Genomic DNA, 230,686 nt, shown 5'->3' with positions numbered 1-230,686 from the left:
TGATGTTAATTGCAGCTGGCATGTATGGACTTGGATTTGGGAGTGTTCAGCCAGCATTACAGGCTTGGTCAGTTGATCAAGCACCTGCTAATCGTAAAGGAATGGCGAACGCAACATTCTTTTCCTTTTTTGATTTAGGTGTGGGGATTGGTGCCATAACTTTCGGGCAGCTTGCGTATATGTTTAACTACAGTGTAATCTATTTAACTGCAGCTGGTTCCGTCATGCTTTCTATTTTGTTGTATATATACCTTTATGTGAAAGCAAGAAAAGCTGCACTATAATATTGGAGGTGTTAACGATTCTACTCGTTATGAAAAATGGTAAATCTATAATGAATGAGTGGGTTTTGATCGATAATTGAAGCTGTCGATTGAATATCTGAGCTGTTGATCGAAAACAGCACTCACTTGATCGATTTCATATCATGCTTGATTGATTTTCATCTCTGTTGATCGATTTCCACTTCTCTTGATCAAATACAGCACTCTGCTGATCAATTATCCACTATCCTTGATCAAAGTTCAACCCCGTTGATCAATTCTTAATGGTATGAAAGCTTAACAGATGAATAAAGTGAGTGTACAGCTGTCACGTATTGTGGCAGTTTTCTTTCATTTCAGGCGTATATAATATGCTTGCATTTCCTATCCTAGTAGAAGTAACTATGGTTTAAAAACATGTGATTCTCGTATACAATAAAAGAAAATAGAGTTGATAGAAAGTAGGTTAATAGCGTTTTGAATAGCATTCGTAATATAAACTTACAAAAGTTATTTCCGTCCGTCGTTTATCGGCGTGGCTTAGAATATTATAATAATGGCCGAGTTAGTGATTTACTATATGATATTAATTATCAGGTTTGGACCGCAACTGTTCATGGATCTGAGGATTATTTCGTGGAAATTAATACAAGTGACATAGAAAAGGGGTCGATTGACACCTATTGTGACTGTCCAGCATTTGATACATACCAAACATGTAAACATATTGTTGCTGTACTTATTGCTGTTTCCAAAAAAGAAGGAAACAATTCGCCTGTGAAGTCTATATATGACTATCGAACCACAGAGCAGTTGATTGATTCGATTACATCAATTCAGCAACGTGCGACTACCTCAGAACTTGTATCGCAAAAAGTGCCATTGCATATAGAGTATTACTGTAAATGGTCATATGATTATAACTTGCAAATTGAATTAAAAGCAGGTGTTGCTCGCCGCTTTGTTGTGAAAAACGTTTATGAATTTTTGGAAAGTGCAATCCATGGAAGAGAACATTATTTCACGAAAACATTTACTTACCATCCTGAGAGTCATTATGTATTACAACAGGATATGGAAATTTTTGAAATGTTATATGCTGTATTACGCAATGAACAAATATACATTGATCGCACATTCCACCACTATAGAGACACATCAGAACGCTCGGTTGTTATTCCACCTATCCTTGTTAAGACACTGCTTGAAAAGCTAATGGAACGGGATTTTACAGTGGAAGCAAGAGATAAAAGCTTCAAGCAAATTAAAGTGATGGAGGATGATCTCCCATTTGAATTTGCACTATCAAAAAATAAACAAGGTGAACTCGTTTTAGCGATGGATGTTTTGGAGTCTGTCACGTATTTTAATCTCTATCAGATGTTGTTTTCAGATGGGACGTTTTATTTCCCAGCAAAAGAACAGATTCCTATTTTAGAGCAGATTGATCGCTTAGGGATAGAAAATCAACGTTTGCCAATTACTAAAAAACAGGCAGATGTGTTTATATCCGAAGTGCTTCCATCCTTGAAAAGAGTTGGAGATGTGCAAATTGCAGAAGATGTAGCATCGGAAATAATTCAAGTACCATTGCGTGCTAAGTTATTTTTAGGTGTGCAAGCTGATTGGATTACAGGGAAATTGGAGTATCATTATGGCGAGCACCAGATTGACCCGTTTAATGGACGTGAACAAGATGATGTCATCATCATTCGTGATGTGGAAAAAGAACAGCAAATAATGAGTTTAATTGAACATGCAAACTTCCATTACAATGGGAGAGAGCTGTATATAGAAGCTGATGAAGATGAATTGTATGATTTCCTGTATGAGGTTTTACCGATACTTGATAAGCATGTTGAATTATTTCTTACTTCAGAAATACGAAATTTTATGGTGGAAAATGAGCCAACCCCGAGTACAAGTGTCCGACTGGAGTCGTCTTCAAATCTATTGGAAATAGGCTTTAACATAGATGGTGTTGATGATTCGGAAATAAACAACATATTGAACGCTGTTATTGAAAGAAAACGGTATTACCGGTTGCAAAGCGGTGCCATTCTTTCATTAGAGGGAGAAGAATTTTCTTCGATGAAGCAATTTTTCGAAGACCTAGATGTTGAAAAAGGTGATGTTGAAAATGGTAATGTACAAATGCCGGTTTATCGTGGTGCTCAAATTGACCATTTAATTGGTACAAAAAAGGATTACGATCCATCGTTCCGCAGTCTACTACACCAATTGGAATCACCAGAAGAACAGGTTTATCCATTGCCGGAAAACCTCCAGGCAACCTTACGAAACTATCAGCATACTGGATATCAATGGCTTAAAGGGTTAAGTGCTTATCATCTAGGTGGAATTTTGGCAGATGATATGGGTTTAGGAAAAACGTTACAGAGTATTGCCTATATCTTATCTGAACAAAACGATAGTCCACACCTGATTGTATGCCCGTCATCAGTGGTCTACAATTGGAAAAATGAATGTGAAAAATTCGCACCAGATCTAAAAGTGGCCATCATGACAGGAACACCTACAGAACGATTGCAAAAGATAAAAGAGTTTACGTATATGGACGTTTGGATCACATCATATGCCACGTTGAGACAGGATATTGAAATGTACAGTGAGCTGACATTTCAAACATTAATCTTGGATGAGGCACAATATATTAAAAATTACGCAACGAAAACATCGAGGGCGATACGTGAGGTTAAAGCAAGCAGGCGTTTTGCTTTAAGTGGTACGCCGATTGAAAATTCAATTGAAGAGTTATGGGCTATATTTCAAGTGATTTTACCAGGATTAATGCCTGATCAAAAAACGTTTAAACAGTTATCAAATGAAAAAATAGCTGCGATTACAAAGCCGTTTATTTTAAGGCGTTTGAAAAAGGACGTTTTGAAAGAGCTACCTGATAAAATTGAATCTGTACATGTTTCTGAATTAACCAAAGATCAAAAAGATCTATATGTTGGATACCTACGGCAAGTACAGCAAGAAGCTGCTGAATCTATGAAAGGAAGTGGCTTTAATCAAAACCGCATGAAAATACTGGCAGGGTTAACACGATTACGACAGATTTGTTGTCATCCTTCGTTGTTTATTGAAAATTACCTAGGGAAATCTGGAAAACTAGAGCAACTAATGGATACGCTAAGAAACGCAATAGAAAATGGGAAGCGTATGCTTATTTTCTCGCAATTTACAAGCATGCATGAAATTATAATAGAAAAGCTGAATCAAGAAGGAATTGACTATTTCTACTTACATGGTAAAACCGCATCACAAGATCGGATCCACATGAGTGAACAGTTTAACAATGGTGAAAAAAATGTCTTTCTCATTTCATTGAAAGCTGGAGGTACCGGATTGAATTTGACTGGTGCAGATACTGTTATTTTATACGATCTTTGGTGGAACCCAGCTGTGGAAGATCAGGCAACAGGTCGTGCACACCGCTTTGGCCAAAAGAATGTGGTTCAAGTTATACGTTTAATAACAGAAGGGACAATTGAGGAGAAAATCTTTGATTTACAGCAGAAAAAACGAGAGTTAATTGATCAAGTCATACAGCCAGGTGAAACCATGCTCTCAAGTCTTAGTGAAGATGACGTCCGTCAGCTACTGAGCATATAACTCATTTACAAGCGTAAAACAGTATAAATAAAAACAAAGCCAGGCGAATCGTAACGGGTTCACTTCAGAGGTGCAAACATTAAAAACACATCATAAAACACACGGATTTTCACAAGGGTAATCTCGTGTGTTTTCTTATTGCTATAACAAGGTTTGAAAGAGTTTTTAATGTCTATTCACAGAATGATTCACAACTTAATTCGCAAGAGTGAAATATTTATTGTAGTGTATGTGGGTACTAACTTTAATTTTCTGGGGATATAAAACTCCTTTTAGAAATTAAGAGATTTAATCTATGAAGCCCCACTAGAGCTACTAGCTATATACTCCACGATATTCCCTAATTTTATAGGAATGATATTACGCTTGCCAACTTTGATTGCACAAGAAGAGCAGTCGCTTCTTGTGTAAACGAGGTAGATAATAGACGAACGAACTTTAAGCGGACCCCAGTGCCCTTATTTGTGTCAAAATCAATGATTTTTAAGGTTAAGCGGACTCAGGGGATCTTATTGCATAAAAAAACAGTCTATAACTCTGGAACTGTTACAAATAAGGTTCACTGAGTCCGCCACCACGATAATTATGCATAATGAAAGGAAATAAGGTTCAATAAGTCCGCAAAAAAGATAGGCTGTCTTATGTTCAAGCAGTATAATTTCTATTTAAGTAAAGCTTTAGTTTAACAACAGATATTTAGAAAGAAAAATGGCTTGGATATTTTTCCAAGCCATTTTTTACTGTGGATTTTACTGTGAATTTAATAGTGAAAGTTATGTGATTATACGTGAGATTTAACTTGTGATTCACAGTTTTGCACCTCACAAGTGAACCTGTTAGGCGAATCGTCTGGCTTTTTTTAAATTAAGGCTGTTTTCCGTAAAGACTGTTTTAGAGAGAACAGATATAAACTACGACGCAACAGCTAGGTTGATTTCCGCTGCGAGCAGTCGCTTTCCTCGGACGCGGCTTCAGCTCTCCTCGCGGAAAACCACCGTTGCGGGGTCTTCAGCACGTGGTGGCTCACAAGCCGCCCGCGAAGTGTGTTTCCAGAGCGGTAAGTTCCATCGCATTTATTGTCACGGACGTTTGCGGTTCTTGTTTCTACTGGTTTAAATTAAACAGCTTTCTTGGACGGCCTTTTAAGTATGGTTTTTCTTCTCCTACTACTTTAATTACTTCACCTGACAGGAGTTTATTAATGGTTCGTTCGGCACTACGTTTTGTCACCCTGTAATAGGAAGCAACGTCATTAGAAGAAAATGGCTCCTTGTTACGGATTGCGATGAAATCAATAAAATTATACGAAAGTTCATTGTTAAGTTTAGCTTTATGGATGAGCGCATGATAAAGCTGTGAAGTATTAAAATCTTTTTTAACACCTAATGGTCCAATTGTATCTTGTCGCTCATTAACAATATAACAGTTACTATCATTATCAAGACTACAAGCCTCCAAAGCAAGTTTGGCATTATTTTCAGCCTGTTTAGCGGTTAAGCCTAAACCAAAACCGATATCCACTTTAGCGTTTATTGCTTGCTCTAGTTCTTTTAAAAGTGGGAAATCACGATAATGGTTTGTAATATGATCTAATATTCCCTTCGTGCCAAATACAGCAAATTGATTATCGTTGTTATATAAGACAGATGCGTATGTTTTGTGTCCAAACTTTAACAAAATTTGATGTAGTTTTAAGAGAAGCTGTTTGGATGCCAATTCTCCCTTTTCTTTTATAATCAAGTCTAGGTTTTTAAGCCGAACGTAACCAGCGACTATTTGCGAACTCTTACTTTGATTTAGGGAAACAATAGATTTTGCTTTTTCAATTGTGTGTACAATATTAATCTGCGGGATTTTCATACAGATGGTGGGTATACCAGCTTCTTTAAGCATCTGTTCTACTTCTTCAATGGAAGTTAGTGCAAACTCGGTTTTCCCCTCATACCATAACTGTTTGTGATAGTTGAAAATGTTATCCAAATCGGTCTTCTCGTCCACGCCAAAGCTATACGTATATATTTCCCCACCACCAATTTGCAATTCATTTAAAACTTCATCTACATGACGGCTATCTAAAGCATCAATTGAAATCCGGGATAATTGTTGGTTGTGTTCATTTTTAACTCGGTAAAAAGAGGATAAGATCATATATTCATCAAAAGGTACTTGAATAGCTGGTAAGCGCTTTTTCTCAATTACTTCCTTTGCGTAAAGATAAGAAAGTGAGCTAGCAAACACATAAATATCGCACATAAAAGCTTTTTTAACCAACTCAACTGTTTCATTTGTTTTTGTATAAACAAATGGAATAATTTCTACATCTTGGTCATACTCGATGTAGTCATGAATACGCTCCATTACATGATTTCTAGCAAACACTGCCATTTTAATTTTAGTCATGTTCTCTCCCCCTACTAATTGTTTCATATTGATCATCTTCAATATAGTTTGCTAATTGTTTTCCGATTTCTGCAATGTAATTCCTGTTGTCGCTGTTGTTTAATGAGTCCTCTGAAAGAATAGCTGCAATAATAGTTCTATCTTTATATGTCATAATAGCAGCATCGTGTTCAACACCTGGCAATTCGCCTGTTTTGTGATAAATTTGAATTTTTGAGTCGTTTTTCCAATATCCAGGAAGTTTATGATTAAATTGCTGGTTAGAAAGTATTTTCAGGATTTCATTTCTACTATTCTCGTTAATGACACTATTTGATTTGGTAATAATCGATAAGAAACGAACCATATCATGTGCAGTCGTATAATTTTCATAACCGTTTTTTTGAGATTGCTGATCCATAAAAAAGCGTTCCATTTTTGTATGCGTACATGCAAGCGATTTAGCACGTTTGTTGATGGAATTCATACCAATCTTATCAAGCATTATATTGGCGGCAGTATTATCAGAAAACGTGATCATGAGTTCCAATAAATTCTGATAGCTGTATATATTGGATTGAGTTAAATAATAGATCACCCCTGCTCCACTAACCTTCATATCATCTTCAATGTAAACTAATGTGTTGGGTTGTAATCTGTGGTTTTCAATTTGGTGAAAGGACTCAATGAGGATCGGGATCTTTATTAGGCTGGCAGCTTTTCTTGGCTCATTTGCGTTAATGGCTATATCCCCTTCTTCGGTATGTATAAAAATAGAGAAATATGCGGATCTTTTATCTAGTAATTGAAGAATATTGGATTTTAAATTGGTTAGGTTCATAAAACACCAGCCTTTGCACACAGTTAAAAAAATATAATTAACACCAATAAACGACATATTCGTTAACAAAAACTATAATACGGAATTTTCACAATATTGTCAAGAAGGAAAGTTAGGAAAGTTTATCGTTTTTAATGTTAGAATTTGCTGTTTTTAACCATTTAAATATGTAAATGTGCTAGAAATGTAATATTCTCATAATTTTCAAATGCTTGACATATTAGCTGAAACGGTTAAAATTTAACTACAAATAAAATGGATAAAAGGGGGTAATTTTAGTGAAAAATCTAAAATTGACTGGATTATTATTAATTGTTCTATTGTTAGCGTTAGCAGGCTGTGGTAGTGCACAGGATGACGGTGGCGATTCAGATGGAGAAGGCGGCGATGGTGGAGACGTACGCGTGACGATCGGAACAGGTGGAACTAGTGGTACATATTACCCGCTTGGAGTAGCAATGGCTCAACAAATTTTTGGTGATGTTGAAGGAGTATCTAGTGCAAACGCAGTATCAACTGGTGCTTCTGTTGCAAACTCCCAGGAAATGGCTGAAGGAAAGTACCAACTAGCGCTTGTACAAAATGATATTGCTTATTATGCAGTAAACGGTGAAGTGTTAAGTGATTTTGAAGGGAACACAGTAGATAATATGGCAGGTTTCACGTCACTTTATCCAGAGGATATTCAAATAGTGACGACTCAAGACAGTGGAATTACTTCACTGGATGACCTTGAAGGAAAGAATGTTGCTGTAGGGGACCAAGGTAGTGGTGCTGAAGCAAACGCGCGTCAAGTACTTGATGCTGCTGGGCTTACGTATGATGACATTACTGCTGAATACCTAGGTTTTGGTGATGCTTCACAAGGCTTGCAAAACGGCACAATTGATGCTGCATTTATAACAGCTGGTGCACCTACAAGTGCTATTCAGGAATTAGGAGCTAATAAAGATGTTCACGTATTGTCTATCCCGGACGATGTTATCTCAACGTTGACTTCTGAGTATTCCTATTATACAGAAAGAAATATTCCAGCAGATACGTACGGAGATTATGGTCAATCAGAGGATATTACAACTGTAGCAGTTATGGCTATTATGGTTATTGACAGTGAGCTTTCAGAAGATACAGTATACAACATGACAAAAGCATTGTTTGAAAATCAAGCAGAGTTAGAATCTGCACACGCTCGTGGAGCAGATATTACGTTAGAAACAGCATTAGATGGGATGTCAATTGACTTACATCCAGGTGCAGCCAAATATTATGAAGAAGAGGGCGTTTCTGTAGATTAATGCGTACCTCTAAAACTACCCACAGCCTGCTTAAAAGCAGGCTTGTGTGGTCATTTTACTTCATTGCTATCGGCATTTACTTGTTTCTTTCAAATGTTCATGTCATGTATGCTATTGACGAAGAAGAGAACATTTTGATTATGGAACAGGTGAATGCCGATACAACTTTCTCCTCAGAATATATTCATTCTGTTGCTAAGTGTCTGATTATTGAAAAGTTCGAAGTAAACGATAATCACGAAATGGTTTTAATGGAAAGCTGGAACTGTAGCTTTGGAGCAGGCATTGAAACAAAGCCTCCACCAGGTGCTACGGATCGATTGGAAGACGGATTTTATGTGATTGATGATATTAATCAGGTTTTTACCGACATATCATTACATGCTGTACCCATGAACGAGCAGATCATTAAGATAGATGGCAAGCAGTGGAATGTATCTGAAGCTCCGTTTGTTGGCAAAAACTTTACCATTTCTATAGAAAAAGAAAACGTACTAACGTATTGGATTAAAAAACTATCTAGCAGTATATGAGTGAAGGGGGCGAGCCTTTATGGCTAACTCAAATATAGATCAAGATCTTGATGTCAAAGAATTAAATAAGAAAGTTGATGAGTTAGAGGGTAGTGATCGTACGTTGTTCGGTTGGATGGCGATAATCACATTAATTATTTCTGTTAGTATGTCCTTGTTTCACTTATATACTGCAGGGATAGACATGTTACCTCGTATGCAACAAAATGCACTTCATCTCGGATTTGCATTAACCCTCATATTTTTAATATTTCCGTATAAGAAAAACCTCGGTCAAAAGAATATCCCATGGTATGATCTTGCATTAGCGGGAGTTGGGGCATTTACAGGTATATATATCGTGATGATATCTGATGACATATTAGGAAAAGTTGGGAACCCTACGGTGATGGACACAACAATGTCGGTCATTGCCCTTTTACTAGTTTTAGAGGGTACCAGACGTGTAGTTGGTAAACCATTGGTTATTCTAGCAGTTATCTTTATGTCTTATGCATTGCTTGGTGACCTTTACTTACCTGAATTTATGGGGTCTTATGCGATTCTACCAGATATAATAAATCACCTGGGTTTCACGTGGAATGAACTTGCTGAATTTATGTATTTATCGAACGAGGGTATATTTGGTACTCCGATTACAGTTTCAGCACAATATGTTTTTATTTTTATTTTATTTGGAGCCTTTTTGGAAGTAACAGGTGCTGGGCGCATGTTCATCGACCTAGCGGTTTCAGCAGTTGGTTCCTTTAAAGGTGGTCCAGCAAAAGCTGCGGTAGTTTCTTCAGGCTTGATGGGTTCTATATCGGGTAGTTCTGTTGCAAATGCAGTTACAACTGGTACTTTTACGATTCCGTTAATGAAGAAAACCGGCTTTCGGCCACATGTAGCAGGTGGAGTTGAGGTTGCAGCTTCCTCCAGTGGACAATTGCTGCCACCTGTTATGGGTGCAGCAGCATTTATCATGGCTGATTTTACTGGAATTCCGTATCTGGAAATTGCAGCTGCTGCGGCAATTCCTGCTATCCTTAGTTATACTGCCATTCTATTTATGGTCCATTTGGAAGCGAGTAAATTTAATTTAAAAGGTATTCCTAGAAAAGAATTAGTAGCGCCTTGGAAAATTCTAGGTGGAAGGGGTTATTTACTTCTTCCGGTTATAGCACTTATAACACTTCTAGTACTAAGACTAACGCCAATATTAGCATCATTTATGGCAATTGTAGGTGCATTAACCATTGCTTTATTTTCACATCGTTTGCAAAAGAGTTTTGGATCAGGATTCCTGGTTTCGTTACTCTTCATTGGAGCGGCGTATGCTGGACATCTCTTATTTGGATTAAACGAATATGTGACGCTGGTATCAGCGGGGAGCTTATTATTTGCCCTTATATGGTATGCAGTAGGTAAGAAGATAAAAGGGGAAGAACCAAATCGGTTTGGTTTTAGGGAATTCTTTATGGCACTAGAAATTGGTGCGAAAAACTCCTTAAGTGTCGTGGCAGCTTGTGCGTCTGCTGGTATTTTAACAGGTGTTGTTACGATGACTGGTCTAGGGCCGATTCTTTCAAGTTTGATTCTTGATTTGGCGAATAACCAATTAATACTTGTTCTATTATTTACCATGTTTGCATGTATTATTATGGGGATGGGCTTACCGACAACTGCAACATATATTGTATTAGCAGCGGTTATGGCACCGGCATTAATTCAAATAGGTATTCCTGTATTGGCTGCACATTTATTCGTATTCTATTATGGTATTTTAGCAGATGATACACCACCTATTAATTTACCCGCATATGCAACTTCTGGTATTGCAAAAGCAGACCCAGTACAGACGGGTATTCAAGGGTTCAAATTTGATATGGGTGCATTATTGCTTCCGTTTGCATTCACGATGAATCCGATATTGATATTACAAGATGAAACTGCAACATGGGTTGCTGTTGTATGGAGTATTACAACTGCTTTCATAGGCATTATTGCCTGGTCAACATTCATTCAAAGCTATCTGTTTGCTAAATTTGGCTGGATTGAACGAATTCTTGCAGTAGGTGCTGCGGTTGTATTAATCAACCATGATATATGGACAGATATACTGGGGATAGCAATCTTTGGACTTATTGTTCTAATACAATGGTTTAAACACAACAAAAATAAACAACAAGATGAGGCTGTCCCTGAGGGCAATGCCTAAACAAAAAGCTGCTTTATGGCGATAATGCTATAAAGCAGCTTTTATATAGATACCTAGTAGTTGTGTAATGTTTAAAACGGATAAAATGGAATCGGAGGGATTACACTTGAGACATTTTTTGGATAAAACCAGAATGAAAGTTCCTATTATTCAAGCTGGGATGGCAGGTGGAATAACCACACCTGAACTTGTTGCTGCTGTTGCCAATAAAGGGGCGCTTGGAACAATTGGTGCAGGTTATATGAGTGCGAGTGTATTACAAAAGGAGATTCAACAGGTAAAAAACTTAACCGATAAGCCATTTGCAGTAAATTTGTTTGCAACTAATCTAGAAGCTTTTTCTACAGACACTAGAGAAATGCAAATGGTATTAAATCAATTTAGAGATGAACTGGATATAGATAGAGGTAGTGATTCTGTTAAGGTATATGATTATTTAGAGGAAAAGATATATATTATTTTACAGGAAAATATACCAATCGTAAGTACGGCGTTCGGAGCTTTGTCCTCGGTATTAATAGATCGGTTAAAAGAAAAAGATGTGACGTTAATTGGCATGGCTACAAACATAAGTGAAGCAAAAATGCTAGCTGAATCGGGCTATGATGTAATCGTTGCACAGGGGTTCGAAGCGGGAGGTCATCGTGGTACATTTGATATTAGAAAACATCCTGATGGTTGTAATATTGGTCTTCATGTATTACTTCAGGAAATGGTGGATGAAATCTCATTACCGGTCATAGCAGCAGGCGGCATACATACTAAAGAACAAATTCATGCATTATTATCCATGGGGGCTGCAGGAGTTCAGTTGGGTACACGTTTCTTAATAGCGAAAGAAGCTGGAACAAATACAGCATACCGCCGAGCACTTATGAAAGCCGAAACAGAGGGTACGGTAATCACTAAAGTATTTTCAGGTAGGCCTGCACGTGCTATACAAAATTGCTTTGTCAAAGAAGTTGAGAAAAGTAACTGTCCCGTCTTACCTTTTCCCGTCCAAAACGAGTTAACGAAGGATATTCGTGCAGCTGGTAAAGACTTTGCTATTTCGGACATGCAGTCCTTATGGGCTGGTCAAGGCGTTGGGGCGATATGTGAAGAAGAGTCATTGGAAAAAATTATGAACTCACTGACCAAGGGTTTTTCTGAAAAGGTGCCACTTACAGATGAATAATCAGGAGTAAGAAACGAAAGAGGAAATTGACAAACACTAGTCGATTTCCTCTAATTTCTTAGTTTTGTATATTATAATGTTCCTTTACCTGTACACGTAATTGCCGTTTTAAAAATTTACCTACGGACGTTTTCGGTATTTCATCTAGGAACAACACATCGTCTGGAATCCAGAATGTTGCAAATTGAGGACGGAGGAAATCGAGTAACTCTTCCTTTCCGACCTTATTAGAAAAGCCTTCATGCAATACCACACAAGCTATTGGGCGTTCTTGCCATTCCGCATCTGGAATAGCGATAACACTTGCTTCAAAAACCGATTCGTGTGCCATGAGAGCATTTTCTAAATCAACCGAAGAAATCCATTCGCCACCACTTTTAATTAGATCCTTTGTACGGTCAACGATTTTGATGGCGCCCTCTTCATCAACTGTAACGACATCACCGGTGTGGAACCAGCCTTCGCTAAAGGCACTTTCACTACGATCATCATTGTAATATTCACTGGCAATCCAAGGGCCACGAAGAAGTAGTTCCCCCATTTCTTTTCCATTCCAAGCTACTTCACCATCATTTCCTAACACCTTCATTTCAACTCCAGGCACTAGAGCACCTTGCTTGGCGCGTTGAGCTAATTTCTCTTCATCACTTAAACCTTCTTGGTAGCTCTTTAACCGGGAAATAGTCACTAATGGTGTGGTTTCAGTTGCGCCATAAGCATGTACAAATGGAATATTATATTTCTGTTCAAATGCTTGAATAAGTCCCTTTGGTGCAGCTGATCCACCACAAAGCACAGCCCTTAAGCTAGAGGTATCGTAATCCCCTTGATCTAATTCACGTAATAACCCAAGCCAAATGGTAGGTACACCTGCAGTAATGGTAACGTTGAATTTTTCAATAAATTCGGCAAGGCGCTTTGGTGTAAAACGAGGTCCAGGCATTACTTGTGTGGAACCGAACCATGTGCATGCAAAAGGTGTCCCCCAAGCGTTTACATGGAATTGTGGAACAACTGCCATCGATACGTCTGATTCGGAAATTGCAGCGGAGTCTTTTAAACCTAACGCAAAACTGTGAAGTACAATACCTCGATGCGAGTATACGACGCCTTTTGGTTTTCCAGTTGTTGCAGAAGTGTAACACATTCCTGCTGGCTGATTTTCATCTATGTCACTTGCAAATGAGTATGTTGGATCTCCAGTGTGAAGTAATTCTTCATATGAAAATAGAGGTTTAAGCTTTGACTCTGGGAGTTCGGATTTATCAGTCATGATAATAAAGGTTTTGACAGTTGTTAACTTGTCTTGAACGGCTTCTATTAGAGGTAGGACATCTTCATCGATGAATAAAACTTTATCTTCTGCGTGGTTAATAATGTAAATGATGTGTTCGGGTGATAACCGGATGTTGATGGTATGTAATACAGCTCCCATACCAGGTGCGGCAAAGTAAATTTCCAGATGCCGGTGATGATTCCAGGCGAGGGTACCAACCCGGTCCCCTTTTTGAATACCGATTTCTTCTAGTACACTCATTAGACGGCGTGTACGCTGGCCAATTTCAGCGTAGGTGAACGTTTGTAATTTGTCATGTGTTTGTGAGATGACTTGTTTTTTTGAAAAAAACTTTTCTGCATGTTCAAGCATCGATCCTACTGTTAATGGAACTTGCATCATACGAAACATCTCCTTTATAAAATTGTACGTGTACATTTTTATAATATCACACAATTAAGACTATTGAAAAATATTATTAGGGCGTAAAAATTTCCCGAGCATGCTAAAATAATAACTAGAGGTTTTGATGAAAGGATTGGCTATGTATGAAGAAGCAGCATGACTTTACCCAAGGAAATCTAATGAAGCAACTTATATTTTTCTCTGGCCCCATTATGCTCACCAACTTATTACAAACTTCCTATCAGTTTGCAGATAGCTTGTGGGTAGGTAATTTACTTGGTGCGAATGCCCTTGGTTCAGTCGCTGTTTCAAGTACCATCATTTTTACAGTGTTATCATTCGTAATTGGTTTGAATAATGCTGCATTAACGATTCTTTCCCAACAAAAGGGTAAAGATAATGAGCAAGGATTAAAACGTTACTTAAATGCGTTTGTTGTTATATTAACGGGATTGTCAGTTATATTAGGATTGGTTGGCTATTTCTTTTCTGAATCCCTTTTAACCTTATTAGGCACACCTCAAAGCATGATGGAGGCAGCAAATACGTACTTACAGCTAAACTTTTTGGGAATTTTATTTCTATTTGGCTACAATTTTATTAGTACCGTACTCCGCTCGTTGGGTGATAGTAAAACACCATTAAGGTTTGTTATGACGGCGGTTGCACTAAATGTTGTTCTCGATCCACTTTTTATTGCAGGTTTTAACTTAGGGATTGATGGTGCAGCATATGCGACAATTGCAGCCCAAGGGAGTGCATTTGTTTACGGTATGTTCTATGTACTGCGTCATAAACTTGCGCCATTTAGTATGCCATTTTTCCCTGCCAAACAGGAAGTTGGGTTAATTTTAAATCTGGGCATTCCTTCAGGGCTGCAAATGGGTGTCATCTCTGCTGGAGTGGCGGCCATTATGAGTGTGGTTACGGGTTTTGGTGATGATGTTGTTGCGGGGTTTAGTGCCGCACAACGGTTAGACAGTATTCTGATGCTCCCGGCTCATGCATTAGGGACGGCAGTTAGTAGTATGGCTGGTCAGAATATTGGAGTTGGTAACTGGTCACGAGTTAAAGGTGTCGCAAAATATGGCGTGCTGTATAATTTTTCTGTTATGATATTTGTAGGCATTTTAGTAGTATTATTTGCTGAATATGGAGTCCGATTATTTATACAGGAAGAAGAAGCTGTTCAATTTGGAACGAAGTATTTACAAATTATTGCACTATGTTATCCGTTTTTAGGAATTAATTTCATATTGAATGGAATCGTTCGAGCTTCTGGAGCTATGTACCAAGTACTAGTGTTGAACATAATTTCATTTTGGGTATTGCGCTATCCAATGACCTGGCTGTCTTCAACGTGGTTTGGTGATATTGGTATTGCGATTGGAATGGGAAGCAGTTTTGTGTTCAGCAGTTTCTTTGCGTACTTGTATTATCGATTTGGAAGATGGCGGGAAAAGGAATTATTTAATAAGAAAAAATAAGAAGCTGGAGAATAATCTATGAAACTACAATATCGATTGTTAATTGTGGGTATAGTTGCAGGATTGATACTGGGTGGATTTTTAAAGGTAATAGAACGTTTAACAGGCGAAAAAGTATATATTCTTTTACTGAATGTTGATTATATTCCAGTGCTTAAAAATTGGGAAATGCAGGAATCAATTGAATTCCTTTTGCACATAGTTGTTTCTAGCATACTGGTTTTTGTGCTTTATTATGCATTGGATTCCATCAAAGTTACGCACAAAACGAGTTTGTATATTTTTCTCAACACTGTTATTGGAATGGCCTTATTTTTACCGACTTCTTTATCAGTAAAAACCCCTAGTGTCACCGATATGGAAGCTTTTCTTTATTGGACTTCTGGCCATGTCTTGTACGGTCTTGTGGTTGGAATATTAATAACATCTAAGAATAATAGAGGGATTACATGAAACCGAAAACGAAAAAGGCGATCAAGCAATCACTATTCATTGGGGTTATGCTCTGTGCAGTATTTGTTGCCGTGTCGCTACTATCAGCTACGAAAACAGATCAAACATTTCAAGTATCACACACCTCTATTAGTGATGAAGTGATAGGGTACGAATTGCTTGTTGAAAAATATGCAAAAAAATATAATGTAACAGCACATACGGATGTTCTCCTAGCGATGATGATGCAGGAATCAGGCGGGCGTGGGAATGACCCGATGCAGTCATCGGAAAGCTATTGCGGAGAAAGAGGCTGTATCAATGACCCTGAACATTCAATCAGACAGGGAGTCTATTATTTTTCAGAAACCTTAGATGCTGCGGGTGGAGATCTGGAATTAGCAATTCAATCTTATAATTTTGGTAAAGGGTTTATTGATTACGTTAAGGAACAGTCTGGTTCCTATTCCCAGGAGGTTGCAATTGATTTTTCACAAAAGATGTATCAAAACGCTTCTAACCAATCAGATTACCGGTGCTTACGGGAAGAGGCAAAACAGTATAATGCATGCTACGGGGATATCTATTATGTCCGAGATGTGATGGAATATCGGAATGTTTTAGCTATGGAATAGAGGGGTGTCTTTATGAAGATTGTTATTGCACCTGATTCGTATAAAGGAAGCCTTTCACAGGTTGAGGCAGCGAATGTTATGAAAGCTGCAATACGTGAAGTGGAACCTATGTCTGAAATTATATTAAAACCAATGGCTGACGGAGGAGAAGGCACACTTGATGCGTTAATGACTGCTGCTCCATTAAGTGAAGAAATTCCCGTCTCGGTTGTTGGTCCTCTAGGGGGAAAAATTGCTTCAGCTATTGGAATTGTTAATAAAGATACAGCTATCATAGAAATAGCATCCATTGCGGGTCTGCCATTAACTCCTGAAACATCTCGGGATCCATACCAGACAACAACTTACGGAATTGGAGAAGCAATTCGTATTGCTCTAGACTATGGTATACGTAAATTCGTAGTTGGTTTGGGTGGAAGTGCGACAAATGACGGCGGTTTTGGAATGCTTTGTGCTTTAGGTGCAGAAATGAAAAATGCTAGTGGTACATCTGTTTCTATTTATGGTAAGGATCTCATGAATATTACACATGTTGAACTGGGCACACTAGACCCACGAATTGCTCACTGTGAAATATACGTAGCAAGCGATGTGGACAATCCGCTTGTTGGTAAACGTGGTGCAAGTTACATATTTGGTCCACAAAAAGGTGCAACCCCCGTTCAGATAGATGAATTAGATCAAGCAATGAAAAATTACAGTAAGTTGTGTATAGAAGCTAATTCACTATCAGCATCGCTTGCAGTTTATCCTGGAGCAGGCGCTGCTGGTGGATTAGGGTTTGCGTTTTTAACCCTAGGTGCAACGCTTGATTCTGGTGCAAAGCTGGTAGCAGATACAACTAGCTTGGAGGATTCGCTTAAGAGCGTTGATCTTGTGTTAACAGGTGAGGGTAAAAGTGATATGCAGACTATAGATGGGAAAGCACCAGGTTATGTGGCTGGATTAGCTAAAAAGTATAATATTCCTGTTATTCTCATTGCAGGAACGATTGTGGATCATGATCAGCTTTTGCAAAAAAAGTTCACCGAAGTTCATGCGATTACTAGCTCTGATATAAACGTGAAACAAGCAATGAGGGAAGCAAAAATGTTATTATTTAATAAAACAAAGCAAGTTTTTAAGGATTGGGTGAAACTTACCACTTAAAGGAGGAAATTAGTATGGTTAAAGCAATACATACAGAAAACGCACCGGCGGCTATTGGCCCGTATTCACAGGCGATTCAAGCTGGAGATTTCGTTTATGTTTCAGGACAAATTGGGTTGAATCCTAGCACGAGTGAGGTAGTTGAGGGGATTGACAACCAAACCAAGCAAGTATTACAAAATTTACAAGCTATTTTAACAGAAGCGGACACTGACTTTTCTCAAGTTGTGAAATTCACCATTTATCTAAGTTCGATGGATGACTTTGCAACTGTAAATAAGATTTATGGAGATTATTTATCCGAGCCATATCCAGCAAGGGCAACGGTGGAAGTTAGCCGGCTGCCTAAAGATGTATTAGTTGAAATGGATGTAGTTGTATACAAAAAATAGTTTCTGGAGGCAGTAACATGGAAAATTTTACGTATTATAATCCAACTAAGTTAATTTTTGGAAAAGGACAACTTGATGCATTGCCTAAAGAGGTACAACAGTACGGAAAGAAAGTACTGCTTGTATATGGTGGTGGAAGTATTAAGCGTAATGGTATATATGATGATGTAATCGGAAAATTAAACGAAATTGGTGCAGATGTTTTCGAATTATCAGGGGTTGAACCAAATCCACGTATTTCTACCGTGCGTAAAGGTGTGGGAATTTGTAAACAAGAAGGTGTGGAGTTCTTACTGGCTGTTGGAGGAGGAAGCACGATAGACTGCACAAAAGCAATTGCAACAGGAGCAAAAACGGACATAGATATGTGGGAAATCGTTACCAAAAAAGAAAAAGTAACGGATGCCTTACCTTTTGGAACGGTACTAACACTTGCAGCAACTGGTTCAGAAATGAATGCAGGGTCTGTCATTACAAACTGGGAAACGAACGAAAAACATGGTTGGGGAACACCAAATACGTTTCCGAAGTTTTCCATTCTTGATCCTGCAAATACATTCTCCGTTCCACGTGATCAAACAATATATGGGATCGTTGATATGATGTCACATGTTCTCGAACATTATTTTCATCACACAGCAAATACTCCTATTCAGGATCAATTTTGTGAATCTATTTTACGAACAGTAATAGAAACGGCACCAATGCTTCTTGATGACCTTGAAAACTACGAATATCGTGAAACAATCATGTTAAGTGGAACTTTGGCGCTAAATGGCATGTTGAATATGGGTTATCGTGGAGATTGGGCAAGTCATAATTTGGAGCATGCTGTATCAGCAGTTCATGACATTCCACATGGAGGGGGATTAGCTATTTTATTCCCACATTGGATGGAACACGTAATGGATGAAAATGTTAACCGATTTAAACAGCTTGCTATTCGGGTGTTTGACGTGGAGGTTGCAGGAAAGTCCGATCGCGAAGTAGCGCTTGAGGGAATTAAAGAGTTACGTGAATTTTGGAATCGAATTGGGGCACCATCTAGCCTAGTTGATTATTCAATAGACGAGAGTACGGTTGAATTAATGGCTGAGAAGACTGTTGGAGCGCGTCCGGAGTTTGGAAACTTTAAAAAGTTAACCAAGCAAGATTCTATTGAGATCTTCAAGGCGAGTCTGTAATATACAACTTTCGACAATATATTTCCTGGGAAATGATTATATTCTAGGAATCGACAAAAAAGCTTTTAGTAAAAATGGCTTATCGCCAAGCCTTTATAGCAAAAGCCTAGTCGTACTTATGCAGTAGGAAAATGTTATATTTTCCTATTTAAAAGAAAGGCTGTTTTCGCATCCATTGTTGCTTTTTCATTTTCATAGTTGATATAAAATGCGACGTAACTTGATGTGACGGTTAACCTACCGCTACGGAAATACACTTCGCTTTCACCCATCCGGGTACAAGTGCGACATCTGCTTCGTTGCACTGCGCAGTGTCTTCTACCCGTGGGCGGCTGATGAGCCTCCTCGAGCTAACGCTCTCTGGGGTCTCAGGCTAAGGAAAGCTACATAGCTAGACATCGCACGCAGAAAATCGGTTTGTATTTTCAAGGGATCTACGTGTATTTCCTCCACTGGTTATTTCCTTCACTGTCGTGGGACTGTATCTGTATTGATAAAACACCTTACCAGTTCGGGTGAGCGGAGGGCGGTGACTCCTGCGGGAATAGCACGTGTCTGAAGACCCCGCAGCGGTGGTTTTCCGCTTCGGAGGCTGAAGCCGTGCCCGCGGAAAGCGACTGCCCGCAACGGAAATCAACCCTAGCAGTTACGTCGCAGTTTACATTTATTCTCTCAAAAGCAACTAACTTTACGAAAATAGCCCAAAAAAAACTAGCTGTTATTGATATACAGCTAGTTCTTCTTTTATGGCCTGTCTTATTTTATCTAAACATTCTTCAGGTGTGTTACCGAAAACGCGTTTATTGTTTACTAGTGCATATGGCTTTACCCGACAAAGACCGCAAAACGACAAACATTCGTTCATCAATACGGCTACTTCAGGAAATTCTGCTTCAATTATTGCTTCTATATCTAAAGTAGTGATTGCATTTCCGTCACAAACCTCAACGACGACTATACCCATAGCTATCACTTTCTTTCTAATTAAGGATCATCAAAATTCTTTTGACTCTGTTAGTTTTAGCATATCCAACGATATAAATCAATGTTTGTGTATGAATTTTACATTGGTAAAACTACACATCTGTTTAAAATATACTACAGAAATATTCAGAACCTTATATTTTAGCCTTTAGTTGATGATAGTGTGCGTGATGTTCGTCCTTCATATTCATGTTTATACCATGTACCGAGTAAGATTACTCCGCAAATTATTAATAATACACTCGTAACCATAAATACCGCAGAGAATCCAAAGAAACCGGCCAACATTCCACCTAGTGCTGGACCAATAATGTTGCCTAAAAACCGGAGGCTAGTATTGTAGCCAAGCACTTCTCCTTGCATGGATAATGGTGCTTCCTGCCGTATATACGCGACACGTACAGGGATTATGCCTCCTATTGACATACCCAGTAAAAAGCGCAGTATCAGTAACTGCCAGATATTTGTTACAAAACCGCCTGGGAAATAGACAATACCAGCCATAAACAGAAGGAATATTAAAATCTTTATATATCCGAACTTATCACCCAATTGTCCCCATTTACGAGCCATCATCAGATTTCCGAGCCCTGCTGCAGAAAAGGCCATTCCCGAAAACAAGGCAATACTAGCAGGGCCATGTATTTCAGCGACAAATAACGATAATATGGGCTGAATACTAAAATGTGCCACTTGAACGAGCATAGATATTAACATAACCATTAATAGAACAGGGTTTTTAACGATGTGTAGTATTACTTCTTTACTTGAGTATTCCTGGTGATCTTTATCATCCGAAAATTTCATCAGCACTTCTTTTATGCCAAATATTACGATAAGTGCAGAAAGAAATATGGTAATGGACACCCACTTAAATGTAGTGGCATACCCAAACACATCAGCTAATGCTCCACCAAGTAATGGCCCCATTAATGTGCCCGTAACACTACCGGTTTGTAGTGTGCCTAGTACTTTTCCAGCAATCTTTCTTGGGGTCTGTGTTGAAATTAAAGCTTGCGACATGGGAATAAAGCCTGTAAAAATCCCCATCAACAAACGCAATAAAAAGAGCTGCCATACCGAAGTGGCAAATCCCATAAGGAAAACAGATAAGCCTAAACCAAATGCAGATATAATTAAGATTTTTTTCCTTCCATATTTATCACCAATACGCCCCCATAAAGGTGAAAATAAAAAAGCGGTAACAAATGTAATCCCAAATATCCATCCAGACCAACTTTGAACATAAGAATCTGAAAAGTTACCAAATGTTTCGATATATAATGAGATAAATGGGAGTACCATGGTAATACTTCCAGCAATAAAAAAGTTAGCAAACCACATGATTGCTAAGTTTCGTTTAACTATAGGTTCTTGATCTATGATGACAAAGACCTTCTTTCTTGCAATTATTTCGTTACCCTAAATATATAGGAAATGAGATGAAAATGAAAGTGTTATGCACTGTTTTTTTCTTCCAATAATAGAAGAAAAAATACAAATTATGTTCATTTGGATAAATAAACGTTATAATGATTTTGAATGAAAATTCTTCTTATTTAATTGGACGAGCATACAATTATGTATAATATTTTTCCAAAGGAGAAGATACGATATGAGACAGTATCTGAAAATAGTAGCTTTATTTACCTTTATTCTTGGATTAGTTTTTGGACTTACTATTCCAATTCAAGCAGACGAAAGCACAGATGACTCGGACAGTATAAATGAAAAACTCGGTGTGCCTATTATTGTTTACGGTGATACTCTGACAGATCAGCAAAAAAGCGAGACACAAGAGTTATTAGAAGTGACTGACCCAGAAGCGGTTAAAGAGTATTCTGTTACAGGTCAGGATATTGCAAATTATATTGGTGGAGACCCAAATTCAAGGATGTTTTCTTCAGCAAAAATAGTGCGTGAAGAAGAGGGAACAGGTTTAACGATCAACATTGTTACTCCTGATAACATTACCGAAGTATCAAGCGAGATGTATGCGAATGCACTGCTGACAGCAGGTGTAGAAAATGCAACAGTAGATGTTGCTTCACCCGTAAAGGTAAGTGGACACTCTGCATTAACAGGGATTTATAAAGCGTATGACGTTGAAGGAGAACAACTGGACAAAGAACGTATGGAACTTGCAAATGAAGAGCTTGGTGTAGCAACCGACCTTGCTAATGCAGATGGATTAAGCAAGGAAAAGGTTAGTGAACTGATCACAGAAATAAAACAAGCAATTGCTGATCAAAATCCTGCAACAAAGGAAGAAGTCGAACAAATTGTTACAGAACAATTAAATAAGCTTGAGATTTCGCTTAGTGAAGAAGATCGTCAAATGCTAATTAATCTATTTGAAAAAATGCGGGATTTGAACATTGATTTCGACCAAGTAAAAAATCAATTAACCGATATTGCGTCTAAAGTTCAAAATCAACTTGGGGATCTTATAGACGATGAAGGATTTTGGAATAAAGTACAAAGCTTTTTTGATGACTTTTTCCAATTAATCAGTAACTTCTTTGATGGAATATTTAATTAACCAAACATAATATATATAGATAAGTTTAAAGTGAAACTACTAAAAGAGAGTTCTATTGAATAGAACTCTCTTTTTTGAACTATTATAATGCATCCAATTAATTAACATAACTGAGTTAATTCTAGTTAGTAGTTACTAGAAATTTTTAGACTATATATTTAATGAAAAAATGAGAACTATTTGTCAAAACAACTGTAGTATCAAGGTTTACCGTTATTTCAATTTACGAAATATTCCTTGTTCGAAATAAATTTTAAGACAATTTTTATGAAAAAATGATGAAATAATTTTGAAATAATAGTATAATAAAGTCACAGATAATTTATAAAAGAATTAAAATTGTCTGTTAAATTTAACAGGGAATTAATAGGGAGGTCAAAGTATGAATTGGAAAAAATGGTCTTTACTTCTTACGCTAGTTCTTGCTATGAGTGTTTTCTTAGCAGCTTGTGGTGGAGATGATAACGAAGGCGGAGAAGAAACAGAAGCTGATCCAGATACAGAAGAAACGGAAGGAACAGATGATGGCGAAACGGAAGAAGCTGGTGACAGTGAACTTGCTGAGGAACAAGTACTTAATGTAAACATTAAGTCTGAGCCACCATCACTACACCCAGGTAAAGCATCTGATACAACATCAAGTGCTGTGCTTGACCAGGTGTTTGAAGGGTTAACTCGTATTAACCAAGATGGCGAAGTAGAACCGGCTATGGCTGAGGAATGGGAAATGTCTGAAGACCAAGCTACTTATACTTTCACAATTCGTGAAGGTGCTACATGGACAAATGGTGACCCTGTAACTGCACAAGATTTCGAATATGCATGGAAATGGGTATTAGACCCTGCAAGTCCTGACACTGACTATGCATATCAGCTATATTCTATTAAAGGCGCGGAAGCAGCTAAAAATGAAGAAGGTTCTTTAGATGATGTAGGAGTTACAGCTGAAGACGATAAAACGTTAGTAGTTGAGCTTGAACAACCTACACCATATTTCTTAGATTTAGTAGCATTCCACACGTATTATCCTGTTAACCAAAGTGTGGTTGAAGGAAACGATGATTGGGCACAAGAAGTAACAGAAAATTATGTTACAAATGGTCCCTTCACACTAGAATCATGGTCTCATAAAGATCAAATCGTACTACAGAAAAATGCTGACTACTGGGATGCAGAAACTGTACAACTTGAAACAATTAACATGTTTATGATTGATGATGAAAATACTGCATTAACTATGTATGACAATGGCGAATTGGATTGGGCTGGATCTCCAACTGATTCACTTCCATTATCAGCTATTCCGTCAAGAAAAGCTGACGGAACATTGAACATTTCATCATTAGCTGGTGTATACTACTATGCTTATAACGTAGAGGAAGCGCCATTTGATAATCCAAACATTCGTAAAGCGTTTGCAATGGCGATAAATCGTCAAGGTATTGTAGACAACATCACCCAAGGTGAGCAACAGCCAGCAATGGCACTAGTTCCACCGTCAATTTTTGAAGAAAATAACGAAGGTTACTTCGGAGATAATGACGTTGAAACTGCGAAAGAATTACTAGCACAAGGTCTAGAAGAAGAAGGTTTGGATGAATTGCCAACAGTAAACCTTTCTTATAACACAAGTGAAGCACATGCTGCGATTGCTCAAGCAGTTCAGGATATGTGGAAACAAAACCTTGATGTAGACGTTGAACTTAACAATGAAGAGTGGAACGTTTACTTGGATACAATGGGTGAAGGTAACTTCCAAGTTGGTCGTATGGGTTGGTTAGCTGACTTTAACGATGCAATTAACTTCCTAGAAATTTTCAACACAGTTGGTGGGAACAACTACACTAATTGGGAAGATGAAGGATACCAAGCACTATTAAAAGAATCTAGAACTGAAACTGATGCAGACGCACGCGAAGAAATCCTTCGTGAAGCGGAAGCGATTTTCATGGATGCAATGCCAATTGCACCAATCTACTTCTACACAAACGTGTGGTTAAGTGATGAGAAAGTTAAAAATGTTGAAGTTTCACCAATGGGTGGAATTCAATACAAATGGGGCTACATTGCAGCTGAATAATAGTTTTAAGTAACAGAGATTTACCATCAAAAGAAAAGCTAATATAGGGTATATAGTCGTTTCTATATACCCTATCTTGGTTATTTAGCTACTCAAATCTAACATCAGATTACTACAACATGAATCAAACTCCTTTGATAACAATCATTTAAACAACAAAGCAAAACTATTATAGGTAAAGGTACTTTACTTATAAACAGTTCACTATATCTATCAAACTAGTCAAACGATCTTGATAGAGGTAATGAAGTGTAAAGGAGTGATTGATTTCACTCCTGTTTTTTTGTGTAAAAAAGTGAAAATTCAAATGATTGATTCGATTAAAAGAATGAAAAACAGTTAATTATACGATAATCTAATTGGTAATCTATTCTGTTTTTCAATCATTAGAAGGAATATGGAGGTGTAAGCGTATGGCCAAATACCTGTTGAAACGAATAGGTTATATTATTGTATCCCTACTTTTCATAGTAACAATTACCTTCTTTTTAATGCAGGCAGCACCAGGTGGTCCATTTGCATCAGAAAGAAAGTTACCACCGAAAATTGAAGAACAAATGAATGAAACGTATGGGTTAAATGATCCCATGTACCAGCAGTATTTTGACTATCTAGTAGGAATTGCACAGTGGGATTTCGGTCCATCATTTAAATATACTGGACAAGAAGTAACAGATATTATTAACAGAAGTTTCCCTTACTCGCTTATATTGGGGGCAGAAGCAATACTTATAGCTTTATCAATAGGGGTATTGTTAGGTGTAATTGCCGCCATTAAGCATAATAAATTCGGTGATTATACTGCAATGGTAATAGCCGTAATGGGAATTTCAGTACCAAGTTTTATCATGGCAACAGTTTTGCAGTATATATTTTCTATTAAATTGCAAGCTTTGCCAGTTGCTAGATTCGAGTCATTTGCGCATACGATACTTCCGGCAGTTGCATTAGCTACAACGCCTATGGCATTTATTGCGCGTTTAATGCGTTCCAGTATGCTTGAAGTATTGAGTTCAGATTATATCAAGACGGCAAAATCAAAAGGTTTAAGTGATCGTGTTGTCACATACAAACATGGACTTAGAAATGCGATTATGCCAGTTGTATCATATTTAGGCCCGTTAGTAGTTGCCATTTTGACGGGGAGCTTTGTAATTGAGAAGATATTTGGTATTCCAGGATTAGGAAAAGAATTTGTTGAAAGTGTTACAAACCGAGATTATACAATTATTATGGGAACAACAGTGTTCTTTAGTATCCTTCTATTAGTATCTATATTAATAGTAGACCTTATTTATGGGTTGATCGACCCTCGGATTAAAGTAGCCGGTAAAGGGGGTAAAAAATAATGTCACAGTTAAAATTACAAGAGAAAGATTTTAAACCTATTCACTATAGTGAAGCTGAAGCTGAAAAAATAGCTGGTGAGAGTACTTCCTATTGGAAGGATGCTTGGCGCCGCTTTAAGAAAAATAAATTAGCATTATTTGGTGTTGTTATGATTGCTTTCTTAGCAGTTATGTCTTTTATCGGAGGCCCGATTTCCGGTGAAAACTATTATACGAATGATTTAATGAAAGCAAACCAATCTCCTTCTGCTGAGCACTGGTTTGGAACAGACAATTTGGGGAGAGATTTGTTTGCTAGAACTTGGTATGGTGCTAAAATATCATTATTCATCGGTCTAGCAGCAGCCTTTATCGACTTAATAATTGGAGTTATCTGGGGTTCTGTTTCAGGTTTCTTTGGTGGTAAAGTCGACGAATATATGATGCGTATCGCTGATATTTTATATGGTGTACCATATCTACTTGTTGTTATTTTATTAATGGTTGTTATGCCGCAAGGGTTATGGACCCTAATATTAGCTATGACAATTACGGGGTGGATTAACATGGCCAGAATTGTACGTGGTCAGGTTATGCAACTTCGATCAGAAGAATATGTCATGGCCGCACAATCATTAGGTGCTAGTAACTTACGAATAATGGGAAGACATCTAGTACCTAACACGTTTGGCCCGATTCTTGTTACACTTACGCTAACAATTCCAAGTGCCATATTTACGGAAGCATTTTTAAGCTATCTTGGCCTTGGTGTTCCGGCGCCACTAGCTAGTTGGGGGACTATGTCATCAGACGCCTTACCAGCCCTTCAATATTATCCATTCCAATTATTCTTTCCAGCGTTCTTTATTTGTTTAACAATGCTGGCATTTAATGTTATTGGTGATGGTATGAGAGATGCGTTGGATCCAAAAGAACGCTAGTAATGGGAGGAAACGATAATGAAGAAAATATTAGAAGTAAACGATCTTTCTGTATCGTTTAGCACATATGGTGATGACGTTAAAGCCGTACGTGGTGTTTCTTTTGAAGTAAATGAAAAAGAAACATTAGCAATTGTGGGTGAGTCGGGGTCAGGGAAAAGTGTTACCGCACAGTCACTCATGCGTCTGATTCCGATGCCTCCCGGTAAATTTGACGGAGGATCCATCATGTTTAACGGAGAAGATATAACACAAAAATCTGATAAGCAAATGGAAGACATTCGAGGAAAAGATATTAGTATGATTTTCCAAGACCCAATGACTTCATTAAACCCTACAATGACTGTGGGTAAACAAATTGCTGAAGGTTTAATTAAGCATCAGAATATGACAAAAAAAGAGGCGCATATGCGTGGTGTGGAATTATTAACGCTTGTTGGCATTCCAAATCCTGATGCTCGTATTAATCAGTACCCACATGAGTACTCTGGTGGAATGCGTCAACGTGCGATGATTGCTATTGCTTTAGCGTGTAACCCGAAGATGCTGATTGCAGATGAACCAACAACAGCACTTGATGTTACTATACAAGCACAGATACTTGATTTAATGCGTGATTTACAAGAGCAAACAGGTACTGCGATTATCTTAATTACACATGATTTAGGTGTTGTAGCAAATGCTGCACACCGTGTAGCAGTTATGTATGGTGGGAAAATTGTCGAAACAGGAAATGTAGATGAAATCTTCTATAACCCTAAACACCCATATACATGGGGGTTATTAGGTTCAATGCCTAAGATTGATGGCGGAGATGATGAACTACAAGCAATTCCAGGTTCACCACCAGATCTAGCAGACCCACCAAAGGGATGTCCTTTTGCGGCACGTTGTCCGTATGCAATGGAAGTATGTAAAAATCACATGCCAGAATATACGGAGCTATCTGATACACAAAAAACAGCTTGCTGGTTATTAGATGAACGTGCACCAAAAGTAGAACCTCCTGAGTCTGCAAAAGTAGGAGGTCTGAAAGTAAATGGTTAACAAATCAGAAAAGTTGCTTGAGATAAAAGATTTAAAAAAACATTTTAAAATGGATAGAAATAATTATTTGAAGGCTGTTGATGGGATATCCTTTGATATATATAAGGGAGAAACATTTGGGCTAGTTGGAGAATCAGGTTGTGGAAAATCAACTGCCGGAAGAACAATCCTACGATTATATGAAGCAACAGAAGGAAGCGTGGATTTCGGCGGAGTGAATATTCATGCCAAAAAATCCAGAAAAGACCTTAAAACGTTTAATCGCAATATGCAAATGATCTTTCAGGATCCTTATGCATCCTTAAATCCTAGAATGACAGTTAAGGATATTATTGCAGAAGGCATCGATATCCATGGACTAGTTAAAACGAAAAAAGAACGTACTGATCGAGTAAACGAACTATTAGAAACAGTTGGACTTAATAAAGACCATGGAAATCGCTATCCTCACGAATTTAGTGGCGGACAACGTCAACGTATTGGAATTGCCCGGGCTTTAGCAGTTGATCCGCAATTTATTGTAGCTGATGAGCCAATTTCTGCACTTGATGTATCTATTCAAGCACAGGTTGTAAACTTATTGAAAAAATTGCAGGACGAACGTGGATTGACGTATCTATTTATCGCTCATGACCTTTCCATGGTTAAGCATATTAGTGACCGTGTAGGCGTTATGTATTTGGGTAATATGGCTGAGGTTGCTACTAGTGATGATTTATATGCAGAGCCACTACACCCGTATACACAAGCATTGTTAAGCGCTATTCCAATTTCAGATCCTGAAGTGGAACGATCAAGAGAAAGAATTATCGTTGAAGGTGATGTTCCAAGTCCAATAAATCCACCAAGTGGTTGCCGTTTTAGAACTAGATGTCCACATGCAATGGATATTTGTTCTAAAGTAGAGCCTGAGTGGCAGGAATATAAACAAGAACACTGGGTAGCATGTCATTTGTATAATGATAAATACAACGATGAATATAAAGCAAGAGAAAAATAAGGGCAAATATATGTACTCACTACTGATGAAGTAGTGGGTATATTTTTTAGTAGATAAGAAAGTATAAAATTTTCTTATTTACATAAGTGTAACTAAGGCTTCCGCCATTAAGGCTTGCACTCCAGAGCATAAGGGCTTCTAAGAAAGCAAAGTACGCTTACTAAGAATTCCTTTAACGATAAGCCAAGTTTTCTAATGAATACTAATTAATATTCAATAAACTACATAATTATGAATAGTTTGTTAAATATGCATAATTATGTAAAAAAAAGGGTCTAAAAGCCTTGTTAAAAGTCTGAAAATATTATATAATTTAAAAAATAGTACATCTATTACAAAATGATTACAAACAGGTAAAATTTAATAAAAAATGAGTAAAATAGCAAGTTAAATTATTTGAATATTAAAGAAATTCTAAATAAAATGAGAGGGCTACATAGTGATGGAAATTAAAAAAATTCCTTATTCAAGCGAGAAAAACTTCTGTGTGTGTGAGCAGATATACTTAAATTTGAATAGTAAAAACAAAAGGAAACGCTCCTATAACACTAATTAGTTTGATTAAAGAATTTCTAACGATAAAACAAAAAGAAAACAAACTAAAAAAATGGGTGTTTCTTCAATTTTGTAGGTTGATAGGTATTTAATAGTGGTGGATAAATAATTGTCACTATCTGAAATAGATAAACTAAAACTAATAGGGTGATTAATTTGGATGAAAAGTTACTAGAAATAAAGAATCTGAAAACATCATTTCGGATTAAAGACAACTATTACGCTGCAGTGGATGATGTATCACTAACAGTTAACAAAAATGAAACTTTAGCAATTGTTGGTGAATCAGGTTGTGGAAAGAGCGCCCTTGCTTTTTCAATAATGGGATTACATAATCGAGCAAAAATGGAAGGAAGTATTTCATACAAAGATCAGGAAATTGCCAACACTTCCGATGTTAAATTGAATAAATTGCGCGGCAAAAATATTAGTATGATTTTTCAGGATCCTCTCACATCATTAAATCCTTTAATGATCATTGGTGATCAAATTGGAGAAGTTTTATATCTTCATAATAAAACCCAATCAAAATCTAAAAGAAAAGAAAAAGTAATTCATTTGCTAGATAAAGTGGGAATTCCAAACCCAAAACATACGTATAATCAGTTTCCGCATGAATTATCGGGTGGAATGCGCCAACGGGTTATCATTGCAACCGCTATTGCTAATGATCCAGAATTACTTATTGCTGATGAACCAACAACGGCACTTGATGCAACAATCCAATCACAAATCCTCGATTTAATAAATGATCTAAAAGAAGACATGCAAGCTGGAATTGTTCTTATAACGCATGATTTAGGGGTAGTTGCTGAAACAGCCGATCGTGTTGCTGTTATGTACGCTGGACAAATTGTTGAAGTTGCAGATGTTTATACATTATTTGGTCAGCCATTACATCCCTATACCAAGTCATTGTTAAGTTCTATTCCGAATGCCTCTAACCTGAAAACGAAGCTACATGTAATACAGGGAATTGTACCTTCATTGCAACATTTACCACGTGAAGGCTGTCGCTTCGGATCAAGAATTCCTTGGATGGACGAATCAGTTCATGAGGAATACCCTGAACTTCATGAGGTAGCACCAGGACATTTTGTACGGTGTACCTGTTACAAACATTTTTACTTCCCAGACGAAAGCAAGGAGGACCACCACCATGGCGTTTCTTGAAGTAGAAGATCTAAAAGTGCACTTTCCTATTAAAGGTGGAATATTCGGTAGAAAAGTAGGAGATGTAAAGGCAGTTGACGGCGTTTCACTTTCCATTGAAAAAGGAATGACATATGGGCTTGTTGGTGAATCAGGTTCTGGTAAAACAACTACGGGACGAGCAATTATAGGTTTGAATGATATCACTTCTGGTAAGGTCTTGTATGATGGACAAGATATTACGAATTTGAAACGCTCTAAATTAGATGTTCGAAAAGATATCCAGATGATTTTCCAAGATCCATATTCATCATTAAATCCAAAAAAACGTGTGCTCGATATTGTGGCAGAGCCACTACGAAACTTTGAAAAATTATCAAAGCTAGAAGAGAAAAAACGGATTGATGAGTTAATGGAATTAGTGGGTTTAAGTCCTGAAAGCGTTTTTAAGTATCCACATGAATTCTCGGGCGGTCAGCGACAAAGGATTGGAATTGCACGAGCAATTGCTTTAAAACCAAAGATAATTATTGCTGATGAGCCCGTATCCGCGCTTGATGTATCCGTTCAAGCACAGGTTTTGAATTTTATGAGGGACATTCAAAGTGAGCTTGATCTCACCTACCTTTTTATAGGTCATGATTTAGGGGTTATCAAACATATGTGTGACCATATAGGGATTATGTATAAAGGTCGATATGTTGAGCAAGGAACAATGGAAGAAATATTTAATGACCCGCAGCATATTTATACGAAACGTCTTGTATCAGCTATTCCTGATATTGACCCTAATAATCGTGGCAAACAGCTTCAATTTCGTCAAGAAGTAAATACAGAATATGATCAGTCGTATAATGATTACTTTGACGATGAGGGCTTGGCCTATAAGTTACAGCCCGTATCTGACACACATTTAGTGGCTTTGCCTGAGAAAGGTTGAAAATAATATGTGGAAATTCTCAATACGTCGAATTTTAATAATGATTCCTCAAATTATATTACTAAGCATTTTAATATTCATGATGGCAAAAATGATGCCAGGTGATGCACTTTCAGGGTTAATTGATCCTAATATTGACCCTGCAACTATTGAAGAAAGAAGAGAAGCTCTTGGTTTAAACGACCCATGGCACATCCAATATGCGGATTGGGTAGGGGGAGCTATTACAGGAGATTTAGGACAATCATTTCGGTTCAAAATGGATGTAACAGATATTGTTGGACAGCGTATTGTAAATACATTTTGGCTGTCACTTGCTACATTAATATTTACCTATTTAATTGCAATCCCGCTTGGTATAACAAGTGGACGTTATAATGATTCTTGGCTGGATCAGTCAATTACAGGGTACACGTACTTAGGGTTTGCTACTCCATTGTTTATTTTTGCATTAGTAATGCTTTGGATATTCGGTTTTCACTTTGGCTGGTTTCCGACAAGTGGAAGTGTTTCGCCTGGGCTCGAACCAGGAACAGTTGATTATGTCATAAGCAAAATTTATCATTTAATACTACCTGCATTATCTTTGGCGTTAATTACAACAGTGAATACTGTACAGTACTTACGAAGTGAAATTATTGATACAAAACAAAAAGATTTTATTATAACAGCTAGATCTAAAGGGGCATCAGAGTCGAGAGTCTATAATAGTCATATATTGCGAAATTCGTTATTACCGATCGCTGCTTTCTTTGGCTTTGAAATTACCGGATTAATCGGTGGAACCATCTTTGTTGAACAAATATTTGGATACCCGGGTATGGGACAACTCTTTTTAGAATCAATTATGATACGTGATTATACCGTTGTAACGGCTGTTGTTCTCTTATTTGGAATTGCCTCGATACTAGGGGCACTACTTTCAGATATAATACTAAGTCTTGTGGATCCTCGTATTCGCATTAAATAGAACAAGATAGACTCTGAGGTGAATTATAATGGAAACGAACAAGGTTAATTTGGGCACTCAGACGAATAAAAGACCTGAGAAGAGTCCATCTGGCTTCAATATTATCTGGCGTGAAATTATGAGGGATAAAGTTGCCCTTATATCGCTTATTTTTCTAATACTAATTTCGGTGTTTGTATATGGTGTTTCATTGATATTAGATCAAGACGAAATTGTAACGGTTGATTTATTTTCCATTCACGAGGCTCCAAATGACGAATTTATACTAGGTACAGATTACGGGGGACGTGACGTTTTTGGTCAATTAATAATCGGTACTAAAAATTCACTCTCAATTGGGATTTTGGTAACGTTAATGACTGGACTTATCGGAGTTGTGTTCGGAATTATATCTGGTTATTTTGGTGGACATATCGATAACATTATGATGCGAATTCTTGATTTCTTCCTTATCCTACCGGTTCTAATGATTGTAATTGTTTTTGTATCAATGGTTCCCAAATATAGCATTTGGACCTTTTCACTCATTATGACAGCATTTTTATGGATGGGAATTGCCCGGTTAATAAGGTCAAAAGCCCTTCAGGAAAAGGAACTCGACTATGTTCAGGCGTCTAAAACACTAGGCTCATCCCATACTAATATTATATTTTCACAAGTACTACCAAATATAAGTTCCCTTATTATTGTAACAATGACATTGAATTTAGCAGCAAATATTGGTTTAGAATCAGGCCTATCCTTTTTAGGATTCGGCTTTCCAGAAGATACCCCAAGTCTAGGGACGCTATTAAGTTATGCAAGAAACCCGCAAACACTGGAGAATAGATGGTGGATTTGGATGCCTGCATCCATATTAATTTTATTATTGATGTTGGCTATAAGAAACGTCGGTGAAGCACTTAAACGAGCAACCGATGCTAGACAAAGAAGAGGTTAATAGCCTTTATCAACTAGTTACCTACATCAATACGCTAATAGTGTGTTGATGTTGAGTATATAAGTCAGTGTTTATGTAATGCTGGCTGTTAGCAAGAAGTTTTAAATAAAAGGGAGGGTACAAGGTATGAGAAAGATTAGTTTTAGTAAGTTGCTTTTTGCACTTATGCTTGTTTTAATGCTTGCGTTAGTTGCATGTAGTGACGATACATCTAGTGAAGAGCCAGATGATTCAGGTGATACAGAGGAAGAGGGTACTGAAGAAGAAGGTACTGAAGAGGATGAAGAAGAGGAAGAGGCTGAAGATGACGGCCTATATTCGATAGACGATTTTGATAAAATAAAGAATAATGAAGGGGAAGCAATTGATGGTGGCTCATTAACATTTGGGTTAGTTTCAGATACTGTATTTGAAGGTACATTAAATTGGAACTTCTACGGTGGTGACCCTGATGCTCAGATCCTTAACTGGTTTGACGAAGGAATGCTAACGTGGGACGAGAGCTTTGTATATACGAACGATGGCGCTGCAACCTATGAAGTATCTGAAGATGGTAAGACATTTACGTTCTCTATACGTGATGATGTAAACTGGCATGATGGTGAACCAGTTACAGCTGAAGATTGGGAGTTTGCACATGAAGTAATTGGGCACCCAGACTATGATGGTGACCGTTATGATGGAACATTACAGAATGTTGAAGGCATGGTAGAGTATCACGATGGAGAAGCTGATTCAATTTCAGGTATTGAAGTAGTTGATGAGAAAACATTGAAAATTACGTATCTACAATCAACTCCATCACTTGTAACTGGTGGTATTTGGTCATATCCACTAGCGAAACACATTTTTGGTGATATACCGGTTGCTGATATGTCTTCTTCACCAGAAGTACGTGAAAACCCTATTGGATTTGGACCATTTAAAGTAGAATCAATCGTACCTGGTGAATCTGTAACGATGTCTAAGAACGAAGACTATTGGCGTGGGGAACCAAATCTTGATGAAGTTATTGTAAAAGTAGTAGATCCTACTGTTGTAGTAAACGAACTAGAAACTGGTGGAGTGGACACAGTTAGCTCATTCCCAGTTGATCAATATCCAGATAACGCAGACATGTCAAATGTTGAGTTTCTTGGTGATGTAGATCGTGCTTATACGTATATTGGCTTTAAATTAGGGACTTGGGATGCTGACAATGGAGTAGTAGCTCCAAATCCAGATGCTAAAATGGGCGATGTTAATTTACGTAAAGCTATGTGGCATGCTGTAGATAACAATGCTGTTGGAGAGGAATTCTACAATGGACTTCGTTGGGCTGGAACAACACTTATTCCACCGTCCCATCCAGAATTCCATGATGATTCTAATCCTGGTTTAGAATATGATCCTGATGCTGCAAAAGCACTACTTGATGAAGCAGGTTATGTTGATACTGATGGTGATGGACTACGTGAAGATCCTGATGGAGAAGAATTAGTCATTAACTTTGCTTCTATGTCAGGTGGCGATACTGCTGAACCATTGGCTCGATATTATATTCAGTCGTGGGAAGCTGTTGGTCTTAATGTAGAACTTATTGATGGTCGTTTACTAGAGTTTAACACGTTCTATGAGCGTGTTGGAAATGGTGGTAATGATGACCCAGAAGTTGACATTTATCAAGGTGCTTGGGGTGTAGGTATTGACGTAGATCCTAGTGGACTTTATGGTCGCGAGGCAATGTTTAACTTCTCACGTTATGAAAGTGAGGAAAACACTGAATTGTTAGCAAAAGGTATTTCTGAAGAAGCATTTGATGTAGAATACCGTCAAGAAGTTTATAATGAATGGCAGCAATTAATGGTTGAGGAAGTACCAGTATTCCCAACATTATACCGTTCAATGGTAGTACCTGTTAACAACCGTGTTCATAACTATTATATCGGTGATGGAACAGGCATGTATCGTTATGATATTGCAGTTACTGCTGAAGAAGCACCAGCTGCTGAATAATTAGAATTATTACAAGAAGGAGCCAATAACCGAGGGCTCCTTCTTTTTGTGTTTTAAAAGCTTACTATAATTCTTGATAAACACCTTAAATAAAGCTATATCATAGGTATGATGAATTACTGATGAAGGATTACCAAATTACAAAAATAAGGACTTTATATCTAGTTACTATGATAAATATGGGTATTTTATCTCAAATCTATTACACTTGTAATATTTATTAGTAGATTGGGTAATCCTTGTAATAGACTTTTAAAAGTCTCGTAACTGTATTGTCTATTATGCTGTGGTACGATAGGCAATGTCAGAAATTTAAGGAGGGACTACCTATGAGAAAGAAATTAGCAGCACTTGTTGCAGGTGTCATTATAGCTGGCATGGCTGGGACATATGTTTCAGCTGAGGAATACGAAGTTATAGAAGGGGATACCCTTTGGGGAATAGCAAACGAATATGATACTACAGTTGAGGATTTGGTTGACATAAATGATTTAAAATCTACTACTATTCATCCAAAACAAAAACTTTTTATAAATGAAACATATGTAGTAGAAAGAGGCGATACATTAAGTAATGTTAGTAAAGAATATGAAGTATCGGTTGATGAGTTAAAAGAATGGAACCATTTAAAAACAGATTTAATAGTTATTGGACAGGAACTAGAAATTAAAGGTACTAATGTAGTACAAGAGGGACAAGCAGTAGCAACTACATCTAATGAAAATCAACCCGATAACAATGAATCAACACAAAATACAGAACAAACTAGTGAATCACCGGAACCAAACAATCAAGAAAATCCAGAAGGTAAAACAATTACGGTATCAGCAACAGCATATACAGCAGGTTGTGATGGATGTTCTGGAATAACGTCAACAGGAGTTAATTTGAATGAAAACCCAAATGCAAAAGTAATTGCTGTTGATCCAAGTGTTATCCCATTAGGTTCGGAAGTATATGTTGAAGGTTATGGTTATGCAACAGCTGCAGATATTGGTAGTGCAATCAAAGGAAACAAAATCGACCTTCATGTACCAACAAAAGATGAAGCATTTAGCTGGGGCGTAAGAACGGTTAATGTAACAATACTAAATAAATAATTTAAAAATAGCCAGCAATCATTTAGGAAAGCATCTCTACTAAGATGCTTTCCTTTTTTATGTTATATATAAACCCTAAACTAATATGATTCTATGATTGCTGATTGATCATCATGATCAACATTCTCCTCTATATCAATGGGTGAGTTTGTGACACCAATGAAACTAAATCCTAAAATTAGCATAAAAAATAGGGCTATTAATAACTTCTTCATTATACTACCCCCAATTAAAGTACATTTCTATAAGTATAGTATAATCAAAAAAAAGAATAGAAACCATATGTTTTTATAATAATGTAGCAGGTAATTATTGCAAAATAAAAACGAACCAAATTAGTAAATAATAAAGATATATGTATGAATATGTGTATCTCATCAAATAATAAAACTATCAATACATGAAAAGGAAATGTTTGTTCATAGTAAACAAATTTTAAATTATATGATAAACTGTAGGTAAATCAACTTTTTAATGTATAGTTTGTACACTGTGAAAGAACAAATGTGTATAAAGCGCTTACATAACAAGGAGGAAAAAGAATGACTAGTAAGATTTTACACTCGTTTCTTGATGAAAATATTACTGAATTAAAAGACCGTGGTCTATACAATGAAATCGACCCTGTTGAAGGAGCAAATGGACCAATTATCAATATAGATAATAAAAAGTTAATAAATCTTTCCTCGAATAATTACTTGGGGCTTGTTACCGATGACCGTTTGAAAAAAGTTGCAAAAGAAGCAGTGGATTCATATGGAGTAGGAGCAGGTGCTGTTCGTACAATTAATGGTACGTTGGATCTTCATATTGAATTAGAAGAAAAATTAGCTGATTTTAAAGGAACTGAAGCTGTCATATCGTATCAGTCTGGGTTTAATTGTAATATGGCTGCAATTTCAGCTGTAATGGATAAAAATGATGCTATTCTTTCAGATGCATTAAACCATGCTTCTATAATTGATGGTTGCCGTTTATCAAAAGCAAAAATTATCCCATTTGAACACTCCGATATGGATGATTTACGTCAAAAGGCAAAAGAAGCAGTCGATTCTGGTAACTACAATAAGATTATGGTAATTACAGATGGTGTATTTTCAATGGATGGGGATATTGCTAAACTTCCAGAGATCGTTGAAATTGCAGAAGAATTTGATCTTATATCCTATGTGGATGATGCTCACGGCTCTGGTGTTTTAGGTAAAGGTGCTGGAACAGTAAAACACTTTGGCTTACAAGATAAAGTTGATTTCCAAATGGGTACCCTCTCAAAAGCAATTGGTGTTATTGGCGGATATGTAGCTGGTAAAGCAAATTTGATTGACTGGTTGAAAGTTCGATCACGTCCATTTTTATTTTCTACTGCGGTTTCTCCAGCAGATGCAGCTGCTAGTACGAAAGCAATTGAACTATTACTCGAAAGTACTGAATTGAACGAAAGACTCTGGGAAAATGCTAACTACTTGAAAAGTGGACTAGAAAAACTCGGCTTTGACATTGGAAAGAGTGAAACGCCAATTACACCATGTATTATTGGTGATGAAAAAGAGACACAAGCGTTTAGTAAAAGATTATATGAAGAAGGCGTTTATGCAAAATCGATTGTATTTCCTACTGTACCTAAAGGAACAGGGCGAGTACGTAATATGCCAACAGCAGCACATACAAAAGAAATGCTAGATACCACTATCTCCGTATACAAAAAAGTCGGAAAAGAAATGGGTATTATCTAACAGTTGATAATCAATTTTGGGGGTAAACTATGAAGAAGATTCTTGTCACCGGAGCTCTTGGTCAAATCGGCTCAGAGCTTGTCACAACATTGCGCGAACGATATGGAGCCTCAAATATAATTGGTTCAGATATCAGATCTAATCAAGCAGAAATGGAAAAAGGTCCATTTGAAGTATTAGATGTTACAAATGCAGATGAAATGTTTGAAATCGCTAAGAAATACGAGGTTGATACAATCATGCATTTAGCGGCTTTATTATCTGCAAAAGCAGAAGCAATGCCGAAAAAAGCATGGGACTTAAATATGGGTGGACTAGTAAATGGACTTGAAGTTGCCAGAGAGCTTGAGTTGCAATTCTTCACACCTAGCTCGATTGGTGCATTCGGTCCATTGACACCAAAGGATAATACACCACAAGACACGATTCAACGCCCAACAACAATGTATGGTGTAAATAAGGTTGCAGGAGAATTACTTTGTGATTATTACTATCACCGTTTTGGAGTTGACACGCGTGGAGTGCGTTACCCTGGACTAATTTCATATTTAACTCCACCGGGTGGGGGTACAACAGATTATGCTGTAGAAATTTATTATAAAGCTATTAAAAATAAAGCATACACGTCATATATTGCCGAAAATACGTACATGGATATGATGTACATGCCTGATGCAGTAAATGCAATTATACAGTTAATGGAAGCTGATTCTAGTAGGCTAGAACATCGAAATGCATTTAATATATCAGCAATATCAGCAGCACCAGAGGATTTTATGTATGAGATCCAGAAGCACATTCCTGAATTTAAAATGTCATATGATGTAGACCCAATCCGACAAAAAATTGCTGAAAGTTGGCCGAATAGTATTGATTCTTCAGCTGCAAAAAAAGAATGGGATTTCAAAGTGGAGTATGATATTGCTAAAATGACAAAAGAAATGCTAGAAAAAATAACTGCAAAAGAATTAAAAAAATGTTCCCTTGAGTAATGGGTTCTGATACCTACGGCAAAACTCGAAATCACACTATAAAATGTACCTAAATTTGCAAAATTATTCGAAGCGTAATTGTAGTGGTATTTGTAATTAAAAATCTCATTTCACTGAACTGAGATTTTTCTTAGCAGATAAGAAAGTATAAAAACTTTCTTATTTGCATAAGTGCAACTAGGTCATTCACCATAAAGGCTTGCACTCCAAAGCATAAGGGATTCTAAGAAAGCAAAGTACGCTTACCAAGAATCCCTTTAACGAGTGCTAAGTTTTCTAATACTTAAATTTAACTCTTATTGAACTAAAGCTTTACTTAAATAGAAATTACACTGCTTGATCATAGGACAGCCTATCTTTTTTGCGGACTCATTGGACCTTATTTCCTTTCATTATGTATAATTATCGCTGTTGTCGGACTGAGTGGACCTTATTTGTAACAGTTCCAGGAGTTATAGACTATTTTTCATGTAATAAGATCCCCTGAGTCCGCTTGACCTTAGAATTCACTGTTTTTCACACAAATAAGGGCACTGGAGTCCGGATGAAATTTGTTCGTCTATTATCTGCCTCGTTTACTCAAGAAGCGATTGTCCTCTTGAGCAATCGCACCCGTTATAAATTAAACTTCCACTTTTCCTATAATAGTTTTTATCCGTTCTTGTAATTCAGTCTTATCCAAGTATTCAAAAAATCTAAGACGATTTCCCCAAGGGTCAGTGAAAGTCCCACTTTAACTGGAACTATCTGGTCTTGAGTGTATTTCAAAGCTATCTATTTTATGTTTTTTAGCAGAAAAGAAAGTATAAAACTTTCTTTTCTGCATAAGTGCAACTAAGGATTGGCGTTAAGCCAAGTTTTCTAATAAGTCCTTCTCTTTCAGATTCAATATTTGTAACACCTAAACATAATGGTGCATTACCTTCAGTAAGACTACCTTCTGCTACTTGTAACCAACAACCAGGAATAAGTTTCCACTCAACAAAACCATCGTGTGGAATGAAATCAGGTTTTTTATTTAATAGTGAAGTGTTTCACACCACTTATGCCTTTTTTAATATTCTAATCCCCTTCAAAATATGTATATATCTACCTTCAATACAGATGTTTAAAAGCCTTTCACCTAACAAATCGGGGAACAAATTACACTATAATTATATGGATTTTAAACAGTAAATACAATTATACCAACAAAAATGCCCATCAAGTTAGCATGCAAATTGATGGGCATTTTATTTTACATTTATAATGTTTGCGATAGGCAACTGAACCCTTAATCTTTTGAGGGAACGTTTATTTGTTTAAACAGCATACATTTCATTAACTTTTTTCTGTAATTCTTTATCTTGAACGTATTCGTCATAGCTCATTTCTTTATCAATAATACCGCTTGGTGTAATCTCAATCAGGCGATTAGAAATACTATTTACGAATTGATGGTCATGTGATGTAAAAAGGATAGAACCTTTGAATTTTATCAGACCATTGTTTAAAGAAGTGATGGACTCTAAATCAAGGTGGTTTGTTGGTTCATCTAAAATCAACACATTCGCATTACTTAGCATCATACGGGATAGCATACAACGAACTTTTTCTCCACCTGATAGGACACTTGCCTTCTTAAGCGCTTCTTCACCTGAGAATAACATTCTGCCTAGAAAACCACGTAAAAATGTTTCCGTTTGATCTTCTGGTGAATATTGTCTAAGCCAGTCTACTAATGGTAAATCGTTATTTTCGAAGTACTTGGCATTATCTTTAGGGAAGTAGGATTGCGATGTTGTGACACCCCACTTATATGTTCCTGAATCAGGTTCCATTTCTCCCATGATAATTTTAAACAACGTTGTTTTGGCAATATCATCTTTACCAATGAGAGCGATTTTATCATCCTTGTTCATGGTAAAGCTAACATTATTTAATACCTTCTTGCCGCCTATTGTTTTTGTTAATCCTTCAACAAGTAATAAGTCATTCCCAATTTCCCGTTCTGGGGTGAAAGATATATACGGGTATTTACGTGATGATGGTTTAATATCATCAAGGGTAATATTGTCTAGTAACTTCTTACGTGATGTTGCCTGCTTAGATTTAGAAGCATTCGCGCTAAATCTGGCAATAAAGGATTGTAAGTCTTTAATTTTATCTTCTTTTTTCTTGTTTTCTTCTTGTGCCATTCTTGCTGCAAGCTGACTTGATTCATACCAGAAGTCATAGTTTCCTATATAAATTTGAATTTTACCATAATCAACATCAGCAATGTGCGTACATACTTTATTCAGAAAGTGGCGATCGTGGGAAACGACTATTACTGTATTTTCAAAGTTAATGAGGAACTCTTCCAGCCATTGTATTGCCTGTATATCCAAGCCGTTTGTTGGCTCATCCAACAATAGAATATCTGGACTTCCAAACAATGCTTGTGCAAGTAATACTTTAATCTTTTGATCGCCTGAAAGATCTGCCATCTTCAAATCATGCAGCTTTTCATCGATGCCTAGACCTTTTAATAAGACAGCTGCATCTGACTCTGCTTCCCAACCATTCATTTCGGCGAAGTCACCTTCAAGCTCGGCAGCACGCATACCATCTTCCTCTGAAAAATCCGTTTTCATATATATAGCATCTTTTTCTTGTTTAACTGCATATAATCGTTCATGTCCCATTAAGACAGTATCCAACACTTGATGCTCTTCATAAGCAAAGTGATCCTGTTTTAAAACAGCCAATCGTTCCCCAGGAGATAGAGACACATGACCCGATTGAGCTTCAACCTCTCCTGATAAAACTTTTAAGAAGGTAGACTTTCCTGCACCATTTGCCCCGATTAACCCATAACAATTTCCAGGGGTAAACTTTATATTTACATCTTCAAATAATTTCTTGTCGCCAAATCGCAAACTTACATTAGAAACATTTATCACGTAACTTCCTCCATAAAAAATAGTAATCATGGTAATCATACGAGATTTAATGGTTTTAGTCAATGTAGAACATTTCCATCTTATTTCATATAGTATATATATAGGAAGAAAAGTTTATTAACAAAGTATGCTTGTGCAAATAGGTAATTATAGGTAAAGTTTTATGAAGGGCATATAATATCTTATATATTAGAAAAAGTACTATATTTTTTTAGAAAAATATGTAACAATTGATGAATAACTATTTTTAAGCAGGTAAGAAAGTATAAAACTTCTTTATCTGCATAAGTGCAACTAGGCCATTCGCTATAAAGGCTTAACGAATGCCAAGTTTTCTAATAATGATCAAGTTATGCTGTGGTGTGGAAGGGGGAAGTACGTGGGGGAGACAACAATTTATTTTCTCTTTACAGATACTGGGACATACTTATCTCGGGCGATCAACTTTGCGACAAGGCAACCATTAAATCATGTTTCTATTTCTTTTGATCGTGATTTACAGGAAGTATACAGTTTCGGTCGAAAGAAGCCTAGGAATCCTTTTATAGGTGGATTTGTTAAAGAGGATATACGTAGTGATTTTCTGAAGAATTCAGATTGTGCTGTCTATGCATGCCAAGTATCTGATTCCGATGTGGATGCTGTGATGAGTCATATAAAAGAGATTGAACAGCAAAAAGATAATTTTAAATATAATTTTATTGGATTAATCGCTGTGTTGTTGCAAGTTGAAATCAACCGTGAAAACGCTATGTTTTGCTCACAGTTTGTTGGAACGATATTACAAGATGTAGACGCATTTCAATTTGGGAAACCAACCTACTTTTTAACACCTGGTGATATTCGTAAACATGATAATTTACAACTCATATATCAAGGTAAGCTAGGTAATTACCAACAAGTAGCGCTGAAGGCTGGGCGTAAGTTGATAAAAGGTGAAACATCATCTATACCTAAGAAATCATATCTATTATTATTATCTAAAAAAGTAAAACGATTTGTCATCCGATGAAAAGAACCTTACTCTAGTAGTAGAGGGTTCTTTTTTTAGTAGATAAGTCAACTATGGCTTGCACTCCAAAGCATAAAGGATTCTAAGAAAGCAAAATACGCTTACTAAGAATCCCTTTAACGAACAGTTGAGTTTTCTAGTTAACTAGGAGGTATGGAAAGATGGAACGAGGGAGCAATTATCGTTTACTAAAAATCAAAGAAATATTATTTAACGAAACCGATGAATATAACGAACTGGACCTTCAAGAGCTTAGTGAAAAGTTGCGCCTTTTAACAGATGATATGACATTTGATAGTAGAACAATTAAACGGGATCTAGCAATATTGGATGAAACCGACTTTGAAATTGTACGGAATACAGGCAAATTTGGAAAAACATTGTTTAGTCATCAGGCAAGATTATTTGAAACGTATCAATTACGCTTAATCATTGATGCTATTTTGTCTGCTCGTTTTATTACGACGAATGAAAAGAAGAAGTTGATCAATAAAGTAAAGCAGTTAACAAGTAAATCCATTGCTAAAACGTTGCCAGAGCCCATTCTATTTAGTCAATCAGCCAATATCGATTATGAACTGGTAAAACTAAATATTGATTGTGTACACCGAGCTATTTCAGAGTCAAAAGTCCTTACCTATCAATATGGTAAATTTAATGTGGACAAGCAGTTTGAATATCATCGCAAGGGGGATCGATATTATGTAGAACCATATGCCTTGATTTGGCAAAATGATTATTACTATCTTATTGGCCGGTTTCAGGAAACAAATGAAATGCGTCATTATCGTCTTGATCGCATTCGAAATATTGAAGTGAATGATACACCTTTCAAAAAAGGGGATTTTCAGTTACAGGACTATGTTAACCAGAGCTTTCACATGTTTGCAGGTGAGGAAATATGGATAAAAGTTCGCTTTCATATCAATCTGGTAAATGTCGTACTTGATCGGTTTGGGCAGGAAGCAGATATGAAGCAGGTGGATGATGACTACTTTGTGTTAACGACGAAAGCTAAATTATCAGATGGGTTAATAAACTGGATATTAACCTGGGGGAACCAAGCAAAGGTTCTATCACCTGAACATTTAGTGGATAAGATGAAAGAGAAAATTAATCAAATGAATGAAGTATATCAAGAAAAATAAAAGGAAGCGTAACATATGACGCTTCCTAAGACTAATTTTGTTCTAAATCAATTCCCAGTGTTCTATACGGTACTCTTATTTTTATTGCAATGTTATTAGCTACTAAATCAATATACTGAACTTGAACTTCAAAATTACTACGAATATTCATTTCGGTAACGGCAACATAAATTTCTTCCTCTTTTGGGTTTACGGTAACCCATTCAGGCATTGGTAAGTACTTATCCATATATTCCATTATTTTCCGATTGGGAAGTTCTAACAATCCTATTGAAATAGACCTTTGTTTAAGAATAACATTACCATTTTCCTGAACGAGAGGCTCAAAATGTACAGAAAGAGGTACAGTGGATGAAAAAACAGGTAATTCCCCAATCAAATGAACATCTTCCTCAAGGGATATTTCATAGCTATGGTTCGTATTTTTTAACAGCTTATCGATATATGCATTAACTAGTTCGTTTAGATTTTTTTTCGTTGTTCGTACAGTAAATTCTGATCCTGCTTCTAATTGTTGTGTATCAATCGAAGGATATTCTGATTCAGGAACAGGCCAAAAGATTAATGTGAATAGTGTTAAAAAAATAACGATATTAAAAATAAATAAACTATAAAATAGCCGCTTCCATTTAGTGTTTTTTAACGTTTTTTGTTCAGGCATGGAGTTCACCTTTCCTATTGGGTTACATATTCTAATACACGCTTAGCAATTCGTTGATATCCATTGTAATTTGGGTGGAATTTATCTTCAGCAAATACATTTTCATCTGTATTTGTAAATAAATCTACTGTTGGTATAAATGTTAAATTCTCATGATTGCTAGCAACTGCTTCACCAGTTCTGTTCCAGTCCTCAACAATAATACCAAGCTCCTCAATATCGTCAAAATACTGTTCAAATGGATTATAGAATCCTAATAAATACACATCAGCATTACCATTTATAGACTCTACCGTTGATATAATCTCCTCTAACCTTTCTTCATATGCTATGCGTTCCTGAACAAAATCTTGGAATGATAGATTAGTAAAGTTTTCCTTAACCACTTTCATAATATCATTTGCACCAACTGTTAGTAAGACAATATCTGCTTCTGCTATAGAAGTAGATATTTCCGGATCTTCTATACGTTTCAAAAGTTGATCAGAGCGGTTGCCACGCTTACCAAAATTGTCAAATCTCACAAGCTGCTTATTTTTATTGATCGTGTTATCTAGAATACCAATATATCCACCTTCACCAGTTTCATCCCCGACTCCTTGTGTTAAGGAGTCACCAATAGCGACTACACGTGTTTCTTTATTAGTGAAAAAGTCAATAGTACCCTGTACCGCTTCTGTAATAACATCCTTGAATTGGGTTGTTAAAGGGGAATTATCCGTATCCTCTTCTATTTTTTGTTCTTCTGTGTCCTCATCCTCTGTAGTATGGGTTTCTTCTTCACTCTCCTGTTGAAGAGAGGGGTTATCAATGGTTACTTGATCCTTTTCGTTCCATATATCGACGATGAAAAAAATACCTGCCCCCAGTAATAGCAGAATTACAGCTAACACTAATCTTCGTTTATTCATGCAAACCACACCTAAGCTGATTTATTATATTATATGGCATTTATTTATAAAATGCCTAATTTTGTATAGGTAATTCATAAGTAAATTAAACTCCTATTCTATTCTAGCAGATAAGAAAGTATAAAACTTTCTTATCTGCATAAGTGCAACTAGGTCATTCGCCATAAAGACTTGCACTCCAGAGCATAAGGGAATCTAAGAAAGCAAAGTTCGCTTACTAAGATTCCCTTTAACGAACGCCAAGTTTTCTAATCTTATAACAACAAACAGTATAATACTTACTATTAAGTATTAACAAATAAAAATTCGCCTAAACACTCAGGCGAATGAATATATAGTATTATTTACTTTTACCCCAATATAGTATTGCTTAAACGCTTTTTTCTACTATTATGCTTCTTAATCAGCTTTGGGATTCGTTTAGGAAATCAAAAACAATGTTTCCCCATTTATGAAACTCAGTTAGAAAGCCGTCATGGCCAAAATCAGTGTGGATATGGTAATAGGTGCTATTTGGTATTGCCTCTGCTAATTCGTTTATAATGGGAGGTTCATAGACAAGGTCCTTTTCATAGCTGATTGCTAGCACGGGACATTGTATGTTTTGAATAGCCTTTTTCCATTCACTTCGATGGAAACTAACATCGTGATTATTCATCGCTTCTAATAGGTAAAGATAACTATTTGGATCAAAGCGGTGTGTTAATTTTTCTCCTTGATAATCTAGATAAGATGTTACATCATACGTTTTGCCCTTTTTCTCTCGATCAAAACGCTTATTGAATAATGCTGAACTACGATAGGTTACCATGCCAATCATCCGAGCTAATTCTAAACCTTTCAATGAATGATTGGAATCGTAATTCCCCTTATTCCAATTTGGGTCTGCTTTTATGGAGGAAGCTGCAATATGGTTAAACGCTATACCATAATCAGAGAATGTAGGTGTTGCAGCAAGGACAATCAACTTATCTACAAAAGCAGGGTATAAGAGGCCCCATTCAAGTACTTGCATACCTCCAAGGGATCCTCCTGTAACTGCTGCTAATCTACTGATTTCTAGTTTTTGTAGTGCCATAAATTGTGCGCGCACCATGTCACGAATCGTAATGTTTGGAAATGATGTGCGATAAGGTTCATCAGTTGCTGGATTAATAGAAGCGGGTCCAGTTGAACCGTCACACCCTCCAAGCACATTAAAAGTAATAACTTGAAAGCGTTCGGTGTCGATATACTTCTTCCGACCAATTAGCCCACTCCACCAACCAGGACTACTATCTGTTCCAATTGTATGGTGATTGCCTGTTAATGCGTGGCATACTAATACTACTGGTGCAGACTTTGGTCCGGCAATTTCATAACGTAATGTCACCTTATCAATTGTCTCTCCAGAATCTAACTGGAGCGGACCAAATGATATGTCATTTATAATAGGTGTTTTTGTCAACATGTGTACCATGAAAATCCGCTCCTTTTCAACTCTATTAAACTTCTAAAGGAACCCTTGCTTCTTTGTTTTCCCTTAAACGGAGTGCTTCCTCATATGGATTCGTATTAGTAATTACAGTAATACCAGAGGCTTTAGCATGCTCTACCGTTTGATCATTTGTTTCAGGTTTTTCTATCAAAAGAATTTTCCCTTGTTTGTTAATAAATTGCTCAATTGCTGTTGCTGGTAATGCTTGATTTTCCAACCACACGGCGTCAATGTCAACAGGGATATCTGAAATAGTTTTATACGTTTTCTCTCCAAACAACTCTTGTTTGGTTTCGTGAACGGGTAAGATTTGAAACCCTAATTGCTGGAGTTGCTCTGTGTTTTTGTATAAAGAACTAGATGTATCGTCTAGACCAACTACGGCAATTGCCTTTTTTCGAACTGCTCCATTTTCTCTAGCAAAGGGTGAAGATACTAACCACTTAATGGCATCCTCTTCTGTAGATTGAAATGAAGTTTTTGAGTTTGTTGCTTTTGCAATGGCTTGATCTAAATCAACTAATATATCTTTAGTAGACTCGATACCGATGGATAGGCGAATTAATTCCTCTTTAACACCGCTCTTCTTTAAATCCTCTTCACTTAACTGTTGATGAGTGGTTGAAGCTGGATGGATAATAAGGGACTTGGCATCCCCAACATTAGCTACATGCGACCAAAGTGTCACTCCATCGATTAATTTCCGCCCTGCTTCACGTCCGCCTTGAATACCGAATGTAATAATAGAACCAAAGCCATTACTTAGGTATTTTTTAGCTAACTTATGTGACGGATGATCCTCAAGCCCTGGGTAATTTACCCACTCTACTGCTGGATGCTTTGTTAAATAGTCGGCAACTTCAGCTGTGTTCTGATTATGACGTTCGATGCGTAAGTGTAAGGTTTCAAGACCTTGTAGTAACAGAAATGCATTTTGTGGACTTAAGCATGCTCCAATATCTCTTAGTAACTGAACACGTAATTTGATCGCAAAAGCCGCAGGTCCAACATCAATATAACGCAATCCATTATAGCTTTCATCAGGTTCTGTAAGTCCAGGGAACTTTTCATTATTCCAATTAAAACGTCCACCATCAACGACGATTCCACCAATAGTAGTTCCATGACCACCAATCCATTTTGTAGCAGAATGGACTACGATATCAGCACCCCACGTCAAGGGTTTTGTTGAATATGGTGTAGCAAATGTATTATCAATAATAAGTGGGATACCGTATTTGTGAGCAACTGCTGCTACTGCCTCAACATCGAAAACGTTTAGGCTCGGATTTGTAATGATTTCCCCGAAGACAGCTTTTGTTTTATCTGTAATGGCATCTTCAATGGCCTCTGGCTTAGTACCGTCTACAAACTTTACTTCAATTCCATAGCGTGGAAGCGTGTTAGCAAATAAATTGTATGTTCCCCCGTACAAATTACTGTCGGCAATAATCTCATCACCAGCACTTGCAATATTTAGAATGGCTAAAGTAATTGCAGCCATACCAGAGGAGGTTGCCACTGCTGCTACCCCATCCTCCAGTTGAGCAACCCGTTGTTCAAATGCATCGACGGTTGGATTCCCAATACGAGAATAGATATTTCCAGTTTCCGCTAAACCGAATAAATTTTGTGCATGTTCTGTGTCCTTGAAAACATAGGAAGTAGTTTGATAAATTGGTACTGCTCTTGATCCGGTTGTTGGATCAGGTTCCTGACCTCCGTGAAGTAATACTGTTTCCTGATTAGGTAAATGAAAATTTGACATAAATAATTCCTCCTTCGATTTTTGTTCAAGCAACAGCTCCAAATCTGAGTACTATTGAATGACAGAATCAGCGACGTATAGGACGTACGCTTTTGTTCAAGTCTGGAGGAAGAGGAGAATTTAAAAGCCCTCTTCCTAAGAAGAGGGCGTATGTAACGGTTCCTCCTCTTATCTTCCAGATCATAATGTGATCTGTAGGATTTAGCACCTTTCAAAGCAATGTATACATTACTTTAGGTTGCCGGGCTTCGCAGGGCCTATTCCCTCCGCCACTCTTGATAAGAGATTTAACTAATATTAAGTTATTAAGCATTATATAAGAAAAGTCGTTTGTTCGTCAACCGTTTTTAGAAAATAAATTAAATTCTTTTTCTTTGTCTGATTGGTCGATGATATGCTGAACCCATATAAATAATTAAAGCAATCCATATTAATACAAACGAGATCAAATGTGCTTGTGAGAATGTCTCGCCGTAAAGGAAGACCCCTAAGATTAACATAATTGTAGGTGCAAAATATTGGAGAAAACCAACCATAGATAGTGGAATTCTTTTAGCACCATTAGCAAACGATAAAAGGGGGATTGCAGTTGCTACCCCAGCTCCAAGTAATAATAGACTAGTAGTGGAGAAGAGGGAGTTCCAAGATAATGAACCATCAGGTATTGAAAATAAATAAATTGCTGCAAGTGGTGTTACAATCATTGTTTCGATCGTTAACCCAAACATTGCTCCGATATCAACCATTTTTTTCAGCAATCCATATATGGCGAAACTAAAAGCGAGCAATAATGATACCCAAGGGAATACACCAAAGCTAATAGTAAGGTAAATGACGCCAATTCCTGCTAATATAATAGAGAATAATTGCCTTCTTGTTAATGTTTCCTTTAATACAACGATCCCAAGTAAAATACTCACAAGTGGATTAATATAATAACCAAGGCTTGCCTGTATGACATGATCACTGTTCACTGCCCATATAAATGTAATCCAGTTCACACTGATCATAATCGAGGCTACGGTAATACCGATAAGCTTTTTCTTATCTTTTATAATTACTTTGCATTCTTTAATAAAAGCTGGCCATTTCCGTAAAATCAAAACAATTACCAGCATAAAGACAAATGACCAAACAATGCGGTGCGCCAAAATTTCGCCAGCTCCAACATCTTGAACAAGTTTCCAGTACATCGGCAAAAATCCCCACATTAAGTAGGCACCGGTTATATATAAAATTCCTAACTTTTCCTGATTTTGCTGCATGGTGCAACCCTTCTTTTCTACAGATATGTTTCCTAAATATAATCAATCTTCCAAATAAATTAATTCTAAGAGTATCCCTATAAAAAAGCAAAAAAAGTGCTTGATAGTTTTAAGGGAAAACGCTTTCAAAAAAGTGTTTTATAGAATATGATAGTAAATAGGGAATGTATAGGACAAAATCAATATAGGGGGAGAACTTATGACTGAAAAACATAAAAACTTTGAAACGACAGTTATCCACGAGGGCTATGACTCCAAAGAGATGCTGGGCAGTCTTAGTACGCCATTATTTCAAACATCAACATATACATTTGATACCGCGGAGCAAGGTGAACGCCGGTTTGCTGGTGAAGAGGACGGTTATATTTATTCACGTTTAGGTAACCCTACCGTCTCTGTGTTGGAAGAACGGATTGCGGCTTTGGAAAAAGGGGAGAGAGGACTTGCTTTTGCCTCAGGAATGGCGGCAGTATCTGCAGTACTAATTGCTTTAACCAAAGCGAATGATCATATTCTTTGTTCGTCAGGATTGTATGGATGTACATTTGGATTATTAACGATGATGAAAGAAAAATATAATATAACGCATGATTTTTCCAATATGGCAACAAAAGAAGATGTTCGTGCATTAATTAAACCTGAAACAACATGTATTTATGTAGAGACACCGATAAATCCAACGATGAAGTTAATCGATCTGAAAATGGTAGCAGAAGTGGCGAAAGAATTTAATATTCCAGTTGTAGTAGATAACACGTTCTCTTCACCATACTTACAACGACCACTTGAGCTTGGTTGTGACGTTGTATTACACAGTGCGACCAAATATATTGGGGGACACGGAGATGTTGTTGCAGGGCTAGTAGTAGGTAAAAAAGACTTTCTTGACTCGGTAGCCATGACAACACAGAAGGATATTGGGGGAATTATTTCTCCATTTGATGCCTGGCTTTTAATACGGGGATTAAAAACACTACCCGTTCGTCTTGATCGTCATTGTGATAATGCTGAAAAAGTATTTGAAAAGCTGCGTCATCATCCGAAAGTAGCTAATATCTATTACCCAGGAGATGAAAGCCACCCTGATTATCCGATCATGGAAAAGCAAATGAAGCGTGGGGGCGGTTTAATCTCGTTTGAAATTAAAGGAACAAAAGAAGACGCACAGCAAATGCTCAATAACCTTTCCTTTTTAAAAATTGCTGTTAGTTTAGGTGATGCGGAAACATTAATCCAGCATCCAGCAACAATGACACATTCAGTTGTTCCAGAAGCATCCCGATTGGAGATGGGAATTACTGATCAACTAATTCGCTTATCTATTGGGTTAGAAGCATGGGAAGATATTTGGTCTGATGTAGAGCAAGCATTAAATAAACTTTAATCTAAGGGCGCATGTCCCAAGGTTCTAAAGTACCAATAATTGTTTCGTTGTTATCGTTTTTAATGGCTTGAATTATCCCGTTAGAAATTTCTTCGTGAGTAAGCCAGCGTGAAATATTATTTTCTATCATAAATCCTAAATACACACGTCTGTACAGGCAATTTAGCTGAACAGGCGTGTTTTCTTTCTTTAAAAAACGGGCACTTCCTTGTATATGGAATAATCGCCATGGAATACTAGTATTCTTAGTAGAAAGCTCATTAATTATTAGTGGTAAGGCAACTGGTGAAGAAGAATGAATCCAGCTCACTACTAGTTGAGGTGAGCCATATGTATGAAACGTTTTGTTGAGTTCAGTTTGAAGCTGATTAAGATCATGATAATCCACAGGTAAGGCGTGAATGTTTTCGGGGTTTGGGCTATTTTCCTTCAAGGATTTATGTCTTTGAATACTTCTTCCGATAATAAAAACAATGTAGCCATTCTCAACAAGCCAATGGCATACATTACGGAGCATTCCTGTACCACCAATAACCAGTGCAATTTGTTTTTGTTGCATGCTATCACTCCTTTTTTTTAGTATACAATCTTAACTCGATATAGGAAAATGTGCTATATTAGTAATAATGTAAATTTTTCACAAGGGTTGAATTCCCTATTGCAATGGTAGCGGAGGAAGGAGAATAGGCCTTGGAATTTATTCCTTTTTTAGTAGGTTCAATCCTCATATTTAACATCGTGTTGGCATTTACAATTATATTTTTGGAAAGAAAAGATGCAAGCTCAACATGGGCATGGTTGATGGTCCTACTCTTTATTCCTATTGCGGGATTCTTTTTGTATCTGGTTTTTGGAAGGAAGTTAAGTAATCAGCGTATTTTTACCTGGGATACTAAAAGCAGGCTTGGTGTGAAAACCTCAGTACAAGCACAGCTTAACTCTATGGTAGAGCGGACATTTCATTTTAAACATGCGGAATTATCCGGTTATAGAGATTTATATTTATTGCATTTACGAAATAATGATGCTATTTTTACACAAGATAATCAACTCAAAATTTTTACGGATGGCAATGAGAAATTTAAGGCATTAATTCAGGATCTAGAAAAGGCAACAAACCATATTCATTTGCTCTATTATATTATTCGACATGACCAATTAGGCAAACAAATAGCGGAAGTTCTAATAAAAAAGGCGAATGAAGGTGTGGAGGTCCGTGTTCTATATGATGATATGGGCTCCAGAGGGTTAAGTAGGGCGTTTAAGAAACGTCTGCGAAATGCAGGTGGAGAAGTAGAAGCATTTTTCCCACCAAAGATACCTAAAGTTAATTTTAAGATTAACTACCGAAATCATCGTAAACTGGCTATTATAGATGCAAAAATAGGATATATTGGTGGCTTTAACATAGGTGATGAGTACCTTGGCAAAAACAAGAAATTCGGCTATTGGCGTGATACCCATTTGCGTATTAACGGTGACGCTGTAAGAATGATGCAAACCCGTTTTATTCTCGATTGGAATCAAGCTTCCCGAAATGACATTTTGTATGAAGATCGATTTTATGCCGCTGTACCATCAGGTGATGTAGGTGTTCAAATTGTGTCAAGTGGCCCTGATTCAGAGTGGGAACAGATAAAAAATGGCTATATTAAAATGATTTTATCTGCAAGAGAATATATTTATATTCAAACACCGTACTTTATACCTGATGAAAGTCTGCAGGACGCATTACGGATTGCTGCGCTTTCAGGAGTAAAAGTGAAGATTATGATACCAAATAAACCTGATCATCCATTTGTATATTGGGCAACTTTGTCCTACATTGGTGATCTACTGAGCGCTGGAGCAGAAGTGTTTGTTTATCAAAACGGTTTTCTGCATGCAAAAACAATTGTGGTTGATGGAAAAATAGCCTCCGTTGGAACAGCAAACATAGATGTACGCAGTTTCCGACTGAATTTTGAAGTAAATGCATTTATTTATGATATCGGTGTTTCAGACCAACTGGTAAAAGCATTTGACCATGATATTAAGTTTTGTTCACAGATGACGAGGAAATTATATGCAAAACGATCGCTTGGAATACGGTTTAAAGAATCCATTTCCAGATTGTTATCACCAATTCTGTAGTATTCATGATTGTAAATAGATAATCATGGGAAAAGTAGTAGCAATAAAAACCTGAGGAGGTAACCAAATGGACCAAAAACCCTGCTTGGAATCACTGACTGTTAAAACATCTCACGTTTTGCCGCCAGACACCAACACACATGGCACATTATTCGGGGGAAAATTAATGGCACATATTGATGACGTGGCAGCTATAGCAGCAGTTCGTCACTCAAGAAAGCCTGTAGTAACTGCATCAACAGACTCAGTCGATTTTCTTGCCCCAGTAAAAGAGGGGGACTCTATATGTGTAGAGGCATTCGTTACATGGACACACACTACATCAATGGAAGTATTTGTAAAGGCTGTTACAGAAGATCTGCTAACAGGTGATCGAAAAGTTTGTACGACAGCATTTCTTACATTTGTGGCTGTTGATGAAAGTGGAAAACCAACTACTGTTCCATCTGTATATCCTGAGTCAGATCAAGAAAGGCAGTTACACAACCTCGCCTCGCAGCGTGCAGAACGACGTAGAGAACGAAGAAAGGAATCAAAAGAGATGGCAGCATCGTTTGGTACGGATTATCCATGGAATTAAAATAACAAATACTGGTTATATTAAAAGTGGTACTAGCTAGTATGACTTGTATTGTTTACAACGTATATTTTTTAATGATGAAAGCTGTCTATTTTCCCGCGTGGGGTAGGCAGCTTTTTGTCTTTTATCTATTATCGCGGAATAATCGAGAATTTCGCGGAATAAAATGTCGAAATCACGGAATAACCGGAAAAAACGCGGAATTCCAGCAAGATTCGCGGAATAACCCGGAAAATCGCGGAATCCACCGAAATATCCCTACTTTATATTATGTATTGCATTTCCATAAGAAAACGCTTACAATATAAAGTAAGAATATTTAAAACACTGAGGTGTCTTTATGATTACCACACGGAACTCACGGCATTTACACATAAATAGCGAACATTTACAGGAGGCTTGGTCTTAAGGACCATAGCCTCCTTTTACTTTTTCCGCTTTACTATGATAAAGCGGTACTATGGAGGTGCAAGTAGTGGTTGTTTTAACTGGAGAGGCTTTAACGTTAGATGAAGTTCGTCGGGTAGTATTTGAAAAGGAACAGGTCACATTATCTGATGATGCTGTTATAAAAATAAAAGTAAACAGGTGTGCAGTCGAGGAAATGATTGAAGGTAAAGAAACGATGTATGGCATCAACACAGGCTTTGGAAAATTTAGTGATGTGGTGATTGAGCATGACGACTTAGAAACATTGCAGTTGAACCTGATTCATTCGCATGCATGTGGTGTTGGTGATCCCTTTTCTGAAACTATAAGCCGGACCATGCTGCTGCTCCGGGCAAATGCACTGTCACAAGGATATTCTGGTGTACGTCCTGCTTTAGTAAATCAACTAATAGACTTTGTGAATGCTGGTATTCATCCGGTTATTCCGCAGCAAGGGTCACTTGGAGCAAGTGGTGATTTGGCTCCGTTATCACATCTAGCATTAGCGTTACTTGGCGAAGGGGAGGTATTTTACCAAGGTGAACGACAGCAGGCAATACAAGTATTAGCAGTAGAAGGACTAACTCCAATTACACTCAAAGAGAAAGAAGGTTTAGCACTTATTAATGGAACACAGGCGATGACGGCAGTTGGAGTGATTGCTTATCTGGAAATGGAAAAGTTGCTTCATCAGAGTGAGCTTACTGCTGCAATGACCTTGGAAGGATTACGCGGGATTATCGATGCTTTTGATGAGGATCTACATTACGCTCGTGGACATCAGGAACAGATCGATGTAGCCACTCGCATTCGTCAGTACGTATCAGGCAGCTCATTAATTACAAAGCAAGGTGAAATAAGAGTTCAGGATGCGTATTCGTTGCGATGTATCCCGCAAGTGTTAGGCGCTTCCTGGCAAACCGTTCTGTATGTAAAAGAAAAGCTCCAAACCGAAATAAATGCAGTCACCGATAACCCGTTAATTTTTTCAGAGCAAAATAAAGTTATTTCTGGAGGTAATTTTCACGGACAGCCCATTGCATTTGCGATGGACTTTCTAAAACTAGGTATTGCAGAAACAGCCAATATTGCCGAACGCCGAATTGAGCGACTAGTAAATCCACAGCTGAATGATTTACCTGCCTTTTTAAGTCCAAATCCAGGACTCGAATCAGGAGCGATGATTATGCAATATAGTGCCGCATCTCTTGTCTCTGAAAATAAAACGTTAGCACATCCAGCTAGTGTGGACTCAATACCATCATCAGCAAATCAGGAGGATCATGTAAGCATGGGGACGATAGCTGCCAGGCATGCCTTACAAATGCTCCAAAACATAAGGCGTGTCATTGCGATTGAGCTAATCTGTGCCATGCAGGCAGTTGAATATAGGGGAACAGATCATATGGCAACCAAAACAAGAGCATTTTATGAGAAAGCACGTCGAATAGTACCAAGCATTACCAAGGATCGTGTATATTCTACTGATATCGAAAAACTTACCGAATGGTTAAAAGCAGATAATGAGAGTGATGTAACGGTTAGTAATCATAAGGGAGGAGTTTTACATGAATAGAGTTTCAGCTAAAAAAGGATTGGAATTAGAATGTAAGGGCTGGGAGCAGGAAGCGGCGTTACGGATGCTGTATAACAATCTGGATCCAGAGGTAGCAGAGAATCCAGAACAGCTTGTTGTATATGGTGGAATTGGAAAGGCAGCTCGTAACTGGGAAGCGTTTGATGCCATTGTTAACACATTACGCGGGCTTGAGAATGACGAAACAATGCTGATTCAATCTGGAAAACCGGTTGGCGTTTTTAAAACACACAAGCATGCACCACGCGTACTTCTATCCAACTCCGTACTCGTTCCAAAATGGGCAACATGGGAGCATTTTCATGAACTTGATCAAAAAGGACTTATGATGTATGGACAAATGACTGCCGGAAGTTGGATCTATATTGGTACACAAGGAATTTTACAAGGAACCTATGAAACTTTCTCAGCACTTTCCAAAAAGCACTTTAATGGTTCGCTCAAGCATACGATTACACTAACAGCAGGACTTGGTGGGATGGGCGGGGCACAGCCCTTAGCGGTTACGATGAATGAAGGTGTCGTCATAGCTGTTGAAGTAGACAAGAGCCGTATCGAGAAGCGCATCCAAACAAAGTATTGTGATGTGATGACAGATAGTCTGGACGAAGCTATTAAGCTAGCAAATTCAGCCAAACAAGAAGGGAAAGCATTGTCGATAGCATTGCTAGGTAATGCAGCGGAAATTCACCATCAACTATTAACCAAAGACATTCAAATCGACATCGTTACCGATCAAACTTCAGCACACGACCCACTTAATGGTTATGTACCTGTAGGTTATCGTGTGGAGCAAGCGTTTCTGTTACGTAAAAATAACCCAAAAACATATACGGAACTCTCCAAACAAAGCATGGCAAAACATGTTGAAGCAATGCTTCAATTTCAACAAAATGGTTCGGTTGTATTCGATTATGGAAACAACATTCGTCAGGTTGCACATGATGAGGGAATAGCGAATGCCTTTGACTTTCCAGGGTTTGTTCCTGCTTATATTCGCCCATTGTTTTGTGAAGGGAAAGGTCCATTTCGTTGGGCAGCGCTCTCTGGTGATCCGGATGATATTTATCGTACGGATGCGTTAATTAAAGAGCTTTTCCCGGAAAACGAAGCATTAATACGTTGGATCGATATGGCTCAGAGTCAAATAGCTTTTCAAGGGTTACCGTCACGTATTTGCTGGTTAGGTTACGGGGAACGGATGAAAATGGGTCTTGCGATCAACGAACTGGTACGAAATGGAGAATTAAAAGCGCCTGTCGTTATTGGCCGTGATCACCTGGATTGTGGATCGGTTGCCTCTCCTAACCGGGAAACGGAAGGAATGAAGGATGGAAGTGACGCTGTAGGTGATTGGGCAGTATTAAATGCCTTAATTAATACAGCAGCTGGAGGGTCATGGATTTCGTTCCACCATGGAGGAGGTGTCGGCATGGGGTATTCCTTACATGCGGGAATGGTTATCGTTGCAGATGGAACAGATCTTGCTCATGAACGATTAGAGCGTGTATTAACGACCGACCCAGGAATGGGCATCATTCGCCATGCAGATGCAGGTTATGAAAAGGCGGAATCATTTGCCGAAGAAAATAACATTACCATTCCAACAAAAGGATAGGAGGAGAGTAATAAAGTGCATGTAGAAAAATTAATTACGAACATTGGTCAGCTTTTAACAATGGATAAAAAAGGACCTGTTAAAGGAAAGGATATGAACGACCTTACCGTTATGGAAGACGCAGCTGTTGCCATTACAAATGGAAATGTTGTCTGGATTGGCTCAGTCGAAAAAGCAATGAATATTCAAGCAGAACAGACGATTGATGCCGAGGGCAAACTGGTTACTCCTGGATTAGTTGAACCACATACCCACCTTGTTTTTGGTGGGTCACGAGAGAAAGAAATGGCCCTCAAACAGCAAGGTGTAGACTACTTGGATATTTTAAAACAAGGAGGAGGTATATTAGCGACCGTAAATGCTACAAAAAAAGCGAACTATGAAGAACTTCTCGACAAGACATTATTTCATTTAGACCGAATGGCGATGCATGGAATTACAACGGTAGAAGCAAAAAGCGGCTATGGATTAGACAGGGATACCGAATTAAAGCAATTAAAAGTTGCAAAAGAGGCTAATGTTAAACACCCATTAGACGTTATATCAACGTTTTTGGGTGCACACGCTATCCCGCCTGAATATAGGGAAGACCCAGAATCATTTCTGGATGTAATGAGTGACATGTTCGATGAAATAAAGGAAAATAATCTCGCCGAATTTGTCGATATTTTTACCGAAACAGGTGTATTCACTGTAGAACAATCCAGACGTTATTTACAAAAAGCGAAGGAAAAAGGGTTTGGTGTAAAGTTACATGCCGATGAAATTGACCAATTAGGTGGTACTGAACTCGCTGTTGAAGTGGGCGCAATTAGTGGGGATCACCTTGCAGTAGCTTCTGATGAAGGAATCGAACAACTTGCTGCATCGAATACAATTGGCGTCATTTTACCTGGAACCAGTTTTTACTTAGGAAAAGATATATATGCTAAAGCGCGACAAATGATTGATTCAGGAGCGGCGATTGCGATATCAACAGACTTTAACCCAGGAAGCTCAGTCACAGAAAACCTTCAATTCATCATGTCAATTGCAGCACTACGATTAAAGCTATCCCCCGCTGAAATTTGGTATGCTGTTACGGTTAATGCAGCACACGCAATCAGCCGTGGACACGAGGCCGGATCAATCGCAACAGGACGAAAAGCAGATATCGTGATTTGGGATGCACCGAATTATATGTATATTCCATATCATTATGGGGTGAATCATGCGAAAACAGTTATCAAAAATGGGGAAGTGTTATACGAAAGGCAGTCGATACGATGAAAAAATCTTTACGACACTTACAGCCAGCAGGAGAAGCAATTTTTAAGGATAGATTTACAACGAAAGCAAACGAATTGCTAATGCCCTGGAATGGTGGAATTACAGGGGATATCGGCTTGGTCGGAATACCACTTTCTAAGCCGTCGATTAGTCACTCAGGGGCGTCACTTGCACCCGGTGCAATCCGTTCGGCTTTACAAAGCTATACAACATATTCAGGAGAAGAAGGGTTGAATCTTACGGATCGTATTATTGATTATGGTGACATCTACATGGACCCAACTGATATTATAGGGAATCATCAAAGGATATTCGAAGGGTTACAAGATGTATTTCAAACAAATGCAGTGAACAATTGGCTGCTTTTGGGGGGAGACCACTCGATAAGCTATTCCGCCATAAAAGCATACGCCCAACATCAGACTGTTGGCGTCATTCAGTTTGATGCCCACCACGACTTACGCAATGTGGAGGATGGTGGTCCTACAAATGGAACACCATTTCGCCGATTATTAGATGATCAGGTAATTGAAGGGGAAAACTTGGTACAGATTGGTATTCGAGATTTTACCAACGCGAGAGCGTATCATGACTTTGCAAAAAAGCATGGTGTTACTGTTTACACGATGGCTGACCTTGAAACCCGGACAGTAAAATCAATTGCAGAACAAGAAATACTCAAGCTAGCCGAAAAAGTGGATGCCATTTATCTGTCAGTAGATATGGATGTACTCGATCAAGCGTTTGCTCCGGGATGCCCAGCAATTGGACCTGGTGGGATGGACAGTAAATCGTTGTTGGATTCCATAACACTAGCTGCATCACACCAAAAGGTCACAGCCATGGATATTGTAGAGATAGACCCAACTATTGATTTTCGTAATATGACAAGTAGAGTAGCGGCTTATGTATTGTTGAGTTTTATGAAAGGTATGAGGCGAGGAAGATGAAGCTGGACGTGTCTGATTCTGTAATTAAATAGACGTCGTATTTAACTAAAAAAAAGGGCTGTATTAACAGCCCGAAATATTTATTGCACATCTTGTTGATTGATTTCATCTTGTGTTACGTAACCATCAGCCCAGTGCTGAATCTCGCGAATGATCGGCTCTAGAGCTTTCCCTTTATCAGACAATGAGTATTCGATACGAACAGGAAATTCAGAATAAATATTTCGTTTGACGATACCCTCTTTTTCAAGCATTTTTAAACGATCAGAGAGTAGCCTTCCGCTAATAGGTAAATCTGCTTCCATATGAGAAAAACGTTTCGTACCTTTTAGCAGCTCAAATAGGATAAGTCCCACCCAACGTGTACTTAAGAGTTGCATTGCTTTTTCAAAACGTGGACACAGTTCTTCCATTACGATCACCTCTCTCTGATTTTATCTTAAATCATCAATTTAATTACTAAAAGTAAGTTATTATTATCATAACACATAATTGATGATGCGTAAATTAGCAGTAAAGATGTAAAATAGACATTCTTTAAGGCTGCTATCTGAAAGATTGTTGTTTTTACTACAATAGATATAAAAAGCGACATAACTTGAGATGATAAGTGGTGCAGTTACTCGCTCTGGAAATACACTTCGCGCATCTTAGGGCGGCTGGTGAGCTTCTTCATGCTAACGCATTTTTAGAATCTCACCTAGGCCTATCCTCCCGCAGAACAAGGAAAGCTACGGCAGCATTACATCGCACGCAGAAAAAGTGATTTCCTTTTTCAAGGAGTCTTCGTGTATTTCCGCCGCTGGTATAGTTTTCATAATAAAACAACAGCTATCATTTTGTTTTTTATAGCATAAACAGCCACTTTTAGGATGGTTGATTGGAGCAGAGGGCAGCCGACTCCTGCGGGAACAGCACGTGTCTGAAGACACCGAAGCGGTGGTTTTCCGCTTCGGAGGCTGAAGCCGTGCCCGCGGAAAGCGGCTGCCCGTAGCGGAAAGCAACCTAGCAGTTACGTCGCATTTTATTTCAACTGCGAGAATTAAAAAGCAATAAAACTTACGAAATGAGCTTTTTTATTTTCTACATAATTGGAAAAGTTATTTGGTTATTTCTGATTTTTATGAAATAATAACGATATACGAAATAAATTAATTTAATATGGAGGTAATTGTATGGTGAGCCAACAAACGAAGGAAAAATATGCTGACTTAGCCTTAAGAACGGGAGTCAACCTACAGAAGAACCAAGCATTAATGATAAATGCTCCAATAGAAGGTGCTGATTTTACAAAAATTGTAGTTAGAAGAGCGTATGAATTAGGTGCTAAGGATGTACATATTAACTGGGTAGACGATGAATTAACATTATTAAAATATGAAAATGCACCAGACGAGGTGATTGCAGATTACCCTGAATGGAAAGTGAAATTACATGATACTTACGCTGAAGATGGAGCAGCGGTTTTATCGATCCGTTCCACTGATCCAGATCTTTTAAAAGATATTGATGCTTCACGAGTGGCTAAGGCTAACAAAGCGGCAGCACAAGCGATGAAGAATTTCAGACAGTACACCATGAATGATAAAATTTGCTGGTCGATTATTTCTATCCCAACTGGGGATTGGGCACAAAAGATATTCCCTGATAAGTCAAAAGAAGATGCAGTGGAGAGTCTATGGGATGCCATTGTAAAAATTGTTCGAGTTGATAAAGATGATCCATTGGCAGCATGGAATGAGCATAATGAAACATTACGAATTGCACGAGAGTTATTAAATAAGAAAAACTACGATAAATTAATTTTTAAAGCACCAGGAACCAATTTAGAAATGAAACTTCCTAAAGGACACCTTTGGAAGGGTGGATCTGCTGAGTCTGAAAAAGGTACAACGTTTAATCCGAATATGCCAACAGAGGAAGTTTTTTCCATGCCTCATAAATACGGTGTTGATGGAACTGTTTCTAGTACCAAGCCGTTAAATTATGGTGGAAGTTTGATTGATAATTTTACACTTACGTTTAAAGACGGAAAAGTAGTTGATTTTAAAGCAGAACAAGGAGAAGATACACTGAAACATTTACTTAATACTGATGAAGGTGCGCGCCGTCTTGGTGAAGTGGCACTAGTACCACACGAATCACCTGTTTCACAATCAGGCTTGATCTTCTATAATACCTTGTTTGATGAGAATGCGTCATGTCATATTGCGCTTGGAAAAGCTTATCCTACCAACATAGAGGGTGGATCAGCAATGAGTGATGATGAGCTCGACCAAAACAATGTAAACGATAGTCTAACACATGTTGATTTCATGATTGGTTCAGAGGAATTGGATATTGACGGTGTACTTGAAGATGGAACAACAGAAGCTGTCTTCCGTAATGGAACATGGGCTTTTGAAATAAAGTAATAGTACATTTAGAAAACCACCATGCTACCCTCATTTTAGAGGTGGCATGGTGGTTTTCTACATTACTCCATTTTTAATCAAAACGGCTTTAATCTTTGTATAATCGTATCCATCTGGCAATGCTTCTTTTAAGGGCTTCAGTTTAGGTTCATCGATTTGCTCATGTACAGCTAAAACGTTTGCTTCCTCTTCATCATTAAAAAAGATGCCCCATGCGATCGGATGGCCATTCTGAAATGCTTTAAAAATATGATTTTCAATGGTTTGTTTCGACATTTCCCGAATTACTGCAATATCGTTTAATGGCTTTCCGGATTGAAACATGTGATAGGTAATCATGTGGCTTGGTCGATCGTCTGTAGTCTTTTTTGGTTTTGGTGATGGTGCATCATCAATTCTGACCTTCGTTTTAACATCCTGATTAGCACTGCGCCATTTTTGAATAACAGCTAAAAACGCTTCCCCATATTGGTCATATTTCTTTTCGCCTACGCCTTTGATTTGTAGCATGTCCTCTTTTGTAGTTGGGAAGTATCGGCTCAATTCTTTTAAGGTCGCATCAGAAAACAACACATATGGTGGAACGTCTTGTTCATCAGCTAACTGTTTACGCAGTCCACGTAATGAGTTAAATAATTCCTCGTAATAGTCTGCATCTTCGCTGGTTGGAATTGGTGCTGTATAAATCCAGACAGGACGTTTTCCTTTTAACACATCCACTGCATTTTGATTTAATTTTAATGTCGGAAATTTCCCTTCTTCTGTGGCAAGCAGCTGTTCCGCAATGAGAAAATGAATCCATTCGGTTAGCTCTTTTTCTGTGTATGCTGACAAGATGCCATAGGTAGATATTTTATCCAGACGGAAATCCTTTATTTTCTTGTCTTTTGATCCTTTCAATACCTTAGCAGTCATCCCCACACCAAATCTTTCTCCCATTCGTTTAACACATGAAAGAATCATTTGTGCTTCTTCTGTTATGTCTGTTTTTTCCTGGCGATGTAAACAATTACTGCAACGACCGCATGTATCCTCTGTATCGGTGTTATTGAAATAATCTAAGATGGAAGTTGTTAAACAGCCATGGGTATGACAGTAATTGATCATGGCTTGTAATTTACGGTATTCCTTTTGTTTTGCGGTATCATCCATCAGGGATTGTTCAATTAAAAACTTCTGTAATTGAATATCCTGCGGTGAAAACAATAAGATACAGTCACTTGGTTCTCCGTCACGTCCAGCCCTGCCAGCTTCCTGATAGTAGGATTCAATATTCATAGGCATAGCATAGTGAATGACAAAGCGCACGTTTGATTTGTCAATTCCCATCCCAAACGCATTTGTTGCAATCATTACTGTGATTTCATCATGGATAAATGCAGCTTGTGCTTGCTTCCGTTCATGCTCAGATAGACCAGCATGGTACTTGGCAACAGCGACACCGCGTTTAGTAAGCTGATCATATAATGCGTCAGCTTGTTTGCGTGTTGCTGTGTATATAATACCTGATTCATCCTGATGTTCATCTAAAAAAGATCGTACATATGTGGCTTTATCCTTCCCTTTTACCATATGAAAGGATAAATTGCCTCGTTCAAAACCTGTATGGACAACATGATCATTTTCGATATGTAATAAACCTTGAATATCAGTGATTACTTCTTCCGTTGCTGTTGCGGTTAAGGCTATGAACACAGGTATGTTTGGTATCTTTTTCAAGTTAGGGACAATGGAACGATAACTTGGCCGGAAATCATGGCCCCATTGAGAGATGCAATGTGCTTCATCAAACGCTACTAAAGCAATTGGGATATTCTTAATAACATTTATGAAGCTGAACGATTCAAAGCGTTCAGGAGCAACGTAGACAAATTTATACCGCTCGGCAGCTAAATCCTGTAGTCGCGTTTGTTGTTCCCCGGGTGTCAGGGAACTATTAATATATGTAGCAGAAATACCCAATGACTGCAGTGCATCTACCTGATCCTTCATAAGTGATATTAATGGGGAGATAATAATGGCTGTTCCATCAAGGGTCATACCGGGGATCTGGTAGCATAACGACTTACCACCACCAGTTGGCATTACAGCAAGTGTGTTATTAAATTGTAGAATATGATCAATCGTCTCTTGTTGTCCGGGACGAAATGTTTCATAACCAAAATAAGTGTGCAAGATTTCTTTTTCTTTAACAGGCATCGAGGTGTCCTCCTTTTCTTATATAATCCTAACATATTTTTTTCATAACATTGAATCCTTTGTGAAAAACGAATTTTACAGGAAGAAAAATTGCCACTTTTTAATTTTAAACAGCAAAAGCTAGAAGCGCCCTTAGGGGTATGGCGACGTTGGGTGCTAGTGCTGGACGTGGCTTACATAATTAATTATAAATATTATAGTTTATCAATCAATAAAAAAAGCTGACATAGAGTAACGGGTTCCGTTACCTATCGCAAAACTCGAAGTCACACTATAAAATGTACCTAAATTTGTACTATTAATCGCATCGTATTAGTAGTGGTATTTCATAACTAAAAATTTAAAATTCTCTGTTCACTGGACTGAGATTTTTCTTGGCAAATAAGAAAGCATTCCTGTAATAAAGCAAAATGCGTATTGAATAAAAAAGGTCCCCTTGGTGAGATAGCCTATCTTTTTTGCGGACTCATTGGACCTTATTTTCTTTCATTATCTATATTCATCGCTGTTGTCGGACTCAGCGGACTTTATTTGTAACAGTTCTAGGAGTAATAGACTGTTTTTTCATGCAATAAGATCCCCTGAGTCCGCTCGACCTTAAAAATCATTGTTTTTGACACAAATAAGGGCACTGGGGTCCGCTTAAAATTTCTCCGTCCATTATCTACCTCTTTTCACAAGAAGCGACTGCTCTTCTTGTGCCAACCATAAATATTCAGAATACCTTGTAGAATCAAGGGAAACGAAACCAATTTATTGGTAAATTTATGTATGCTAATTTGCATCCGAATTTGTAGGCCAAAATGTAGACGTTTACCAAACAAATCGGGGGTACAAATCACACGACAATTATAATGGATTTTAAACTGTAAATTTCTATTATACCAACAAAAAATGCTCATCAAATTTGCATACAACTTGATGGGCATTTTACGTTACATTTTTAATGTTTTTGATAGGAACAAGAATCCGTTAGACATAGAGTCAACTATTACCGAGAAAAGGAGGGTCGTATTGTATTATGAGCAAAAAAGCCAATCATTCCACCAATTATGGCGGGTACAAGCCAGCTCAGCCCGATCGGGAACAAGGGTAAGCTTTCCATAAATGGTGTAATTGCAGCTAAATCAAATCCGAATGCAATTAATCCATCATACAGACTAACGATAGCAGTTAGTAAAATAGCTCCGCGGTAAACCAGAGGTGACCCTTGAAATAATCCTCTTAAAAACGTTAGCAGGATTAGAACAATTGCAATTGGATAAATGAATACAAGCACCGGGACAGAAAAATTAATTATTGTATTTAATCCCTGGTTCGCGATCAGATAACTTCCAATCGTTACACATAAAATTATCCATCTGTAGGGTACACGTGTTACCTTGTTAAAAAACTGGCCACTTGCAACAACTAAACCTACTGAGGTAGTAAAGCAGGCTAAGGCAACAATAACACCAAGTAATAACGTTCCGAAACTTCCAAAAATCATATGAGCAGCACTTGATAGAATTTCCCCGCCATTTGTGTAGGTCCCTTGGTCAGCCATCTTTGCACCAATCCACCCAATCGATCCATAAACAGTAATTAAACCTATACCTGTTATGATTCCGGCTTTTAAGGTGGACTTGACTAACTGTTGTTGTGTAGTTACTCCACGTTCCTTAAAAGCATTCACAACGATAATACCAAAGGCTAAGGCTGCAATAGCATCCATCGTTAAATAACCTTCAACGAACCCTGTGAAAAATGGAGATGATTCATATTTTTCAGTCGGCCCAGGTAAAGTACTGTCTATTAATAAGAATCCACCAATGCTTAGTCCAACAATTGCTAGTAATAAAATCGGTGTAAGAAATTGACCGACTCGATCCACCATCTTAGACGGGTTTAAGCTAACAATATAAACAAACAAAAAGAATATTGTTGTGAAAATAAACAAAGATAAGGTAGAAGCACCATCAGAAAATGGTTCTACACTCATTTCAAAAGCTACTGATGCAGCACGTGGAATCCCGAAAAAAGGGCCGATTGCTAAGTAAACTATTGATGTAAAGATGAGTCCGAATAATGGGTGAACATGATCTGCAATTTCCCTGGCATCATTTTTTACATAGGATATAGCTGTAACGGCCAAAATTGGTAACCCGACACCAGTTAGTACGAACCCGCTGATGGCTACCCAATAGGATGTACCGGAATCAATACCGAGTGTAGGGGGGTAGATGAGATTTCCTGCCCCAAAGAATAATGCAAAAAGCATAAAGCCAATAATAAAAGTATCTTTATTCATGATGAAAGCTCCCTCCGACTAAGATGTTTCGAATGTATTGTTATGAAGTTCACTGGAAACCGCTTACATGTATGAAAAGTAAATTACACTTAGGTTTCTTAGATAGAAGGGATATTATTGTCATTATTATCAGATAATAAAAGAGGTAATTCCCTATTAAATTTTATTAGCATAATAGCAAAAATAATCTTATCAAGGAGATAATAGGTTGTCAACGCAATTCAGCAGCTATTTTTAACAAATTTGTGATAAATATGTATTTTAAGATAATAATAGTTAAAGATTTAATTGTTTACATTCTTTGTGTACCCCTTTAAAATGTTCTTTATATATTAAGGCAGTGTCTTTCTTTTAATCAATAATAATGTAGTTAGGGGGTAAGATATGGTTCCATCTATTCTATTTGAAATTATGCTTATAGGTCTTTTAGGAATTGGATCCCAGTGGTTAGCTTGGCGTTATCGGATGCCAGCTATCGTTATCATGTCCATTACTGGTCTTTTGGTAGGTCCAATTTTCGGTTTGATGAATCCCGAAGAAGACTTTGGCAATTTATATAATCCGATTATTTCTGTTGCAGTAGCCATTATCCTTTTTGAAGGGGCATTAAATTTAAGTTTTAAAGAACTTCGAGGACTTGGGAAACCTGTTTTTCGTATATCAACAGTCGGAGCCTTTTTAGCGTGGATCCTAGGCTCATTGACAGCACATTATATTGCTGGCTTGTCATGGGCTGTAGCATTTGTTATTGGTGGACTATTTATTGTTACTGGTCCGACTGTTATTATGCCATTACTACGTCAATCCAAGTTAAAGCCAAGACCAGCAAAAATACTTAAATGGGAAGGTATAATTGTTGACCCAATTGGAGCACTACTGGCCGTTTTTGCTTTTGAAATTATTGCATTCTTAACTGCTAATAATCCTGATGGTACAGCACTCATGATGTTTTTTGCAGCGTCAATATTTGCCGCGATATTAGGTTGGGCTTTTGGTCGGGGAATTGGCTGGATGTTCGAAACTGGCCATATCCCGGAATTCTTAAAGTCACCTGCAGTATTTATTGTAGTAATATTGTGTTTTACAATTGCTGATGAAATTATGCATGAAACAGGACTATTATCCGTTACAGCGATGGGAGTTACACTTGCAAATATGGGGATAAGTTCCGTAGCCGATATGCGCCATTTTAAAGAAAACATCACGATTTTGTTAATTTCAGCAATATTTATTATGCTGACAGCGTCCTTGCAAATAGAAACGTTGCTGCAAATGTTCAGTCCAAATATTCTCGGTTATGTATTATTGATGATGTTCATTGTTCGTCCATTGTCTATTTTCATATCCACAATAGGTACCGGACTATCACTAAATGAAAAAGTATTAGTTGGGTGGATCGCACCAAGGGGGATTGTTGCATTAACCGTGTCAAGTTACTTTGCCTCCATTTTAACCGAGGCAGGATATGAAGACGCAAATATCCTAACAACATTGACCTTTGGGCTTGTTTTCTTTACCGTTTGTGCACATGGGTTTTCAGTCGGTTGGTTATCGAAAAAACTTCATTTATCAATGGAGGGAAGACCAGGTACATTAATTGTTGGTAGTAATAGGTTTACTGCTGAACTTGCAAAGTCGCTAATGAAGGCTAAATCGCCTGTAATCATAGTTGACTCATCATGGGAGAGGTTGCAGCATGCACGTAAAACTGGCATCCCGTTTTACCATGGGGAAATGCTTTCAGAACAAACGGAATACCATTTGGACACTATTCCATATGAGTACTTAATTGCAGCAACCGAATATCATTCCTACAATGCACTTGTTTGTACAACATTTATGCCTGAATATGGCAGAACGAATGTATTCAAAGTAAGTCCATTTCATCAACTTAGAAATAATAATGTGGAAGATATCGTTGATAAAGTTGCAGGAAGAATCCTATTTAAACAGGAAGTGTCAGTAGACGATCTTTGTTCCAGACTTTCAAGTGGATACGTGTTTCGGCAAACAGTGCTTACAGAAAAATATAAATATAAGCAGTATTTAGAGGATAGAGAGGATACAACAGTCCTACTATATTTCATTAAACCTTCTGGACAGATTAAGTATTATTCAGAAGAAATGAGAAATACACCTGAAAAAGGGGATACAATAGTAAGCTTAACTTCTCAAAGTAAGGAATTTAAAAAAATACAAAATAAACTAGACAATCAACGAAATAACGGTAATAATAACGGTAACGGAAATGGCAAAGGAAATGGAAACAGACAATAAGAAAAGAGTGAAACCTCAGTGGTTTCACTCTTTTTATTCGTTTTCCTCTTCATCCATGGCATCAAGCTTCTTATTCAATTCTGCCATTTCTCCTTCTAATCGAATTAATTGTTGTTCAGCAGAAGAAACCCTTCCACGGACATACTCCAACTTATCCATGTCACTTTGAATCCGAACATAATCTGATTTTACTTCATCCAATTTAGCTTCGATTTCTTTTCTCGTCATACAATCACTCCCAAGTATAGTTTATCTGATGTCTCCTTTACAAAACAAGAATTTAGGATAACATTAACTATAAAAGGGAGCGGAAAAAATGGATGTAATGGTTGTAACCTCTGTTGAGAAGTACACAGATAGAGTTGAAGAACTCTTACTAAAAAACGAAGCCTGCAACAATTTGATGCTTGGCATTCTTGATCGTCTCGTAGATGGTGAACAAGCATATAAAGGTGGGTATTACCTCGGGCTAGTGGTAAAAGACGAAAAGGCAGTATATGCATTCATGCAAACCCCACCTAATAATTGGATTTTTGCTGATGTGGATGGTTTGGACAGTAAAATCATGGAAGGAGTAGCTGAATTTCTGTATAAGAGTAATTTGGAAGTACCTGGTGTACTTGGACCAAACCGAATGGTAGAAATTTTTATAAATAAATGGAACCAAGTTGCAAGATTAAAGATGAGGCAATTAATTTATCAAGTTGATCAAGTAAACGAGCTGCCAACTGTTGACGGATATTTAGCACATGCAACAGACGAAGATCATTCCCTAGTGAAAAAGTGGTTAATTCAGTTTGGTATAGAAGCGAATGAACATATATCTGAAACTCATGCAGACCAAACAGCAGGAGTTTTTATCGAAAATCAATCCCTCTATTTATGGATGGCAAATGACATGCCAGTTTCCATGGTTAACAGATCAAGAAAAACTAAAAATGGGGTAGCGATAAATGCTGTATTTACCCCAGATGAATATAAGGGAAATGGCTATGCAACAACGGCTGTGGCAAAACTCACCGAAAACCTACTAGACGAAGGGTTTCAATTTTGTAGTCTGTATACGGACATAGCGAACCCAACTTCAAATAGCATTTATAAGAAAATAGGTTATTATGTGGTAGGTTCATCAGTAGTTTATGAGTTTAAAAAGTAAAAAATAAGCCCGGTACTTGGTAGCACCGAGCCTTGCTTTAAATTAAAGCATCTTCTTTTTTGTCCTTTGATTTGGTATAGGTTTGATAAAAGTGAGCGATAATTGTCTTCAGCACTGCATAAAATGGAACCGCAAATAGTATACCGAGAAAGCCTGCAATGCTTCCTGCTGCTAGTATGACAGTGATTACTGTTAGTGGATGCAAGTCCAGTGCGCGTCCCATTACATTTGGTGAAATGAAGTTACTTTCTATTTGTTGTGCGATAAGCATTACTAAGGAAACCCAAAGGATCATCATAGGATCCTGAAAAGCCCCAACAATTAATGCAGGTATCACAGCCAAAAATGGACCGATAAATGGAATAACATTCATAATTAATCCAAATAAAGCAAGTGTTAATGCATAATCCAATTTAATAATGTAATAACCTATTAATAACAGTACACCAACACAAAAACTAACGATTAACTGACCTTGTATAAAAGCGGTTAATGCTTCATCAATTTTGTGAAGTAGACTACGAATATTATCTGCCTTCTTCTTATCAAAAATCCTTGTTATATAAGGGACGAGTTTATCCCCATCCTTAAGCATAAAGAACAAAAAGAATGGTACTAAAATGAGAGCGGCAAGAAATCCAATGAGTTGTCCGATAAACCCAAATATATACCCCATTACACCTTCAATATGTGATTGAAGATTGTTGGTAAAATCATTAATGGCTTTATTTACTTCTTCTGGAATTATGAATTGGGATTGTTGGAAATCGAAAATTAGCCCCTGTGCTCCTTTCACCATTTTTGGAATGTTGTCGACAAGGTTTGAAAATTGAGACTGTGCAATAGGTGCAATATAAATACTAATGAAAAACCCAATTCCGATTAATACTAGAAATACTAGTAGAATAGAAACGACTCTATTTATTTTAAAACGTTCAAAGAGCTGCATAATCGGTTTGGTTAAATAGAATAATATACCAGCACCGATAATAGGAACTGCTACAGCACCTACATATTTAAATATGGGATCAAAAACAAAGTCGACATTTGAGATGAGCAGAATCAAAAGAAAAATTAAAATAAATAAAACCAAGGTTTGAAACCATTTCTTATTAAACACGCTATTATCACACCTTTTGTTCTTATTATAGGAAACTGGAGCTTTTGTTAATTCGTATATATATATTCTAACTGTAAATAATGGTAATAGAAAGCAAACTTTATATCTTTCCTAGTTTTTTCCTAAATTATACGGGATTAAACATGTAACATAGTAGAGAAATAGAATATTGGTTAAAAGTATGCTAGAATTTAAAAATATATGGTCGGTGTTAGGGGGATATATGTAATGAAGGATTGGCAATTGGCATATGAAAAATGGAACTCATTTGAGCATCTTGATTCATCTTTAAAAAAAGAATTAGCTAACTTACAAGATAACAATGAAGCATTAGAAGATGCTTTTTATAAAGAGCTAACGTTTGGTACTGGGGGATTACGAGGTATATTAGGCGCTGGTACGAACCGTATGAATATCTATACGATTCGTAAAGCGGTTAGTGGTTTAGCAAAATACCTTAAAGAAAATTGTGTAAATGTAAATGACCGCGGGGTTGTGATCGCTTATGATCCACGATATATGTCAAAGGAGTTTGCGGTAGAAACGGCTAAGGTGCTTGGTGCATATGGAATTAAGTCCTATGTTTTTGATACATTACGCCCCACTCCAGTTCTATCTTTTGCTGTTAGATATTTAGCAACAGTAGCTGGCGTGATGATTACAGCAAGTCATAATCCACCAGAATATAATGGGTTTAAAGTTTATAATGAAGACGGTGGCCAGATTACACCTGATGAAGCAAATCAAATTATTGCAGCGATTCAGGAAACGAAAAATGAATTAACAGTACCATACATAGATCAAGAAGAATTAGAAAAACGAGATTTATTTACCTGGGTAGGAAGTGAAGTTGATAATGCCTATCTTGATAGATTAAAACAAATATCTAAACTCAATGAAAAAGATATGCAAAAAGAGAAAGATTTAAACATTGTTTTTACACCTCTACATGGCACAGCCCATGATCTAGTGTTGAGGGGATTAGATCAGCTTAATTTCACCCACGTTGATACGGTGACAGAACAAGCTATTCCAGATCCAGAGTTTTCAACAGTTAATTCACCAAACCCAGAGGAACATCAAGCGTTTGCAATGGCAATTGAGCAAGGAATTAAAGTTAACGCTGAAATATTGATTGGAACAGATCCTGACGCAGACCGTTTAGGCGTTGCGGCAAAAGATAAAACAGGAAATTATAGTGTTTTAACCGGTAACCAGCTTGGGGCTTTATTGCTGGACTATATTCTTTCCAAAAGTGAACACGCGCTTTTGGCCAATGCGCGCATGATAAAAACAATCGTGACAACTGAACTTGGACGTGCTGTAGCAGAAAAATATGACGTTCAAACAATTGATACGCTAACTGGATTTAAATATATAGGTGAAAAAATTCGCCAGTATGATGCAACTGGTGAGACATTTGTTTTTGGTTATGAAGAAAGTTATGGTTATTTAATCAGTAGTTTTGCCCGTGATAAAGATGCTGTTCAGGCAGCTGTGATGGCGTGTGAAATGGCACATTACTGGAAAAACCAAGGGAAAACGTTGTTTGATGCATTAGATGTTTTATTTGAACGACATGGATACTATTTAGAAGGTTTACGTTCACTAACACTTAAAGGAAAGCAAGGTTCAGAGAAAATTGCTGCCATCATGGACGGAGTAAGAGCGAATCCGCTAAATCAAATTGCTGGTTTTAAAGTTGAACAAGTAGAGGATTATTTATCAAGCGAACGAACAATTAACCCTGACAATGTGATTGAAACAATTACTCTTCCAAAAGAAAATGTTTTAAAATATAAGTTAGCGGAAGAGAGTTGGATTTGCCTGCGTCCTTCAGGTACAGAACCAAAAATAAAATGTTATTATGGGGTTCGTGGTACCTCAGCCAAAGACAGTGAAGAACGTTTGGAGAGACTAAAAGCTGAAATGGATCAAGTTTTGAACCAGTATGCATAACATTTTTCTCAAAGGGTAAAGTATGGTAAATAGATAGCCGTCTAGGTAAAGGCAAAATAAAATGATTGACATTTATTGCAAAAAAGGGTATTAATTAAGTAACATATTATTCCTAAAGGGGAGTAGCTGCACAATTTAAGTCGTCATTACGGGATACTGTCCCCGGCTTAATTGGCAACGATCGTTGTTAGCGAGACCTTTACCACTAAATGGGTAAAGGTCCTTTTATTTTGGTTCTTACCTGTTGGTAGGGCCATTTTTTTATTAAAAAGGAGAGACTTCTGTGGAAATACAATTAGTAGTAGAATATCTTTGGGTACTTGTCGTTTTAATTGGGCTGGAAGGTCTATTAGCAGCCGACAATGCTCTAGTATTAGCAATTATGGTTAAACATCTTCCGCCAAAAGAACGTAAAAGGGCTTTATTTTATGGATTGGCAGGGGCATTTGTCCTTCGTTTTGGATCACTATTTATTATTGCGTTCCTTGTCGATGTGTGGCAAGTACAAGCATTAGGTGCAGCGTACTTACTCTTCATTTCGATTAAGCATTTGTATGATAAATTAAAAAAGAAAGACCATGAAGAAAAGGAAAAAGAAAAGGCTGGCAGTGGCTTCTGGATGACTGTTGTCAAAGTAGAATTTGCGGATTTGGCATTTGCCGTGGATTCAATACTAGCTGCTGTAGCACTTGCTGTAGCACTACCCCCGACTGGATTGGGTGAGGTAGGAAGTCTTGACACAGGACAGTTCGCAGTTGTACTAGCAGGTGGTATGATTGGTTTAATTATTATGCGATTTGCTGCAAATATCTTTGTGGAACTATTAAATAAGCGTCCAGGACTCGAAATTGCTGCTTTTGTTATTGTAGGTTGGGTTGGTGTTAAACTTGCATTAATTGTGTTTGCGCATGAAGATATCGCCTGGATCCCGCATGACTTTCCACATTCGACCACATGGAAACTTATCTTTTATACCATATTAGTCGGTATTGCAGTAGGTGGTTGGTTCTTGTCAGGGCGCAAGAACTCAAAAATCCAAGGACATGTAGATTAGTTTTAGCCTATAAGCAATCACCTTGGGTGGTTGCTTATTTTTTAGCAGATAAGAAAGCAAAAAACTTTCTTATCTGCATAAGTGTAACTAAGGCTTCCGCCATTAAGGCTTGCACTCCAGAGCATAAGGGCTTCTAAGAAAGCAAAGTACGCTTACTAAGAATTCCTTTAACGATAAGCCAAGTTTTCTAAATTGTCTAGGAAATTATAAAATTAGGAGCCTGTGGATAATTTATTTACTGCTTAAGCCACGTCCAGCTCCAGCGCCCGTGCTGTTAGTGGGCTTCCTGATCCTCCTTACGATAAGTCAACATCGAATCGTTACCGCTCTTCGTGTTTCCTTTATCTCATGCGGATTTGGAAGATCGACTAACTTCACCGCTTTGCGCGGCAACGTCGACCCACCCGCGATGCGCGGGCGCAGCCCATACGTCGCTAAACGGGCGCTTGCGCTTTTGTTCGCAGATTTGGGTAATGTACATTTAGAAAGGGAGGATTAGATGCCAGTAACCATAAAACGAATATATGAAGATGTCTCAAATGAAGATGGCATCCGTGTTTTAGTTGACCGGGTCTGGCCAAGAGGGATATCTAAAGCAGATGCAGAACTCGATTATTGGATGAAGGAAATTGGTCCTTCAACTGACTTGCGAAAATGGTTTGGACATGACCCAGAAAAATATGATCAATTTAAGGAAACATACAAAGAAGAGCTTTCTCATGGTGAACAGCAGGAAGAGTTAGAAAGGTTAAAAGAGATAACAAAAGATAATAACAAGGATGTAACACTTTTATTTTCCGCAAAAGATGAAAAGTATAATCAAGCCCGTGTACTGAAAGATATTTTAGACCGACAAAGGGTATAGTGGAACAAACTTAGTTTCAATTACTAAAAAACGAAATGACTCATAAATTGCAAATCGTTACCTTTTCTGAATCTATTTTTAACTAACTTGTTATATAATTCTTCCATGTGCTCGATTATACCGGTTTGGTTATCAATACACTAGCAACGTTGCTAGAGGTAAGAAATGGTCCATATTAAATTCCTTTTTACTCATTTCATAGGTAGATGCAATAGTCATCCATATTCGCTTATCTGTTATTTTCCACTTCAGCTCTTGTTTTAACGTTTCATATATATTCCGGTAGTTTTTCACACTTGTAGAATCCATTGCCTCACTATCCTATCCATGAGTAGATATGCATAAGTAATTTCAAACGTTTCATTATAAATGTAAAGTTTGTGTAAATGGTAATGAAGTTATCAGGAAGATATGATATATTTTAGAAAACTTGGCTTATCGCCAAGCATTAGTTGCACTTATGTAGATAAGAAAGCATATACTTTCCTATCTATTAAAAAAATGGACTTTGGAGGTAATGATGCGTAACAATCACTCCCGACTTGAAATATTATTAACGTCATTAAAACTGGGTCTAACCTCTTTTGGTGGACCAATTGCTCATCTTGGCTATTTTAAAGACGAATACATTGATAAGCGAAAATGGTTAGACGATAAAACATATGCCGACATCATAGCCTTATGTCAATTTTTACCAGGACCTGCAAGTAGTCAGGTAGGAATAGCTATTGGTATGCTTCGTGGCGGTTTTCTGGGTGGTGTGATTTCCTGGCTGGGATTCACAATACCGTCTGTTTTAGTACTTGTTTTGTTTGCATTTCTTTATCAGTCGTTTACGCTTGAGGAAGCAGCTTGGATAGCTAGCTTAAAAATCGTAGCCGTAGCGGTTGTTGCACACGCTGTCCTGGGATTAGGGGGAAAACTCACTCCTGATCGACCTAGAATAGCAATAGCACTAGCAGCAGCTTTAGTAATGTTGTTATTTCCTTCAGCAATGGTGCAAATAGGCATTATCGTTGTCGCAGCTTTAATAGGGTATGTTGCTTTTTCCAATCAAGCAGAATCGAAAGTAAATACCTTTTCTGTTTCTATTACAAAAAAGCAGGGAGTCATGTCCTTATCTATACTAGTAGCATTGTTAATAGGTTTGCCACTTCTGTCCCAAGCTGTTTCTAATACATATGTATCACTGTTCGACACATTTTTCCGTGTCGGCGCATTGGTATTTGGCGGCGGGCATGTTGTGTTACCGTTACTAGAGCAGGAAGTAGTTCCAAATGGATTGTTATCCAATGGCGAATTCTTAGCGGGATATGGGATGGCACAGGCTGTTCCAGGTCCATTATTTACATTTGCTAGTTACCTAGGGACGATGATAAGCGGAATTGCTGGAGCTATTATTGCTACAATTGCAATTTTTTTACCATCGTTCTTGCTAATTGTTGGTGCGCTCCCATTTTTAAGTGAGCTTCGAAAACAATCCAAGTTTCAAGGGATTTTAACTGGAGTTAATGCAAGTGTTGTTGGAATCTTACTGGCAGCATTGTATGATCCTGTATTTACAAGCTCTGTCAATAATGGAGTTGACTTTGCTCTTGCAGCGATCTTATTCGGTCTCCTGCGCTTTTGGAAAACACCTGCGTGGTTAGTTGTAATTATAGGAGTAGTACTCGGAACATTACTCGCTTATGTTTTCTAACAAAAATTAATTTGAGGTGATACTATGGCAGAACATCATTTCCATTTACAAGCAGACTGGCCTGGTGGCAGGAATAGTGAAGGCTATATCGAATCAGGAAACCTGCAAACGAAAATTTCTATTCCACCTGAGATGGACGGGCCAGGAATTGGGACCAACCCAGATGAAATGCTGTTAGGGGCTGCTGCTACATGCTACATCATTACATTAGGTGCCATGATTGAGCGAGCAAGCCTTCCATTAAAATCAATGTCATTAGAATCAGAAGGTATTGTTGATGTGACCAATAGCGTGTTTACGTATAAAAAAATCATTCATAGGCCAACAGTAAATCTACAAGTTACTGCGGATTCAAACGACCATGAAAAACTGGCTAAATTGGTACAAAAAGCTGAGAAAAGCTGTATGATCTCACGCGCATTAAAAGGTAATGTAGAAATAACGTTAGAAGAAAATTTAAACTAATTAACGGTAGCGTACTCTTACAAAGAGTGCGTTTTCTAATGCCATTTAATTTTATAAAAAACAGGAACCATTCTCTTGACAGTTGGATAAAATGATTGTATCTTATTTAAAGCACACTAAATTTATCGGAATTATTAACATTAATTTTGATAGATAGGCATAAACCATATTAAAAGGAGGTAACAAAAATGGATTTATTATTTATATTGGTGAATATCGCAGTTTTAATAGCACTTATCGGCGTACTTATTGTCATGCAAAAGAAACACTTAACATTTACCAAACGTGTATTCACGGGTTTAGGCCTTGGGATTGTGCTTGGTGGCTTATTGCAAGCGGTTTATGGCACAGGGTCAGAAGTATTAACGCAAACAACCGAATGGTATAACATTGTTGGTAGAGGATATGTTCGTTTACTTATGATGATCGTTATACCACTAGTTATGGTATCGATTATTCAGGCGATTATAAACTTGGAAAAAACAGCAGCACTTGGGAAAATGGCGGCTTGGATTATTGGTATTCTTGTTTCCACTGCTATGGTAGCAGCGCTTATTGGAATTGGTACAGCAGTAGTATTTGATTTAAACGCTGACCAAATTGAAGCAGGTCAAGCAGAAAACGACCGTGCATCGATGCTTGAATCAACGTTAGGTGAGGTACAGGGTACTAGTACACCATCTAAAATTCTTAATTTTATTCCATCCAATATATTTTTGGATATGACTGGAGAACGTTCGACTTCAGTTATCGCCGTTGTAATATTCTCGATGTTTATTGGGATAGCGGTACTTGGGCTGCGGAGAAAGAGTCCAGAACAGGCTGAAAAGTTTACTGAAATCATAAACGCCATATATGCAGTGGTTATGCGTATTGTTACGTTGATCTTACGTTTAACTCCATTTGGTATATTGGCCTTAATAGCAACAACAGTAGCAAATACGGACGTAGCGGGGATCATGCAATTAGGTAAATTTGTAATTGCTTCTTATGTGGCTTTGTTTATCATGTTTGTGATCCATTTACTGCTAGTAGGAGTCTTTGGCTTAAACCCAATGACCTACTTGAGAAAAGTTATCCCTGTATTAGGATTTGCCTTTACTTCACGTTCAAGTGCTGGAACCATTCCTTTAAATATTCAGGCACAGAAAAATGCGCTAGGTGTTGACGAAGGTACTGCAAATATGTCAGCTTCCTTTGGTGCAACAATTGGCCAAAATGGATGTGCTGGTATTTATCCAGCAATGTTAGCAGTAATGATTGCACCTACAGTAGGAATTGACCCGTTAACACCAGGATTTATCGTACAACTAGTTCTTATTATCGGAATTAGTTCATTTGGTGTAGCAGGTGTTGGAGGAGGAGCAACATTCGCAGCACTAATCGTTCTCTCAGCAATGAACCTACCAGTAGCATTAGCAGGTTTGTTAATCTCAATCGAAGCGCTAATCGACATGGGACGTACTGCACTAAATGTTAATGGCGCAATGGTTTCGGGAACATTAACATCACGAATTTTAAAGAAATTTAATATAAAAACGTTTAACGATAAAAAAGCAATAGAACAAGATATTGCGCTTTAACTAATGAAGATAGCCGTTCCTAGATGGAGCGGCTATTTTTCTGTGTTTTGCACCAAGGACAACGACGGTGCAAAACTGGGGAGAGAATAGCCCCAACTTGGAAGAGAACAGCTCCAACTCGGTCCACAAAAACTGCTTATTCTTTCACAAGCTCCAACATTTTATCCATATTCTGCATTTTAGCCGCATCGGCATATCCAGCAAATGGACAACCAAGCCTTTGCACCCGGTCCACGACATTTTTAATCGTAAATGAATCAGGTGTTAACCCTTCCTTCACTTCTTCCCAAAATAGTGGAGTGGCAACTGTTGCATCATCTGTTAACCGTGGGGAATAGGGTGCAATTAATGTTTTATCTTTTCCGTGTTGTACATAATCTATATATAGTCGCCCATTTCGTTTATTCTTCATGCGCTCTGTTGTAAATAAAGAGGGATCAGCTTTTTCGATTGTCCAGGCTATCGCTTGTGTGAAAATAGCTGTATCTTCATAAGTCATAGTTCCCTCCTGGATTGGAATGTGTATTTGCAGTCCTTTATTTCCAGAAGTTTTTACGAAAGAGATGAGATCTAAATCGTCAATCAAACGTTTGATCCATGTGGCAGCTTGGATAGCTAAAGGGAATCCTTTGCGATCAGGGGGATCCAAGTCAAAAACGATTTCATTCGGATACTCACTTCTCACTTTTTGAAAGGGGATGTGAAATTCAACGGAGCCATGATTAGCAAACCATATGAGCGATTCTAATCTATCGCAAATAATAAGTTTTTCCGTGCCTTCTCCTATGGAATTTATAAATGAAGGAGCGTAGGAAGGAAGATGCTTTTGAAAGAACGTTTCCTCGTTTACGCCGTCAGGACTGCGAATAAGAGTTAATGTACGGTTTTTTAAAAAGGGTAACATGTAGGCTGAAATCTCTCGCATAAAAATTAGCAAATCACCTTTTGTTAATCCGTCATTTGGCCAGAAAACCTTATCCATATTTGTCAGCTCAACTGCAGAAGGCATCATCGCCATATCAATCTTTAATCTATCATAGGTACAATCTTCTGCGGAAATTTCCAATTCCAATGCTTTAAATTCAGGCTCACGTAATTCATCTTTAAATAAATCAAGCGTGTGGATAGATGCACAAATAGCAGGTGGTAGTACATATCCGTTAGCTTGTTTTTCTCCTTTTGTAATAAATAATTGTTGTAACGTTTTTTGTGCTTCATCATCTAGTCCATGCTTGCACTTTCCAATTTCACGTATAGTATCATGGTCGTAAACATTTACCGTGAAATAGTCATTATTGGTATCATAGAATGTTAAAAATCCAAAAATGGTTCGCCAATTTTTGATTTTTAACCAATCATTATGTTTTTTTCCAGGACTATATGTACTCTCATTACGCTTTGCGATCATCCCTTCCCCTTTACACGCAAAAATATCCTCCCACAAGTCATCAGGGCTGTTAGTAGAAGGGACTTGAACTAATCGTCCACCTTCGATATCTGTAAAAAGATCAGCTAGCAGTTCTTTTCGTTCCATAAAATTTTTAAGGTGTAAGGAATTACCACTTTTCTCTAAAATATCAAAAATCACTTGTACATTATATATATAGTGGGCAAAAGTAAAAAAGGCTGCACTATATGGATTGTTGTTAATTTTGCCCATTATAAAATAAGAAAATGGGATAAATACATTAAGTATTGCAGATTTATAAACACGTACTAGTAAATATTACTGAAAAATTTATCTTTAATATTGGGGCCTTAAATAAAAAATGCACAAAATTTTTTATGTACTTTTATCCCTTATTTTGTCTTTAACGAAACAATAATGTTTTTCAAAGTAGAATTAGTTTGTTCAAAAAAATCTCCAAAGGGACAATTATTATTGGAGAGGCGATCTAAAACAAATGGAACATTATATCTTTCAATCTTCAGGTTTTCGTTAACCTCGTCCCAAAATAATGGGGCTGCAACAGTTGCATTTTCCCGTCCTCTGGGCGAGTAAGGACAAATTATTGTTTTTCCCTCTGCGTGCTGAATATAGTCAATGTAAAGCTTTTTGCCTCTATTTTTTTTAAGCCTTTCTATTGTAAAACTATTCGGATACTTTTCTACTAGATATTTAGCTATGAATTCTGTAAATACTCTGGTTTCATCATATGTTAATGAGGTATCAATAATAGGTATATGGATTTGAAGACCTTTGCTACCAGAAAGTTTAGGATAGCTTATAATCTCAAATTTATCGAATATTTTTTTCATTTCTATTGCTGCTTTTATTGCTAAAGGGAGTCCAGCTTTATTAGGTGGATCTAAGTCAAATACAATTTCTAAAGGATTATTACTTTCCACGGTTTGGAAAGGAACATGGTACTCTATTGTCATCTGGTTTCCTAACCAGTGTAATGTTGGTGAATCATTGCAAACAATGTAATTAATACCATCTTTATTTACTGTGTTAACAAAACTAGGGGCATACTCAGGGCAGTTCTTTTGGTAAAAGGATTCTCCAGGGACTCCATGGGGATATCTTATAGTAGTTAAAGCCCTACTTCTTAAGAATGGAAGTATATAAGAAGAAACTTGAATTAAGTAGGAAATATAGCTTTCTTTATTGATAAAAGGAGTTTCCCATATTGTTTTATCTGGATGGGTAATTTTCCCTTGGATATTAGTTGAGTTATTATCTAAAAGAAGCCTATCCCAAGTGCATTCATACCAATTTAAGTTCAGTTGGAAAGAATGAAAATTAGGATCCACTAATTGATTATCTACTATGGTTTTAAAATAAATCTCCACACATATAGCAGGTTCGATAGAAACGGTATCATGTTCAGAAGTATTTTGATTTTTATTTATCGCCTCAATCAAAGAGTTTCGTTCACTCTTCTTTAGACCTTTAGAAAAGGTACCTATGTGGACAATAATATTTCCTTTTTGAATACCTAATAGAAATTCATTATCTTGCGTTTTCATTCCCAAGATGAAAAATAAGCCTTTATAAGCTGATTCTCTTACGGGAAATAATTTGTTTGGGATATTCTTCTCAATCATATATGTCCATCCTCTTCAGTTAAGTTTGCACATTTTTGGATCTGCACTTACAAAAGATTGAATACTAGGTTGCCTCAGTGAATGGCCTTTTGGCCATTCCATATATTGGACTTTAACTGTTATTAGAGGTTGAAGCCATTGCGCCTTATTTAATCTTTCGGGTTTATTTATAAATGGTTTATTATCTGTTTTGAAGGGTTCAATTCCTTTAGTGAATTCTTGCCATTCAGCCCTAGTTAGTTTTCCAGTTCCAACATTTCCAATGTACCAAAACTGATTTTTATTATCATAAAGACCGAGTAGCATAGAATTGACTACCCCATTTCGATAAGTAACTCCACCAATTACAGCAATAAGGTCCTTATAATTCTTTATTTTTCTCCAATCAGCATTTTTTCCGTTTATAATGTATCTACTAGAAAGGTTCTTACTTATAATCCCTTCCAAATCGTGTTGTTTGGCAACCTCATATAAACTAGGCCCATCGCTATTAGAGGGTACTATTTGTATATGTTCATTGGGATCTATACTGTTTAAAAGTAAATTAAGCCTATCCTTTAATGAATATTCATTAATCCATTCATCATTTAAAAAAATAATATCAAAAATCATATAATAAATTGGAACATCTTTAGCAATATCATTTACTCGATCCATTCGCCGTATTCCATCACGTTTCATAACTTCATGAAATGAGGGTTTACCTTCCTTATCAAGGGCAATAACTTCACCATCAAAAATAACTGACTTAGCAGAAGTAAGCGACGTAATATTTTTTAATTCCGGATAATGGAATGTGCGCTCATTAAGTTTTCTATTGAATAGCATTATTTCATGTCCATCAACGTATGTTAAAACCCTAACTCCATCCCATTTAATTTGTGATATCCATTCTGATCCTTTTGGAATATCTTCTGAGGAGACAGGTTCAAAGGGAATAATAGGCTTAAATTTCATAGTTAACTCCTTTTTTCATTAGTCTTTACAAAAACATTTAAAAAAATATATAAATAGTTTATTAAAGCAGAAGAAGTGCATTATTGACCTCTTTTAACCTTTGTAGCTATATAAAAAAGTTTGATGTTTATATTCTTCAATAAAATTAATATGTTCGCAATCCTAGAGGTGAAATGTGTGGGAGTAATTCTTTATTTAAAAACTCTTTTGTAAATTGACTCGGATACACAGTGCTCCATACCCCATGTTATGATTTATATATTAACGATAAAGGAAGTGTAATAGTGACAATTACTATTATTTTATTTTTACTAGCAGGTCTAGCCGAGATTGGTGGTGGTTATTTAATTTGGGTATGGTTAAGAGAAGGTAAGCCATTTTATTGGGGAGCCTTCGGAGGCATAGCCTTAGCTTTATATGGTGTTATTGCTACATTTCAAACATTCCCTTCGTTCGGTAGGGTTTATGCTGCCTATGGAGGGGTATTTATCATTCTTGCTGTTTTATGGGGATGGGGAATTGATAAGAAAACTCCCGATTTATATGATTGGATTGGTGCAAGCCTTTGTCTAATTGGGGTTTCAATTATGCTATGGGGCCCACGTCAATAATCATCAGAAAAATTCTATTATTCTTTATAACCATTGAAAAACTCTTCTTCAGATTTTTTAGTGAAAAACAAGGGAGCGATTTCAAGCATGTACAATGATGAAATCAAACTTTTCCTTACCAAATTTGCTTAGCTTACAAAATTCCGAAATGTTAGTGGCATCCCTAGAAGGAAAAGTAGTTAACATTGTTATTTAAAATAAATGATTCCTGGGTCTGCGGTATTAAATTGTTTCGGAAAAAGGAGACCTTCTGTATAAGGGGAGGAAATATTATATTCACTAAACATATAAGCTGTCTGAGCATAAAACATCTTTGCTCCTTGAACATCCAGTTTACCTGTCACGATATCACTTAGTAAATTTAGAGATAATAAGTTCATCGCTTCTTTATGGCACGTTGCAGAAGCTTCCCCTTTTGTACGATCCAAATAAACACTTCCATCAAAGGCAGCTACATCATCAAATAAGTTTACAGGAACTCTATAATCAATGGTTTGTTCTAAAAAATCAAGATGTGGTGTCGGAAAATTATGTGGTACTGTATCACGGTGGATAATCGTACGCTTCCATGGTCCGTTGTTATACCAAATCAGTCTACTCATTGTTGCTTCATGAGGGTAACCATATTTTTGGATAATTGTTTTGGCTCCCTCTAACGGTTTACCTTCCCAATAATATAAAATTTGATTTACATAGTTATCCATTTGTAATACCTCCAAACATTGGCCTAACCTAAAAATAGTGTATGCAAAGGATTAAATTGAAGGAACAGTTTATTTATTAGTATATTTTTTTTTTTTCCAACATCTCAAAACTAAAATTAGGATTGTTGTATCGATATTGGAGGATACCGGGATACAGAAAATTAAATGGAGAAAAAAGCAAAGACTTGACACCGTACTATGGTACAGGGTTTATACTTTTACTGAGGTGAGTTGGTATATGAGTTTATCGAATAGGAGAATTAGCTAAAGAATGTGACATTAATAAAGAAACAGTACGTTATTATGAGCGTATAGGGGTAACCCTGAACCTCCACGAACTGGATCCGGTTACCTTTTGTATCCTGAAGAAACAGCCGATTGTATCCATTTTATAAAACGTATGCAGGGGTTGGATTTCCTTGAATAAAGTAAACCGATTCTTGGAGTTGTGGATAAAGATCAAAATAGATGTCTGAATGATTTTACAACGAAAAAACTGATGAAATAAAGAAAAAATTATGAGTAACTGAATCCTATAGGAGGTACGACAAATGAAAGCTCGCCTAACATTAATATCTCTATTATTTCTTTTGTTAGTATTAACAGCATGCACATCAAGTGGTAGTGGTAGCGATAGCGAAAACGAAAACCAATTAAGCATAGATGCAAAGGATATTAAGGGGAAGAGGGTGCGGTTAGCTGACGACCAACCGAGTTTAGTGTACTTTATGTCTGCTTCGTGTCCGACTTGTAAGGATGGAGAAATCATGCTTAATGATGTGTCTAGACTTTATCCAGAAGTTCAAATTATAACGGTTGATCTTGATCCATATATGGATACAGTAGAGGGGCTCGCTAAGTTCCAGAAAAAATTCGGTGGAGACTGGTCACATATATTAGATAATGAAGATCGGACAATTACTCACGAATTTGGAGTGAAACAATTGGAAGAGACGGTATTAGTAGATCAAAATTACAAAGAAGTTTTCAGAGCAGTCAATCCTTCATTGATAGAAGTTCAGGAGGCTTTGGCTAAAATTTTGGTGGAATAATGGGCATTTCACTTTGGATTGTTTTCACCACAGGAATTGCAGCTGCATTTATTCCTGCGGTAATGCAATGTTACCTTCCTACATCTCCTATCTGATTGGTTTAGATGATAAAAAAGTGTCAAATTGGTCTGCCATAATAAAGGAAATGGGATTGGGCGTTGCTATGACTGTCGACTTTTTAATCGTTGTTGTAGCAGCTGGATTTTTAACTAGTTTACTTGGTTGAGGGCTAGTAGATTATCTGCCCTTCCTATCATGGGTTACCGCTGTTTTGCTTATTATTTGGTCTAGGTATGTTAATGGAAAAACATTTACCGGTGGCTCCTCTAACGGTTTACCTTCCTAATTAGTTAAAGTTTGATTTATTTTACATAATTATCCATTTACTACATCTCCAAACATTAGCCTAACCTACAAGTAATGCATGCAAAGGAAAAAGTTGGAGGAACAGGTTCATCTTTTGGTATGTTTTATTCATTTATCTACATCCCAATACTAAAATTAGTATTGTTTCGACACCGAGATATAGAAAATCGCGAAAACTAATGAAGAATAAAGCAAAGACTTGACACTGTACTATGGTACAGGGTTTATACTTTTTATTGAGGTGAATTGGTATGAGTTATCGAATAGGAGAATTAGCTAAAGAATGTAACGTTAATAAAGAAACTATACGTTATTATGAGCGTATAGGGGTGATCCTTGAACCTCCACGAACCGAATCCGGTTACCGTTTGTATCCTGAAGAAGCAGCCGAACGTATCCATTTTATAAAACGTATGCAGGGGTTGGATTTTTCCTTGAATGAAATAAACCGGCTTCTTGGAGTTGTGGATAAAGATCCAAATAGATGTCTGAACATGTATGATTTTACAACGCAGAAACTAGATGAAATTGAGAAAAAAATTAAAGACTTAATTCAAATCAAGAAAATGTTAGACGACTTACGTAAGAGATGCCCGGATGAAAAAGAAATTTATGAGTGTCCTATTTTCGAGTCTTTAATAACAAAGGAGGATCTAATTGAAGAATAAATGGGTACTCAGTTTATTTTTGTTGATTGTATTTCTATCTGCGTGTAATTCAAATTCTCCAGAGACACCAGAGAAAACTGAAACAATAGCACAGGAATTTAATGTGAAAAGTATTAATGGACAAACAATAAATTTATCAGAAAAAAAACCAACGTTAATTTACTTCATGGCTACTTGGTGTCCAACGTGTGTAGGTTTAGAAAAGGTATTTGCTCAGATTCATGAACAGTATGGCGATAAAGTTCAACTTCTTACAGTTGATGTCGACCCTTCAATAGACACAAAAGAACAATTGGCACAATTTCAAAAAAAATACGGTGGAAACTGGCCGCATGTGTTAGATGAAAACCAAGAAATCACCAAACAATTTCAAGTAAAGCAATTAGAAGAAGTAGCCTTAATCAATAAAAAAGGAGAACAAGTTTTTCAAGACGTAAATCCTTCTTTTGAAAAACTAAAAAGTGCCTTGTCTGATATTGGAGTGCAACCATGAGTATCTCAGTTTACTATCTTCTGAGCATAGGAATAGCAGCCGCATTTAACCCTTGCGGAGTTGCGATGTTACCATCTTATATCTCTTATTTAATCGGAAGTAAAGATGGGGATTACTCCTATCAAAAGTCCATCACAAAGGGAATTCAGTTAGGAATAACCATGACAGCAGGATTTTTGTTGGTCTTTGTTCTTTCAGGATTTGCTCTTAGTTGGATAGGTCATTCACTGAATGCTGTTTTTCCGGTTTTCTCAATCATTGTGGCCGCCTTACTCATCTTAATGGGTTTGGGGATGCTACTTGGTAAACACTTGCCAATAAAAACAATCTCTTTTCAGATTAATTCAGGGAAAGGATCTGTTTTCCTTTACGGGATTGCGTATGCGTTCGGCTCGTTAAGTTGTACCTTGCCGGTATTTTTACTGGTTGTTTCTCAATCGATGACCAATCATTCCATTGTAACAACAATGATGAATTTTGTGTTTTACTCCATTGGAATGGGGATTGTTGTCACACTTATTACGATACTCTCACTTGTTTCAAGAAGCCTAGTACAACAATTCTTGAGAAAATATCTTTCTTTCATTGAGAAACTGACAGCAGTTGTCATTCTTTTATCGGGTATTTATCTTTTGGTCTATTGGACATCAGGTCCGATTAATTTTTAAGGGTAGTGAGGGAAACGGAAGAAAATGTGATGGATATGAATAGAAAGCAATTTTCAAAATGAAACCGTATCGAAATTCTTTTATAATTTATCTAATCCAGCAAGGTTAGAAGTCACATTATCACTGCTAGATTCAGAAAAAATATGAGCCAATTAGTTAGTGAACTAGTCACAAACCTCGTTAACTGGTATGTATGAAAACATGCGAATTCGTAACATCCCGTAAAGAAGGGGATTATGTTTACAACAAAGTTAACATTTCCACATGTTCGCGACATCATCCAGTTAGCACAATCAGTCGTGGCCGAAAATGCAAATCGAATCAATTCTTGCACACGCTTATAAGGGGGTTATAATCATGAAAAATACAGCAAAAGGTATCGGGTGGGGTGCGTTAGCCCTGATTACATGTCCATGCCACTTAGTCTTGATTCTTCCATTGTTAGCAGGTACGGCATTAGGTGGTTATCTTGCAGAGTATCAAACCATCACGTGGGTAGTTCTTGGTCTTCTATTTATCTACTCCTTCTATATGGCTTGGAAAAAACTGGACCATTCAGATAATGAGCATACTAAAAAGGAAGATAAAAAGAAATCATCATTGGACTGTTGTTCACCTCAACCATTTAAAAAATAAATGTTGAACAAGATTTTGTAAACAATAAAAACGAATAAAATTCGATTAAAAAAGGAGTTTTTTCCTATGAGTAAAAATAAAGTTCAAGTCACCCTTCCAATACAAGGAATGACATGTACAGGTTGCGAGAACCATGTAACTGAGGCGTTGGGTACATCCGGTGCAGAAAACGCAAAGGCAGACTTCCGACAAGGAAATGCAACATTCGAAATTGAAAAAGAAAATATCGATAAGGCAAAAGAGGCTGTAGCGAACTCCGGTTATACTCCTGGATCAGAAGAGAAATCTGTTCATGAACAATCAAAAATTAAACTCGATGTTCAAGGGATGACGTGTACCGGATGTGAGGAACATGTAACGGAAGCATTGAAAAATGCCGGAGCAAAAAATCCAGAAGCCGATTTCCGCCGTGGTCAAGCGACATTTGAGATCTCTAAAGATCAACTTGAGCATGCGAAAAACGCTGTTAACGAATCAGGTTATCATGCTGGTGATGTCACGGTTAAGTCTGAAGAAAAAGGGCTCGCTTTTCATAACAAAGACGATGAATATGACCTGTTCATTATTGGTTCAGGTGGTGCAGCCTTTTCTGCGGCGATTAAAGCCGTGGAAAAAGGAGCAAAAGTTGCTATGGCTGAACGGGGGACCATCGGTGGCACATGCGTCAACATTGGATGTGTTCCATCTAAAACGATGCTTCGTGCCGGTGAAATCAATCACCTAGCGGGAAACAACCCATTTGCTGGTTTGAACACAAAAGCCGAACCGGTTGACATGGCCTCTTTAACCGAGCAAAAAGATGAACTCGTTCAAGGGATGAGACAACAAAAATATGTGGATCTCATTAATGAATATGACTTTGATTTAATTCAAGGTGAGGCATCCTTTATCGATGAAAAGACAGTTGAAGTGAATGGACAGAAATACACAGCAAATAAATTCTTGATTTCTACAGGTGCATCTCCATCTGTTCCGAATATTCCTGGACTAAAAGATGTGGACTATCTAACAAGTACAACAGCCCTTGAATTAAAAGAGGTTCCTAAAAAGTTAGTCGTGATTGGGTCAGGATACATTGCCATGGAACTGGGGCAACTATTCAACAACTTAGGATCAGAAGTTTCATTGATGCAACGAAGTGAACGACTTTTGAAAGAATATGATCCAGAAATTTCAGAAGCCGTTGATGAAGCCTTAACCGCGCAAGGGTTAAACTTTATCACTAGCGTCACTTACAAAAAAGTGGAACAGGAAGGTGACATGAAAAAAGTCTACATTGAAGTGAATGGGGAAGAACGAGTCATTGAAACAGACCAATTATTGGTTGCAACCGGAAGAAGACCAAATACAGGCTCACTTAATCTTGAGGTGGCAGGGGTTGAAGTCGGTAAAAAAGGCGAAGTCACTGTGGATGACTATCTTCAAACAAGCAATTCGAACATCTATGCCGCAGGTGATGTCACATTAGGACCACAATTTGTTTATGTGGCAGCATACGAAGGTGGCGTTGTTGTTGAAAACGCAATAGGATTAGCCAGCAAGAAAGCAGACCTACGTTTTGTTCCTGGTGTCACATTCACTAATCCTTCGATTGCTACAGTTGGTTTGACCGAGCAACAAGCCAAAAATCAAGGATACGATGTCAAGACATCGGTTCTTCCACTCGATAGTGTTCCAAGGGCACTTGTGAACCGTGAAACAAATGGCGTCTTCAAACTCGTTGTTGATAACCAAACGCAAAAAATCCTTGGCGCTCATGTGGTTGCTGAAAATGCTGGCGACGTGATTTATGGTGCAACATTAGCCGTACAGTTTGGTTTAACCGCAGACGATTTAAAAAATACAATGGCTCCATATTTAACCATGTCTGAGGGCTTGAAACTAGCCGCCTTAACATTGGATAAAGACGTCAGTAAATTATCTTGCTGTGCAGGGTAGAGAATAGATTTTTAAGGGAGAGAGATTCATCTCTCTCTTTTTGAATGCCGAAAAGGAGTATCGCTATGTATGAATTTTTGAATATGTTAAGTCAATGGTTATATGACCCGTTAACACGTATTTCTTATGGTTTGGAACACATTCCCCTGCTATTTGCTTTCTTTTTAGGTCTTTTAGGTGCAATTTCACCTTGCCAATTAACCGGGAACATCGGAGCCATTACGTATTATGGTCAACGCTCTATCCATAGAGAAAAAGTATGGGGAGATGTTTTCTTTTACCTCTTAGGAAAAATGGTGATTTATACTAGCTTAGGATTGATGGTTTGGTGGTTAGGGCAGGAAATAGAAGGGTCAATGACCGTTTACTTTGTACGGTTTAGACAATTCCTAGGTCCGATCTTTATCCTAGTCGGCTTGTTTTTGCTTAGAATCATTAAAATAAAATGGTCAGGGCTATTTAACAACCTACTTCCTATCAAAAGGAAAAATGGTTATATAGGCTCTTTCCTATTAGGAGCAAGTTTTGCCCTTGGATTCTGTCCAACAATGGGAGTGGTCTTTTTCGCTTTACTGATGCCAATTGTGATTTCTTCTCCAATTGGTATAGCACTACCTTCCGTTTTTGCCATCGGAACAGCATTTCCATTTTTATTGTTCATGTTTCTTATGTGGTACTTCGAGATTAGCAGCACACTACTAAATAAAGGACGGAAAATAGGTTTACGAATTCAACAAATAGCAGGAATCTTTTTAGTATTAATAGGTATTTTGGATACAATAACATACTGGTCATTTTAAGGAAGGGATGAAGTAGACTTCCTAGGATGTCGTTCTATGACCTTATACACACTTTCCAACCTTTAATTAAAAATTATAGTGAGATGCCAATAAATTTATTTAAATTAGATTTTTAAATCTTGCTACAGCAGTTTCATTTCTTTTTCTTATTGTTTTATATTACAAATATTCAGCTCGCTTCTATAATAACCCTGTAATAGATGCATGTTAAACCCTTATAGATAAAAAATCAAAACCTTGTCCTAGGTACATAGTTTAGTATGTAGTCAAAACAGGAATGTTAATATTAGAAACCTATAGAGGAGTGAAAACGATGGTAAAAGAATATGATTTAATTGTTATTGGCAGTGGAACTGCAGGATCTATTACAGCAGCTAAGTGCAATAAATCAGGTTGGAAGGTAGCGATAATTGATGAACGTCCTTTTGGTGGAACGTGTGCACTAAGAGGTTGTGATCCTAAAAAGGTATTAGTAGGCATAACGGAATACTTGGATGGGGCACAACGATTAAAAGGTTCTGGTATTAACGGAGACGTTCACATTAATTGGAACGAATTGATACAGTATAAAAAAGGGTTCACTGACGATTTTCCGGAAATAAAGGAAAAAGGATTAAATAAACAAGGTATTGACACCTATCACGGGCATGCTAAGTTTATTGATGAGAACAAATTGGAAGTGGGTAAAAGCACGGTCAAAGGAAGCCACATTTTGATTGCCACAGGAGCGAGTCCAGCAAAATTACCTATAAAAGGAAGCGAGCATTTTACGTATAGTGATGATTTCTTAGAAATTGATGAGTTACCAAAGAACATACTCTTTGTGGGAGGAGGATATATTTCCTTTGAGTTTGCTCACATTGCCAAAAGAGCCGGGGCTAATGTTCAAATCCTTCACCGTGGTGAGCGACCACTCGAGGCCTTCGATAAGGATTTAGTAGAACATTTAACGGATTACACTGAGAAAATGGGTGTTCATTTACATTTTGAAACAGAAGTAAAAGAAATTATAAAAAAAGACAAAGGATATTCGGTTATTGGCAAACAGGGAAAGAAAACTGTAGAATTTGAAACGGATATGGTTATTCATGGTGCTGGAAGAACACCAAATATAGATTCAATGGATTTGGAAAAAGCCGGGATACATGCTGATAAAAAAGGGATAGTAGTAAATGAGTTTTTACAAAGCACTAGTAATCAAAATGTATATGCTGCTGGGGATGTTGCTGCAACGCAAGGAAAGCCGTTGACTCCTGTAGCTGGGATGGAGTCACATATTGTTTCTTCAAACTTGCTTAAAGGAAATCACCGTTCTATGGGAGACCAGGTAATGCCGTCAAGCGTGTTTACACTTCCTAAGTTAGCATCTGTTGGGTTATCCGAAGAGGAAGCCTCAAAAAAAGACATTAACTACTCAGTTAATTCCATTGATACAACCAAATGGTTTACTTACAAACGAACCAATCAATCCGTAGCCTTTGCAAAAGTGTTAATTGATAAAGAAAGTGACAGGGTAATTGGTACCCATTTACTTAGTAATGAGGCTGATGAATTAATCAATCATTTTGCCACAGCCATTCAATTTAACTTATCAACAAAGGATCTAAAAAAAATGTTGTACGCGTACCCTACGGCGGCCTCTGATATTTCATATATGTTATAGTTTATCGCAATATTTTTTGATTTGATTAGTCCCTGTCCTTTGGAAGATAACCCAAGGCATAAGATTCTTCGAGCTCATGTCATTGCAGAAAATACCGCTGATGCTTCTTCGGTACGACATGAGCCCTAGAGTTTGGTTGAACCCCAATTACAGTAGTTCCATATTACCAACGTAACATGAGATCACACCTTATCATTTGATAAAAAGGAACAACCTTGTTTTTACAAGATGTTCCTTTTTTAATAGTTAGATTTGTTGCTCAATATTGTTACAACAACCTTGTATCTCTTTCACATGTTGTCTAATTTCTTCTGGAGAATTGGTATTCTCAAGCTTATTGCAGCATTCTTCAATTCTTTTTGCCTGTTGTTTTACATTGTTTTCTGTTGCCATAATACTCACCTCCTTTGACTTAACCACAACAACTTTCTTGGTATCCTTTATCTGCTGAGATGGCCGTCCCAATTACGGCTTCTGAAATACTCGGATGAATAGAAATAATCTCTGATAAATCGGCTATTGTTAACTTACCCTTCATGGCTATTGCTATTTCGTGGATTAACTCTTCTGCTTTCGGTCCAACAATATGAGCACCAACAAGGTGTTTTGATTGTTTGTCACTGATCAATTTAACAAAACCTCTTGTTTCTCCTAAAACCACTGCAGACCCAACATCTGCAAAATCCAACCGGTTCGAATCAATCTCCATTCCTTTTTCAATTGCCTCTTGTTCTGTCAACCCAATACTAGAAATAGGTGGGTGAGTGAATGTTGTCCGTGTGACAAGACTATAGTCTACTTCTTCAATATTATTTTTAATGGCATTTTTTGTAGCAACTCTTCCTTCGTAGGATGCCACGGGAGTTAACATATAACCACCTATACAATCTCCGCCGGCGTAAATATGTTCCACTGTCGTCTGAAGATATTCATTTACCTTGATACCTGTCTTTTCAACTTGAACGCCAATTTTATCTAATTCTAATCCACCTACATTCGGTACACGCCCAGCAGCCAATAATACCTCATCCACTAGAATCGTTTTTGATCCTTCAGGAGTTTCAACCTCAACCGATTTTCCGTTATCACTCTTGTTGACCTTCTGAACTTTGCTATTTAACAAAACTTCAATACCCATTTCTTTTGAAATTTCTTCTATGTTTTGTGAAGAGTCTTGATCTTCATCTGCTAACAAACGATCTCCCATTTCAATGACCGTTACATCCACACCAACACTTGCAAAGACATGCGAAAATTCCATTGCAATGACTCCGCCACCTATGATGGCCATTTTCATTGGTAACTCACGCGTGTTTAACACATCTGTGCTGGTTAGCGTATATTCGATACCTTCAATTGGAGGAGTGGATGTTTTTGACCCTAAAGCGAGCACGAATTTATCAGCAGAAATCTCTTTATCATTAACCTTAATCGTATGTTCGGACTTAAACCGGGCTTCTCCTCTAATCAAATCAATTCCTCGTTCTTTTAAACCTTTCTCTTTATCCTCTTCGAAGGATTTGATGATTTTTTCCTTTCGGTCAATCACCTTATCCCACAACAAGGATGTGTTTTGAACTACGATACCAAATTCTTGTGCATGATTGACTAAATCCCACACTTCGCTAGACCTTACCAAGGCCTTTTTGGGGATACACCCCCTGTTAAGTCAGGTTCCACCAAGAACATCGTCTTTTTCAATTAGAGCCACTTTAGCATGGAGTGCAGCCCCTTGTTTGGCGGCTTGAATACCGCACATACCGCCACCGATAACAATTAGATCATAATGAGCCATTTTTTTTTCCTCCCTTTCCACATCAATTCAAAAGTTAGAATAGCCAGTAAGTACATTTTTATACACAATCAACATAAGTTTGTGATAATTTTCTCCAACCATGGACAAACTACAGGGTTTGGTTACAAAAAATGCAATAACGGTAATTAAAGCTAAAATAATCTGTAATTAATTTCAAAGGATAATTTATTAGAGAGAGTGTGATCAGCATCATTTATACTATTTTTATATTCATACTAGCAGGTTTAGCAGAAATTGGAGGTGGCTACCTTATTTGGTTATGGCTTCGAGAAGGTAAATTCGCTTTGCGAAGATATGTTATCGTTACTCTTATTCAATTCTGAACATATTATAATTCATAAAGGATCGAGTTATGCCATATTTAATTCACCTTTTGTTTACATACAGATTTGTTTATACAATTTTACAATGGTATAATATAGTTGTACTCATCATATCTTTGATGAGTTTCCTGATGTATTCAAGAGCGAAAGAGTTCTGGTTTGATTCTTATCTTCCAGGACTTTTTCGTTTTTAAAAGATATATTGTTTTTCTTAATTTTATGTACTTCGGTTTTTACAAACAAAGTACGTGGATTTCGTAAAAAGTAAAATATTGTTGTGCCATTAACCACAAAAAACAGCTAACTATTTATCAAACGAAAAAATCACTTTATTTAAAAAATGATTAAACTGAAAAATTTTTACAAAATACACGTACCTCTACATCATCTATTATATAATTTAGAACTAAAACTTCCCCTTAAAATCATCCAATAATGTTTTTTTATTTCGAATGCTATCTTCCATGGAGACGACCTTCGTGTTCTGTATTTTTCGTTTTTCCTCAAACATATTATAAAATTCGGTTGGTGAGTTAAAGATGTTTTCGAGGGCATTCATAACCCTTTTTGTTTTAGTCTTTCCTGTTTTTAATTGGTTTTCTAGGGGAACCTCATCCGAAGCACTATATCTAAACATTTTAAAAAGCGCATCCTGAAGGCTCATTGAAAGTTCTTCTGCTTCCTTTCTCTTTGCCTTTTCCTTTTCATATTTGTCTTGATATTCCTCCATTTTGATTTTTTGTTTTCTTTCTCTTTCTATGCTCTTTGTTAACTCTGCCTCTAATGGTTTTAAATGCTTTATAAGCATATCCTTATCCCCATGGAACTTGTGAACGGCATCCACCACATTAGGTACAACCACCTCCTCGTTGTAAGAAGTCCTCAGCTTTTGAGAAGCAAGTTGATTTGCCACATCAATAGCTTCTCTTCCAGGCCTACCTTTTTTTCTCCAAAAGTCTTCAGAATATCTTTCCGTACACTTTCCAGAATTGTAGAGTTGATGGTTGTAACGATACATATCAAGGTATTTAACTTTCCCTATAATCCCTGTTTCTTCCTTGTACTGATGGATCATATTATAAATCGTCTCTTTTGAATACTCTTTTGGTTTCCTGCCCGGTTTCATTTTAGACATGATACATATCACCTCTTAAAGATTCTAATTTTGCAATTCGATTAAGTTCCTCTTCCACACTCATTGCTTTACTTTTTAGTTTGCTTAAAACAGAAGGGTGTAATGAAGACTCATCAAAATCCAACCTACGGTGGAGTTGATTAATAAAATTTGATAATTCATATATTTTTTTCTTGCTGTTTTTCATTTTGTTTATAAGTGTTTCTTCATTTTCTAGAAGTGCTTCGGGAGATATCCACCACTTACTACAAAATACACAATCACTAGATTCGCATCTTTGTTGGATATCCGTACAAAAACCAAATTTCAGTGGTAAGCGTGTATTAGTGATTGGCGCTTTTAAACTTTGATTTTTTATTTTGCTTACTAGAAGAGTAGAAAAGGGATTATCATTTTCTTTTTGTAATTCTCTTTCATGCTTAAAGTTTATCATTAAATTATATACCTCAGAATCAATAAAATACTCTGTATGTTGAGAGTAATGATATTGGGCTTCTATCGTAGAATGGCCACCCAATCGGGCTATTTCTACGGGATCAATTCCTTGCATCAGCAGTGAACAAAATGCAAAGTGACGAGTATCGTTTGGTTTTACCTTCTTATCAACTTCTTTATAATATTTTTCTTCAACAATTTTTCGATAAAAACGCTCAATAAGTGTTCTCAATATTGAACTGGAAAACTTGTCATAATTTCTTTTGCGTACTCTCGCTTGTTTTTCAATTGGGTGGGAAACCTCTATAATTGAGCGATAAGAAATTAATGTTTCCGTACTTCCGTATTGATTGGTTTCCACAATGTAATAATTTATTAGATCAAATATCTCTTCCGAAATTTCCAATGTATCCACGATTTCCAGACGCCTCTTAGTCTTCGGCCTCTTTTTTCTTGGTAACCGAATGAAGTATTTATCGTCTGCTTCACTTATACAATTTCTTTCTATGAGACAAAACTCTGAAGGTCGAAGTGGAATTACATTAGTTAGTTTCCACCAAATTAATAGGGGATAATAGAGGAGTTTTTGCCCCATTAATGGTTCATCTATTTCTGATGAATGATCTAATTCCGCAAAAAAACGTTCTAAACACCATGAAAAGGTAAGAACGTCTTTAGAAAAAGGTAGTTCTCTTATACTTCGTTCAGGTTTTATCTTACTTTTTATCTCTATTAATTCTTTTATGTAAACACTTTGGACTTCTAGCTCTGTAAAATCTAAAAAGTTAAAAATAACTTTAATGATATTGCTTGAAACTTGTGGTACTCTATTATTCTCTTTAAGATAATCAATAAGCTCATCAATAGTTTCTTCCTGAAAACCTTGTGTAACAGCAATTGACTCTAATAAATATTGATACATTCCTCTTACCGAGTGAGGTGAATATTTGTCTAAAAGATCACCCACCCAGCATTTAACCATTATTTTGAATTCATTTGGCTCAATCTTGTATGTTAATAAATGAACTTCATTAAACTGGAAAAAAATCCTTGTATCATCTAATTTATTGACAAATATCCATTCATCGTATTTAAAATTTCCTTCTATCATGACTTGTTCTTGTGTTAATTCCTGTAGAATCCCTTTTGCAGAGTTAACACTATCCGTTAAAGAAAAACGTTCTTCTGATAATGACTCTAAATCAATTTCTTCCACACTTAAACTTTGTAATGACAATTTTGAACCCCATTTCTTATGATATAGTAACTACTTCTTGCAATGATTCTATTTGATTCATCAATTCAATAAATTGACCTCTTTCTCCGTCAAAAAATTTATAAACTTCATCGTGTCCAAATGTTTCTATGGCTTCTGCAAGTAAGTTTAATTCCATGTATAATAAATTAGCTTTTCTTGTTCTTTCAGCTTGTAAAGTGTTTTCCCGTACACTCTTTTGGAATTCTTTCATTCTTGTTTGAATACTATTTGTTACAGTTGATAAGGCATAAAAATTGGGAATGGAGAGGGGGCAATTCATACAAGATATTCCCTTTCCTTTCATGATACATCCTTGTTCTGAAACAAGACATTGAAAATTTTCTTCTTTACTAGGGAGCTGTTCCGTAAATATTTTATGCATGTATTCAGATGCTTCTTGTATGCTCATGGATCTGATGATATCTACAATGGATTGTCTCTCACTTTGAATCGCATTTAAAAACCCAGATGTCGCTTCAATTTTATAGATACTTCCAAACCGTTCTTTAATTGAGGTAATCTGATCTGTTCGAAAATCCCTACTAATTTCTTCTTCAAATAGGATGTCTGCAAATAAGTTGGGAATATAACCAAAGTATCCCCTTGAGAATAATTGATGCGTTATGAAATCCAATTCTTCTTGAGGAATTTGAATATAAAGATTGGTTGTTTCAAAGTCCTTGTGCCCTCTTAATCTCTGAGCTAATTCAAGAGCAGCCCCACCTTTACGATGTTTAGATAGCAGTATATAAAGGTACGTAATTATTGAACGGTTCATTTTTCTAGACTCAAATTTAAAACTCTGTTTAAAATCATTAAAAAACGCTTTATAGGCGGTAGTACGTGGATAAAATTGGTTGTTTTTGTTTCCAAGGTAAATTAATTTGGTATTATCTAATCCGGTACTTCTTGCTCTAAATTCACAGATAACAGATGCCGTTGCAACAGCTATTGTTAAATCATCTGAACAAAAAAAGTGATTACTAGCTTGAGTCTTCGATATTTTTAAGTCTGTTCGAATAACTTGGTTTATGACTTTTTTGGCATCTTCAAAAGTTAAGTCATTTTCCTCTAACCATTCTAAACTTTTAATTGAAGTGTCCGTTAAATCTATTCGTGGGAATTCGATTACATCACCATGTCTCCAAGCATTATTTAAATGGATTAAAACATATAACCAAGAGGAGGCATAATAAATTGAATTTTCACCTTTAATATATTTTCTAACATCCTTGATCGCTAGACTCTTGTGGTACTGCACATCATTTACAAAACCATAAAGTTCCTTATATTCTTTGAATGTATAAACAGTTTTTTCATATAATGTATCTGGTTTTACTTCAAAAGGGTTTATGATTCTGGAAAATTTAAATGATCTTATGTTTTCAGCTTTAAAACGTTCATTTAGTTCCTTTAGAAAAAAATACAGGTATTTTTGGTCGGTAAGAGGAATTCGGTTAAATAACAAATTGATGTCGTTTGACGTAACGGAATAAATCTCTTTATTCTTTGTCAATTCAGCCATATGACCGGTACATTTAACGAGTGTATGGATTATTTTTTGCATAGATGCTTCACTGCATCTTCTTGAATTGAGAACGCCATAGATGTATTGCAACCAGTATTTTTTTGTATGAATACTATTTTGAGAGAATGAAATATTTAATATATTAATCTTGTAATTAAATGTATCTACTGGACTGGAGTGTTCTATTGTATAAAATTGTTTTTCTGTATTAATTTGTTTTATTTTTTCATGCACATCTTTTTGACTATATAGAAATTCACTTCTTTTAAAAAGAGGTCTAGCTAAAGCAGGTGTGGGAATACGTTTTATTTGAATTATACGGTAATATTCTAATTGGAATTTCTTTTGTATTTCGGTTTGGTTATAATAATTATCCTGATACTTTTGCTGTAAATGTTTTAGTTTTTCAATGTCTTTTTTAGAATAATAGTTTATACCGCCTTGTCGTATTGTCGTAACGGCTTCTTCTTTTCGGATATTACCCCATAGCCTTTTGCTACATCCTAAAATCTCCATAACTTCTTTTGTATTATAAAAACCTTCTAAGGACACTTTTTTCGAACTGGCATTATGTTTTGCTTTAACAACTGTCACTGGTTTTCTAGCTGTAATTAGTTGCTCTCTATTTACATATTTTTTGGGTCCTAAATCCACAAATTCAACATTTTTATCTCTTATAATTTTCCAAAGAGTATTATTGGTAACTCCAAGTATTTCAGCTGCTGTTTTGGTTAATACGAACTGTGATAAAAACCAGTCAATATGGTCTTGTTTGCAATATTCTTCTCTTTTAAAAATAATTGTTTCCACTAATCCATATTCCTTTAGTTTTGCTATACACCTTTTTATTGATCTATATTCCGTTGAATTTGAACTATAGCCAAATCTTATTAAAACTTCCTTATAAGATATATAATTCTCTAAAATGTACTTTTCCAAAGAAAGGTATTCCTGTAACTTATCTTTTTCTATGCTTAGGTATCCCTTTTGATTTCTAAACACCTCAAGATGACCTTCATCTACCAGGTTATCAATCATCTTTTTACCTAAATTAAGGTTTTGATATTTTGGGCTTACTGCTATTTTCTCAACTGTAATATAGTCTTTGGGAAAATTATGCTTTTTTATATATTCATCTAACGTTCTAAGTACGACAGATTTATAACCGTGTAAATTAATTGTAATTTCAATGTGTCCTTCTTCATATAAAGTTTCAAGCCTTTTTAATCCAAGGTTATAATGGCTATACTGTGGATTATTTACTATTTGACTAACAGGAACTAACTGTTCTGCCTCCTCTTTAATAAGAAAATCCTCAAGTTCCTTTAAATTAACTGCCAGTTTTCCCTGTGTGTTCTTTTTTATTTTAATAAAACCTTGTTCACCCAATGACAAAAGCCTGTTGTATCCAATATTTAAATAACTATATTTAGGAGTATTACTCATTTGCCATATGGAAGTGAGTTCATTAGGATATTCTCTTTCAATCAACTCTTCAAGTTGTTTAATATTTACAGCCCGATGGCCACGCTTATTTTTTACTACTTCGATATGACCTTCCTTGGCTAAGGACCGTATCATATACCTAGAAAAAGGAATATGGTTATAGTTAGGATTAGTTTCAATTTGTGAGAGAGTAACGAGATCTTTTTCCAAGAGTAAACACATCCTTATTCCAATGAGTATTAATAGACTGAGGATTAATTTTTCCAAAATCGCCAGGGTTTATATTGTTAAATTCGTTTATCATTTCCTGTATATTTTTTATCGTGTTTTTTTTATCTACGTAGGCCAATGCTGAATCAATATTACTGTCACCTCTAGCTATAGCTATTTGAGTAACAGTTAATCCCATGTCTAACAAAAAATTTGTAAAGATACCTCTGCCAATGTGAGTGGACCAGCTTGTTTCACTTAGAAGTTTATAATCAGAATATCTTCCTGGTGTTGCTAATAATTTTGATAAGAAAGACTCTTTTACTTTTTTAAACTTTTGTTCATAGGAATAACCTGACATTGCCAGTCCATTACTGTTAAAAAAAAGGACTGATTGATTTTTTAATTTTTTACTATGTAACATTTCCATGTGTTTCTTATAAACTTCGGTAAGGAGGTTATTTGGCAATACTGTTTGTTTTCTTGTTTTTTTTACTTGCTCTTTTTTAGTGTCCTTTAAGTGAGAAAATAACATGTCTTGATGATTTTCCACGTCCATAACTAAAGAGTTCATTCCATATAATCCTTGGGGTTTTAAACATCCCGGTGTTAAATTAACTACTTCCCCTCTTCGCAAGCCACCATAAAACTGAAAACATATACCCAAGGCAATCTCAGGGGACACCTCTCTAGTTTCCTGAATAAACTCAACCACAAGTTGGTATCTGTTGTTTCCGAAATCTTTAAGCTTATTGACAATTGGCTCCTGTCTAGAGGGATAGCGAGTTTCCAAAGAAGGATGGGTAAAAGGTGACAGCAAAACTAGACTACCCATTCTATTCACCTGTTGTTCCAGCATAATATCTTCCTCAACTAATTCTTGTTGCAGAAGGAAATGATAAAATCTCGTCAAATAACTTTCAGTCGTCATTACGGTATTTCTTTTTAATCCCTTTGATGTTAGGTAGGTAATATAACGACTCGCATGATGGAGTCTCAATCCCTTCAGTCCACTTGTTTTCAGTGGTACGAACTGATTGTCACCGTTTTCGATTTCCTCATAAATGAAATTAAGAAATTTCACAATCTCCCTTGCTGCATTAATTTGAGAGCTAATACCAATGCCTTTGAATTCATATTTCGCTCGGATAAAGTCTGTTAATGGATGGGGAGCAATATAACCATCTCGCTTATCCATAATCCCTATATTGACAACTCTTCTTTTAACCAATTGGTTACCTTTCAATTCCTCAATTTCAGTTTCCCTTACCACAAACCTAAAGTGGGTTAATGTTTTCTCCAATATATTCACATCCTCATATTCACAAACATCCACTATTTCCATTTTAACCCATAATAACAAAAAAAGATTAAAAAGAATATCTCTTTTTAACCTTGGTAAATCAAGTGTTTTATAATATTTTGCGTCAAAAACATAGGTTTTAACCCATCTATGACTGTACAAGACACAAAAACTCGCCGGTCTCATCGATGCTGTTTTTCTAATTGAATCTTCATTTTTTAATCTGCCTCGCTTTTGGAGCAATGAAAAATTGGCTTGGTATGGATTATTTAAAATAACTATCTCTCCGTCAAGTGTCAGGGGTAAATAGGGTTCAACTACTGCTTGTTGGTCTTTACAAAAGTCGATTATTTCTGGAAAATTGCTCGTTAGATCTTTGTTGTTTTTACTAGTTAGTTGAATGGTCTCTATTGACCAAGTTAGAACACCTCTAAAGCCATCATATTTAACCTCAAACATCCATTCTTCGCCAGAAGGAACATGTGAACTGGCTTTTGGCTTCATTACATCCATTAAAATCACCCCGTTTCTTATTAGTAAAAAAAGTATAATTTGTATATTTATCTACGGAATCAGTCACGTTCAGCTCCAGTGTCTGTGCTGCTAGCGGGCTTTGCACCCAACCTATGAAGGGGCATGTTTCCATATGGAAGATCGATTAACTTCTCCCCTTTGATTGGCAACGCCGTGCGCGGGCAGCCCATACGTCACTAAACGGGTGTTTCTAGTTTTTGTTCGCAGGTAAGAAAGTATAAAACTTCCTTATCTGCATAAGTGCAACTAGGCCATTCGCTATAAAGGCTTGGCGAATGCCAAGTTTTCTAAAAGGTAAGGAAAGTATAAAATTTTGGTACTATAAAGTTTCTTGTCAGCAAGAGCCATGTCTAGCTCCAGCGCCCAGCCACTCGCGACATAAGCAATCCGTCTTGCGAAAGGAAAAAACACCTTTCTCCAGCCGTTTTGCTTATGCGGTCGTGTCTTTCAGGGCCCTTACGCTTTTCTTATTGTCTAGGAAATTATAAAATTAGGAGCCTGTGGATAATTTATTTACTGCTTAAGCCGCGTCCAGCTCCAGCGCCCGTGCTGTTAGTGGGCTTCCTGATCCTCCTTACGATAAGTCAACATCGATTCGCTACCGCTCTTCGTGTTTCCTTTATCTCATGCGGATAAGTCCAGCCCATACGTCGCTAAACGGGCGCTTGCGCTTTTGTTCTTAAAATACTTTAGTTTTGCTGGAAATAACTCGAATAAATTACATTCTCTGACAAATAGTAATATGATAGGGCATTTTTGTAGCTGAATTTCTGATTGTAGAAGCGTAAGTTTAACTTCTGGTTTGCCCATACTTTTAATAGATTGGTACATAATAACTGTTGAAAACAGCAGTTGATATCAGCTTATGTATTTATTGAAATCATATCCAGTCTCATCATGCAGCTTGGTCTACTTTTCCTATTTACAAGACATGTACCATTACATTTCAACAAGTCACTTTCAATTGGAGGAAATAGAATCCCGAATGGAGACATTGTCGAGAATGCAATTATAGACTCAGGCAGTAAAAACATGAACTCTACTATCTAATTTATAATTTATTGGTAATTGAATGTAGTACATAATTTGTCGACCCACAACTAGTGGTTAGTTAGCATACCATAAAGGGGTTTTATTTGATGTATAAACGGAGGTTAAGAAAAAGGTTTGAACGAAATAAATCTACAGCCAATAGTGATAAAAACGGGGTTGAAGTAGCTAGTGTGTTAAAGCCAGAACTTACGAATAATATCGCTAATATTAAAAAAGTAATAGGTGATAGTAGCGATGTTGTCATACGGGAAGTTCAGGTTGGCGATACAAAGGAAATTAAAGCAGGTATTATCTATGTTAGTGGATTAGTAGAGAAAACAGCAATTCAGGATTATATTCTGGAATCCTTAATGATTGATACTACTAATATGAAGCAGAATGATGATAAGCAAAATACGATAACGACGTTTAAAGCATCTCTTTTAACCGTAGGAGAAATAAACGATATTTTTGATTTTGAAGCCTTATTTAATCACCTTCTATCAGGAGACACGATTATTTTACTTGACGGGCAGTCTCAAGGCTTATCAGCTGGAACAAGAGGTTGGAAAGACCGTGGTGTAACAGAACCTACTTCACAAGATGTAATCAGAGGTCCAAAGGATTCTTTTTCGGAAACATTGGAAACAAATATTGCGCTCGTTCGCCGAAGAATAAAAGACACCAATCTTCGAGTTGAAACAAAAAAAATTGGACGAAGGACGAAAACGGACGTAGCAGTTATGTTTATTAAGGGAGTTGCAAATGACAAAGTTGTCAAGGAAGTACGTAAACGTCTAGATCGAATTGACGTTGATGCGATATTGGAAAGCGGCTATATTGAAGAACTGATTCAAGATGAGACTTTCACACCTTTTCCTACTGTTTATAATTCTGAACGTCCAGATGTAGTTTCAGCTAACATTTTAGAAGGGCGAATCGCTATTCTTGTAGACGGTACGCCGTTTGTTCTTACGCTACCAGCATTGTTTATCCAGTTTTTCCAATCAAGTGAAGACTATTATCAACGTTCGGAAATCGGAACATTAATACGATTTATTCGGTACCTAGCATTCTTCCTTTCTTTGGTTACACCTTCAGCCTTTATTGCAGTGACAACGTTTCATCAGGAAATGTTGCCAACAGAATTATTGATTAGTCTTGGAGAACAGCGTGAGGGTGTACCGTTTCCAGCATTTGTGGAAGCCTTAATGATGGAAATTACTTTTGAAATCTTGCGTGAGGCAGGGGTAAGAATGCCTAAAGCAATTGGTTCCGCCATTTCAATCGTCGGTGCATTAGTGCTAGGACAAGCTGCAGTAGAAGCTGGTATAGTTTCTGCAGCAATGGTAATCATTGTATCTCTTACTGCTATTTCTAGTTTTGTTATGCCTTCCTATAATTTAGCCATCGCCTTTCGAATGTTACGTTTTGTGTTAATGGCTTTGGCTGCTAGCTTTGGACTATTTGGCATAATTTTGGGATTAATTATAATGGTTCTTCATTTATCAAGCCTGCGTTCTTTCGGTGTTCCGTACTTGTCACCGTTGGCACCTTTTATTGCAGCTGACCAAAAAGACACGATTTTCCGAGTACCTATGTGGGGGATGACTTCACGTCCGCGTTTAATCAGCCAGAAGAACAGAAGACGGGAAAAAACACCTCCAACACCTAAACCAAAACGAAGTAAGTAAAGGAGTATCATATGAGACAAAAGCTTATTCCTATTATTACGCTGATCGTATTGATAATCATTTTGAGCGGATGTTGGAGCAGAACCGAGTTAGATGAAATGGCAATTGCAACAGCGATTGGAATTGACAAAAGAGAAGAGGACTATCTTGTAACAGTCCAAATATTAAATCCTGGGGAAATAGCCGGTAAAGCCGTAACTACCAGAAGCGAAGTAGTAACATATCGGACAACAGGAAAAACGTTATTTGAAGCATTAAGAAAATTAACGACCGAGATTCCAAGAAAAATTTATGTTGCTCATGTGAGGATCATCATATTTGGTGAGGAGCTAGCCAAAGAAGGAATAGGAAAGTCATTGGATCTTATTTCAAGGGATCATGAGTTTAGAACCGATTTCTTTATTTTAGTCGCAAAAGATATAGAGTCCACAGAAGTGTTAAATGTATTAACACCAATTGAAAAAATACCTGCAAATAAAATTTATGGGTCATTACAAGCATCTGAAGAAACGTGGGCAACGACAAAAGCAGTTACATTAGATGAGTTGATAACAAACTTAACTAGCCCTGGTTCAAACCCGGTTTTGTCGGGTGTTGAAATGATAGGCGATTCTCAAATTGGTATGGACATAGGAAACGTGGAAAAAGTTGACCCTCCAGCGAGTTTGAATTTAATGGGATTGTCAGTGTTTAAGAAGGACAAACTGGTTGGTTGGCTTAGTCAGGAAGAAAGCAAAGGATATAACTTCATTAAAGGGAATGTGAAAAGTACGGTTGATTATGTTGCCTGTGAAGAAGGAACAATTGCGATCGAGGTGATTAAAACAACATCCGACGTTAAAGGGAAAGTTGAAAATGGGCTTCCAAAAATAGATATTCAAATTAATGCAGAAGCAAATATAGGTGAAGTACAATGTGGAAAAGATATAACAAAACCAGAAATCATTAAGGAGTTAGAACAACAATTTTCGGATAAGACAAAAAAGCTTATAAATAATAGTATTAAAAAAGTTCAGGAAGACTTTCAGAGTGATATTTTTGGTTTTGGAGAAGCGATACACAGATCCAATTCTAAAGCTTGGAAAGATCTAAAAGAAAACTGGGATCAGGAATTTTCTAATGTAGAGGTTAGTGTAAAAGTGAAGTATGAAATTCGGCGTATTGGAACAACTAAAGAATCTTTTCAAGATGAGAAGGAAGAGTAGAATATCATGGTAGGAATAATTGGAATACTCGTAATAACAATAGTAATTATTTTAATGGAGGTTCCATCACTTTTAAAAGACGGGATAAAAAAAGACATAATAGTATTTTTTACAATACTGCTCCTAGGGGTAGGAGTAAGTATTGCCTTAACCATGGGAGTGAAAATCCCAAATCCAGTGGATGCTATTCAATTCATGTACAAACCGCTTAGTGACCTTATCTCAAATTTATTTAAATAAAAGGAAAGAGTGAAAAATAGTATGTTGGAAAACGGAAAAATAAACATAAGGCAGTTTACTTGTTTAGTTATACTGTTTACTGTTGGCAGTTCTGTTTTAGTTGCACCATCTGGTCTTGCAGAAGCGGCGAAACAAGATGCATGGATTGCTAGTATTCTGGGTGTTGCAATTGGTTTACTTTTGGTAATGTTGTACAATAATTTGCAACAACAATTTCCCGATAAAACTTTGGTTCAATACAGCGAAGTTATTCTTGGCAAATGGTTAGGGAAGGGTGTTTCCCTTTTATTTTTGAGTTACTTTTTTATTCTTGCAAGTTTTCTTTTAAGGGAAATAGGGGACTTTGTGACTACCCAAATTATGCCGGAAACACCAATTGAGTCTATACTTATACTGTTTCTTTTTGTTGTCATGTTAGGAACACGTCTTGGCCTGGAACCAGTAACACGCTCAGCGGAGATTTTTTTCCCGTGGATAGTTGGTTTATTTATTATGCTTATAGTACTCTTATCTCCCGAAATTGACATTCAAAAAATACAACCCGTAATGGAGAATGGACTCAAACCGGTATTAAGGGCGACGTTCCCTTTCCTTGGTCTTCCCTTCCTTGAACTTATTGTATTTTTAATGATTATCCCCTATGTCAATAAATCCCAAAAAACCGGAAAAGCTTTCTTGATTGGAACGTTAATTGGTGGAGGGTTTTTAATTGTAATTACAATCATGAGCCTTGTTGTACTTGGTAATGATTTTACAGCCCGAAATACATACCCTAGCTATATTTTAGGCAAAAAAATAAGTATTGCTACCATTCTCGAACGGCTTGAAGTTATTGTTGCAATCATCTGGTTTCTTACCATCTATTTTAAACTTTCAATTTGTTTTTATGTAACAACACTAGGACTTTCTCAAACATTAAATTTAAAAAGCTATCGCCCACTGATTTTCCCACTAGGAATGAACTTAATCGTCCTATCTCTGATCAATAGCCCAGATATTACTTATTTTCATCATTTTATTGAAAAGATTTGGACACCCTATTCATTAACTTTTGGTCTTTTCTTGCCCCTTTTATTATTAGGAGTAGGCGCAATCCGAAAATAATGAGGAGAAGAGAATTATATACATTCCTATAGAAATAATTCGGATAAAAACACCCTTTGCTCACACACTATGAGGAAAGGAGGTTATGCTCATGCACACGATGTGGAAAGGTACAATTAGTTTTGGACTCGTAAATATACCTGTAAAAATGCATGCCGCAACGGAGAATAAAGATGTTAAACTAAGGCAACTACACAAAGAGTGCCAGTCTCCGATTAAATATGAACGTGTATGTCCTATTTGTGATCGTGAAATAGAAAATGATGAAATTGTAAAAGCATATGAATATGCAAAAAATAAATTTGTAATGCTCGATGATGAAGATTTAGAGACATTAAAAAAAGAACAATCAGATAAAGCTGTTGAAATAGTCGATTTCGTCAAACTAGAAGAAATAGATCCCATTTATTTTGAAAAAAGTTACTATCTGTCACCGAGTGAGGGTGGTGGTAAGGCGTATAGCTTATTGCGTTCAGCGCTAAAAGAAACAGGAAAGATTGGAATAGCGAAAATGATAATCAGATCCAAGGAGCAACTTGCGGTAATCCGTATTTACCAAAACACGTTAATCGTTGAAACCATCCACTTTCCGGATGAAGTACGAAGTGTTCAAGACGTTCCAAACGTGCCAGAAGAAATTGATTCAGGAGAAAAAGAAATAGAAACTGCCAAAATGTTAATCGAACAACTCACAACAGAATTTGAGCCGGAAAAGTATACCGATGAATACCGTAATGCATTATTAGAATTAATTGAAGCGAAGAAAAATGGAGATGATGTAGCTACAGCTAAGGATGCTCCTAAGACTGAAGAGAAGGCAACCAACTTGATGGATGCACTCCAAGCATCACTCGATCGAGCGAAACAAGACAAGCCAAAACCAAAACAACCAACAAAGAGGAAAACAAAAACGACAACACAAAAGAAAAAGGTCGCAAACAAATAAAGTCTCCAACAAAGAGGCTTTATTTTTATGACTTTTGCATCGATTTAGAGAGATGCCAAAGTCGCGCACCGGCCACCCAAAGTCGCGCACCGGCCACCCAAAGTCGCGCACCGGCCACCCAAAGTCGCGCGCCCGAACTCGCATCAACCCACCACATTACAGTTTAATATCAATTTTTCATTTCATTTACACTCCAATAACAACTCCAATAAATCGTCCGTAATCATGCGAATACCTATTGTAAAGCGGGTATGTACTTACTATACTCGTTTAACATCAGGAGTAAAAGGATGAGGAAGATGGAGAGAAATGCCTTTTTTGATAATGCAAAAGTAATTCTTATATTTTTGGTTGTGTTTGGTCATTTGATCCAGCCATTTGTTAGTGAATCAAGAGAAATAAATACACTTTATATGTGGATGTATACATTCCATATGCCTGCATTTATATTTTTAGCTGGTTTTTTTGCGAAAGGATTAGGGAATGTAAAGTATATCAGTAATTTAGCTAAAAAATTATTGTTACCATATCTTATTTTTCAAATTCTATATACGGTATTTTACTTTTATATTGGTAAAGCCAATTGGCAAACAGGACTATTTTATCCGCATTGGTCATTGTGGTTTTTGTTTAGTTTATTTTGCTGGCATGTTCTATTATATTGGTTTAAGAAAATACCTGCTGTACTCAGTTTAGTAATTGCTATTGGAATAGGGGTGGTTGTTGGTTATTTTGGCGATATCGGGCATACGTTCAGTTTATCAAGAACATTTGTCTTTTTCCCATTTTTCCTAGTTGGGTATTGGCTGACAAAGGAACATGTACTATTACTGAAGAGAAAAAGTGTTAAGATAGGATCTATTTTAGTCATGGTAGTTGTCGCAGGGGCAATCTATATTGCACCCGACTTTAACTCAGGCTGGTTACTAGCATCTAAGTCATATGGTCAATTGGGTATGACCGAGTTTGGGGGACTTGCAAGGTTTCTGGTTTATATGACGTCATCTGTAATGGCAATAAGTATTCTAGCCTGGATCCCTCAAACAAAAACAGTATTTACACGTTTAGGTTCGAGAACCTTGTATGTTTATCTATTACACGGCTTTTTTATCCAATTCTTCCGTGAGTCTGGTTTGTTTCAGGTAAATAATCTGTTGGATTTTGTAGGTCTCGCTGTTATATCAGCAGCAATTGTGCTCGTATTATCCAGTAAGCCAGTTTTAAGTATATGGCAGCCGTTCATTGAAGGTAAGATTTCTATGGTAAAAAATGCATTTTTGTCAAAGAATAATAAAGAAGGCAACGTTAACACCTAATTAGTACAGAAAAGGGAGGGTGTAACCATGAAAGTATGCGTATTTGGAGCTAGTGGTTATCTAGGAACATCAGTTTATCAGCTTTTAAAAGATACGGACGATATAGAGGTTATTGGAACGTATTTAAAAGGTCCGATCATAAATGATGAGCTATATAAATTAGATGTTAACAACCCAGAATCGTTCTCTGATTTTTTTAAACGGGAAAGCCCAGATGTAGTAGTGTGGTCTGTGATGAGTGGGCAAAACGAAGATAAATTGATCAACGAAGGGTTATTGCACTTGATCACACATCTTACACCGAAAACAAAACTAATCTATATATCAACTGACTTTGTCTTTGCAGATGGGAAGGGACCATATAAGGAAGATGATCCAATGTCAAAATTACCAGACGACCATTTGTATAGTAATTATGCAAACGCAAAAGTGAAGGCAGAGCGGTTAATAAATAAAGAACTATCTAATTATGCTATATTACGGGCTGGTCCAATTTATGGAGAAAACAAAATTGGTAAATTAGATGACCGTACAGATAAATTATCGTATTATTTGCGCTTAGAGAAGCCAATTGCATTCCGTGATGATTTAATTCGCACCTTTGTACGTATAGAGGATTTAGCTACAGTAATAGTGGAACTGGTTCAAAATGATGTTAAAGGTGTGTTTCATGCCGGGCCAAATGAGAGTCAAAGTTATTATCAATTTATGTCAACGATGGCAGAACAGTTAGGGTATAACCCTCATTTAGTTGAAAAAGGATCGGAAGAGGAAGAAGCGGATTTCGAGGTTCCCAAAAACACATCACTAAAAACGGAAAAAATTACTGAAATAACGAAACAAGAATTTAAATAAAACGTCTAATATAGTACCCCCCTTAAATTATATATAGTATAGAAAAACAAACTGTCATCACAATGGTGATGGTTTGTTTTTTTGTAGACTCGTTGAACTTTTATCAGAAAAGATATATAATTCAGATAAAACGTCCATAAAATAAATAAAAGAAATACCTTAACGAAATGAGGTTTGCTCTATGAATCCCCATACAAAAATTGAGATACAAGATGTCTGGGAAGCTAAAAAACGTATGCAAACAATGATCAAACCCACCCCACTCATTGCTTCTCCAAAACTTTCAGATAAAATCAACGCTTCCGTCTATTTAAAACTTGAAAATTTACATGAGATCGGTTCATTTAAAGTCAGAGGTGCTTCCAATAAAATTGTAAGCCTGACAGAAGAGGAAAAGAGTCATGGAGTGACTACCTTTTCAACAGGGAACCATGGCCTCGCTGTTGCATATATAGCCAAAAGATTAGGGATACGTGCGGTAATTTGTATATCTAACCGGGTTCCTGTTGGAAAGGTGAATGCAATCCAACAGATTGGTGCTGAAGTAGAACGTGTTGGTGATAGTCAGGATGATGCCGAAGAACGGTGTTATCAATTAGAAAAAGAACAAGGCCTTACTGTTATAAAACCATTTGATGATCCTCATATTATTGCAGGGCAAGGGACTATGGGACTTGAGATAATAGAAGAGGTGCCACGTATTGATACTGTGATCGTCCCATTGTCAGGTGGAGGATTGTTTTCAGGTGTCGCTCTTGCGTTGAAATCCTATAATCCGTCTATTCAGTTGATTGGTGTATCGATGGAGAACGCTGCCGTTATGTCTGAAAGTTTGAAAGCTGATCGTCCAGTGATTTTACCAGAACAAAATACACTCGCTGATAGTCTACTAGGAGGAATTGGTCTTAACAATCAGTATACCTTTCCACTTGTAAAAGAGTATTTGGATGATCTTATTTTACTTACTGAGGAAGAAATTGCAACAGGAATGGGATTCATGTTAAATCAGCATAAATTAGTTGTTGAAGGAGCCGCCGCCACAGGAGTCGCAGCTATCTTAAGTGGCAAGTTAAAAACGCATGGAAAACATGTAGCCACTATCATAACTGGAAATAATATAGACCTTACAGCCTTTACATCTATTTTCCAAAAACAATTATATAAGTCATCTCGGCAATAGTAGCCTCGTTAGCTCTGAATTAACATTAAAGTTCTAGGAAGGAGGTAGTAAGAATGGCTCTTACTGTCCAGGAAATTCTAGGCCTTCCCATATTGAAAACAGCAAAAGTCAAGACGGGAAATAACCATTTAGACCAATATACAGTGGAATGGGTTTCAGCAATTGAAGGTTCTGTTGAAAATTTTGTGCGAAAGAATGAATTCGTTCTAACAATGGGAATGGACTGTGTGAATAATCCTCATCGGCTACTACAATTTGTTCGAGATGTATACGAATCCGGAGCATCAGCCTTAGCAATTGCAACAGGGCGCTATGTGTTTGAATTTCCAAATGAGGTTCTCACATTTGCTGAGGCACACAATTTCATTCTCATTGATCTGCCTTGGGAAATTCGTTTTGCTGATATCCAGCGTGAAACAATGAATAAGATTAACGAATGGCAAGAAGATGTTTCAGAGCGATCCAGAATGGTGCAGAAAAAATTGATAGATTTTGTCATCCAAGGGGATGATCTTTCTGATATTGTGAAATTTGTCGAAAGGGAGATAGGCTGGTCGATTGTTTTTACAGATGATAAAGGAAGAGTAAAAGCAGGTGGAACCGATCCCGAGGAAATGATTGCACTTTGGGAAAAGGCCAGACAAAACGAAGACATTATGATAGATGAATTAGTACCTCAACACATCGAAACTACACAATATGATGGAAAAAATATATTGAAAAAAGATATTTCAGCTGGTGGGATGAGTCAAGGAAGCTTTATTATTTTGTTTCCAGAGAGTGTCCGGATTACGGGGAATGTCCTGCACATTCTGGAGTATTTGTCAGCAGCAGCGGCGCTTTGGATCTCCCGAGAAGATGCCATTGTAAAAACAGAAACACGACTCCGGAATGAATTTATTTGGAATCTTGCAAAGACACCAGGCTACCTCAATGAAAATATTCATTCACGAGCAAAATTAATCGGCTATAATTTACACCTACCCTACACGTGTATTATCGGGTTTTCTGAAAATATGGATGCACTCTCAGAAGATCGATACGATGATAAACAATATGGATTGAGAAGTCTCGTTTATTATATCGAAGAGGAAGTTCGTTATGTAGCCAATGTGGTAAAACTTCAGGTTGCGTTTACCTACGATGGTGATCACCTTATTATTTTTCTGGAAGCAGACAACGACACAGTTAATAGTTCTATTAATTACTTTTTGGATTTAGTAGAAAAACGGTTAAACGCGCTTATTCCTGGAATTATTTTTTCATGGGGAATTGGAAAACATACAAACGGTGTTATGAAGTTTCATGAAAGTTATAAAAAAGCAAAGTCAGCCCTCGATATGGGACGTCAGCAAAAAGGGTTGGGGCAACGGGTTAATTTTGAAGATACTCAGTTAAATCGCTTGCTAGTAAACCTTGCTCATAATGAAGAGATACAGGAAATCATGCATTCAACTATTTCTCCACTGGTAGAATACGATCAAAAGCGCGAAGCAGAGTTAGTAGACACATTTATTGTCTATGTTAACCAAAACGGGAATGTAAGCCGTGCCGCCAGAATTCTAAATCTACATCGTCAATCACTACTTTACCGTTTACGAAAAATCGAAACACTTACCAATCTTTCATTGGTTAATCCAGACGATGTTTTTTTACTCAACTTCAGTATTAAATTATGGTTAACAGGTGTGATCAAGGATTAGCAGCATTGGAAAGCAGCAGGGATGTAAACCTCCTGCTATTTTTTTTTGGCTTTTCGTAAAGTTTGTTGCTTTGGAGAGAGTAGATACGACGTAGCAGCAACGACGTGATTTCTGCCGGAAGACGCCACAGACCCCACAGGGAGCGGTCTTTGCGAGCGAGGAGGCTCAGCGCGAGCGCGCGGAAAGTGGCAGAGCACAGATCGTGTTTTCAAGTTACGTCGTATTTATTTCAACTATAAAGATGAAAACCCAACATTGCGTGCAAACAGCCTATTTTTTTAAGCAGATAAGAGAGTATAAAACTTTCTCATCTGCATAAGTGCAACTAAGGCTTCCGCCATTAAGGCTTGGCGATAAGCCAAGTTTTCTAAAACCGCACCCCGAATCAAACCACACTTATCCATCTCCAAAATTCTTCATTCAGGCATAAAAATCATCACTTCTATACAAATTGTATAAACAATCCATTAAAAAGTTCATACATAATAGCAATTGTTTTAAGAATAAACAAAATATTATAATAAACATATAGAAAGGTAATTCATGTGGGGTGTTCCCCTATTAGAGAAGGAAGGTGTAGAACGTTGTTGTTTAGTCATTATGAATATCAAGAGTATCAGGAGCGTGTAGCTAAAACAAAAGAGAGTATGGCAAAAGAGGGGATAGAGGTATTACTTGTGACCAATCCATCCAATATGAATTATTTGTCAGGGTATGACGGGTGGAGTTTTTATGTTGATCAAATGGTAGTAATCATTATTGACGAGGATCAGCCACTTTGGATAGGAAGGTATCAGGATGCCAATGGAGCGAGGGCAACTACTTGGTTGGATCAAAACAATATTATTGCTTATCCAGATGACTATGTACAGTCAGACACAAAGCACCCAATGGAATTTATGGCAGATTTTTTGGCACAAATTGGGCAAGGTAATCGAAAATTTGGTGTGGAAATGGAAGCGTATTATTTCACAGCAAGGTCCTATGAAAAGCTAAAGACTAGACTTCCAAATGCACATTTTAAGGATGCTAGTTTATTAGTAAATTATATCCGTATTATCAAATCAGATGCTGAAATCGAGAATATGAAAAAAGCTGCAGCGATTGTAGATAAGGCGATGCTTACAGCGACGAATGCTATTCATGTTGGTGCAAGACAATGTGATGCTATCGCAGCGATCTATTATGACTTGATAACGGGTACCAAAGATTTTGGTGGTGATTATCCAGCAATTGTTCCACTCCTGCCTACTGGAGAAAGAACATCGGCACCGCATTTAACGTGGACGGACCAAACGTTTAAAACTGGAGAATTGGTCATTATCGAAATTGCTGGTTGTTATAAACGGTATCATGCTCCGTTAGCACGTACAGTTTCATTAGGTAATCCCACTAATGAAGTGAAGGAAATATCGAAAGTTGTGGTCGAAGGACTAAACACAGCACTAGATATTGTAAAACCTGGTGTAACGTGTGAAGAAATAGAAGCAGCTTGGCGAAACGTAATTTCCAAACATGGAATCGAAAAAGAAGCCCGTTTAGGTTATTCCATGGGACTAAGTTATCCACCCGATTGGGGAGAGCACACAGCAAGTATCCGAAAAGGTGATAAGACCATCTTACAGCCGAACATGACGTTTCATCTTATTCCGGGCTTATGGTTTGATCAATATGGAATCGAAATTAGTGAATCCTTCCGTGTTACAAATTCAGGGTGTGAAATACTAACAAACTTCTCAAGAGAGTTGATCGTAAAAGGGGATATAGATTTTGAAACGGTAATCAGTTAAGAAAACGAAAGGGGGGGAGATTCACTTGTTGATTTTCAACCAAGCGGAAATAAAAGAGCTTGTTGGTATTAACGATGAGACGATCACAGTAGTAGAAAAAGCATTTACGGATTTGGCTACGAAATCAGTTGTAATGCCACCAATTATGCGAGTTGATATACCTGAATATAACGGGGAAGTTGATGTTAAAACAGCTTATATTCCTGGTTCGGAGCTTTTTGCATTAAAGGTATCTTCTGGTTTTTTTGATAATTTCAAGCTGGGATTACCGAGTGCCAATGGGTTGATGATGCTAATAAGTTCCGTCACAGGAGAGCCAAAAGCACTGCTTCTTGATAATGGTTATTTAACAGATATACGAACAGCAGCAGCCGGAGCTGTAGCTGCAAAGTATTTGGCAAATGATACGATCTATACTGCTGGGGTCATTGGAGCGGGAGCACAAGCAAGGTATCAAATTAAAGCACTTCATAAAGTCAGGGATTTTAAAGAAGTTATCGTTTATGGTCCTACAGAATCTAGAGTTATTGCCTTTAAACAGGAAATGGAACGTGATCTTGATGTAAACGTGCATATAGCAACAAACCCAGAGCACGTGGTAGCACTAAGTGAGGTAGTTATTACGACAACACCAGCAACAAGTCCAGTCATTCAAGAAGCGTGGCTTCACCCAGGTGTTCACATAACGGCAATGGGATCAGATGCAGAACACAAACAAGAGCTTGAAGCTTCCATTTTGAAAAGAGCAGATATATACGTAAGTGATGTGAAAACACAGTGTTTACGACTCGGCGAATTACGATCAGCTGTTGAAGAAGGTCTATTTTCCAAAGAGACGGATGTAATCGAACTCGGCGAGCTTACCTCTGGAAAAAAAACCGGAAGAACAGATAGTTCTGAAATAACGGTAGCGGATTTAACGGGAACAGGAGCACAGGATACAGCAATTGCAGTATATGCTTTAAATCAGCTGAGACGAAAGCAAGAAATTTACGTAAAGGAGTAAAACAGTGTGCTAAAGAAAGGTGTGAAAATGTATGAAAACAAAAGTGCTAGGTAAAAAGATGTTAATCGGCGGGAACTGGGAGGATAGAGAAGACATAATTGACGTACTCGACCCCCAAGACCAAACAGTAATTAGCACGGTACCGCGTGCAACAGCAGAAGATATGCTTTTTGCAATTGAAGAAGCGAAAGAAGGCACGATCATTGCGGCTAACATGCCTGTTCATGAAAGAATCCGCATATTAAATACAGCCGCAGATTATGTGAATTCCCATAAAGAAAAGTATGCAACCATGATTGCAAGAGAAGGTAGCAAAACGATTAATGAGGCAACAAGCGAGGTATCAAGATGTATACAAACACTTCGGATTTCTGCTGAGGAAGCAAGACGGATTAACGGTGAAACGATACCATTTGATCAAATGCCAGGTCATGAGAATCGAATCGGATACTACTACCGGTTTCCGATCGGAGTAATTGGTGCGATCACGCCATTTAATGACCCATTAAATTTGGTTGCCCATAAGATTGGCCCTGCGATCGCTTCAGGGAATGCGATTGTTGTGAAGCCTTCCTCGTTAACACCGATAAGTGCCATTCTTTTAGCAGAAGCCTTTGTTGCTGCTGGTCTACCGGAAAAAGTATTATCTATCATTACAGGAAGCGGAAGTGAGATCGGAGAAGTGTTAGTGACACATCCAGCTGTCCGAATGGTTTCCTTTACGGGAGGACTGCCAACAGGAGAAAAAATAGCTCATCAGGCTGGCTTGAAAAAGATAAACATGGAGCTCGGATCCAATTCCCCTGCCATTGTTTTGCGTGATGCTTGTTTGGACGAAGCGGCTAGTGCGTGTGTATCTGGTGCCTTCTCAGCTGCAGGACAAAATTGTATCGGTGTTCAACGGATCTATATCGAAGAATCCGTCTTCGAAACCTTTCAAAGGTCTTTTGTGGATAAAACAAAGCAATATAAAGTGGGTGATAAACGGATTCCATCAACAGATATGGGACCATTAATCAGTGTGAAGGAAGCAAAAAGAGTTGAGGAATGGGTAATGGAAGCTGTAAAAAAAGGAGCGACCATATTAACAGGTGGAACTAGGGACGGAGCTTTTTATTCACCTACCGTTTTAGTGAATGTTCCCCCAAACTGTCAAATTGCGCAGGAAGAAATTTTTGGACCAGTTGTTTTGTTGTATCAAATCAAGAATCTAAACGAAGGAATTGAGCGAGCGAATAATGTTGAGTACGGATTACAAGCAGGTATTTTCACAAACAATGTGGAGCATGCGTTTGAAGCAGCGAGACGTTTGGAAGTTGGTGGCCTAATGATCAACGATAGTAGTGACTACCGAATCGATGGTATGCCGTTTGGTGGTGTTAAAGGATCTGGAATTGGACGTGAAGGAATCAAATTTGCCATTCAGGAAATGACTGAACCGAAAGTGATTCAGTTTAACCTGAGGAAAAATATAATTTAAGGGGGAGATCCGTATGGAAACGGCAATATTTAAAAATGAACAACAAAAACATGAGGAGTTAAAAAGACTGGATAAGAAACACTTTCTGCATCCAACGTCATCTTTAAAACAACAACAAGAAGAAGGGCCAGCATTTATTTTCACAGAAGGAGAGGGCATCTATTTAAAAGATATACAAGGCAGAAAGCTGATGGACAGTTTATCATCACTTTGGAATGTAAATATTGGACATGGAAGAAAAGAGCTTGGAGAAGTAGCAATGCAACAGATGGGGACACTTGCCTTTAGTTCGGCGTTTTCTGCCTGGAGTCACGAACCTGTGATTCGTCTAGCAGCGAAAATTGCAGAGATGACGCCTGGTAATTTGAATACAACTTTTTTCACCTCAGGTGGTTCGGAAGCAAATGATACAGCATTTAAAACAGTGCGCCATTATTGGAAATTAAAAGGGCAACCTGAAAAAAAGAAGATTGTTTCTCGGAAAAAATCCTATCATGGTCTCGCAATGGGAGCAACAAGTGCAACAGGTCTTCAGCCATTTCGTGATTTTACCACTTCTCTGGCACAAGACTTCCATTATGTAGAAAGTACGGTAGAATCATTACGGCAGTTGATAGAAGAGCAAGGCGCTGACACAATTGCAGCATTTATTTCAGAACCGATTCAAGGCTCAGGTGGAGTAAACGTAGCACCAGTTGGGTATTTCCAGGAAGTTCGTCGTATTTGCGATGAAAATGATATTCTTTTCATAGCGGATGAAGTCATAACAGGATTTGGTAGGACTGGAAAAACGTTTGGTATGGATCATTACGACGTTGTACCAGACATCATGTGTATAGCCAAAGGTGTATCAAGTGGGTATGCTCCCCTTGGAGGTATGGTAATCTCCGAGGATATTCATCAAGAGTTAATTGATCTATCTGATGGGATATTTATGCACGGCTATACGTATAGTGGTCATCCAATGTGTTGCGCAGTTGCAATGAAAAACATTGAAATAATTGAGAGAGAAAACTTAATTGAAAATGTACGCGTAATGGGAGATCAAATGCTTCAAGGCTTCAACTGGCTGGAAAAAGAACATGATTTGGTTTGTAATGTCCGCGGATTAGGTCTACTCGGAGCAATTGGATTGCAAAGTAAAACTGAAGAACAGCTTGCACCAAAGGTTGTTAATGAAGCATTGAAAAGAGGACTTATCTGCAGGGCTGTCTTATATGACGGGCAAGATACACTAGCCTTTGCACCACCATTTATCATTAACAAACAGGAAATGGATGAAATGATTACGATCCTGCATGAATCATTGATAGCAGTGGAAAAAGATCTATAAAAAAACAGGCGGTGACTATTCCGCCTGTTTTTGAGTTTAGGAGTAAAAATAATATAACTAGGAAAGTGTATGCTTAACGATAAAATTAGCCACGTCCAAGATTAAAATATCATATGCGCAATGAAAACAATAATAGGTAATGTAATTAATGTACGCAATAAGAAAATAAGGATTAAATCTTTGAAAGAAACAGGGACTTTGGAACCTAATAACAGTCCCCCGACTTCCGACATGTAAATTAACTGGGTAACCGACAATGCGGCAATAATAAACCTGGTTATTTCAGATTCGATACTTGAACCGATGATTGCTGGTAAGAACATATCAGCAAATCCAACTAATATCGTTTCAGAAGCGGCAGCTGCATGTGGTACTTGCATGACTTCTAGTAACGGTACAAAAGGCAATCCAAGCCATGTAAATAAAGGAGTGTTTTCTGCGAGAATTAATGCAATTAACCCGAAAGCCATGACAACTGGTGCCACGCCCATCCACATATCTAAAATGTTTTGTCCACCTTGTTTGAAAAAGTTGTATACACTTGTTTCGTTTCTACTACGATCTATCGCATTTTTGTATCCGAATGTAAACGTGTTATAACCCTCAGGAATCTTTTCATTAATTCCTTCTGAGGTTTCTTTTATATACGTATCTGACTTTCGTGATAGAGGCGGAATTCTTGGCATAACTAATGCAGCAACAAACCCAGCTGTAAGGACTGTTAAGTAAAATGGAATGAACATATGTCCTAGCTCCATTTCCTGAATAACGACCAGTGTAAATGTAATGGAGACTACAGAGAATGTTGTACCTATAACTGCTGCTTCTCTTTTCGTGTAGTAACCACCTTCATATTGTTTACTTGTTAACAGTACCCCGATTGTTCCATCACCGATCCAGGATGCTAATGAATCAATGGATGAACGGCCGGGAAGCTTAAACAGTGGTCTCATAATTTTTGTCATTAATGTTCCAAACAACTCCAGTAATCCGAAGTTCATTAATAATGGCAAAAACAACCCGGCAAATAAAAAGACTGCAAATAATATGTGCAATAAATCCCCTAATAGAAACTGTCCGGTGTCAGGCCCATGCACTGCTTCTGGACCTAATTCGAAATAAACCATGATGGCAAAAATGGCTGCCACAACCCGAGTTGCAGCCCAAAAGTTGCTCACATGAAAAAGCTGATACCAAAAAGGAGTTTTATTAAAACTGTCACGACCTAATAGTTTTGCTAGTACAGTTATGATTGCTGTTATGACAATGATTGTCATCATAATGGCAGATAATTGATTGGCAAGTTTATCCTGTACCCAATTAGCCATAAGGGCAATGGGGATGGTTAAACCATTATCACTACTAACTGGAGTCATGAATAAGAAAATACCAATTAGTGAGGGGATAATAAAACGCAGGTGATCTGTTATGTTATATGAATTTTTCATGCTAACTCTCTCCTAAGATTAATAAGTTGCTTCTATTATAATAAATATATACATATATCCAAATATATTTCACATATAATAAAAGGATTGACCAAGCTTATCTATAATGTTTTCGAAATGACGTATGTTGGGTATTGGTTAGTAGGTGAGGTGTTTGGCTTGGAAAGAAAATTTAAATACAGTTTTATATATCGTTGTACAGTAATAGTATGGATGACTATAAAGTTTATTACACAAATATATATCTTTCATTTTAGGCATTCTGTTTGGGATGAACGAACCAGACTGAAGTGGGAATCATTGTTAATCAAACAGGCGAAAGAATACAGAGATAAAGCAATTATGCTAGGTGGAGTTCTTATAAAGGTAGGACAATTTTTAAGTACGCGAAACGATTTCATGCCAGAAGTATTTATTAGAGAACTTTCAGGTTTAGTAGATCGTGTACCGCCATCACCCTTTCCATATGCGAAGTCACTACTAGAAGAAGAATGGAATAGTGAATTAACAGATAAAGTTTCAGAAATAGGGGACAGTCCTGTTGCTTCCGCATCCATTGGCGAAGTGTACCGGGCCACATTAAAAGATGGATCCGATGTCGCAATTAAGATTCAACGCTACCGGATACAGGATATCTTTCATATGGATTTTCGGGCATTAAAGATCGTTTTTTGGATCATTTCAGTGTTTACATCATTTGGAAAAATTGCTGACTTGCATGCATTGTACCGCGAACTAGTTTACGTTATGGACAAAGAACTTAATTTTAAGAAAGAATTAGAATATGGAATCTATTTCAGGGATCGTTATAAGGATAATGAACGCATTCATGTTCCTTTCTATTTTAAACGTTTATGTACAAAAAAAGTTATGGTAATGGAGTGGGTTGAGGGAGCTAAAATAACCGACCTTCACTATATGAACAAACACCATATAAATGTAAAGCAAACGGCGAAAACTTTATTTGATTTTTACTTAGATCAATTTTTAAATGACGGTTTGTTTCATGCAGATCCACATGCAGGGAATATACTAGTACAGAAGAGTGGTTTAATTTCCATTATTGATTTCGGAATGGTAGGTGATGTCAGAAGACAGGATACACATTATTTTAAAAGAGTCATTCAAGGATTAATTATGGATGATTATGACAAGATAATGGAAACGTTAGATGAAATGAATTTTCTTTTACCGGGTGCAAATAAGAAAAAAGTAGAAAAAATGATTAAACAGACGGTCGATATGTATGAAAATGGATCATTTCAACAGATGGATGCAGAAACAATGGATCAGTTAAAAGAAGATATCCGTATCTTCATAAAGGATCAACCGATTCAGTTATCAGCTGATTATGCATATCTAGGTCGAGCCATGTCTATTATTCTTGGTGTTCTAATTCATTTATATCCAGAAATTGATATTGGAAAGTGGGCAAAACCAACTGTTAAGCAATGGCTTGGTGGTAAGGGAATCACTGACTCTATTTATAGTGAAATGGCAAAAGATACATTAAAACCAGTTTTATCTTACCCGCGAGCCATGTTAAATTGGTTAGAAAGAGGGGAAAAGGATAGACAATGGCAGAAAGAAAAGCACCAGTCCAGAACGATGCATCACTTTTATATACTGCTTGAAGGGATTATGTTTACGATGTTACTAATCGGTTCAGGATTTATGATGACTGTTAAGATTATGGCTATAGACATCAATGTAATAGTTGGCGTCAGTCTGCTAGCAGTGATTTCCTTCCTACTATTGATTGTGTTAATGAAGCATTATCGAATGATCAAATTTTTAAGATAGGGGTGTTTTTTATGAGTGATATTTTACGAAAAGGCTTTTTATTAGGATTAGGTGCAGCAGTAAGTGGAAAAGAAAGATTGGATAAAAAGCTGAAAGAATTAGTAGAAGAAAATGAGCTAACACAAGACCAGGCCAGATCAGTAATGCGCAGTTTTATGGAAAAAGGCCAATTGAAGACAGATGAATGGAGCGCGAAACAATACGAACAGACACAGAAGACGGCAAAGGATTTAGGTCTAGCAACAAAAGAAGACATTAATGAGCTACGTGCCCGAATTACAGAACTAGAAGAAAAACATGCGGATATATAAGTAACTACAACAGCCTCAGCTATTTGGGGCTGTTCACCAAAGTGAACGTCCACTTCCACTGTTCGCTCACTTTTGGTGTAAAAATAAGTTAAAAATTTTGTAGAAATTTAGCTGTTATCTGTAAATTTTGTAAATTGGTAATTTTATTATTGATTATCCCTACAAATAACGATACAATAAGGGTGGAAAATAGATAATGTCGTAGTTTAGGGGGAATTATAACGTTATGAAAAGCTTTCTACAATTGAGTAAGGAGACAGAAAAAAAGCTAGATAGACAATTGGAAAAAAAGGAACTAGTTTTTTTACAATGGGTTTATGAACGTTATAAGAGAGAACAGGAAATTGAAAAACTAAATGCCTGACAAACTCCCTAAAGTTTAGTATTGTTAAAAATAGTAGAGTTACATATATTTCTCATGAAAAGTCCTGTAGTTTCAGGGCTTTTTTAGTTGACTACTTAATTGCTATAAAAAGCTGTGATAGTCATGATATACTTGGTGAAGTTTAGAATGGATAGTTAGGAGTGATCGAGGTGGCAGTAGCAAATAAAACGATCATACAAAAAATGATTACGGAATTACAACAGGCACTTGAAAAAGATGAAAATCATACATCCATCACAAACCACATATCAAATGTACGTCTCTTGTGTGATTTAATGGTGGGAGAAAATTCTTCACAACTAAATAAAAGTGATCATATTACGAATGAAGAAATGAAGGCAATGATTAAGGGGTCACAGGGAGATAAGGCTGCATACAAACGTACGCTAGATGATGACTCTGCAAACGGAGATTCCATATTTGATTTTTAACTTCATAGAAATAAGAGGTGTTGAAAAATGAAACTATTTGTACTTTTTGGCATAATAAACGGATTTGTTGCTGTTGCATTAGGAGCTTTTGGTGCACATGGGCTCGAAGGAAAAATATCAGAAAAGGCGTTAGGAACGTGGGAAAAAGCAGTTAACTATCAAATGTTCCATACCATGGCATTACTGGTTACAGGTCTACTTCTAATTAAAGTACAAACAGGTGGTATGATGTGGGCCGGCTGGATGTTCTTTATTGGTATCATTCTGTTTTCTGGCAGCCTATATATTTATTCAACTAGTGGCATTAAAACCTTTGCCATGATTACGCCACTTGGTGGAGTTGCCTTTTTAATTGGCTGGGTGTTACTAGGATATACGGTTATGAAACATCTATAAGTAGAAGAGTAATGATGTCGTCAACAAAAATACCATAAGCGCTTTAATAAACTGCTTGCCGGCATGATGAGTCTGGTGCATATGATACTGGATTAGGGCGTCACAAAATAAACTAATTGCTAGCATATAAAAACAAAATATAATGAGTATTAAGAGGCCTTGAATTAATGCGAAAACGCCAATAACTATCATTAAAGCGATTGATAATAATTCCATTCGGATGAATTTTTCATATGGATGCCGCAAACTAATCCGCTCCTTCATTGAAAGCACCGTTAATACAAAAAGGCAGTTTTCGCATGCATTGTTGCTTTTTTATCAGATAAGAAAGTATAAAACTTTCCTATTTGCATAAGTGCAACTAGGCCATTCGCCATAAAGGCATGGCGAAGGCCAAGTTTTCTAATCTTTATAATTGATATAAAATGCGACGTAACTTGATGTGACGGTTAACCTACCGCTACGGAAATACACTTCGCTTTCACCCATCCGGGTACAAGTGCGACATCTGCTTCGTTTCACTGCGCAGTGTCTTCTACCCGTGGGGGGCTGATGAGCCTCCTCGAGCTAACGCTCTCTGGGGTCTATAGGCTAGGCCTCTGCTCCCACAGGATAGGAAAGCTACATAGCTAGACATCGCACGCAGAAAATCGGTTTGTATTTTCAAGAAGTTACGTGTATTTCCTCCGCTGTTATTTCCGTTACTGTCGTCGGACTGTATCTGTATTAATAAAACACCTTACCAGTTCGGGTGAGCGGAGGGCGGGCGGGGACTCCTGCGGGAACAGCACGTGACCGAAGACCCCGCTTAGATGCGCCTGCGTCTTCTAGTAACGCTTCGAAGTATGCTTCCTCAGCGCAAGGGAACGAAGAAGATGATTCAAGTAGTACCCTGGCTGAGGCCGTGCCCGCGGAAAGCATCCGTCCGTAGCGATCCCGGACGGCGGCAATAGAAATAAGCCTAAAGTTACGTCGCAGTCTATATCTATTCTCTCAAAAGTACCAATCCTTAAGAAAACAGCCTACAAAAAAGATGACACATAGAGGATGGATCGATAATCAAATCCTTTTGTGTCATCTTTTGCATCGTATTATTAAGGTTGTTAGCCATTGAAAGGATATTCGTAATTAAGCTCTTCATCAAATGTAATGTAATCTAAATACACCATGAGTAATAAATATCGCCTATTGGTTTGTGGGTCACTTAAAATAATATGATCTCGACCTGCTGCTTCTACAACACCTCTAAAAATCTTAGCATTCCATTGGGTATTGTTCTCGAAGGTCATATATACGGTTGCATGTTTACCTCTATTCAGCCTGAGGATATTTTCAATATACGATTGCTCCTCGGGCAGCATACCTTCTACGTCCTGACCTGGCGCTTGCATTTGCTGCATTGGAGTTTGAGGTTGCTGCTGTGTGTCTTGCCTCATATCATAGCCGGGATAAAATGCTGGAGATGCTTGTGGATAGTAATAGTAGGGGTATGTCTGGTATGGATACCCTTGTTGATTGTTAGAGTTGTTTTCATTTTCACTCATAATTAAACCTCCTGAAAAAATATTTTAAAAACATAAGGACACTCAGATACTTGAAGAACTACCAGTGTTACTGGAATTCTAAAAGGGCTTTTGAAGACCATATAAATAAGGTTTATATGTCGTGAAAATTTTCCAAAATCAGTCCCCACCCGGTTTAGCATCCTATTCGTCACTTCCGAGCTAAAAAAATTCACACCTATATCTGTATATGGTATAAGCCATAAAGTATACATCCCATATCTCTGTATATCTTTATGCTAGGTCTTTTAATCATGTGTATGAAAATATTAATTAGATTATTCCGATTCAAAAAGGTACATTTTTCTTAAACGAAAAACATGCTTTCTGCAATGGTTGCAAAAAGCATGTTTTATACTAAGGATGAAGCCTGTGAAAACATGGATGCTATAGTGTTTATACGTGTAAATATGCTGCGAAGTCTTCTCTTTTTAAATGATTACCAATGAAGAACTCGCCGAATTCCCCGTAACGAGAACTCACTTCGTCAAAGCGCATTTCATAAACAATTTTTTTCAATTGTAAAACGTCATGTGCAAATAATGTTACGCCCCACTCCCAATTGTCTAAACCAATCGAACCTGTGATGATTTGTTTGATCTTACCAGCATATTTACGACCTGTTTTACTGTGTTCATAAAGAAGTTTCCCACGTTCGTTTTTCTCTAATGTATACCAGTTTTCATTACCCATGCGACGTCTGTCCATGGGGTAAAAAGAAATGTAATCATATTTGGGAAGTATCGGTTTTAAACGTGCTTGTGTTTCTGGTAATGTCTCTGGGTCTACTCCGTCTTTTTGTGGCTGATATTTAGAAAGTTCCACAACAGATACATAGGAATGTGCAGGGAGTAAAAAGTCAGCAAATGCTGATTTATTAAATGTTGTTTCTAAATCTACTAACTCATCCATTGTAGGACGCAGGAACATGAACATTAAATCAGCCTTTTGTCCAATCACCTTATACATAACATGACTGCCGTTTTCTGCTTCTTCTACGGCTTCCCATTTAGTAAGTAAGTTATTAAATTCATCAATTGCTGCCTGTCTTTCTTCACTAGTTGCTAATTTCCATGAAGTCCAATCAATTGTACGCATATCATGCAAACAATACCAACCATCCATGGTTTCTACTGCTTCGACCATTCTATATCTCTCCTTCTTCTATTAGAAAAATATGCTCTAGCTGTTTTTACTATATCATAATTAGGGTACGATAATCATGAAACAAGGCTTTGGATTTATCATTGTCATAGGTCTGTCAAAATTAAATCTATCAACAGATGTAAATTCTTTAACCTAATACATGGATCATCTATTATTTAGGTATAGCTAAAATGGGAGGTTTTCATACATGAGTCAATTATTTAATGTTTTAAAAGAAAAGGTAGCACCCAAAAATAAATCCATCGTATTTCCAGAAGGTTTGGATGAACGAATTGTAACAGCGGCAAGTCAATTGGGAGTGGCTGGAATAATTACGCCCATATTAATTGGGGATAAAGCAGAAATTAAACAAAAAGCCGAGGAAACCGGTGTAGATGTATCTTCCTGTAAATTAACAGATCCTAAGGAATTTCCGGAATTTGATCTTATGGTAGAGACATTTATAGATCGGCGTAAAGGGAAAGTATCTAAAGAAGAAGCTGAAAAAATTTTATTGGATGAAAATTATTTCGGTACGATGCTTGTCTATATGAATCAAGCGGATGGCCTGGTGAGTGGTGCAGCTCATTCCACAGCTGACACAGTTCGCCCAGCACTTCAGATTATCAAAACCAAACAAGGTATTAAGAAAACATCAGGTGTATTTATTATGGTACGTGGAGACCAGAGATACGTATTTGCAGATTGTGCGATCAACATTTCTCCAGATAGTCAGGATTTAGCTGAAATTGCACTAGAAAGTGCTAATACAGCAGAGTTATTCGATGTCGATCCGCGAGTTGCTATGTTAAGTTTCTCAACAAAAGGATCTGCACAATCAGAAGAAACGGAGAAAATAGTTGACGCGATCAACATTGCTAAAGACAAGAATCCAGCACTAGTACTCGATGGTGAGTTTCAATTTGATGCTGCATTTGTTCCAAGTGTTGCAGCAAAAAAAGCACCAGATTCTGAGATACAAGGGGATGCGAATGTGTTTATATTCCCCAGTTTAGAAGCGGGTAATATTGGATACAAAATAGCACAGCGATTAGGCGGATTTGAGGCAGTTGGACCAATCCTGCAAGGTCTTAATCAACCAGTTAATGACTTGTCACGTGGATGCAGTACAGAGGATGTCTATAATTTAGCTTTAATCACAGCAGCACAGGCTGCGAGACAATAATAGAAGTATAATAAGAGCTTGCACAGGATCTTCGTAACTGCAAGCTCTTATTTTGCTCGTAACACAATCACGTTCTATTGCATTTCAGCAATTTTTTCATTCCGTTTTTTCATCTGATCCAGTCGTTTTTGAAACGTTTCTAATTCCTCACGTGTAAACGCAGGGGAAACAATAGATTCACTTAATTCCTCTAACGCGAATCTTACTCTTGATTTCATGTCATGTATTGTTATTTTCTCCTCCAACAACTCTGATAGAGATGCCATCGTTGTCGGGTCAACGACAGGATACGTAAATTTTGTTTCCTCGTTTTTTGTACTAATCTCATAAAATTCGCGAATCATAGAAGCTCGTTTTGCCCCATTCCCTTCGACATCGATATAAATTTGAATGGCAGCTCCGTCTTTGACTCGGCGCTGAGAAATACCAGCGAATTTTTTGCCGCCAATACTCAAATCGTAATCACCAGGGCAGTAAGAACCGACTATTTCATATGCCTCTATCTCACCTGTTAGATCTTGTAGCATATATTGGACAAAACTTACCATCGCTTCATAGCATTCCAGGATCGATATGTTCCTTACCCCAGGTAAGACGAGTGATATATTCAGAACACCTTCATCTAAAGCTACTGCTAACCCACCTGAATTACGAACAATCACCTGGTATCCTTGCTCAGTTAATAGCTGCACACCTTCTTCAATGTAAGGTAAACGCGCATCAGGAATGCCAAGTACGACTGTCTCAGGGTGAATCCATAACCGGACAGCAGGAGCAGAAGTGTTATCACTAACCGATAATGCTAATGTATCGTCTATAGCAAAAGATGATAGCGCGGTGTAGGCCTCATCATTAAAAACTTTTTCTTCTGCATGATCTATGTATCGAAACGTGTTATGACGTATTATTTCTTTCCAGCTTTTCATAGCAAACTCCTTAGGACTCTTTTATCATCTACCTATCTATTATATAATATAACAAAATCAACGAAAAGAAACGGGTTGGTAATTAATGGCATATAAAGATGAACAATTGAATGAAGAAAAGGTGTTTAAAGACCCAGTACATAGATATGTCCATGTAAAGGATCAAGCAATCTGGGATCTAATCGCCTCACCAGAATTTCAGCGATTACGTCGTATTAAGCAGCTTGGAACTACTTATTTAACATTTCACGGAGCAGAGCATAGTCGCTTTAATCATTCCTTAGGTGTGTATGAAATCGTCCGTCGGATCATTACCAATTTTCAGGGTCGTCCTCATTGGAATAACGAAGAACGATTACTATGTCTATGTGCTGCACTGTTGCACGACCTTGGACATGGGCCATTTTCGCATTCCTTTGAAAAAGTATTTAAACTGGATCATGAAGAATATACACAACAAATCGTTCTTGGAAACACGCACGTACATACCATTCTAGAACGTGTCGAACCAGGATTTTCGCAAAAAGTTGCGGATGTTATCGCCAAAACATACGCTGATAAATTAGTCGTAAGTTTAATTTCCAGCCAAATTGATGCAGATCGAATGGATTATTTACAACGTGATGCCTATTTCACAGGTGTCAGTTATGGACATTTTGATATGGAGCGAATTTTACGTGTCATGCGTCCAATGGAAGATCAAGTTGTTATTAAAGCAACAGGTATGCATGCCGTGGAAGACTATATAATGAGCCGTTATCAAATGTATTGGCAAGTTTACTTTCATCCCGTAACCCGGAGTGCTGAAGTGATTTTATCAAAAATACTGCACCGTGCTAAGTATTTATTTGAAAATAACTATACATTTAAGCTTAAGCCAACACATTTTATTTCCTTTTTTACAGGAAATGCCAGTTTGGAGGAGTACTTAAAGCTTGATGAGGGAATTGTGTCGTATTACTTCCAATTATGGCAAGAGGAAGATGATTTCATTATAAGTGATTTATCTGAACGGTTTATGAATCGCCGTCTGTTTAAATATACAGAGTTCAATCCAAACCAGCAAATGAATGATTGGATGGAGCTTTATCGACTGTTTCAGGAGGCTGAAATTGATCCTGAATATTATCTTGTTGTCGATTCCTCATCTGATTTGCCCTATGACTTTTATCGACCTGGGGAAGAGGAGGAGCGCCTGCCAATCCATTTAGTAATGCCAAATGACGATTTGAAGGAGCTCTCCAGAAATTCGGATATTGTAGAAGCCATTTCAGGAAAAAAACGTACAGATCATAAATTATATTTTCCGATAGACTTAATAGACAACCTCGATGATGAAAATTTGAAAAAGAAAATCAAAGCTATCTTGGCAGATAAGAAAGTATAAAACTTTCTCATCTGCATAAGTGCAACTAAGGCTGCCGCCATTAAGGCTTGGCGATAAGCCAAGTTTTCTAATATCAAGGAGATGTGAACGATGCTGAATAATCACACAAAACTAATGCAGTTTTTTTCAGTGGCGAAGGAAGTAACAGGACGGAAAAAGCTACAAAAAATGATTTATATTTTACAAAAATGCGATGTCCCATTTGAAGAAAAATATCAATTTCATGTTTACGGCCCCTATTCTGAGGAACTAACGCTACGAATGGAAGAGCTATGTAACTTAGGATTTGTTCATGAAGAAAAAGAAGAGAAAAGTAATTATCATCAATATCATTACCAGATTACCAAAGATGGTCACGAGTTTTTAAGCCAATTCGCTATGGAAATGCCAGATATGAGTGAACGAATAGGACTTTTAAATAATCAGAGCTCACGATTTCTTGAACTGGTCTCGACGATGCTTTATTTCGATGACCTACCACACAATAACATGAATGAAAAAATCAATACGGTTAAACCTAAGCAAAACTTCAGCAATGAAGAAGTAGACGAAGCATGGGAATTTATAAGTAAGTTAAAGCATTAATCTCGAACCTAATGGAGATTTCATCATATACATAGTAGATATGTGAAAATCCCCAATCACCTATGCTACAATGGGAACAATAGAAAGAAGGAGGGTTCCTGGATGAGTTCAGATCAATCTTCGAATAAAAAGAAGAGTAATGCTTTTACCATATTAAAAGATGATTCCACCGATGGCCATGGCGGTTACGGTGCAGGTACAATAAGTTTAGAAAATATGTCTCCAGTAATAGTTGACCCAAATGAAGATAGAGCATTTGTTGATATGGGAGCAATGCATGCACGCAGTGAAATAGAACGACGTGTAAAAATCCTTCCAAATCGTGATGAAGTACCAAATGGCTTGCTTTACTGGATTGTTTGGGTAAACGTAGGACGGGGAGAAAACGGACCATACTATGAAGGTGTAGCAGGCAGTGAAATTCGCGTCGATCGCTCCATTAAACGCGCATACAAGTCCATGCCACAACACGTTACCCATATGGATAAATCATTAAAAGGAAAAATTATTCTAGACCATATGGATGACCATTCCAAAAAATTACTCAAAGACTTCCTTGTCGATTTCAACGAGGAAATGTGGAATAATTCTACTGATGAGTTAAAGCAAGTACTTTCTGAGTAAAATAATTTAAATTTGAACAAAATGTGTCAGAATGATGAATAATTAGCTAAACGATTGTACTTTGTAATAGAAATTTGTAAAATGTGAATACATGGGCTACTCATGTATTGCTAGGACAAAAAAGAAGCCGACTCACTAAGTAAGCTGGACACTTATTTAGGAGTCGGCTTCTTTATGTAGTAAGCTAAGTGGCAGAAAACAAGTGACTCGCGCGGCACCAGCGGAAACCCGCGCGGCAACAGCACAAACTCGCGCGGCACCAGCGGAAACTCGCGCGCGATCACCACAAACTCACGCGGCAACAGCGGAAACCCGCGCGGCAACAGCGCCAACTCGCGCGCGCCCAACACAAACTCGCACGCCACCAGCCGAAACTCGCGCGGCACCAGCCGAACTCGCGCAGCACCAACACAAACTCGCGCAGCACCAGCACAAACTCGCGCGGCAACAGCACAAACCCGCGCGGCACCAGCCGAAACTCGCGCGGCACCAGCGGAAACTCGCGCGGCACCAGCACAAGCTCGCGCGGCAACAGCGCCAACTCGCGCGCCATCACCACAAACCCGCGAAACCCGCGCGCGATCACTCACACCCCGCCTCCATCGAAATCAATCTAAAAAAACACGTCAAACCACTTTTTAAAGATTCCTCCATCACTTTCCTTCTCAGAATCACGTCCGCGTTCCATAATGTCATCTCGTTCCTCACCATGGTAATGATCGGAACAATAGCTCATCGGTTCGCTTCCTTTTTCAAAATACATGACGCGACTCGTGTCACAATATGGAGTTGCCCGTTTTCCTGTTGTCGGATCAATTGGTAAACCGGTAACCCCACTTGGAACATCAAATGTCGAAAAGGGGAGACCTTGATGAGCTGCCTCCATGTAGGTAGCCCATACATCCTTTGCGTAGGTGGTTTCTTTGACTTTCTCAATCGGGCGGTTATCGTCGTAACCTGTCCAGACTCCTGTAACCACTTCTGGACTAAATCCGATCATCCAACTATCCGAATCAGTAGTACCAGACTTCCCAGCATACGTCCGCGTAATATTATTGGCGATTGAAGATCCGGTCACTGCCATATACCCATCTAGTGCACGATCAAACATTCCTGTCATTAAATGTGACAATATAAAAGCAGTTGTTGGTTTTAGTACTTGTTTTTGGTCGTCTACATCTTTTTCATAAACGGTGTTATCTTGTCGATCAACGATTTTTTCAATCGTGAATCCGTTGATTTCATACCCTCCATTTGCAAGTCTTCCGTAACCTGCAACCATATCCTTTAATGTCACGGTGGCTGTCCCTAATGCGAGTGATGGGACTGCAGGTAAATAACTATCAATACCAAAGGAACGAGCTGTATCGACCAATTGTTCCGCGCCTAAAAAGAGATTTGTTTTCACTGCATATATATTATCCGACAAAGCGAGTGCTTGGGCTAAGGTAATCAAGTCATCTGCATAGTAATTATTAAAATTAGCTGGCTTATATACTTTTCCGTCTGACAGCTCAAAAGCAGTTGGTTTACTCATTAATTGGGTGCTTGGTGTGTATCCGTTTGATAATGCAGCATAATACAAAAAGGGTTTGAAGGCAGACCCGGGCATCCGTTCAGCCCAAATTGCCCGGTTATACTGACTTTGTTCATAATCCCGTCCTCCAGCTAATGCCTGAATGGCTCCTGTGTGAGGATTCATTGAAATAGCACCCACTTCAATGTCACTAGTAGGGTGGATTACCGTATTAATTTTATCCATCAGCTCATCTTGCAAGTCTACATCTAACGTTGTGTGAATGTGGTATCCACCTGAACGAACGGTTTCTGAATCAAGATCTAATATGTTGGATGCCTCCAGCAAAACATAATCCTGAAAATAGGGGGCAATTTCATGTTCTTGTTCATTTTTTTGTTCGTTGAATGCGAGTTGTTCTCTTTTAGCTAAGTAATGATTTTCTTCTGTAATCATCTCGTTGTCTAGCATCGCATTTAAAATCAGATGCTGCCTCGTTTTTGCACGTTGGCTATCATTAAATGGGGAGTAATAGGTCGGTCCCTTGGGAATACCTGCTAACATAGCTGCTTCTGCAAGAGTTAAATCAATAGCTGATTCATCAAAAAAATACCTGCTGGCAGCCTCCACCCCATATGCTCCATGACCATAATATATCGTATTTAAATAGCCTTCTAAAATTTCATCCTTCGAGTAATACATTTCCAGGCGAACGGTGTAGAAAGCTTCTTTTAGTTTTCGAGTCCATGTTTTCTCATGTGTTAAATATAGATTTCGTGCATATTGCTGTGTAAGTGTACTTGCCCCTTCTTTTAAGGAGAAATTTTTAAAATCGGATAGAGCAGCACCTAGTATGCGTTTAAAATCAAAACCATTATGATCATAAAAATGCTGATCCTCTATAGCTAATGTTGCATCCATAAATGAAGATGGTATTTCATCGAGACTTAACCAGTACCTGTTCTCCACACCACGTTCTTCACCAATAACTTCCCCGGAATTACTGTGGTATATCGTATTTTGGTCATTAACTAATTGTGGTGGACCAAGGAGAAAGCTGAACAAATAAACACTAATAACAAGGGTAAAACATAGCGTGATCCCTGCTATACTGGCAATTAGAAATTTTTTTTGAAATATGCGCTTTCGTGCCATGTTTTTAGCTCCCATTTTTTAAGAGTACATTATTTTCATTATGGGAAAATATACGTATAAATAAACTAAGTATGTCGAAAAGCTTGATTTTTTATCGAACTTCTTTATAATTCTATTGATTCAGTTGAAAAATCAAAAGCGCAAGCGCCTTGAATGGCTCGGTTTAAACTGCGCTTTCCATAGCTAAAATCAAACTATATTTCTACATAAAAGGAGTTGTTCCAATGGGTATTTGGTTTACGGAAAAGCAAACAGCTAATTTTGGAATTACGGCAAAAATAAAACAAACACTTGCAACAGTTAAAACCGATTTTCAGGAGCTTGAGATGATCCAAACCGAGGAATGGGGAAACATGCTTGTGCTAGATGACATGGTAATGACAACCGAAAAGGATGAGTTCGTCTACCATGAAATGGTTGCACATGTTCCGTTGTTTACTCACCCTAATCCGAAAAAAGTACTGGTAGTTGGCGGGGGCGATGGTGGTGTTATTCGCGAAGTACTCAAGCACAAATCAGTAGAGAAAGCAACACTTGTAGAAGTTGATGGAAAGGTACTGGAGTACTCAAAAAAGTATTTACCAACTATTGCTGGGGCACTGGATGATGATCGTGTGGAGGTTAAAGTAGACGATGGCTTTATGTACATTGCCAATAGTAAACGGGAATTTGACGTCATTCTAGTAGATTCCACTGAACCAGTAGGTCCCGCTGTCAGTTTGTTTACCCAAGGGTTTTATACAGGGATTCATAAAGCATTAAAAGATGATGGCATATTTGTGGCTCAAACAGATAATCCTTGGTTTAAAGCGGATTTAATTCGTCAGGTTTATAACGATGTAGGGGAAATCTTTTCTGTAACGACACTATATACTGCCAACATTCCAACCTATCCAAGTGGCTTGTGGACTTTTACAATGGGAAGTAAAATTCATCATCCATTAAAGGTGAAAAAAGAACGTTTCACAGACATAGAGACGAACTATTATACGTCAGAACTTCACTATGCTTGCTTTGCATTACCGAAATTTGTGAAGGATTTGACTGAGTAAACGAGGTGTATAACATGCGTTTTGATGAAGCATATTCAGGTAAGGTATTCATCATGTCCCAACCGGATGTCGAAAAAGCAAAAGCCATCATTTACGGCATGCCAATGGATTGGACCGTCAGCTTTCGTCCTGGTTCGCGGTTTGGTCCGGGGCGTATTCGTGAAGCATCAATTGGACTTGAGGAATACAGTCCATACATGGATAAACATTTGGAAGAAGTTGCTTATTTTGATGCTGGTGATATCCCACTGCCATTTGGTAATGCTGAACGCAGTATTACGGAAATTGAGAACTATGTAAAAAAGATAATAGCTTTAGGAAAATTTCCACTTGGACTTGGTGGGGAACACTTAGTAACGTGGCCAGTTGTACGTGCCATGCACGAGGAACACCAGGATATGGCATTTATTCATATTGATGCACATGCTGATTTACGTGAAGCGTATGAAGGCGAATCGCTATCACACTCCACGCCTGTTCACAAAATCGCAGAGCTGATTGGACCGGAAAATGTGTATTCATTTGGAATCAGGTCGGGAACGCGGGAAGAATTCGAGTATGCCAAAACAAGTGGCATGCATATGACAAAATTTCATGTCGTACAAGGGCTGCTTAAAATGTTGCCAACCCTCAGCAGACGTAAGGTTTATGTGACGATTGATATTGATGTGCTTGATCCAGCCTTCGCACCAGGTACAGGAACAGCTGAAGCAGGCGGCATCACTTCAAATGAACTATTAGAGGCAATTCAGCTTATCGCAGAGTCAGATGTGGATGTAATTGGTGCCGATTTAGTGGAGGTTGCACCAGCTTATGATCAATCTGAAAAAACAGCCATCGCAGCTAGTAAATTTATTCGAGAAATATTACTTGGCTGGGTAAAATAATAGGAATGCTCTCTCAGGAAGCGGGGGAGTGTTTTGTTTTTACGTATACAAAAAATTGATTTTAACTATTTGTTTCTTTATATTGATAAAGAGATACGTTTATCGCTATAATAGAAAATTATACCGTAGCAGGAGGATTGTATGAAAAGTCAACAAGCAAATGTTCAAATTGAACTAAAAACAGCCATTGAAGATGATGGGCAATTGGAACATAGCACAATAAAACAATCCGGTAATTTTTATCATAAAAATAATATCGATGTACTTACATTTAAAGAGGATATGGAAGGTTTGATCATTAGAAATATGATCACCATTCAAAAGGACAAAGTAAGTATTAAACGAACAGGTTCTATATCCATGAACCAACAATTTCGTGTTAATCAGTTAACGGAAAATGTGTACCAGCATCCACATGGAAACATACATATGGAAACATTCACAAAAGACATGGAATATCTGCCTGACAATGGCTTATTAACGGTCAATTATATAGTAAAACTAAACGGACAAGAAGAACGTAAGCATCAACTTGTCCTATCTTTCACAGAGGAGGTCTCCCAATGAACGTGTTAGCACAAACAGAAGAAACACTAAAACAGGAAATAGCTGCAGCCGTAATAAATGCGAATCTCGCTAGTGTTCAAGAGCTGCCTGAAGTTATTTTAGAAAAACCAAAAGACAAGGCACATGGGGATTTTGCAACAAATATTGCCATGCAGCTTGCACGTATTGCAAAAAAAGCACCACGCCAAATTGCTGATGATATCGTAGCAAAACTTGATAAAACGAAAGCATCCATTCAACAGGTGGATATCGCAGGACCAGGGTTCATTAACTTTTTTATGAAAAACGATTACCTTGGTGATCTTATTCCCACAATCCTAGAAGCAGATCAGGATTACGGTACAACAAATGCTGGGCAAGGAGAAAAAGTCCAAGTTGAGTTTGTATCCGTTAACCCAACTGGTGACCTGCATTTAGGTCATGCGCGTGGAGCGGCATTTGGGGATGTGCTTTGTAATGTTTTAAATAAGGCCGGCTACTATGTAGAACGAGAGTACTATATTAATGATGCAGGTAATCAAATTGATAACTTGGCATTATCGGTGCAAGCACGCTATTTGCAAGCTTTGGGTCGCGATGTCGAAATGCCTGAGGACGGCTATCACGGTACCGACATTATTGAAATAGGCAAAACTCTAGCTGTAGAGCAAGGGGATAAATGGGCAGTAGCAGAAGAAGCCGACCGCTTATCATTCTTTAAAGAGTACGGCTTAACATACGAATTAGATAAACTGAAAAAGGACCTGGCTGATTTCGGCGTTCAATTTGACAATTGGTTTTCTGAACAGTCCCTATACGATAACGACAAAATTGCAGACGCACTCGAGGTATTGAAAAAAGGAAACTATATCTATGAACAGGACGGGGCAACCTGGCTGCGTTCGACTGATTTTGGCGACGATAAAGACCGCGTACTCATCAAGCAAGATGGAACCTACACATATCTCACACCAGATATCGCGTACCACCAAAATAAGTTTGAACGTGGTTTCAACAAAGTAATCAACGTCTGGGGAGCAGATCATCACGGGTATATCGCACGTATGCGAGCAGCAATTCAAGCACTCGGTTATCGAGAAGAAAACTTCGGTGTGCATATTATTCAAATGGTAAACCTATTTGAAAAAGGCGAGAAAATTAAAATGAGTAAGCGATCGGGCATCTCTGTTTCGTTACGAGAATTAATGGACGAAGTCGGTGTCGATGCCGTACGTTATTTCTTTATCGCACGATCAAACGATTCTCAACTTGATTTTGATCTTAACCTTGCTCGCTCACAGTCCAACGATAACCCGGTATTTTACGTACAATACGCACATGCACGTATCTGCACGATGCTAAACCAAGCAGAGAGTAAGGGAATTGCTGTTGATCAAACGTTTGATCAATCGTTATTAACGTCAGAAAAAGAACTAGATCTGTTGAAAAAACTAGGTGAATTCCCACAATACATTGCAGATGCAGCAGAGAAATCTACACCACATAAAATGACACAGTATGTTTTTGACTTAGCAACCTTACTGCATAGTTTTTACAATGCAGCAAAAGTATTAGACCAAGAAAATCCAGAACTTACCAAAGCTCGAATAGCGCTAATGAAAGCAGTACGTATCACAATTGCCAATGGCCTAACCCTAATCGGCGTAACCGCACCAGAGAAGATGTAATCTTAAAAGCTTGCAGGAGAATGAAGGGAGACTTTCCTGTAAGCTTTTTTAACTTAAAGCTGTGCGATAATGGTTAAAACTTGTGCGATAATCACTTAAAGCTGTGCGGTAATGGTTGAAACTTGTGCGATAGTCACTTAAAGCTGTGCGATAATGGTTAAAACTTGTGCGATAATCACTTAAAGCTGTGTCATAATGGCTGAAAATTACGCGATAATCACAAAATTCGGTGCAATCATCCACGAAACCTATGCCATGACAAACTGTTTGTACTTCTCATCTATACGATCGTTTAGACATGCAGGTAGGGGGCATTCTGATTATTTTTTGCTCGATAGCGTATAAAGCTAGACTCGCCAAAATATGACAATATTTACATCCTGCTAAAAACCTGTTGACTGAATGATCATTCATGTATAAAGTAGTAATATACTTTAAAAAAAATAAAATTGCTATATTTTCCGAAAAATGCAATCGCTAACATTTTCCGTTATAATAGTTACTAAGATTGCAAGTAAAGGGAACAGTATAAGAAAGGCAAAAGTTTCACCTGACATGCTGTGATGCTTGGTTTTCCTTGTACTTTATAAAAGGGGGAGCGAATAATGGATACTTTTTTATTGATCAACATGCTAGCATTCATAGCTATAACCATCTATGGATTATATTTATTCGCTAGAGTTGTAGCTACACGAATTGCTTATATTAGACTCGGAAAAAAATCGGAATTTGACCGAGATTTCAAAGAACGGTTCCGCCGAATAGGGAAGATCGTTTTTGGTCAGTCGAAGCTACTTAAAGACAAGAAATCCGGAACAATCCATGTCATGATGTTTTATGGTTTTATATTGGTTCAATTCGGTGCGATTGACATGTTTGTAAGAGGGTTGTCACCAGGTAACCATTTACCTTTTGGACCGTTTTACGCTGGATTTACTTTTTTCCAGGAAATCGTCACACTAGTGATACTAGTTGCTGTTATATGGGCATTTCACCGCCGTTATATCGAAAAACTTGTTCGCCTTAAACGTGGATTTAAAGCAGGACTTGTTTTAATTTTTATTGGAACATTAATGCTCTCCGTTTTATTTGGAAACGGAATGGCATTAGTATGGCATGGTGAAGGTGTAACGTGGACAGAGCCAGTTGCTAGTTTAATAGCTTCAGCGTTTGCCTGGTTACCACAAAGTGCTGCTATGGTTATGTTCTATATCGCGTGGTGGGTTCATACGATTACCATTTTAACGTTCTTAGTTTATGTTCCGCAGTCAAAACATGCACACTTAATTGCTGCGCCAATTAACGTATTTTTAAGTAAACGTGTTCCTGGGAAATTGAAAAAAATAGATTTTGATATCGATGAAGACATAGAGGAAAGTGAAGAAGAGATTTCATTTGGTGTAGGAAAAGTGGAAGATTTTGAACAGCATCAAATGATAGACTTCTACGCATGTGTGGAGTGCGGACGTTGTACCGATGTTTGTCCAGCGTCATTATCAGGTAAAATGCTCTCGCCAATGGACATTATGATCAAAGTTCGCGATCATTTGACCGAAAAAGGAGCAGCAATCACTGGTAAATCGCCATGGGTTCCAGCTTATGCTTTCTCTAACACACAAGGAAACCAAATGGCTGGTTCTGGTGCGGGTGAAGCTGCAGCAGGTATGGAAAGTATGAGCCTGATTGGTGATGTTATTACAGAAGAAGAACTTTCTGGATGTACGACATGCCGTAACTGTGAAGATGCATGTCCGGTTAACAATGAACATGTTGGAACGATTATCGATATGCGCCGTTACCTTGTTATGACAGAAGGTAAAATGGATTCAGATATACAACGTGCAGTTATGAATATTGAACGTCAAGGTAACCCTTGGGGATTATCGAAAAAAGATCGCATCAAATGGCGCGAGCTTGACGAAGAGGCTTATATCCCAACTGTTAAAGAATTGAAAAAGGAAGAAAAAGACTTTGAATACTTGTTCTGGGTAAGTTCTATGGGTGCATACGACAACCGCAGTCAAAAAATCGCACTTGCTTTTGCAAAATTGATGAACCAAGCAGGTATCAGCTTTGCTATTCTAGGTAATAAAGAAGCTAACTCTGGGGATACAGCACGTCGTATTGGTAATGAATTCTTGTTCCAGGAAATTGCCGAGAAGAACATTAAAGAATTTGAAAAAAATGACGTGAAAAAGATCGTAACCATTGATCCACACGCATATAATATTTTCAAAAATGAATACCCTGATTTTGGTTTTGAAGCAGAAGTTTATCACCACACACAAATGCTGTATGACTTAGTGATGAACGGAAAACTGAAACCAGAACGCGAAATTAACCAACGACTTACGTATCATGATTCCTGTTATTTAGGAAGGTACAACGGTGTATATGATCCACCACGTGAAATTCTTAATTCCATTCCAGGCCTTGAATTGGTGGAAATGGATCGCAACAAAGAAAATGGAATGTGCTGTGGTGCAGGTGGAGGCTTAATGTGGACTGAAGAAACAACAGGTAACCGCATTAATGTATCCCGTACAGAACAAGCAATGGCCGTGAAACCAACAATGATTTCCAGTGCATGTCCATACTGCTTAACGATGTTGAGTGATGGTACAAAAGCGAAGGAAGTAGAAGAAGACATTAGCACATTGGATGTTGCAGAAATTCTAGCATTATCCGTGTTTGTTGAAAAAGAAGCACAAACTGCATAAGATAGAATGAGAGGTATTAACGTACCTCTCATTATTTAGTAATAGATTGAGTGAGCGTTCAATCGGAAGTGGAAAAGTAAGCGTTATCAATGGAAATAAATACATATAAACGAGAGGATGTCTTAATGATGAGAAAAACTGTTATCGTTTCAGGAGCAAGAACCCCGTTTGGTAAATTTGGAGGATCACTGAAATCATTTACCGCATCACAACTTGGCGGTAAAGCAATTCGTGAAGCATTGGATCGTGCAGGCCTTGACGAAAAAGAAATTGATGAAGTAATTATGGGAACTGTTTTACAAGGTGGTCAAGGTCAAATCCCTTCTCGCCAAGCAGCACGTGAAGCAGGGATTCCATGGAATGTAAAAACAGAAACAATTAACAAAGTTTGCGCATCAGGTCTGCGTAGTGTGACATTAGCTGACCAGCTAATCCGCTTGGGTGATGAGGATACCATTGTCGCAGGTGGGATGGAAAGCATGAGCAACGCACCATACTTCCTACCAGATGCACGCTGGGGTAATCGGATGGGCGATAAAAGTGTAAAAGATATGATGGTTCATGATGGTTTAACATGTTCGTTTAACGGTGTACACATGGGTAATTACGGAAATTCAACCGCTGAAGAGTACGAACTAACAAGAGAAGCACAAGATGAGTGGTCATACCGCAGTCATCAACGTGCAGGTCAAGCAATTAATGATGGGAAGTTTGCTGAGGAAATTGTTGCTGTTGAGGTCCCACAACGTAAAGGGGATCCAATCGTTGTTGATACAGATGAAGCACCACGCATGGATACCAGTGTGGAAAAACTAGCAAAATTACGACCTGCATTTGGCTCTGAGGGTACAATAACTGCAGGAAACGCTCCTGGTATTAATGATGGCGCATGTGCATTTGTTGTCATGTCTGACGAAAAAGCAGAACAATTAGGAAAGACGCCATTGGCAACAGTTCTTGGTCATGCGGAAGTTGCTGTAGAAGCAAAAGACTTCCCGCAAACTCCTGGTCTAGTAATCAATAAACTACTAGAAAAAACTGGTCATTCCAAAGGCGAAATCGACCTATTTGAAATCAACGAAGCATTCGCGGCAGTATCTCTTGCAAGCGGGAAAATTGCTGATATTGACCCAGAAAAAGTTAATGTTAATGGTGGAGCGGTTGCACTAGGTCATCCAATCGGAGCAAGTGGAGCACGTATTATTTTAACACTGATCCACGAACTAAAACGTCGCGGCGGTGGTCTTGGAATCGCAGCAATTTGTAGTGGCGGCGGTCAAGGCGACGCAGTATTAATCGAAGTTCCAAGAGGCTAGACTTCTATCTAAGATAGAAAGTCGCGCAACAGGGAAAGTCGCGCAACAGAGCAAGAAAGTCGCGCAACAGAGCAAGAAACTCGCGCAACAGAGCGGGAAAGTCGCGCAACAGAGCGGGAAAGTCGCGCACCCCAGCATAAAACTCGCGTAACAACGAAGACGAACTCGATCAAGCAACTATAAAGGAGGACCTTTCATCATGACAATAAAAAAAGTAATGGTAATTGGCGCAGGGCAAATGGGAGCGGGAATCGCCCAGGTCTGTGCGCAATCAGGATTTAGTGTATTACTAAATGACATGAACGAAGATGCCCTTGATAAGGGAATGAATAATATTGAAAAACTGCTCACGCGCGCCGTTGATAAAGAACGTATCACTGAAGAAGCAAAAGCAGAGACATTAAACAGATTAGCACCTTCATCTCAACTGAGTGATGCAGAGTCCTGTGATCTAATCATTGAAGCTATCGTAGAAAATATGGATGTAAAAACAAAGGTGTTTAGTGATTTAGATAAATTCGCTCCAAAGCAGGCAATTCTAGCGACGAATACATCATCATTGCCGATCACTGAAATTGCTGCTGCAACTAATCGTCCTGAACAGGTTATTGGTATGCATTTTATGAATCCAGTACCTGTTATGAAACTAGTGGAAATCATTCGAGGGCTACAAACGAGTGAGGAAACCTATCAAGCTATCGAAAATATGACAGAGAAACTAAGTAAAACACCAGTAGAAGTACAGGATTTTCCAGGGTTTGTTTCCAACCGAATCCTTATGCCAATGATCAATGAAGCGATTTATACCGTGTATGAAGGGGTGTCATCACCAGAAGATGTCGATACGGTTATGAAACTAGGTATGAATCATCCGATGGGTCCGTTAACTCTGGCTGATTTTATCGGTTTGGATACATGTCTGTACATTATGGAAGTACTACATGAAGGATTTGGCGACAGCAAATACCGTCCATGCCCGTTACTAAGGAAATATGTTAAAGCTGGATGGTTGGGCAAAAAGTCCGGCCGAGGATTCTATCAATATTAGGAAATGTACGTAAGCATTAAAGTAAAAAAATAAACGATCACGAAAAGCAGAGAGGGGGGCAATTATATGAACATGCATTTTTCAGAAGAGCAAGAAATGATGCGTAAAATGGTTCGAGATTTTGCCCAAAAAGAGGTTTCACCAGAAATAGAACGAATAGAGCAAGAAGACCGTTTTCCAAAAGAAATCATTCAAAAAATGGGTGAACTTGGGTTGATGGGGATTCCTATCCCGGAAGAATACGGTGGAGCAGGAATGGATTATACGTCCTACATTATTGCAATTCATGAGGTCTCGAAGGTAAGTGCGACACTGGGTGTCATTTTATCCGTGCACACATCTGTTGGTACGAATCCAATTTTATACTTTGGCAATGATCAGCAAAAAAAACAGTACCTACCAAAGCTTGCTACAGGTGAATACTTAGGTGCGTTCGCTGTTACTGAGCCTGGTGCAGGATCTGATGTTGCAAACATGAAAACGACTGCAAAAAGAGATGGCGACAATTATATTTTAAACGGTTCAAAAGTTTTCATTACTAATGGTGGTGCAGCGGATACGTATATCACGTTTGCACGAACAGGTGAGGAAAAAGGTGCAGCTGGTGTTAGTGCATTTATTATTGAAAAAGATACGCCAGGATTTGTAATTGGAAAAAAAGAGAGGAAAATGGGACTACACGGGTCAAGTACGGTACAATTGAGCTTTGATCAATGTGTTGTACCAAAAGAACAGTTGCTTGGAACCGAAGGCGATGGATTCAGAATTGCTATGGCAAACTTAAATGTCGGCCGAATTGGCATTGCTGCTCAGTCACTTGGTATAGGGGAGGCCGCTTTAGAACATGCGGTAAGCTATGCCAAAGAACGTGAGCAGTTTGGAAAACCAATCGCCTCGAATCAAGGGATAGCCTTTAAATTAGCAGACATGGCAACAGAAGTAGAAGCTGCTAAGCTATTAGTCTATAATGTTGCGTCAATGGTAGAGCATAATATTCCGTGTGGAAAAGAAGCATCCATGGCGAAAATGTATGCATCCAAAACAGCCATGAAAACAGCTATTGAAGCGGTTCAAGTATATGGTGGTTATGGATACACCGAAGACTATCCGGTAGAACGTTTCTTCCGTGATGCGAAGGTCACTGAAATATACGAAGGTACAAATGAAATCCAGCATATTGTAATCGCTAAAAATCTATTGAGGGACTAAGGGGGACAACGGAAAATGAATTTTCAACTAACAGACGAACAAGAAATGCTACGAAAAATGGTACGTGATTTTGCAAAAAAAGATGTCGAGCCAACAGCAGCAGAACGTGATGAAGAGGAACGTTTCGATCGGGAACTTTTTGATAAAATGGCTGAGTTAGGTCTGACAGGAATTCCATGGCCAGAAGAGTACGGTGGAATTGGTGCGGATTATGTGAGTTATGTAATTGCAGTTGAAGAGCTTTCACGCGTATGTGCATCAACTGGTGTAACGTTGTCAGCTCACCTTTCACTAGCAAGCTGGCCGATCTTTACCTATGGAAACGAAGAACAGAAGAAAACCTTCTTATACCGTTTAGCAACAGGTGAAGCGTTAGGTGCATATGCACTATCTGAGCCTGGTGCTGGTAGTGACGTTGTTTCGATGAAAACAACGGCAAAAGAAGATGGCGACCACTATGTATTGAATGGTAGCAAAGTATGGATCACCAATGGTGGTGTTGCTGATATTTATATCGTATTTGCAAAGACAGATGCGGATGCAAAACATAAAGGAATCAGTGCATTTATTGTAGAAAAAGGTACAGAAGGCTTCACATTTGGTAAAAAAGAAAAGAAACTTGGGATCCGTTCATCTCCGACAACAGAGCTAATTTTTGAAAATTGTCGTATTCCGAAAGAAAACATGTTAGGTGCTGAAGGTGAAGGATTTAAAATTGCGATGTCAACACTTGACGGTGGTCGTAACGGAATTGCTGCACAGGCATTAGGAATCGCTCAAGGAGCATTGGATGCAGCAGTAGATTATGCAAAAGAGCGCGAACAATTTGGTAAGCCAATTGCAACTAACCAAGGGATTTCTTTTAAATTGGCAGACATGGCAACAGAAATTGAAGCGTCTCGCCTACTAACTTACCAAGCTGCATGGCTCGAATCAGAAGGCAAACCATATGGAAAAGCATCTGCTATGTCTAAATTATATGCAGGTGACACAGCAATGCGTACAACTGTCGAAGCAGTTCAAGTATTCGGTGGATATGGTTATACAAAGGATTATCCTGTAGAACGCTATATGCGTGATGCAAAAATCACTCAAATTTACGAAGGAACAAACGAAATTCAACGACTTGTAATCGGTAGAATGCTTACAAAATAAATGAATGAGCAAAACTCGGGCCACAAAGCAACAAACTCGGGCCAGAACAAGCCAAACTAGGACTACAACGCACTCAACTCGGGCGATAGCACCCTCACCCTCAACTCAGGCCGCAAATCAGAAAGGACGTACTTACATGCACGCACTAGTCGAACGGATGAAAAATAAGGACATACGAGCATTAGCTAAAGCAATTACATTAGTGGAGAATGATCATCCAGAAAAACTTCAAATGCTTAGCGATGTGTTTTCGCTTAAAAAAAATGCCCGTTATGTTGGGATAACTGGATCACCAGGAGCTGGGAAAAGCTCTCTTGTGAACCAGCTCATTACCCATATCCGCAACGAAGGCAAAACCGTTGCTATTATTGCGGTTGACCCTACTAGTCCTTTCAGTGGCGGTGCATTGCTAGGTGATCGTGTTCGAATGAACCAGCATTTTACTGATGATGGTGTCTACATAAGAAGTATGGCGACACGCGGTAGTCTTGGAGGACTTGCTCGTTCAACAAAGGATGCTGTGCGGGTTTGTGATGCGTACGGGTTTGACGTTGTGATTGTGGAAACAGTTGGAGTCGGCCAATCAGAGCTCGACATTATGAAAATCGTGGATACAACAGCACTTGTGTTAACGCCGAACAGTGGTGATGTGTTGCAGATTTTTAAGGCAGGGATCATGGAAATTGCCGATTTATTCGTTATTAATAAAGCAGACCTTCATGGTGTAGGAAAATTAAAAGCCTTGTTGAAAGAGCTTGTGATGATGACATCGAGTGAAACACATGAACCATCCATAGTAAAAACGATAACAACCGAAAATAAAGGTATAGATGAATTGTGGGAGAAAATCAAACAGCATCATGAATTTTTGTACACGACTACAGAAGGAAAAAAACGACGTGTATTCCAGCAGGAACTTGAAGTACATGAGCTGATTCGTGAGGAAATATGGCGTGAAGTGAACGACTTTATAAAAAATAATAAGGAACTTCCTCCAATCGATGAAAATAGCGATCCCTATCAGCTAGCACGTGATTGGTTTAAAAAATGGAAAAAGGAAGGGGGAAGCTAAATGACCCAAAAACAAGTCCTTTCTTCTGTAAAAGACTCAGAACTAATCGAAAAACGTCGTAACCAGATGATAAAAGGTGCGATCACGCTTTTTAAAGAAAAAGGTTTTCACCGTACAACTACACGAGAAATTGCCAAGGAATCAGGCTTTAGCATCGGCACCCTCTACGAATATATTCGGAAGAAAGAAGATGTTTTGTTTCTTGTATGTGATTCCATCTATGAGCAGGTTAGAGAGCGATTGGAGCTAGCGATAGATTTAGAGAATCCATCGACTTCTAATCTAGTATCGGTAATTGAATCGTATTTTCACCTCATGGATGACATGCAGGAAGAAGTATTAATCATGTACCAAGAAGTAAAATCATTACAAAAAGATACCAAGGAATACGTACTGCAAAAGGAAAGAGACATGGTCGGTATGCTAGAACAGGTTATCGTTACGTGTATGCCGCATGAAATTTCCAAGCAGGACGCGGAATTATTAGCGAACAACATTTTCATTCAAGGACAAATGTGGGGATTTAGAAGATGGATGCTGCAAAAGCAATTTACACTTGAAGAATATGTCGACAGGCAAATTTATTATCTTTTACAAGCATTAGCAATAAAGCTTCCGTCTGATGAAGTAAGCTAACTAATTCATTATTATAAATAAGGATGTTTTCGTAAAGTTTGCTGCTTTTGAGAGAATAGATATAAAAAGCGAACGTATCAGCAACTTGATTTTCGCTCCGGGCAGTCGCTTTCCGCGGGCACGGCTTCAGCCAAGGTACTACTTGAATCCTCTTTTCTAAGTTCCCTTGCGCCGAGGAAGCAGACTTCGAAGCGTTACTAGAAGACGCAGGCGTATCTATGTGAGGCCTTCAGACAGGAAAGGCATAGGTGAAATTCTGAAATGCGTCAGCATGAAGAAGCTCACCAGCCGCCCTAAGGTGCGCGAAGTGTATTTCCAGAGCGGTAAATTACGTCACATTTTATAGCAACTATGAAGATAAATAAGCAACAATGCGTGCTAAAACAGCCATAAATAAAGATAGGAGGACTGAAGATGGAAAACGCAACACTTTATAAACCTACACATCCGGTTCGTTTTGTAACAGCATCAAGTTTGTTCGATGGACACGATGCGTCCATAAATATTATGCGCAGAATCCTGCAAGCTAGTGGGGCAGAAGTTATTCATTTAGGTCATAACCGTTCCGTTGAAGATGTTGTTCATGCTGCGATTCAGGAGGATGCACAAGGGATTGCCATATCATCCTACCAAGGTGGGCATGTGGAGTACTTTAAATATATGATTGATTTATTAAACGAACTTGGCGCTAATCATATTAATGTTTATGGTGGCGGTGGAGGAGTAATCATTCCACGCGAGATCAAGGAACTTCATGAATATGGTGTTTCACGGATATTTTCTCCGGAAAACGGTCGTGAATTAGGGTTACAAGGGATGATCGACCTCATGCTTAAAGAGTGTGACTTCATTCCGCCAATGGATGTAAAAAAAGATCAGGAACAATTAATGCAAGGTAACCGTCAAGCAATTGCGCGGTTTATAACGTATGTGGAAAACAGTGAAGTTGATAGAGACGAGAAGCAGGCTGTTGTCGAAATGTTAGAAGCAAAAGGGAATAAAACAACACCAGTACTAGGTATTACAGGTACAGGTGGAGCTGGTAAAAGCTCGTTGACCGATGAGTTGATTCGTCGTTTTATTAATGAAATACCGGATAAGAAGGTTGCCGTTATCTCGATCGATCCGACGAAAAAGAAAACAGGCGGTGCCTTGCTTGGGGACCGTATTCGCATGAATGCTATATTTACGGACCGCGTTTTTATGCGCTCCCTTGCAACTCGTGACTCGAGAAGTGAATTATCAAAGGCGATTCAGGACGTAATTAGTGTTGTTCGTGCATCAGGCTACGACTTCATTATTATCGAAACAAGTGGGATCGGCCAAGGTGATGCAGCTATTACGGATGTCACGGATCTATCGATGTATGTAATGACAGCCGAATTCGGTGCTCCATCACAATTGGAAAAAATCGATATGATTGATTTCGCTGATTTTATCGTTATCAATAAGTTTGAGCAAAAGGGCTCGGAAGACGCACTCAATCAGGTGCGTAAACAGTACGAGCGTAGTCATATGCTATTCCATCAAGACAAAACTAAGTTCCCTGTATTCGGAACAATTGCCAGTCAATTTAATGATGCAGGTACGAATGCATTGTTTGCATCCCTTGTTGATACATTGAACGAAAAGTACAACTGGAGTGATGATATTGATTTCGAACGTAATATCATTGCCCAGAAGCAAAATATGATTATTACAAATGAACGTCGTCATTATTTACGCGAGATTGCAACTCATGTCCGCGGGTATCACCAACACACAGAAAAACAAAGCGGGATAGCTCGTAAGCTTTATCAATTAGAAGGTTCAAAAGAAGTAATTGAGGACGAAAATGCTAAAAAAGTTATTGATCAAACGTTTGATCAATATGCCGAAAACCTTAATCCAAAGGCAAAAAAACTGCTTGATGCCTGGGATGAGACAAAAGAAAGCTACAGCCAGGATAAAATGACGTTCTCTGTTCGTGACAAGGAAATTGAAATGGATATTGTTACAGAATCACTATCTGGGACCAAAGTACCAAAAGTAGCTTTTCCAAAATTCCAAGACTGGGGCGAGCGTTTAACGTGGCTCCTTAAAGAAAACGTTCCAGGTGCGTTTCCATTTACAGCAGGTGTTTTTCCATTTAAACGTAAAGGGGAAGATCCGACCCGACAGTTTGCTGGTGAAGGTACACCAGAACAAACAAATCGCCGTTTCCATTATCTATCCAAAGATGAGGATGCAAAACGGTTATCAACGGCATTTGATTCGGTAACATTGTATGGCGAAGACCCAGCGCCACGACCAGATATTTACGGAAAAGTCGGTGAAAGTGGTGTAAGTATCTGTACACTGGAGGATATGAAGAAGCTGTACGATGGTTTTGATTTAACCAATCCATTAACATCGGTATCAATGACGATTAACGGGCCAGCACCAATTATACTGGCAATGTTTTTTAATACAGCAATCGACCAACAGCTGACAAAGTTCAAAGATGAAAATGGTCGCGAACCAAACAATGAAGAATATGAAAAAATAAAAGATGATACGATTTCAGTCGTACGCGGAACGGTTCAAGCAGATATTTTAAAGGAAGACCAAGGTCAAAACACATGTATCTTTTCAACCGAATTTGCGTTGCGTATGATGGGTGACATCCAGCAATACTTTATTGACAAAAACGTGCGTAATTACTATTCCGTTTCCATTTCTGGTTATCACATTGCAGAAGCGGGAGCGAACCCAATTACACAGTTGGCATTTACATTGGCTAACGGATTTACGTATGTGGAATACTACTTAAGCCGTGGAATGGATGTTAATAAATTTGCGCAAAACCTATCATTCTTCTTCTCAAACGGACTAGACCCTGAATATACCGTAATCGGGCGTGTAGCTCGTAGAATATGGGCTGTAACGATGCGAGATAAGTATGGAGCAAATGAACGAAGTCAAAAGCTGAAGTATCATATTCAAACATCTGGAAGGTCACTTCATGCACAGGAAATTGATTTTAACGATATCCGAACAACACTGCAAGCGCTGCTAGCCATTCAGGACAATACAAATTCCTTGCATACAAACGCCTATGATGAAGCCATTACAACACCAACAGAAGATTCGGTTCGCCGTGCAATGGCAATTCAAATGATTATTAGTAAGGAATTCGGATTAACAAAAAATGAAAATTCCTTACAAGGTTCATTCATTGTCGAAGAATTAACTGATCTTGTAGAAGAAGCAGTACTGCAGGAATTTGAAAAAATGAATGACCGTGGTGGTGTACTTGGTGCCATGGAACGTCAATATCAACGTGGTAAAATTCAAGAAGAATCTCTATACTATGAAGGCAAGAAACATTCAGGTGAACTTCCGATTGTCGGAGTTAACACGTACCTAAACCCGAACCCGCCTTCAGAGGATCAAATTGATTCCATGGAGTTGGCACGTGCTTCCAAAACAGAAAAAGACCATCAAATCAGTGAGCTTCACAAATTCCAGGATGAGCATAAAGCACATACCGAAGAAGCGCTTAACCGATTAAAAAACGTTGCCGCATCTGGTGGAAATATTTTCGCCGAACTTATTGAAACAGTTAAAGTGGCAAGCCTTGGCCAAATAACAAATGCACTGTACGAAGTTGGCGGCCAATACCGTAGAAATATGTAAGTGGAAGTAAAGCATAATTGAAACATAGCAAGGGTTTGAGGAAATCAAACTAGAGCTTAGGTAGTTATAACATCGTATCCCTATTGAAAAGCTATTAACTGCATAGGCTTCGTCCAGCTACAGCGCCAAACGACGTATGGACTTTCTTATCCTCCTTAAGATAAGTCAACATCGATTCGCTTAAGCATTAGGAAGGCCGACTAAAATCGGGCTCCCGGTCCAACGTCGGCATACCCCTAAGAAGGTGCATGTTTCCTTTGTGAACTTGACTTTTCGCCAGTTTATGGCGAAAGTTAAAGTGAATCTCATGCGGAAATGGAAGATCGACTAAAACCACCCGGTGGCAACGTCGACCCACCCGCGATGCGCGGGCGCACATACGTCGTTAAACGGGCGCTTACGCTTTTGTTAAATTTCTCAACCTTTTTGCTCTTTTCTCTGGCATAATCGCTTATCATTTGTTTATAATGTATGGTATGGTTTATCATGTAACGAATGGGAATAATAGGATTTGTGAGATATTAGGCCTAAATGCCTTAAATATATGAGTAAAGGGAGTGCGTTACCGTGAGCTTGAAAAAGTATAGCCACGAGGAAATAGAGAAAATGTCAATGCTTGAATTGGCTAATCTAATTCTATTGGATGGAAAAAAAGCGCAAAATTTCAGAGATGTATTTGAGAAAATTGCAAAGATGAAAGGCTTCACTAACGAAGAGAATAAAGAACGTATTGCACAGTTCTATACAGATTTAAACCTTGATGGACGTTTCATGACAATTGGATCAAACATGTGGGGGTTAAAGCGCTGGTATCCGGTTGAGCAAGCTGATGAAGAAGTTACAAATGCTCCGAAGAAAAAGAAGAAAAAAGCGAAGGCGAAACCTAAGAAAAAGAAAAAAGAAAAAGAACCAGAAGTGGAAGAAGATCTTGATGTTGTCGATGATAATATCGAAGTGTTAACAGCTAATTTCAATGATGACGATGATGATGACGACGAAGACGAAGATATAGATTTTGATGACGAATTCGATGACGATGACTACGATGAGTCTGATGATGACGATGATGAATCAGACGAGGAAGAAGTAAAGAAATAGATGCTTAATAGTAGCTTGACTTTTTAAAATGATATGAGTACAATTTCTATTGGGCTCTATAAATTAAATCAAAGCGCTCCCCTACTTTTGGGGAGCGCTTTTCTTTTATTGCAGATAAGAAAGTAAGTGAACTAGGGTCTCCTTGGCGAGTGCCAAGTTTATGAATATCCATTTTTTAGTAGATAGGAAAGTATAAAACTTACTTATCTAGATAAGTGTAATTAAAGCTTTCGTCATTAAGGCTTGGAGATAAGCCAAGTTTTCTAAGAATAGCTTTTAAGAAAAGTTTGAACAATAGTATAAACACTAAATAGAAGGTAGAGGGATGAATAGTGACGAAGTATATTTTTGTTACAGGTGGTGTTGTTTCATCATTAGGGAAAGGGATAACAGCGGCATCACTAGGAAGATTATTGAAAAATCGCGGGTTAAAAGTAACCATTCAAAAGTTTGATCCATACATTAACGTTGACCCGGGAACAATGAGTCCCTATCAGCATGGTGAAGTTTTTGTAACAGAAGATGGAGCGGAAACGGATTTGGACTTAGGACATTATGAGCGTTTTATTGATATTAACTTGAATAAATACAGCAATATTACAACTGGGAAAGTGTACTCAAGTGTTATAAAAAAAGAGCGCCGTGGTGATTACTTAGGTGGTACTGTTCAAGTTATCCCGCACATAACGAATGAAATAAAAGAACAAGTTTACCGAGCAGGCCAAGCTACAAAGGCCGATGTAGTTATCACTGAAATTGGTGGAACGGTTGGTGATATTGAATCACTTCCATTTTTAGAAGCGATCCGTCAAATTAAAAGTGATATTGGTAAAGAGCATGTCATGTATATTCACTGTACGCTAGTTCCTTATATCAAGGCAGCTGGTGAAATGAAGACAAAACCAACACAGCATAGCGTTAAAGAGTTGCGTTCATTGGGTATCCAGCCAGATGCAATTGTATTACGTACAGAGCATTCAATCAGTAAAGATATGAAAGAAAAGATTGCGTTGTTCTGCGATATAAACGAAGAAGCTGTTATTGAAATGCGAGATGCAGACACCTTATACCATGTTCCTATTGCATTACAGGAACAAAATTTGGATCAATTAACGTGTGATCATTTTGGGTTAGAGTGTGAACCAGCAGACATGATGGAATGGAGTATATTGGTAGATAAAGTCAGAAGCCTTTCTAAAACGACTACGATTGGCCTTGTTGGAAAATATGTCGAATTACCAGATGCTTATCTTTCTGTTGTTGAATCCCTGAAACATGCTGGTTATGTGTTTGATACCGATATTACGATTCGTTGGATTAATGCAGAAAAATTAGATAAAGAAACCATTAAAGATGAACTAAAACACGTAGATGGAATACTTGTACCTGGTGGTTTTGGTGACCGTGGTATTGAAGGGAAAATGGAGGCAATTCGTTTTGCACGTGAAAATAATGTGCCGTTTTTCGGAATTTGTTTAGGTATGCAGTTAGCAACCGTTGAGTTTGCACGAAATGTATTAGGGCTTAAGGGAGCCCATTCTGCTGAAATTGATCCGAAAACGCCATATCCAATTATTGATTTACTTCCGGAACAAAAGAATATCTCAGATCTAGGAGGTACATTAAGACTTGGAATTTACCCATGTAGATTAAAAGAGGGCACAAAAACCAAGGCAGCATATGATGGAGAAAAAATGATTCAGGAGCGCCATCGCCATCGCTATGAATTTAATAATGAATTCCGCGAGGCAATGACTGAAAAAGGCTTTATCTTTTCAGGGACAAGTCCTGATGGAAGATTAGTTGAAACAATTGAATTAGCAGATCATCCATGGTTTATTGCTTGTCAATTTCACCCAGAATTTAAATCACGTCCGACAAGACCACAATCATTGTTCCAAGGATTTATCGGAGCAGTAGTAGGTCAGCAAAAATAATAATAATGAACTATAAATTCCCGAAAATGAAACGTATTGCTCACGTTCTTCATTTCGGGAATTGTTTTATCATCATCAGACAGAAGACTCCCTCTTCAAGCGCGGGAAGGGCTTTAGCTCAGCGATAAGGGGGAGATGAATGGCGGTTGGCAGTAGCCAAAACGAACCTCAGTGTGCTATAATTAGAACAAATGTTCCTGTAAAAATGAGGTGAAATCATGCTAGTAAAAAAGGCTTTTAAGTTCCGCATCTTCCCGAATAAGAAGCAGATAGAGTTGATTCATAAAACGATTGGTTGTTCTAGATTTGTTTTCAACTTCTTTCTCGCCAAACAGAAAGAAAAGGATGGTTTTTGGTATATCGCTGAAGAGATGAAACAAAATGGTCAATTACCATCTAACAACTGGAAAGGTGAGTTTTTCCATAAATATGAATCGGTGAAAGCAGTTCGTCAATTGAAAGAGAACTACCCTTTTTTGAAAGAGGTAGACAGTATTTCACTACAAAAGTCAGTTGAAAATTTAGCTGACGGGTATCAACGCTTTTATAAAAAACAAACTAATGCACCTCGCTTTAAAAGTAAAAAGAATAACGTGCAGTCTTATACCACGAAACAAACGAACGGCAATATGGATGTTTTAGAAAATCATATCAAGCTACCAAAGCTCGGGCTCGTTCGTTATGCCAAGAGTCGTGAAATAGATGGTCGTATTATCAATGCGACGATTAGACGTAATCCAAGCGGAAAGTACTTTGTATCTATCGTTGCAGAAACAGAAGTAAGCGAATTAACTAAAACAAATTCTAGTACAGGTGTTGATGTAGGATTAAAGGACTTCGCTATCCTTTCAGATGGCACGAAATATAAAAATAACCGCTATTTCAAATCCCTAGAAGAAAAGCTCATAAAAGCCCAACAAATCCTTTCAAGACGTGTCATTGGTTCAAACAACTGGTATAAACAAAAAACAAAGGTTGCCAGAATTCATGAGAAAATCGAAAACAAGCGTACTGATTTCTTACATAAGACCTCTACAGATATCATCAAAAACCACGATGTAATCGGAATAGAGAATCTGCAAGTATCCAACATGATGAAAAATAAGAAGCGTGCTAAAGCGATCGCTGACGTTTCCTGGTATCGATTCAAGACGATGTTGAAATACAAAGCTGAGTGGTACGGTAAGTCAGTAGTAGAAGTAGGTAAAACCTTTCCGAGTTCTCAACTATGTTCGTGTTGTGGTTACAAGAATAAAGACGTTAAAGATCGAGGGTTAAGAGAATGGAAATGTCCTTCGTGCAAAACATTCCACGACCGCGATATTAACGCAGGATTAAATCTTAAAAATGAGGCTATAAGGCTTCTAACCGTAGGGACTACGGGGATAGCCTAATCAATAACCAGCGGTTACGCTGGTGTTCTTAGGAATCCCCCACTTCAATCAGACCGCAAGGTCGATAAGTGGTGGGTAGTTCAAAAGACCTCTTCTTAAGACCCATATAATTCTTGGGATTATTTATGAAATGGGACAAATAAGAAGGAGTTTCCCCCCTTTGTATAGAATTTATTTAAAAAACTAATTATGTGAAGGGCGGGGGTTGATTGTATTCTATGGAAAAGGAGATATTAGTTGTAGATGACCAACCGGGTATACGACTATTGTTACAGGAAATTTTTACAAATGAGGGGTATAAGGTCACTACTGCAATTACAGGAAGAGAAGCACTAGATAAACTTTATAATAAACCGTATGATTTACTTATTCTTGATTATAAACTGCCTATAATGGATGGGGGGAAAGTTTTACAACAATTGGAAGCTGCAAATATTGACATTCCTGCAATTTTAATGAGTGGTTTGGCAGAAGATATGATCAAGGAGTATCAAGGTAGTTTAGTGAAGGGAATCCTCGCTAAACCATTTAATGTTCAGTATGTATGTGATTTAGTGAAATCGATCTTAACGTAAATATAAATTCGTAAACACTAAAATAGATGGTATCTCAAAGTAATGGTCATTATAATCATTACACTATTGTTGCGACTTCAAACCTAAGTTGGTATTCTTGTAGTGTATTTAAAATAATTTCAGCTAGATGAACGGTCTCATCTAAGAGGAGGAAACGTATGCCATTAGTATCTATGAAAGAAATGCTTGATAAAGGGAAAGAAAATGGTTATGCTATCGGGCAATTCAATTTAAATAATATGGAATATGCCCAAGCAATTCTTCAAGCAGCAGAAGAAGAGAAGTCACCAGTCATTCTTGGTGTTTCTGAAGGGGCCGGAAAATATATGGGAGGCTTTAATGTAGTTGTAGATATGGTTAAAGCGTTAATGAAATCATATGGTACAACTGTTCCAGTAGCCATCCACCTGGATCATGGTTCAAGTTTCGTAAAATGTGCGGAGGCAATTCAAGCTGGATTCACATCCGTCATGATTGATGCATCACATGAACCACTAGATGATAATATTTCCCTAACGAAAAAGGTAGTTGAATTAGCTCATATTCACGGAGTTTCGGTTGAAGCAGAACTTGGACGTGTTGGTGGGCAAGAAGACGATATTATTGTAGAAGACGCAGAAGCTGCTTATGCCATCCCCTCAGAATGTGAACGACTTGTTAACGAAACGAACGTAGACTGTTTCGCACCGGCACTCGGTTCTGTACATGGCCCATACAAAGGCGAACCAAACCTTGGATTTGACCGTATGGAAGAAGTTATGAACTTAACAAACATTCCACTTGTCTTGCATGGTGGTACTGGCATTCCAACAAAAGATATTAAGCGTGCTATTTCATTAGGCTCTGCAAAAATTAATGTAAATACAGAAAGCCAAATTGCTCAAGCAAAAAAAGTGCGTGAGGTGCTAAACGAGAAGCCGGATCTATACGACCCAAGAAAATATTTAGGGCCAAGTCGTGACGCAATTAAAGAAACGGTGATCGGAAAAATGCGTGAATTTGGTTCTTCCAATCAGGCGTAATAATATAACGAACGTTTGAAACATAATGTATAATAGATAGAACGACATTTAGATGAAAGAGAGGAATTTTGTATATGAAATATTTTATCGATACGGCTAATATAGATGAGATCCGTACCGCAAATTCACTTGGTATTTTAGCTGGTGTTACAACCAACCCAAGCTTAGTGGCAAAGGAGGGCGTGTCCTTTCATGATCGCCTAGCAGAAATCACAGCAGAAGTTTCTGGCTCCGTAAGTGCTGAAGTTATTTCTGAAGACGCAGAAGGAATGATCAAAGAAGGAAAAGAACTTGCTGCCATTGCGCCAAACATCACCGTTAAGGTGCCAATGACATTAGAAGGTTTAAAAGCGGTAAAAGCATTTAGTGATTTAAATATTAAGACGAATGTAACACTAATTTTTAATGCTAACCAAGCTCTTTTGGCTGCTCGTGCAGGCGCATCATATGTATCCCCATTTTTAGGTCGCCTTGATGATATTGGACATGACGGGATGACGTTAATCGCAACAATTAGAGAAATATTTGACCTTCATGATATCCAATCTGAAATCATTGCAGCATCGATTAGAAATCCATTACATGTTATTGATTCAGCATTAAACGGTGCTCATATAGCAACGATTCCGTACAAAGTAATCGAACAGCTTGTAAAGCATCCACTAACAGATCAAGGGATTGAAAAGTTTCTTTCCGATTGGAATAATCAAAAATAATTGCATGAAATTGGTAAATTTGTGCAAAATAAACGTAATCGACTAGTACGTTCAGTACGTTTAATTTAGGTGTGATGTGTGTTCAATTGTGTTGATAATTGAATACTACAACCAACAATGTACGTCATAAAAGCGGGGTATTCCGAATGCAGAAAATGTTAATTGAAGGCGGCAATTTGTTGAATGGTAAGGTACGAATTAGCGGGGCAAAAAATAGCGCCGTAGCACTCTTACCAGCAGCAATATTAGCTGATTCAGATGTTACAATCGATGGACTTCCAGAAATCTCGGATGTGTATACGCTTGGAGAATTACTGGAAGAAATAGGCGGAAAAGTAAGCTGGGATGGTCAAACCGTTCATATTGATCCAGCGAATATGATTTCGATGCCATTGCCAAATGGACAGGTGAAAAAACTTCGTGCATCTTATTACTTCATGGGGGCAATGTTAGGTAAGTTTAATCAAGCTGTTATTGGTTTACCTGGGGGTTGTCATTTAGGCCCACGTCCCATTGACCAACATATCAAAGGATTTGAAGCACTTGGAGCTGAAGTGACGAATGAGCATGGTGCTATATATATCCGTGCCAAAGAGCTAACAGGAGCAAGAATTTATTTAGATGTGGTCAGTGTAGGTGCGACGATTAATATTATGCTAGCAGCAGTAAAAGCAAAAGGGAAAACAGTTATTGAAAATGCTGCAAAAGAACCTGAAATAATCGATGTTGCTACATTATTAACCAACATGGGCGCAAAAATAAAAGGTGTGGGTACAGACGTAATCCGTATTGAAGGAGTTTCCTCATTACATGGTTGCCGTCATACGATAATACCAGATCGAATTGAAGCAGGTACATATGCTATTGCTGCAGCAGCTACCGGAACCGAAGTCATTATTGACAACGTAATTTCTCAGCATTTGGAATCACTGCTTGCAAAACTACGGGAAATGGGTGTTTCGATTGAAGAAAGCGATGAACAATTATTGATCACACCTAAAAATCCGTTAAAAAGCGTAGATGTAAAAACGCTGGTATATCCTGGATTTCCAACTGATCTCCAACAGCCATTTACTACTTTGTTAACTAAAGCAGTCAATACAGGTGTCATAACAGATACAATTTACTCAGCAAGATTAAAGCATATTGACGAATTAAGGCGAATGAATGCTATAATAAAAGTTGAAGGTGGATCAGTAATCGTGTCTGGTCCGGTTCAACTAGAAGGTGCGAGAGTTAAGGCTAGCGATTTACGTGCTGGTGCTTCCTTGATCATCGCCGGATTAATGGCAAAAGGTATAACAGAAATTACCGGCCTGGAACATATTGATCGAGGTTATGAGAAAATTACAGATAAATTAATAAGCCTTGGTGCGAATGTATGGCGAGAAGAAATGACATATCAGGAAGTAGAGCAATTTCAAAACTCATGAAATACAAAAGCAGAAGCGCCCGTTAAGCGACGTATGGCCTGGACCGTTGGCGATATAAGAAACATGCCCCTTCATAAGGGTATGTCGACGTTGGGCACTGGCCGATGAAAACGCCACGTCCTTGAAAAAGAAAAGCACTTTTTCTGCGTCCGATGCTTTTTCAGGGGGAATTTCCTTATCCTGCGGCGTCATCAATACTAGTACGTCAGCTGAACGTGGTTGAAACATGAGTACTCTCTGCTTTACATATATATCTTCTTTGGGATGAGGGTATTTATACAAAAAAGGAGAGGGAAAATATGGAAAGAAGTTTAACGATGGAATTAGTACGTGTTACAGAGGCAGCTGCTTTATCCTCAGCTCGCTGGATGGGTCGAGGAAAAAAGGAAGAGGCTGATGATGCAGCAACATCCGCTATGCGTGATGTGTTTGATACAATTCCAATGCAAGGTACAGTAGTTATAGGTGAAGGTGAAATGGATGAAGCACCAATGCTCTATATTGGTGAAAAACTTGGAACAGGTGTTGGTCCAGGAGTTGATGTAGCGGTTGATCCTTTAGAGGGAACGAACATTGTTGCTCAAGGTACATGGAATGCATTAGCAGTTATTGCGATTGCTGATGAAAAGACACTTTTACATGCGCCAGATATGTATATGCAAAAAATTGCAGTTGGTCCAGAAGCAATTGGTAAAGTTGATATTAACGCCTCAACACTCGACAATCTAAAAGCAGTAGCAAAAGCTAAAAATAAAGACATCGAAGACTTGGTTGCGGTTGTATTAGATCGTCCTCGTCATGCGGAATTAGTGGAAGAAATTCGTCAAGCAGGCGCAAGAATCAAACTTATTCCAGATGGTGACGTAGCTGCAGCAATCAATACAGCATTCGATGACACTGGCGTGGATATTTTATTTGGAATTGGTGGTGCTCCAGAGGGTGTAATTTCTGCCGTAGCATTGAAATGTTTAGGTGGCGAAATCCAAGGAAAACTTATCCCATCCAATGACGAAGAAACAGAGCGTTGTAAAAAAATGGGTATTCCAGATATAAATAAAGTATTTTACATGGATGACTTCTGCAGTGGTGACGACGCCATTTTCGCAGCTACCGGTGTAACCGATGGTGAGCTTCTAAAAGGCGTACAATTTAAAGGTACTAAGGGAACTACACAAACAGTTGTTATGCGTGCTAAAAGTGGAACCGTCCGCTTTATCGATGGTGAACATAGCTTAAAGAAAAAACCAAATCTTGTTATGAATCCGTAATGAAATTAGATAAGAAAGGAAGTCGCCACTGCTCGTGACTTCCTTTCTCTATTAATCATTTAATTAATTTTAAAAATAGAGTTGAATAATAAACACGAAAAAGGTAATATTGTAGATGTTTAATAATAGTAAAGAATGGCAATTATAATTTAAAAGAAACTTTGATACTTATTACCTGAGGTTTACGCACTTTTCTCTATTAAAAACTTCAATTCTAGCTTCCGGCAAATCTTCATTTCTACACGAACAGACCTTTCAATTAAGAAGTGAAAATCATACCAAAAATATAATCATGTACGTCGGCATAGAATATTTTATAGATCTATCACAAATCTACTTTGTAATAATACTTATTTAAATAATGTGAAAATAAAACAGATTTTAGAAAAACGTAACATTCGCCATGCCTTTATGGCGAATGACCTAATTGCACTTATGTAGATAAGGAAGTTTTATACTTTCTTACCTGCGGAAAAAATTCTTTACTAATACAAAAATGTAAAAATGAATAGGCGTGGTGATTTTTATGGCTGCATTAACAATTTCTCATTTAGAGACATTAACATTGAAAGAAATTTATGCATTAGCAAGAGAGTATAAAGTCTCTTATTATGCAAAGTTGACAAAAAAGGAACTTATTTTTTCTATTTTAAAAGGTCAAGCAGAAAAAGACGGTTTTTTATTCATGGACGGAATATTGGAAATCATTCCTTCAGAAGGCTTCGGTTTTTTACGACCAATTAACTATTCCCCAAGTGCAGAGGACATTTATATTTCTGCATCACAAATTCGTCGCTTCGATCTGCGTAATGGCGATAAAGTATCGGGTAAAGTTCGTCCCCCTAAAGAGAATGAGCGTTACTATGGCTTGTTGCATGTAGATGCTGTTAATGGTGACGACCCTGAAACAGCGAAAGAACGCGTTCATTTTCCAGCACTAACAGCTCTATATCCAGATCGTTTAATGAAGTTGGAAACAGAAACAAAAACGTTATCAACACGAATTATTGATTTAATGACACCGGTTGGATTTGGTCAACGTGGTTTAATTGTTGCTCCTCCAAAGGCCGGAAAAACAATGCTTTTAACAGCGATTGCCAATAGTATTTCCACTAATCATCCAGATGCAAAGTTGATTATTTTATTAGTGGACGAGCGTCCTGAGGAAGTAACAGACATTGAACGCTCGGTAGCTCCTGATGTTGATGTAGTTAGCTCAACTTTTGATGAAGTACCTGAAAATCATATTAAAGTATCTGAGTTAGTACTAGAACGAGCAATGCGTTTAGTCGAACACAAGCGTGACGTTATCGTGTTAATGGATAGTATTACTCGATTAGCACGTGCGTATAACTTAGTGATCCCACCAAGTGGTCGTACACTTTCAGGTGGTATTGACCCAGCAGCGTTCCACCGACCAAAACGATTCTTCGGTGCAGCAAGAAACATCGAAGAAGGCGGTAGTTTTACCATTTTAGCAACCGCATTAGTTGATACCGGATCACGTATGGACGATGTTATTTATGAGGAATTCAAAGGAACAGGTAACATGGAATTGCACTTGGATCGACAACTTGCCGAACGTCGAATATTCCCGGCAATCGATATATTACGCTCAGGTACTCGAAAAGAAGAATTGCTCGTACCAAAAAGCCATCTTGATAAAATTTGGGCAGTACGTAAAACAATGCAGGATTCACATGATTTTCTTGATCGATTCTTAAAGAGACTGAAGACATCAAAAAATAACGAAGAATTTTTCCAACAAATGGACGAAGATATGAAACGACGTGGTACAAAACGGTAAAGCGTAATGCTAGTAGGATAAATTAGCACGATACTATTGCAATCAATTCCGCACACTGTTATAATCTTTCTATGTGAGTTTAGAAAAGGTAAAGTGCCTATAATGGCTCTTGTAACAACTCTGTTTCCAAAGGATTCAGGGCAAAAAGGAGTGTAATAACATGAAAAAGGATATCCATCCAGAATACAGAAAAGTTGTATTTCTTGATACAAGTTCAGACTTTAAATTTATGAGTGGTTCAACACAAAGCTCAGAAGAAACAATTGAATGGGAAGATGGTAAATCATACCCACTAATCCGTGTTGAAATCAGTTCAGATTCACACCCATTCTACACAGGTAAACAAAAAGCTGACAAAGTCGGCGGCCGCGTAGACCGATTCAAGAAAAAATATAATATGAAATAAAAAGCTGAGCTGACCGTTTAGGGACGACCGCATAAGCAAAGAACCGAAAAACGCCCGATTTTGGCGTTTGTAGTGTCAATTGCTTATGACGCGAGTCCCTGGGAAGAGAAGCTGGATTGAATAAAAAGCTGAAACGACTGGTCAGAAGCGGACGCATAAGCAAGGGGCTGAAAAGCGCATGGTTTTAGCGCTTGAAGTTTCAATTGCTTATGACGGCAGCTTCTAGGAGTCGAAGCTGGATTGATAAAAAGCTGAAACGACAAGTTCTCAGCTGAAATAAAAGTGCGCTCAACCTGCACGCTCATGAAGAAAACAGGCAAAACGTCTATAATTTTGCCTGTTTTTTTACTTTAAAAAATGCTTATAAATAAACAAATTATGCCGATATTAATGTTAAAATAATATATATACATATGGAATATCACCATTGAAGGGAGAAGACCGCTCATGTACGTTATGAAACAAAGTGGTTGGGTAGAAGTAATTTGCGGCAGCATGTTCTCTGGTAAATCAGAAGAACTAATACGCCGTGTACGCCGAGCAACATTTGGCAATTTATCTGTACGCGTATTTAAACCAGCAATTGATGATCGATATGCGGAAGATTCGGTCGTATCCCATAACGGCACAACAACATTGGCACGTCCTGTAAAGAACTCCAAAGAAATTTTAGAACATATTGATGACGACTTAGATATAATCGGAATTGATGAAGTTCAATTTTTTGATGAAAACATTGTTGCAGTAGCAGACGAGCTAGCAAACAAAGGTATCCGTGTGGTTATCGCAGGACTTGATACTGACTTTCGTGGAGAGCCATTTGGGCCAATGCCAAAATTAATGGCATTAAGTGAATCGGTAACAAAATTGAACGCAATCTGTCCAATATGCGCAGCACCAGCAAGCCGTACTCAGCGTCTAATTAACGGGAAACCAGCATCTTATGATGACCCAGTAATCCTAGTCGGCGCATCCGAATCATACGAGCCTAGATGCCGCCACCATCATGAAGTCCCAAACAAACCCAGTAAACAAATACTAAAAACCTTATCAAAATTGTCTAGATAAAAGAGTGCTCCGGCGCTCTTTTTTGGTAGATAAGAAAGAATGATAAGTTGGTGTATATACATATGAACACGTTACAGGTAAAGGGTGTCAGTACAGAAATAGGCAGGAACAAATTGCTGGAGGATATTACTACGCGAACTGGAAAATTCATCCATTATTGCATTAGTCGGCCATAATAGTGTTATTCCGAGCTGGAAACCAGTACACCTGGTTCACGAAATGACTTCTTATTCTCCTTACCTTCTAACTCATCGCTTATAACTGGAAATGTTGCATGACAGTGAGTTCAGTTAACAAGAGGGTTTCTTCCGGTAAATAGGAAATATTATGTTAAAATTATTCAATAAAAGAAGGAATTTCACTTCCCCTGTAGAATTAGCAGTATGTAATTATAAACTTTTCACAGGAGGAAAATAAATTATGATCGCTCAACACCGTGAAGAATCAATTTTACTATGGCAATTGGAGGCACTATATGGGAGAACACCAGCTCATCATCAAGCTAAGAGTTTCATAGAATTAGATTATAAAAAGAGAAGGAGTGGCGTGAAAGGAGAAAAGGATTTAGAATTTCCGTTAAGCTTTTTAAGTGATAACGATTATCTTATACTTCATGATATACGAATCAAAGACAAAAATGGCTACTTTCAGATAGATACACTAGTTCTTTCCATGTGTTACTTTCTTATAGTAGAAGCAAAGAACTGGTATGGGACCGTACTATTTGATGGGGAAGACCAGGTAGTTAGAATCGGTGACGATGGTAAAGAAGAAGGCCTGCCGAATCCTGTCTCCCAGGTGAATTTGCAAAGGTACCGGTTGCAGGAGTGGCTCAGCAGTAACGGAATTATCAATATTCCCATTGACTATTATGTCGTTTTCACATCTTCAAGTACAATTATCAAATCTATCTCTCCAGATAAACCTATTCCAGAAGCTATTATTCGTAATAATCAACTTCTATTTAGAATCCAGGATATGAATGAAAAATATAATACTCCACGATTAACTATGGAACAGCTTCATGAGCTAAGTACACAGATAATTGCAGCGCATACACCTCGAACAGTAAACGTATTAGAAAAATACTGCATGTCTATAGACGAATTAATAAAAGGAGTCTTTTGTCCAAAATGCGCCGCGGTACCAATGGACTGGCAGCATGGGAAGTGGGTATGTCGAAGTTGTCATCATATGTCAAAGAATGCACATGTGAGAGCTTTTCATGACCATAAATTAATAATAAGCGACACAATAACAAATCGTGAGGCGAGAGAATTATTGGGAGTCGATTGTCCAGACGTGATAAGGAGAATTTTACTAAAAGAGAAGTACAGTTGTATTGGAACAACCAAAAACTGCTATTATAAGCTGGAATTACATCATAAATAATGCAAATGCGGAATAAATCATCAGAAACGCGGAATAAACTGCCAAAACGCGGAATTATCATCTTCAAACACGGAATAACAGAGTGAAAACGCGGAATAATGAATAAAAACGCGGAATCGATATCGCGGGCCTGTTCCAAACACGATAAACCCGCAAATTCGCTGATAAACTGCCCCACACCAACCCATTCATAACGAAGATTTTCTGCCTCCGCAGAAAATCAACCACATCCAATGAAACCAACCAACAATACCCCCAACACACAAATAATTTTGACCTCTTCACGTTAGTATACTATAATTATACTGTTAATTAGAAAGAGGTGACCGTGGTGTTAGATCGTTTACAAACGCTTGAAGACCGTTATGATAAGTTAAATGAATTGCTTAGTGATCCTGAAATTATTAGTGATACGGCTAAATTACGTGACTATTCGAAGGAACAGGCGGGCTTGGAAGATGTTGTTCAGGCTTACCGTGAATATAAAGATGTTAATACACAGTTAAAAGATGCAAAAGAAATGTACGACGATAAGCTTGATGATGATATGTATGAAATGGTCAAAGCTGAAGTTGCCGAGCTTTCAGAGAGTAAGGAAGAGCTTGAGGAAAAAATGAGAGTTCTTCTTTTACCAAAGGATCCAAATGATGACAAGAACGTTATTATGGAGATTCGTGGAGCAGCAGGTGGAGATGAGGCAGCGTTATTTGCTGGGGATTTATACCGTATGTATTCTCGTGTTGCAGAGAAATATGGTTGGAAAACTGAGGTTATTGAAGCTAGCTCCACAGGGGTTGGCGGCTATAAAGAAATCATCTTTATGATCAACGGTACAGGAGCTTACTCGAAGCTGAAGTATGAAAATGGTGCCCACCGTGTGCAGCGCGTTCCAGAAACAGAATCTGGCGGCAGAATCCATACGTCAACGGCAACTGTAGCTGTTTTGCCTGAAGCAGAAGAAGTAGAAATTGATATTCATGAGAAAGATATACGTGTAGATACGTTCGCCTCTAGTGGACCTGGTGGGCAAAGTGTTAACACGACTATGTCTGCTGTCCGCCTTACGCATGATCCAACAGGTGTTGTAGTATCGTGTCAGGATGAGAAATCACAGATTAAAAATAAAGAAAAAGCAATGAAAGTTCTACGTGCTCGTGTGTACGATAAATTTCAGCGAGAAGTACAAGCGGAATATGATGAAAACAGAAAGTCAGCTGTTGGTACCGGTGACCGTTCTGAGCGAATCCGTACGTACAATTTCCCGCAAAATCGTGTAACCGATCACCGTATTGGCTTAACGATTCAAAAGCTGGATCAAATTATTGAAGGTAATTTGGATGACTTTATCGATGCATTGCTTATGGAAGAACAGACGAAAAAAATGGAGCAAATTGGTGAATAAAATGGATGAATCAATGAAACAGTATGAAGTCCTCGAATGGGCTTCTCTTTTTTTAGAAAAGCATAACCGGGAAACGAAGGTAGCTGAGGTTCTATTGCAGCATTATTTAGATGTGTCCAGATCGACCTTTTTCACTATGATGCGTGAGCGAGTCTCAGCATCTGTTCAACAACAATTTGAAGAAGCGATTAAAACACATGCTGAAACTGGAAAACCCGTTCAACACATCACTGGATATGAATACTTTTATGGACGAAAGTTTCACGTAAACGAAAATGTACTAATTCCAAGACCGGAGACAGAAGAGCTTGTACAGTTCGTTATCGAGTCAACTTTGCAAAACAACCCAGACCAACCAGTAACGATTGTTGATATTGGTACGGGAAGTGGGGTTATTGCGATCACCCTTGCACTCGAATTAAAAAATGCTACTGTTTATGCTACCGATATATCTGAAAAAGCCCTTGATACGGCAAAAAATAATGCAGCAAGCCTAGGCGCGAGCGTTCATTTTTTACAAGGCGATTTTTTAAAACCAGTTATCAAACATAGGATAACAGCGGACTGGATCGTGTCGAATCCACCGTATATCGCTAGAGCAGATGAACCCTCACTCGCTGATACCGTAAAAACCTTCGACCCTGAACTTGCTTTATTTGCTGAAGAAAACGGATTAGCTGCCTATCAGCAAATTATTGCCGATCTTCCGGATGTAGTAAAACCTTATAGTCACGCAGCATTTGAAATAGGTTTCGAACAAGGTGAATCTGTTTCCACACTTTTGAAAAAGATATACCCCAACAGCAGGGTTACAATTAGTCAGGATATTAACAAAAAGGACCGTATCGTCTCAGCAGAACTAGTATAATAAAAGGATTGGACTTTGTTATTATGATTTTATGTTGCTGCAGCTACTTACCGTTACGTTCTTTTACCAATTATAAAAAAATACTAGAATACTAGTTTAAAATAGTCATACCCTGCCCATACTGTTTGTAAATCAAAGCAAACGGGGGTAAGGAATGATGAAGAAACTAGTATTTTTTGCATTTATATTTTTTATTCTATTATTATCGATGCCAACTAAAGGGGCAGGGAATCAAGCCGTACAAGAGGATGATTATCAGGTTATACCTGACGATGCTATTCGCCTGCGAATATTAGCTAATAGCGATTCAGAATCAGATCAGCAGATCAAACGATTAATTCGTGATGAGGTAAACGAAGAGATAACGAAATGGGTGGAGGATATTGCTGATATAAATGAAGCACGAGACCTTATTCAGGCAAATCTACCCGAAATTAAATCCATTGTTTCTTCTGTCTTAGAACAACAGGACAACAAAGAGTCATTTCAAGTAGAATACGGAGATAATGTAACATTTCCTACCAAATTATATGGTTCATTTTTATACCCAGCAGGTGAATATGAAGCAATTCTTATTACGATTGGTGATGGAAAAGGATCCAATTGGTGGTGTGTACTTTTTCCGCCACTATGCTTTTTAGACTTTTCGAATGGGACGAGTGTAGCAGAGACGGCAAGTAGTGAGCCTATTGAAGAAGAGGAAGAAGAAGATGAAGATTCCGTTAAGATTAAATTTTTTCTTTTCGAATGGTTCGGTTGGTCATAGATTTCAACACAAATGCATATAGTAGTGTAAAGAAAGCTAGTAAATCTAGCAAAAATTAGGTAGAGGTGAAAAAATGAAACTTATACCAACCGAACAGGCGTCAGTAGAAAAAGTGAACGTATTTTTGGAAAAAAATCAGGACATCAATAGAGAGCTTCTATTTCAGATAGGTTATGTTGCTGAAGTAAACGACCGAATTTCGGGTTGTTTTATGTTAGATACAATGGAAGAAGGCGTATATTGGCTAAAACAACTTTATATTACTCCGGATGCAGCTACTTCATTGCCTGCATTATTGGAATCCGTTTTAGCTCTTGCCAAACAAAAGCATGCTAAGCAAGTTTATGTACACAGTCATCAGCCAATGGTCGATGTTTTATTGGAGGCATTGCAGTTCCATCCACAAAGAAGCAACAATATTGTAGATAACTATCCAAGAAATAGGGGTAGTTGGTGGATGTATAACGTTTCCTAGCAAGGTTATTCACATAAATAGTAAGTTATCAACACATACCTGGGGATAACCTGTCCAAAACGTGTGGATGATAAATACACACCTGTTAATAACTTGGTAGATAAAAAACTTTCTTATCTACATAAGTGCAACTTAGGCTTCTGCCATTAAGGTTTGCACTCCAAAGCATAAGGGCTTCTAAGAGCAAAGTACGCTTACTAAGCATCCCTTTCACGATCAGCCAAGTTTTCTAATCTATTTAGTTCATATAAAGAAATAGCTTGTGGATAGTCTGTGAATAACCCCCTCACAGGCTATTTTACTGTTTAGAAAGTTATAAAATTAGGGCCAGTGGATATGTATTAACTGCTTAAGCCACGTCTAGCTCCGAGGTCTAACGACTAGTGTTCTTTGCTAAAAAAATGTATATCATCTAGAATAATGATAGAAATGGGGTAACAGCAATGTTTGAGACAAAACGATGGAATTTACATAATGATCAAAAATATAATGACGAAGCACTTGAAGAAGCTGCCGAACTTTTAATAAAAGGAAAAACAGTAGCGTTCCCGACAGAAACGGTTTATGGATTAGGGGCAGATGCAACGAGTGAAGCTGCTGTAGCTGGAATTTTCCAAGCAAAAGGACGGCCAACGGATAACCCGTTAATTGCCCATGTTGCAACGAAAGAACAGCTAACACAGTTGGTTATACAGTTACCGGTGCTTGCTGAAAAATTGATTCATGCCTTTTCACCTGGCCCGATAACGTTTGTGCTGCCAAGTAATGGAGCATGTGCAAGAAATGTTACGGCTGGGTTATCCACAATCGCAGTTCGTATGCCAGATCATCCTGTGGCACAAGCACTTTTAAAAAAATGCGATATACCAATTGCCGCTCCAAGTGCAAATGTATCCGGAAGACCTAGTCCGACAACTGCAGACCATGTGTGGCAGGACCTTCACGGTGAAATTGCTGGACTATTAGATGGTGGGGCGACAGGGGTTGGAGTTGAATCAACTGTAATTGACTGTACACAGGATATCCCCATAATATTACGACCTGGTGGAATTACGAAGGAGCAGTTAGAGGAAGTAGTGGGGCGAGTCATGGTTGATCCAGCTTTAATTAATCACGAGGAACAGCCAAAATCGCCTGGCATGAAATATACCCACTACGCTCCAGAAGTTCCCCTGTGGTTAGTGGAAGGATCTTTCGAACACATCCAACAGGTAATCGATAGAGAACGAATAAGTGATAAGAAAATTGGACTCATAGCGAGTACTGAAACAGCTAAGCAAATTGATGCAGACCACACGATAAATCTTGGCTCGAGTCAACAACTGAACGAAATCGCAGCAAACCTTTACGACGCGTTACGCGCATTCAAACAAGGAAACGTCGACTTAATTATCTGTGAAGCTTTTCCGGAAGAAGGAATCGGACAGGCCATAATGAATCGGCTTAAAAAGGCTGCCCGTATGGTGGTAAAAGAAATGTAAATCTATTTACAAAAAAACGTATCCACAGCAATTTTTAAGGAGCAACATATTCTCCATCGGACATGCATATAGATGAATTAGCATGTCCGGGGAGGATGGTCGATGTCAATCAATCAATTAGGGGAATTCGTATCACTTTCGTTTATGGCTATAGCTTTAGGAATGGACGCGTTTTCAGTAAGTCTAGGTATGGGCATGCAGCGTATGCGCCTAAAAAGGATTGCGTTAATTGGTGTAATTATTGGTTTATTTCATATTATAATGCCTTTTATAGGGATGCTCCTGGGACAGGCAATCTCTGAGCGAATCGGCTATCTTACTATTATATTTGGTGGTTCATTGCTGATTATTATCGGGGCACAAATGGTTTTCTCAGCATTTAATCGAGAAGCGATAAAGATTGTTCAACCAATTGGAATGGGACTTTTTTTCTTTGCGTTGAGCGTGAGTTTCGATAGTTTTTCCGTTGGATTAAGTTTAGGTATGTCCGGGGTCAAAACAGTAATAGCTCTATTATTGTTTGGTTCGGCAAGTATGGTACTAACATGGAGTGGATTATTACTAGGCAAAAAAGTACATGGGTTATTTGGTGTTTATAGCGAAATTCTAGGTGGGAGCATCCTGTTTGCATTTGGATTAAATGTCTTGTTTGGTTAAAACTTTATATAAAATACTACTCTGATTCTCTGCTGTGTAGAGAGTCTTTTTTTGTTGTCTCTGTCTGTTTATATTTTTCCTAACATACTGCTTCTATATATGGTATAGTTTTAATAAATGATAACTGATGAATGGTGGTGGGGGTTTATTATGAAAATCTTGTTCGTTTGTACTGGGAATACATGTCGAAGCCCAATGGCTGAAGCGCTAGTTAAGCATAAGATGCCAACAGCAAAAGTGCAATCAGCGGGTATTTTTGCTGGAACTAATCAGCGAGCAAATCACCATTCGATTGAAGCGTTGAAACAACAAGGAATTAATATGAATCACAGCTCACAACCTGTGACTGACAGATTATTAAATTGGGCTGATCTAGTATTAACCATGACTACCCAACACAAGCAATCACTAATTTTAAACCACCCAAAGTTTCAGGATAAATTTTATACACTGAAGGAATACGTGTCAGATGCCGATAAAGAAGTATGGGAAAAACTGAAAAAGGCATATGCGGATTTTGAAGAAAAACGAAGCCAATTTATCCACAAAAATCAGCATACACTGAATAATGAACATTTAGAGGAAGAACTTACCAAGTTTTTACGGAACGATATACAACATATAAAACAACTAGAAGCAAGTCTAATTAATTATGATATTTCCGATCCGTTTGGAGGAGAATTCGATACGTATCAACAAACATTAAAAGAAATAGATGAATATATTGATTCACTACTAAAAAAGATCAGTGATTAGCAACGAGTGGGGGAAATGGGAATGGGGAGAAAGTATCGATTTAGTTTGCGTTTAAAATTAGTTCTATTAACAACGCTATTGGCGATAGTCACGTATTCGTTTAGTGCACTATTCATTTATTTCATTTTTGACTACGTACAAGCTATTTGGGAAATTTCCGAACAGTGGTTTACAGTACTTACATTGGTGATGGGGATATTTTGGTCGGGTGTGTTAGCTTATTTTGCTGCTAGACTTATTACAAAACCGTTAGAAAATCTAGAACAAGCAGCATCACAGATTGCAGATGGAAATTTAAATCAAACGATTGATATATCAACATCCGATGACGAAATTAGGGCGCTAGGTATAGCGTTTGATGGAATGCTTAAAAATCTGACAAGCATGGTACATAATATTGATAAGCATTTTGAAAAAACGAATCAGTCCGTTATCCATATGAAAACAGCATCCAACGAAGCTTCGCAACATTCTAGATTGATAAGTGCATCGATCGATGATATTTCAAAAGGTGCTGAAAGTTCATCCGAAGCAATCCAAAATACAGCTGAGGCAGTGGAAATGGCAACAGAGCTTGCTCGTGAAGTTCAGGGTAGAGCAGCACAGTCGAAAGAAAAGTCAAGTACCATGTTAGAAACGTTAAACAATAGCAAAAGTGTGGTAAATCAATTAGTAGCAGGTATTCAAAAACTGGCTAGTGATGAGGAACAGTCTTTAGAGGATGTTGAACATTTAAAGGAAAATGCCCAACAAGTCGAATCGATCATCACAATGGTCGGTGGCATTGCTGAACAAACCAATCTCCTTGCATTAAATGCATCCATTGAGGCTGCCCGTGCGGGTGAACATGGCAGAGGATTTGCTGTAGTAGCTGATGAAATCAGAAAGTTAGCTGATCAAAGTGCAGGTGCGGTGCAACGTATATCAGATTTAATTACAGCAATTCAATTAGATGTTAATCTAGTAGTAACAAAGATTAATGAAAATGTAGGCTATGCAAATAAAGAAGCACAAAATGGATTACGCACCAATAAAGCGATTGAGCAAATGTCAGGATCGATTATGGAAGTTGCAACAGGAATAGATTCCATATCTACTCTGGTAAATAGACAGCTGGAATCCATCCAGGAAACGGTAACTCAATCACAAGAAGTCGCAGCGATTGCTGAGGAAACTTCTGCAGGAACAGAAGAAGTAAGTGCATCGATCCAGGAACAATCAAGCACGATAGAAAGAGTTGACGGATTGGCACATGAATTAGAAGAATTAGCGAAAAATCTTAATAAACAAATACAGCAATTTAAAGTTTAATTCTGTTACCATACACCTAGAAAAGGAGTGAAAGAACTATGAAGGTCATATTAACAGCAGATCATGCGGGCATGACAGTCCGCAATGAAGTTATTAGTCTTTTAGAAGAAATGGAAATTGAATACGAGGATACCGGGTGCAGTTGTGAGACTTCTGTTGATTACCCGGACTATGCACTTCCAGCAGCAGAACGCATTGCCAAGGGTGAGTTCGACCGTGGTATCTTTATTTGTGGAACTGGAATTGGCATGTCGATTTCAGCGAACAAAGTAAAGGGAATCCGCTGTGCTTTAACACATGATGTGTATAGTGCAAAGCTGACCCGTCAACATAATGACTCCAATGTGCTGGCAATGGGAGAGCGCGTAGTTGGACCTGGATTAGCACGAGAGGTTGCCAAAACATGGCTCGAAACAGAGTTTGACGGTGGACGTCATGCTAATCGTATTGGTAAAATAACAGAGTATGAAGCGTAAGACCGAGCCTCAAACCTAACATGGAAGGTGAGCACAATGGCAGGGTTTAACCAAGACGTACAACAGGATATGGAAGCGGTTGTAAAAGAATGGATCGAAAGTGGACACTTACACGAGGGTGATCTATTTGTAATCGGCTGTTCGACAAGTGAAGTTGCTGGTAAGAATATTGGAACTTCAGGTAGTGAGGACATTGCAGCAGTTATTTTCCAATTTGTTGAAAAACTGCAGCAACAAACTGGCATCAGGATCGTTTTTCAGTGCTGTGAACATCTAAACCGTGCATTACTCATGGAAAGAAAAACGATGGAATATGTAAACGCTGAAGAAGTCTCGGCAGTTCCGGTACCAACAGCTGGCGGCTCAATGGCATCCTATGTTTATAAGCAAATGCAGGACCCGGTCTTAGTTGAGACCATTCAGGCACACGCAGGCATGGACATTGGTGAAACGATGATTGGCATGCACTTAAAGCGTGTTGCTATACCATTACGCTTCAACAAACGAAATATTGGAAATGCACGTGTAGCGTTTGCACGAACGAGACCGAAGTTAATTGGTGGAGAGCGTGCACACTATCAAAAAACACATGCTAATAAAAGTTGTAAATAATTAATAGGGGGAATCACATATGAACCATGTAAAAGAAGCAGATCATCAATTATACGAAGCAATGCAGGCAGAAAAAACACGTCAACAGGAAAAAATTGAATTAATCGCATCAGAAAACTTTGTATCAGAAGCAGTGATGGAAGCAATGGGTTCAGTACTAACGAATAAATATGCAGAGGGTTATCCAGATAAGCGCTACTATGGTGGCTGTGAATATGTAGACATAGTTGAAAACCTAGCTCGTGATCGCGCAAAAGAACTTTTCAGTGCGGAACACGCAAATGTTCAACCACACTCAGGAGCTCAAGCTAACATGGCAGTTTATTTTACGGTACTGGAGCCTGGTGACACGGTTCTGGGGATGAATTTGAATCATGGTGGTCACTTAACACACGGCAGTCCAGTGAACTTCAGTGGAACACTTTACAATTTTGTTGATTATGGTGTGGAAAGAGAAACCGAACAACTTGATTATGACGCTGTATTGGAAAAAGCAAAAGAAGTACAACCTAAGATGATCGTTGCTGGAGCAAGTGCGTATTCACGTACCATCGACTTTGCGAAATTCCGTGAGATTGCCGATGCAGTTGGTGCTTATCTAATGGTGGATATGGCGCACATCGCAGGATTAGTTGCAACTGGATTGCATCCAAGTCCGGTTCCACACGCTGATTTTGTTACGACAACTACACATAAAACATTACGCGGCCCACGTGGTGGTATGATTTTATGTAAAGAAGAATACGCGAAAAAAATTGATAAGTCCGTATTCCCAGGTATGCAGGGTGGCCCGCTAATGCACGTCATCGCTGCAAAAGCTACATCGTTTAATGAAGCATTATCCGCTGAATTTAAAACCTATTCTAAACAAGTCGTTACAAACGCGAAAACGCTAAGTGACGCATTAGCTAACGAAGGTATTCGTGTAGTTTCAGGTGGAACGGATAATCACCTATTACTATTGGATGTAACGCCACTTGAACTTACCGGGAAAGTAGCGGAAAAAGTATTAGATGATATTGGAATTACAACAAATAAAAACACTATTCCGTTTGATAAAGAAAGCCCGTTCGTAACAAGCGGCATCCGTATCGGTACAGCAGCCGTGACTACTCGAGGCTTTGCTGAAGCGGAAATGAACGAAATAGCAGCTATTATTTCATTGACATTAAATAATCATGAAGATGAAGCAGTACTAAAAGAAGCTGCAAAACGCGTGATTGCGTTAACAGATAAATTCCCACTTTACGCATAAATAAGGATGAGGATGTTCCTATCGTAGGAGCGTCCTTTTTTTACAGACAGGAAAGTTTATACCTAACTAACGCTGTTGTGAGTGGGTGTCTAATCAGCGTGATGGACGTTAAATGCTGATAAAACGGTCAAAAGTGCTGATAAAATTTGAAAATTACTGATAAAACAGCCAAAAGTGCTGATAAATCACAAAAAATACTGATAAACTCACAAAATTCACTGATAAGCGACTCATCTCACAAAAAGCAGGAGCAAACAGACCGCATTATACTGAAACCGACTGCATCCATAACTTGTTTTGCCGGTTTGCTTGAAAGCTTAACTATTATTAAGTACAATTTGTAAGATGCAACTAATAAGAAGGAGTGATTTGCTATATGGGAAGAGTACATGTTTTAGATCATCCGTTAATTCAACATAAATTAACGTACATACGTGATAAAAACACAGGAACAAAAGAATTCCGCGAGCTTGTTGATGAAGTCGCAATGTTGATGGCTTTTGAAATTACAAGAAATTTACCACTACAGGAAATCTCAACGAACACGCCCGTAATGGAAGCAAAAACAAAAGTATTAGCTGGTAAAAAAGTTGGTTTAATTCCAATTCTCCGTGCTGGCTTAGGTATGGTTGATGGCATGTTAAAGTTAATCCCAGCAGCACGTGTTGGCCATGTGGGGTTATATCGTGATCCAGAAACACTTAAACCCGTGGAATATTATATAAAATTACCGACTGATATTCCCGAGCGTGAACTAATTGTAATCGACCCAATGCTTGCAACAGGTGGATCGGCAAACGATGCTATTCACTCCTTAAAAAAACGTGGGGCAAAACAAATCCGTCTGATGTGCCTAATTGCAGCGCCAGAGGGAGTCGAAGTTATTCAACAGGAACACCCTGATGTAGACATCTATTTAGCTGCACTCGATGAAAAGTTAGATGAAAAAGGATATATCATTCCTGGTCTCGGTGATGCAGGAGACCGTTTATACGGCACAAAGTAATTTTTCAAGACTATGAATAAGCGGAGTGACACCTATAATGACAAAGCGTATTAAAGTAATGACCATTTTTGGAACCAGGCCTGAAGCAATTAAAATGGCGCCACTCGTACTCGAGTTAAAAAAACGCAATGATCAATTTGAACCGATCGTGACAGTGACGGCACAGCACCGGGAAATGCTCGATCAGGTACTAGAAATTTTTGATATCACACCAGATTTTGATTTAAATATTATGAAGCAAAAACAGTCGTTAGCACAAATTACTACCCGTGCACTAGAGGGCCTTGATGAAGTGATGAAAGAAACGAAGCCAGACATCGTGCTCGTTCATGGTGACACCACTACTACATTTGCTGCCTCACTTGCTGCCTTTTACAATCAGATAGCAGTAGGTCATGTGGAAGCAGGACTTCGTACGTGGGACAAGCATTCCCCATATCCAGAGGAAATGAACCGTCAGCTTACTGGAGTAATGGCAGATTTACATTTTGCACCAACAGAAAAATCGGAACAAAATCTGCTGCGTGAAAATAAACCAGAGAACCGGATTTTTGTTACCGGTAATACAGCGATTGATGCACTAAAAACAACAGTCGATGATGCCTATTCGAGTCCGGTGATGGATGAACTTGAAGGCAAGCGTCTTGTGTTAATGACCGCGCATCGTCGGGAAAATTTGGGTAACAACATGCAGCAAATGTTCCGTGCGATTAAGCGGTTAGTGGAAACGCATGATGACATTCAAGTTATTTACCCAGTACACCTTAACCCAGTCGTACAAGAGACTGCGAACGAAATTTTAGGAAATGACGATCGAATTAAATTAATCGAACCACTTGGTGTTGTCGATTTCCATAACTTCGCCGCACGCTCCCATTTAATATTGACTGACTCTGGTGGGGTTCAAGAAGAGGCTCCATCTTTAGGGGTACCGGTTCTTGTGTTGCGCGACACAACTGAACGCCCAGAGGGAATTGAAGCGGGCACATTAAAACTTGCTGGTACGGAGGAAGATAATATTTTTAACCTGGCAAATGAGTTACTTTCTGATGAAAATGCCCATGCAAAAATGGCCAAAGCATCAAATCCATATGGTGACGGAGAAGCTTCAAGACGTATCGCCGATGCTATAGTAAATTATTTCAAATAAACGGTACAATGAAGGATTCAGCAGTCGCTGAATCCTTTAAATTTTTCAATCGTGCATGAATATTTATTTTTTCCAAAAGATAAGAAGAAATTGCTGAAGCATTTCTCTAAATCAAGTATTCTCAAGCTACCTACCAACCCTATTCTTACAAAATAATAAAAAAGGAGTCTCCCCATTATGCGACTAATCTTCCTCATTTTAATCACAGCAATAATCTACATTTCTAACCCAGTTCCAATGGCAGCCACTACAGATAACAAGCAATCTATCATAATTGAAGTAGAGGGAGATCCCAAAGAGCATAAAAAATACATTAACACCTACCATCCATTCATCGATGTTATAGCGATGTATGATCAATTGTTCAACGGACTTGCGTTGCAGGCTGCCCCAGATAAATTAGCGAGAATGGGATCACTTGAATTTATTAAAGCGATACATCCGGTACGTACATATGAAACGTTGCCTAACGATTCTTTAAAAGAAGTGCAACAGGATAATATGGTCATGCCATTCACGTTAAACGACACTACTTATACAGGTAAAGGTGTCAACGTGGGTGTGATTGACACTGGAATAGCCTATGATCATCCAGATCTTTCAACAAATTACAGAGGAGGGTATGATTTAGTTGATTTAGATGATGATCCGCTGGAAACGCAGCGTTCACAAGGGATGCCAACGATCCATGGATCTCATGTAGCGGGGATTATTGCGGCAAATGGTGATCTGTTGGGGGTAGCACCTGGAGCAGGAATATATGCATATCGTGCACTCGGTCCTGGTGGAAGAGGGTCAACTGTTCAGGTAATTGCAGCAATGGAACAAGCGGTGAAAGATGGGGTAGATATTATCAATCTTTCATTAGGAAATGCAGTAAATGGTCCTGATTTTCCAACAAGTGTTGCTGTTAATCGGGCAGTCGATCTTGGAATAGGAGTTGTTATTGCTAATGGGAATAATGGTCCAGATAATTGGACAGTGGGTTCACCTGCAACTGCAACAAAAGCGATGTCAGTTGGGGCGTCAGCTTCACCACAAACAGTTCCTTATTTGTATGAGCCGATTCAAGATAAGACAATTGAATTAACCTCTATGCAAGGCTCTATTCCTTGGAATTTAGAACACCGTTATCCAATTGTCCAAGTAAATGATAACCATGCTAATTTAACAGGAAAAATTGCACTCGCAAAGCGTGGAGAAGTTCCTTTTCATGAAATGGCAAAAAAGGCTGAAGAAAGTGGTGCTGAAGCGGTATTAATTTTTAACAATGAGGAAAAACCGTTTCAAGGGTCAATTGAAAATCCAGAAAACCCGGTAACCATTCCTGTTGCTTCCATATCTCATCAGGATGGGCAATGGTTACAGAATAATACAGATTCGCAAACAATAGAAACAATCTATCAAACAACAGAAACGACCATAGCTGACTTTAGCTCACGAGGACCAGTGACAGTAAACTGGGATATTAAGCCTGATATTATAGCGCCCGGTTCAAACATCATTAGTACGGTTCCAAACGGGTATCAAGCATTACAAGGAACAAGTATGGCTGCCCCGCATGTAGCAGGTGTGATGGCATTAGTGAAAGAGGCGCACCCTGATTGGACAATAGAACAAATTCAAGGAGCATTAACGACAACAGCAACACCATTAGAAGATAATAAAGGTGATCTCTTAGACCCGATCATTCAAGGTACAGGCCAAATTCAGCCTAATAAAGCTATTGAAACAAACACGATTATTCAGCATGCATTGTTATCATATGGCAAAATCAATTCATATAAAGAAGAAAAGACCATAAATGTAACTATTGAAAATACAACAAATCAAGCACAAAGCTATTCATTTGATATTCCAACCAAACAAAAAGGACTTACTTGGAATTTGCCTCAAATGTTCACCTTAGAAGGCAAACAGCAAAAGACAATTCCAATTGAATTAAGTGTTACCACACCACAATTGGAGAAGGGACTCTACCAAGGATGGATTTCGTTACATCAACAAGGTGAAACCTATCAATTGCCTTATCTTTTTGTAAATGAAACAGCGGACTATCCTAAGGCAATGGGCTTTGAGTTTTCGTTAATGCCTTTTTCGGATGATACGTATTTTTATAAATTGTATGTAACAGATGAGGCGAAAAGTGTGACTGTAGACCTTTACAATCCTGGCACACTGATCTATGATCGAACATTTTTAGAATTAAGTGACGTTGAAATTGGTATGAATGAGGGACAAATGGAAAAGAAGGAATTAGGTAAACCTGGTCAATACAAGGCATTAATTACCGTATTATTGGAAGATGGTAGTTATGAAAGTTACGAAACGGAGGTTATTATTAACTAAAACTCATTTCGTAAGTTTGACTACTATTTAATCCTCACAGTTGATGTAGATTGCGACGCAACTTTAGGCTTACTTCTATTGCCGCTGTCCGGGATCGCAAGGGGCGGATGCTTTCCGCGGGCACGGCCTCAGCCCTCCTCAGAAGCAAAAAACGCTTCTTCCGGGGTCTTCGGACACGTGCTGTTCCCACAGGACAAGGAAGGCTTCGACAGCATTACATCGCACGAAGAAAATCGGTTTGTATTTTCGAGGAGTCTTCGTGTTCTGCCTTCGCTGATCATGGCGTTCTAATCATTGTTTGGATAAAACATTTGGAATCTTGAACAGAAAGCTACTCTAAGCTGTGAAAAAGTGCAACACTCCTGGGGGATGCTGTTCCCGATAGGAGTCGACTGACCTCCGCTCCAATCAAACACCATAAAAGGGTAGTTTATGCTATAAAAAACGAAATGATAGCTGTTGTTTCATTGTGGAAACTATATCAGCGGCGGAAATACACGAAGACTTCTGCGGGAGGATAGGCATAGGTGAGTTTCTGAAATGCGTCAGCATGAAGAAGCTCACCAGCCGCCCGCGAAAAGCGAAGTGTATTTCCAGAGCGAGTAAAAGCACCAACCATCATATCAGGTTACGTCGCATTATATATCTATTGTGTCAAAAACAAAATCTTTTAAAAAACAGCCTTAATTAAAAACAACAAAACAAAGCAATTCCATTTACGACAAAATTCGTTCACAAAAATGTCATTTTATTCGACAGGGTTATTCCGTTATAATAGCAAGGGATATGGTTTGAAATCCACCAAACAACTAGCTGATTTATGTTCATAGGTGAAGCCTTGTAAGAGGCATCATATCAGTGATGAAGAAAGATTAAACGATTGTTTAAAATTGCCAATATCCATTCGTTGGATTATCCGTCAAACCAATTGACAATAGGGTACTGCTACTGTAAACTTGCTTAGTGTGAATGGTAAGGTTTTCATTAAACTGCAATAATTATGTCCCTTAATTGACAAACCTTACATAAGTATAAGACAAACTATTCATATTTGCAGTGACTTATCTCACGGATTTTTTGCTGTATGTATGAGTGCTGTATGTGGGAAGATATTGCCATGAAGCTATATAGGGCAACACTTGCAGGATTATTTGTTGAACAAAAGCTAGACAAGCATCATCTGCTAACCCCCTATCCTGAGAATAGGGCTTTTCATAGGCCTGCAAACCTTAAAATGTGCAACAAAACGGGGGAAAAGTAATATTATGTCGCATTATGAAAATATGATTGCGCGTCAACGTAAGTGGATGTTCTACCTTTTGGCATTATTGGTACTTGGAGCAGGGTTCACCCCATATCTCCGTATCTTCCTCGGTCTTCTTTTAGGAAGCGTAATTAGTTTATATAACTTAGTGCTTCTTCAAAGGAAAACATACGACTTTACAGAGGCTGTTGCAAAAAAGCAACCCGCAAGAGGGCTTGGCACTGTATCGCGATTTGCTGCTGTTGCATTGGCAGTCATTATCGCACTTCGTTTTGAAGACTATTTTCACATTATCGCTGTAATAATTGGATTAATGACATCCTATCTCGTCATGGTGATAGATTTTGTTATATCCCACTTTAAGAGTGAAGAAAGTCCTAAGAAATAAGATAATCCAAAGCTTTTGCCACGATTTTGGTGAGGAGCCAAGGCTTTCTAGAAAACAAGGATTATAGTATGAAAGAGGGGTGAACAAGGTGGATCATGGAGCACCAATGTTAAGAGATGTATTTGGAATATCCTGGCTTGATTTTAATATGTCCAACGTATTAATGATTGCAATTACGTCATTAATCGTATTTGTCCTCAGTATGTTGGGTGCAAGGAAATTACAAATGAAGCCAACAGGTGTGCAGAACTTCATGGAATGGATTCTGGACTTTGTTAAAGGAATTATTAACGACACGATGGACTGGAAAACAGGTAAGGTCTTCTTGCCATTAGCACTAACATTAATTACATACATTCTTGTGGGTAATATGCTAGGTGTTATAACAAATGGGGTGTTTGGCCACGATCTATGGTGGAAATCACCAACAGCAGATCCAAGTGTCACATTAACGCTTTCCGCGATGGTAATTGTTCTAACACACTATTATGGTGTTAAGATGCGAGGCGGAAAAGAGTATGTGAAGGAATATTTCCGACCGCTGCCATTCTTATTTCCGATAAAAATTATCGAGGAATTTGCAAACACATTAACGTTAGGTTTACGTCTTTTCGGTAACTTATATGCCGGTGAAGTACTACTAAGTTTACTAGTAGGTGTAACAACCTCAAGTGTATTAGGCTTCCTTGGTGGAGCAATTCCATTCTTGGCATGGCAAGGATTTAGTATATTTATCGGTGCTATCCAAGCATTTATTTTCACTATGCTGGCAATGGTTTACATGTCACATAAAGTAAGTAGCGATCATTAAGCTACATCCAATTGTTAATTAGCCTATTTTAGCTTTCATGCTGAAAAAGGAAATTATGAAAAAACTTATACAACTATTTTGAGGAGGATTTATATTATGGGAGCTTTAGCAGCTGCAATCGCAGTAGGATTAGGGGCACTTGGTGCTGGTGTAGGTAACGGTTTAATTGTAAGTCGTACGGTTGAAGGGATTGCTCGTCAACCAGAACTAAAAGGTCAACTACAAACAACGATGTTTATTGGTGTTGGTTTGGTTGAGGCTATGCCTATCATCGCGGTAGTAATCGCACTAATGGTAATGTAATAACTTATTACTAAAAAAGATGGCGGAGTATGTCTGAATTAGAACCTTCGCCGTTGTTATGCTTTTTACTATTTTTTAAAATGAAGATATAACTGAACTTTGCAATCGTGTAATGTTCTCTAAATGAAGGTGAAAGGAGTGAATTCTGTGCAAGCATTCACTGGATTTTCTACTATAAATGCAGCACTTGGTGGTCTTCATGTTGGAGACATGCTAATGCAGTTATTCTTCTTCGTTATTTTGCTTGTCCTATTGCGTAAGTTCGCATGGGGTCCAGTAATTGGAATGATGCAAAAACGTGAAGAATACGTTGCTGGTGAAATCGAAGCTGCAGAAAAGAGCCGCGCAGAAGCTGAAAAAGCTTCAAAAGAAGCTACAGAACAATTAAAACAAACCAAACAAGAAGCTCAACAAATCATTGAAGATGCAAAGAGTGCTGGTTCTAACCAAGAAAAATCAATCATTGAAAATGCTCACCAAGAAGCAGATCGAATTAAGCAGTCAGCACAAGAAGAAATTCGCAATGAAAAAGAAAAAGCACTTCAAGCACTTCAAGATAAAGTGGCTTCATTATCTGTACTTATAGCAAGTAAAGTAATTGAAAAAGAAATAAGTGCACAGGATCAAGAAGACTTGATCAATGATTACATTAAAGAGGTAGGAGAAGAGCGATGAGTGAAGCAGTAGTTTCCAAACGTTATGCAGAAGCTCTTTTCCAGCTCGGAAATGAAAAAGCTACATTAGAAAAGCTTATAGAAGAATTACACGTTGTACGTGAAGTTTTTCAAAACAATCAGCAACTTTATAAATTCTTGAAGCATCCTAAGGTTAATTATGTGGAAAAGAAACAATTTCTTGATGAAGCGTTTCAAGGATACTCAACAGATGTGTTAAACACAATGAAGCTATTGGTGGAACGTCAACGAGTTGAGATCATCCCATCCACTATTGATCATTTTATTAAATTGGTAAATGATGCAGAAGGAATAGCACAAGCAACCGTATATTCTGTTCGCGAATTATCCGATATGGAAAAACAAGAGCTAGAGAGTAAATTTGCTAAACGGTTTAATAAAAAAGCGATTAAGCTTGAAAATATTGTAGACCCTTCGATTATCGGTGGTGTTAAAATCCGCATGGGCAACACGATTTACGATGGCTCCATTAGTGGAAAACTACGACGTATCGAACGTGACTTTAAACTTGGCAGTTAAGAAAGGTTAAAACTATCTTACCTGCTTAAGGCTTTCGCTACCTGCGATAAGCCAAGTTTTCTAACGAACAAATGATGATAGGGGTGAAATGGTATGAGCATCAAAGCTGAAGAAATCAGTACACTGATTAAGCAGCAAATCGAGCGGTTTGACTCGGATATAGAAGTAAGTGATGTCGGGACGGTTATTGAAGTCGGTGACGGTATCGCACGTGCTCATGGTCTTGATGATGTCATGGCCGGAGAGCTTGTTGAATTTTCAAACGGTGTTATGGGTATGGCGCAAAACCTTGAGGAATCCAACGTTGGTATTGTTATCTTAGGGCCATACACAGGTATTAGAGAAGGCGATGAAGTTCGTCGCACAGGCAGAATTATGCAAGTACCTGTTGGGGAGGAACTACTAGGTAGAGTAGTAAACCCACTTGGTCAAACAATTGACGGAAGAGGTCCAGCAGAAACGACTAAAACTCGTCCCATTGAAGGAGCTGCTCCTGGGGTAATGGATCGTAAATCAGTTGATGAACCATTACAGACAGGGATTAAAGCGATTGACGCACTTGTGCCAATCGGTCGTGGCCAGCGTGAACTTATTATTGGTGACCGTCAAACAGGTAAAACAACTGTAGCAGTAGATACCATCATTAATCAAAAAGATCAGGATATGATTTGTATTTACGTTGCAATTGGACAAAAAGAATCAACTGTCCGTGGAACAGTGGAAACATTCCGTCGCCACGGTGCATTAGATAATACGATTGTAGTAACTGCTGGTGCATCAGATCCAGCTCCATTATTATACCTAGCTCCATATGCAGGTGTAACAATGGGTGAAGAATTTATGTATAACGGTAAACATGTTCTTGTTGTATATGATGACTTATCAAAACAAGCAACAGCATATCGTGAACTTTCTTTACTTTTGCGTCGTCCTCCAGGTCGTGAAGCATTCCCAGGGGATGTATTCTACTTGCACTCACGTTTACTAGAGCGTGCAGCTAAGTTAAGCGATGCTTTAGGTGGCGGTTCATTAACAGCACTACCATTTGTTGAAACACAAGCAGGTGATATCGGTGCATATATTCCAACGAACGTAATCTCGATCACGGATGGACAAATCTTCTTACAATCAGATTTATTCTTCTCAGGTGTACGTCCAGCAATTAACGCAGGACTTTCGGTATCTCGTGTTGGTGGTTCCGCACAGATCAAAGCGATGAAAAAGGTTGCAGGTACATTACGTCTTGACCTTGCATCATTCCGTGAACTAGAAGCATTCGCGCAATTTGGTTCTGACCTTGATAAAGCAACACAGGCGAAACTAAATCGTGGGGAACGTACAGTTGAAGTACTAAAACAAGGATTGCATAAACCATTAGTTGTTGAAAAACAAGTTATGATTATTTATGCACTAACAAAAGGCTTCTTAGATGATATTCCTGTAGAAGATATTACTCGCTTCGAAACGGAAATGAACATCTGGTTAGATGAGAACCGTAAAGAACTACTAGCATCTATCCGCGATACTGGTAACCTTCCAGAAGCAGATGATATGAATGATGCAGTAGAATCATTTAAGAAAACATTCTTACCAACTGGAGCATAAAATCAAAGCGTAGGCAACTGTTCAGCGGCGTAAAGACTGGACTTGCCGAACGTGATTCGTAATAAAATTCGTAACACGCAACCTTTTACCAAGAAAGGGTGGTGAAAAAGCTTGGCATCACTAAAAGATATTAAAAATAGAATTGATTCGACAACGAAAACGAAACAAATTACCAAAGCTATGGAAATGGTTTCTGCTTCCAAAATGAGTAAAGCAGAAATGAATGCTCGTGCATTTGTACCATATAGTGAAAAGATTCAGGAAGTTGTTGCAAGTATTGCTAATAATAATACGGATGCAAGTCATCCCATGCTTGAAAAACGTAATGTGAAAAAGGCAGGTTATCTTGTCGTTACTTCTGATCGTGGTTTAGCAGGTGCTTATAATAGTAGTATTTTAAAAAGATTACTTCAAACGATCCAGGACCGACATAGCTCTCCTGAAGAATATACAATTATTACTATTGGAAGAATGGGTTATGAATTCTGCAAGAAGCGTGACATGCCAGTTGCTAAGAGTATCTTAGGACTAGCGGATCAACCTAATTTTGCAGACATTAAGGAACTGGCAGCTGAGACGGTTCAGATGTTTAGTGATGAAGAAATTGATGAACTAAGTATTGTTTACAATCACTATATAAGTGCCATCTCGCAAGAAGTTACCACAACTAAAATCCTGCCGATAACAAATATGGAAGATGCTGGTTCAGGTAGTCAGTATGAATATGAACCAGACCAAGAACAGATTTTAGAAGTGCTTTTACCACAATATGCCGAAAGTTTAATTTATGGTGCATTGTTAGACGGTAAAGCAAGTGAACACGCAGCACGAATGACTGCAATGCGTAGTGCAACAGATAATGCCGAAGACTTAATTGATGATTTAACATTATCTTATAACCGCGCACGCCAAGCAGCTATTACACAAGAGATCACTGAAATTGTAGGCGGGGTAGCTGCATTAGAATAGTACGCTGACCTATCGATTTAAGTGTTTAAGTATAAGAAAAACGTCATCAATTACGAAGAAAGACTATGTAAGCAGCGTTTTTCTAAAGTTAGTTAGGAGGGAAATCGATGAGCAAAGGACACGTTACACAAGTTATGGGACCTGTTGTCGACGTAAAATTCGAAGACAGCCAGCTTCCAGAAATTTATAACGCATTAGTTGTCCATCAATCTGATGATAGTGCTGAAGGAAGTATTGATCTTACTTTAGAAGTAGCACTTCATTTAGGTGACAATTCTGTACGTACCATCGCCATGGGATCAACTGATGGTATTAAACGTGGTATGACAGTAGAAAATTTAGGACGTGCTATTACAGTTCCTGTTGGTGAGGTAACATTAGGCCGTGTATTTAACGTACTAGGTGAGAACATTGACCTTGATGAACCATTAGCGAAAGATATACGACTGGATCCAATCCACCGTGAAGCACCCAAATTTGAAAACCTTGCGACAGACACAGAAATTTTAGAAACTGGTATTAAAGTTGTTGACCTTTTAGCACCATACATTAAAGGTGGTAAAATCGGTTTATTTGGTGGTGCCGGTGTTGGTAAAACGGTACTTATCCAAGAATTAATTAACAACATTGCTCAAGAGCACGGTGGTATATCCGTATTCGCCGGTGTTGGTGAGCGTACACGTGAAGGTAACGACCTTTACTATGAAATGAAAGATTCAGGTGTTATTACAAAAACGGCAATGGTATTTGGTCAGATGAACGAGCCACCTGGAGCACGTATGCGTGTTGCACTTACAGGCTTAACCATGGCTGAATATTTCCGTGACGAAGAAGGACAAGACGTGTTGTTCTTTGTTGATAACATTTATCGTTTCACTCAAGCAGGTTCTGAGGTATCCGCGCTTCTAGGCCGTATGCCATCTGCCGTTGGTTACCAGCCAACACTTGCAACAGAGATGGGACAATTACAAGAGCGAATCACATCAACTGATAAAGGTTCTGTAACGTCAATCCAGGCGATTTACGTACCTGCCGATGACTATACGGATCCTGCTCCTGCGACAACATTCGCTCACTTAGATGCAACAACAAACTTAGATCGTAAACTATCTGAGCAAGGTATCTACCCAGCGGTGGATCCATTAGCTTCCACATCACGCGCACTAGATCCTGAGGTTGTTGGTGATGAGCATTATGAAGTAGCACGTGAAGTTCAACGTACACTTCAACGATATAAAGAATTACAGGATATTATTGCAATCCTTGGTATGGATGAATTATCGGATGAAGATAAACAAACCGTATCTCGTGCACGTCGTATCCAGTTTTTCCTATCACAAAATTTCCACGTAGCTGAGCAGTTTACAGGACAAAAAGGTTCTTATGTACCTGTTAGTGAAACAGTAAGTGGTTTTAAACAAATTCTTGATGGTAAATATGATGACCTACCAGAGGATGCATTCCGTCTAGTAGGACGCATTGAAGATGTAATTGAAAAAGCAAAAGGTATGGAATAATAACGAAGACATACGGTAGAAGTGTAGGTATAGGGATAATCCTTATATGTACGAAGGCCATTAGGGTGTTTTGCAATGTCAAGCACTCTAAGGATCTACCAGTCTGAGGAGGGGTTACATTGAAAACACTAATTGTGAGTGTTGTTACTCCTGATGGTCCAGTGTTGGAAGATAGTTTTGAAATGGTTAGCTGTAAAGCAGAAAATGGGGAGCTCGGTATCTTACCAGGGCATATTCCATTAGTCGCTCCATTAACAATCAGCGCAGTACGATTAAAGCGTGAAAATGATGAACAGCGACTTGCTGTAAATGGCGGATTTTTGGAGGTTCGACCAGATAAAGTGACCATCCTGGCACAATCTGCTGAGAAACCTTCAGAAATAAATGTTGATCGTGCACAAGAAGCAAAGTCACGAGCAGAGCAACGTCTTCAGACTAAACAAGATAACATCGACTTCCAAAGGGCAGAATTAGCACTCAAACGCGCAATGAACCGATTAGATATCATAAGGTAAATCATTGAAAAATCTCTTGTAACATATGTTGCGAGGGGTTTTTTGCGCTTTAGTGTAGTCAAATTTACAGTATCAATCATATTTAATGTCGATATTTCCCGGGAAATGAATTATTTTCTGGATTATTTCAATAGGGTAAATTACATAAGCTTCTCCATTCAACTCCGCCTAACACACCAATTAATTGACATTTCCCATCGGACGTGGCAAAGTATCAGTAGTGAAAAGAGCAAATAAATTACGAATATAAATAAGGTGGTTCTCATGTTTTCAATTGGACAATTAGCTGTTACAAGTATGATATCGCATTTACTATTTATTTTTATTACGTGGAGAATTGTACAGACAATAAATTTCGATCCACTAATAAGAAAAGGTCATGGAACAGAAGCTAAAATTCTTTTAATGTTCATAACGATTGTAGTTGGTGCTGGAGTAAGTAGGTTTTTCCTTGAATTCTTGCAATGGTCACAAGATCTTCTCTATTTATTCTAATTGCCGGGGTAATACTCCCGGTCATGATTGTAAACTAGTATTCTATTAAAATATTATATGGAAACGTATAACAGATAATTCTTCCGTTCATACTGTAGATACAGAAATGAACAGGGAGGATTTTTTTATGAGAAAATCTGCTATTATGGTACTTTTACTATTATTACTACCGAATGAAACCATGGCCAATCATACGCAATCAGATGAATTAATAGATATGACTGCATTTGTTACGAGTGAGGATCTTGCTGTAGAGGAATGGCAAGTCACCATAAAGGAACAAATGGAAAGAGAAAAAGTAAAAAAAGTTATCGAAGAATTAAAAAATAGATATAATGGCACTGTTGCAGAAGATGAAAACATAATAGAATATTCATTTAGGGACGTACACAATTCGGTGGGGATTATCGAACATTATAAAGTGTTGATACCAAAAGATGAAAACTACCAATCTGAGATCAATGTACTTATAGAAGGTAAGGCATGGAATGAATCTATTAAAGAGTCATATGTTTCAAGGAAACACGACATATTAAATCAATATTTTACAATGTCTGCTAAAATATTTTCTTGTCTGACAACTATAGATCATGGTATAATCAATAGTGTTTATTTTATTCAAAAAATAAAACAACAGTTTGGTTTACAACATGTAACGACACAAAATGACACAGTAGAAAATTCAATGCATAAAAATATAGTTTACGGGTACACACCAATGTGGTCGGAAAAGATTACGATCACAGACAAACCGGTTAACTTTCAACTAGTAGTTACAGCAACAGAAAATGGAAAATCAAATTACACGATAGGAACACCTATCCTAATAGATGAATATTAATATAGTGAAATTGGATCTGAAGGAGATTTGTAATATGGAAAAAATCATCGTAAGAGGCGGGCAGCAATTAACTGGTACCGTAAATGTAGAAGGTGCTAAAAATGCCGTCCTACCAGTCATAACGGCTAGTATTCTTGCAAGTGAAGGTAAGAGTCTTATTACCGATGTTCCTGTCCTAGCTGATGTTTATACGATTAATGAAGTTTTACGAAATATGAATGCAAACGTACAATTTGAAAATAATGCAGTGGCAGTTGATGCTTCAAAAAAGTTAAAAACGGAGGCGCCATTCGAATATGTGCGTAAGATGAGGGCATCTGTATTAGTTTTAGGACCACTTTTGGCTCGATATGGTCATGCAAATGTTGCGATGCCAGGTGGTTGTGCAATAGGTTCACGTCCAATTGATTTACATTTAAAAGGTTTTGAAGCAATGGGGGCAGATGTGCATGTCGGTAACGGCTTTGTAGAAGTAGAAGTTGACGGCCGCTTACAAGGTGCGAAAATCTATCTAGATATGCCAAGTGTAGGGGCTACAGAGAATATTATGATGGCTGCAACACTTGCTGAAGGTAAAACAATTATAGAAAATTGCGCAAAAGAACCAGAAATAGTTGATTTAGCTAACTTCTTAAATAAAATGGGTGCTAAAGTAATAGGTGCAGGTACGGAAACGATTAAAATCACAGGTGTGGAAAAGCTTCACGGTGCAGAACATGCAATTATTCCCGACAGGGTAGAAGCTGGAACGTTTATGGTTGCAGCAGCCATCACAGGTGGAAATGTGCTAATTGAAAATGCAGTTAGTGAACATTTGCGTTCTGTGATTTCCAAACTCGAGGAAATGGGCGTTACGATTATGGAAGAAAACAATGGATTACGTGTTATTGGTCCCAAAGAGTTGAAGGCAACAGATATTAAAACTCTACCACATCCAGGTTTTCCAACTGACATGCAATCACAGATGATGTCCTTAATGTTATGTGCACAAGGCACAAGTGTGATTACCGAAACCGTATTTGAAAATCGTTTTATGCATGTAGAAGAATTTCGTAGAATGAACGCTAAAATGAAAATCGAAGGCCGTAGTGTGATTATCGAGGGTGGTTGTGACCTCCAAGGAGCAGAAGTTGCTGCAACAGATTTACGAGCTGCCGCTGCGTTAATTTTAGCTGGTCTTTATGCAGATGGCTTAACACATGTAACAGAGCTTAAGCATCTAGATCGTGGCTATGTAAACTTAGCTGGAAAATTAGCTTCTTTAGGAGCTGATATTGAACGAGTGGATGAAAATGGTGACGTTGTTGGACCTTTTGTACAAGTAGAAGAAATGGATATTCAACCAAATAGAATGGTAGCTGAATTCTCTAAAATATAAAATAAACGGATATTAATCACGTATATGAATTCTCAAAACAGATGGGCAATTATGCTCATCTGTTTTTTAACGAGCTTTTAATCCCTCATTGAAAAATGCTCGACTTTTAATAAGGCTGTTTTCGTAAAGATTGTTTTTTGAGAGATTAGATATAAAATACGCCGTAACTTGAGATGATGGTTGGTACTTTTACTCGCTCTGGAAATACACTAGGTTTTTCGCGAGCGATAGCAGAGCACTGATCGTGTTTTCAAGTTACGTCGCAATTTATAGCAACAATGAAGATGGCGTGCGAAAACGACTTTTAATAACAAAAAAGCTATGGTAAAATAAAAATATCAAATCGATTTAAAGACTACTATTCAACTAAACTATTTTGTAGGTTTGGCATAATCTATTATTTTAATTTTCGTAAAATTGTGACACATGTTGGTTACCAGGTGTAATAAACAATAGTAAAAATGCACCACTGAACAACCATGTATCTTATGGTAAGATGAAAGAATATTACTAATACTAAGATCATTAATGAGAATAAAGGGGAGTACATCATGAAGCTATATGTTTCTGTAGACATGGAAGGTATTACAGGATTACCGGATCATACATATGTAGATTCAAAAAAGCATAATTATGAAAGAGCACGCAAGATCATGACAGATGAAACAAATTATGTAATTGATGCAGCGTATAAAAGCGGCTGTGAAGAAATTCTGGTAAATGATAGCCACTCAAAAATGAATAATATTTTGATAGACCAATTACATACAGAAGCTAGATTAATAACTGGTGAAGTAAAACCTCTATCTATGATGCAAGGGCTTGACGCAACCTACGAAGGTGCCATCTTTGTTGGATATCATGCTCGTGCAGGTCAATTTGGCGTGATGTCACATGCGATGGTTCATGCAGTAAGAAACTTTTTTATAAACGATAAACCGATTGGAGAACTGGGGTTTAACGCTTATGTTGCAGGATATTTCGGTGTGCCGATTTTAATGGTTGCAGGGGACGATCAAGCTTGTAAAGAAGCAGAGGAACTTATTCCGAATATTACAACCGCAGCGGTGAAGGAATCGATATCACGATCTTCAGTAAAAAGCTTGACACCGAAAAAGGCCGGTGAACTTTTAACAACTAAAGTAACAGAAGCGTTCGAAAATCGTGCGAATGTGCAAGCACTTACACCACCAGATAAACCAGTAATAAAAATTGAATTTAGCAATCATGGTCAGGCCGAGTGGGCCAATCTGATGCCAGGTACCGAAATAGAACCTGGAACAACAATTGTAAAATACCAAGCTAAAGATATACTAGAAGCGTATCAGGCGATGCTTGTCATGACAGAATTAGCGGCGAATACCACGTTTTCAACCTAATTACTTGATATTTATAGACACACTATAGCTCTGCCATTGGTGTTTAGCTCAGACTTTTTATACGGAAAGAACTGATACGTATTGTTGGTTCTGTGAATATAAATTTCTAAGATTATCACTATTAGGTCTTGGCTTAAATCAAGACATTACAATGATTATGTGAAGTATAAAAATTAGCTGTGAACAATTGGTTGTAAGGCTTAGACACGTCCAGCTTAAACGCCCAACTACTAGTGGACTTCCCTCACCTTCATGCGATAAGTTAACGAAATCGATTTACTTAGCATAAGGAGGCCCGACTAAAAGCGGGCTCTTGGCCCAATGACGGCATCCCCCTATGAAGGGCATGTTTCATTTTGGATGTTCGACTAAAATCGCCGATTTGCGCGGCAACGCCGAACCACCGCGATGCGCGGGCGAGTCCATACGTCGCTACCGGGTGCTTCTAGCTTTTGTTCATGACTGGAGGAAAATCATGCTACAATACATACTAAAACGGTTACTTATAATGGTTGTGACCTTATGGATTATCGTTACACTTACATTTGTGCTGATGGTAACTATTCCTGGTTCTCCACTTAACGAGGAGCGAGGAACTAATGAAACGGTACAACGAAATTTAGAAGCACATTATAATTTAGATGAACCTTACCATGTTCAATATTTACTTTATTTGAAATCGATTGCTACATTCGAATTTGGTCCATCGATCAAGCAACCCACACAGACGGTAAATGATTTGCTCGGACGGGGATTTCCTATCTCGTTTGAACTAGGTATTATTACGATTATTTTCGCTGTTGTATCCGGAATTATTCTAGGAATAGTAGCGGCCCTACGACACAATGGTGTCATTGATTATATGGCAATGAGTTTTGCTGTGTTGGGAATTTCGATACCGAACTTTGTGCTAGCAACATTACTGATTCAGCAGTTAGCTGTAAATACAGGAATTTTCCCGGTGGCTACCTGGTCAAGTCCTGCTCATATGGTACTCCCTGTACTTGCCTTAGCAACAGGACCCATGGCGATTATCGCGAGACTGACTCGTTCAACCATGATTGAAGTTCTGACACAGGATTATATTAAAATGGCTCGTGCAAAAGGGCTATCACCTTGGAAAATAGTCTTCAAGCATGCTTTGAAAAATGCGTTGATGCCAGTTGTTACCATCATGGGTACACTATTAGCTGGAATTTTAACAGGAACATTTGTTATCGAAAAAATATTCGCTATACCTGGAATGGGGCAGTATTTTGTCGAAAGTATCAATCAGCGCGATTATCCTGTAATCATGGGAACTACTGTGTTCTATAGTGCCTTTCTCATTTTCATGCTTTTCTTAGTTGATATAGCATATGGCATATTGGATCCGCGTATTAAAGTACACAAAAAGGGAGGAGAATAAGATGAAACCAGCAAACAAGATGAATGTACCTCATTCTCCGACCGAAGTACCGAATGACTGGTTTAAATGGAAGGAAAAGGATAAGGGTGCTGCCGAAAACGTTTCAAGGCCGTCATTGTCTTATTGGCAAGATGCTTGGAAACGCCTTATCAAAAATAAATTGGCGATGGCCGGACTAATATTTTTAATATTACTAGGGATAATGGCCATTTTGGGTCCAATTCTATCACCATATTCGGTTAAGGATCAGAATCTACCAAATCAGTTTCAGTCACCATCTGGAGCGCATTGGTTTGGTACAGATTCATTAGGCCGTGACGTGTTTACCAGAACATGGTACGGGGCAAGAATATCCCTATTTGTAGGCTTAATGGCAGCTTTAATAGATTTCTTTATTGGGATCATCTATGGTGGAATTTCCGGCTATAAAGGTGGTCGCACGGATAACATCATGATGCGTATTATCGAAATATTATATGGACTTCCATATCTCTTAGTTGTCATTCTATTATTAGTAGTTATGGGACCAAGTTTAACAACGATCATTGTTGCCTTAACGGTAACAGGATGGGTAGGAATGGCCCGAATTGTGCGGGGGCAAGTATTACAGATTAAAAACTATGAATTTGTTCTCGCCTCTAAATCATTTGGAACGAAAACAGCACGAATTATCCGAAAAAATTTACTCCCTAATACGATGGGGCCAATTATTGTGCAAATGACGTTAACAGTACCAACAGCTATCTTTGCAGAAGCATTTCTAAGCTTTCTAGGATTAGGTATTCAATCGCCTTTTGCAAGCTGGGGTGTTATGGCTAACGATTCATTAGGTGCAATTCTATCTGGATACTGGTGGACATTGTTCTTCCCGGCGTTTTTCATTTCATTTACAATGTTTGCATTTAACGTATTAGGTGATGGACTTCAGGATGCACTCGATCCGAAGTTAAGGAAGTAGGTGATACACATGGAAAAAATTCTAGAAGTCGATAACCTCCACGTGACATTCACTACATATGGAGGAACAGTTAAAGCCGTTAGAGGTGTTAATTTTGATTTATATAAAGGGGAAACCCTTGCAATAGTAGGTGAATCTGGTTGCGGGAAAAGTGTTACATCAAATGCGATCATGCGCTTGATCCCGGACCCACCAGGTAAAATTTCTAATGGAATCATCAAGTTCAAGGGAAGAGAGCTAACCAAATTATCGGAAAAAGAAATGCGCTCGATCCGTGGTGTTGATATTTCAATGATATTCCAAGACCCGATGACTGCCTTAAATCCAACCTTAACAATTGGATCACAGCTGATGGAAGGACTACGCCAGCACCATACAATTTCCAGAGATCAGGCGAAGAAAAAAGCCTTCGAGATGATGGACTTAGTTGGTATTCCAAATCCTGAGGAACGCTTAAAACAATATCCACACCAATTTAGTGGAGGTATGCGGCAGCGAATTGTAATTGCTATGGCTCTTATTTGTGAACCAGAGCTTCTGATTGCAGACGAACCAACGACCGCACTTGATGTAACCATACAGGCACAAATTCTAGAGCTATTTGGCAAAATTCAGGAACAAACAGGCGTTTCTATTATTTTGATCACCCATGATTTAGGGGTAGTCGCGAAAATCGCTGATCGTATTGCCGTAATGTATGCTGGGAAAATTATCGAAGTTGGTACGAAACGAGAAATTTTCTACCATACCCAACACCCTTATACCAAAGGGTTACTAAAATCAGTTCCTCGCCTTGATTTACAAGGGGAGAAACTCGTTCCTATTGATGGAACACCACCAGATTTATTCTCACCTCCTATCGGATGTCCATTTACAGCAAGATGTCCGTTAGCGATGGAGGTGTGTGATAAAGTTTATCCTAATTCATCACAGCTTAGTGACACACATGAGGTAGATTGCTGGCTGCAAGATGAAAGGGCTAAACAACTCTTGGCTGCAACAGCCACCAAATAATAAGGGGGAAAATTAGTATGAAGAAGTGGTTAATTTTATTACTGACCGCACTAACTATTATGGTACTCACAGCATGTACAACAAGTGAAAATGCTGGAGAAGAAGAGCCGGAAGATAGTAGTGATGGGGAAGAAACTACTGAAGAGGAAAGTAGTGATAGTGAAGATGGCGGTGAAAAAGTATTACAAATGAACAATGGTAACGAACCTACATCACTAAACCCACCATCAGGTTTTGATTCCGTATCATGGAACGTTTTAAACAACCTAATGGAAGGGTTAACACGTTTAGGGGAAGATGATACACCTCAAGCAGCAATTGCTGAAGACTGGGATCTTTCAGAAGATGGGAAAACCTATACATTCACGCTTCGTGAAAATGCGAATTGGTCAAATGGTGATCCGGTAACAGCTGAAGACTTTGTGTATGCATGGCAACAGTTGTTAGACCCTGAAACAGCTTCACCAGCAGCATTTCTAGGTTACTTTATTGAAGGCGGAGAAGCTTTCAATAATGGAGAAGGTGCTGTTGATGATGTTGCAGTAACAGCAGTAGATGAAAAAACGTTTGAAGTTACCTTAACAGCTCCAACAGGGTTTTTCTTACATGTTATTTCAAATCCGGCATTTTTCCCTGTAAATGCTAGTGTCGCTGAAGAAAATCCAGAGTGGTATGCAGAAGCAGATTCATTTGTTTCTAACGGCCCATTCTCACTTGAGTCATGGGAACATGATAGTGAAATGGTAATGGTTAAAAATGAAGAATATTGGGATGCAGAAACTGTAAGTCTTGATAAAGTTCACTGGGCAATGGTTAACGACACAAACACAGAATATCAAATGTTTGAAGCAGGCGACCTTGATATGACAAATATCCCATCTGAAATGGCTGATCAGCTTATCGATGGTGATAATGTCGTTATTGAAGAGCAAGCAGGGCTATACTTCTATCGTTTCAACGTAACAGAAGAGCCGTTCCAAAACGAGAAAATCCGTAAAGCATTTGCTTTAGCAGTTAATCAACAGGATATTGTAGATTATGTAACAAAAAACAAAGAAAAAGCAGCAACAGCGTTTGTTTCACCAGGATTTACAGGCCCATCAGGTTCTGATTTCCGTGATGTAAATGGAGATCTAGTAGAATTCAACCCTGAAGAAGCAAAACAATTATTGGAAGAAGGCATGGAAGAAGAAGGCTATGATGAGCTTCCAGAAGTTGTCATGTCCTATAATACAAGTGATTCACATAAAGCAATCGCTGAAACGATTCAAGGTATGTTTACAGAAAATCTTGGTGTGGATGTAGAACTTGAGAATACGGAATGGAATGTATTCTTAGAAGATCAAAAGGCATTAAATCTTCAATTTTCACGTAGCTCGTTCATATTTGACTATGGTGATCCAGTAAACTTCCTAGAAAGCTTTATCACTGACTCAACAATGAACCGAACTGGCTGGTCAAATGAAGAGTACGATGAATTGATTGCTAATGCAAAAACAGAAACAGATGAAGAACAACGTTGGGAATATATGTATCAAGCAGAAAATCTTCTAGCTGAAGAAATGCCATTTTTCCCAGTTCATTACTATAACCAAGTATTCATTTATAGTGATGAAGTAAGTGGTGTTGTACGTCACCCAGTTGGTTATTTAGAGCTGAAATGGGCAGACAAACAATAGTTTAATAGGATAACAGGAATGGCTCATATACAAGTGTATTTGAGCCGCTCCTTTTTCCTTACATCATACATATTGTTTTTGAAAGAAGGGTTCTCAAATGATGAAACCAGCACGATTGCAAAAAGGAGACACGATTGGTGTCATTGCACCATCAGGTCCTGTGAATATGGAGAAGCTGCATAAAGCCATTCCATTTTTTGAAAAATTGGGCTTACATGTCCAACTAGGCCAGCATATTGAAGAGAAAAATGGCTATCTAGCAGGTACAGATGAACAACGACTAGCTGATTTACATGAAATGATTGCAGATAAAAACATAAAAGCAATTATTTTTGCCCGTGGTGGATATGGTGCAGGACGAATCGCCTCGGATATTGACTACAATTTAGTTAGAAATAATCCAAAAATCATTTGGGGCTATAGTGATATCACCTATTTACATACAGCATTCCATCAAGCAACAGGTCTCGTAACGTTTCACGGACCGATGCTTGCATCTGACATTAGCCAGGATGATTTTGACGAGCTTTCAGGTAGGATGTTTGAACAACTCTTCGAACCAACGAAACTATGCTATTCGGAAAAATCCTCTCCATTGTGTGTTCGAGTTTCTGGGGAAGCAGAAGGAGAACTCGTTGGTGGTAACCTATCATTACTCGTAAGCACGATCGGAACCCCTTATGAAATCGATACAAAAGGAAAAATAATTTTATTAGAAGATATTGGTGAGGAACCATACCGAGTGGACGCGATGTTAAATCAATTGAAACTATCAGGAAAACTAGCCGAGGCAACAGGAATTGTTGTTGGAGATTTTGCCGAATCAGAGCCCAAAGTAGAAAAGCCATCCCTTACGATGGAACAAGTCTTCCACGATTACCTCGATAAGCTAAACATACCTGTAATCAGCGGATTTAAAATCGGACACTGTCTGCCACATTTCTCTGTGCCATTAGGTGTTCATGCAAAACTATCGAGTTCTAAGAAAACATTGACTGTAGATGCAGGTGTTGAATGATTTTGAATAAAGATTTGTAAACGACATTTCGGCATAATTGCACAGCATTCGAGCGTAATCGCACAGCATTCGTACATTATCGCACAGCATTCGAGCATTGTTGCACAGCATTCGTACATTATCGCACAGCATTCGAGCATTGTTGCACAGCATTCGTACATTATCGCACAGCATTCGAGCATTGTTGCACAGCATTCGTACATTATCGCACAGCATTAGCGCATTATTGCACAACATTATCGCATTATCGCACAACTTTTTACTCCATGGAGGTAAGCATATGAATATAGAAAAAATCGAAACGTATCGAATTGCCATCCCTTTACATACACCCTTCAAAACTGCGTTGCGCACGGTAACCGTTGCTGAATCAATAGTAGTTAAAGTAACCTGTGACGATGCTATAATTGGTTGGGGAGAAGCACCACCAACCCACGTCATTACAGGTTATAGCCTGGCCAGTATTGAATTTGCGATTAATGGAATTATGAAACCATTAATCGTAGGCGAATCACTTCTAAATCGGGAGCGAGTTTTTGAAAAAATTCATCAAAGTGCTGTCGGCAACTCAAGCGCTAAAGCAGCTCTCGACATGGCGTTATATGACTGTATCGCCCAACATGCTAACATGTCTCTGGCGAATTTCCTTGGTGGCTACAATGATACAATTGAAACGGATTATACGGTAAGCGTCAACAGCCCCGAAGAAATGGCTACAGATGCCGAGAAATATATTGATAATGGATTTACGGCATTAAAAGTAAAAGTAGGAAAAGACCTGATAGAGACAGATGTAAAACGAATTGAGGCAATCCGTAAACAAATTGGTCCAGATGCACTTATTCGCTTAGATGCAAATCAAGGCTGGAAAGCGAAGGAAGCAGTCCGAGCAATCCGGAAAATGGAAGATCTCGGATTGAACATCGAATTAATTGAACAGCCCGTAAAGGCTCACGATATCGAAGGCTTACAATATGTAACAGATCATACGGATACACCGATCATGGCAGATGAAAGTGTATTCTCACCAAATGATGCTAAGCGCGTCCTAGAATCTGGAGCTGCAGATATGATTAATATTAAATTAATGAAGGCTGGCGGCATCCATCAAGCGTTAAAAATTGCAAAACTAGCAGATGTATATGGAGTAGAATGTATGGTTGGCAGCATGATAGAAACGAAGATTGGCATAACTGCAGCAGCCCATTTTGCGGCTAGCCAACCGAATGTGACGCGATACGATTTTGATGCACCATTAATGCTCTCAGGTGACGTAATTGCCGGTGGTGGTGTAACGTATCGAGGAAAATCAATCGAAATAGGAAGCAAACCGGGATTAGGAATAGACACGATTGATAGACAGTTCGCAGTTAAGTAGAAACGCGGAATTAACTAATGTTTACGCGGAATAATCAGCAAAAATACGGAATTATCCTGTAATACCGCGGAATAACCAGCAAAATCGCGGAATTAACGTAACAAAACGCGGAATCAGCTTCAATAATCAGTCAAAATAACATTATAATAGAGCAAGTCCGCCTTAACGTGCACATAACTTAACTATCTAGCTAAAATCCAGTTCCAAGGGAAAGGAGAGCATCACATGACTAAACAAACGTTTGATCAATATACAGAAGAGCTTTGGGTTACCGCGGTTCAAGTAGCAACCGTCTGGACATCCCCAACATCAGCAAGAGAGATTGATACTCCAGGAACGACGAATCCGACGAACATCGATCAATGGATTGACAGCCTGAGCTATGAATCTACTGTTGCTCTATGTGATGAAAATCGCGTTCAATCACAATTACTATACGGGGAAGCAGTAATCGTTACAGAGGTGAAGGATGACTGGGCACACGTGATCGTGCCAACACAACCATCTAAAAAAGATAACCGCGGGTATCCAGGCTGGGTTCCGTTTAAACAACTTGAAAAAGTCCAGAAAAATGACTGGGTGAGCGAACAGTATGCAGCTGTCGTAAATGACAAGGCCACACTAGAAGATGAAAATGGAGATCAGTTCATGAAAGTCAGCTTCATGACGGTCCTACCAGTAGAAACAACGAACAACGACCGAATCGAAGTTAAAACACCACACGGCAAGCGCTTTGTGCCAGCACATGCTGTCCAAGTATTTGATGGAGCACAAGGTCTTCCAAAACGCGCTGGAACTGCTATCGTTCAATCAGGAGAACCTTATGTGAGCCTTGATTATTTCTGGGGTGGAATGAGTTCATTTGGATTTGACTGTTCGGGTTTCGCTTATGCGATGCATAGAGCAAATGGGTATCAAATACCACGTGACGCAGGAGACCAGGCAAACCTGGGTGGTGAGGAAATAGCCTATGACCATCTTTTACCAGGAGACCTGCTTTTCTTCGCGTATGAAGAAGGAAAAGGGAAGCTCCACCATGTAGGAATCTATTATGGAAATGGAAAAATGATTCATTCACCACAAACGGGTAAAGGCATTGAAATAATTACCTTAAAAGATACGGTTTATGATAAAGAATTTTGCGGGGCACGGCGTTATTGGCAAAATACAGAGGAGAAATAATGATGGATAATAAAATTTTAGAAGTAAAAGAGCTGAAAAAATACTTCGAGATGGGTAAAGGTAATGTACTTCAAGCTGTCGACAATGTCACGTTTCATGTGAACAAAGGGGAAACGTTTGGGCTTGTTGGTGAATCCGGCTGTGGTAAATCAACTATTGGACGTACGATTATGGGTCTTTATAATAAGACAGCAGGCGATGTCATCTATGATGGAAAAAATGTCCATGAACTAGACACGAAGGAAAAGTTTAAATTCTATCATCAGATGCAAATGATTTTTCAGGATCCATATGCATCGCTAAACCCACGTTCAACCGTTCGTGAGGTAATTGCTGAACCAATGGAAGTGCACGGATTATATGCCAATAAAAAAGAACAACTTGACCGAGTCTATCAATTACTAGAAGAAGTAGGGTTAAATCGTGACCATGCAAACCGTTATCCACATGAATTCAGTGGTGGACAACGCCAGCGTATCGGAATAGCGCGGGCATTAGCTTTAAACCCGGATTTCATCATCGCGGATGAACCCATTTCAGCGTTGGATGTATCTGTTCAGGCACAGGTTGTTAATTTATTGAAAGAACTGCAAGAGGAAAAGGGGTTAACATTCCTGTTTATTGCCCATGACCTGTCTATGGTAAAACAAATTTCAGACCGAATTGGTGTCATGTATCTAGGGAATTTGGTTGAGCTAACGGAAAGTGAATCACTCTATGACAACCCGCTCCACCCATACACACAAGCATTACTGTCTGCTATTCCAATACCGGACCCTGATATCGAGGAAAGCAGGGAAAGGGTCATATTGGAGGGTGAGCTTCCAAGTCCGATTAATCCGCCTAGTGGGTGTGTTTTTCGTACACGCTGTCCCATGGCAATGGAAGTATGTTTCATGAAAAAGCCCGTATGGCAAGAAGTTGAGCCAAATCATTATGTTGCCTGCCACCTTTATGATGAAACGCTAGATCATAAAAAACCTATCACTTAATTACATGTAAAACTCTTTGCGTGATGCAAAGGGTTTTTCTTGTTCTATTTTTTCCTCCAAATGTATAAGTTTAATAGTAGGAATGCTAGAAAAAATGGTTGTTAAAATGAACCCATCTGTTAAGACGACAATATGCTATTTGTATTCACTACTATTATTTATGCAAGGAGGCAGTGTATGAAAAATCGCAAATACAAATATAAAACGGTACCAAAATCGTGGAAACAAAGAAAAACGACTATGCGTAAACAGCAAAGAACACACCAGCGAGATTCGTATGCGCCAGTCAAGCTTGGAAAAGGAAAATCGACACAATTCAAACAACCCTCCCCATGGAAAGTTCCAAGTTTAGTATTTTTAATTGCAATGGTTACCATCATTCTAGTCATTCCAACATTGGTAGTCGTACCATTTATTAAAGATGAAGCGGAGGAATCCAACACGATTGATGAAACAGTCCCTTCAGAAACCATTGAGTTAACTGCTGGAGATTCACCATTTTCCGTCGCGGTCATGCGAGCCAACTCAGAAAAAATTGAGGACGTTCCATTAGAAACATATGTAGCCAGAGTCGTTGCATCCGAAATGCCTGGTGAATTTGAAGTGGAAGCCTTGAAAGCACAATCACTTGCAGCTAGAACCTATATCGTTAACCATTTACTTTATCAAGATAACCCCTCAGAACCTGATGTTACAGACACAACAAGCCACCAAGTGTACAATAACGATGAGGATTTGAGAAGAATTTTGGATAATGATTATAATTGGAAGATGGAAAAAATAACCGAAGCAGTTGCAGCAACTAAAGGGGAAATTTTAACCTATGAGGATACTACAATCACACCTGCATATTTCTCGACAAGTAATGGCTATACCGAGAACTCGGAGGACTATTGGGAAAATAAATCACCATATTTACGCAGTGTAGAAAGTCCGTGGGATGAAGATTCCCCAAAATTCCTAGATCAAAAAATCTTTACTATTAATGATGTGGAACAAACATTAGCCATTGATCTTCCCAATGGAGAGTTATTAACAATGAGGCTTTCCAGAACAGAAAGTGGTCGTGTTAGCGAATTAGCACTCGCTGGAAACACATTTTCCGGAAGAAAAGTTAGAGAAGCATTAGATTTACGCTCAAGTGATTTTACAATTGAACAAAAAAATAACCACCTTATATTTACGACAAAAGGATTCGGTCACGGGATCGGTATGAGTCAATACGGTGCCAATGGAATGGCTGAGGAAGGTAAGTCGTATCAGGAAATCGTAAAGCATTATTATCAAGGAGTGGAGATCAGTCAACTATCTGACACAGCTCCAACACTTGTATCAAAATAAAGGACTATTACAGAAAAACCGAGACTCTAAATCTCGGTTTTTGCTATTAAACTGGAGTTATATGTATATGTTACATTATTGCGTTTGAGTAACAACCAGTTCCAGTGCCCACCGACTAACGGGCTTCCTTCTCCTCCTTACATAGATGAACTTAACTATGGCGAAAGTCAAAGTGAATCTTATACTCTGGAGTGAATCTCATACGGATCAGTCCAGCCCATACGTCGCTAAACGGGTATCTCCACTTTTGTAATAACCACTTACTTTACCCCAATTTTCAAAAAAAACACATAAAAAGAGTAAATTTTTTTCAAATAATGTATAGTATTTCCTTTTTCTGATCAGAATGGTTGTTGAGGTGATGATCATATGAAAGAGGAAAACAATGGTGCTTCAAAAAATAAGTGGAGCCGAATTTTCCGCAAGAAGTGGTTTTTCCCAGCAATGTATCTAACAATTGCTGCAGTACTTTTAACGGTTGTGGTATGGTATCAGAATTTGGATAACCAAATTCCTGAGGTTGAAGATGATCAGGAAGTTACTGAGGACTATACACCAAATCCGTATGATGAAGACGCAGAATCTGTTGTCGGCCAGCAAGAAATAATTAGAATGCCTGTAGAGGATCAAGATCAAGCAGAAATCGTAACTAAATTTTTTGATTACAACGCAGATCAAGAAGATCAAGAGAATGCTTTGATTCTGTATAATAACAGATATTACCAAAGCACAGGCATTGATATTGCAGCGGCTAACGGAGAAGCATTTAGTGTAACGGCATCCTTAAGTGGTACCGTAACGGAAGTAAAGGAAGACCCACTCTTAGGAAATGTTGTTACATTGTCACATGACAATGATGTCGTGACATATTATGCAAGTTTGGGAGAAATTAGTGTTAAAGCTGGCGATGATGTCGAGCAAGGTGACAGCATCGGAACAGCAGGCAAAAACTTATTTGGTCAGGACAATGGCACACATGTTCACTTTGAAATCAGAAAAGATGGCAAGGAATTTAATCCAGAAGAATTTTTTAACAAGTCAGTAAGTGAATTGGATAGTGCTAACCAGGATGCGAATGATGAATCTGAAGCACCAGATGAGGGAGAAACTGAGGATCCAAATGGAGAAACAGAAGATCCAGATCAAGATGAGGATCAAGAACCTGAAGCAGACGATGAAAATCCAGCAGATGAAACATCTGATTCATCAGCTTCAACTTCAAATGCATAATCAAACGGAAATGATTTTGATAACCCTAGTAAAATACTACTAGGGTTTATTTTTTTGCAGAAAATGTCGAGTGATTGTTGCAAATTCACTATGAAATCTGTGTTAGTATATATAATAATAGTACATTATGTTACGTATTGTTGAAAGATATTTACATCGTCACTAATGTGATGAGGTTGTACCCAAGTCTTTATGATCAGAAAGGAGTGGGAGCAGATGGATAAACCTAAATTAAACATTATACCCAACTCTATTATCTCGATGAAAAATACAAATGATCTAACAATGAGTCAACTTATTTTAGTGTTAACACATGAGCATGATCAGGCAACTGTAAATGAATTAATACGTAAATTCTGCTTACAATCTACTTCGAGTGAAATCATTAAAAAAGGAATGGAATTTTTATATATAAATGGCTATTACAATGATTTACAGATTTTAATTAATAAAAACAGCGAAATAAACTGTCCATCACATAAAAGTTGGGCAACCGTGTATCAAATGATGCTTGACCGTAAAAAGATGCAAAAAACACCACAAACTATCCTACAACTATTAAATAATTTTCAAACAGATGAACCAGAACTTAAATGTTTAATTGAATTCTTGAAAATCGCTGCCTATTATGATTTGAACCAATTTGATAGAGTAGGAAATTTTTTGGATCAACAACAACAGTTATTTGTGGAAGTGGAAGACCAATATCTTCTTTCAAATTTTAATAACAGACTGTATCAACATTTATTTTTGTACTACTGGGTGAGAAATGAACTTATTATGGCTCGGAAATATGCATTCCGGGTGTTAAATCAGACATCTAACCCTAAAACAAAGGCAAACCTCCATGTAAACCTTGGACTGACCTACACATTCGATACCTATTTTCAAGGAATGTATCATCTTTCTGAAGCATTAAAAATAACGAATAAACACAACTTAAAAAATATTAAGAATGTGATTGAGCAACAAAACATTCCATTTTTATCAGCTGTATTTCAAAAGGTAGAAGGGATTTCGACTGATGATAAAAGCGAACAAGCTCATATCGAAATAGCAAAAGGTAACTTATTAAAGTCAAAAGAAATCTTGCAGGATATACCAATTAATTCACCGTTTAGAGTATATTATTTAGGTATGGCAGAACAAAATAAAGACATATTACTTCAATCATATAAAAGTTTTGTTGAAGAACGAAGTGACCATTTCTTCAGCAGGTTACCTTTAAACGCGTTAAGGGAATTGGGTAATTGTAAGTAGTTAAAAAGAAAAAAGGGTTATGAGCATATAAGAATAATCGAGGAGGAATAGTAATGAAACAGTTTTATTTGTTAGTAGGCATTACTTCCTTAACCATTTTAATATCTCTTTCATCAGGAACCGCTATCGCTGAACCAGTTCTGTTGTTAAATATTGATCCAGGTTTAGGTGGAGTTGATTAATGAAAAGTATTTGGTGGTAAAAGAAATTATCTAGGACGTAACCCTTTTTTCTTTTAATAAAAAACGCTGACTGTACGTAAGATTGGAAATATCCCATTCTTACGTACAGTCAGTTTTTTTTAGCAGGTAAGAAAGTATAAAACTTCCTTATCTGCATAAGTGCAACTAGGCCATTCGCTATAAAGGCTTGCACTCCAGAGCATAAGGGACTCTAAGAAAGCAAAGTTCGCTTACTAAGATTCCCTTTAACGAATGCCAAGTTTTCTAATGGCTGAAATAATCATCAGTAACACCTTTAAAGTTAAATTTTCTTAAATTTCAAAAAATACTTCTTGTCCTCCTGCTTAAACATGTAATTTTAATCATAATCGCACTCTTTTATTAATAAAATGTTACAAACCAAGCAATCAGTAAAGTCTGAGGTGAGAGCTTGTGTGGCTTTCAATTTTAGTGTTTTTCTAATCACTTCTCGAATAATGCAACAACCAGCCGCATATATAAATACATACAGTAAATCGCCAAACATAACAATACTTGTCCTCGTTTATAAGCTCTACTATATGTAAAACAAACTCTTTTTTTCAAACTTAGCAACCTACATAGCTGCACAGCGCTGCATTAAAAGTAGATAAGTGAGCCGCTTGAAATTAGCATCACCTTGTCTCATTTCACACCTCGGAAATATCCAACTTAGGGAGGCGAACGGTGTGCACGATTACATCAAAGAAAGGACTATCAGGATAGGTAAATATGTCGTGGAGACAAGGAAAACTGTCCGTATGATAGCAAAAGAATTTGGTGTTTCTAAAAGCACAGTCCACAAAGATCTTACAGAACGCTTGCCAGAAATAAATCCTGAGCTTGCTAACCAAGTAAAGGAAATTCTCGAATACCATAAATCAATTCGCCATCTCCGCGGAGGCGAAGCAACTCGCAAAAAATATCAAGTAGAGCCTGCAATCGATGAAACAGCAAATCCAGTTGGCTAAGCAATGCGTTTAGTAGATAAGAAAGTATAAACCTTTCTTATCTGCATAAGAGCAACTAGGCCATTCGCCATAAAGGCTTGGCGAATACTTAGTTTATCTAATATTAATTATGAATACGATTGGCATAAAGCACCACCGACATAAAGGAGGTGATGTCAAACCGGAAAATGGTTAATAATGAAGGTACATGAGGAAGATGTATTTGAACAAGTTAATGGGAAGCAAAATCCTGCCAAAAACGCAGCTGAATTTCAGCTGCGTTTTTGGTTTGTAGAAAAATGAATACAAAATCTAATAATTTTCCGGATTTTGAAGTTAATTGTAGATTTTTGTGGTAAAATATTATACTAATAGCGTTGTGTTCAGTTATAGTTGTGGAAATTAGAGAAAACTTTCGTATTCGTCATTAGCACTTGACGATTTGCCAAAAAGTTTTACATATCTGAACGATGCGGGAAAGTAATTGAAGCAGGAGGTTATTGTTCATGTTCTCTAGGGATATCGGAATTGACCTTGGTACTGCCAATGTGTTGATTCATGTAAAGGGCAAAGGTATCGTTTTAAATGAACCATCTGTCGTAGCAATTGATCGCACTACAGGAAAAGTACTTGAGGTTGGTGAGGCTGCGCGTCGCATGGTCGGACGAACACCTGGAAATATTGATGCAATTCGTCCATTAAAAGATGGTGTAATTGCTGATTTTGATATTACAGAAGCAATGCTAAGGCATTTTATAAATAAAATTAATGTTCGTGGGTTTATGTCCAAACCTAGAATGCTGATCTGTTGTCCAACTAATATTACCAAGGTTGAGCAAAAGGCGATTAAGGAAGCAGCCGAGAAGTCTGGTGGAAAAAAAGTTTACTTAGAAGAAGAACCAAAAGTGGCGGCTATTGGAGCTGGAATGGAAATTTTTCAACCAAGTGGAAATATGATCGTTGACATTGGTGGTGGAACTACTGATGTTGCTGTACTTTCAATGGGTGATATTGTGACAGCCGAATCCATTAAAATGGCTGGGGATAAATTTGATGTAGAAATACTTCAATACATAAAAAGAAAATATAAGCTCTTAATTGGGGAACGCACAGCAGAAAATATTAAAATAAATGTAGCAACCGTTTTTCAAAATGCACGTAATGAACAAATGGACATACGTGGCCGAGATATGGTCTCAGGGTTACCAAGAACGATAACAGTATATTCCGATGAAATTGAAGAAGCGCTACGAGAGCCAGTATCACTGATTACACAAGGTGCAAAATCAGTATTGGAACGTACACCACCTGAATTATCCGCTGATATTATTGATCGTGGTGTAATTCTAACTGGTGGTGGAGCATTAATTCATGGGATCGACCAATTACTCGCAGAAGAGCTGAAGGTACCTGTATTTCTTGCAGAGGACCCTTTAGATTGTGTCGCAAAAGGAACAGGTATGATGCTAGAAAACATCGATAAAATTGAACGCAGAAAAATTATTTAAAAGTATGTGCTAACTGAATATAATTTTGCAAATCGAGGGAGGTTTCACGTCATGCTAAGAGGATTTTACACTGCAGCAAGTGGGATGATGACCCAGCAACGCCAACAGGAAGCATTATCTAATAATATTGCAAATGCAAACACACCTGGTTACAAGGCAGATCAAACTACAATGCGTGCATTTCCTGAGATGCTTATGCATCAAATGGGATCATCTAATATTCCAACGCAAAATGGACTGAACTTACCTACACAAAACCCAATTGGGTCGTTAAATACTGGCGTTTACGTCCATGAAACAGTACCAAACCATGTTCAGGGAAGTGTCCGTGATACGGGGATTTCGACAGACATGGCACTTGTTAATGGCACCATTCCAGATGAAACAGGTTCACTTTTTTTCACGGTGCAAAATGCAGAAGGTGAAGCTCGATATACGAGAAATGGTAACTTCACAGTGGACGGGGATGGTTTTTTGGTAACAACACAAGGGTACTATGTTCTCGATGATGCAGGTAATCCAGTTCAGACAAATGGAATGGAGTTTGATGTAACACCAGACGGACTCTTACAGGTTGAAGGAGAAACAACTCCACTTGGTATCGCATATACAGAAAATGCTAATGAATTGGCAAAAGAGGGTGATGGGTTGTTCAGTGGGGATGCTGGGGCCTTACCGGAAGGAACAACATTTACTATACAACAAGGCTTTCTTGAGCAATCTAATGTTGATTCGCTGCAATCCATGACGCAAATGATGGAATCATATCGTATGTTTGAAACCAATCAACGAGTGTTAAAGGCTTATGATGAGAGTATGGGTAAGGCAGTTAGTGAAATAGGTCGATTAGGCTAGAATAAGGAGGGATTTTTATGTCACGAAGTATGATCCAAGCAGCGGTAACCATGAATCAGCTGCAAAGTAAGTTAGATTTAATTGGAAATAATATGGCGAATAGCCAAACGACCGGCTATAAAAATCGACAAGCAGATTTTGCTTCCCTTTTATTTCAGCAAATCGACAACATGTCAGGACCTGAGAATGCTCAAGGACGTCTCACCCCGGATGGTGTTCGAATTGGCTCAGGAGCTAGGTTAGGTTCAACGAATATTGATTTATCTCCTGGAACGATTAAAGATACTAGTCGCGTATTGGATACGGCATTGCTTGGCGACAATCATCTGTACCAAGTTGAGGTAACGGAAAACGGTGTTGCCCAAACGCGTTACACACGTGATGGGGCATTTTATCTAAGTCCAGTTAACAACAACCAGGATGTAATGCTCACAACCAAGGATGGTAACCCAGTTATGGGTGCAGATGGGCCAATTCTATTTGCAGCAGGGTTCGATGAAATCAACATTCAACCAAGCGGACAAATTGAAGTAAGGCGTGGTAACGTAACAGAAGCTGTTGGGAATATCGAAGTAGTGGAAGCTGTTCGTCCTAGGATCCTGGAGGCAGCGGGACAAAATGAATTTCGTTTACCTGATTTAGCAGCACTTGGTTTTGATGTTAATGAAATTATTCAAGCTACAAATCCAAATGAATCTCTGCTAAAAAGTAGCGCACTCGAAAACTCGAACGTTGATATATCCAAACAAATGACCGATTTAATTACTGCTCAGCGCTCCTATCAATTTAACTCCAGAACGATTTCGATGGGTGATCAGATGCAGGGGCTCATCAATCAGCTTAGATAACAAAAAAATTAATGATTGACGAAAAGTAATAAAATAAATTATAGTAATTCTGTAGAGAATAGGATTACGAATCGTTAACAGAAGTAAGGGGAAACAAGTCATGCCAACCAAACAATCAGAAACACCTGTTACACGAAAGCAGTCAAATAAAAAACAAGATCAATCAAAAAAGCGAGCGAGACAGAAGTCAAGAGAACAGGAGCAACAGACATCTGACAAACTGACTCGTAAACAACAAAAGAAAAAACAAAAAGAAGAAAAACGTAAAAACAAAAAGCCAAGACGTCGTATTTTTCCAATTTGGTTAAGGGTGATTTTCGTTCTTCTGCTTGCTGCAGGTGCATTAGCACTAGGGTTAATGGTTGGTTATGGAATTCTTGGAGATGGCACGCCAAGAGACGCCCTTGAAAAAGATACATGGCAACATATCATTGATATCGTAACACAAGAATAAAAGCATGCCTCAGCTAGGCATGCTTTTATTTTTGTCTAGGAAATTATAAAATTAGGAGCCTGTGGATAATTTATTAACTGCTTAAGCCACGTCCAGCTCCAGCGCCCAACGACTAGTGGGCTTCCTTATCCTCCTTACGATAAGTCAACATCGATTCGCTACCGCTCTTCGTGTTTCCTTTATCTCATGCGGATATGTCCAGCCCATACGTCGCTAAACGGGCGCTTGCGTTTTTGTTCTTTAGGTGCCTGTCACTTCCCGGTTTTTATCGAAATTTGAGGAATATTGAGTTAAGGTACTCTGGTTATTAAGCGTACAATTAGTACGATGAGGAATGAATTCACCGGCAATTTCAAAAGAAAAACCGAGTACATATATAAAATGAGTAGCTAGTGAATGTTCAAAGCATCGAGTAACCTCCTTTTTGGATTTCATTATTAATTACGTCAAATCGTGTATAGTCAACCTTTTATTTGCTATAATGAGGGTATCTTATGAACGAGTTGTTTCATACATAAAAATTAGAAGATTAGGAGCGATTTACATATGGAAATAGAACAGATAAAAGATGTTATTCCTCACCGTTATCCTTTTTTATTAGTGGATAAGGTTTTAGAAGAAGAGGAAAAGCGTATTGTAGGTTTAAAAAACGTAACGATCAATGAGCCATTTTTCCAAGGTCACTTCCCCGATTATCCTGTAATGCCAGGCGTGTTAATCCTTGAAGCGCTAGCACAAGTAGGAGCAATTTCTGTCTTAGGAATGGAAGAAAATAAAGGAAAAATCGGTTTTTTAGCCGGTGTTGATAAATGCCGGTTCAAACGGCAGGTAAAGCCTGGAGATCAACTGAAATTAGACGTTGAAATTATCCGTATAAAAGGTCCGATTGGAAAAGGAAAAGCCATTGCAACCGTTGACGGCGAAGTAGCATGTGAAGCGGAGATTATGTTTGCAGTAAAATAGGTGAGAATGCTGTAGAACCCATTTACGTAGATGGGTTCTTTTATATGAATAAGCATTTTCAAGGCGCCTGTAGTTTTTGTTCGCAGATAAGAAAGTATAAATCTTTCTTAATCTGCATCAGTGCAACTAAGGCTTCCGCCATTAAGGCTTGCACTCCAGAGCATAAGGGCTTCTAAGAAAGCCAAGTACGCTTACTAAGAATTCCTTTAACGATAAGCCAAGTTTTCTAAGCGAATAAGAATTTATAAGTTGGTTCCCTTTTTTCTTTCAATAAAATATATTTTTTGGTTTAAAACGAACAATCGGGGAAAACTTATATGGAGTACCATTAATTCAAGTATCACTTTACTGAAAATGGTTAAGCTAAAATCGATACAGAACTACTAAAGGAGGAAAAACCCATGAATAGAAAAATGCTTCTAAAATTTGGCGCCCCTGTTTTGACGCTGGCTTTGATTACTGCATGTGGAACTGATGATGAACAAGACCCAGCAGAAGATGATGCACCAATCGAAGATGAATCACCGGTTGAAGAAGATGAAGCTCCATTGAATCCAGATGATGATAATGGCGATAATGGAGGTATGAATGGTGATAATGGCGATAATGGTATGAATGAAGATGATGGTTTAATGGATGAAGAAAATGGTGGAAATGGTGAAAACGGTGGCAACGGTGAAAATGGTAATGATGCAACAAATGAAGATACCATGGATGATGAAGATTAATCTTTAAATTGATTTGAATTCTTTCCATATACCTATTTTGGGCATCAATTACAAAATCCCCTGCAAAACGACAGGGGATTTTACCATTTCAGGAACCATGTTAAATTTTCACATCTAATCGATTTCCAAGAGATGGGTGGGATGCTGGTGTTCCGGTTGATTGCTGTAGCATATCAACTAATTGTTGGCCTTGCTGTTCGGCTAAGCCCTTTACATTACTCATCACGGCTAAGCTTGACTCGGACTTCACCTGATGGTTTGACAAGGCTATAGACATTGCTGCTACATCCATATAACTAGCCTCCAATCTTTTAGCGTTACTTTTATTTCGACATATTAGGGCTATTTATGAACATTTACATAAAGTAATAGATAATTCAAATAACAAATAGTACAATGGTCTTATAAAAGTGTTTTGGAGGGGCGGGGGGATGTTTTGACAGCAGTATATATAATTACGCAACAGACAAAAGCAATCATGACGAAAGATTCATCTTATTACAAAGCACGTATATTAGAAGGGCAGACAGAACGATATTCTATCCACAAACCTGAGCAGATCTTGGACAATAGCTGTTTATTATATGGTTCTACCTTACACGGGAGAAAGGAAGCTGTTAAAGAAATTTTGAAAAGCAGCAGTAAGTTACCTGTCCCTGTGATTCCAGATAAAGGGGTCTACATGCTACCATCCTCATCAACAAAAAATAAAGATTGTATTTGGTTTTCCTATTATCAAATTGATTTTTACGAACAACGAGATGCCAAAACATATGTGGCTTTTAATGACGGTACTGGTATTTATGCAAACGTGTCTAGAAGTGCATTTGATTCGCAATTCAAACGCACCAGTCAAATTATTGCTCATCAACATCGTAGTATTTTTTTTGGGGCAAGACCCTGGACAAGCTTTCAACATACAAGTATTCGATGAGAAACTGCTTGGTCACAATGGTGATCAGAGCGGTTTTTTAAAATTCTTAAGGAGAAACTGTATAATTTAAGTAACTTTTAAGCTGCGTCAGCTCCAGCGCCCAACGTCGACCCACCCACGATGCGCGGGTGCAGCCTCATACGTCGCTAAACGGGTCGCTTACGTTTTTGTTTTCTGACCAAGTAGTCATTCTATCGAATTAATGACATGAAAATTCCACTTGCATTACACAATGTGTAACGATATTATGGATGTTGTGTGAAAGTATAATCGATAATGACTGACTGGTTAGTACAGTTAAATTAAGTGAAACTAATAATGCGAATGGTTCGTAAAAGAAGCAGGTGATTACGATGAATGTGAAGAAAATGAAATTAATTGAATCAGGTATAAAGTTATTTGCGGAAAAAGGCTATCATAAGACATCTATCCAGGAAATTGCTAATGAGGCAGGTGTATCAAAGGGAGCATTTTACTTATACTTCCAATCCAAAGAGGATTTTATTGTAATGGCTTATCAATTTTATAATACACAAATTTCTGAGCGAATAGAGCTTGTTAAAGCAGAACAGCTCCCCGCTAAAGAAAGCCTAGCCAAACAAATTGATGTATTTACGGAGTACATATACAACTATAAAGATTTTATTATCATGCACTTACGTGAAAATATATCATTTGGACAGAATACAGATAAGCTGATTTTGCAAATGAAGATGCAAAATTTCCATTGGATCAGGGAAAATATAAGTGCGATATATGGTGACACCATCAATGGTTTCTTAGTTGATACGATTATTCAATTAGAAGGATTGATGCATGGATACTTCAAATGGATAGTCATTGATGACATTGCGATCGAGGACAAAAAAGTTGGTGGATTCCTTGTGAAACGACTAGATGACATTGTCAAAGGAATGCTTGAACAAGATGATCGTCCGTTAATTACGATGGAAAACATACCTGAAGCTTACTTGGATCTTCAACAGAATCAAGTAAATGAACAAGAGGTATCTAAACTGCTCAGCACTATAAAAACGAAAATAAATCAGTTACAGCTTTCTACTGAAAAACAGCAGCAATTACATGAAGTAGTTGATATTGTACTGCACGAGGTTGTAAAAAATAACCCAAAACTTATTATGATTCAAGGCATGCTTGCACATTTTCAACGAATCCCAGAATTAACAGAGGAGAGCGAGCAAATTGCTAAGCTGTTACATATAGAACTTTTAGATTAAAGCATCTATTATTAGAGAGGAGTTTCAACGATGAACAAAATACGTTTAAGCATAGCAGCAATTATTCTGATGATTTTACTTGTTGCTTGTAATCAAAATGACGAAACAAGCGATGAAGCCGAGGAAAGAATTACGCCTGTTGAAACAGCAGAAGTAACAAAAGGAGATTTAGTAGTTGAGAAATCCGTCTATGGACGTACTGCCCCAAACAGTACAACACCTATAATAGTGCAAAATCCAGGTAAGGTAAATATATTAGAAGTGGAAAACGGGGACATAGTTGAAGAGGACGACTTAATAGCAACCATTCAAAGCCCTGCAGGGAATCAGAATATATATGCCTCAGCAGATGGTGAGATTACTAACTTAAATGCTGAAGAAGGTGCAATGGTGTCTGATTCAGAACCTTTAGCTGTAATAGCGGAACTTGAAACCATTAAATTGCAATTTACGGTGACATCAACCATTCGTGAACTGTTTGAAAAAGAAACGTCTTATCCAGCACTCATAAATGATACAGAATATGAAGCAGAAGTTACGTCTATCAGTACAATGCCTGATGATACAGGGCTATATCCGGTTGAGGCAACAATCGATAATGATGACGGAGATGTATTACCAGGTATGATAGCCGTCATGCAAGTTACCGAGCAACGTATAAACAATACTATTTTAGTGCCAACAGCAGCGATCGTCGAAGAAACAGATGATTCATTTGTGTATATCATTAAAAATGATGAAGCAATAAAAACGCAAGTTACCATAACGGAAACACAATCTGATCAAACAGCTATTGAAGGGGAAGTCAGCGAGGGGGGAGAGGTTGTTATCAATGGCCAACTAACCCTTTCAGATGGTAGCAAGGTGAACGTGAAAGAGGGGAATAATTCTTGAAGCTAGTAAATACATCCGTAAAGCGTCCAGTCGGCGTCATCATGATTGTTCTTGCGGTTATTGCGCTTGGAATCGTTTCGGTGCGCAGTTTGACAATCGATCTTTTTCCAAAAATTGATTTACCAATCGCTGTAGTCGCAACATCTTATCAAGACGCTGCACCACAGGAAATAGAGAATTTAATAAGTAGGCCAATCGAATCATCAGTTAGCTCGGTAGAAGGTATTGAAACCGTGCAATCCCAATCTCAATCCGGAACGTCACTTGTCATGATGATGTTCAATAACGGGGTAGATTTGGACCAAGCATTACTCGATGTTCGTGAAAATATAGATCAAGCAAAAGGGTTCTTACCACAAGGAGCGGGAGAGCCTAGAATAATGCGCTTCAATCCAGATCAACTACCTGTTATGTGGGTTGGTTTAACGGGTGAAGATGCTGCAGCATTAACAGATGTTGCTGACGACCAAATCGTTCCATTTTTTGAACGTCAGGGCGGTGTTGCATCCGTATCTATCGAAGGAGCAAAAGAGCGTGAAATTCAGTTAATACTAAATCAGGCCGCACTCCAGCAATATGGAGTCACCCCACAAACAATAATCCAATCACTTAATAGTACCAATCAGTCCTCTTCAGGTGGTGTCGTGGAAAAAGGTAATAAAGACCTTGAGCTCCGGGTAACAGGGGAATTTGAGTCAATTGAAGCTATTGAACAAACGATTATTCAAACTGGAACTGGGGCTACTGTTCATGTGGAAGATGTTGCATCTGTTGAGGACACGTATAAGGAACCAACATCTCTAACCCTTGTAAACGGGGAGCCGTCTGTTGTGCTATCAATTATGAAAAAGACCGATAGTAATACAGTTGAAGTGGCCAACAATATTAAAGAGGGAATGGATGAGATCAAGGGAGAATTACCAGGTGATGTAAACCTGGATACCATTATCGACACATCTGAATTCGTTCAAATGTCGGTCGACTCCGTTGTCAAAAACATTCTTATTGGTGGCGCAATCTCGGTATTTATTTTACTGTTATTTTTAAAAAGTATTCGTGCAACGATCGTTATCGGTGTATCGATTCCAATTGCGATTATTTCTACATTCACGCTACTGTACTTCACTGGTGAGACATTAAACGTACTAACACTAGGTGGATTAGCTCTCGGACTCGGGATGATGGTCGACAGTTCGATCGTTATCCTGGAAAATATATATTCGTACAGGAAACGTGGATACAATCTGGTGGAATCAGCTATAAAAGGTGCATCCGAACTGGCACCAGCCGTAATTGCTTCTACAACAACTACATTGGTCGTATTCCTGCCAATTGTTTATGTGGAAGGTATTGCATCCGATATGTTTACACCACTTGCCCTAGCTGTATCATTTTCCTTAATTACAGCACTTGTAGTTGCAGTAACATTAGTACCAATGCTTTCATCTAAACTTTTATCCAAAGCGATGGAAGATGAGGAAAAAGGACGCAGGTACTGGTTTAACCGATTATTGGAACGTGTTAAAAGTGCTTATAAGCGTGTGTTAAAAGGTGTATTACGATTCCGTAAAACAACTGTATTCGGAACCATTTTTGCAATTGCCGGAAGTCTGGCATTAACACCATTAATCGGTGCGGAATTTATCCCTTCCTCTGATCAAGGGCAAATAGAAATTCGCGTGGAAACCGCTCCTGGTAGCTCACTTGCTCACACAGAAAGTATCGTTGAAAAAGTGAACACAAGTTTAGGTGATTATGATGAAGAAATAGAAACGAGCTATGTCAGCGTTGGTGGTGGCGGATTTGTTGGAATGGGTGGAAGCGGTAATCAAGCAACCTATACAATGCAGCTTGTCCCAGCAAACGATCGCGATCAGACAACAACAGAAATGGTGCAGCAAATGGATCAGGATTTTCAAGACATCGCTGGCGCTGAAATTACCGTAAGTGCAACAGACAGTGGCATGAATATGGGAAGTCCCGTTCAAATCCAATTAAACGGGCCACAACATGAGGTATTAAATGAAGTAGCGGATCAAGTTATCTCCCAAATTTCGACTGTTGACGGTGTCTATAACCCAGAATCTGGTGCATCAGACGGTGTACCACAGTTAACAATTACAGTGGATCAAGAGAAAGCAGCAGTATATGGCTTGAACGAGGAACAAATCAGGAGCCAGATCCAGCTGCAATTTACAGGGCAAATGGCAACCCAGTACCGTGAAGAAGGTCAGGAAATGGATGTGACATTGTTATATCCAGAAGATGAACGCAGCACGATTAGTGATTTGCAGGATATGAAAGTACAATCACAGTCTGGAGCTGTTATACCACTTGAAGAAGTAGCAGAATTCAAGGAAATGCAAGGACCTGTAACCTTAACAAGGGAAAACCAGCAGCCACAACTGAACGTATCAAGTGATGTTGTCGATCGGGATTTAGCGAGTGTTGTAGCTGATATTGAAACAGAACTTGAAGAGTTAAACATGCCAGAAGGTTATAGCTATACAATTGGCGGGCAAGCACAGGACATGGCAGAGTCATTTTCTGACCTTGCACTAGCCTTAGTGTTCTCCATATTCCTAGTATACGCAGTCATGGCAATCCAGTTTGAGAACTTCCTATTCCCATTCATCATCATGTTCTCCATGCCGGCAACTGTCGTAGGTGTCATGCTAGGGCTATTCGTAACCGGATTGCCGTTAAGCATCCCAGCATTCATTGGGATAATCATGCTCGCCGGAATTGTGGTGAACAACTCGATTGTATTGGTCGATTATATAAATATACTACGGCGAAACGGCATGGACCGATACGAAGCTATATTAGAAGCAGGACAAAGCCGTCTTCGCCCAATCCTAATGACCACCCTAACAACGGTTCTAGCCATGGTACCATTAGCACTAGCTCTAGGCCAAGGTGCCGAAATGCAGCAACCATTAGCTGTAACAATCATCTTCGGCTTAACCATATCAAGTATGTTCACACTATTGTTAATCCCAGTAGTATACACATTCTTTGATGACCTGACTAGAAAAGTTGTAAATCGTAAAAAGAAAGAAGCATAAGTTGATGAAGGCTCCCTGCTACAGCAGGGAGCCTTTTCATGCAAGCGGTGCATGGAATCGCACCGCTTGCAACCCAGGCCGAAAGCTGTGCAACCCAGGCCGAAAGCTGTGCAACCCAGGCCGAAAGCTGTGCAACCCAGGCCGAAAGCTGTGCAACCCAGGCCGAAAGCTGTGCAACCCAGGCCGAAAGCTGTGCAACCCAGGCCAGAAGCTGTGCAACTCAGGCCAGAAGCTGTGCAACTCAGGCCAGAAGCTGTGCAACTCAGGCCAGAAGCTGTGCAACTCAGGCCAGAAGCTGTGCAACTCAGGCCGAAAGCAGTGCAACGCAGGAGAGGGAGATCTAAGCAATTTAGTAAGGAAGATTTTCTGCATCCGCAGAAAATCAATTTTTAAATAAAGTCGCGCATGAACGGGCTGAGGTCGCACAAGAAAGTAAAAAACTCGCGCATCAGTTAGGAAAAGTCGCTCGATATGAGAGGAAGTCGAGCCATAACAGCTAAAAGTCGCGCGATATCCAATAAAAGTCGCGCACCCTACAACACCAGCAAGGAAGATTTTCTGCATCCGCAGAAAATCAACCTCATTTTAACCATTCAATGACTTATCACGTGACAAGTAGGGAATATTATTTTATAAGATTAGTCAGCACGATAGAACGGAGGAGATCAACATGTCGGTATCGCGCATTTTAAGATGGGTTACAGGAGCATTGGAGGCGTTGCTTGGTATCCCATTATTAGGAGGAGCATATATATTAAGTCAAGGATGGACACCACTTTTTTTCATGTTAATATTCCACATCATTACATTAATTTGGAGTAAAAAAGATGACGAAGCAACAGGTGGGAGTATAATTGGGATAATCACCTCATGTATTGGGTGGATCCCGGTCGTCGGAATGGTTATGCATATTATAACTGCAATCGTATTATTTTTCACGGCAGCAAAAGGCACGTAATTATTTCGACAGGGGTATCATGTAGTGGTAAACTATAGTATATTTATTAGTCGAAGTAATGGGGGGATTGTATGTCAACATCACGAATCATGAAATGGATTACGGGTGCGTTTGAGGCGTTTTTAGGCATACCCGGGCTTGGTGGGGCGTTTATCTTAAGTCTTTTTTGGACGCCACTTTTAGTCATGCTCGTATTGCACATTATTACATTAGTACTTACAACAAAAGAAGGTGGAGCATCAACAGGAAGTATTTTAGGTATTGTTACGTCATGTATAGGTTGGATTCCGTTTGTCGGAATGATTATGCATATCATTTCCGCAATCTTTCTTATGATTGACGCGGCTACACCGGATAAAACCGAAAATGCTGTTACGTAATGTCTATTGCCATCATAATTTTTATTCATAGGGGGCTTGTCTTATGACGAGCCTTTCGTTTTACCCGAAAACTTTCGAATAATTTGATTAGCGACTTCTGAAAATACGAGCCCCATCGCAATTCCTCCTGCCAACAGCATAACTTTTGCTGATAGTTGAACACCTGTATAATAGTCGTTTTCTACAAAGTGGCGCATCGCATCATAAGCAATTCCGCCGGGAACAAGTGGGATAATGCCCGAAACGTTGAATATAATGATTGGTGTCTTAAAAACTTTTGCAGAAATTTGACTTAGCGCGGCAACAAGCATCGCACCGAATATCGTTGCAGGTACAACGTCCATCCCTTCTTGTACAAGCATATAATATAAAATCCAACCAAGCATCCCAATCAACCCGCACTGAATAAGTGCTCTTTTTGGAGCGTTAAACAGTATGCCGAACCCTGCTGCAGCTATAAAACTTGTGATTAATTGTGCGAGAATCATCGAACCTCAGTCCTTTCATTATAAAAATTATCCTGACTACATAAATGTAAATATAACAGCAACACCAGCACCAATAGCGAATGCGGTCAAGATTGCATCCACACCTTTGGAGACCCCAGCAACCAAATGCCCTGCCATTAAATCACGAACTGCGTTAGTAATTTGCAAACCAGGGACCAACGGCATGACCGCACCAATAATGATTTTGTCCATCGAATCGCCAATACCATTCGTGATAAAAAGTACCGCAGCAATTCCAATGATAAACGAGGCAAAAAACTCGGCTATGAATTTTATTTCTACCAGACGGGCGACACCTAGCATCCCAGCAAAACCTACTCCACCAGCAATACAAGAGGGTATAAAATCAACCCCACTTCCACCGAACATGATCGTAAAACTTCCACTAACAAACGCCGCTGCTAAAATTTGAACATAGTATGGAAACGAAAAACTTCCCTTATCAATACTGCTTAGTAAAGTGAGTCCCTTGTCCAACTCAACCTCACCAGCTGTGATTTTTCGTGAAATATTGTTTACTTCAGCAATTTTATGTAAATCTGTGGACCGATTGGAAATTCGCATAAAGTTCGTTGCCTCAGAAAAATCAGTGGAAAAATTTATTCCAGTAGGTGTAGCATAACTTTGCGCATTCTGAAGACCAAAAGCAGTTGCTATCCGCGTCATTGTATCTTCTACACGATATGTCTCCGCACCACTTTCAAGCATAATTTTACCCGCTAGCATACATGTTTTTGCAATCAAAACATGATCCCTCATTGCGCTCCACCTACCTTTTATATGTTTATTACAGTCTATATCATATTATAAGGTGTGTAGTGTGTGAATGAAAGGAAAATAAAAAAGTGTCCCTACTTAAGTAGCAACACCTGTCAATAAAGCTAATGTTTATTATATAAAATAGTCTGTGCTATACCAATGAAATAGTCCGATTCGTCAATAATGTGGTCGATCACAACTCGTGCTGTTGGATTTGCAGTGGCTGCTTTACTTTCACTTTTTACCTGTCTACAGAATTGAGTAAAGGCAACACTCTCCTGCAAACAGAAAGTCACAAGCTCAAGTACCTGTTGGTAAAGTTGAGGAGAAAGTTGATTATCACTCCGAACGACAGTCTCCACATACCGTTTCACCTGCTGATGGGTCGTATTAAGTACGTCCTCCCAGCGTTTTAATGCATCCACATATTCCTGTTCCAAATCACTCATGAGTTCCCGCATCACGACCGTGTGCTCTGATTCCTGTTCCTTCCAAAACTCAGCCTCATCCAGCACCCTAAGCGGCATCTGACTCCCATAATAGAACTGCATCTGTCCTGCCTCCCTGAAGAAAATATGTCCTATAAAATGTATGCAAACCACAAGATTATCATGCCAAAAGTTTGGTGCCTGTCACTTCCCGGTTTTAGCGATTTATGTCGAAGAGTATTTCTTTACGAGTATGGGTGGATTGCGCTAATATAAGAGTGAGTAATCACTCACAGGAGGAGGTTTGCGTTATGTCATTTGTTAACTTGGATAGTATTCAACACAGCTATGAGAAAGAGGTTGTATTACAGAAAGTCAACTTACAAATCCCGCGTGGGCAACTGTTTGGGCTGCTTGGCCCATCTGGATCTGGAAAAACCACTTTAGTAAAAATCATGATTGGATTACTGACACCAACTAATGGGAGTGTCCATATCGCCGACACCAAAATGCCCTCACTGAAACAAATGCAGCAAATTGGTTACATGGCCCAAGCGGATGCACTGTATAGTGAACTAACAGCAAAGGAAAATCTGGAGTTCTTCGCAAGCATCTATGGAATTTCAAAAAAGCAACGACAACAACGTGTCGAGGAAGTGGCCAAAGTCGTCAACCTATCCGACCACCTCAACAAAACCCTCGAAAACTACTCAGGCGGAATGAAACGCCGGATGTCCTTAGCGGTTGCACTTCTACATCAACCAGACTTGCTCATTCTAGACGAACCAACTGTCGGAATCGACCCCGTCCTTCGTGCTTCGATTTGGCAGGACCTTAAAAATCTGCAAACGCAAGGAACAACCATCATTATTACAACACACGTCATGGACGAAGCGGAAAAATGTGATAGCTTAGCTTTGCTGCGTGATGGCTATGTAATCGCACAAGGCAGCCCAAGCGACTTGAAAAATAGAAGTGAAACAGAAACGTTGGAACAAGCATTTCTGCATTATGGAAAAAGCAGAATGGAGGTGTAACTGATGCGAATTCGTGCCATTATAAAACGTATCATCCATCAATTCCTGCGCGATAAACGAAGCATAGCCATGATGATGATTGCTCCGTTATTTGTCATGACATTACTATGGCTTGTGTTAGATATGGAGCAGTACGAACCAACGATTGCCGTTACCAATGTACCAAGCCAACTGCAAGACAACCTTCAGGAGCAGGATGCTGAAATTATCGAAATGACACAACATAAAGCCGAACATGCCCTGCAGGAAAAATCAATCGATGCCCATGTTGTATGGAATGATATGAATATGAACATAACAATGGAAGGAAGCGAACCAACTGCTACTTCGGCCGTACAGCGTGTCCTAAATGAATCATCCAAACAACTAAATCCGAATGCATTAGAAATCGAAGTGGACTTTCTCCATGGAACAACTGATTTAAACTTATTTGATAATATTGGTCCTGTCCTGATCGGTTTTTTCGTATTCTTTTTTGTATTTATCATTGGTGGCGTATCGTTTCTGCGCGAACGAACGCAGGGTACACTAGAACGCCTGTTGGCAACTCCTTTAAAACGCTGGGAAATTGTTATTGGATACTTAAGCGGATTTGGTATTTTTATCGTTTTACAATCGATTATTATAGCAGCATTTTCCATCTATGTACTCGACATTTATATGGTCGGATCGTTTGTAGCTGTCCTTATCGTTGCATTCCTGTTAGCGATCACAGCACTTAGTCTGGGGACCCTATTATCGGCTTACGCAAAGAATGAATTTCAAATGATTCAGTTCATTCCGATCGTAATCATCCCACAAGTTTTCTTTGCAGGCCTCTTTCATACAGAGTCCATAGCCTGGCTTGATGCGATTGGGAAAATAATGCCACTATCTTACGGGGCCAATGCATTAAAAGAAATTATGATACGCGGTGAAAACCTATCCAATGTGATGGGTGACATCGGTATTTTAATTGGATTTTCATTTGTATTCATACTGCTGAATATCCTAGCTCTGAAGCGGCACCGAAAGCTATAAATGGGAATCAACGCTTAGGGGGAAATAAACATGTCAGAAATAGATCAAACACCGCTCCATCAAATGGTGGAAACGCTCAGTCAAGAAGAAAATATGACAGCCAAACAAGTAAAAATAATCGAAGCGGCTATCGAAATTATTTCCGAAAAAGGCTACTACAACACATCCACAAGCGAAATAGCCAAACGAGCTGGTGTTGCTGAAGGCACGATTTTCCGCCATTACCGCACCAAAAAAGATCTGCTCATCACAATTGTCACACCGGTTATCACCAGTTTTTCCGCACCCGTTTTCGCTGATAAATTGGTCGATCAAGTGTTTCGGGAAGACTATGAACATTTCGAGGACTTATTATATACATTTATTAAAAATCGCTTTGCATTTGCACAAGCCAATTTACCAATGTTAAAAATTCTGCTGCAGGAATTAGCGTTTCACCCGGAAATCCAATCAACATATAAGGATACTTTTATCGAAAAAGTATATCCCGCATTCAACAAAGCACTTGATTTTTATAAAGAGAAGGGCGATATACAAGACCTTCCAAACGAGACATTAATACGCATGATTATACCACCCATTATCGGATTTATGATTACTCGTTTCATCATTCAACCTGATCGAAAATGGGATGATGAAATGGAAATGAAACAAACAGTCACATTTATTATGAAGGGTATAGGAAGTCTGAAATGAACGTGATTGGAACTACCTATTTCAAAGTCTGTCGAATATAGTTGCTTAAGTACCTATATATTCGGTATAATTTAAGGCAATTACATTGGATTGAAATTTGAAATTACATCATGGAATATCATCACTGACTTGTAGGAGAATTTTATGTTTAATTATACGGATTTAATTATCGCATTTGCAATAGCGCTCGTTTCATCATTCCTACTAACATATCCCGTCAAAAAAATCGCGATTAAGTGGGGCGCAGTTGACTTGCCCAACTACCGAAAAATACATACAAAAGTGACACCAAGGTTAGGTGGACTAGCCATTTTTCTTGGTGTTTTTTTAGGTGCACTTTATTTGCAGCCAAGCCATCCCCATTTACCAGAAATAATGCTCGGTGCAATTGTCATCCTAATCACAGGTGCATTGGATGACCGCTATACAATTCGACCGGTTGTAAAATTGTCCGGTCAACTGATTGCAGCTTCGTTCCTTATTTCATCTGGGCTTATCATTGAACGGATCACCTTACCAATTATTGGAATGGTTGATCTAGGATTTGTAAGTGTGCTCGTTACTGTCTTATGGGTAGTAGGCATTACAAACGCAATCAATTTGATCGATGGGTTGGACGGCCTGGCAACAGGAGTAACAACAATTGCATTAACAAGTATTTTCATCATGTCAATTATTGATGTGCAACTAATGGCCGCATACTTATGTATCGTACTAATTGGTGCGAACCTCGGCTTTTTGTATCACAATTTTTATCCGGCAAAAATATACATGGGGGATACAGGTTCCAATTTCCTTGGGTATATGATCGCAGTCATATCCATCTTAGGATTGTTTAAAAACATAGCGTTATTCAGCTTTGTCATACCTGTTGTCGTCCTAGCAGTCCCAATATTTGATACGCTATTTGCAATTGTCAGAAGGGCATATAATAAAGAAAACATCATGCTCGCCGATAATAAACACATCCATTATCAGCTACTAGCAGCAGGATTCAGTCATCGAAAAACAGTCCTGATTATCTATGGATTCAGCGCCTTATTCGGAATAATGGCCATCCTGTTTTCCAATGCTTCCATGACACTTTCTTTAATCATCACATTCTTCGTGATAGTACTACTACATATCTTCGCCGAACTAGCCGGGCTAGTCATGGGCGGAAAAAAACCAGTCACAGATACAGTAAAACGTTTATTCACAAAAAAGGTACGGAACCAATAAGAGGATTTTCTGCCAAGCAGAAAATCTTTTTTTCATGGGATGGTGCACTGCACCCATCGCAAGACCCCCGCGCGACATCGCAAGAAGCCCGCGCCACATCGCAAGACCCCCGCGCGACACCGCAAGAAGCCCGCGCGCCATCGCAAGAAACTCGCGCGCCATCGCAAGACCCCCGCGCGACATCGCAAGAAACCCGCGCGCCATCGCAAGAAACTCGCGCGCCATCGCAAGACCCCCGCGCGCCATCGCAAGAAACTCGCGCGACATCGTAAGAAACTCGCGCGCCATCGCAAGAATCCCGCGCCACATCGCAAGACCCCCGCGCGACATCACAAGAAGCCCGCGCGCCATCGCAAGAAGCCCGCGCGCCATCGCAAGACCCCCGCGCGCCATCGCAAGAAACTCGCGCGCCATCGCATGAAGCCCGCGCGACATCGCAAGAAACTCGCGCGCCATCGCAAGACCCCCGCGCGACATCCCCTGAAACTCGCACCATGTCCCATGAACCCCGCGCCACCACAACAGAAGTATACATCATTAAGGTTATAAATTATATTACGCATTTTCTTAAAAAAGAAAACTACCATTCCTCTTCCAAAACATCTATTATTCCCAACCGAAAATCTGTTTTTATTCAAAATAGGTCTATCCGCTTAGTAAAAAAGTCGACTTAACCGTTTTAATCAAAAAGGACAGAAAATATAAAACATTCTAACCATGACTTTTGATGCTAGTCCAATTACTAGATTTTGGATAAAATCAATGTAACTGAATAATTAGTCTTAGTTCGTTCAGGGGGAGGGGGACGGTTCGATCATGCAGTTTAAATATTAATAAGGAGGCAATATATGTTTAAGAGAATTGCAGTAATTTTAGTAGTGTTTTTACTTGCTCTCGGAAACACATCATTTGCAATGAATCAATCCTTACCGGAGATTGCACCCAAGAAACCTAACACTATTCCTGAAGAATTAAAAGAAACAGCAGATCCGAATAAAGAACTAAGAGTAATTGTGGAAATGGAAGGTGAGTCTCCTATTGAAAATGCTACGAAGAGAGGCGTTAAATTTGGAGATCTCAGTAAAAAGGAAAAGAAAAATTTTAATAATGCAGCAAAGGCAAAGCAAAAAGCAGTAAAGGATAAAATGAAAGGCAAAAATGTAAATGCAAAATACCATCAAGAGTTTACATCTGTAGTAAATGGGTTCAGTGCAGATGTAAAACAAGGTGATATTGAAAACATCAAGAGTATTTCAGGCGTCAAGACGGTACATGTCGCCAATGAATACCAGCGGCCTGAAGTTGAACCAGATATGACCTACAGTAAAGATTTGGTTGAAGCTCAACAGGCTTGGAGAGATTACGGATATAAAGGTGAAGGTATGGTTGTTGGTGTTATTGACACCGGAATCGATCCTACTCATCGTGACATGGTCCTTTCCGAAAATACCACAGGAGCGTTAACCGAAGAGACCGTTAATGAAACTATCGGTGAGGAAGACTTGCCAGGTCTTTTTTATACCGAAAAAGTTCCTTACGGCTACAACTATATGGATGAAGACCACGAAATCACAGAAAACTTTGCAGGTGCATCGATGCACGGTATGCACGTATCGGGAACGGTTGGAGCAAATGGTGATGAAGCCAATGGTGGTATTACTGGTATAGCACCAGAAGCACAAATACTTGCTTTAAAAGTTTTTGGTAATAATCCGGAAGTACAGACAACCTATGGTGACATTTATATTAAAGCAATTGATGATTCTATTAAACTAGGTGTTGATGTATTGAACATGAGTCTAGGTTCAACAGCTGGTTTTGTGGACGAGGACTCACCAGAGCAACAGGCTGTTTCCCGTGCTGTCGATAACGGCGTGTTAATGTCGATCTCAGCTGGGAACTCTGCATTGTTTGGTGATGGTTACTTCTATCCATATGCATCTAATCCGGATTATGGTGTAAGTGGATCACCAGGTGTATCCTATGACTCTACGCAAGTAGCATCCTATGAAAATTCATTTATGGAAGTGGAAGCGGTTGACTTTGAACTGAATGGTGAAGTAGATTCTGCTGCTTTCCTATCAGCAGGAGAGACCCCGCCACCTACAGATGGATCTTCATATGAGCTTGTAGAAGCAGGGCTTGGAGCACCAGCTGATTTTGAAGGGAAAGATTTTGAAGGGAAATATGCACTTGTTCAACGAGGAGAATATCCTTTTGTCGATAAATCTCTTAACGCACAAGAAGCAGGTGCAGCAGGTATATTCATTTACAATAATACAGACGGACTTGTCAGCATGGCGACAGATCCCGCGATTGTAATTCCACAATTGTTCATGTTAAAAAGTGATGGAGACGCACTTGCTGCAGCATTACTAGATGGACAGACAGTATCCGTAACATTTAACGGTGACTCGACAACGATTGCTAATCCATCAGCAGGACAAATGAGTGCGTTCACATCATGGGGATTAACGCCAAACCTTGATTTCAAACCAGAAATCACCGCACCAGGTGGACAAATTATGTCAACATTAAATAATGATGAATACGGCTTAATGAGTGGTACATCAATGGCTGCTCCTCACGTTTCAGGTGGTGGTGCACTTGTTATGCAACGTATTGATGAAGAATTTGGTTATGAAAATGCAGATCGTGTATTACGAACAAAAAATCTACTAATGAATACATCAGATCAAGTAGATTTCCAAGGCGCACCAGTTTCACCGCGTCGACAAGGTGCTGGTTTAATGCAGCTGCATGCAGCATTATCAACACCAGTAATGGTAACGGAATCAGAAACCAACGAAGCAAAAGTAGCGTTGAAAGAAATTACAGAAAATCAAGTATCATTTGAATTGACAGTTGAAAACTTCACAGATGAAGCTGTTACGTATGATGTGGAGGCGAATGCTCAAACAGATACGCCAGTAAACGCAGGTATCTATGTTACTGCACCCAACTTATTTGGAGCATTAGATCTAGGTGATGTAGCAACCGTCAACGGTGAGTCAGTAAGCTCAGTAGAAGTACCAGCAAACGGTTCAACTACAATCGATGTAACAATTGATGTAAGTGATTGGGATGCATCATTAAAATCATATTTCGAAAACGGATACTGGTTAGAAGGGTTTGTAACATTAACAGATCCATCTGACACCAACCCACAGTTGAATGTTCCATATGTTGGTTTCAAAGGTGGATGGGATGATGCACCAATCTTTGATACACCAATGTGGGATCCAATGACATATTACGGTTACACTGGTGTGGTAACAGATCTTGGCGGAGGAAGTTATGGTTTTCTTGGTGAAGACTTAGCAACTGGTGCAATTGATCCTGAAAAAATTGCATTTTCACCAAATGGAGATGGTACACAAGATGACGCGCTGATGATCTTGTCCTTCCTGAGAAATGCAAAAGAAATGAGCTTCAACGTATTGGATGAAGACGAAAATCTAGTCCGTACATTAACAGAAGAAGAATTCCTTAGAAAAAATTTCTATGATAGTGGATTCGGTCCAATGTATACTTTGAGTGGTGATTGGTCGTGGGATGGAACAATCGAGGGAAAACCAGCACCTGAGGGTCAATACTACTTGCAAGCAGAAGGTGTAATTGATTTTGAAGGAGCAGAAAGTCAGTCATTAGAACTGCCGGTATTACTTGATACTACGGTGCCAGAAGTGGATTCAGAAATTAACCGAAGAGACAGAGAGGTTACTGTAGAAGTGGATGATGGCGATGGGAGCGGAGTTGCTTCTTGGGATGTTTTAGTTGACGGTGAATCAGTTCTGGAATCTCCTTATGTTAACGGAGAAACAAAACATGAATTAACGGATATACACCCAAGCCAACTCGTAACCGTTATTGCAGTAGATTATGCTGGTAATGAAATCGAAGAAGTAGTAATGGGATCACAAGGTAAAGCAAAAGGTAAAAATAAAGACAAAAATAACTAAACAATAATTAAGTCGGCATCCCATATGGGGTGCCGACTTTTAAGTTATTCGGATGGTGCCTGCACCCATCCGAATAAACTCGCGCCAGAACGGAATAAACTCGCGCCAGAACGGAATAAACTCGCGCCAGAACGGAAT

The 230,686-nt window shown here is 38.3% G+C and carries 201 protein-coding genes, 3 pseudogenes and 1 riboswitch (1 of these 205 cut by a window edge); of the genes and pseudogenes, 159 read left to right on the top strand and 45 right to left on the bottom strand.

Annotation, left to right across the window (positions count from 1 at the left end; translation table 11 throughout):
• Positions 1-284: the 3' end of an MFS transporter gene (locus ACFQ3N_RS01020; RefSeq protein WP_390358702.1), read on the top strand. 907 nt of this gene lie to the left of the window's left edge; only the last 284 of its 1,191 coding nucleotides appear in the window; the start codon falls outside the window, past its left edge; it ends in the stop codon at positions 282-284.
• A gap of 456 nt (positions 285-740) precedes the next feature.
• A complete protein-coding gene (locus ACFQ3N_RS01015) occupies positions 741-3,905 on the top strand; it encodes a DEAD/DEAH box helicase (protein WP_390358700.1) in 3,165 nt (1,054 codons plus the stop codon).
• Between the two features lie 1,104 nt (positions 3,906-5,009).
• On the opposite strand, the gene ACFQ3N_RS01010 is transcribed toward ACFQ3N_RS01015, so the two are convergent.
• Complete coding sequence (locus tag ACFQ3N_RS01010; protein ID WP_390358698.1) at positions 5,010-6,305, bottom strand: hypothetical protein; 1,296 nt, start codon at positions 6,303-6,305, stop codon at positions 5,010-5,012.
• The gene (locus tag ACFQ3N_RS01005) at positions 6,298-7,125 is read right to left on the bottom strand and encodes a serine hydrolase (protein ID WP_390358696.1); all 828 of its coding nucleotides are present in this window, start codon (positions 7,123-7,125) and stop codon (positions 6,298-6,300) included. The genes ACFQ3N_RS01010 and ACFQ3N_RS01005 overlap by 8 nt, the downstream gene beginning before the upstream one ends.
• A 278-nt stretch (positions 7,126-7,403) precedes the next feature.
• On the opposite strand from ACFQ3N_RS01005, the gene ACFQ3N_RS01000 reads away from it, so the two are divergent.
• The 4 genes from ACFQ3N_RS01000 to ACFQ3N_RS00985 all read left to right on the top strand — a co-directional run bounded on the left by ACFQ3N_RS01000 (position 7,404) and on the right by ACFQ3N_RS00985 (position 12,327).
• Entirely contained in the window at positions 7,404-8,420 is a 1,017-nt protein-coding gene (locus ACFQ3N_RS01000) for a TAXI family TRAP transporter solute-binding subunit (RefSeq protein WP_390358694.1), read from the top strand.
• An 80-nt stretch (positions 8,421-8,500) separates the two neighbouring features.
• Complete coding sequence (locus ACFQ3N_RS00995; RefSeq protein WP_390358692.1) at positions 8,501-8,953, top strand: DUF1850 domain-containing protein; 453 nt, start codon at positions 8,501-8,503, stop codon at positions 8,951-8,953.
• Between the two features lie 19 nt (positions 8,954-8,972).
• Complete coding sequence (locus ACFQ3N_RS00990) at positions 8,973-11,150, top strand: TRAP transporter permease (protein WP_390358691.1); 2,178 nt, start codon at positions 8,973-8,975, stop codon at positions 11,148-11,150.
• 67 nt (positions 11,151-11,217) lie between these two features.
• Positions 11,218-12,327, top strand: coding sequence for an NAD(P)H-dependent flavin oxidoreductase (locus ACFQ3N_RS00985; protein ID WP_390358689.1), 1,110 nt, complete (start codon positions 11,218-11,220; stop codon positions 12,325-12,327).
• Positions 12,328-12,385: 58 nt separating this feature from the next.
• Here ACFQ3N_RS00985 and ACFQ3N_RS00980 read toward each other — a convergent pair whose 3' ends face one another.
• On the bottom strand, positions 12,386-14,005 hold the full coding sequence (locus tag ACFQ3N_RS00980; protein WP_390358687.1) for a long-chain fatty acid--CoA ligase: 1,620 nt from the start codon (positions 14,003-14,005) through the stop codon (positions 12,386-12,388).
• Positions 14,006-14,151: 146 nt separating this feature from the next.
• Between ACFQ3N_RS00980 and ACFQ3N_RS00975 the strand changes: the two genes are divergently transcribed.
• Genes ACFQ3N_RS00975 through ACFQ3N_RS00950 form a run of 6 tightly spaced genes read left to right on the top strand, consistent with a single transcriptional unit; the run spans position 14,152 to position 19,287 of the window.
• Positions 14,152-15,495 carry an MATE family efflux transporter gene (locus ACFQ3N_RS00975; protein ID WP_390358685.1) on the top strand — a complete coding sequence of 448 codons (1,344 nt, stop codon included), beginning with the start codon at positions 14,152-14,154 and terminating at the stop codon, positions 15,493-15,495.
• A gap of 18 nt (positions 15,496-15,513) precedes the next feature.
• Entirely contained in the window at positions 15,514-15,948 is a 435-nt protein-coding gene (locus ACFQ3N_RS00970; RefSeq protein ID WP_390358683.1) for a hypothetical protein, read from the top strand.
• Complete coding sequence (locus tag ACFQ3N_RS00965; RefSeq protein WP_390358681.1) at positions 15,945-16,562, top strand: lysozyme family protein; 618 nt, start codon at positions 15,945-15,947, stop codon at positions 16,560-16,562. Before ACFQ3N_RS00970 ends, ACFQ3N_RS00965 begins: the two co-directional genes overlap by 4 nt.
• Positions 16,563-16,574: 12 nt before the next feature.
• A complete protein-coding gene (locus tag ACFQ3N_RS00960; protein ID WP_390358679.1) occupies positions 16,575-17,711 on the top strand; it encodes a glycerate kinase in 1,137 nt (378 codons plus the stop codon).
• Between the two features lie 14 nt (positions 17,712-17,725).
• Positions 17,726-18,103, top strand: a complete 378-nt coding sequence (locus ACFQ3N_RS00955; RefSeq protein ID WP_390358677.1) for a RidA family protein — start codon at positions 17,726-17,728, stop codon at positions 18,101-18,103.
• Positions 18,104-18,120: 17 nt separating this feature from the next.
• The gene (locus ACFQ3N_RS00950; RefSeq protein ID WP_390358676.1) at positions 18,121-19,287 is read left to right on the top strand and encodes an iron-containing alcohol dehydrogenase; all 1,167 of its coding nucleotides are present in this window, start codon (positions 18,121-18,123) and stop codon (positions 19,285-19,287) included.
• 718 nt (positions 19,288-20,005) lie between these two features.
• Here the strand turns inward: ACFQ3N_RS00950 and ACFQ3N_RS00945 are convergent.
• Both ACFQ3N_RS00945 and ACFQ3N_RS00940 read right to left on the bottom strand, forming a co-directional pair.
• On the bottom strand, positions 20,006-20,251 hold the full coding sequence (locus ACFQ3N_RS00945) for a DUF1450 domain-containing protein (protein WP_390358674.1): 246 nt from the start codon (positions 20,249-20,251) through the stop codon (positions 20,006-20,008).
• 161 nt (positions 20,252-20,412) lie between these two features.
• Positions 20,413-21,615 (bottom strand): MFS transporter, encoded by a 1,203-nt coding sequence (locus ACFQ3N_RS00940; RefSeq protein ID WP_390358672.1) that lies wholly within the window; start codon positions 21,613-21,615, stop codon positions 20,413-20,415.
• A gap of 271 nt (positions 21,616-21,886) precedes the next feature.
• On the opposite strand from ACFQ3N_RS00940, the gene ACFQ3N_RS00935 reads away from it, so the two are divergent.
• From ACFQ3N_RS00935 to ACFQ3N_RS00880, 12 genes are all read left to right on the top strand, one after another.
• Positions 21,887-22,813 (top strand): DUF1002 domain-containing protein, encoded by a 927-nt coding sequence (locus tag ACFQ3N_RS00935; protein WP_390358670.1) that lies wholly within the window; start codon positions 21,887-21,889, stop codon positions 22,811-22,813.
• A gap of 382 nt (positions 22,814-23,195) precedes the next feature.
• Positions 23,196-24,893 (top strand): peptide ABC transporter substrate-binding protein, encoded by a 1,698-nt coding sequence (locus ACFQ3N_RS00930; protein ID WP_390358669.1) that lies wholly within the window; start codon positions 23,196-23,198, stop codon positions 24,891-24,893.
• A gap of 413 nt (positions 24,894-25,306) precedes the next feature.
• Positions 25,307-26,242 carry an ABC transporter permease gene (locus ACFQ3N_RS00925; RefSeq protein WP_390358667.1) on the top strand — a complete coding sequence of 312 codons (936 nt, stop codon included), beginning with the start codon at positions 25,307-25,309 and terminating at the stop codon, positions 26,240-26,242.
• The gene (locus ACFQ3N_RS00920; protein WP_390358665.1) at positions 26,242-27,162 is read left to right on the top strand and encodes an ABC transporter permease; all 921 of its coding nucleotides are present in this window, start codon (positions 26,242-26,244) and stop codon (positions 27,160-27,162) included. Before ACFQ3N_RS00925 ends, ACFQ3N_RS00920 begins: the two co-directional genes overlap by 1 nt.
• Before the next feature lie 18 nt (positions 27,163-27,180).
• Positions 27,181-28,209: an ABC transporter ATP-binding protein gene (locus ACFQ3N_RS00915; RefSeq protein WP_390358663.1), complete on the top strand. Its 1,029-nt coding sequence runs from the start codon at positions 27,181-27,183 to the stop codon at positions 28,207-28,209.
• The gene (locus ACFQ3N_RS00910) at positions 28,202-29,209 is read left to right on the top strand and encodes an ABC transporter ATP-binding protein (RefSeq protein WP_390358661.1); all 1,008 of its coding nucleotides are present in this window, start codon (positions 28,202-28,204) and stop codon (positions 29,207-29,209) included. The genes ACFQ3N_RS00915 and ACFQ3N_RS00910 overlap by 8 nt, the downstream gene beginning before the upstream one ends.
• A gap of 711 nt (positions 29,210-29,920) precedes the next feature.
• Positions 29,921-30,937, top strand: a complete 1,017-nt coding sequence (locus ACFQ3N_RS00905) for an ABC transporter ATP-binding protein (protein WP_390358659.1) — start codon at positions 29,921-29,923, stop codon at positions 30,935-30,937.
• Positions 30,924-31,856: an ABC transporter ATP-binding protein gene (locus ACFQ3N_RS00900; RefSeq protein WP_390358657.1), complete on the top strand. Its 933-nt coding sequence runs from the start codon at positions 30,924-30,926 to the stop codon at positions 31,854-31,856. The genes ACFQ3N_RS00905 and ACFQ3N_RS00900 overlap by 14 nt, the downstream gene beginning before the upstream one ends.
• 7 nt (positions 31,857-31,863) lie before the next feature.
• Positions 31,864-32,826, top strand: a complete 963-nt coding sequence (gene opp4B / locus ACFQ3N_RS00895) for an oligopeptide ABC transporter permease (RefSeq protein ID WP_390358655.1) — start codon at positions 31,864-31,866, stop codon at positions 32,824-32,826.
• A 28-nt stretch (positions 32,827-32,854) separates the two neighbouring features.
• Positions 32,855-33,766: an ABC transporter permease gene (locus ACFQ3N_RS00890; RefSeq protein ID WP_390358654.1), complete on the top strand. Its 912-nt coding sequence runs from the start codon at positions 32,855-32,857 to the stop codon at positions 33,764-33,766.
• Positions 33,767-33,892: 126 nt separating this feature from the next.
• The gene (gene opp4A, locus ACFQ3N_RS00885) at positions 33,893-35,761 is read left to right on the top strand and encodes an oligopeptide ABC transporter substrate-binding protein (protein WP_390358652.1); all 1,869 of its coding nucleotides are present in this window, start codon (positions 33,893-33,895) and stop codon (positions 35,759-35,761) included.
• 329 nt (positions 35,762-36,090) lie between these two features.
• A complete protein-coding gene (locus ACFQ3N_RS00880; protein ID WP_390358650.1) occupies positions 36,091-36,861 on the top strand; it encodes a 3D domain-containing protein in 771 nt (256 codons plus the stop codon).
• Positions 36,862-36,941: 80 nt separating this feature from the next.
• On the opposite strand, the gene ACFQ3N_RS00875 is transcribed toward ACFQ3N_RS00880, so the two are convergent.
• A complete protein-coding gene (locus ACFQ3N_RS00875) occupies positions 36,942-37,076 on the bottom strand; it encodes a hypothetical protein (protein ID WP_390358649.1) in 135 nt (44 codons plus the stop codon).
• A gap of 327 nt (positions 37,077-37,403) precedes the next feature.
• Here ACFQ3N_RS00875 and ACFQ3N_RS00870 point away from each other — a divergent pair, with 327 nt between their 5' ends.
• Entirely contained in the window at positions 37,404-38,594 is a 1,191-nt protein-coding gene (locus ACFQ3N_RS00870) for a glycine C-acetyltransferase (protein WP_390358647.1), read from the top strand.
• Positions 38,595-38,623: 29 nt separating this feature from the next.
• Entirely contained in the window at positions 38,624-39,586 is a 963-nt protein-coding gene (locus ACFQ3N_RS00865; protein ID WP_390358645.1) for an L-threonine 3-dehydrogenase, read from the top strand.
• A gap of 622 nt (positions 39,587-40,208) precedes the next feature.
• On the opposite strand, the pseudogene ACFQ3N_RS00860 reads toward ACFQ3N_RS00865, so the two are convergent.
• Positions 40,209-40,614 (bottom strand): annotated as a pseudogene (locus tag ACFQ3N_RS00860) (hypothetical protein); the annotation flags it as partial.
• A gap of 273 nt (positions 40,615-40,887) precedes the next feature.
• Positions 40,888-42,510, bottom strand: coding sequence for an ABC-F family ATP-binding cassette domain-containing protein (locus ACFQ3N_RS00855; RefSeq protein WP_390358643.1), 1,623 nt, complete (start codon positions 42,508-42,510; stop codon positions 40,888-40,890).
• A gap of 379 nt (positions 42,511-42,889) precedes the next feature.
• Here ACFQ3N_RS00855 and ACFQ3N_RS00850 point away from each other — a divergent pair, with 379 nt between their 5' ends.
• Together ACFQ3N_RS00850 and ACFQ3N_RS00845 are read left to right on the top strand one after the other, a co-directional pair.
• On the top strand, positions 42,890-43,522 hold the full coding sequence (locus tag ACFQ3N_RS00850) for a hypothetical protein (RefSeq protein WP_390358641.1): 633 nt from the start codon (positions 42,890-42,892) through the stop codon (positions 43,520-43,522).
• A gap of 161 nt (positions 43,523-43,683) precedes the next feature.
• Positions 43,684-44,670, top strand: coding sequence for a helix-turn-helix transcriptional regulator (locus ACFQ3N_RS00845; protein ID WP_390358639.1), 987 nt, complete (start codon positions 43,684-43,686; stop codon positions 44,668-44,670).
• A gap of 31 nt (positions 44,671-44,701) precedes the next feature.
• Here ACFQ3N_RS00845 and ACFQ3N_RS00840 read toward each other — a convergent pair whose 3' ends face one another.
• The 5 genes from ACFQ3N_RS00840 to rarD all read right to left on the bottom strand — a co-directional run bounded on the left by ACFQ3N_RS00840 (position 44,702) and on the right by rarD (position 50,752).
• Positions 44,702-45,331 carry a YpmS family protein gene (locus tag ACFQ3N_RS00840; RefSeq protein ID WP_390358638.1) on the bottom strand — a complete coding sequence of 210 codons (630 nt, stop codon included), beginning with the start codon at positions 45,329-45,331 and terminating at the stop codon, positions 44,702-44,704.
• 14 nt (positions 45,332-45,345) lie between these two features.
• Positions 45,346-46,242 (bottom strand): SGNH/GDSL hydrolase family protein, encoded by an 897-nt coding sequence (locus tag ACFQ3N_RS00835; protein WP_390358636.1) that lies wholly within the window; start codon positions 46,240-46,242, stop codon positions 45,346-45,348.
• A gap of 403 nt (positions 46,243-46,645) precedes the next feature.
• A complete protein-coding gene (metX, locus tag ACFQ3N_RS00830; RefSeq protein ID WP_390358634.1) occupies positions 46,646-47,701 on the bottom strand; it encodes a homoserine O-acetyltransferase MetX in 1,056 nt (351 codons plus the stop codon).
• A gap of 25 nt (positions 47,702-47,726) precedes the next feature.
• Complete coding sequence (locus tag ACFQ3N_RS00825) at positions 47,727-49,487, bottom strand: PLP-dependent aspartate aminotransferase family protein (protein ID WP_390358632.1); 1,761 nt, start codon at positions 49,485-49,487, stop codon at positions 47,727-47,729.
• A 165-nt stretch (positions 49,488-49,652) separates the two neighbouring features.
• A riboswitch (SAM riboswitch) is annotated at positions 49,653-49,772 on the bottom strand.
• Between the two features lie 74 nt (positions 49,773-49,846).
• Positions 49,847-50,752, bottom strand: coding sequence for an EamA family transporter RarD (rarD, locus tag ACFQ3N_RS00820; protein WP_390358630.1), 906 nt, complete (start codon positions 50,750-50,752; stop codon positions 49,847-49,849).
• 199 nt (positions 50,753-50,951) lie between these two features.
• Here rarD and megL point away from each other — a divergent pair, with 199 nt between their 5' ends.
• Positions 50,952-52,136, top strand: coding sequence for a methionine gamma-lyase (megL, locus tag ACFQ3N_RS00815; protein WP_390358628.1), 1,185 nt, complete (start codon positions 50,952-50,954; stop codon positions 52,134-52,136).
• A gap of 1 nt (position 52,137) precedes the next feature.
• Here the strand turns inward: megL and ACFQ3N_RS00810 are convergent, their stop codons facing one another.
• A complete protein-coding gene (locus ACFQ3N_RS00810) occupies positions 52,138-52,695 on the bottom strand; it encodes a short-chain dehydrogenase (protein WP_390358626.1) in 558 nt (185 codons plus the stop codon).
• A 131-nt stretch (positions 52,696-52,826) separates the two neighbouring features.
• Here ACFQ3N_RS00810 and cls point away from each other — a divergent pair, with 131 nt between their 5' ends.
• The 6 genes from cls to hutG all read left to right on the top strand — a co-directional run bounded on the left by cls (position 52,827) and on the right by hutG (position 60,712).
• The gene (cls, locus tag ACFQ3N_RS00805; protein ID WP_390358624.1) at positions 52,827-54,269 is read left to right on the top strand and encodes a cardiolipin synthase; all 1,443 of its coding nucleotides are present in this window, start codon (positions 52,827-52,829) and stop codon (positions 54,267-54,269) included.
• A gap of 67 nt (positions 54,270-54,336) precedes the next feature.
• The gene (locus ACFQ3N_RS00800) at positions 54,337-54,849 is read left to right on the top strand and encodes an acyl-CoA thioesterase (protein WP_390358622.1); all 513 of its coding nucleotides are present in this window, start codon (positions 54,337-54,339) and stop codon (positions 54,847-54,849) included.
• 475 nt (positions 54,850-55,324) lie between these two features.
• Positions 55,325-56,854: a histidine ammonia-lyase gene (gene hutH, locus ACFQ3N_RS00795; RefSeq protein WP_390358620.1), complete on the top strand. Its 1,530-nt coding sequence runs from the start codon at positions 55,325-55,327 to the stop codon at positions 56,852-56,854.
• Positions 56,847-58,493, top strand: a complete 1,647-nt coding sequence (hutU, locus tag ACFQ3N_RS00790) for a urocanate hydratase (protein WP_390358618.1) — start codon at positions 56,847-56,849, stop codon at positions 58,491-58,493. The genes hutH and hutU overlap by 8 nt, the downstream gene beginning before the upstream one ends.
• Before the next feature lie 60 nt (positions 58,494-58,553).
• The gene (hutI, locus tag ACFQ3N_RS00785) at positions 58,554-59,762 is read left to right on the top strand and encodes an imidazolonepropionase (RefSeq protein ID WP_390358746.1); all 1,209 of its coding nucleotides are present in this window, start codon (positions 58,554-58,556) and stop codon (positions 59,760-59,762) included.
• Positions 59,759-60,712: a formimidoylglutamase gene (gene hutG / locus ACFQ3N_RS00780; RefSeq protein WP_390358616.1), complete on the top strand. Its 954-nt coding sequence runs from the start codon at positions 59,759-59,761 to the stop codon at positions 60,710-60,712. Before hutI ends, hutG begins: the two co-directional genes overlap by 4 nt.
• 80 nt (positions 60,713-60,792) lie before the next feature.
• On the opposite strand, the gene ACFQ3N_RS00775 is transcribed toward hutG, so the two are convergent.
• Positions 60,793-61,125, bottom strand: a complete 333-nt coding sequence (locus ACFQ3N_RS00775; protein ID WP_390358613.1) for a winged helix-turn-helix transcriptional regulator — start codon at positions 61,123-61,125, stop codon at positions 60,793-60,795.
• A gap of 762 nt (positions 61,126-61,887) precedes the next feature.
• Here ACFQ3N_RS00775 and ACFQ3N_RS00770 point away from each other — a divergent pair.
• Entirely contained in the window at positions 61,888-63,126 is a 1,239-nt protein-coding gene (locus ACFQ3N_RS00770) for an aminopeptidase (protein WP_390358611.1), read from the top strand.
• 57 nt (positions 63,127-63,183) lie between these two features.
• Here the strand turns inward: ACFQ3N_RS00770 and recQ are convergent, their stop codons facing one another.
• Positions 63,184-65,325, bottom strand: coding sequence for a DNA helicase RecQ (recQ, locus tag ACFQ3N_RS00765; protein ID WP_390358609.1), 2,142 nt, complete (start codon positions 65,323-65,325; stop codon positions 63,184-63,186).
• A 991-nt stretch (positions 65,326-66,316) separates the two neighbouring features.
• Entirely contained in the window at positions 66,317-67,615 is a 1,299-nt protein-coding gene (brnQ, locus tag ACFQ3N_RS00760; RefSeq protein ID WP_390358607.1) for a branched-chain amino acid transport system II carrier protein, read from the bottom strand.
• A gap of 384 nt (positions 67,616-67,999) precedes the next feature.
• On the opposite strand from brnQ, the gene ACFQ3N_RS00755 reads away from it, so the two are divergent.
• A complete protein-coding gene (locus tag ACFQ3N_RS00755; RefSeq protein WP_390358605.1) occupies positions 68,000-69,892 on the top strand; it encodes a cation:proton antiporter in 1,893 nt (630 codons plus the stop codon).
• Between the two features lie 33 nt (positions 69,893-69,925).
• Here the strand turns inward: ACFQ3N_RS00755 and ACFQ3N_RS00750 are convergent, their stop codons facing one another.
• Positions 69,926-70,120 (bottom strand): SE1832 family protein, encoded by a 195-nt coding sequence (locus tag ACFQ3N_RS00750; protein WP_390358603.1) that lies wholly within the window; start codon positions 70,118-70,120, stop codon positions 69,926-69,928.
• A gap of 88 nt (positions 70,121-70,208) precedes the next feature.
• Between ACFQ3N_RS00750 and ACFQ3N_RS00745 the strand changes: the two genes are divergently transcribed.
• The gene (locus ACFQ3N_RS00745) at positions 70,209-71,048 is read left to right on the top strand and encodes a GNAT family N-acetyltransferase (protein WP_390358601.1); all 840 of its coding nucleotides are present in this window, start codon (positions 70,209-70,211) and stop codon (positions 71,046-71,048) included.
• Between the two features lie 37 nt (positions 71,049-71,085).
• Here ACFQ3N_RS00745 and ACFQ3N_RS00740 read toward each other — a convergent pair whose 3' ends face one another.
• The gene (locus tag ACFQ3N_RS00740) at positions 71,086-72,168 is read right to left on the bottom strand and encodes an AI-2E family transporter (protein ID WP_390358599.1); all 1,083 of its coding nucleotides are present in this window, start codon (positions 72,166-72,168) and stop codon (positions 71,086-71,088) included.
• A gap of 228 nt (positions 72,169-72,396) precedes the next feature.
• On the opposite strand from ACFQ3N_RS00740, the gene ACFQ3N_RS00735 reads away from it, so the two are divergent.
• The 3 genes from ACFQ3N_RS00735 to ACFQ3N_RS00725 all read left to right on the top strand — a co-directional run bounded on the left by ACFQ3N_RS00735 (position 72,397) and on the right by ACFQ3N_RS00725 (position 76,046).
• The gene (locus ACFQ3N_RS00735; protein WP_390358597.1) at positions 72,397-74,127 is read left to right on the top strand and encodes a phospho-sugar mutase; all 1,731 of its coding nucleotides are present in this window, start codon (positions 72,397-72,399) and stop codon (positions 74,125-74,127) included.
• A 283-nt stretch (positions 74,128-74,410) separates the two neighbouring features.
• Positions 74,411-75,181, top strand: coding sequence for a TerC family protein (locus tag ACFQ3N_RS00730; RefSeq protein ID WP_390358595.1), 771 nt, complete (start codon positions 74,411-74,413; stop codon positions 75,179-75,181).
• A 499-nt stretch (positions 75,182-75,680) separates the two neighbouring features.
• Positions 75,681-76,046: a DUF488 domain-containing protein gene (locus ACFQ3N_RS00725; protein WP_390358593.1), complete on the top strand. Its 366-nt coding sequence runs from the start codon at positions 75,681-75,683 to the stop codon at positions 76,044-76,046.
• 23 nt (positions 76,047-76,069) lie between these two features.
• Here ACFQ3N_RS00725 and ACFQ3N_RS00720 read toward each other — a convergent pair whose 3' ends face one another.
• On the bottom strand, positions 76,070-76,162 hold the full coding sequence (locus ACFQ3N_RS00720; protein ID WP_390358744.1) for a DUF4003 family protein: 93 nt from the start codon (positions 76,160-76,162) through the stop codon (positions 76,070-76,072).
• Between the two features lie 16 nt (positions 76,163-76,178).
• A complete protein-coding gene (locus ACFQ3N_RS00715) occupies positions 76,179-76,355 on the bottom strand; it encodes a hypothetical protein (RefSeq protein WP_390358591.1) in 177 nt (58 codons plus the stop codon).
• A gap of 208 nt (positions 76,356-76,563) precedes the next feature.
• Between ACFQ3N_RS00715 and chrA the strand changes: the two genes are divergently transcribed.
• The 3 genes from chrA to ACFQ3N_RS00700 all read left to right on the top strand — a co-directional run bounded on the left by chrA (position 76,564) and on the right by ACFQ3N_RS00700 (position 79,793).
• Entirely contained in the window at positions 76,564-77,745 is a 1,182-nt protein-coding gene (chrA, locus tag ACFQ3N_RS00710; RefSeq protein WP_390358589.1) for a chromate efflux transporter, read from the top strand.
• A gap of 24 nt (positions 77,746-77,769) precedes the next feature.
• Complete coding sequence (locus ACFQ3N_RS00705) at positions 77,770-78,210, top strand: OsmC family protein (protein ID WP_390358587.1); 441 nt, start codon at positions 77,770-77,772, stop codon at positions 78,208-78,210.
• A 188-nt stretch (positions 78,211-78,398) separates the two neighbouring features.
• Positions 78,399-79,793 carry an L-cystine transporter gene (locus ACFQ3N_RS00700; protein ID WP_390358585.1) on the top strand — a complete coding sequence of 465 codons (1,395 nt, stop codon included), beginning with the start codon at positions 78,399-78,401 and terminating at the stop codon, positions 79,791-79,793.
• A 136-nt stretch (positions 79,794-79,929) separates the two neighbouring features.
• Here ACFQ3N_RS00700 and ligD (ACFQ3N_RS00695) read toward each other — a convergent pair whose 3' ends face one another.
• From ligD (ACFQ3N_RS00695) to ACFQ3N_RS00685, 3 genes are all read right to left on the bottom strand, one after another.
• Positions 79,930-81,453, bottom strand: coding sequence for a DNA ligase D (gene ligD / locus ACFQ3N_RS00695; protein WP_390358583.1), 1,524 nt, complete (start codon positions 81,451-81,453; stop codon positions 79,930-79,932).
• A gap of 140 nt (positions 81,454-81,593) precedes the next feature.
• On the bottom strand, positions 81,594-82,844 hold the full coding sequence (gene ligD, locus ACFQ3N_RS00690) for a DNA ligase D (RefSeq protein ID WP_390358581.1): 1,251 nt from the start codon (positions 82,842-82,844) through the stop codon (positions 81,594-81,596).
• A gap of 15 nt (positions 82,845-82,859) precedes the next feature.
• Positions 82,860-83,801, bottom strand: a complete 942-nt coding sequence (locus ACFQ3N_RS00685; protein WP_390358579.1) for an ATP-dependent DNA ligase — start codon at positions 83,799-83,801, stop codon at positions 82,860-82,862.
• Positions 83,802-84,085: 284 nt separating this feature from the next.
• Here ACFQ3N_RS00685 and ACFQ3N_RS00680 point away from each other — a divergent pair, with 284 nt between their 5' ends.
• Positions 84,086-84,412, top strand: a complete 327-nt coding sequence (locus ACFQ3N_RS00680; RefSeq protein ID WP_390358577.1) for a YnfA family protein — start codon at positions 84,086-84,088, stop codon at positions 84,410-84,412.
• A 188-nt stretch (positions 84,413-84,600) separates the two neighbouring features.
• Here ACFQ3N_RS00680 and ACFQ3N_RS00675 read toward each other — a convergent pair whose 3' ends face one another.
• Positions 84,601-85,116: a hypothetical protein gene (locus ACFQ3N_RS00675; protein ID WP_390358575.1), complete on the bottom strand. Its 516-nt coding sequence runs from the start codon at positions 85,114-85,116 to the stop codon at positions 84,601-84,603.
• A gap of 251 nt (positions 85,117-85,367) precedes the next feature.
• Between ACFQ3N_RS00675 and ACFQ3N_RS00670 the strand changes: the two genes are divergently transcribed.
• From ACFQ3N_RS00670 to ACFQ3N_RS00625, 10 genes are all read left to right on the top strand, one after another.
• Positions 85,368-85,511: a MerR family DNA-binding transcriptional regulator gene (locus ACFQ3N_RS00670; RefSeq protein ID WP_390358742.1), complete on the top strand. Its 144-nt coding sequence runs from the start codon at positions 85,368-85,370 to the stop codon at positions 85,509-85,511.
• Between the two features lie 156 nt (positions 85,512-85,667).
• Positions 85,668-86,168, top strand: coding sequence for a TlpA family protein disulfide reductase (locus ACFQ3N_RS00665; RefSeq protein WP_390358573.1), 501 nt, complete (start codon positions 85,668-85,670; stop codon positions 86,166-86,168).
• Positions 86,169-86,235: 67 nt separating this feature from the next.
• Complete coding sequence (locus ACFQ3N_RS00660) at positions 86,236-86,394, top strand: hypothetical protein (RefSeq protein WP_390358571.1); 159 nt, start codon at positions 86,236-86,238, stop codon at positions 86,392-86,394.
• A 391-nt stretch (positions 86,395-86,785) separates the two neighbouring features.
• Positions 86,786-87,202 carry an Hg(II)-responsive transcriptional regulator gene (gene merR / locus ACFQ3N_RS00655; RefSeq protein ID WP_390358569.1) on the top strand — a complete coding sequence of 139 codons (417 nt, stop codon included), beginning with the start codon at positions 86,786-86,788 and terminating at the stop codon, positions 87,200-87,202.
• Complete coding sequence (locus tag ACFQ3N_RS00650) at positions 87,192-87,695, top strand: TlpA family protein disulfide reductase (RefSeq protein WP_390358567.1); 504 nt, start codon at positions 87,192-87,194, stop codon at positions 87,693-87,695. Before merR ends, ACFQ3N_RS00650 begins: the two co-directional genes overlap by 11 nt.
• Positions 87,692-88,363 (top strand): cytochrome c biogenesis CcdA family protein, encoded by a 672-nt coding sequence (locus ACFQ3N_RS00645; protein WP_390358565.1) that lies wholly within the window; start codon positions 87,692-87,694, stop codon positions 88,361-88,363. The genes ACFQ3N_RS00650 and ACFQ3N_RS00645 overlap by 4 nt, the downstream gene beginning before the upstream one ends.
• A gap of 357 nt (positions 88,364-88,720) precedes the next feature.
• Complete coding sequence (locus ACFQ3N_RS00640) at positions 88,721-88,999, top strand: hypothetical protein (protein ID WP_390358563.1); 279 nt, start codon at positions 88,721-88,723, stop codon at positions 88,997-88,999.
• Positions 89,000-89,065: 66 nt separating this feature from the next.
• Positions 89,066-90,937: a mercury(II) reductase gene (gene merA, locus ACFQ3N_RS00635; RefSeq protein ID WP_390358561.1), complete on the top strand. Its 1,872-nt coding sequence runs from the start codon at positions 89,066-89,068 to the stop codon at positions 90,935-90,937.
• 65 nt (positions 90,938-91,002) lie between these two features.
• On the top strand, positions 91,003-91,737 hold the full coding sequence (locus ACFQ3N_RS00630; protein WP_390358560.1) for an urease accessory protein UreH domain-containing protein: 735 nt from the start codon (positions 91,003-91,005) through the stop codon (positions 91,735-91,737).
• Positions 91,738-92,050: 313 nt separating this feature from the next.
• Positions 92,051-93,400, top strand: a complete 1,350-nt coding sequence (locus ACFQ3N_RS00625; RefSeq protein ID WP_390358558.1) for a dihydrolipoyl dehydrogenase family protein — start codon at positions 92,051-92,053, stop codon at positions 93,398-93,400.
• 246 nt (positions 93,401-93,646) lie between these two features.
• Here ACFQ3N_RS00625 and ACFQ3N_RS00620 read toward each other — a convergent pair whose 3' ends face one another.
• The 4 genes and pseudogenes from ACFQ3N_RS00620 to ACFQ3N_RS00605 all read right to left on the bottom strand — a co-directional run bounded on the left by ACFQ3N_RS00620 (position 93,647) and on the right by ACFQ3N_RS00605 (position 95,195).
• Positions 93,647-93,793, bottom strand: coding sequence for a hypothetical protein (locus ACFQ3N_RS00620; protein WP_390358556.1), 147 nt, complete (start codon positions 93,791-93,793; stop codon positions 93,647-93,649).
• A 19-nt stretch (positions 93,794-93,812) separates the two neighbouring features.
• Positions 93,813-94,271, bottom strand: a complete 459-nt coding sequence (locus ACFQ3N_RS00615) for a hypothetical protein (protein ID WP_390358740.1) — start codon at positions 94,269-94,271, stop codon at positions 93,813-93,815.
• A pseudogene (locus ACFQ3N_RS00610) lies at positions 94,254-95,057 on the bottom strand (dihydrolipoyl dehydrogenase family protein); the annotation flags it as partial. The pseudogene ACFQ3N_RS00610 and the gene ACFQ3N_RS00615, both read right to left, overlap by 18 nt.
• A 12-nt stretch (positions 95,058-95,069) precedes the next feature.
• Positions 95,070-95,195 carry an FAD-dependent oxidoreductase gene (locus ACFQ3N_RS00605; protein WP_390358555.1) on the bottom strand — a complete coding sequence of 42 codons (126 nt, stop codon included), beginning with the start codon at positions 95,193-95,195 and terminating at the stop codon, positions 95,070-95,072.
• A gap of 209 nt (positions 95,196-95,404) precedes the next feature.
• On the opposite strand from ACFQ3N_RS00605, the pseudogene ACFQ3N_RS00600 reads away from it, so the two are divergent.
• Positions 95,405-95,503: pseudogene (locus ACFQ3N_RS00600) on the top strand (YnfA family protein); the annotation flags it as partial.
• 442 nt (positions 95,504-95,945) lie between these two features.
• Here ACFQ3N_RS00600 and ACFQ3N_RS00595 read toward each other — a convergent pair.
• Genes ACFQ3N_RS00595 through ACFQ3N_RS00580 form a run of 4 tightly spaced genes read right to left on the bottom strand, consistent with a single transcriptional unit; the run spans position 95,946 to position 103,367 of the window.
• Positions 95,946-96,674 carry a hypothetical protein gene (locus ACFQ3N_RS00595; RefSeq protein ID WP_390358553.1) on the bottom strand — a complete coding sequence of 243 codons (729 nt, stop codon included), beginning with the start codon at positions 96,672-96,674 and terminating at the stop codon, positions 95,946-95,948.
• A complete protein-coding gene (locus ACFQ3N_RS00590; protein WP_390358551.1) occupies positions 96,667-98,346 on the bottom strand; it encodes a tyrosine-type recombinase/integrase in 1,680 nt (559 codons plus the stop codon). Before ACFQ3N_RS00590 ends, ACFQ3N_RS00595 begins: the two co-directional genes overlap by 8 nt.
• Before the next feature lie 16 nt (positions 98,347-98,362).
• Entirely contained in the window at positions 98,363-101,551 is a 3,189-nt protein-coding gene (locus tag ACFQ3N_RS00585) for a hypothetical protein (RefSeq protein ID WP_390358549.1), read from the bottom strand.
• Positions 101,517-103,367: an ATP-dependent DNA ligase gene (locus tag ACFQ3N_RS00580; RefSeq protein ID WP_390358548.1), complete on the bottom strand. Its 1,851-nt coding sequence runs from the start codon at positions 103,365-103,367 to the stop codon at positions 101,517-101,519. The genes ACFQ3N_RS00585 and ACFQ3N_RS00580 overlap by 35 nt, the downstream gene beginning before the upstream one ends.
• 1,160 nt (positions 103,368-104,527) lie before the next feature.
• Between ACFQ3N_RS00580 and ACFQ3N_RS00575 the strand changes: the two genes are divergently transcribed.
• From ACFQ3N_RS00575 to ACFQ3N_RS00515, 13 genes are all read left to right on the top strand, one after another.
• Positions 104,528-106,114 carry a spore germination protein gene (locus tag ACFQ3N_RS00575; protein ID WP_390358546.1) on the top strand — a complete coding sequence of 529 codons (1,587 nt, stop codon included), beginning with the start codon at positions 104,528-104,530 and terminating at the stop codon, positions 106,112-106,114.
• Positions 106,115-106,125: 11 nt separating this feature from the next.
• Positions 106,126-107,319 carry a Ger(x)C family spore germination protein gene (locus tag ACFQ3N_RS00570; protein WP_390358544.1) on the top strand — a complete coding sequence of 398 codons (1,194 nt, stop codon included), beginning with the start codon at positions 106,126-106,128 and terminating at the stop codon, positions 107,317-107,319.
• A gap of 6 nt (positions 107,320-107,325) precedes the next feature.
• Positions 107,326-107,559, top strand: coding sequence for a hypothetical protein (locus ACFQ3N_RS00565; RefSeq protein WP_390358542.1), 234 nt, complete (start codon positions 107,326-107,328; stop codon positions 107,557-107,559).
• A 21-nt stretch (positions 107,560-107,580) separates the two neighbouring features.
• Complete coding sequence (locus ACFQ3N_RS00560; protein WP_390358540.1) at positions 107,581-108,663, top strand: GerAB/ArcD/ProY family transporter; 1,083 nt, start codon at positions 107,581-107,583, stop codon at positions 108,661-108,663.
• Between the two features lie 91 nt (positions 108,664-108,754).
• Entirely contained in the window at positions 108,755-109,609 is an 855-nt protein-coding gene (ku, locus tag ACFQ3N_RS00555) for a non-homologous end joining protein Ku (RefSeq protein WP_390358538.1), read from the top strand.
• Between the two features lie 299 nt (positions 109,610-109,908).
• Positions 109,909-110,925, top strand: a complete 1,017-nt coding sequence (locus ACFQ3N_RS00550) for an acyltransferase family protein (RefSeq protein ID WP_390358739.1) — start codon at positions 109,909-109,911, stop codon at positions 110,923-110,925.
• A gap of 27 nt (positions 110,926-110,952) precedes the next feature.
• Positions 110,953-111,780, top strand: coding sequence for a sugar nucleotide-binding protein (locus tag ACFQ3N_RS00545; RefSeq protein ID WP_390358536.1), 828 nt, complete (start codon positions 110,953-110,955; stop codon positions 111,778-111,780).
• 181 nt (positions 111,781-111,961) lie between these two features.
• Positions 111,962-112,960, top strand: a complete 999-nt coding sequence (gene eutB / locus ACFQ3N_RS00540; RefSeq protein WP_390358534.1) for a hydroxyectoine utilization dehydratase EutB — start codon at positions 111,962-111,964, stop codon at positions 112,958-112,960.
• 53 nt (positions 112,961-113,013) lie between these two features.
• On the top strand, positions 113,014-114,663 hold the full coding sequence (locus ACFQ3N_RS00535; protein WP_390358532.1) for a PucR family transcriptional regulator: 1,650 nt from the start codon (positions 113,014-113,016) through the stop codon (positions 114,661-114,663).
• Between the two features lie 587 nt (positions 114,664-115,250).
• Positions 115,251-116,453: a M24 family metallopeptidase gene (locus tag ACFQ3N_RS00530; protein WP_390358530.1), complete on the top strand. Its 1,203-nt coding sequence runs from the start codon at positions 115,251-115,253 to the stop codon at positions 116,451-116,453.
• A gap of 28 nt (positions 116,454-116,481) precedes the next feature.
• A complete protein-coding gene (locus ACFQ3N_RS00525) occupies positions 116,482-117,459 on the top strand; it encodes a cyclodeaminase (RefSeq protein ID WP_390358528.1) in 978 nt (325 codons plus the stop codon).
• 31 nt (positions 117,460-117,490) lie between these two features.
• Positions 117,491-118,939 carry an aldehyde dehydrogenase family protein gene (locus tag ACFQ3N_RS00520; protein WP_390358527.1) on the top strand — a complete coding sequence of 483 codons (1,449 nt, stop codon included), beginning with the start codon at positions 117,491-117,493 and terminating at the stop codon, positions 118,937-118,939.
• 13 nt (positions 118,940-118,952) lie between these two features.
• Entirely contained in the window at positions 118,953-120,272 is a 1,320-nt protein-coding gene (locus ACFQ3N_RS00515; RefSeq protein WP_390358525.1) for an aminotransferase family protein, read from the top strand.
• A 101-nt stretch (positions 120,273-120,373) separates the two neighbouring features.
• Here ACFQ3N_RS00515 and ACFQ3N_RS00510 read toward each other — a convergent pair whose 3' ends face one another.
• Positions 120,374-121,720: a YjiH family protein gene (locus ACFQ3N_RS00510; protein ID WP_390358523.1), complete on the bottom strand. Its 1,347-nt coding sequence runs from the start codon at positions 121,718-121,720 to the stop codon at positions 120,374-120,376.
• Positions 121,721-121,870: 150 nt separating this feature from the next.
• On the opposite strand from ACFQ3N_RS00510, the gene ACFQ3N_RS00505 reads away from it, so the two are divergent.
• The 5 genes from ACFQ3N_RS00505 to ACFQ3N_RS00485 all read left to right on the top strand — a co-directional run bounded on the left by ACFQ3N_RS00505 (position 121,871) and on the right by ACFQ3N_RS00485 (position 125,046).
• Complete coding sequence (locus ACFQ3N_RS00505) at positions 121,871-123,523, top strand: ABC1 kinase family protein (protein ID WP_390358737.1); 1,653 nt, start codon at positions 121,871-121,873, stop codon at positions 123,521-123,523.
• Positions 123,524-123,534: 11 nt separating this feature from the next.
• The gene (locus tag ACFQ3N_RS00500; RefSeq protein WP_390358521.1) at positions 123,535-123,834 is read left to right on the top strand and encodes a phasin family protein; all 300 of its coding nucleotides are present in this window, start codon (positions 123,535-123,537) and stop codon (positions 123,832-123,834) included.
• Positions 123,835-124,060: 226 nt separating this feature from the next.
• Positions 124,061-124,198, top strand: coding sequence for a hypothetical protein (locus ACFQ3N_RS00495; protein WP_390358520.1), 138 nt, complete (start codon positions 124,061-124,063; stop codon positions 124,196-124,198).
• A gap of 170 nt (positions 124,199-124,368) precedes the next feature.
• The gene (locus ACFQ3N_RS00490) at positions 124,369-124,650 is read left to right on the top strand and encodes a YwdI family protein (RefSeq protein ID WP_390358518.1); all 282 of its coding nucleotides are present in this window, start codon (positions 124,369-124,371) and stop codon (positions 124,648-124,650) included.
• A 27-nt stretch (positions 124,651-124,677) separates the two neighbouring features.
• Positions 124,678-125,046 (top strand): DUF423 domain-containing protein, encoded by a 369-nt coding sequence (locus ACFQ3N_RS00485; protein ID WP_390358516.1) that lies wholly within the window; start codon positions 124,678-124,680, stop codon positions 125,044-125,046.
• Between the two features lie 1,103 nt (positions 125,047-126,149).
• Here ACFQ3N_RS00485 and gerQ read toward each other — a convergent pair.
• Both gerQ and hemQ read right to left on the bottom strand, forming a co-directional pair.
• Positions 126,150-126,590: a spore coat protein GerQ gene (gene gerQ / locus ACFQ3N_RS00480; protein ID WP_390358514.1), complete on the bottom strand. Its 441-nt coding sequence runs from the start codon at positions 126,588-126,590 to the stop codon at positions 126,150-126,152.
• Positions 126,591-127,004: 414 nt separating this feature from the next.
• Positions 127,005-127,754: a hydrogen peroxide-dependent heme synthase gene (gene hemQ, locus ACFQ3N_RS00475; protein WP_390358512.1), complete on the bottom strand. Its 750-nt coding sequence runs from the start codon at positions 127,752-127,754 to the stop codon at positions 127,005-127,007.
• Between the two features lie 208 nt (positions 127,755-127,962).
• Between hemQ and pta the strand changes: the two genes are divergently transcribed.
• Complete coding sequence (gene pta / locus ACFQ3N_RS00470) at positions 127,963-128,940, top strand: phosphate acetyltransferase (protein WP_390358510.1); 978 nt, start codon at positions 127,963-127,965, stop codon at positions 128,938-128,940.
• A 74-nt stretch (positions 128,941-129,014) separates the two neighbouring features.
• On the opposite strand, the gene ACFQ3N_RS00465 is transcribed toward pta, so the two are convergent.
• On the bottom strand, positions 129,015-129,866 hold the full coding sequence (locus ACFQ3N_RS00465; RefSeq protein WP_390358508.1) for a lipoate--protein ligase family protein: 852 nt from the start codon (positions 129,864-129,866) through the stop codon (positions 129,015-129,017).
• An 85-nt stretch (positions 129,867-129,951) separates the two neighbouring features.
• On the opposite strand from ACFQ3N_RS00465, the gene ACFQ3N_RS00460 reads away from it, so the two are divergent.
• The 3 genes from ACFQ3N_RS00460 to ACFQ3N_RS00450 all read left to right on the top strand — a co-directional run bounded on the left by ACFQ3N_RS00460 (position 129,952) and on the right by ACFQ3N_RS00450 (position 132,462).
• The gene (locus ACFQ3N_RS00460; protein WP_390358506.1) at positions 129,952-131,253 is read left to right on the top strand and encodes an HD domain-containing protein; all 1,302 of its coding nucleotides are present in this window, start codon (positions 129,952-129,954) and stop codon (positions 131,251-131,253) included.
• A gap of 90 nt (positions 131,254-131,343) precedes the next feature.
• Positions 131,344-131,838: a YwgA family protein gene (locus ACFQ3N_RS00455; protein ID WP_390358505.1), complete on the top strand. Its 495-nt coding sequence runs from the start codon at positions 131,344-131,346 to the stop codon at positions 131,836-131,838.
• 102 nt (positions 131,839-131,940) lie between these two features.
• The gene (locus ACFQ3N_RS00450; protein ID WP_390358503.1) at positions 131,941-132,462 is read left to right on the top strand and encodes a YwhD family protein; all 522 of its coding nucleotides are present in this window, start codon (positions 131,941-131,943) and stop codon (positions 132,460-132,462) included.
• A 280-nt stretch (positions 132,463-132,742) separates the two neighbouring features.
• On the opposite strand, the gene ACFQ3N_RS00445 is transcribed toward ACFQ3N_RS00450, so the two are convergent.
• Together ACFQ3N_RS00445 and ACFQ3N_RS00440 are read right to left on the bottom strand one after the other, a co-directional pair.
• Entirely contained in the window at positions 132,743-133,048 is a 306-nt protein-coding gene (locus ACFQ3N_RS00445; RefSeq protein WP_390358501.1) for a hypothetical protein, read from the bottom strand.
• Positions 133,049-133,075: 27 nt separating this feature from the next.
• Positions 133,076-135,133, bottom strand: a complete 2,058-nt coding sequence (locus ACFQ3N_RS00440; RefSeq protein ID WP_390358499.1) for a transglycosylase domain-containing protein — start codon at positions 135,131-135,133, stop codon at positions 133,076-133,078.
• 224 nt (positions 135,134-135,357) lie between these two features.
• On the opposite strand from ACFQ3N_RS00440, the gene speE reads away from it, so the two are divergent.
• The 19 genes from speE (at position 135,358) to ACFQ3N_RS00345 (ending at position 160,294) form a co-directional block, all read left to right on the top strand.
• A complete protein-coding gene (gene speE / locus ACFQ3N_RS00435) occupies positions 135,358-136,185 on the top strand; it encodes a polyamine aminopropyltransferase (RefSeq protein ID WP_390358497.1) in 828 nt (275 codons plus the stop codon).
• A gap of 14 nt (positions 136,186-136,199) precedes the next feature.
• A complete protein-coding gene (gene speB, locus ACFQ3N_RS00430; RefSeq protein ID WP_390358495.1) occupies positions 136,200-137,072 on the top strand; it encodes an agmatinase in 873 nt (290 codons plus the stop codon).
• A gap of 141 nt (positions 137,073-137,213) precedes the next feature.
• Positions 137,214-137,639 (top strand): DUF1934 domain-containing protein, encoded by a 426-nt coding sequence (locus ACFQ3N_RS00425; protein WP_390358493.1) that lies wholly within the window; start codon positions 137,214-137,216, stop codon positions 137,637-137,639.
• A complete protein-coding gene (gene argS, locus ACFQ3N_RS00420; RefSeq protein WP_390358491.1) occupies positions 137,636-139,306 on the top strand; it encodes an arginine--tRNA ligase in 1,671 nt (556 codons plus the stop codon). Before ACFQ3N_RS00425 ends, argS begins: the two co-directional genes overlap by 4 nt.
• Positions 139,307-139,911: 605 nt before the next feature.
• Positions 139,912-142,026: a heterodisulfide reductase-related iron-sulfur binding cluster gene (locus tag ACFQ3N_RS00415; protein ID WP_390358489.1), complete on the top strand. Its 2,115-nt coding sequence runs from the start codon at positions 139,912-139,914 to the stop codon at positions 142,024-142,026.
• Positions 142,027-142,154: 128 nt separating this feature from the next.
• Positions 142,155-143,342 carry an acetyl-CoA C-acetyltransferase gene (locus ACFQ3N_RS00410; RefSeq protein ID WP_390358735.1) on the top strand — a complete coding sequence of 396 codons (1,188 nt, stop codon included), beginning with the start codon at positions 142,155-142,157 and terminating at the stop codon, positions 143,340-143,342.
• A gap of 199 nt (positions 143,343-143,541) precedes the next feature.
• A complete protein-coding gene (locus ACFQ3N_RS00405; RefSeq protein ID WP_390358487.1) occupies positions 143,542-144,390 on the top strand; it encodes a 3-hydroxybutyryl-CoA dehydrogenase in 849 nt (282 codons plus the stop codon).
• A 66-nt stretch (positions 144,391-144,456) separates the two neighbouring features.
• Positions 144,457-145,599: an acyl-CoA dehydrogenase gene (locus ACFQ3N_RS00400; RefSeq protein WP_390358485.1), complete on the top strand. Its 1,143-nt coding sequence runs from the start codon at positions 144,457-144,459 to the stop codon at positions 145,597-145,599.
• Between the two features lie 15 nt (positions 145,600-145,614).
• Positions 145,615-146,754: an acyl-CoA dehydrogenase gene (locus ACFQ3N_RS00395; protein WP_390358483.1), complete on the top strand. Its 1,140-nt coding sequence runs from the start codon at positions 145,615-145,617 to the stop codon at positions 146,752-146,754.
• 136 nt (positions 146,755-146,890) lie between these two features.
• On the top strand, positions 146,891-147,826 hold the full coding sequence (meaB, locus tag ACFQ3N_RS00390; RefSeq protein WP_390358481.1) for a methylmalonyl Co-A mutase-associated GTPase MeaB: 936 nt from the start codon (positions 146,891-146,893) through the stop codon (positions 147,824-147,826).
• Positions 147,827-148,462 (top strand): TetR/AcrR family transcriptional regulator, encoded by a 636-nt coding sequence (locus ACFQ3N_RS00385; protein ID WP_390358479.1) that lies wholly within the window; start codon positions 147,827-147,829, stop codon positions 148,460-148,462.
• Between the two features lie 414 nt (positions 148,463-148,876).
• Positions 148,877-152,119, top strand: coding sequence for a fused isobutyryl-CoA mutase/GTPase IcmF (gene icmF, locus ACFQ3N_RS00380; RefSeq protein ID WP_390358477.1), 3,243 nt, complete (start codon positions 148,877-148,879; stop codon positions 152,117-152,119).
• Positions 152,120-152,686: 567 nt separating this feature from the next.
• On the top strand, positions 152,687-153,217 hold the full coding sequence (gene rpoE, locus ACFQ3N_RS00375) for a DNA-directed RNA polymerase subunit delta (protein WP_390358475.1): 531 nt from the start codon (positions 152,687-152,689) through the stop codon (positions 153,215-153,217).
• 332 nt (positions 153,218-153,549) lie between these two features.
• On the top strand, positions 153,550-155,154 hold the full coding sequence (locus ACFQ3N_RS00370) for a CTP synthase (protein ID WP_390358473.1): 1,605 nt from the start codon (positions 153,550-153,552) through the stop codon (positions 155,152-155,154).
• A gap of 218 nt (positions 155,155-155,372) precedes the next feature.
• Positions 155,373-156,548, top strand: coding sequence for an IS200/IS605 family element RNA-guided endonuclease TnpB (gene tnpB / locus ACFQ3N_RS00365; protein ID WP_390358471.1), 1,176 nt, complete (start codon positions 155,373-155,375; stop codon positions 156,546-156,548).
• Positions 156,549-156,766: 218 nt separating this feature from the next.
• A complete protein-coding gene (locus tag ACFQ3N_RS00360; RefSeq protein ID WP_390358469.1) occupies positions 156,767-157,123 on the top strand; it encodes a response regulator in 357 nt (118 codons plus the stop codon).
• A gap of 158 nt (positions 157,124-157,281) precedes the next feature.
• Positions 157,282-158,145: a class II fructose-1,6-bisphosphate aldolase gene (gene fba, locus ACFQ3N_RS00355; protein ID WP_390358467.1), complete on the top strand. Its 864-nt coding sequence runs from the start codon at positions 157,282-157,284 to the stop codon at positions 158,143-158,145.
• A gap of 74 nt (positions 158,146-158,219) precedes the next feature.
• Entirely contained in the window at positions 158,220-158,861 is a 642-nt protein-coding gene (gene fsa / locus ACFQ3N_RS00350; protein WP_390358465.1) for a fructose-6-phosphate aldolase, read from the top strand.
• Positions 158,862-159,007: 146 nt separating this feature from the next.
• Entirely contained in the window at positions 159,008-160,294 is a 1,287-nt protein-coding gene (locus ACFQ3N_RS00345; RefSeq protein ID WP_390358463.1) for a UDP-N-acetylglucosamine 1-carboxyvinyltransferase, read from the top strand.
• On the opposite strand, the gene ACFQ3N_RS00340 is transcribed toward ACFQ3N_RS00345, so the two are convergent.
• Complete coding sequence (locus ACFQ3N_RS00340; RefSeq protein WP_390358461.1) at positions 160,289-160,522, bottom strand: hypothetical protein; 234 nt, start codon at positions 160,520-160,522, stop codon at positions 160,289-160,291. The two genes, ACFQ3N_RS00345 and ACFQ3N_RS00340, sit on opposite strands and share 6 nt — an antisense overlap.
• A 71-nt stretch (positions 160,523-160,593) precedes the next feature.
• Here ACFQ3N_RS00340 and glpX point away from each other — a divergent pair, with 71 nt between their 5' ends.
• The 51 genes from glpX (at position 160,594) to ACFQ3N_RS00085 (ending at position 213,444) form a co-directional block, all read left to right on the top strand.
• Positions 160,594-161,562, top strand: a complete 969-nt coding sequence (glpX, locus tag ACFQ3N_RS00335; RefSeq protein ID WP_390358459.1) for a class II fructose-bisphosphatase — start codon at positions 160,594-160,596, stop codon at positions 161,560-161,562.
• 526 nt (positions 161,563-162,088) lie between these two features.
• The gene (rho, locus tag ACFQ3N_RS00330) at positions 162,089-163,369 is read left to right on the top strand and encodes a transcription termination factor Rho (protein ID WP_390358457.1); all 1,281 of its coding nucleotides are present in this window, start codon (positions 162,089-162,091) and stop codon (positions 163,367-163,369) included.
• A 160-nt stretch (positions 163,370-163,529) separates the two neighbouring features.
• The gene (locus ACFQ3N_RS00325) at positions 163,530-163,775 is read left to right on the top strand and encodes a type B 50S ribosomal protein L31 (RefSeq protein WP_390358455.1); all 246 of its coding nucleotides are present in this window, start codon (positions 163,530-163,532) and stop codon (positions 163,773-163,775) included.
• Between the two features lie 447 nt (positions 163,776-164,222).
• A complete protein-coding gene (locus ACFQ3N_RS00320) occupies positions 164,223-164,843 on the top strand; it encodes a thymidine kinase (protein ID WP_390358453.1) in 621 nt (206 codons plus the stop codon).
• Positions 164,844-165,263: 420 nt separating this feature from the next.
• Entirely contained in the window at positions 165,264-166,235 is a 972-nt protein-coding gene (locus ACFQ3N_RS00315; protein WP_390358451.1) for an NERD domain-containing protein, read from the top strand.
• Between the two features lie 331 nt (positions 166,236-166,566).
• Positions 166,567-167,637, top strand: coding sequence for a peptide chain release factor 1 (gene prfA, locus ACFQ3N_RS00310; protein WP_390358448.1), 1,071 nt, complete (start codon positions 166,567-166,569; stop codon positions 167,635-167,637).
• Positions 167,630-168,505 (top strand): peptide chain release factor N(5)-glutamine methyltransferase, encoded by an 876-nt coding sequence (gene prmC / locus ACFQ3N_RS00305; RefSeq protein ID WP_390358734.1) that lies wholly within the window; start codon positions 167,630-167,632, stop codon positions 168,503-168,505. The genes prfA and prmC overlap by 8 nt, the downstream gene beginning before the upstream one ends.
• Before the next feature lie 157 nt (positions 168,506-168,662).
• Positions 168,663-169,271 (top strand): stage II sporulation protein R, encoded by a 609-nt coding sequence (gene spoIIR, locus ACFQ3N_RS00300; protein ID WP_390358446.1) that lies wholly within the window; start codon positions 168,663-168,665, stop codon positions 169,269-169,271.
• Positions 169,272-169,344: 73 nt separating this feature from the next.
• On the top strand, positions 169,345-169,746 hold the full coding sequence (locus tag ACFQ3N_RS00295) for a GNAT family N-acetyltransferase (protein ID WP_390358444.1): 402 nt from the start codon (positions 169,345-169,347) through the stop codon (positions 169,744-169,746).
• A gap of 443 nt (positions 169,747-170,189) precedes the next feature.
• Positions 170,190-171,227, top strand: coding sequence for an L-threonylcarbamoyladenylate synthase (locus tag ACFQ3N_RS00290; RefSeq protein WP_390358442.1), 1,038 nt, complete (start codon positions 170,190-170,192; stop codon positions 171,225-171,227).
• A 102-nt stretch (positions 171,228-171,329) separates the two neighbouring features.
• The gene (locus ACFQ3N_RS00285; RefSeq protein ID WP_390358440.1) at positions 171,330-171,884 is read left to right on the top strand and encodes a manganese efflux pump MntP; all 555 of its coding nucleotides are present in this window, start codon (positions 171,330-171,332) and stop codon (positions 171,882-171,884) included.
• Positions 171,885-172,034: 150 nt separating this feature from the next.
• Positions 172,035-172,640, top strand: a complete 606-nt coding sequence (locus ACFQ3N_RS00280) for a low molecular weight protein arginine phosphatase (protein WP_390358438.1) — start codon at positions 172,035-172,037, stop codon at positions 172,638-172,640.
• 21 nt (positions 172,641-172,661) lie between these two features.
• A complete protein-coding gene (locus tag ACFQ3N_RS00275) occupies positions 172,662-173,951 on the top strand; it encodes a methyl-accepting chemotaxis protein (protein WP_390358437.1) in 1,290 nt (429 codons plus the stop codon).
• Between the two features lie 38 nt (positions 173,952-173,989).
• Entirely contained in the window at positions 173,990-174,427 is a 438-nt protein-coding gene (gene rpiB / locus ACFQ3N_RS00270) for a ribose 5-phosphate isomerase B (RefSeq protein ID WP_390358435.1), read from the top strand.
• Between the two features lie 36 nt (positions 174,428-174,463).
• The gene (locus ACFQ3N_RS00265; RefSeq protein ID WP_390358433.1) at positions 174,464-175,039 is read left to right on the top strand and encodes a TIGR01440 family protein; all 576 of its coding nucleotides are present in this window, start codon (positions 174,464-174,466) and stop codon (positions 175,037-175,039) included.
• Positions 175,040-175,058: 19 nt separating this feature from the next.
• A complete protein-coding gene (locus ACFQ3N_RS00260; RefSeq protein ID WP_390358431.1) occupies positions 175,059-176,294 on the top strand; it encodes a serine hydroxymethyltransferase in 1,236 nt (411 codons plus the stop codon).
• 376 nt (positions 176,295-176,670) lie between these two features.
• Positions 176,671-177,300: a uracil phosphoribosyltransferase gene (gene upp / locus ACFQ3N_RS00255; RefSeq protein WP_390358429.1), complete on the top strand. Its 630-nt coding sequence runs from the start codon at positions 176,671-176,673 to the stop codon at positions 177,298-177,300.
• 37 nt (positions 177,301-177,337) lie between these two features.
• Positions 177,338-178,450, top strand: coding sequence for a non-hydrolyzing UDP-N-acetylglucosamine 2-epimerase (gene wecB, locus ACFQ3N_RS00250; RefSeq protein WP_390358427.1), 1,113 nt, complete (start codon positions 177,338-177,340; stop codon positions 178,448-178,450).
• Positions 178,451-178,627: 177 nt separating this feature from the next.
• On the top strand, positions 178,628-180,799 hold the full coding sequence (locus ACFQ3N_RS00245) for a S8 family serine peptidase (RefSeq protein ID WP_390358425.1): 2,172 nt from the start codon (positions 178,628-178,630) through the stop codon (positions 180,797-180,799).
• 1,265 nt (positions 180,800-182,064) lie between these two features.
• Positions 182,065-182,451, top strand: a complete 387-nt coding sequence (locus ACFQ3N_RS00240) for an ATP synthase subunit I (protein ID WP_390358423.1) — start codon at positions 182,065-182,067, stop codon at positions 182,449-182,451.
• Positions 182,452-182,539: 88 nt separating this feature from the next.
• A complete protein-coding gene (gene atpB / locus ACFQ3N_RS00235; RefSeq protein ID WP_390358421.1) occupies positions 182,540-183,262 on the top strand; it encodes a F0F1 ATP synthase subunit A in 723 nt (240 codons plus the stop codon).
• 96 nt (positions 183,263-183,358) lie between these two features.
• A complete protein-coding gene (atpE, locus tag ACFQ3N_RS00230; protein ID WP_019378207.1) occupies positions 183,359-183,565 on the top strand; it encodes a F0F1 ATP synthase subunit C in 207 nt (68 codons plus the stop codon).
• 147 nt (positions 183,566-183,712) lie between these two features.
• Complete coding sequence (gene atpF, locus ACFQ3N_RS00225; RefSeq protein WP_390358419.1) at positions 183,713-184,240, top strand: F0F1 ATP synthase subunit B; 528 nt, start codon at positions 183,713-183,715, stop codon at positions 184,238-184,240.
• Complete coding sequence (locus ACFQ3N_RS00220; RefSeq protein WP_390358417.1) at positions 184,237-184,779, top strand: F0F1 ATP synthase subunit delta; 543 nt, start codon at positions 184,237-184,239, stop codon at positions 184,777-184,779. The genes atpF and ACFQ3N_RS00220 overlap by 4 nt, the downstream gene beginning before the upstream one ends.
• 93 nt (positions 184,780-184,872) lie before the next feature.
• A complete protein-coding gene (gene atpA / locus ACFQ3N_RS00215; protein ID WP_390358415.1) occupies positions 184,873-186,384 on the top strand; it encodes a F0F1 ATP synthase subunit alpha in 1,512 nt (503 codons plus the stop codon).
• A 111-nt stretch (positions 186,385-186,495) separates the two neighbouring features.
• Positions 186,496-187,353, top strand: coding sequence for an ATP synthase F1 subunit gamma (atpG, locus tag ACFQ3N_RS00210; protein WP_390358413.1), 858 nt, complete (start codon positions 186,496-186,498; stop codon positions 187,351-187,353).
• Between the two features lie 107 nt (positions 187,354-187,460).
• Complete coding sequence (gene atpD, locus ACFQ3N_RS00205; RefSeq protein WP_390358411.1) at positions 187,461-188,870, top strand: F0F1 ATP synthase subunit beta; 1,410 nt, start codon at positions 187,461-187,463, stop codon at positions 188,868-188,870.
• 119 nt (positions 188,871-188,989) lie between these two features.
• A complete protein-coding gene (locus ACFQ3N_RS00200; protein WP_390358409.1) occupies positions 188,990-189,385 on the top strand; it encodes a F0F1 ATP synthase subunit epsilon in 396 nt (131 codons plus the stop codon).
• 264 nt (positions 189,386-189,649) lie between these two features.
• Positions 189,650-189,880, top strand: coding sequence for a DUF1146 family protein (locus ACFQ3N_RS00195; RefSeq protein WP_390358407.1), 231 nt, complete (start codon positions 189,650-189,652; stop codon positions 189,878-189,880).
• 127 nt (positions 189,881-190,007) lie between these two features.
• Entirely contained in the window at positions 190,008-190,721 is a 714-nt protein-coding gene (locus ACFQ3N_RS00190) for a YwmB family TATA-box binding protein (RefSeq protein WP_390358405.1), read from the top strand.
• A 34-nt stretch (positions 190,722-190,755) separates the two neighbouring features.
• Positions 190,756-192,099 (top strand): UDP-N-acetylglucosamine 1-carboxyvinyltransferase, encoded by a 1,344-nt coding sequence (murA, locus tag ACFQ3N_RS00185; RefSeq protein ID WP_390358403.1) that lies wholly within the window; start codon positions 190,756-190,758, stop codon positions 192,097-192,099.
• A gap of 551 nt (positions 192,100-192,650) precedes the next feature.
• Positions 192,651-193,478: a M55 family metallopeptidase gene (locus tag ACFQ3N_RS00180; RefSeq protein ID WP_390358401.1), complete on the top strand. Its 828-nt coding sequence runs from the start codon at positions 192,651-192,653 to the stop codon at positions 193,476-193,478.
• Positions 193,479-193,953: 475 nt separating this feature from the next.
• Positions 193,954-194,886, top strand: a complete 933-nt coding sequence (locus ACFQ3N_RS00175) for an ABC transporter permease (protein WP_390358399.1) — start codon at positions 193,954-193,956, stop codon at positions 194,884-194,886.
• A 1-nt stretch (position 194,887) separates the two neighbouring features.
• The gene (locus ACFQ3N_RS00170) at positions 194,888-195,844 is read left to right on the top strand and encodes an ABC transporter permease (RefSeq protein ID WP_390358398.1); all 957 of its coding nucleotides are present in this window, start codon (positions 194,888-194,890) and stop codon (positions 195,842-195,844) included.
• A 9-nt stretch (positions 195,845-195,853) separates the two neighbouring features.
• Complete coding sequence (locus ACFQ3N_RS00165; protein WP_390358397.1) at positions 195,854-196,858, top strand: ABC transporter ATP-binding protein; 1,005 nt, start codon at positions 195,854-195,856, stop codon at positions 196,856-196,858.
• A gap of 17 nt (positions 196,859-196,875) precedes the next feature.
• Positions 196,876-198,537, top strand: coding sequence for a peptide ABC transporter substrate-binding protein (locus ACFQ3N_RS00160; protein ID WP_390358396.1), 1,662 nt, complete (start codon positions 196,876-196,878; stop codon positions 198,535-198,537).
• Positions 198,538-198,634: 97 nt separating this feature from the next.
• Positions 198,635-199,555, top strand: a complete 921-nt coding sequence (locus ACFQ3N_RS00155; protein ID WP_390358395.1) for a S66 peptidase family protein — start codon at positions 198,635-198,637, stop codon at positions 199,553-199,555.
• A gap of 280 nt (positions 199,556-199,835) precedes the next feature.
• Positions 199,836-200,933, top strand: a complete 1,098-nt coding sequence (locus tag ACFQ3N_RS00150; protein WP_390358394.1) for a mandelate racemase/muconate lactonizing enzyme family protein — start codon at positions 199,836-199,838, stop codon at positions 200,931-200,933.
• A gap of 225 nt (positions 200,934-201,158) precedes the next feature.
• Positions 201,159-202,115, top strand: coding sequence for a C40 family peptidase (locus tag ACFQ3N_RS00145; RefSeq protein ID WP_390358392.1), 957 nt, complete (start codon positions 201,159-201,161; stop codon positions 202,113-202,115).
• Positions 202,116-202,117: 2 nt separating this feature from the next.
• Positions 202,118-203,107 (top strand): ABC transporter ATP-binding protein, encoded by a 990-nt coding sequence (locus ACFQ3N_RS00140; protein ID WP_390358390.1) that lies wholly within the window; start codon positions 202,118-202,120, stop codon positions 203,105-203,107.
• Positions 203,108-203,284: 177 nt separating this feature from the next.
• Positions 203,285-204,448 carry a stage II sporulation protein D gene (gene spoIID, locus ACFQ3N_RS00135; protein ID WP_390358389.1) on the top strand — a complete coding sequence of 388 codons (1,164 nt, stop codon included), beginning with the start codon at positions 203,285-203,287 and terminating at the stop codon, positions 204,446-204,448.
• A 369-nt stretch (positions 204,449-204,817) separates the two neighbouring features.
• Positions 204,818-205,678 carry a peptidoglycan DD-metalloendopeptidase family protein gene (locus tag ACFQ3N_RS00130; RefSeq protein WP_390358387.1) on the top strand — a complete coding sequence of 287 codons (861 nt, stop codon included), beginning with the start codon at positions 204,818-204,820 and terminating at the stop codon, positions 205,676-205,678.
• A 216-nt stretch (positions 205,679-205,894) separates the two neighbouring features.
• A complete protein-coding gene (locus ACFQ3N_RS00125) occupies positions 205,895-206,938 on the top strand; it encodes an AimR family lysis-lysogeny pheromone receptor (RefSeq protein WP_390358385.1) in 1,044 nt (347 codons plus the stop codon).
• A gap of 53 nt (positions 206,939-206,991) precedes the next feature.
• Positions 206,992-207,120, top strand: coding sequence for a hypothetical protein (locus tag ACFQ3N_RS00120; protein WP_390358383.1), 129 nt, complete (start codon positions 206,992-206,994; stop codon positions 207,118-207,120).
• A gap of 707 nt (positions 207,121-207,827) precedes the next feature.
• On the top strand, positions 207,828-208,109 hold the full coding sequence (spoIIID, locus tag ACFQ3N_RS00115; RefSeq protein WP_390358381.1) for a sporulation transcriptional regulator SpoIIID: 282 nt from the start codon (positions 207,828-207,830) through the stop codon (positions 208,107-208,109).
• A 485-nt stretch (positions 208,110-208,594) separates the two neighbouring features.
• Entirely contained in the window at positions 208,595-209,596 is a 1,002-nt protein-coding gene (gene mreB, locus ACFQ3N_RS00110) for a rod shape-determining protein (RefSeq protein ID WP_390358379.1), read from the top strand.
• Positions 209,597-209,647: 51 nt separating this feature from the next.
• Positions 209,648-210,451: a flagellar hook-basal body protein gene (locus ACFQ3N_RS00105; protein WP_390358377.1), complete on the top strand. Its 804-nt coding sequence runs from the start codon at positions 209,648-209,650 to the stop codon at positions 210,449-210,451.
• 17 nt (positions 210,452-210,468) lie between these two features.
• Complete coding sequence (locus tag ACFQ3N_RS00100) at positions 210,469-211,299, top strand: flagellar hook-basal body protein (protein WP_390358375.1); 831 nt, start codon at positions 210,469-210,471, stop codon at positions 211,297-211,299.
• Positions 211,300-211,399: 100 nt separating this feature from the next.
• Positions 211,400-211,753: a DNA-directed RNA polymerase subunit beta gene (locus tag ACFQ3N_RS00095; RefSeq protein ID WP_390358373.1), complete on the top strand. Its 354-nt coding sequence runs from the start codon at positions 211,400-211,402 to the stop codon at positions 211,751-211,753.
• Positions 211,754-212,299: 546 nt separating this feature from the next.
• Positions 212,300-212,716: a 3-hydroxyacyl-ACP dehydratase FabZ gene (gene fabZ, locus ACFQ3N_RS00090; protein ID WP_390358371.1), complete on the top strand. Its 417-nt coding sequence runs from the start codon at positions 212,300-212,302 to the stop codon at positions 212,714-212,716.
• Between the two features lie 401 nt (positions 212,717-213,117).
• Positions 213,118-213,444 (top strand): hypothetical protein, encoded by a 327-nt coding sequence (locus ACFQ3N_RS00085; RefSeq protein WP_390358369.1) that lies wholly within the window; start codon positions 213,118-213,120, stop codon positions 213,442-213,444.
• A 100-nt stretch (positions 213,445-213,544) separates the two neighbouring features.
• On the opposite strand, the gene ACFQ3N_RS00080 is transcribed toward ACFQ3N_RS00085, so the two are convergent.
• Positions 213,545-213,736 (bottom strand): YjfB family protein, encoded by a 192-nt coding sequence (locus ACFQ3N_RS00080; RefSeq protein WP_390358367.1) that lies wholly within the window; start codon positions 213,734-213,736, stop codon positions 213,545-213,547.
• A 144-nt stretch (positions 213,737-213,880) separates the two neighbouring features.
• Here ACFQ3N_RS00080 and ACFQ3N_RS00075 point away from each other — a divergent pair, with 144 nt between their 5' ends.
• The 6 genes from ACFQ3N_RS00075 to ACFQ3N_RS00050 all read left to right on the top strand — a co-directional run bounded on the left by ACFQ3N_RS00075 (position 213,881) and on the right by ACFQ3N_RS00050 (position 220,916).
• A complete protein-coding gene (locus ACFQ3N_RS00075; RefSeq protein WP_390358366.1) occupies positions 213,881-214,378 on the top strand; it encodes a competence protein ComK in 498 nt (165 codons plus the stop codon).
• Between the two features lie 353 nt (positions 214,379-214,731).
• Positions 214,732-215,616 (top strand): TetR/AcrR family transcriptional regulator, encoded by an 885-nt coding sequence (locus ACFQ3N_RS00070; protein ID WP_390358365.1) that lies wholly within the window; start codon positions 214,732-214,734, stop codon positions 215,614-215,616.
• Between the two features lie 30 nt (positions 215,617-215,646).
• Positions 215,647-216,510 carry an efflux RND transporter periplasmic adaptor subunit gene (locus ACFQ3N_RS00065; RefSeq protein ID WP_390358363.1) on the top strand — a complete coding sequence of 288 codons (864 nt, stop codon included), beginning with the start codon at positions 215,647-215,649 and terminating at the stop codon, positions 216,508-216,510.
• A complete protein-coding gene (locus ACFQ3N_RS00060; RefSeq protein ID WP_390358361.1) occupies positions 216,507-219,578 on the top strand; it encodes an efflux RND transporter permease subunit in 3,072 nt (1,023 codons plus the stop codon). The genes ACFQ3N_RS00065 and ACFQ3N_RS00060 overlap by 4 nt, the downstream gene beginning before the upstream one ends.
• Positions 219,579-220,248: 670 nt before the next feature.
• Positions 220,249-220,536 carry a hypothetical protein gene (locus ACFQ3N_RS00055; protein WP_390358359.1) on the top strand — a complete coding sequence of 96 codons (288 nt, stop codon included), beginning with the start codon at positions 220,249-220,251 and terminating at the stop codon, positions 220,534-220,536.
• Between the two features lie 71 nt (positions 220,537-220,607).
• The gene (locus tag ACFQ3N_RS00050) at positions 220,608-220,916 is read left to right on the top strand and encodes a hypothetical protein (protein WP_390358357.1); all 309 of its coding nucleotides are present in this window, start codon (positions 220,608-220,610) and stop codon (positions 220,914-220,916) included.
• Between the two features lie 41 nt (positions 220,917-220,957).
• On the opposite strand, the gene ACFQ3N_RS00045 is transcribed toward ACFQ3N_RS00050, so the two are convergent.
• The 3 genes from ACFQ3N_RS00045 to ACFQ3N_RS00035 all read right to left on the bottom strand — a co-directional run bounded on the left by ACFQ3N_RS00045 (position 220,958) and on the right by ACFQ3N_RS00035 (position 222,735).
• Positions 220,958-221,404, bottom strand: a complete 447-nt coding sequence (locus tag ACFQ3N_RS00045; protein WP_390358355.1) for a threonine/serine exporter family protein — start codon at positions 221,402-221,404, stop codon at positions 220,958-220,960.
• Between the two features lie 36 nt (positions 221,405-221,440).
• Positions 221,441-222,184 carry a threonine/serine exporter family protein gene (locus ACFQ3N_RS00040; protein ID WP_390358354.1) on the bottom strand — a complete coding sequence of 248 codons (744 nt, stop codon included), beginning with the start codon at positions 222,182-222,184 and terminating at the stop codon, positions 221,441-221,443.
• A 122-nt stretch (positions 222,185-222,306) separates the two neighbouring features.
• Positions 222,307-222,735, bottom strand: coding sequence for a DUF2935 domain-containing protein (locus ACFQ3N_RS00035; protein ID WP_390358352.1), 429 nt, complete (start codon positions 222,733-222,735; stop codon positions 222,307-222,309).
• A 188-nt stretch (positions 222,736-222,923) separates the two neighbouring features.
• Here ACFQ3N_RS00035 and ACFQ3N_RS00030 point away from each other — a divergent pair, with 188 nt between their 5' ends.
• The 4 genes from ACFQ3N_RS00030 to ACFQ3N_RS00015 all read left to right on the top strand — a co-directional run bounded on the left by ACFQ3N_RS00030 (position 222,924) and on the right by ACFQ3N_RS00015 (position 226,586).
• Positions 222,924-223,649 carry an ABC transporter ATP-binding protein gene (locus ACFQ3N_RS00030; RefSeq protein ID WP_390358350.1) on the top strand — a complete coding sequence of 242 codons (726 nt, stop codon included), beginning with the start codon at positions 222,924-222,926 and terminating at the stop codon, positions 223,647-223,649.
• A 3-nt stretch (positions 223,650-223,652) separates the two neighbouring features.
• Entirely contained in the window at positions 223,653-224,669 is a 1,017-nt protein-coding gene (locus tag ACFQ3N_RS00025; protein WP_390358349.1) for an ABC transporter permease, read from the top strand.
• Positions 224,670-224,699: 30 nt separating this feature from the next.
• On the top strand, positions 224,700-225,365 hold the full coding sequence (locus ACFQ3N_RS00020) for a TetR/AcrR family transcriptional regulator (protein ID WP_390358347.1): 666 nt from the start codon (positions 224,700-224,702) through the stop codon (positions 225,363-225,365).
• Between the two features lie 144 nt (positions 225,366-225,509).
• On the top strand, positions 225,510-226,586 hold the full coding sequence (locus tag ACFQ3N_RS00015; protein ID WP_390358345.1) for a glycosyltransferase family 4 protein: 1,077 nt from the start codon (positions 225,510-225,512) through the stop codon (positions 226,584-226,586).
• Here the strand turns inward: ACFQ3N_RS00015 and ACFQ3N_RS00010 are convergent.
• On the bottom strand, positions 226,557-227,042 hold the full coding sequence (locus tag ACFQ3N_RS00010) for a hypothetical protein (protein WP_390358343.1): 486 nt from the start codon (positions 227,040-227,042) through the stop codon (positions 226,557-226,559). The genes ACFQ3N_RS00015 and ACFQ3N_RS00010 overlap by 30 nt on opposite strands.
• A 392-nt stretch (positions 227,043-227,434) precedes the next feature.
• Between ACFQ3N_RS00010 and ACFQ3N_RS00005 the strand changes: the two genes are divergently transcribed.
• Entirely contained in the window at positions 227,435-230,548 is a 3,114-nt protein-coding gene (locus tag ACFQ3N_RS00005) for a S8 family serine peptidase (protein WP_390358341.1), read from the top strand.
• Positions 230,549-230,686 lie beyond the last annotated feature (138 nt).

The sequence above is a fragment of the Virgibacillus byunsanensis genome, assembly GCF_042675965.1.
GTDB classification, from domain to species: Bacteria; Bacillota; Bacilli; order Bacillales; family Amphibacillaceae; genus Virgibacillus_R; species Virgibacillus_R byunsanensis.
The sequence above is the reverse complement of the archived record's forward strand: the minus strand, read 5'-3'. Positions and strand labels throughout refer to the sequence as shown.

Excerpts from the sequence above, each read along its gene's own strand:
- ACFQ3N_RS00405 (WP_390358487.1), top strand. The coding sequence starts at position 143,542 with ATGACAATAAAAAAAGTAATGGTAATTGGCGCAGGGCAAATGGGAGCG.
- ACFQ3N_RS00050 (WP_390358357.1), top strand. The coding sequence starts at position 220,608 with ATGTCAACATCACGAATCATGAAATGGATTACGGGTGCGTTTGAGGCG.
- ACFQ3N_RS00515 (WP_390358525.1), top strand. The coding sequence starts at position 118,953 with ATGGAAACGGCAATATTTAAAAATGAACAACAAAAACATGAGGAGTTA.
- ACFQ3N_RS00835 (WP_390358636.1), bottom strand. The coding sequence starts at position 46,242 with ATGAATAAACGAAGATTAGTGTTAGCTGTAATTCTGCTATTACTGGGG.
- ACFQ3N_RS00990 (WP_390358691.1), top strand. The coding sequence starts at position 8,973 with ATGGCTAACTCAAATATAGATCAAGATCTTGATGTCAAAGAATTAAAT.
- ACFQ3N_RS00465 (WP_390358508.1), bottom strand. The coding sequence starts at position 129,866 with ATGAAAAGCTGGAAAGAAATAATACGTCATAACACGTTTCGATACATA.
- ACFQ3N_RS00715 (WP_390358591.1), bottom strand. The coding sequence starts at position 76,355 with ATGGATTCTACAAGTGTGAAAAACTACCGGAATATATATGAAACGTTA.
- ACFQ3N_RS00660 (WP_390358571.1), top strand. The coding sequence starts at position 86,236 with ATGTTACCTTCCTACATCTCCTATCTGATTGGTTTAGATGATAAAAAA.
- ligD (WP_390358583.1), bottom strand. The coding sequence starts at position 81,453 with ATGGGCAAAATTAACAACAATCCATATAGTGCAGCCTTTTTTACTTTT.
- ACFQ3N_RS00700 (WP_390358585.1), top strand. The coding sequence starts at position 78,399 with ATGGATTTATTATTTATATTGGTGAATATCGCAGTTTTAATAGCACTT.
- atpA (WP_390358415.1), top strand. The coding sequence starts at position 184,873 with ATGAGCATCAAAGCTGAAGAAATCAGTACACTGATTAAGCAGCAAATC.
- ACFQ3N_RS00025 (WP_390358349.1), top strand. The coding sequence starts at position 223,653 with ATGCGAATTCGTGCCATTATAAAACGTATCATCCATCAATTCCTGCGC.
- mreB (WP_390358379.1), top strand. The coding sequence starts at position 208,595 with ATGTTCTCTAGGGATATCGGAATTGACCTTGGTACTGCCAATGTGTTG.
- ACFQ3N_RS00960 (WP_390358679.1), top strand. The coding sequence starts at position 16,575 with ATGAAGATTGTTATTGCACCTGATTCGTATAAAGGAAGCCTTTCACAG.
- ACFQ3N_RS00640 (WP_390358563.1), top strand. The coding sequence starts at position 88,721 with ATGAAAAATACAGCAAAAGGTATCGGGTGGGGTGCGTTAGCCCTGATT.
- ACFQ3N_RS00070 (WP_390358365.1), top strand. The coding sequence starts at position 214,732 with ATGAATGTGAAGAAAATGAAATTAATTGAATCAGGTATAAAGTTATTT.
- ACFQ3N_RS00155 (WP_390358395.1), top strand. The coding sequence starts at position 198,635 with ATGATGAAACCAGCACGATTGCAAAAAGGAGACACGATTGGTGTCATT.
- ACFQ3N_RS00395 (WP_390358483.1), top strand. The coding sequence starts at position 145,615 with ATGAATTTTCAACTAACAGACGAACAAGAAATGCTACGAAAAATGGTA.
- ACFQ3N_RS00290 (WP_390358442.1), top strand. The coding sequence starts at position 170,190 with ATGTTTGAGACAAAACGATGGAATTTACATAATGATCAAAAATATAAT.
- ACFQ3N_RS00220 (WP_390358417.1), top strand. The coding sequence starts at position 184,237 with ATGAGTGAAGCAGTAGTTTCCAAACGTTATGCAGAAGCTCTTTTCCAG.
- ACFQ3N_RS00535 (WP_390358532.1), top strand. The coding sequence starts at position 113,014 with ATGGCTCTTACTGTCCAGGAAATTCTAGGCCTTCCCATATTGAAAACA.
- ACFQ3N_RS00685 (WP_390358579.1), bottom strand. The coding sequence starts at position 83,801 with ATGAAATTTAAGCCTATTATTCCCTTTGAACCTGTCTCCTCAGAAGAT.
- ACFQ3N_RS00020 (WP_390358347.1), top strand. The coding sequence starts at position 224,700 with ATGTCAGAAATAGATCAAACACCGCTCCATCAAATGGTGGAAACGCTC.
- ACFQ3N_RS00265 (WP_390358433.1), top strand. The coding sequence starts at position 174,464 with ATGGCAGGGTTTAACCAAGACGTACAACAGGATATGGAAGCGGTTGTA.
- ACFQ3N_RS00890 (WP_390358654.1), top strand. The coding sequence starts at position 32,855 with ATGGAAACGAACAAGGTTAATTTGGGCACTCAGACGAATAAAAGACCT.
- ACFQ3N_RS00915 (WP_390358663.1), top strand. The coding sequence starts at position 27,181 with ATGAAGAAAATATTAGAAGTAAACGATCTTTCTGTATCGTTTAGCACA.
- ACFQ3N_RS00260 (WP_390358431.1), top strand. The coding sequence starts at position 175,059 with ATGAACCATGTAAAAGAAGCAGATCATCAATTATACGAAGCAATGCAG.
- ACFQ3N_RS00315 (WP_390358451.1), top strand. The coding sequence starts at position 165,264 with ATGATCGCTCAACACCGTGAAGAATCAATTTTACTATGGCAATTGGAG.
- ACFQ3N_RS00775 (WP_390358613.1), bottom strand. The coding sequence starts at position 61,125 with ATGGAAGAACTGTGTCCACGTTTTGAAAAAGCAATGCAACTCTTAAGT.
- ACFQ3N_RS00385 (WP_390358479.1), top strand. The coding sequence starts at position 147,827 with ATGACCCAAAAACAAGTCCTTTCTTCTGTAAAAGACTCAGAACTAATC.
- atpE (WP_019378207.1), top strand. The coding sequence starts at position 183,359 with ATGGGAGCTTTAGCAGCTGCAATCGCAGTAGGATTAGGGGCACTTGGT.
- ACFQ3N_RS01010 (WP_390358698.1), bottom strand. The coding sequence starts at position 6,305 with ATGACTAAAATTAAAATGGCAGTGTTTGCTAGAAATCATGTAATGGAG.
- ACFQ3N_RS00955 (WP_390358677.1), top strand. The coding sequence starts at position 17,726 with ATGGTTAAAGCAATACATACAGAAAACGCACCGGCGGCTATTGGCCCG.
- gerQ (WP_390358514.1), bottom strand. The coding sequence starts at position 126,590 with ATGAGTGAAAATGAAAACAACTCTAACAATCAACAAGGGTATCCATAC.
- ACFQ3N_RS00085 (WP_390358369.1), top strand. The coding sequence starts at position 213,118 with ATGAATAGAAAAATGCTTCTAAAATTTGGCGCCCCTGTTTTGACGCTG.
- ACFQ3N_RS00195 (WP_390358407.1), top strand. The coding sequence starts at position 189,650 with ATGTTTTCAATTGGACAATTAGCTGTTACAAGTATGATATCGCATTTA.
- ACFQ3N_RS00065 (WP_390358363.1), top strand. The coding sequence starts at position 215,647 with ATGAACAAAATACGTTTAAGCATAGCAGCAATTATTCTGATGATTTTA.
- ACFQ3N_RS00440 (WP_390358499.1), bottom strand. The coding sequence starts at position 135,133 with ATGGCACGAAAGCGCATATTTCAAAAAAAATTTCTAATTGCCAGTATA.
- ACFQ3N_RS00810 (WP_390358626.1), bottom strand. The coding sequence starts at position 52,695 with ATGCAACAAAAACAAATTGCACTGGTTATTGGTGGTACAGGAATGCTC.
- ACFQ3N_RS00450 (WP_390358503.1), top strand. The coding sequence starts at position 131,941 with ATGAGTTCAGATCAATCTTCGAATAAAAAGAAGAGTAATGCTTTTACC.
- wecB (WP_390358427.1), top strand. The coding sequence starts at position 177,338 with ATGACAAAGCGTATTAAAGTAATGACCATTTTTGGAACCAGGCCTGAA.
- ACFQ3N_RS00120 (WP_390358383.1), top strand. The coding sequence starts at position 206,992 with ATGAAACAGTTTTATTTGTTAGTAGGCATTACTTCCTTAACCATTTTA.
- chrA (WP_390358589.1), top strand. The coding sequence starts at position 76,564 with ATGATGCGTAACAATCACTCCCGACTTGAAATATTATTAACGTCATTA.
- fabZ (WP_390358371.1), top strand. The coding sequence starts at position 212,300 with ATGGAAATAGAACAGATAAAAGATGTTATTCCTCACCGTTATCCTTTT.
- ACFQ3N_RS00645 (WP_390358565.1), top strand. The coding sequence starts at position 87,692 with ATGAGTATCTCAGTTTACTATCTTCTGAGCATAGGAATAGCAGCCGCA.
- ACFQ3N_RS00545 (WP_390358536.1), top strand. The coding sequence starts at position 110,953 with ATGAAAGTATGCGTATTTGGAGCTAGTGGTTATCTAGGAACATCAGTT.
- ACFQ3N_RS00125 (WP_390358385.1), top strand. The coding sequence starts at position 205,895 with ATGGATAAACCTAAATTAAACATTATACCCAACTCTATTATCTCGATG.
- ACFQ3N_RS00045 (WP_390358355.1), bottom strand. The coding sequence starts at position 221,404 with ATGATTCTCGCACAATTAATCACAAGTTTTATAGCTGCAGCAGGGTTC.
- ACFQ3N_RS00665 (WP_390358573.1), top strand. The coding sequence starts at position 85,668 with ATGAAAGCTCGCCTAACATTAATATCTCTATTATTTCTTTTGTTAGTA.
- ACFQ3N_RS00735 (WP_390358597.1), top strand. The coding sequence starts at position 72,397 with ATGAAGGATTGGCAATTGGCATATGAAAAATGGAACTCATTTGAGCAT.
- ACFQ3N_RS00920 (WP_390358665.1), top strand. The coding sequence starts at position 26,242 with ATGTCACAGTTAAAATTACAAGAGAAAGATTTTAAACCTATTCACTAT.
- ACFQ3N_RS00745 (WP_390358601.1), top strand. The coding sequence starts at position 70,209 with ATGGATGTAATGGTTGTAACCTCTGTTGAGAAGTACACAGATAGAGTT.
- ACFQ3N_RS00190 (WP_390358405.1), top strand. The coding sequence starts at position 190,008 with ATGAGAAAATCTGCTATTATGGTACTTTTACTATTATTACTACCGAAT.
- murA (WP_390358403.1), top strand. The coding sequence starts at position 190,756 with ATGGAAAAAATCATCGTAAGAGGCGGGCAGCAATTAACTGGTACCGTA.
- ACFQ3N_RS00900 (WP_390358657.1), top strand. The coding sequence starts at position 30,924 with ATGGCGTTTCTTGAAGTAGAAGATCTAAAAGTGCACTTTCCTATTAAA.
- ACFQ3N_RS00360 (WP_390358469.1), top strand. The coding sequence starts at position 156,767 with ATGGAAAAGGAGATATTAGTTGTAGATGACCAACCGGGTATACGACTA.
- ACFQ3N_RS00080 (WP_390358367.1), bottom strand. The coding sequence starts at position 213,736 with ATGGATGTAGCAGCAATGTCTATAGCCTTGTCAAACCATCAGGTGAAG.
- atpD (WP_390358411.1), top strand. The coding sequence starts at position 187,461 with ATGAGCAAAGGACACGTTACACAAGTTATGGGACCTGTTGTCGACGTA.
- ACFQ3N_RS00175 (WP_390358399.1), top strand. The coding sequence starts at position 193,954 with ATGCTACAATACATACTAAAACGGTTACTTATAATGGTTGTGACCTTA.
- ACFQ3N_RS00825 (WP_390358632.1), bottom strand. The coding sequence starts at position 49,487 with ATGTCAAATTTTCATTTACCTAATCAGGAAACAGTATTACTTCACGGA.
- brnQ (WP_390358607.1), bottom strand. The coding sequence starts at position 67,615 with ATGAATAAAGATACTTTTATTATTGGCTTTATGCTTTTTGCATTATTC.
- spoIID (WP_390358389.1), top strand. The coding sequence starts at position 203,285 with ATGAAAAATCGCAAATACAAATATAAAACGGTACCAAAATCGTGGAAA.
- fba (WP_390358467.1), top strand. The coding sequence starts at position 157,282 with ATGCCATTAGTATCTATGAAAGAAATGCTTGATAAAGGGAAAGAAAAT.
- meaB (WP_390358481.1), top strand. The coding sequence starts at position 146,891 with ATGCACGCACTAGTCGAACGGATGAAAAATAAGGACATACGAGCATTA.
- ACFQ3N_RS00615 (WP_390358740.1), bottom strand. The coding sequence starts at position 94,271 with ATGTTAACTCCCGTGGCATCCTACGAAGGAAGAGTTGCTACAAAAAAT.
- ACFQ3N_RS00400 (WP_390358485.1), top strand. The coding sequence starts at position 144,457 with ATGAACATGCATTTTTCAGAAGAGCAAGAAATGATGCGTAAAATGGTT.
- ACFQ3N_RS00925 (WP_390358667.1), top strand. The coding sequence starts at position 25,307 with ATGGCCAAATACCTGTTGAAACGAATAGGTTATATTATTGTATCCCTA.
- ACFQ3N_RS00870 (WP_390358647.1), top strand. The coding sequence starts at position 37,404 with ATGACTAGTAAGATTTTACACTCGTTTCTTGATGAAAATATTACTGAA.
- tnpB (WP_390358471.1), top strand. The coding sequence starts at position 155,373 with ATGCTAGTAAAAAAGGCTTTTAAGTTCCGCATCTTCCCGAATAAGAAG.
- ACFQ3N_RS00875 (WP_390358649.1), bottom strand. The coding sequence starts at position 37,076 with ATGAAGAAGTTATTAATAGCCCTATTTTTTATGCTAATTTTAGGATTT.
- ACFQ3N_RS00985 (WP_390358689.1), top strand. The coding sequence starts at position 11,218 with ATGTTTAAAACGGATAAAATGGAATCGGAGGGATTACACTTGAGACAT.
- ACFQ3N_RS00550 (WP_390358739.1), top strand. The coding sequence starts at position 109,909 with ATGGAGAGAAATGCCTTTTTTGATAATGCAAAAGTAATTCTTATATTT.
- ACFQ3N_RS00560 (WP_390358540.1), top strand. The coding sequence starts at position 107,581 with ATGTTGGAAAACGGAAAAATAAACATAAGGCAGTTTACTTGTTTAGTT.
- ACFQ3N_RS00240 (WP_390358423.1), top strand. The coding sequence starts at position 182,065 with ATGTCGCATTATGAAAATATGATTGCGCGTCAACGTAAGTGGATGTTC.
- ACFQ3N_RS00980 (WP_390358687.1), bottom strand. The coding sequence starts at position 14,005 with ATGATGCAAGTTCCATTAACAGTAGGATCGATGCTTGAACATGCAGAA.
- ACFQ3N_RS00010 (WP_390358343.1), bottom strand. The coding sequence starts at position 227,042 with ATGGCGCGCGAGTTTCTTGCGATGTCGCGCGGGCTTCATGCGATGGCG.
- ACFQ3N_RS00030 (WP_390358350.1), top strand. The coding sequence starts at position 222,924 with ATGTCATTTGTTAACTTGGATAGTATTCAACACAGCTATGAGAAAGAG.
- ACFQ3N_RS00940 (WP_390358672.1), bottom strand. The coding sequence starts at position 21,615 with ATGTGGTTTGCTAACTTTTTTATTGCTGGAAGTATTACCATGGTACTC.
- ACFQ3N_RS00055 (WP_390358359.1), top strand. The coding sequence starts at position 220,249 with ATGTCGGTATCGCGCATTTTAAGATGGGTTACAGGAGCATTGGAGGCG.
- ACFQ3N_RS00425 (WP_390358493.1), top strand. The coding sequence starts at position 137,214 with ATGAAAAGTCAACAAGCAAATGTTCAAATTGAACTAAAAACAGCCATT.
- ACFQ3N_RS00575 (WP_390358546.1), top strand. The coding sequence starts at position 104,528 with ATGTATAAACGGAGGTTAAGAAAAAGGTTTGAACGAAATAAATCTACA.
- ACFQ3N_RS00100 (WP_390358375.1), top strand. The coding sequence starts at position 210,469 with ATGTCACGAAGTATGATCCAAGCAGCGGTAACCATGAATCAGCTGCAA.
- fsa (WP_390358465.1), top strand. The coding sequence starts at position 158,220 with ATGAAATATTTTATCGATACGGCTAATATAGATGAGATCCGTACCGCA.
- ACFQ3N_RS00800 (WP_390358622.1), top strand. The coding sequence starts at position 54,337 with ATGGACCAAAAACCCTGCTTGGAATCACTGACTGTTAAAACATCTCAC.
- ACFQ3N_RS00910 (WP_390358661.1), top strand. The coding sequence starts at position 28,202 with ATGGTTAACAAATCAGAAAAGTTGCTTGAGATAAAAGATTTAAAAAAA.
- ACFQ3N_RS00040 (WP_390358354.1), bottom strand. The coding sequence starts at position 222,184 with ATGAGGGATCATGTTTTGATTGCAAAAACATGTATGCTAGCGGGTAAA.
- ACFQ3N_RS00485 (WP_390358516.1), top strand. The coding sequence starts at position 124,678 with ATGAAACTATTTGTACTTTTTGGCATAATAAACGGATTTGTTGCTGTT.
- ACFQ3N_RS00095 (WP_390358373.1), top strand. The coding sequence starts at position 211,400 with ATGCCAACCAAACAATCAGAAACACCTGTTACACGAAAGCAGTCAAAT.
- ACFQ3N_RS00170 (WP_390358398.1), top strand. The coding sequence starts at position 194,888 with ATGAAACCAGCAAACAAGATGAATGTACCTCATTCTCCGACCGAAGTA.
- ACFQ3N_RS00345 (WP_390358463.1), top strand. The coding sequence starts at position 159,008 with ATGCAGAAAATGTTAATTGAAGGCGGCAATTTGTTGAATGGTAAGGTA.
- ligD (WP_390358581.1), bottom strand. The coding sequence starts at position 82,844 with ATGATTGAGAAGAATATCCCAAACAAATTATTTCCCGTAAGAGAATCA.
- ACFQ3N_RS00320 (WP_390358453.1), top strand. The coding sequence starts at position 164,223 with ATGTACGTTATGAAACAAAGTGGTTGGGTAGAAGTAATTTGCGGCAGC.
- ACFQ3N_RS00750 (WP_390358603.1), bottom strand. The coding sequence starts at position 70,120 with ATGACGAGAAAAGAAATCGAAGCTAAATTGGATGAAGTAAAATCAGAT.
- ACFQ3N_RS00035 (WP_390358352.1), bottom strand. The coding sequence starts at position 222,735 with ATGCAGTTCTATTATGGGAGTCAGATGCCGCTTAGGGTGCTGGATGAG.
- ACFQ3N_RS00975 (WP_390358685.1), top strand. The coding sequence starts at position 14,152 with ATGAAGAAGCAGCATGACTTTACCCAAGGAAATCTAATGAAGCAACTT.
- ACFQ3N_RS00520 (WP_390358527.1), top strand. The coding sequence starts at position 117,491 with ATGAAAACAAAAGTGCTAGGTAAAAAGATGTTAATCGGCGGGAACTGG.
- ACFQ3N_RS00280 (WP_390358438.1), top strand. The coding sequence starts at position 172,035 with ATGAAAATCTTGTTCGTTTGTACTGGGAATACATGTCGAAGCCCAATG.
- opp4B (WP_390358655.1), top strand. The coding sequence starts at position 31,864 with ATGTGGAAATTCTCAATACGTCGAATTTTAATAATGATTCCTCAAATT.
- megL (WP_390358628.1), top strand. The coding sequence starts at position 50,952 with ATGACTGAAAAACATAAAAACTTTGAAACGACAGTTATCCACGAGGGC.
- ACFQ3N_RS00565 (WP_390358542.1), top strand. The coding sequence starts at position 107,326 with ATGGTAGGAATAATTGGAATACTCGTAATAACAATAGTAATTATTTTA.
- argS (WP_390358491.1), top strand. The coding sequence starts at position 137,636 with ATGAACGTGTTAGCACAAACAGAAGAAACACTAAAACAGGAAATAGCT.
- merA (WP_390358561.1), top strand. The coding sequence starts at position 89,066 with ATGAGTAAAAATAAAGTTCAAGTCACCCTTCCAATACAAGGAATGACA.
- opp4A (WP_390358652.1), top strand. The coding sequence starts at position 33,893 with ATGAGAAAGATTAGTTTTAGTAAGTTGCTTTTTGCACTTATGCTTGTT.
- ACFQ3N_RS00180 (WP_390358401.1), top strand. The coding sequence starts at position 192,651 with ATGAAGCTATATGTTTCTGTAGACATGGAAGGTATTACAGGATTACCG.
- ACFQ3N_RS00880 (WP_390358650.1), top strand. The coding sequence starts at position 36,091 with ATGAGAAAGAAATTAGCAGCACTTGTTGCAGGTGTCATTATAGCTGGC.
- hutI (WP_390358746.1), top strand. The coding sequence starts at position 58,554 with ATGGATAAAAAAGGACCTGTTAAAGGAAAGGATATGAACGACCTTACC.
- glpX (WP_390358459.1), top strand. The coding sequence starts at position 160,594 with ATGGAAAGAAGTTTAACGATGGAATTAGTACGTGTTACAGAGGCAGCT.
- rpiB (WP_390358435.1), top strand. The coding sequence starts at position 173,990 with ATGAAGGTCATATTAACAGCAGATCATGCGGGCATGACAGTCCGCAAT.
- ACFQ3N_RS00845 (WP_390358639.1), top strand. The coding sequence starts at position 43,684 with ATGGAACGAGGGAGCAATTATCGTTTACTAAAAATCAAAGAAATATTA.
- speE (WP_390358497.1), top strand. The coding sequence starts at position 135,358 with ATGGGTATTTGGTTTACGGAAAAGCAAACAGCTAATTTTGGAATTACG.
- ACFQ3N_RS00340 (WP_390358461.1), bottom strand. The coding sequence starts at position 160,522 with ATGTTTCAACCACGTTCAGCTGACGTACTAGTATTGATGACGCCGCAG.
- ACFQ3N_RS00705 (WP_390358587.1), top strand. The coding sequence starts at position 77,770 with ATGGCAGAACATCATTTCCATTTACAAGCAGACTGGCCTGGTGGCAGG.
- ACFQ3N_RS01005 (WP_390358696.1), bottom strand. The coding sequence starts at position 7,125 with ATGAACCTAACCAATTTAAAATCCAATATTCTTCAATTACTAGATAAA.
- icmF (WP_390358477.1), top strand. The coding sequence starts at position 148,877 with ATGGAAAACGCAACACTTTATAAACCTACACATCCGGTTCGTTTTGTA.
- ACFQ3N_RS00770 (WP_390358611.1), top strand. The coding sequence starts at position 61,888 with ATGGTGAGCCAACAAACGAAGGAAAAATATGCTGACTTAGCCTTAAGA.
- speB (WP_390358495.1), top strand. The coding sequence starts at position 136,200 with ATGCGTTTTGATGAAGCATATTCAGGTAAGGTATTCATCATGTCCCAA.
- ACFQ3N_RS00930 (WP_390358669.1), top strand. The coding sequence starts at position 23,196 with ATGAATTGGAAAAAATGGTCTTTACTTCTTACGCTAGTTCTTGCTATG.
- ACFQ3N_RS00945 (WP_390358674.1), bottom strand. The coding sequence starts at position 20,251 with ATGGGTATAGTCGTCGTTGAGGTTTGTGACGGAAATGCAATCACTACT.
- metX (WP_390358634.1), bottom strand. The coding sequence starts at position 47,701 with ATGGTACACATGTTGACAAAAACACCTATTATAAATGACATATCATTT.
- hemQ (WP_390358512.1), bottom strand. The coding sequence starts at position 127,754 with ATGGTCGAAGCAGTAGAAACCATGGATGGTTGGTATTGTTTGCATGAT.
- ACFQ3N_RS00935 (WP_390358670.1), top strand. The coding sequence starts at position 21,887 with ATGAGACAGTATCTGAAAATAGTAGCTTTATTTACCTTTATTCTTGGA.
- ACFQ3N_RS00865 (WP_390358645.1), top strand. The coding sequence starts at position 38,624 with ATGAAGAAGATTCTTGTCACCGGAGCTCTTGGTCAAATCGGCTCAGAG.
- ACFQ3N_RS00275 (WP_390358437.1), top strand. The coding sequence starts at position 172,662 with ATGGGGAGAAAGTATCGATTTAGTTTGCGTTTAAAATTAGTTCTATTA.
- ACFQ3N_RS00950 (WP_390358676.1), top strand. The coding sequence starts at position 18,121 with ATGGAAAATTTTACGTATTATAATCCAACTAAGTTAATTTTTGGAAAA.
- ACFQ3N_RS00495 (WP_390358520.1), top strand. The coding sequence starts at position 124,061 with ATGAAAAGCTTTCTACAATTGAGTAAGGAGACAGAAAAAAAGCTAGAT.
- eutB (WP_390358534.1), top strand. The coding sequence starts at position 111,962 with ATGAATCCCCATACAAAAATTGAGATACAAGATGTCTGGGAAGCTAAA.
- ACFQ3N_RS00725 (WP_390358593.1), top strand. The coding sequence starts at position 75,681 with ATGCCAGTAACCATAAAACGAATATATGAAGATGTCTCAAATGAAGAT.
- ACFQ3N_RS00605 (WP_390358555.1), bottom strand. The coding sequence starts at position 95,195 with ATGGCTCATTATGATCTAATTGTTATCGGTGGCGGTATGTGCGGTATT.
- ACFQ3N_RS00325 (WP_390358455.1), top strand. The coding sequence starts at position 163,530 with ATGAAAAAGGATATCCATCCAGAATACAGAAAAGTTGTATTTCTTGAT.
- ACFQ3N_RS00295 (WP_390358444.1), top strand. The coding sequence starts at position 169,345 with ATGAAACTTATACCAACCGAACAGGCGTCAGTAGAAAAAGTGAACGTA.
- upp (WP_390358429.1), top strand. The coding sequence starts at position 176,671 with ATGGGAAGAGTACATGTTTTAGATCATCCGTTAATTCAACATAAATTA.
- ACFQ3N_RS00455 (WP_390358505.1), top strand. The coding sequence starts at position 131,344 with ATGCTGAATAATCACACAAAACTAATGCAGTTTTTTTCAGTGGCGAAG.
- rho (WP_390358457.1), top strand. The coding sequence starts at position 162,089 with ATGGCTGCATTAACAATTTCTCATTTAGAGACATTAACATTGAAAGAA.
- rarD (WP_390358630.1), bottom strand. The coding sequence starts at position 50,752 with ATGCAGCAAAATCAGGAAAAGTTAGGAATTTTATATATAACCGGTGCC.
- ACFQ3N_RS00245 (WP_390358425.1), top strand. The coding sequence starts at position 178,628 with ATGCGACTAATCTTCCTCATTTTAATCACAGCAATAATCTACATTTCT.
- hutG (WP_390358616.1), top strand. The coding sequence starts at position 59,759 with ATGAAAAAATCTTTACGACACTTACAGCCAGCAGGAGAAGCAATTTTT.
- ACFQ3N_RS00150 (WP_390358394.1), top strand. The coding sequence starts at position 199,836 with ATGAATATAGAAAAAATCGAAACGTATCGAATTGCCATCCCTTTACAT.
- ACFQ3N_RS00510 (WP_390358523.1), bottom strand. The coding sequence starts at position 121,720 with ATGAAAAATTCATATAACATAACAGATCACCTGCGTTTTATTATCCCC.
- ACFQ3N_RS00595 (WP_390358553.1), bottom strand. The coding sequence starts at position 96,674 with ATGTCTAAAATGAAACCGGGCAGGAAACCAAAAGAGTATTCAAAAGAG.
- ACFQ3N_RS00970 (WP_390358683.1), top strand. The coding sequence starts at position 15,514 with ATGAAACTACAATATCGATTGTTAATTGTGGGTATAGTTGCAGGATTG.
- ACFQ3N_RS00130 (WP_390358387.1), top strand. The coding sequence starts at position 204,818 with ATGAAAGAGGAAAACAATGGTGCTTCAAAAAATAAGTGGAGCCGAATT.
- ACFQ3N_RS00620 (WP_390358556.1), bottom strand. The coding sequence starts at position 93,793 with ATGGCAACAGAAAACAATGTAAAACAACAGGCAAAAAGAATTGAAGAA.
- ACFQ3N_RS00625 (WP_390358558.1), top strand. The coding sequence starts at position 92,051 with ATGGTAAAAGAATATGATTTAATTGTTATTGGCAGTGGAACTGCAGGA.
- ACFQ3N_RS00840 (WP_390358638.1), bottom strand. The coding sequence starts at position 45,331 with ATGCCTGAACAAAAAACGTTAAAAAACACTAAATGGAAGCGGCTATTT.
- ACFQ3N_RS00755 (WP_390358605.1), top strand. The coding sequence starts at position 68,000 with ATGGTTCCATCTATTCTATTTGAAATTATGCTTATAGGTCTTTTAGGA.
- ACFQ3N_RS00005 (WP_390358341.1), top strand. The coding sequence starts at position 227,435 with ATGTTTAAGAGAATTGCAGTAATTTTAGTAGTGTTTTTACTTGCTCTC.
- ACFQ3N_RS00675 (WP_390358575.1), bottom strand. The coding sequence starts at position 85,116 with ATGGATAACTATGTAAATCAAATTTTATATTATTGGGAAGGTAAACCG.
- ACFQ3N_RS00410 (WP_390358735.1), top strand. The coding sequence starts at position 142,155 with ATGAGAAAAACTGTTATCGTTTCAGGAGCAAGAACCCCGTTTGGTAAA.
- ACFQ3N_RS00015 (WP_390358345.1), top strand. The coding sequence starts at position 225,510 with ATGTTTAATTATACGGATTTAATTATCGCATTTGCAATAGCGCTCGTT.
- ACFQ3N_RS00105 (WP_390358377.1), top strand. The coding sequence starts at position 209,648 with ATGCTAAGAGGATTTTACACTGCAGCAAGTGGGATGATGACCCAGCAA.
- ACFQ3N_RS00415 (WP_390358489.1), top strand. The coding sequence starts at position 139,912 with ATGGATACTTTTTTATTGATCAACATGCTAGCATTCATAGCTATAACC.
- recQ (WP_390358609.1), bottom strand. The coding sequence starts at position 65,325 with ATGCCTGTTAAAGAAAAAGAAATCTTGCACACTTATTTTGGTTATGAA.
- ku (WP_390358538.1), top strand. The coding sequence starts at position 108,755 with ATGCACACGATGTGGAAAGGTACAATTAGTTTTGGACTCGTAAATATA.
- ACFQ3N_RS00500 (WP_390358521.1), top strand. The coding sequence starts at position 123,535 with ATGAGTGATATTTTACGAAAAGGCTTTTTATTAGGATTAGGTGCAGCA.
- ACFQ3N_RS00140 (WP_390358390.1), top strand. The coding sequence starts at position 202,118 with ATGGATAATAAAATTTTAGAAGTAAAAGAGCTGAAAAAATACTTCGAG.
- ACFQ3N_RS00460 (WP_390358506.1), top strand. The coding sequence starts at position 129,952 with ATGGCATATAAAGATGAACAATTGAATGAAGAAAAGGTGTTTAAAGAC.
- ACFQ3N_RS00580 (WP_390358548.1), bottom strand. The coding sequence starts at position 103,367 with ATGGATGTAATGAAGCCAAAAGCCAGTTCACATGTTCCTTCTGGCGAA.
- pta (WP_390358510.1), top strand. The coding sequence starts at position 127,963 with ATGAGTCAATTATTTAATGTTTTAAAAGAAAAGGTAGCACCCAAAAAT.
- ACFQ3N_RS00165 (WP_390358397.1), top strand. The coding sequence starts at position 195,854 with ATGGAAAAAATTCTAGAAGTCGATAACCTCCACGTGACATTCACTACA.
- spoIIR (WP_390358446.1), top strand. The coding sequence starts at position 168,663 with ATGAAGAAACTAGTATTTTTTGCATTTATATTTTTTATTCTATTATTA.
- ACFQ3N_RS00630 (WP_390358560.1), top strand. The coding sequence starts at position 91,003 with ATGTATGAATTTTTGAATATGTTAAGTCAATGGTTATATGACCCGTTA.
- ACFQ3N_RS00965 (WP_390358681.1), top strand. The coding sequence starts at position 15,945 with ATGAAACCGAAAACGAAAAAGGCGATCAAGCAATCACTATTCATTGGG.
- hutU (WP_390358618.1), top strand. The coding sequence starts at position 56,847 with ATGAATAGAGTTTCAGCTAAAAAAGGATTGGAATTAGAATGTAAGGGC.
- ACFQ3N_RS00145 (WP_390358392.1), top strand. The coding sequence starts at position 201,159 with ATGACTAAACAAACGTTTGATCAATATACAGAAGAGCTTTGGGTTACC.
- merR (WP_390358569.1), top strand. The coding sequence starts at position 86,786 with ATGAGTTATCGAATAGGAGAATTAGCTAAAGAATGTAACGTTAATAAA.
- ACFQ3N_RS00285 (WP_390358440.1), top strand. The coding sequence starts at position 171,330 with ATGTCAATCAATCAATTAGGGGAATTCGTATCACTTTCGTTTATGGCT.
- ACFQ3N_RS00570 (WP_390358544.1), top strand. The coding sequence starts at position 106,126 with ATGAGACAAAAGCTTATTCCTATTATTACGCTGATCGTATTGATAATC.
- ACFQ3N_RS00160 (WP_390358396.1), top strand. The coding sequence starts at position 196,876 with ATGAAGAAGTGGTTAATTTTATTACTGACCGCACTAACTATTATGGTA.